The sequence below is a fragment of the Enterobacter sp. 5-4 genome, assembly GCF_000612205.1.
Lineage (GTDB): Bacteria > Pseudomonadota > Gammaproteobacteria > Enterobacterales > Enterobacteriaceae > Enterobacter > Enterobacter roggenkampii.
In genome coordinates this window covers 1-210301 of record NZ_JFHW01000028.1, presented here as the reverse complement: position 1 = coordinate 210301, position 210301 = coordinate 1, and the positions used below count along the sequence as shown (strand labels likewise).

The 210301-nt window shown below is 54.3% G+C and carries 203 protein-coding genes, 2 tRNA genes, 1 other RNA gene, 3 pseudogenes and 1 other annotated feature; of the genes and pseudogenes, 130 read left to right on the top strand and 79 right to left on the bottom strand.

Annotated elements, in window-relative coordinates; all coding sequences use genetic code 11:
• The 7 genes from AA74_RS0119780 to AA74_RS0119750 all read left to right on the top strand — a co-directional run.
• Positions 1-1695, top strand: a 1695-nt coding sequence (locus AA74_RS0119780; protein WP_025913112.1) for a type VI secretion system Vgr family protein, incomplete at its 5' end; no start/stop codon positions are given.
• Positions 1688-2185 (top strand): hypothetical protein, encoded by a 498-nt coding sequence (locus tag AA74_RS0119775; protein ID WP_253270965.1) that lies wholly within the window; start codon positions 1688-1690, stop codon positions 2183-2185. The genes AA74_RS0119780 and AA74_RS0119775, both read left to right, overlap by 8 nt.
• 63 nt (positions 2186-2248) lie before the next feature.
• A complete protein-coding gene (locus AA74_RS0119770; protein WP_025913110.1) occupies positions 2249-2815 on the top strand; it encodes a hypothetical protein in 567 nt (188 codons plus the stop codon).
• 3 nt (positions 2816-2818) lie between these two features.
• Positions 2819-3895 carry a hypothetical protein gene (locus AA74_RS0119765; protein ID WP_025913109.1) on the top strand — a complete coding sequence of 359 codons (1077 nt, stop codon included), beginning with the start codon at positions 2819-2821 and terminating at the stop codon, positions 3893-3895.
• A gap of 75 nt (positions 3896-3970) precedes the next feature.
• Complete coding sequence (locus AA74_RS0119760) at positions 3971-4411, top strand: DcrB-related protein (RefSeq protein WP_025913108.1); 441 nt, start codon at positions 3971-3973, stop codon at positions 4409-4411.
• A gap of 3 nt (positions 4412-4414) precedes the next feature.
• Positions 4415-8830, top strand: a complete 4416-nt coding sequence (locus AA74_RS0119755) for an RHS repeat-associated core domain-containing protein (protein WP_025913107.1) — start codon at positions 4415-4417, stop codon at positions 8828-8830.
• 8 nt (positions 8831-8838) lie between these two features.
• Positions 8839-9282, top strand: coding sequence for a DUF6386 family protein (locus AA74_RS0119750; RefSeq protein WP_025913106.1), 444 nt, complete (start codon positions 8839-8841; stop codon positions 9280-9282).
• A gap of 45 nt (positions 9283-9327) precedes the next feature.
• On the opposite strand, the gene ychF is transcribed toward AA74_RS0119750, so the two are convergent.
• Positions 9328-10422 (bottom strand): redox-regulated ATPase YchF, encoded by a 1095-nt coding sequence (gene ychF, locus AA74_RS0119745; RefSeq protein WP_003856650.1) that lies wholly within the window; start codon positions 10420-10422, stop codon positions 9328-9330.
• Between the two features lie 126 nt (positions 10423-10548).
• Entirely contained in the window at positions 10549-11133 is a 585-nt protein-coding gene (gene pth / locus AA74_RS0119740) for an aminoacyl-tRNA hydrolase (RefSeq protein WP_025913105.1), read from the bottom strand.
• Between the two features lie 274 nt (positions 11134-11407).
• On the opposite strand from pth, the gene ychH reads away from it, so the two are divergent.
• Positions 11408-11683 carry a stress-induced protein YchH gene (gene ychH, locus AA74_RS0119735; RefSeq protein ID WP_008499505.1) on the top strand — a complete coding sequence of 92 codons (276 nt, stop codon included), beginning with the start codon at positions 11408-11410 and terminating at the stop codon, positions 11681-11683.
• Between the two features lie 121 nt (positions 11684-11804).
• Positions 11805-12863, top strand: a complete 1059-nt coding sequence (locus AA74_RS0119730; RefSeq protein WP_025913104.1) for a MerR family transcriptional regulator — start codon at positions 11805-11807, stop codon at positions 12861-12863.
• On the opposite strand, the gene dauA is transcribed toward AA74_RS0119730, so the two are convergent.
• From dauA to lolB, 4 genes are all read right to left on the bottom strand, one after another.
• Positions 12849-14528 carry a C4-dicarboxylic acid transporter DauA gene (gene dauA, locus AA74_RS0119725; RefSeq protein ID WP_025913103.1) on the bottom strand — a complete coding sequence of 560 codons (1680 nt, stop codon included), beginning with the start codon at positions 14526-14528 and terminating at the stop codon, positions 12849-12851. The two genes, AA74_RS0119730 and dauA, sit on opposite strands and share 15 nt — an antisense overlap.
• 124 nt (positions 14529-14652) lie before the next feature.
• Positions 14653-15600: a ribose-phosphate diphosphokinase gene (gene prs, locus AA74_RS0119720; RefSeq protein WP_003856663.1), complete on the bottom strand. Its 948-nt coding sequence runs from the start codon at positions 15598-15600 to the stop codon at positions 14653-14655.
• A gap of 125 nt (positions 15601-15725) precedes the next feature.
• Positions 15726-16595: a 4-(cytidine 5'-diphospho)-2-C-methyl-D-erythritol kinase gene (gene ispE, locus AA74_RS0119715; RefSeq protein WP_025913101.1), complete on the bottom strand. Its 870-nt coding sequence runs from the start codon at positions 16593-16595 to the stop codon at positions 15726-15728.
• Positions 16592-17203, bottom strand: a complete 612-nt coding sequence (gene lolB / locus AA74_RS0119710) for a lipoprotein insertase outer membrane protein LolB (protein ID WP_025913100.1) — start codon at positions 17201-17203, stop codon at positions 16592-16594. Before lolB ends, ispE begins: the two co-directional genes overlap by 4 nt.
• A 201-nt stretch (positions 17204-17404) precedes the next feature.
• Between lolB and hemA the strand changes: the two genes are divergently transcribed.
• The 5 genes from hemA (at position 17405) to kdsA (ending at position 22437) form a co-directional block, all read left to right on the top strand.
• Complete coding sequence (gene hemA / locus AA74_RS0119705; RefSeq protein ID WP_008499512.1) at positions 17405-18661, top strand: glutamyl-tRNA reductase; 1257 nt, start codon at positions 17405-17407, stop codon at positions 18659-18661.
• A 41-nt stretch (positions 18662-18702) separates the two neighbouring features.
• Positions 18703-19785, top strand: coding sequence for a peptide chain release factor 1 (gene prfA, locus AA74_RS0119700; RefSeq protein ID WP_021240360.1), 1083 nt, complete (start codon positions 18703-18705; stop codon positions 19783-19785).
• Positions 19785-20615, top strand: coding sequence for a peptide chain release factor N(5)-glutamine methyltransferase (gene prmC, locus AA74_RS0119695; protein WP_025913099.1), 831 nt, complete (start codon positions 19785-19787; stop codon positions 20613-20615). Before prfA ends, prmC begins: the two co-directional genes overlap by 1 nt.
• A 121-nt stretch (positions 20616-20736) precedes the next feature.
• A complete protein-coding gene (gene sirB1, locus AA74_RS0119690; protein ID WP_023292212.1) occupies positions 20737-21546 on the top strand; it encodes an invasion regulator SirB1 in 810 nt (269 codons plus the stop codon).
• Positions 21547-21582: 36 nt separating this feature from the next.
• A complete protein-coding gene (gene kdsA / locus AA74_RS0119685; RefSeq protein ID WP_025913098.1) occupies positions 21583-22437 on the top strand; it encodes a 3-deoxy-8-phosphooctulonate synthase in 855 nt (284 codons plus the stop codon).
• A 74-nt stretch (positions 22438-22511) separates the two neighbouring features.
• Here the strand turns inward: kdsA and chaA are convergent, their stop codons facing one another.
• Entirely contained in the window at positions 22512-23612 is a 1101-nt protein-coding gene (gene chaA / locus AA74_RS0119680) for a sodium-potassium/proton antiporter ChaA (RefSeq protein WP_008499517.1), read from the bottom strand.
• Positions 23613-23882: 270 nt separating this feature from the next.
• Here chaA and chaB point away from each other — a divergent pair, with 270 nt between their 5' ends.
• A complete protein-coding gene (chaB, locus tag AA74_RS0119675) occupies positions 23883-24113 on the top strand; it encodes a putative cation transport regulator ChaB (protein ID WP_008499518.1) in 231 nt (76 codons plus the stop codon).
• 177 nt (positions 24114-24290) lie between these two features.
• Positions 24291-24986: a gamma-glutamylcyclotransferase gene (locus AA74_RS0119670; RefSeq protein WP_023292215.1), complete on the top strand. Its 696-nt coding sequence runs from the start codon at positions 24291-24293 to the stop codon at positions 24984-24986.
• Between the two features lie 29 nt (positions 24987-25015).
• Here AA74_RS0119670 and AA74_RS0119665 read toward each other — a convergent pair whose 3' ends face one another.
• From AA74_RS0119665 to AA74_RS0119655, 3 genes are all read right to left on the bottom strand, one after another.
• Positions 25016-25255 carry a DUF1883 domain-containing protein gene (locus AA74_RS0119665; protein ID WP_008499520.1) on the bottom strand — a complete coding sequence of 80 codons (240 nt, stop codon included), beginning with the start codon at positions 25253-25255 and terminating at the stop codon, positions 25016-25018.
• A gap of 211 nt (positions 25256-25466) precedes the next feature.
• On the bottom strand, positions 25467-27251 hold the full coding sequence (locus AA74_RS0119660) for a methyl-accepting chemotaxis protein (RefSeq protein ID WP_025913097.1): 1785 nt from the start codon (positions 27249-27251) through the stop codon (positions 25467-25469).
• A gap of 106 nt (positions 27252-27357) precedes the next feature.
• On the bottom strand, positions 27358-27711 hold the full coding sequence (locus AA74_RS0119655; protein WP_025913096.1) for a DsrE/DsrF/TusD sulfur relay family protein: 354 nt from the start codon (positions 27709-27711) through the stop codon (positions 27358-27360).
• Positions 27712-27783: 72 nt separating this feature from the next.
• On the opposite strand from AA74_RS0119655, the gene nasR reads away from it, so the two are divergent.
• The 7 genes from nasR (at position 27784) to AA74_RS0119620 (ending at position 40099) form a co-directional block, all read left to right on the top strand.
• Entirely contained in the window at positions 27784-28968 is a 1185-nt protein-coding gene (gene nasR / locus AA74_RS0119650; protein ID WP_025913095.1) for a nitrate regulatory protein NasR, read from the top strand.
• Between the two features lie 228 nt (positions 28969-29196).
• Entirely contained in the window at positions 29197-30444 is a 1248-nt protein-coding gene (locus AA74_RS0119645; protein WP_023344359.1) for a CmpA/NrtA family ABC transporter substrate-binding protein, read from the top strand.
• A gap of 2 nt (positions 30445-30446) precedes the next feature.
• Positions 30447-31325, top strand: a complete 879-nt coding sequence (gene ntrB / locus AA74_RS0119640) for a nitrate ABC transporter permease (RefSeq protein ID WP_008499525.1) — start codon at positions 30447-30449, stop codon at positions 31323-31325.
• A 9-nt stretch (positions 31326-31334) separates the two neighbouring features.
• The gene (locus tag AA74_RS0119635; protein WP_021240347.1) at positions 31335-32123 is read left to right on the top strand and encodes an ABC transporter ATP-binding protein; all 789 of its coding nucleotides are present in this window, start codon (positions 31335-31337) and stop codon (positions 32121-32123) included.
• Between the two features lie 13 nt (positions 32124-32136).
• Positions 32137-36123: a nitrite reductase large subunit NirB gene (gene nirB, locus AA74_RS0119630; RefSeq protein ID WP_084832428.1), complete on the top strand. Its 3987-nt coding sequence runs from the start codon at positions 32137-32139 to the stop codon at positions 36121-36123.
• Positions 36120-38645 (top strand): nitrate reductase, encoded by a 2526-nt coding sequence (locus tag AA74_RS0119625; protein ID WP_025913093.1) that lies wholly within the window; start codon positions 36120-36122, stop codon positions 38643-38645. Before nirB ends, AA74_RS0119625 begins: the two co-directional genes overlap by 4 nt.
• 47 nt (positions 38646-38692) lie before the next feature.
• Positions 38693-40099: a YchO/YchP family invasin gene (locus AA74_RS0119620; protein ID WP_021240345.1), complete on the top strand. Its 1407-nt coding sequence runs from the start codon at positions 38693-38695 to the stop codon at positions 40097-40099.
• A 3-nt stretch (positions 40100-40102) separates the two neighbouring features.
• Here the strand turns inward: AA74_RS0119620 and narL are convergent, their stop codons facing one another.
• Positions 40103-40753, bottom strand: a complete 651-nt coding sequence (narL, locus tag AA74_RS0119615; RefSeq protein WP_008499531.1) for a two-component system response regulator NarL — start codon at positions 40751-40753, stop codon at positions 40103-40105.
• Positions 40746-42542: a nitrate/nitrite two-component system sensor histidine kinase NarX gene (narX, locus tag AA74_RS0119610; protein WP_021240344.1), complete on the bottom strand. Its 1797-nt coding sequence runs from the start codon at positions 42540-42542 to the stop codon at positions 40746-40748. The genes narL and narX overlap by 8 nt, the downstream gene beginning before the upstream one ends.
• 309 nt (positions 42543-42851) lie before the next feature.
• Here narX and AA74_RS0119605 point away from each other — a divergent pair, with 309 nt between their 5' ends.
• From AA74_RS0119605 to narI, 5 genes are all read left to right on the top strand, one after another.
• On the top strand, positions 42852-44249 hold the full coding sequence (locus tag AA74_RS0119605) for a NarK family nitrate/nitrite MFS transporter (RefSeq protein ID WP_021240343.1): 1398 nt from the start codon (positions 42852-42854) through the stop codon (positions 44247-44249).
• A gap of 380 nt (positions 44250-44629) precedes the next feature.
• Entirely contained in the window at positions 44630-48373 is a 3744-nt protein-coding gene (locus AA74_RS0119600) for a nitrate reductase subunit alpha (RefSeq protein WP_025913092.1), read from the top strand.
• Positions 48370-49905, top strand: coding sequence for a nitrate reductase subunit beta (narH, locus tag AA74_RS0119595; protein WP_021240341.1), 1536 nt, complete (start codon positions 48370-48372; stop codon positions 49903-49905). Before AA74_RS0119600 ends, narH begins: the two co-directional genes overlap by 4 nt.
• Complete coding sequence (gene narJ / locus AA74_RS0119590; protein ID WP_025913091.1) at positions 49902-50612, top strand: nitrate reductase molybdenum cofactor assembly chaperone; 711 nt, start codon at positions 49902-49904, stop codon at positions 50610-50612. Before narH ends, narJ begins: the two co-directional genes overlap by 4 nt.
• Entirely contained in the window at positions 50612-51289 is a 678-nt protein-coding gene (gene narI / locus AA74_RS0119585; protein WP_021240339.1) for a respiratory nitrate reductase subunit gamma, read from the top strand. The genes narJ and narI overlap by 1 nt, the downstream gene beginning before the upstream one ends.
• On the opposite strand, the gene AA74_RS0119580 is transcribed toward narI, so the two are convergent.
• A complete protein-coding gene (locus AA74_RS0119580) occupies positions 51286-52182 on the bottom strand; it encodes a DMT family transporter (RefSeq protein WP_025913090.1) in 897 nt (298 codons plus the stop codon). The genes narI and AA74_RS0119580 overlap by 4 nt on opposite strands.
• A 107-nt stretch (positions 52183-52289) precedes the next feature.
• Here AA74_RS0119580 and AA74_RS0119575 point away from each other — a divergent pair, with 107 nt between their 5' ends.
• Positions 52290-52733, top strand: coding sequence for an Lrp/AsnC family transcriptional regulator (locus tag AA74_RS0119575; RefSeq protein ID WP_025913089.1), 444 nt, complete (start codon positions 52290-52292; stop codon positions 52731-52733).
• 77 nt (positions 52734-52810) lie between these two features.
• Here the strand turns inward: AA74_RS0119575 and AA74_RS1000000122495 are convergent.
• From AA74_RS1000000122495 to AA74_RS01000000122360, 5 genes are all read right to left on the bottom strand, one after another.
• A non-coding RNA gene (locus AA74_RS1000000122495) (RtT sRNA) lies at positions 52811-52941 on the bottom strand.
• 45 nt (positions 52942-52986) lie between these two features.
• Positions 52987-53071, bottom strand: a tRNA-Tyr gene (locus AA74_RS0119570).
• Positions 53072-53106: 35 nt separating this feature from the next.
• Positions 53107-53191 (bottom strand) — tRNA-Tyr (locus AA74_RS0119565).
• Positions 53192-53348: 157 nt separating this feature from the next.
• Positions 53349-54191 (bottom strand): formyltetrahydrofolate deformylase, encoded by an 843-nt coding sequence (gene purU, locus AA74_RS0119560; protein ID WP_021240336.1) that lies wholly within the window; start codon positions 54189-54191, stop codon positions 53349-53351.
• 46 nt (positions 54192-54237) lie between these two features.
• Positions 54238-54696 (bottom strand): YchJ family protein, encoded by a 459-nt coding sequence (locus AA74_RS01000000122360; protein ID WP_032667623.1) that lies wholly within the window; start codon positions 54694-54696, stop codon positions 54238-54240.
• A gap of 115 nt (positions 54697-54811) precedes the next feature.
• On the opposite strand from AA74_RS01000000122360, the gene rssA reads away from it, so the two are divergent.
• The 3 genes from rssA (at position 54812) to galU (ending at position 57928) form a co-directional block, all read left to right on the top strand.
• Positions 54812-55714: a patatin-like phospholipase RssA gene (gene rssA / locus AA74_RS0119550; RefSeq protein ID WP_021240334.1), complete on the top strand. Its 903-nt coding sequence runs from the start codon at positions 54812-54814 to the stop codon at positions 55712-55714.
• A 91-nt stretch (positions 55715-55805) separates the two neighbouring features.
• The gene (gene rssB / locus AA74_RS0119545; RefSeq protein WP_021240333.1) at positions 55806-56819 is read left to right on the top strand and encodes a two-component system response regulator RssB; all 1014 of its coding nucleotides are present in this window, start codon (positions 55806-55808) and stop codon (positions 56817-56819) included.
• Between the two features lie 200 nt (positions 56820-57019).
• Positions 57020-57928 (top strand): UTP--glucose-1-phosphate uridylyltransferase GalU, encoded by a 909-nt coding sequence (gene galU / locus AA74_RS0119540; RefSeq protein ID WP_008502780.1) that lies wholly within the window; start codon positions 57020-57022, stop codon positions 57926-57928.
• A 201-nt stretch (positions 57929-58129) separates the two neighbouring features.
• Here galU and hns read toward each other — a convergent pair whose 3' ends face one another.
• A complete protein-coding gene (gene hns / locus AA74_RS0119535; protein WP_008502781.1) occupies positions 58130-58543 on the bottom strand; it encodes a histone-like nucleoid-structuring protein H-NS in 414 nt (137 codons plus the stop codon).
• Positions 58544-59092: 549 nt separating this feature from the next.
• Between hns and tdk the strand changes: the two genes are divergently transcribed.
• On the top strand, positions 59093-59707 hold the full coding sequence (gene tdk / locus AA74_RS0119530; protein ID WP_025913087.1) for a thymidine kinase: 615 nt from the start codon (positions 59093-59095) through the stop codon (positions 59705-59707).
• 68 nt (positions 59708-59775) lie between these two features.
• Here the strand turns inward: tdk and adhE are convergent, their stop codons facing one another.
• On the bottom strand, positions 59776-62454 hold the full coding sequence (gene adhE / locus AA74_RS0119525) for a bifunctional acetaldehyde-CoA/alcohol dehydrogenase (RefSeq protein ID WP_008502783.1): 2679 nt from the start codon (positions 62452-62454) through the stop codon (positions 59776-59778).
• 478 nt (positions 62455-62932) lie between these two features.
• Here adhE and AA74_RS0119520 point away from each other — a divergent pair, with 478 nt between their 5' ends.
• From AA74_RS0119520 to AA74_RS0119490, 7 genes are all read left to right on the top strand, one after another.
• Positions 62933-63580, top strand: coding sequence for a YchE family NAAT transporter (locus tag AA74_RS0119520; protein WP_008502784.1), 648 nt, complete (start codon positions 62933-62935; stop codon positions 63578-63580).
• Between the two features lie 771 nt (positions 63581-64351).
• Positions 64352-65983: an oligopeptide ABC transporter substrate-binding protein OppA gene (oppA, locus tag AA74_RS0119515; protein WP_008502785.1), complete on the top strand. Its 1632-nt coding sequence runs from the start codon at positions 64352-64354 to the stop codon at positions 65981-65983.
• A gap of 84 nt (positions 65984-66067) precedes the next feature.
• The gene (oppB, locus tag AA74_RS0119510; protein ID WP_008502786.1) at positions 66068-66988 is read left to right on the top strand and encodes an oligopeptide ABC transporter permease OppB; all 921 of its coding nucleotides are present in this window, start codon (positions 66068-66070) and stop codon (positions 66986-66988) included.
• Positions 66989-67000: 12 nt separating this feature from the next.
• Positions 67001-67909, top strand: coding sequence for an oligopeptide ABC transporter permease OppC (oppC, locus tag AA74_RS0119505; RefSeq protein ID WP_008502787.1), 909 nt, complete (start codon positions 67001-67003; stop codon positions 67907-67909).
• A gap of 11 nt (positions 67910-67920) precedes the next feature.
• Positions 67921-68934, top strand: coding sequence for an ABC transporter ATP-binding protein (locus tag AA74_RS0119500; RefSeq protein WP_023344346.1), 1014 nt, complete (start codon positions 67921-67923; stop codon positions 68932-68934).
• Complete coding sequence (oppF, locus tag AA74_RS0119495) at positions 68931-69935, top strand: murein tripeptide/oligopeptide ABC transporter ATP-binding protein OppF (protein ID WP_008502789.1); 1005 nt, start codon at positions 68931-68933, stop codon at positions 69933-69935. Before AA74_RS0119500 ends, oppF begins: the two co-directional genes overlap by 4 nt.
• Before the next feature lie 14 nt (positions 69936-69949).
• Positions 69950-70819, top strand: coding sequence for an ion transporter (locus AA74_RS0119490; RefSeq protein ID WP_031274926.1), 870 nt, complete (start codon positions 69950-69952; stop codon positions 70817-70819).
• 31 nt (positions 70820-70850) lie between these two features.
• Here AA74_RS0119490 and AA74_RS0119485 read toward each other — a convergent pair whose 3' ends face one another.
• Both AA74_RS0119485 and cls read right to left on the bottom strand, forming a co-directional pair.
• Positions 70851-71180, bottom strand: a complete 330-nt coding sequence (locus AA74_RS0119485) for an HI1450 family dsDNA-mimic protein (RefSeq protein WP_006810881.1) — start codon at positions 71178-71180, stop codon at positions 70851-70853.
• Positions 71181-71213: 33 nt separating this feature from the next.
• Complete coding sequence (gene cls, locus AA74_RS0119480; RefSeq protein ID WP_008502791.1) at positions 71214-72674, bottom strand: cardiolipin synthase; 1461 nt, start codon at positions 72672-72674, stop codon at positions 71214-71216.
• 144 nt (positions 72675-72818) lie between these two features.
• Between cls and AA74_RS1000000123510 the strand changes: the two genes are divergently transcribed.
• The 3 genes from AA74_RS1000000123510 (at position 72819) to AA74_RS0119470 (ending at position 74786) form a co-directional block, all read left to right on the top strand.
• Entirely contained in the window at positions 72819-72992 is a 174-nt protein-coding gene (locus AA74_RS1000000123510) for a YciY family protein (protein WP_021240326.1), read from the top strand.
• A gap of 111 nt (positions 72993-73103) precedes the next feature.
• The gene (gene leuE, locus AA74_RS0119475; protein WP_008502792.1) at positions 73104-73739 is read left to right on the top strand and encodes a leucine efflux protein LeuE; all 636 of its coding nucleotides are present in this window, start codon (positions 73104-73106) and stop codon (positions 73737-73739) included.
• Positions 73740-73832: 93 nt separating this feature from the next.
• Positions 73833-74786, top strand: coding sequence for a helix-turn-helix domain-containing GNAT family N-acetyltransferase (locus AA74_RS0119470; RefSeq protein ID WP_025913085.1), 954 nt, complete (start codon positions 73833-73835; stop codon positions 74784-74786).
• A gap of 41 nt (positions 74787-74827) precedes the next feature.
• Here AA74_RS0119470 and AA74_RS0119465 read toward each other — a convergent pair whose 3' ends face one another.
• A complete protein-coding gene (locus tag AA74_RS0119465; RefSeq protein WP_008502794.1) occupies positions 74828-75124 on the bottom strand; it encodes a YciI family protein in 297 nt (98 codons plus the stop codon).
• A gap of 220 nt (positions 75125-75344) precedes the next feature.
• Here AA74_RS0119465 and tonB point away from each other — a divergent pair, with 220 nt between their 5' ends.
• On the top strand, positions 75345-76067 hold the full coding sequence (gene tonB, locus AA74_RS0119460) for a TonB system transport protein TonB (RefSeq protein ID WP_024907102.1): 723 nt from the start codon (positions 75345-75347) through the stop codon (positions 76065-76067).
• Positions 76068-76105: 38 nt separating this feature from the next.
• On the opposite strand, the gene yciA is transcribed toward tonB, so the two are convergent.
• The 4 genes from yciA to AA74_RS01000000122355 all read right to left on the bottom strand — a co-directional run bounded on the left by yciA (position 76106) and on the right by AA74_RS01000000122355 (position 78374).
• Positions 76106-76501 carry an acyl-CoA thioester hydrolase YciA gene (gene yciA / locus AA74_RS0119455; RefSeq protein WP_008502796.1) on the bottom strand — a complete coding sequence of 132 codons (396 nt, stop codon included), beginning with the start codon at positions 76499-76501 and terminating at the stop codon, positions 76106-76108.
• 104 nt (positions 76502-76605) lie between these two features.
• On the bottom strand, positions 76606-77145 hold the full coding sequence (locus AA74_RS0119450) for a septation protein A (RefSeq protein ID WP_008502797.1): 540 nt from the start codon (positions 77143-77145) through the stop codon (positions 76606-76608).
• Positions 77146-77200: 55 nt separating this feature from the next.
• On the bottom strand, positions 77201-77944 hold the full coding sequence (locus AA74_RS0119445; RefSeq protein ID WP_023292236.1) for a YciC family protein: 744 nt from the start codon (positions 77942-77944) through the stop codon (positions 77201-77203).
• Positions 77945-77969: 25 nt separating this feature from the next.
• Positions 77970-78374: a YkgJ family cysteine cluster protein gene (locus AA74_RS01000000122355; protein ID WP_021240310.1), complete on the bottom strand. Its 405-nt coding sequence runs from the start codon at positions 78372-78374 to the stop codon at positions 77970-77972.
• Between the two features lie 282 nt (positions 78375-78656).
• On the opposite strand from AA74_RS01000000122355, the gene ompW reads away from it, so the two are divergent.
• Positions 78657-79289, top strand: coding sequence for an outer membrane protein OmpW (gene ompW, locus AA74_RS0119440; protein WP_008502800.1), 633 nt, complete (start codon positions 78657-78659; stop codon positions 79287-79289).
• Positions 79290-79335: 46 nt separating this feature from the next.
• Here the strand turns inward: ompW and AA74_RS1000000123130 are convergent, their stop codons facing one another.
• The 9 genes from AA74_RS1000000123130 to trpL form a co-directional block, all read right to left on the bottom strand.
• Positions 79336-79674, bottom strand: a complete 339-nt coding sequence (locus AA74_RS1000000123130; protein ID WP_071530987.1) for a hypothetical protein — start codon at positions 79672-79674, stop codon at positions 79336-79338.
• Between the two features lie 126 nt (positions 79675-79800).
• Positions 79801-80034 carry a sulfurtransferase-like selenium metabolism protein YedF gene (gene yedF, locus AA74_RS0119430; RefSeq protein ID WP_003856774.1) on the bottom strand — a complete coding sequence of 78 codons (234 nt, stop codon included), beginning with the start codon at positions 80032-80034 and terminating at the stop codon, positions 79801-79803.
• A complete protein-coding gene (gene yedE / locus AA74_RS0119425) occupies positions 80031-81242 on the bottom strand; it encodes a selenium metabolism membrane protein YedE/FdhT (RefSeq protein WP_025913084.1) in 1212 nt (403 codons plus the stop codon). Before yedE ends, yedF begins: the two co-directional genes overlap by 4 nt.
• Before the next feature lie 181 nt (positions 81243-81423).
• On the bottom strand, positions 81424-82233 hold the full coding sequence (trpA, locus tag AA74_RS0119420) for a tryptophan synthase subunit alpha (protein ID WP_023344339.1): 810 nt from the start codon (positions 82231-82233) through the stop codon (positions 81424-81426).
• Positions 82233-83426 carry a tryptophan synthase subunit beta gene (trpB, locus tag AA74_RS0119415; RefSeq protein WP_008502804.1) on the bottom strand — a complete coding sequence of 398 codons (1194 nt, stop codon included), beginning with the start codon at positions 83424-83426 and terminating at the stop codon, positions 82233-82235. The genes trpA and trpB overlap by 1 nt, the downstream gene beginning before the upstream one ends.
• Before the next feature lie 10 nt (positions 83427-83436).
• Positions 83437-84795, bottom strand: a complete 1359-nt coding sequence (trpCF, locus tag AA74_RS0119410) for a bifunctional indole-3-glycerol-phosphate synthase TrpC/phosphoribosylanthranilate isomerase TrpF (protein ID WP_008502805.1) — start codon at positions 84793-84795, stop codon at positions 83437-83439.
• Positions 84796-84798: 3 nt separating this feature from the next.
• The gene (gene trpD, locus AA74_RS0119405) at positions 84799-86394 is read right to left on the bottom strand and encodes a bifunctional anthranilate synthase glutamate amidotransferase component TrpG/anthranilate phosphoribosyltransferase TrpD (protein ID WP_008502806.1); all 1596 of its coding nucleotides are present in this window, start codon (positions 86392-86394) and stop codon (positions 84799-84801) included.
• Entirely contained in the window at positions 86394-87956 is a 1563-nt protein-coding gene (locus tag AA74_RS0119400; RefSeq protein WP_025913083.1) for an anthranilate synthase component 1, read from the bottom strand. Before AA74_RS0119400 ends, trpD begins: the two co-directional genes overlap by 1 nt.
• A gap of 25 nt (positions 87957-87981) precedes the next feature.
• Positions 87982-88075: a sequence feature (Trp leader region), on the bottom strand.
• Positions 88052-88096 (bottom strand): trp operon leader peptide, encoded by a 45-nt coding sequence (gene trpL, locus AA74_RS1000000123830; protein ID WP_106993556.1) that lies wholly within the window; start codon positions 88094-88096, stop codon positions 88052-88054. (Overlaps the previous feature by 24 nt.)
• Positions 88097-88235: 139 nt before the next feature.
• Between trpL and rnm the strand changes: the two genes are divergently transcribed.
• From rnm to rluB, 3 genes are all read left to right on the top strand, one after another.
• Positions 88236-89117 (top strand): RNase AM, encoded by an 882-nt coding sequence (rnm, locus tag AA74_RS0119395; RefSeq protein WP_025913082.1) that lies wholly within the window; start codon positions 88236-88238, stop codon positions 89115-89117.
• Positions 89114-89734, top strand: coding sequence for an L-threonylcarbamoyladenylate synthase (locus AA74_RS0119390; RefSeq protein ID WP_003856793.1), 621 nt, complete (start codon positions 89114-89116; stop codon positions 89732-89734). The genes rnm and AA74_RS0119390 overlap by 4 nt, the downstream gene beginning before the upstream one ends.
• Before the next feature lie 96 nt (positions 89735-89830).
• Positions 89831-90706, top strand: a complete 876-nt coding sequence (gene rluB / locus AA74_RS0119385; RefSeq protein WP_008502809.1) for a 23S rRNA pseudouridine(2605) synthase RluB — start codon at positions 89831-89833, stop codon at positions 90704-90706.
• A 35-nt stretch (positions 90707-90741) separates the two neighbouring features.
• Here the strand turns inward: rluB and cobO are convergent, their stop codons facing one another.
• Positions 90742-91332: a cob(I)yrinic acid a,c-diamide adenosyltransferase gene (cobO, locus tag AA74_RS0119380; protein WP_025913081.1), complete on the bottom strand. Its 591-nt coding sequence runs from the start codon at positions 91330-91332 to the stop codon at positions 90742-90744.
• Complete coding sequence (locus tag AA74_RS0119375) at positions 91329-92090, bottom strand: YciK family oxidoreductase (RefSeq protein ID WP_008502811.1); 762 nt, start codon at positions 92088-92090, stop codon at positions 91329-91331. Before AA74_RS0119375 ends, cobO begins: the two co-directional genes overlap by 4 nt.
• Positions 92091-92342: 252 nt before the next feature.
• On the opposite strand from AA74_RS0119375, the gene sohB reads away from it, so the two are divergent.
• On the top strand, positions 92343-93389 hold the full coding sequence (sohB, locus tag AA74_RS0119370) for a protease SohB (protein ID WP_025913080.1): 1047 nt from the start codon (positions 92343-92345) through the stop codon (positions 93387-93389).
• A 34-nt stretch (positions 93390-93423) separates the two neighbouring features.
• On the opposite strand, the gene AA74_RS0119365 is transcribed toward sohB, so the two are convergent.
• Entirely contained in the window at positions 93424-93675 is a 252-nt protein-coding gene (locus tag AA74_RS0119365) for a YciN family protein (RefSeq protein WP_003856804.1), read from the bottom strand.
• A gap of 399 nt (positions 93676-94074) precedes the next feature.
• Between AA74_RS0119365 and topA the strand changes: the two genes are divergently transcribed.
• The 6 genes from topA (at position 94075) to acnA (ending at position 101557) form a co-directional block, all read left to right on the top strand.
• On the top strand, positions 94075-96672 hold the full coding sequence (gene topA, locus AA74_RS0119360) for a type I DNA topoisomerase (protein ID WP_021240303.1): 2598 nt from the start codon (positions 94075-94077) through the stop codon (positions 96670-96672).
• A gap of 187 nt (positions 96673-96859) precedes the next feature.
• Complete coding sequence (cysB, locus tag AA74_RS0119355) at positions 96860-97834, top strand: HTH-type transcriptional regulator CysB (protein ID WP_008502814.1); 975 nt, start codon at positions 96860-96862, stop codon at positions 97832-97834.
• 336 nt (positions 97835-98170) lie between these two features.
• The gene (locus AA74_RS01000000122350; protein WP_213374860.1) at positions 98171-98311 is read left to right on the top strand and encodes a YmiA family putative membrane protein; all 141 of its coding nucleotides are present in this window, start codon (positions 98171-98173) and stop codon (positions 98309-98311) included.
• A gap of 2 nt (positions 98312-98313) precedes the next feature.
• Entirely contained in the window at positions 98314-98484 is a 171-nt protein-coding gene (locus AA74_RS1000000123590; protein ID WP_021240301.1) for a hypothetical protein, read from the top strand.
• A 137-nt stretch (positions 98485-98621) separates the two neighbouring features.
• The gene (gene ymiC, locus AA74_RS1000000123755; protein ID WP_032623144.1) at positions 98622-98720 is read left to right on the top strand and encodes a small membrane protein YmiC; all 99 of its coding nucleotides are present in this window, start codon (positions 98622-98624) and stop codon (positions 98718-98720) included.
• Positions 98721-98881: 161 nt separating this feature from the next.
• Positions 98882-101557, top strand: coding sequence for an aconitate hydratase AcnA (gene acnA / locus AA74_RS0119340; protein ID WP_025913079.1), 2676 nt, complete (start codon positions 98882-98884; stop codon positions 101555-101557).
• A gap of 36 nt (positions 101558-101593) precedes the next feature.
• On the opposite strand, the gene ribA is transcribed toward acnA, so the two are convergent.
• Complete coding sequence (gene ribA / locus AA74_RS0119335) at positions 101594-102184, bottom strand: GTP cyclohydrolase II (protein ID WP_008501210.1); 591 nt, start codon at positions 102182-102184, stop codon at positions 101594-101596.
• 196 nt (positions 102185-102380) lie between these two features.
• On the opposite strand from ribA, the gene pgpB reads away from it, so the two are divergent.
• The 5 genes from pgpB to yciH all read left to right on the top strand — a co-directional run bounded on the left by pgpB (position 102381) and on the right by yciH (position 106030).
• A complete protein-coding gene (gene pgpB / locus AA74_RS0119330; RefSeq protein WP_025913078.1) occupies positions 102381-103148 on the top strand; it encodes a phosphatidylglycerophosphatase B in 768 nt (255 codons plus the stop codon).
• A gap of 148 nt (positions 103149-103296) precedes the next feature.
• Positions 103297-103605: a LapA family protein gene (locus AA74_RS0119325; RefSeq protein ID WP_008501212.1), complete on the top strand. Its 309-nt coding sequence runs from the start codon at positions 103297-103299 to the stop codon at positions 103603-103605.
• A 6-nt stretch (positions 103606-103611) separates the two neighbouring features.
• Positions 103612-104781, top strand: coding sequence for a lipopolysaccharide assembly protein LapB (gene lapB, locus AA74_RS0119320; RefSeq protein WP_023617208.1), 1170 nt, complete (start codon positions 103612-103614; stop codon positions 104779-104781).
• A 185-nt stretch (positions 104782-104966) separates the two neighbouring features.
• Positions 104967-105704: an orotidine-5'-phosphate decarboxylase gene (gene pyrF, locus AA74_RS0119315; RefSeq protein ID WP_025913077.1), complete on the top strand. Its 738-nt coding sequence runs from the start codon at positions 104967-104969 to the stop codon at positions 105702-105704.
• Positions 105704-106030, top strand: coding sequence for a stress response translation initiation inhibitor YciH (yciH, locus tag AA74_RS0119310; protein WP_023344329.1), 327 nt, complete (start codon positions 105704-105706; stop codon positions 106028-106030). The genes pyrF and yciH overlap by 1 nt, the downstream gene beginning before the upstream one ends.
• A 105-nt stretch (positions 106031-106135) precedes the next feature.
• Here yciH and osmB read toward each other — a convergent pair whose 3' ends face one another.
• The 3 genes from osmB to AA74_RS0119295 form a co-directional block, all read right to left on the bottom strand.
• Positions 106136-106354 (bottom strand): osmotically-inducible lipoprotein OsmB, encoded by a 219-nt coding sequence (gene osmB / locus AA74_RS0119305; protein WP_008501216.1) that lies wholly within the window; start codon positions 106352-106354, stop codon positions 106136-106138.
• Between the two features lie 259 nt (positions 106355-106613).
• Positions 106614-107366 (bottom strand): DNA-binding transcriptional regulator YciT, encoded by a 753-nt coding sequence (locus AA74_RS0119300; protein WP_021240295.1) that lies wholly within the window; start codon positions 107364-107366, stop codon positions 106614-106616.
• A 44-nt stretch (positions 107367-107410) separates the two neighbouring features.
• Complete coding sequence (locus AA74_RS0119295) at positions 107411-107593, bottom strand: hypothetical protein (RefSeq protein ID WP_021240294.1); 183 nt, start codon at positions 107591-107593, stop codon at positions 107411-107413.
• A gap of 193 nt (positions 107594-107786) precedes the next feature.
• Here AA74_RS0119295 and AA74_RS0119290 point away from each other — a divergent pair, with 193 nt between their 5' ends.
• A complete protein-coding gene (locus AA74_RS0119290) occupies positions 107787-108656 on the top strand; it encodes a crotonase/enoyl-CoA hydratase family protein (protein ID WP_008501218.1) in 870 nt (289 codons plus the stop codon).
• Here the strand turns inward: AA74_RS0119290 and pdeR are convergent.
• The 6 genes from pdeR to AA74_RS0119260 form a co-directional block, all read right to left on the bottom strand.
• On the bottom strand, positions 108653-110644 hold the full coding sequence (gene pdeR, locus AA74_RS0119285) for a cyclic di-GMP phosphodiesterase (RefSeq protein WP_021240293.1): 1992 nt from the start codon (positions 110642-110644) through the stop codon (positions 108653-108655). The two genes, AA74_RS0119290 and pdeR, sit on opposite strands and share 4 nt — an antisense overlap.
• Positions 110645-110967: 323 nt before the next feature.
• Positions 110968-112902 carry an exoribonuclease II gene (locus AA74_RS0119280; RefSeq protein ID WP_008501220.1) on the bottom strand — a complete coding sequence of 645 codons (1935 nt, stop codon included), beginning with the start codon at positions 112900-112902 and terminating at the stop codon, positions 110968-110970.
• Positions 112903-112990: 88 nt separating this feature from the next.
• The gene (locus AA74_RS0119275) at positions 112991-113977 is read right to left on the bottom strand and encodes a CMD domain-containing protein (RefSeq protein ID WP_025913076.1); all 987 of its coding nucleotides are present in this window, start codon (positions 113975-113977) and stop codon (positions 112991-112993) included.
• A 155-nt stretch (positions 113978-114132) separates the two neighbouring features.
• Positions 114133-114921 carry an enoyl-ACP reductase FabI gene (gene fabI, locus AA74_RS0119270; RefSeq protein ID WP_003856831.1) on the bottom strand — a complete coding sequence of 263 codons (789 nt, stop codon included), beginning with the start codon at positions 114919-114921 and terminating at the stop codon, positions 114133-114135.
• Between the two features lie 270 nt (positions 114922-115191).
• Positions 115192-118287, bottom strand: a complete 3096-nt coding sequence (locus AA74_RS0119265; RefSeq protein ID WP_025913075.1) for a multidrug efflux RND transporter permease subunit — start codon at positions 118285-118287, stop codon at positions 115192-115194.
• 93 nt (positions 118288-118380) lie between these two features.
• Entirely contained in the window at positions 118381-118767 is a 387-nt protein-coding gene (locus AA74_RS0119260; protein WP_025913074.1) for a hypothetical protein, read from the bottom strand.
• Positions 118768-119038: 271 nt separating this feature from the next.
• Here AA74_RS0119260 and AA74_RS0119255 point away from each other — a divergent pair, with 271 nt between their 5' ends.
• Both AA74_RS0119255 and AA74_RS0119250 read left to right on the top strand, forming a co-directional pair.
• A complete protein-coding gene (locus AA74_RS0119255) occupies positions 119039-119743 on the top strand; it encodes a response regulator (protein ID WP_008501224.1) in 705 nt (234 codons plus the stop codon).
• Positions 119740-120804 carry an ATP-binding protein gene (locus AA74_RS0119250; RefSeq protein ID WP_021240288.1) on the top strand — a complete coding sequence of 355 codons (1065 nt, stop codon included), beginning with the start codon at positions 119740-119742 and terminating at the stop codon, positions 120802-120804. Before AA74_RS0119255 ends, AA74_RS0119250 begins: the two co-directional genes overlap by 4 nt.
• Here the strand turns inward: AA74_RS0119250 and AA74_RS0119245 are convergent.
• The 8 genes from AA74_RS0119245 to pspF all read right to left on the bottom strand — a co-directional run bounded on the left by AA74_RS0119245 (position 120785) and on the right by pspF (position 129490).
• Positions 120785-121726, bottom strand: a complete 942-nt coding sequence (locus AA74_RS0119245) for an ATP-grasp fold amidoligase family protein (protein WP_025913073.1) — start codon at positions 121724-121726, stop codon at positions 120785-120787. The genes AA74_RS0119250 and AA74_RS0119245 overlap by 20 nt on opposite strands.
• 148 nt (positions 121727-121874) lie before the next feature.
• A complete protein-coding gene (gene sapF / locus AA74_RS0119240; protein ID WP_008501227.1) occupies positions 121875-122681 on the bottom strand; it encodes a putrescine export ABC transporter ATP-binding protein SapF in 807 nt (268 codons plus the stop codon).
• Position 122682: 1 nt separating this feature from the next.
• Positions 122683-123675, bottom strand: coding sequence for a putrescine export ABC transporter ATP-binding protein SapD (sapD, locus tag AA74_RS0119235; RefSeq protein WP_008501228.1), 993 nt, complete (start codon positions 123673-123675; stop codon positions 122683-122685).
• A complete protein-coding gene (sapC, locus tag AA74_RS0119230; protein ID WP_025913072.1) occupies positions 123675-124565 on the bottom strand; it encodes a putrescine export ABC transporter permease SapC in 891 nt (296 codons plus the stop codon). Before sapC ends, sapD begins: the two co-directional genes overlap by 1 nt.
• Positions 124552-125517 carry a putrescine export ABC transporter permease SapB gene (sapB, locus tag AA74_RS0119225; protein ID WP_008501230.1) on the bottom strand — a complete coding sequence of 322 codons (966 nt, stop codon included), beginning with the start codon at positions 125515-125517 and terminating at the stop codon, positions 124552-124554. The genes sapC and sapB overlap by 14 nt, the downstream gene beginning before the upstream one ends.
• Positions 125514-127154, bottom strand: coding sequence for an ABC transporter substrate-binding protein SapA (gene sapA / locus AA74_RS0119220; protein WP_025913071.1), 1641 nt, complete (start codon positions 127152-127154; stop codon positions 125514-125516). Before sapA ends, sapB begins: the two co-directional genes overlap by 4 nt.
• A gap of 986 nt (positions 127155-128140) precedes the next feature.
• Complete coding sequence (locus AA74_RS0119215) at positions 128141-128416, bottom strand: hypothetical protein (protein WP_008501233.1); 276 nt, start codon at positions 128414-128416, stop codon at positions 128141-128143.
• Positions 128417-128497: 81 nt separating this feature from the next.
• Positions 128498-129490, bottom strand: a complete 993-nt coding sequence (gene pspF, locus AA74_RS0119210) for a phage shock protein operon transcriptional activator (protein ID WP_162790895.1) — start codon at positions 129488-129490, stop codon at positions 128498-128500.
• A 151-nt stretch (positions 129491-129641) separates the two neighbouring features.
• Between pspF and pspA the strand changes: the two genes are divergently transcribed.
• From pspA to AA74_RS0119135, 15 genes are all read left to right on the top strand, one after another.
• Positions 129642-130310, top strand: coding sequence for a phage shock protein PspA (pspA, locus tag AA74_RS0119205; RefSeq protein ID WP_025913069.1), 669 nt, complete (start codon positions 129642-129644; stop codon positions 130308-130310).
• A 49-nt stretch (positions 130311-130359) separates the two neighbouring features.
• Positions 130360-130584: an envelope stress response membrane protein PspB gene (gene pspB / locus AA74_RS0119200; protein ID WP_008501236.1), complete on the top strand. Its 225-nt coding sequence runs from the start codon at positions 130360-130362 to the stop codon at positions 130582-130584.
• Entirely contained in the window at positions 130584-130943 is a 360-nt protein-coding gene (gene pspC / locus AA74_RS0119195) for an envelope stress response membrane protein PspC (RefSeq protein WP_008501237.1), read from the top strand. Before pspB ends, pspC begins: the two co-directional genes overlap by 1 nt.
• 12 nt (positions 130944-130955) lie before the next feature.
• Positions 130956-131180: a phage shock protein PspD gene (gene pspD / locus AA74_RS0119190; RefSeq protein WP_023292260.1), complete on the top strand. Its 225-nt coding sequence runs from the start codon at positions 130956-130958 to the stop codon at positions 131178-131180.
• Between the two features lie 196 nt (positions 131181-131376).
• Positions 131377-133074, top strand: coding sequence for a sugar phosphorylase (locus AA74_RS0119185; RefSeq protein ID WP_025913068.1), 1698 nt, complete (start codon positions 131377-131379; stop codon positions 133072-133074).
• 14 nt (positions 133075-133088) lie between these two features.
• Complete coding sequence (locus tag AA74_RS0119180) at positions 133089-134381, top strand: ABC transporter substrate-binding protein (RefSeq protein ID WP_025913067.1); 1293 nt, start codon at positions 133089-133091, stop codon at positions 134379-134381.
• A 22-nt stretch (positions 134382-134403) separates the two neighbouring features.
• On the top strand, positions 134404-135285 hold the full coding sequence (locus AA74_RS0119175) for a carbohydrate ABC transporter permease (protein WP_008501242.1): 882 nt from the start codon (positions 134404-134406) through the stop codon (positions 135283-135285).
• The gene (locus tag AA74_RS0119170) at positions 135272-136114 is read left to right on the top strand and encodes a carbohydrate ABC transporter permease (RefSeq protein ID WP_008501243.1); all 843 of its coding nucleotides are present in this window, start codon (positions 135272-135274) and stop codon (positions 136112-136114) included. The genes AA74_RS0119175 and AA74_RS0119170 overlap by 14 nt, the downstream gene beginning before the upstream one ends.
• Positions 136115-136142: 28 nt before the next feature.
• A complete protein-coding gene (locus AA74_RS0119165; RefSeq protein WP_025913066.1) occupies positions 136143-137195 on the top strand; it encodes a zinc-binding alcohol dehydrogenase in 1053 nt (350 codons plus the stop codon).
• A gap of 17 nt (positions 137196-137212) precedes the next feature.
• Positions 137213-138001: a sugar phosphate isomerase/epimerase gene (locus tag AA74_RS0119160; protein ID WP_025913065.1), complete on the top strand. Its 789-nt coding sequence runs from the start codon at positions 137213-137215 to the stop codon at positions 137999-138001.
• Between the two features lie 11 nt (positions 138002-138012).
• A complete protein-coding gene (locus AA74_RS0119155) occupies positions 138013-139071 on the top strand; it encodes a Gfo/Idh/MocA family protein (protein ID WP_025913064.1) in 1059 nt (352 codons plus the stop codon).
• Entirely contained in the window at positions 139065-141344 is a 2280-nt protein-coding gene (locus AA74_RS0119150) for a glycoside hydrolase family 65 protein (protein ID WP_025913063.1), read from the top strand. Before AA74_RS0119155 ends, AA74_RS0119150 begins: the two co-directional genes overlap by 7 nt.
• Positions 141334-141999: a beta-phosphoglucomutase gene (gene pgmB, locus AA74_RS0119145; RefSeq protein ID WP_025913062.1), complete on the top strand. Its 666-nt coding sequence runs from the start codon at positions 141334-141336 to the stop codon at positions 141997-141999. Before AA74_RS0119150 ends, pgmB begins: the two co-directional genes overlap by 11 nt.
• Before the next feature lie 13 nt (positions 142000-142012).
• Positions 142013-143095 carry an ABC transporter ATP-binding protein gene (locus AA74_RS0119140; protein ID WP_025913061.1) on the top strand — a complete coding sequence of 361 codons (1083 nt, stop codon included), beginning with the start codon at positions 142013-142015 and terminating at the stop codon, positions 143093-143095.
• A 65-nt stretch (positions 143096-143160) separates the two neighbouring features.
• Positions 143161-144075, top strand: coding sequence for an OmpG family monomeric porin (locus tag AA74_RS0119135; RefSeq protein ID WP_008501250.1), 915 nt, complete (start codon positions 143161-143163; stop codon positions 144073-144075).
• Positions 144076-144110: 35 nt separating this feature from the next.
• Here the strand turns inward: AA74_RS0119135 and AA74_RS0119130 are convergent, their stop codons facing one another.
• Entirely contained in the window at positions 144111-145121 is a 1011-nt protein-coding gene (locus AA74_RS0119130) for a LacI family DNA-binding transcriptional regulator (RefSeq protein ID WP_008501251.1), read from the bottom strand.
• 155 nt (positions 145122-145276) lie between these two features.
• Between AA74_RS0119130 and AA74_RS0119125 the strand changes: the two genes are divergently transcribed.
• The 3 genes from AA74_RS0119125 (at position 145277) to tyrR (ending at position 149377) form a co-directional block, all read left to right on the top strand.
• Positions 145277-146674 (top strand): YcjX family protein, encoded by a 1398-nt coding sequence (locus AA74_RS0119125; protein ID WP_023292267.1) that lies wholly within the window; start codon positions 145277-145279, stop codon positions 146672-146674.
• Positions 146671-147723: a YcjF family protein gene (locus AA74_RS0119120; RefSeq protein ID WP_021240274.1), complete on the top strand. Its 1053-nt coding sequence runs from the start codon at positions 146671-146673 to the stop codon at positions 147721-147723. Before AA74_RS0119125 ends, AA74_RS0119120 begins: the two co-directional genes overlap by 4 nt.
• A gap of 112 nt (positions 147724-147835) precedes the next feature.
• On the top strand, positions 147836-149377 hold the full coding sequence (gene tyrR, locus AA74_RS0119115) for a transcriptional regulator TyrR (protein WP_008501254.1): 1542 nt from the start codon (positions 147836-147838) through the stop codon (positions 149375-149377).
• Positions 149378-149421: 44 nt separating this feature from the next.
• Here the strand turns inward: tyrR and AA74_RS0119110 are convergent, their stop codons facing one another.
• Positions 149422-150630: an aldose 1-epimerase family protein gene (locus tag AA74_RS0119110; RefSeq protein WP_021240272.1), complete on the bottom strand. Its 1209-nt coding sequence runs from the start codon at positions 150628-150630 to the stop codon at positions 149422-149424.
• A 275-nt stretch (positions 150631-150905) separates the two neighbouring features.
• Complete coding sequence (tpx, locus tag AA74_RS0119105) at positions 150906-151412, bottom strand: thiol peroxidase (RefSeq protein ID WP_008501256.1); 507 nt, start codon at positions 151410-151412, stop codon at positions 150906-150908.
• A 107-nt stretch (positions 151413-151519) separates the two neighbouring features.
• On the opposite strand from tpx, the gene ycjG reads away from it, so the two are divergent.
• On the top strand, positions 151520-152485 hold the full coding sequence (ycjG, locus tag AA74_RS0119100; protein ID WP_025913060.1) for an L-Ala-D/L-Glu epimerase: 966 nt from the start codon (positions 151520-151522) through the stop codon (positions 152483-152485).
• Here the strand turns inward: ycjG and mpaA are convergent.
• Positions 152476-153189, bottom strand: a complete 714-nt coding sequence (gene mpaA, locus AA74_RS0119095; RefSeq protein WP_025913059.1) for a murein tripeptide amidase MpaA — start codon at positions 153187-153189, stop codon at positions 152476-152478. The genes ycjG and mpaA overlap by 10 nt on opposite strands.
• A 185-nt stretch (positions 153190-153374) precedes the next feature.
• On the opposite strand from mpaA, the gene AA74_RS0119090 reads away from it, so the two are divergent.
• A complete protein-coding gene (locus AA74_RS0119090; RefSeq protein WP_008501259.1) occupies positions 153375-154991 on the top strand; it encodes an ABC transporter substrate-binding protein in 1617 nt (538 codons plus the stop codon).
• 89 nt (positions 154992-155080) lie between these two features.
• On the opposite strand, the gene AA74_RS0119085 is transcribed toward AA74_RS0119090, so the two are convergent.
• From AA74_RS0119085 to AA74_RS0119070, 4 genes are all read right to left on the bottom strand, one after another.
• Entirely contained in the window at positions 155081-155644 is a 564-nt protein-coding gene (locus AA74_RS0119085) for a DJ-1/PfpI family protein (protein ID WP_008501260.1), read from the bottom strand.
• Between the two features lie 217 nt (positions 155645-155861).
• Positions 155862-156002 carry an Ecr family regulatory small membrane protein gene (locus tag AA74_RS1000000123500; protein WP_021240268.1) on the bottom strand — a complete coding sequence of 47 codons (141 nt, stop codon included), beginning with the start codon at positions 156000-156002 and terminating at the stop codon, positions 155862-155864.
• A 74-nt stretch (positions 156003-156076) separates the two neighbouring features.
• Complete coding sequence (locus AA74_RS0119075) at positions 156077-157312, bottom strand: sensor domain-containing diguanylate cyclase (RefSeq protein ID WP_025913058.1); 1236 nt, start codon at positions 157310-157312, stop codon at positions 156077-156079.
• A gap of 92 nt (positions 157313-157404) precedes the next feature.
• Entirely contained in the window at positions 157405-159528 is a 2124-nt protein-coding gene (locus AA74_RS0119070; RefSeq protein WP_025913057.1) for a bifunctional diguanylate cyclase/phosphodiesterase, read from the bottom strand.
• Between the two features lie 457 nt (positions 159529-159985).
• Between AA74_RS0119070 and AA74_RS0119065 the strand changes: the two genes are divergently transcribed.
• From AA74_RS0119065 to dbpA, 4 genes are all read left to right on the top strand, one after another.
• Entirely contained in the window at positions 159986-161128 is a 1143-nt protein-coding gene (locus AA74_RS0119065) for a methyl-accepting chemotaxis protein (protein ID WP_023292274.1), read from the top strand.
• Between the two features lie 155 nt (positions 161129-161283).
• Positions 161284-162267, top strand: coding sequence for a zinc transporter ZntB (zntB, locus tag AA74_RS0119060; RefSeq protein ID WP_021240264.1), 984 nt, complete (start codon positions 161284-161286; stop codon positions 162265-162267).
• Positions 162268-162559: 292 nt separating this feature from the next.
• On the top strand, positions 162560-162724 hold the full coding sequence (locus AA74_RS1000000123750; protein ID WP_304665500.1) for a hypothetical protein: 165 nt from the start codon (positions 162560-162562) through the stop codon (positions 162722-162724).
• Positions 162725-162751: 27 nt separating this feature from the next.
• On the top strand, positions 162752-164125 hold the full coding sequence (gene dbpA, locus AA74_RS0119055; protein ID WP_025913056.1) for an ATP-dependent RNA helicase DbpA: 1374 nt from the start codon (positions 162752-162754) through the stop codon (positions 164123-164125).
• Between the two features lie 42 nt (positions 164126-164167).
• Here the strand turns inward: dbpA and ttcA are convergent, their stop codons facing one another.
• The 10 genes and pseudogenes from ttcA to AA74_RS0119015 all read right to left on the bottom strand — a co-directional run bounded on the left by ttcA (position 164168) and on the right by AA74_RS0119015 (position 173447).
• Positions 164168-165103 carry a tRNA 2-thiocytidine(32) synthetase TtcA gene (ttcA, locus tag AA74_RS0119050; protein WP_023344312.1) on the bottom strand — a complete coding sequence of 312 codons (936 nt, stop codon included), beginning with the start codon at positions 165101-165103 and terminating at the stop codon, positions 164168-164170.
• Positions 165104-165152: 49 nt separating this feature from the next.
• Complete coding sequence (locus AA74_RS0119045) at positions 165153-166391, bottom strand: site-specific integrase (protein ID WP_025913055.1); 1239 nt, start codon at positions 166389-166391, stop codon at positions 165153-165155.
• Position 166392: 1 nt separating this feature from the next.
• Positions 166393-166605, bottom strand: coding sequence for an excisionase family protein (gene xisR, locus AA74_RS1000000123115; protein WP_014884030.1), 213 nt, complete (start codon positions 166603-166605; stop codon positions 166393-166395).
• Positions 166606-166669: 64 nt separating this feature from the next.
• Positions 166670-166912 carry a DUF4060 family protein gene (locus AA74_RS0119040; protein ID WP_020882485.1) on the bottom strand — a complete coding sequence of 81 codons (243 nt, stop codon included), beginning with the start codon at positions 166910-166912 and terminating at the stop codon, positions 166670-166672.
• A gap of 38 nt (positions 166913-166950) precedes the next feature.
• On the bottom strand, positions 166951-168036 hold the full coding sequence (locus AA74_RS0119035; protein ID WP_025913054.1) for a RecT family recombinase: 1086 nt from the start codon (positions 168034-168036) through the stop codon (positions 166951-166953).
• A gap of 9 nt (positions 168037-168045) precedes the next feature.
• A complete protein-coding gene (locus AA74_RS0119030) occupies positions 168046-171183 on the bottom strand; it encodes a RecE family exodeoxyribonuclease (RefSeq protein WP_025913053.1) in 3138 nt (1045 codons plus the stop codon).
• Positions 171184-171323: 140 nt separating this feature from the next.
• Positions 171324-171488, bottom strand: a complete 165-nt coding sequence (locus AA74_RS1000000123745; RefSeq protein ID WP_071998373.1) for a YdaE family protein — start codon at positions 171486-171488, stop codon at positions 171324-171326.
• Positions 171481-171636 (bottom strand): annotated as a pseudogene (locus AA74_RS1000000123740) (hypothetical protein); the annotation flags it as partial. The gene AA74_RS1000000123745 and the pseudogene AA74_RS1000000123740, both read right to left, overlap by 8 nt.
• A 656-nt stretch (positions 171637-172292) precedes the next feature.
• Positions 172293-172565 (bottom strand): hypothetical protein, encoded by a 273-nt coding sequence (locus AA74_RS1000000123290; RefSeq protein WP_025913051.1) that lies wholly within the window; start codon positions 172563-172565, stop codon positions 172293-172295.
• 465 nt (positions 172566-173030) lie between these two features.
• Positions 173031-173447 carry a helix-turn-helix domain-containing protein gene (locus tag AA74_RS0119015; RefSeq protein ID WP_025913050.1) on the bottom strand — a complete coding sequence of 139 codons (417 nt, stop codon included), beginning with the start codon at positions 173445-173447 and terminating at the stop codon, positions 173031-173033.
• 72 nt (positions 173448-173519) lie between these two features.
• Between AA74_RS0119015 and AA74_RS0119010 the strand changes: the two genes are divergently transcribed.
• From AA74_RS0119010 to AA74_RS1000000123825, 8 genes and pseudogenes are all read left to right on the top strand, one after another.
• Positions 173520-173747: a YdaS family helix-turn-helix protein gene (locus AA74_RS0119010; RefSeq protein WP_025913049.1), complete on the top strand. Its 228-nt coding sequence runs from the start codon at positions 173520-173522 to the stop codon at positions 173745-173747.
• A 2-nt stretch (positions 173748-173749) separates the two neighbouring features.
• A complete protein-coding gene (locus tag AA74_RS0119005; RefSeq protein ID WP_025913048.1) occupies positions 173750-174301 on the top strand; it encodes a toxin YdaT family protein in 552 nt (183 codons plus the stop codon).
• Between the two features lie 84 nt (positions 174302-174385).
• A complete protein-coding gene (locus AA74_RS0119000) occupies positions 174386-175303 on the top strand; it encodes a replication protein (RefSeq protein WP_025913047.1) in 918 nt (305 codons plus the stop codon).
• Positions 175300-175986, top strand: coding sequence for a replication protein P (locus tag AA74_RS0118995; RefSeq protein ID WP_025913046.1), 687 nt, complete (start codon positions 175300-175302; stop codon positions 175984-175986). The genes AA74_RS0119000 and AA74_RS0118995 overlap by 4 nt, the downstream gene beginning before the upstream one ends.
• 276 nt (positions 175987-176262) lie before the next feature.
• On the top strand, positions 176263-176712 hold the full coding sequence (locus AA74_RS0118985; RefSeq protein WP_014832179.1) for a carboxymuconolactone decarboxylase family protein: 450 nt from the start codon (positions 176263-176265) through the stop codon (positions 176710-176712).
• Between the two features lie 303 nt (positions 176713-177015).
• Entirely contained in the window at positions 177016-177234 is a 219-nt protein-coding gene (locus tag AA74_RS0118980) for a hypothetical protein (RefSeq protein ID WP_025913044.1), read from the top strand.
• Positions 177235-177658: 424 nt separating this feature from the next.
• Positions 177659-179578, top strand: a complete 1920-nt coding sequence (locus AA74_RS0118975) for an NACHT domain-containing NTPase (protein ID WP_025913043.1) — start codon at positions 177659-177661, stop codon at positions 179576-179578.
• 166 nt (positions 179579-179744) lie between these two features.
• Positions 179745-179951: pseudogene (locus tag AA74_RS1000000123825) on the top strand (Tn3 family transposase); the annotation flags it as partial.
• Positions 179952-180033: 82 nt separating this feature from the next.
• Here AA74_RS1000000123825 and AA74_RS0118970 read toward each other — a convergent pair.
• Entirely contained in the window at positions 180034-180600 is a 567-nt protein-coding gene (locus AA74_RS0118970) for a hypothetical protein (protein WP_025913042.1), read from the bottom strand.
• A gap of 301 nt (positions 180601-180901) precedes the next feature.
• Entirely contained in the window at positions 180902-181315 is a 414-nt protein-coding gene (locus AA74_RS0118965) for a hypothetical protein (protein WP_025913041.1), read from the bottom strand.
• Positions 181316-182094: 779 nt separating this feature from the next.
• On the opposite strand from AA74_RS0118965, the gene AA74_RS0118960 reads away from it, so the two are divergent.
• The 12 genes from AA74_RS0118960 (at position 182095) to AA74_RS0118905 (ending at position 187588) form a co-directional block, all read left to right on the top strand.
• The gene (locus AA74_RS0118960) at positions 182095-182319 is read left to right on the top strand and encodes a DinI family protein (RefSeq protein ID WP_025913040.1); all 225 of its coding nucleotides are present in this window, start codon (positions 182095-182097) and stop codon (positions 182317-182319) included.
• A 106-nt stretch (positions 182320-182425) separates the two neighbouring features.
• Entirely contained in the window at positions 182426-182668 is a 243-nt protein-coding gene (locus AA74_RS1000000123735; RefSeq protein WP_224065701.1) for a hypothetical protein, read from the top strand.
• 39 nt (positions 182669-182707) lie between these two features.
• Positions 182708-183310, top strand: coding sequence for a DUF1367 family protein (locus AA74_RS0118955; RefSeq protein ID WP_025913039.1), 603 nt, complete (start codon positions 182708-182710; stop codon positions 183308-183310).
• Complete coding sequence (locus AA74_RS0118950) at positions 183310-183516, top strand: hypothetical protein (protein WP_025913038.1); 207 nt, start codon at positions 183310-183312, stop codon at positions 183514-183516. The genes AA74_RS0118955 and AA74_RS0118950 overlap by 1 nt, the downstream gene beginning before the upstream one ends.
• A gap of 2 nt (positions 183517-183518) precedes the next feature.
• The gene (gene rusA, locus AA74_RS0118945) at positions 183519-183881 is read left to right on the top strand and encodes a crossover junction endodeoxyribonuclease RusA (protein WP_025913037.1); all 363 of its coding nucleotides are present in this window, start codon (positions 183519-183521) and stop codon (positions 183879-183881) included.
• Positions 183878-184711: an antitermination protein gene (locus tag AA74_RS0118940; RefSeq protein WP_025913036.1), complete on the top strand. Its 834-nt coding sequence runs from the start codon at positions 183878-183880 to the stop codon at positions 184709-184711. The genes rusA and AA74_RS0118940 overlap by 4 nt, the downstream gene beginning before the upstream one ends.
• Before the next feature lie 196 nt (positions 184712-184907).
• The gene (locus AA74_RS0118935; protein WP_025913035.1) at positions 184908-185108 is read left to right on the top strand and encodes a hypothetical protein; all 201 of its coding nucleotides are present in this window, start codon (positions 184908-184910) and stop codon (positions 185106-185108) included.
• A 98-nt stretch (positions 185109-185206) separates the two neighbouring features.
• Positions 185207-185629: a hypothetical protein gene (locus AA74_RS0118930; protein ID WP_131797661.1), complete on the top strand. Its 423-nt coding sequence runs from the start codon at positions 185207-185209 to the stop codon at positions 185627-185629.
• Positions 185630-185793: 164 nt separating this feature from the next.
• Positions 185794-186018: a class II holin family protein gene (locus AA74_RS0118925; protein WP_025913034.1), complete on the top strand. Its 225-nt coding sequence runs from the start codon at positions 185794-185796 to the stop codon at positions 186016-186018.
• Positions 185996-186490 (top strand): lysozyme, encoded by a 495-nt coding sequence (locus tag AA74_RS0118920; protein WP_025913033.1) that lies wholly within the window; start codon positions 185996-185998, stop codon positions 186488-186490. Before AA74_RS0118925 ends, AA74_RS0118920 begins: the two co-directional genes overlap by 23 nt.
• Positions 186487-186864, top strand: a complete 378-nt coding sequence (locus AA74_RS0118915) for a DUF2570 domain-containing protein (protein WP_025913032.1) — start codon at positions 186487-186489, stop codon at positions 186862-186864. Before AA74_RS0118920 ends, AA74_RS0118915 begins: the two co-directional genes overlap by 4 nt.
• Positions 186865-187072: 208 nt before the next feature.
• A complete protein-coding gene (locus AA74_RS0118905) occupies positions 187073-187588 on the top strand; it encodes a hypothetical protein (protein ID WP_025913030.1) in 516 nt (171 codons plus the stop codon).
• 78 nt (positions 187589-187666) lie between these two features.
• Here AA74_RS0118905 and AA74_RS0118900 read toward each other — a convergent pair whose 3' ends face one another.
• On the bottom strand, positions 187667-188098 hold the full coding sequence (locus AA74_RS0118900) for a hypothetical protein (RefSeq protein WP_025913029.1): 432 nt from the start codon (positions 188096-188098) through the stop codon (positions 187667-187669).
• 21 nt (positions 188099-188119) lie between these two features.
• Between AA74_RS0118900 and AA74_RS01000000122330 the strand changes: the two are divergent.
• Positions 188120-188352, top strand: a pseudogene (locus AA74_RS01000000122330) (terminase small subunit); the annotation flags it as partial.
• A 124-nt stretch (positions 188353-188476) separates the two neighbouring features.
• A complete protein-coding gene (locus tag AA74_RS1000000123485) occupies positions 188477-188980 on the top strand; it encodes a hypothetical protein (RefSeq protein ID WP_155267977.1) in 504 nt (167 codons plus the stop codon).
• 446 nt (positions 188981-189426) lie between these two features.
• Here AA74_RS1000000123485 and AA74_RS0118885 read toward each other — a convergent pair whose 3' ends face one another.
• A complete protein-coding gene (locus tag AA74_RS0118885; RefSeq protein ID WP_025913027.1) occupies positions 189427-189963 on the bottom strand; it encodes a hypothetical protein in 537 nt (178 codons plus the stop codon).
• A gap of 174 nt (positions 189964-190137) precedes the next feature.
• On the opposite strand from AA74_RS0118885, the gene AA74_RS0118880 reads away from it, so the two are divergent.
• The 21 genes from AA74_RS0118880 (at position 190138) to AA74_RS0118785 (ending at position 209933) form a co-directional block, all read left to right on the top strand.
• The gene (locus tag AA74_RS0118880; RefSeq protein WP_025913026.1) at positions 190138-191106 is read left to right on the top strand and encodes a terminase small subunit; all 969 of its coding nucleotides are present in this window, start codon (positions 190138-190140) and stop codon (positions 191104-191106) included.
• On the top strand, positions 191084-192391 hold the full coding sequence (locus AA74_RS0118875; protein WP_025913025.1) for a terminase large subunit domain-containing protein: 1308 nt from the start codon (positions 191084-191086) through the stop codon (positions 192389-192391). Before AA74_RS0118880 ends, AA74_RS0118875 begins: the two co-directional genes overlap by 23 nt.
• A 1-nt stretch (position 192392) precedes the next feature.
• Positions 192393-193781 carry a DUF4055 domain-containing protein gene (locus AA74_RS0118870; protein ID WP_025913024.1) on the top strand — a complete coding sequence of 463 codons (1389 nt, stop codon included), beginning with the start codon at positions 192393-192395 and terminating at the stop codon, positions 193779-193781.
• 1 nt (position 193782) lies between these two features.
• Positions 193783-194880 (top strand): phage minor head protein, encoded by a 1098-nt coding sequence (locus AA74_RS0118865; RefSeq protein WP_025913023.1) that lies wholly within the window; start codon positions 193783-193785, stop codon positions 194878-194880.
• A gap of 80 nt (positions 194881-194960) precedes the next feature.
• Positions 194961-195731, top strand: a complete 771-nt coding sequence (locus AA74_RS0118860; RefSeq protein ID WP_025913022.1) for a hypothetical protein — start codon at positions 194961-194963, stop codon at positions 195729-195731.
• Positions 195732-195742: 11 nt separating this feature from the next.
• On the top strand, positions 195743-196696 hold the full coding sequence (locus tag AA74_RS0118855) for a major capsid protein (protein ID WP_025913021.1): 954 nt from the start codon (positions 195743-195745) through the stop codon (positions 196694-196696).
• Between the two features lie 47 nt (positions 196697-196743).
• Positions 196744-196977, top strand: coding sequence for an Ig-like domain-containing protein (locus AA74_RS1000000123480; RefSeq protein WP_063137823.1), 234 nt, complete (start codon positions 196744-196746; stop codon positions 196975-196977).
• 36 nt (positions 196978-197013) lie between these two features.
• On the top strand, positions 197014-197496 hold the full coding sequence (locus AA74_RS0118850; RefSeq protein WP_025913020.1) for a DnaT-like ssDNA-binding protein: 483 nt from the start codon (positions 197014-197016) through the stop codon (positions 197494-197496).
• Positions 197496-197846: a hypothetical protein gene (locus AA74_RS0118845; protein WP_025913019.1), complete on the top strand. Its 351-nt coding sequence runs from the start codon at positions 197496-197498 to the stop codon at positions 197844-197846. The genes AA74_RS0118850 and AA74_RS0118845 overlap by 1 nt, the downstream gene beginning before the upstream one ends.
• 1 nt (position 197847) lies before the next feature.
• Positions 197848-198432, top strand: a complete 585-nt coding sequence (locus tag AA74_RS0118840) for a hypothetical protein (protein ID WP_025913018.1) — start codon at positions 197848-197850, stop codon at positions 198430-198432.
• Positions 198429-198839 (top strand): DUF4128 domain-containing protein, encoded by a 411-nt coding sequence (locus tag AA74_RS0118835; protein WP_025913017.1) that lies wholly within the window; start codon positions 198429-198431, stop codon positions 198837-198839. The genes AA74_RS0118840 and AA74_RS0118835 overlap by 4 nt, the downstream gene beginning before the upstream one ends.
• 66 nt (positions 198840-198905) lie before the next feature.
• Positions 198906-199577, top strand: coding sequence for a phage tail protein (locus tag AA74_RS0118830; RefSeq protein WP_025913016.1), 672 nt, complete (start codon positions 198906-198908; stop codon positions 199575-199577).
• A 64-nt stretch (positions 199578-199641) separates the two neighbouring features.
• On the top strand, positions 199642-199953 hold the full coding sequence (locus AA74_RS0118825) for a phage tail assembly chaperone (protein ID WP_025913015.1): 312 nt from the start codon (positions 199642-199644) through the stop codon (positions 199951-199953).
• Positions 199845-200264 carry a DUF1799 domain-containing protein gene (locus AA74_RS01000000122325; protein ID WP_320699898.1) on the top strand — a complete coding sequence of 140 codons (420 nt, stop codon included), beginning with the start codon at positions 199845-199847 and terminating at the stop codon, positions 200262-200264. Before AA74_RS0118825 ends, AA74_RS01000000122325 begins: the two co-directional genes overlap by 109 nt.
• A complete protein-coding gene (locus tag AA74_RS0118815) occupies positions 200261-203188 on the top strand; it encodes a phage tail tape measure protein (RefSeq protein ID WP_025913013.1) in 2928 nt (975 codons plus the stop codon). Before AA74_RS01000000122325 ends, AA74_RS0118815 begins: the two co-directional genes overlap by 4 nt.
• A gap of 35 nt (positions 203189-203223) precedes the next feature.
• Positions 203224-203571, top strand: coding sequence for a phage tail protein (locus AA74_RS0118810; RefSeq protein ID WP_025913012.1), 348 nt, complete (start codon positions 203224-203226; stop codon positions 203569-203571).
• Positions 203568-204323 carry a phage minor tail protein L gene (locus AA74_RS0118805; RefSeq protein WP_025913011.1) on the top strand — a complete coding sequence of 252 codons (756 nt, stop codon included), beginning with the start codon at positions 203568-203570 and terminating at the stop codon, positions 204321-204323. The genes AA74_RS0118810 and AA74_RS0118805 overlap by 4 nt, the downstream gene beginning before the upstream one ends.
• Before the next feature lies 1 nt (position 204324).
• Positions 204325-205035 carry a C40 family peptidase gene (locus AA74_RS0118800; protein WP_025913010.1) on the top strand — a complete coding sequence of 237 codons (711 nt, stop codon included), beginning with the start codon at positions 204325-204327 and terminating at the stop codon, positions 205033-205035.
• Between the two features lie 32 nt (positions 205036-205067).
• Positions 205068-205697 carry a tail assembly protein gene (locus tag AA74_RS0118795; RefSeq protein WP_025913009.1) on the top strand — a complete coding sequence of 210 codons (630 nt, stop codon included), beginning with the start codon at positions 205068-205070 and terminating at the stop codon, positions 205695-205697.
• Between the two features lie 43 nt (positions 205698-205740).
• Complete coding sequence (locus tag AA74_RS0118790) at positions 205741-206682, top strand: hypothetical protein (protein WP_025913008.1); 942 nt, start codon at positions 205741-205743, stop codon at positions 206680-206682.
• Positions 206683-206744: 62 nt separating this feature from the next.
• Positions 206745-209933, top strand: a complete 3189-nt coding sequence (locus tag AA74_RS0118785; protein ID WP_025913007.1) for a host specificity protein J — start codon at positions 206745-206747, stop codon at positions 209931-209933.
• Positions 209934-210301 lie beyond the last annotated feature (368 nt).

Genomic DNA, 210301 nt, shown 5'->3' with positions numbered 1-210301 from the left:
AGCGCCGTTGAGCTGACGGGCACCCGCTATGCGGTGTACCAGCTGACGGTGGAGCCGGACCTGTGGCCAATGAAGCGCGACCGTAACCTGCGTATCTTCCAGGGCCAGACGGTGCCGCAGATTGTGAAAACCCTGCTGGGTGAGCATCAGGTCAACGTTGAGGACAAACTCACCGGCAGCTACCGGGTGTGGGACTACTGCGTGCAGTATCAGGAGTCGAGCCTGGACTTCATCAGCCGTCTGATGGAGCTGGAGGGGATTGCGTATCACTTCCGCCATGAGGCGGACAAGCACACTCTGGTGCTCACCGACGCCGCCACGCAGTACCAGCCGTTCAGCGGCTATGAGGTCATTCCTTACCACCAGACGCCGTCAGGCGGCAGTACGGACGAAGAGGGCATCAGCCAGTGGGCGCTGGAGGACAGCGTGACGCCGGGGATTTACAGCCTCGACGACTATGACTTCCGCAAGCCGAACGCGTGGCTGTTCCAGGCCCAGCAGAACCCGGCGTCGCCGAAGCCAGGCAGCATCGACGTGTACGACTGGCCGGGTCGCTTTGTGGACAAGGGGCACGGGGAGTTCTATGCCCGCATTCGTCAGGAGCGCTGGCAGGTTGAGCATCAGCAGATTCAGGCCACCGCCACGGCGGCGGGGATTGCGCCCGGGCACACCTTCACCTTAACCAACGCGCCGTTCTTCAGCGACAACGGAGAGTATCTGGTCACTGCCGCGGGTTACCACCTCGAAGAGAACCGCTATGCCAGCGGCGAGGGGGAGACCATTCACCGGACCGATTTCACGGTCATTCCTGCGTCGGTGGCCTACCGTCCGGCGCAGAGCACGGCGTGGCCGCGCACCTACGGCCCGCAGACGGCGAAAGTGGTGGGGCCGAAGGGCGAGAGTATCTGGACGGACAAATACGGCCGGGTGAAGGTGAAGTTCCACTGGGACCGTCTGGCGAAGGGCGATGACACCAGCTCCTGCTGGGTGCGCGTGTCGAGCGCGTGGGCGGGCCAGGGCTACGGCGGGGTGCAGATCCCGCGCGTGGGCGATGAGGTGGTGGTGGACTTTATCAACGGCGACCCGGACCGTCCGATCATTACCGGTCGCGTGTACAACGACGCGAGCATGCCGCCGTGGGCGCTGCCGGCTGCGGCGACGCAGATGGGCTTTATGAGCCGCACAAAAGACGGTTCCGTGGACAATGCCAACGCCCTGCGGTTTGAGGATAAAGCGGGTGCAGAGCAGGTGTGGATCCAGGCCGAGCGTAACATGGACACCAGCGTTAAAAATGATGAAACGCACAGCGTCGGCGGAGCGCGCAGCCATTACGTGAAGAAAAACGAACTGCATCGCGTGGAAGCGAATCAGACCCAGGCCGTGAAAGGTGGCACCGAGATCCTGACGGGGAAAGGTAAGCTGGATGCGGCGGTGGAGCAGTATGTTATCGCTTCCGGGACGAAGCTGCGGTTGGTCTCTGGTGAGAGCGCCATTGAACTCAACGCGAACGGCAAGATTAACCTGATCGGCAAAGAGTTTAACTTCTTTGTCGAGGGGGATGGGTATATCACTACGGGCGGTAAGCTGCATCTGAACACGTCGGGAACCAAGCCGGGCACGACGGCGCCGGGATCGGGGCATAAAGGGGATATTGATGCGGCGGTGCAGGCGAAATTTACGCCAAAAGATGAGTAAGGCCGGTGCGGTACTTATCGCATTATTAACGACGGGAATGGCTGAAGGAGACGCTCAGAAAAAGGATCTTTGGATGTTCATTTCCGGGATGAGTGCATCGCTTAAGACGTTATCCGTTACAACCCTTAGTAATGCGCCGTTATCGTTTAAGATGACCAGGCAAAATGAATATATCAATTTCTACAATGCCGACGATATCAAACTCGCTGATGGGACGAACATAACCGCAATTGAGTTACGTTTAAGCAAAGATAACGACGGCATGGCGCCTTTACTGAATTTTTCACCCTCCTCAGGTCAATGCATAACGCTTGATACCGTTAAAAAGCGCTATCCGCAGTTGAGGTTAACTGATTATCCGCGCGGCCGTTCGGAGAACGAAGTGACCAGCTATATAGCCCGAAAAGATATGAATGGACAAAAGGTGAGCTTCAGTTTCACCGTGAAAAATCCTCACTGTCTGGGTTCAGTCGTCATTAGCGCAGACTAAGAAATACTGCACTCATGTCCTGGCGGTTTCTTCTGGATGATAATAGCAATACACATTCAATAAATGACGATTAACGTGAAAAAACACACGCCGACATTTCTTTTTTCTGCCCTGATGCTTACCTGTCTCGGCAGCAATGTGGTTTTGGCTCAGGTGATGCCTCCCGTTCTGACAAAACGGGATTTTTCTGTGCAGATCAAAGACCAGCCTGTCGCATTGGGCGACCGATGGTCTCCTGATAGTGCCGGTAAAATTGATGTGCCGTGGGAAGGCAACTTTGTCGGTGAGGTTCCTTTTGACGGAACGAACTATAAATTCTACCAGCATCAAAGGGCTGGGTTAGAAATATTCAGTTCCAATCTCTGGTGGGATAAAGCTGAACGAAGCGTTGATGATTATATCGTGTCGCAGATTACGCTGACTGCCGAAGACTTCGCAACGCCGCGGGGTGTCCATGTGGGTTCAACAACCAGAGAGCTGAACAACGCATACGGCAATGGCCTTGTTGAAAATGATTCAGGGACCCAGTGGGTTTCCTATGCGTTGGGTAAAAAAGTACTCTCTTTTGAGATGAAGGGCGGCAACGTTGTGAAAATAACAATGAATTACGATAATGGTTCTTCAGAGTAAATTATGTCCAATAAACTTTTAGCATCCGCATTGTGCGCGGCTTTATTGGCTGGCGTCGTTGAAACGTCAACCGCGCTTGAATTATCGCAATACAATAAGCTCAATACGGTAAGTCGCATCGTTAATGATAGCGAAGTGACAGGCATTCTCAGGAAAACGCTGGGAAATCATTACCAGGACTTTATTGATAACTTTGATGTCTTCGGTGAACCGCATACCACTTTAGGTGGAGGATTGTTTGTTGAGGGCTGGCTAAAGGATCTCTACCAGGAAAATGCCTCAGCGCTGGTTATCAATCCTGACGGCAAAATCTTCGCGGCCTGGGTGGTTCCAGAATCAAACGTTATCCATTACCAGTCATCTGATAATAGTCAGCCGATTAATGCCGATATTCAGCAATGGGCCGCCAGGTTCAATACGATGCAGTTTGCAGCGAACAGCCAATCGAGACCTGCGTTTGACGGGGTTTGGGCAGGCGGGGTTGGCAACGACTCGACGTTAACCCTGCAGTTAGCTGAATCAGGCAACCGTATCACCGGGTCTTATTGCTATATCTCCCAGAGAGGAAACCGCATCGACTGCCCGGAAGATGATGAGCATAATCTTAGCGGTACGATCGCGGGAAACCGTGCGAACGTAGAGTTCGACTCATCGTTTGGCGGCGCAGGCGGACGGGCTGTTCTGGAAATAAAGGGGAGTGAAATGGAATGGCGTCTGGTAACGCCTCCGCAAAAAGGAAATGATTATGCTCCGCAGCGTTATACGTTACGAAAAGCCGCTTCGGTTCAAAACGCTGAAACCAGAAAACTGGACACCGAAAGGTTCGCTATTTCTCTTATAAATAAGTGCGGTCATTTTGATAGCGAATGTGATCAGATGGTCTATCTCGGCGTGCGCAAAAGCGATAACAGTACGATCTCCTTAAGGGGAAAAACGTTGCACGACTCCGCAGGTAAAATAATCGGCTCAACCTACAAGAATGGCGAGATCGCTTATACCGTGACTTATGCACCCGTGAAATTGGTTGTCAGCAAAGGCAGCCATGTTTTAGTCGAACAATCAGGTCAATGGCGTAAATAATAAAACAGCCAGCCAAAGGGCCAACATGGATTGGCCTTTTTGTTTCTCTCAATATTAATCATCCCGAGTTAACTTATGAAATACACCCTCCAGGAAGGTTCATTTTCCCTTTTTCCTGCTGCCTGGCAGGATAACAGCATGAACATTATTCGCGATGACGAAAGCGGGCTGTCCGTGGTGGTCAGCCGCGGCGTGATTCTCGATGGCAGCGACTACGAACAAGAGTTTCACCGCCAGTGGGATGTGTTGCGTCCTCAGATGGGTGAGATCGCCCAGAGCGAATTCCGGAACGTAAACGCCGGGCCTGACGGAAAAATTAACGGGCTGGAAGTTGAGACCACGTTTGACCGTAACGGACAGCGCCTGTGGCAAAAACAGCTGGCCGTGCAGACGCCGGGCAAACCGGTATTGATGATTTTTACCCTCTCGGCATTAAGAGCCTTTACCGAAGAGGACGAGGTGTGCTGGAGCGCGCTTAAGCAGAGTCTGACGCTAAACGACAACCGGAATGTGTAAGGCATGAGCGATAACAACGCGGCCCGTAAGGGCGACGAGATTATTCACTCCAGCATTTTTGCTGATATCACCAGCATTGTGGCGGAAGGTGCCGCCTATGCGGTGATCGGTGCGGCAGTGGGGCTGGCGGCAACGGCTGCCGCGCCTCTACTCGGTGCGGGTGCTGCCGCCGCAGGCGTGGCGGCAATTGGATCCAGCTGTTTGTTAAGCGGGATTATCGGTGGCGTGTTGGCGAACGTGGCGGGTATTACCGACGATATCAGCAACGCCGCGGAAGGATTAGGCAATGCGCTTTTCCCGCCGTCACCTGCGGGTAAAATCACCACCGGTTCAAATAACGTTCTGACCAACGCAATCCCCGCCGCACGCGCGGCAGGCACGCTCACGCCCGCCGATACCCCGTCCCCTGAGCCGCAGTCGCCGGGCAGCTTTGCCGATTACGCGGGCATGCTGCTTTCCGCCGCCGGACAGTTTGGCAGCGAAATGTGGCAGCCGAGCGTGGCCTCAGCCGCCGCGGGAACCTCGCCGCTGGAAGAAGATAAGGTGGCGTGTGAAAAACACTCCGGGCCGCAGTATCTGGCGGAAGGCTCCAAAAGCGTCTTTATCAACGGGCAGCCCGCGGTGCGTGCGAAAGATCGCACCACCTGCGAAGGCACCGTTTCCGACGACGTCTCCCCGAACGTGATCATCGGCGGGGACACGCTTACGGTCCGCGATATCAAAAGCGGTAAAACGCCGGGTCTGGCGCTGGGGATGATTGCGCTCTCCCTGCTGCGCGGGCGTCCGGGCAAGATCCTGAAAAACATGCCCTGCGCGCTGGCCGCGGCCGGCGGCGGGATGCTGGCGGATATGGCGGTCAACGCCGTGTTTGGCTCCTCGCACCCGGTCCACGCCGCCACTGGCGTGAAGGTGCTGAACGACGACGATGAGCTCGACTTCTCGCTGCCGGGGCGCTTTCCGCTTCGCTGGCAGCGTAGCTACAACAGCCTGACTACCCGCGAAGGGCTGTTCGGCCTGGGCTGGGCAACGACTTTTGACAGCTATCTGACGCTGGAAGATAACCATGCGACCTGGTTCGACGAAACCGGGCGCGAGCTGAGCTTTGAACTGCCGCCTGTCGACCGCGCGTTTTACAGCATCAGCGAAGGCATCATTATCCGCCGCAATGAGAACGGCGACGTGGCGATTGCCGACGATGACGGTGCGGTGTGGCGTCTGTATAAACCGACACGGGCGAATCCCTCCATCCTGCGTCTGGCCTCCCTTAGCGACGAATACGGCAACGCGCTGCTGACGGAGTGGGACGAGCACGGCAGGCTGGTTGGTCTTCACGACGAGCCGCGGGCGATAGACGTCACCCTGCGCTATGAAGATGAACGATTCCCCCATCGCGTTACCGCTGCCAGCCATTTCGACGGCAACCAAGCCTGGCCGCTGATGCAGTGGGGCTACGATGCGCGCGGCCAGCTGGCGAGCGCGACGGACGCCTCCGGCGTGGTGACGCGTGAATACCGTTACAACGACCACGGCCTGATGGTCTGGCACCGGATGCCGGGCGGGCTGGAGAGCGAATACCGCTGGCAAAAATTCGACCACTGGCGCGTGGTGGAAAACCGCACCAGCACCGGCGACGGCTGCCGCTTTAGCTATGATTTAGCCGCCGGGCTGACGACCGTCGAGCACTACGATGGTCAGACGCGCCGCCACTACTGGAACGCGCAGAATCTGATTGTCCGCTACGTTGACGAGCGCGGTGAAAACTGGCGCTACGAGTGGGATGATAACGAGCTTCTCACGCGTCGCATCGATCCGCTCGGCAACGCCGTCACCTTCGTCTACGACGAGATGGGCAACCGGGTGCAGGAGACCGATGCCGACGGCAATACCCGCACCACCACCTGGCTAGAGCACCGCGCGCTTCCCGCGGCCATTATCGAAGCCGACGGCAGCGCCACCCGGTTCTGGTACGACGAACATCACGGGCTCAAGCGCGTTGTGGACCCGATGGGGCAGACGACGCAGCTGCGCCGGGACGAGTTTGGCCAGGTCGTTGAAGAGGTCGATGCCGCTGGCAACAGCCGCTACCAGGAGTACAACGAGGCCGGGCAGATTGTCCGTTCGACGGACTGTTCCGGGCGTATTACCCGCTATCGCTATCATCCGCTGGGCTGGCTGGTGGCTGAGACTGGCGCCGACGGTGAAGAGACGCGCTACCGCTACGACGCCGCAGGGCGTCCGGTGCAGCTCGATCGCCCGGAAGGCTGGACGGAATCGCTCAAATGGAACGAACGTGGCCTGCCGGTGAAGCATGCGGGCGCTGACGGGAAAGAAAGTGAGTTCAGATACGACGAGGCGGGGCGCTTAATCGCCACCCGTAATACGCAGGGTGAAGAAGTGCGCCGCCGCTGGGACAGCCGCGGGCATCTGATTGCCCTGGAAAACGAGAACGGCGAAGCGTATCAGTTCCGCTGGGGGCCAGACTCGCTGCTGCTGGAAGAGGTGGGGCTCGATGGCGTAGCCTCGCAGTATCGCTATGATGCCTGCGGGCGCACGATTGCGCGCACCTTTGCCGCCGGTCATCCGGAGGCTATCACCCACGCCTTCGCCTGGAGCGCGAGCGGCCAGCTGGTCGCCCGCACCACGCCGGAAGGGCAGACCCGCTACCATTACACGCCTTCCGGGCTATTAAGCCGGATTGGTCTGCATCCTGCGCTTTCACCCGACGCGTGGACCACCGAGGCAGAGCAGGAACTTGCCTTTGAGTATGACGCGCTTGGTCGCGTGACGCGCGAAGCTGGCGAGCACGGTGAGCTGGCGTGGGAGTATGACGCGCTGGGCAACCGCACCTCCGTCACGCTGCCCGATGGCCGCGAGCTGAAGCAGTTCTACTACGGCAGCGGGCATCTGCTCAGCATTGCGCTCGATAAGCTGTCGGTCTCCGACTTTACCCGCGACGAACTCCACCGGGAGACCAGCCGCACCCAGGGGCTGCTGACCACCCGCAGCGAGTACGATCGTCTTGGGCGCCTGCACCGCCGGGACGTCTTTACCGGCAATGCGCAGCGCCCGTCGCCGCGCCGCTGGTCCCGCCGCTGGGATTACGACTACCGCAATAATCTGGTGCGCGAAGAGCGGGACGATAACCCGTTCAGCTGGTACCGCTGGCAGTACGACAGCGCCGGGCGCCTGCTCGTTCAGGACGGCACGCTGCCGGGTCAGGAGCAGTGGCGCTGGGATGCAGCCGGTAACCCGCTGGAAGGTTCTGCTGAGAAGGTCACGCACAACCGCCTGACGCAGCTGAACGGCATTCGCTGGCGTTATGACATCCACGGCCGCACCGTGGAGAAGGATAACGGCCAGATCCGCTGGCACTACCGCTACGACGGCGAACATCGCTTGACGGAAGTCATCAGCCAGCCTCGGGATCGCAAAAAGCCGCAGACGCAGGTCAGCTTCCGCTACGATCCGCTCGGTCGCCGCATCAGCAAAACGCGCCGCCAGATGCTGGGCGGACAGCCAGCCGGCAAGCCGGTCACCACCCGGTTTGTCTGGGAAGGGTTCCGCCTGCTGCAGGAAGTGCACGGGGATGTGCCGCTGACCTACGTCTACAGCGATCAGGACAGCTACGACCCGCTGGCGCGTATTGACGGCGTTGATGCCCCGGAGATTTTCTGGTTCCACTGCCAGCCCAACGGCACGCCGGAGCGGATGACGGATGTCGAAGGGCAGGTGCGCTGGGAAGGGGTGAACAGCGCCTGGGGCAAGCTGCTGCGGGAAAGCGAGACGCAGGTATCAGGATATTCTCAGAACCTGCGCATGCAGGGGCAATACCTGGACCGTGAGACAGGGCTGCACTACAATCTGTTCCGTTATTATGACCCGGACTGCGGAAGGTTTACGCAGCAGGATCCGATAGGGCTGGCGGGGGGGATAAATCTTTACCAGTATGCGCCGAATGCGCTGGGGTGGATCGATCCGTGGGGGTTGAGTAGGTGTTCTGGAGGTACCCGCTTAACTGTCAATAAACCGAAGATTTTAAGCAGCACAAAGCTGTCTTCAACTGAGAGAAAATTCCTTGAAAGACAGTTTATGAAAAAAATGAATGCCTTAAACCGAGCGGCTCAACGAGGAGAGTTAGTTTGGTCTCCGGGCACCCATGAGGTTAGGATTTCATCTTTGCAAAGTTCTTACAGGCAGGCTGTTTCTGCGCGCTTTGAAAAAATGTTTGGCTCAGCACCTGATCTAAGTAAGTTAAACGCTGATCATCCTGTTGATTTAATTGTTGGAGGTTCGCCTACACAAAGATTACAAATGCTGAATGAAACCATTAATAAAAGTGTCGGTAGTTCTTTGAAAAATGCAGGCAGAAAGGCGGGGCTTCAGCCCGGAGATGCCATCAGTGAAATAATATTTCAGTAGAGGGTAAAATGAATAAATCCATTAATATACAGACGGATACTGCAACATTAGTAATTTATGATTTGATGTCATTAAAGCATAGGATTAATGATGATGCAGATTGGTGGAGTCTTCCAGAAGATGAAATTGAAGAAATAAATAAAGGGAATGTATTATTTCTCAATCTTGGTGATGATGGTACTTATAAAATTGATATTAAAAATGACATTGGTGAATATACCGGTTCTTTATTTTTAAACGTACCTACTGGAAAGGTTTTCATAGGGGCGGGAGAGGATGTCACTGGCGGAGATCTGGAACCAGATGATTCAGATGCTATTTCAGGCGAGTTTATTACTTTAGAACCTGGTAGTTACGAGGTTAAATATAAAAAACAAGGTTCAGATGTTCTAATTTCCTTTACAAAAGCAGTGTTTACTGAAAATTCATTAGAAGAGGGAGTTTATCTCTGAATGAAAATCCACGCCAAGGCGTGGATTTTTTTCATTCAAAACAAATCAGACGTTAAACAGGAAGTTCATCACATCGCCATCTTTAACGATGTAATCTTTCCCTTCCGCACGCATCTTGCCTGCTTCTTTCGCGCCTTGCTCACCCTTGTAGGTGATGAAGTCTTCAAACGCGATAGTCTGCGCACGAATAAAGCCTTTCTCGAAGTCGGTGTGGATCTTACCGGCCGCCTGAGGCGCAGTCGCACCCACAGGAATCGTCCACGCACGCACTTCTTTCACGCCAGCGGTGAAGTAGGTCTGCAGGTTCAGCAGCTCATAACCTGCACGAATTACGCGGTTCAGGCCCGGCTCTTCCAGACCCAGCTCGGCCATGAACTCTTCACGGTCGGCGTCGTCCAGCTCGGCGATGTCGGATTCAACGGCCGCGCAAACCGCAACAACCACAGAACCTTCCGCCGCGGCGATTTCACGCACTTTGTCGAGGTACGGGTTGTTCTCGAAACCGTCTTCGTTAACGTTGGCGATGTACATGGTTGGCTTCAGGGTCAGGAAGCTCAGGTATTTGATCGCCGCTTTGTCTTCGTCAGTCAGGTTTTTCAGCGCGCGCAGCATGCCGGCGTTTTCCAGCTGTGGCAGACATTTTTCCAGCGCAGCCAGTTCCGCTTTCGCGTCCTTGTCGCCGCCTTTGGCTTTCTTCTGCACGCGGTGAATCGCGCGTTCGCAGGTGTCGAGGTCAGAGAGCGCCAGCTCGGTGTTGATGACGTCGATGTCGTCAGCCGGATCCACTTTGTTGTTGACGTGGATGATGTTGTCGTTCTCGAAGCAGCGCACAACGTGGCCGATCGCTTCAGTTTCACGAATGTTGGTCAGGAACTGGTTACCCAGACCTTCGCCTTTGGATGCGCCTTTTACCAGGCCCGCGATGTCCACGAATTCCATGGTGGTTGGCAGAATGCGCTGCGGCTTCACGATTTCCGCGAGCTGGTCCAGACGCGGATCAGGCATTGGCACAACGCCGGTGTTAGGTTCGATGGTACAGAACGGGAAGTTCGCCGCTTCGATACCCGCTTTGGTAAGCGCGTTAAACAGGGTGGATTTGCCCACGTTTGGCAGACCGACGATACCGCATTTGAATCCCATTTCTAAATCACCTTAATATCTTGATAATCAATCCGTTAACGATAACCGATTGATGAAAAGTAAATAACTACGCCTATTATACACGTAACCCGCATGACGCGCGGTAAAAAAGCCGTATCGGGCGGATTATTGCGCTTTGAAAGCGTGTAAGCGGTTTGTCGCTTTGGTTAAGCCGTCTTGCAGCCAGATTTCCGTGCAGCGCGCCGCTTCGTCTACCGCCTCATCAATCAGTTTCTGCTCAGAAACCGGTGGCTTACCGAGCACGAAACCGACAACTTTGTTTTTATCGCCCGGATGGCCGATTCCCACGCGCAAACGGTGGAAATTCGGGTTATTGCCCAGCTTGCTGATGATGTCTTTAAGACCGTTGTGACCACCGTGCCCGCCACCCAGCTTGAATTTTGCCACGCCAGGGGGAAGATCCAGCTCATCGTGGGCGACCAGAATTTCATCCGGATTGATGCGATAAAACGTTGCCATCGCCGCCACGGCTTTACCACTCAGATTCATAAACGTGGTGGGGACCAGCAGGCGAACATCCGCGCCAGCAAGGTTGATACGTGAGGTATACCCGAAGAATTTAGGTTCTTCACGCAGGGGAGCACGTAACCGCTCGGCCAGCAGATCGACGTACCATGCCCCGGCATTGTGGCGGGTAGCCGCATATTCTGCGCCCGGGTTGGCGAGGCCGACAATCATTTTAATCGTCACGATTCAATTCCTAATGGGTTCCAGATCTGGCGCGTAGTTTACTGTCTGGCGCGCCGCTTGACAAAATTCTGCGATCGTCGCAGCGAAATACGAATAATTACTTACCTGAACAATTAGAATTTCAAGCTGTTCAACGTGTTATTTGTAAACTTTTGTGTGGGCGTTATCTGTAATTGTGATCATTCACGCAACTCATAAAAGGAGCGTTGTCTATACTTTACACACAAGGATTAGGGGCTTTTCCCCTGACAACCCAAAGTTCCGGAGGTGACACATGAAACGCAAAAACGCTTCGCTACTCGGTAACGTGCTGATGGGTTTGGGGCTGTTTGTGATGGTCGTCGGCGTAGGTTATTCCATATTAAACCAGCTGCCACAGCTTGATCTTCCGCAATACTTCGCGCATGGCGCGGTACTGAGCATCTTCCTCGGTGCGGTATTGTGGCTCGCCGGGGCGCGCGTGAGCGGACATGAGGAAGTCTGCGATAAATACTGGTGGGTGCGCCACTACGATAAACGCTGCCGTCGAGATCAGCATAAGCACAGCTAGTGCCATGACGAAAGAATACCGAAACGACTCCCTGGGAGTCGTTTTTTTTTTGCATCGAGGGTTGACCCTCACGTAACGTAAGGCGCCAGAGTGGCGGCACTGGCAAAGAAAAGGAGCAGTTATGTTGATTCAGGTGGGTGAACTGGCGAAACGGGCCGGTATCACCGTACGCACATTGCATCACTATGAGCAAACAGGAGTGTTGCTGCCTTCTGCCAGAAGCGCGGCAGGTTACCGGCTTTACAACCTGGCGGATGTCCAGCGTCTGCACATGATCCAGGCGCTGGCAAAAGCGGGGCTGGAACTTGCTGAAATCAGGGATTTCCTGGAACAGGAGTCGCTGTCGTTAACCGAGTTACTCGATGCGCAAATCACGTTGCTGGATAAACAGCTGCGCAGCATACATACGCTGCGCGACCGGCTGGTCGAACTGCGTACCGGGCTTCTCGACGATGCGACGCCAGACCTGGAATCCTGGCTACAGACTCTGGAGTTAATGAATATGTACGATCGCTGGTTTAGCAAAGAAGAGTTACAGCAGCTGCCGTTTGCGGTGCAGAAGGACGCGCTGTCGGCTATCTGGTCAGGGCTGGTGGCAGAGGCCAACGCGCTGCTGGAGCACCATATACCCGTTACGGACGAGAGGGCGAAGGACCTGGCGACGCGCTGGATGGAGCGCCTGGAGCAGGACACGGCGGGCAAACCGGAGTTTCTTACCCGGCTGAACGAGATGCACAGCGTAGAGCCACAGATGCAGGCGCAAACCGGCATCACGCCGGAGATGACGGATTACATTACGCGCGCGTTTGCGGAATCCAAGCTCAGCATATGGGAGAAGTACCTTACTCCCGAAGAGATGGCCTTTACGCGGAAGCACTACTTTGATCGCATGATGGAGTGGCCGCCGCTGGTGGCGAAGCTGCATCAGGCGCAGCGGGAAAATCTCGACCCCGCCTCTGACGATGCCCAAAAGCTTGCCGAAAACTGGCTGGCGCTGTTCCAGTCGTACGCGGGCACCAACCCGGAGACCCAGCAAAAGTTTCGTACGGCCATGCAGCAGGAGCCGCATCTGATGAAGGGAACCTGGATGACGCCTGCCGTGCTTGGGTGGCTCCAGCAGGCGATCGGGGTGATGATGCAGAGACGTTTCTCTGCATCAGGCGGCTCACAGATCCGCTAACGCGGCTTCACGGTTAGGATAAAAAGCAAGGCGGCCAGGGATCGGCTGCACGCCTGCACGCGCCATGGTGCGCAGGGGCTGGAATTCGAGGTTACTCACCCGCAGCTCACAGCCTTCAGGCAGACGTTTCACAAAGCGCTGGAAGGCGTCCAGGCCGCCCGCATCCAGCACCGGTACGGCATCCCATTTTAGCACCACAACCCGTTTGCCCGCGATGCGAGACTCCAGATCGCTGAACAGACCTTCCGCCGCGGCGAAGAACAGCGGGCCAATCACGCGCAGAACCAGCACATCGTCAGGCACCTCCACGTTAACCGGGGAGAGGCGCGTCATTTGCGCAATACGGCGCATAAACAGCAGGGAAGCCAGCACGATCCCGACGCTGATGGCGATAACCATATCGAACAGCACGGTCAGCGACATGCAGATCAGCATCACGATGATGTCGTCTTTCGGTGCCCGACGCAGCAGGTTTACCACCTTGTGCGCCTCACTCATGTTCCAGGCCACCATCAGCAGCAGGGCGGCCATGGCGGAAAGCGGTAGCCAGGAGAGCAGCGGGGCGAGGATCAGCAGGGCGAGGATCACCAGCAGGGAGTGGATAACTGCCGAAACGGGTGACGTTGCCCCCGCGCGCACGTTTGCCGCAGAACGGGCGATGGCTGCCGTGGCGGTAATACCGCCAAAGAACGGTGCGATGAGGTTCCCTAACCCCTGACCAACCAGCTCGCTGTTGGCTTTGTGCTTGGTGCCGGTCATCCCGTCCAGAACGACGGCGCAGAGCAGGGATTCAATCGCCCCCAGCATCGCCATCGAGAACGCGGCGGGAAGCAGGGCGCGCAGGGAATCCCAGCTTAAGGTAAAGCTGGATCCGGGCATATCCCACGGCAGCACCAGCTGCGGCAGCAGCTGCGGAATGCCGCTCCCCTGCGAACCGTCCGCCAGAACATAGTGGAACTGCGAGCCGATAGTGGCGACATGGCCGCCGAACATATTGACGACAGCCATCACCGCGCAGCCCAACAGCAGCGCGGGCAGATGGCCCGGCAGTCGAATGCCCAGGCGAGGCCAGACGATCAGCGTGCCCAGCGTCACAATCCCGATGGCGGCGTCGCCCAGGTTGGCCGTCGGAAGCGCCATAAACAGCGCACCCACTTTCTGTAAATAGTGCTCCGGAACATGGGGCATTTGCAGGCCGAGGAAATCCTTGATCTGCATGGTTCCGATGGTGATCCCAATCCCCGAGGTGAACCCCAGCGTGACGGAAAGGGGGATGTACTCAATCAGCCGCCCAAAGCGGGCCAGACCAAACAGAATCAAAAAGACGCCGGACATCAGGGTGGCGACCAGCAGGCCAGCCAGACCAAACTGCTGCGAAACGGGGTAGAGGATCACCACAAAGGCGGCGGTCGGGCCGGAGACGCTGAAGCGTGAGCCGCCGGTCAGAGCGATGACGATCCCGGCCACGGCCGAGGTGTACAGGCCGTACTGCGGCGCAACGCCGCTGCCAATCGCCAGCGCCATCGCCAGCGGGATGGCAATAATGCCGACGGTGATCCCGGCAATCAGGTCACGAACAAAGCGTGAGGAGGTGTACTTCTCTTTCCAGCAGGCGTCGATGAGGGCGCGAAAGGGCAGAACATGTGAGGAGGTTACGTTTTTCACAATTATCTATCATCCGTATGCGCATCATCTGTCATGTGAATGGCAGGTGAAGGAGGCATTAATCATACAAATAAAACCCAGAGACAAAAAAACCCGCCGCAGCGGGTTTTTCGGCCGTGTTCGATTAGTGTTCGAACATTGCAGAGATGGATTCTTCGTTGCTGATACGACGAATCGCTTCGGCCAGCATCCCGGACAGGGTCAGGGTACGCACGTTTGGCAGTGCCTTGATCTCGTCGCTCAGTGGGATGGTATCGCATACTACAACTTCGTCAATGACGGAGTTGCGCAGGTTGTTTACGGCATTGCCGGAGAAGATCGGGTGGGTCGCGTAAGCGAATACGCGCTTGGCACCACGCTCTTTCAGCGCTTCAGCCGCTTTACACAGCGTACCGCCGGTATCGATCATGTCGTCAACCAGCACGCAGTCGCGGCCAGCCACGTCACCGATGATGTGCATCACCTGAGAAACGTTAGCGCGCGGACGACGTTTGTCGATGATCGCCATGTCGGTATCGTTCAGCAGCTTAGCGATAGCACGGGCTCGTACCACGCCGCCGATGTCCGGAGAAACCACGATTGGGTTATCCAGGTTCAGCTGCAGCATGTCTTCCAGCAGGATTGGGCTGCCGAATACGTTATCAACCGGGACGTCGAAGAAGCCCTGGATCTGCTCTGCGTGCAGGTCAACGGTCAGTACGCGGTCAACGCCAACGCTGGACAGGAAGTCAGCGACAACTTTCGCGGTAATTGGCACACGCGCGGAACGGACGCGACGGTCCTGGCGGGCATAGCCGAAGTAAGGGATTACAGCAGTGATACGGCCTGCGGAAGCGCGACGCAGGGCGTCGACCATAACAACCAGTTCCATCAGGTTGTCGTTCGTTGGAGCACAGGTGGACTGGATGATGAAAATATCACCACCGCGTACATTTTCGTTGATTTGTACGCTGACTTCGCCGTCGCTAAAGCGACCTACGGCGGCGTCGCCGAGGGAAGTGTACAGGCGGTTGGCAATACGTTGTGCTAGTTCCGGGGTGGCGTTACCAGCAAAAAGCTTCATATCAGGCACGAGAAGAACCTCAGGCATGCGTCCAGTGGTGGATAGCGTTCGCCGTAAACTGTGCGGGCCAGGCAAAGGCTATCCAGGCGGTGTATTAAAGAGCGCGATGCAACGTCTGGAACAGGGTGACGTTGTCACCGAAACTCAGTCTGCGCCAGAATGGCCTGCTGTAGGGGGGAAATGTTCATCCCACGCGCTACAAAACCATGCAGCCAAACCGGCGCTTGCTCAAGCACCTGACGAGCGGCGGATTCGGTGTCAAATTCAGCAAAGACACAGGCCCCTGTACCAGTCAGGCGCGACGGCGCGTATTCTAACAGCCAGGAAAGCACCGCATCAACCTCGCGAAAACGTTTTCTTGCGATATCCTCGCAATCGTTGCTGAATTCACAATTTAATAACGTTTCTATTGACCGAATCGGGGTATTTCTTTTCAGGTCAGGATCTTTAAAGATAACCGGGGTCGGAATGCTCACGCCGGGGTGAGCAACCAGATACCATTTTTCCGGCGGGTTGACCGGGGAGAGGATTTCGCCCACGCCCTCAGCAAAGGCCGCATGACCGCGCACAAACACCGGGACATCCGCACCCAGCCTCAAGCCTAAGGCGGCCAGTTCGTCCTGCGACAGCCCACAGCCCCAAAGGTGGTTCAGGGCAACCAGCACGGTAGCGGCGTTTGATGAGCCTCCGCCCAGGCCGCCGCCCATCGGCAGACGTTTCTCGATACGGATGTCCGCACCGCTTCCCGCCGGCAGACGCCCCGATTCCGCGGCGGCGTTCATCAGCAGACGCGCAGCGCGCACAATCAGGTTGTCCTCATGCGCCACGCCGTTGACCGGCGTCAGGAGGCAAATCTGCCCGTCCTGGCGCAGTTCGATAGAAATTGTGTCGCCATAGTCAATAAACTGAAACAGCGTCTGCAGGGTGTGATAGCCGTCAGCGCGCTGGCCGGTAATGTATAAAAACAGATTCAGTTTTGCCGGAGAAGGCCAGTGGGTCATCATTTAACGATCCAGTTGTCCATTTTCAGCTTGATGCGCTGGCTGCCCTGGGTCAGTTCCATGTTGGATGGCAGCGACGGTTTACTCTTGCTGTCATAGTCGCTGTACACCACTTTCCAGGTCTTGCCGTTCTGGGTGTAGTTCACCTGGCTCAGACGGTACTGATCGTCAAGCGTGTAGTCGGTGGCGTCACCCGGCAGGCCGAGGATCCACTGGCGCAGGCTGTTCAGCGGGATAGGCATTCCGGTCAGCTTGCCAATCATCTCTTCGGCATCGGTTGCGGTGTAGTGCTGGCCTTTGTTATCGGTGATCTGCGCTTCGCCCGGTTTCGCGATAAGCTCCAGCTCGGTGCTGCCCAGCGGGTTCAGCAGCAGCAGGCGATAGTTGTCCTGCCCCGTTTGCTGCCAGAAGAAGCGGGCATAAACCTTTTGTTCGTCAGAGAGATAAGCGAAGGCGCCCCGCGTCTGGTACTGCTTCAAATTAAGGACGTCCTGCTGGTGCTGACGCCACTGCGGTGAATCAGGGCTTTTGCCCGGGCCTTTTGGTTGGGTGACAGTACAGGCGGTCAGAACCAGTGCCGCCAGGGGCAGCAGGCGAATCAGTCGGGTCATAATGAGGACAAATCCTTGAGATACGTTGCAGTTATAACTGTTAATGCTAGCGTCGAAGGGGGCTACCGTCTACGTTCAAATTATCTCAAAGCGTTGTGTAACCTATTACTCCGAAAGGGGGCTGTCTCTTTTATTGATCTCGCGCATCCTGTATGATGCGTTCTGCTAACCTTATTAACGCTGGTACTACTCCCGCTCAACATGACCCTATTAGCACTCGGTATCAACCACAAAACAGCCCCGGTTTCGCTGCGAGAACGCGTAACGTTTTCGCCAGATACGCTCGACCTGGCGCTGGATAGCCTGCTTGCACAGCCGATGGTGCAGGGTGGCGTGGTGCTCTCGACGTGCAACCGTACCGAGCTCTATTTAAGCGTGGAAGAGCAGGACAACCTGCACGAAGCGCTGATCCGCTGGCTATGCGACTACCACAATCTCAATGAAGACGAGCTGCGCAACAGCCTGTACTGGCATCAGGACAATGATGCCGTCAGCCATCTGATGCGCGTGGCCAGCGGGCTGGATTCGTTGGTGCTGGGCGAGCCGCAAATTCTGGGTCAGGTGAAAAAAGCCTTTGCGGATTCGCAAAAAGGGCATCTGAAGGCCAGCGAACTGGAGCGCATGTTCCAGAAGTCATTCTCCGTGGCGAAGCGTGTGCGAACCGAAACCGACATTGGTGCCAGTGCGGTTTCTGTTGCTTTCGCGGCCTGCACCCTTGCACGCCAAATCTTTGAATCCCTCTCCACCGTCACCGTGATGCTGGTGGGCGCGGGCGAAACCATCGAACTTGTGGCGCGCCATCTGCGCGAGCATAAAGTGAAAAAGATGATTATCGCTAACCGCACCCGCGAACGCGCGCAGGTGCTGGCGGATGAAGTGGGGGCAGAAGTGGTTGCCCTGAGCGACATCGATGAACGCCTGAAAGAGGCGGACATTATTATCAGTTCGACCGCCAGCCCGCTGCCGATTATCGGCAAAGGGATGGTGGAGCGCGCGCTGAAGTCCCGCCGTAATCAGCCGATGCTGCTGGTGGATATCGCCGTCCCGCGCGATGTGGAGCCAGAAGTCGGCAAGCTGGCTAACGCCTATCTTTACAGCGTAGATGACCTGCAAAGCATCATTTCGCACAACCTCGCTCAGCGTAAAGCGGCGGCGGTGCAGGCGGAAACCATTGTCGAGCAGGAAACCAGTGAGTTTATGGCCTGGCTGCGCGCGCAAAGCGTCAGCGAGACCATCCGCGAGTACCGCGGGCAGGCGGAGCAGGTGCGTGATGACCTGACTGCCAAAGCGTTAGCGGCCCTGGAGCAGGGCGGCGACGCGCAGGCTATTATGCAGGATCTGGCGTGGAAACTGACCAACCGCCTGATCCATGCCCCAACCAAATCTCTTCAGCAGGCTGCCCGTGACGGGGATGATGAACGCCTGACTATTCTGCGCAACAGCCTCGGGCTGGAATAGCGCCCTATACCCATTTTCTAAGACAAGGTGCACTTACGCCTATGAAGCCTTCTATCGTCGCTAAACTGGAAGCTCTGCACGAGCGCCATGAAGAAGTCCAGGCGCTGCTCGGGGATGCCGGGACCATTGCGGACCAGGAACGTTTTCGCGCACTTTCACGTGAATACGCGCAGTTAAGTGATGTTTCTAAATGCTTTACCGACTGGCGACAGGTTCAGGAAGATATCGAAACCGCGCAGATGATGCTCGACGATCCTGAAATGCGCGAGATGGCGCAGGAAGAGTTGCAGGATGCGAAAGCGCGTTCTGAGGAGATGGAGCAGCAGCTTCAGGTGCTGTTGCTGCCAAAAGATCCGGACGACGAGCGCAACGCGTTCGTGGAAGTCCGCGCCGGGACCGGCGGGGACGAAGCGGCGCTGTTTGCCGGGGATCTGTTCCGCATGTACAGCCGCTACGCCGAGTCGCGTCGCTGGCGCGTGGAGATCATGAGCGCCAACGAAGGCGAACACGGTGGCTACAAAGAGGTTATCGCCAAGATCAGCGGCGACGGCGTGTACGGTCGTCTCAAGTTTGAATCCGGCGGTCACCGCGTACAGCGCGTACCGGCCACCGAATCTCAGGGCCGAATCCACACCTCCGCCTGTACGGTGGCGGTGATGCCGGAGCTGCCGGAAGCGGAGCTGCCGGACATCAATCCTGCTGACCTGCGTATTGATACCTTCCGCTCCTCCGGGGCGGGGGGTCAGCACGTTAACACCACCGACTCCGCCATCCGTATTACCCACCTGCCGACCGGCATCGTGGTGGAGTGTCAGGACGAGCGTTCCCAGCACAAAAACAAAGCCAAAGCGCTCTCCGTGCTGGGCGCACGTATCCACGCGGCCGAAATGGCGAAACGCCAGCAGGCGGAAGCGTCTACGCGTCGTAACCTGCTGGGCAGCGGCGATCGCAGCGACCGTAACCGCACCTACAACTTCCCGCAGGGGCGCGTGACTGACCACCGCATCAACCTGACGCTGTACCGTCTGGACGAAGTAATGGAAGGCAAGCTGGATATGCTGATTGAGCCTATCGTGCAGGAATACCAGGCCGACCAGCTGGCGGCACTGTCCGAGCAGGAATAATGGATTTTCAGCGCTGGTTACGTGAGGCTGCCGGTGAGCTTTCCGAAAGCGAAAGCCCGAAACGCGATGCCGAAATTTTGCTTGAGCATGTGACGGGTAAAGCCCGCACGTACCTGCTGGCCTTCGGCGAAACCGAACTGACTGCTGAACAGGAAGCCCGGCTCGCCGCGCTGCTTGCCCGCCGTAAAACCGGCGAGCCGGTGGCGCACCTTGTCGGCGAGCGCGAGTTCTGGTCGTTACCGCTTTACGTCTCGGCGGCAACGCTGATCCCGCGCCCCGACACCGAGTGTCTTGTTGAACAGGCGCTGGCGCGCTTACCCGCATCGTCCTGCTGCATTCTCGATCTCGGAACGGGGACCGGGGCCATCGCCCTGGCGCTCGCTACCGAACGGCCCGACTGCGCGATCACGGCGGTGGATGTGATGCCCGACGCGGTGGCGCTGGCGCAGCGTAACGTGGAACGTCTTGGCCTGACCAACGTGACGGTGCTGCAAAGCAGCTGGTTCAGCGCGCTGGAGAAGCAGACGTTCGGAGTGATTGTCAGTAACCCGCCCTATATTGACGAGCGTGACCCGCACCTTGCGCAGGGGGATGTGCGCTTCGAACCGCTGACGGCGCTGGTCGCCGCCAGGGAGGGTTTAGCCGACCTTGATCACATTGTGACAACGTCACGACAACATTTGCTTTCCGGCGGCTGGCTGCTGGTGGAGCATGGCTGGACGCAGGGGGAAGCCGTGCGGGCGCTCTTTACCCAGGCGGGCTACGCCGATGTCAAAACCTGCCGCGACTACGGCGGCAACGAACGCCTGACGCTGGGGCAGTGGTTATGAGCGCAGGTACTGATAAAGGCGTAAGGCTGACTGAAAGGCGGTTTGGCGTTATCATCTACATCGTTTTGAGTTTTATCTCGCCCGGGCGTCGCTGTACGCTCGGTCGTTACTGGGGTAAGTCATGAAGTCCTTAGCCGATTTCGAATTTAATAAAGTGCCGCTTTGCGATGGCATGATCCTGATTTCTGAGATGATCCGCGACGATTTTACGTCGCAGTACGTCTACGATGAGCTGGAGAATCTGGTCTGCCTGGCGCGTGAAGAGATCAATCAGGCGCGCCCGCAGGACTGGCAATTAGAGAAGCTGCTTGAGCTTTTCTACGGCGAATGGGGTTTCTGCGACACGCGGGGCGTGTATCGCCTGTCTGACGCATTATGGCTGGACCAGGTCTTAAAAAATCGTCAGGGGAGCGCCGTTGCGCTGGGTTCTATTTTGCTTTGGGTTGCGCATCGCCTGGATATTCCACTGGTGCCGGTCATTTTTCCGACGCAGATGATCCTGCGTGCGGAGTGGCTGGACGGTGAGATGTGGCTCATTAATCCCTTCAACGGCGATACGCTGGATGAACATACGCTGGACGTGTGGCTGAAAGGCAATATCAGCCCGGTGGCTGAGCTCTTCAACGAAGATCTCGACGAGGCGGATAACGCAGAAGTGATCCGCAAGCTGCTGGATACGCTGAAGTCTGCGTTAATGGAAGAGCGTCAGATGGAGCTGGCCCTGCGCGCCAGCGAAGTGCTGCTGCAGTTTAATCCGGAAGACCCGTACGAAATTCGCGACCGTGGGTTGATCTATGCCCAGCTCGATTGTGAGCACGTGGCGCTGAACGATCTGAGCTATTTCGTCGAGCAGTGTCCGGAAGATCCTATTAGCGAAATGATTCGTGCGCAGATCAACGCGATCTCGCACAAGCAAATTACACTGCATTAATCTTAATTCCGATTCACACCTGAATAAGGCGATCCTATGAAACAAAAAGTGGTTAGCATTGGTGATATCAAGGTAGCAAACGACCTGCCGTTCGTGCTGTTTGGCGGCATGAACGTGCTGGAATCCCGCGACCTCGCCATGCGTATCTGCGAGCACTACGTGACCGTGACCCAGAAGCTGGGCATCCCGTACGTGTTTAAAGCCTCTTTTGACAAAGCCAACCGCTCCTCCATCAACTCTTACCGTGGCCCGGGCCTGGAAGAAGGGATGAAGATTTTCCAGGAGCTGAAGCAGACCTTTGGCGTGAAAGTGATCACCGACGTGCATGAAGCCACTCAGGCGCAGCCGGTGGCAGACGTGGTTGATGTGATTCAGCTCCCGGCGTTCCTGGCTCGCCAGACCGACCTGGTTGCCGCGATGGCGAAAACCGGTGCCGTGATCAACGTAAAAAAACCACAGTTCGTGAGCCCGGGTCAGATGGGCAACATCGTCGATAAATTTATCGAAGGTGGCAACGACAAAGTCATCCTGTGCGACCGTGGTTCCAACTTCGGTTATGACAATCTGGTTGTGGATATGCTGGGCTTCAGCGTGATGAAAAACGTCTCTAATCAGTCTCCGGTGATTTTCGACGTGACCCACGCGCTGCAGTGCCGCGACCCGTTTGGCGCTGCGTCCGGTGGCCGTCGTGCTCAGGTGACCGAACTGGCGCGCGCCGGTATGGCAACCGGCCTGGCTGGCCTGTTCATTGAAGCGCACCCGGATCCGGATAACGCAAAATGCGACGGCCCATCTGCGCTGCCGCTGGATAAGCTGGAGCCGTTCCTGAAACAGATCAAAGCGATTGACGATCTGGTCAAGAGCTTCGATGAGCTGGATACCAGCAAATAATAAAAAAACCCGCTTCGGCGGGTTTTTTTATGGGACATATTGCCGGGTAAGCGCAGCGCCGCTGGGCAAAAAGACTACGCAAAAATTGTCATCAAGTAAGCCACAAACAGCGCCATATGCGCCGCGCCGTTCAGCACGTTGGTGCGTCCGGTTGAGAATGAAATCTGGCACAGCAGCAACGAGGCCACCATCACAATCATCTCTGGCGCGCCCAGCGCGAACTGCAGTTCGTTACCGGTCATAAAGGCAATCAGGGTCACCACCGGCACGGTGAGTGAAATGGTCGCCAGCACGGAGCCGAAGAACAGGTTCATGGCGCGCTGCACCTGATTGTTTAAGACGGCTTTCAGCGCCCCCAGCCCTTCCGGGGACAGGATCAGCAGCGCCACCAGGAAACCGGTAAACGCGACCGGCGCGTTCAGTTCGGTTAACAGCGTTTCCAGCGGATTGGCGTTCATCTTGGTGACGGCAATCACCGCAATCAGATGCACGATCAGCCAAACCGTATGCCACGCGCTGCTGTGGGCCGACGGCTTACCGTGGTGCGGGTCATCGTCGTCGCTGTCGTCTTCATGCTCATACACAAACAGGCTCTGGTGCGTTTTGGTCTGAATCAACAGGAACACGCCGTACATGGCTGCGGAAATCAGCGCAACCAGCAGCGCCTGACCGGTGGAGAAGTTGGCACCCGGCAGCGCCATCGGGAAGACCAGCACGATAATCGCCAGCGGGAAGAGGGCAATCAGATACTGTTTTATGCCGAACAGGTTCATATACTGGGTCGCGAATTTACGCCCGCCCAGCAGCAGAGAGAAGCCCACCAGGCCACCCGTCACAATCATAATGATCGAGTAGAGCGTGTCGCGCATCAGCGTCGGCGCGGCATCGCCGGTGGCCATGAGCGCGGAAATCAGGCTGACTTCGAGAATAACAACGGAAAGGCTGAGAATTAACGATCCGTAGGGTTCGCCCAGACGGTGGGCCAATACGTCCGCATGGCGAACGACGCTAAATGCGCTGGTTAAGATACCGACCAGGGCAAGAATATTGATACCAACCACCACTGGCAGTGACTGACTGCTTCCCCAGAAGAGCAGCACAGCCAGTGCCAGAACCGGGAAAATGAGAGACGTCTCCTTGTGGCGGGTCTTTACCGCCTCGTGTGTTGCTGTCATGTGCTTCTCCATCAATGCAGGTGCTTGTAATTATAGATAGATTTTTGAGGTCATTAAATTAACAGATCTCTGTTAAATGCCCTTTATTTTTTACTTAATTTTACCTTTTTTAATAATTATCACGCCTGATTCCTGTAATTCACCATATTCTCCTAATATTTGTTTAATAACAATAAGTTAATGTTTTCGATTATTCATAAATGAAGTGTGGGTGGCACGCTGCCATATCGTCGTCCACACTTATCTCTTTAACCAAAAGAGAGGTGAGTGATGCCTTATAAAACGAAACGCGAATTACCCGATAATGTGCAAAACGTGCTGCCCGCTCACGCGCAGGATATCTACAAAGAGGCGTTTAACAGTGCCTGGGATCAGTACAAAGATAAGGACGATCGCCGGGATGATGCCAGCCGTGAAGAGACGGCACACAAAGTCGCCTGGGCCGCTGTAAAACATGAATATGAAAAAGGAGACGACGATAAATGGCATAAAAAGAAATAGCCCTGAAATAATTCGCTGCCTTCATTTTGACTTTTCAGGCGGTTGAACTGCCGTTGTATTGCAACTGGTCCGCTAATTGCTTATCGTTATTCAACTGCTGGCAAAATGACCAGCACCTAAGGCCGGGAAGGCGAATTACAGATGTCGCAAGGAAGCATGCAGTGGCGGAGGTGGAAAGTGTTAACGCGTGATTTCTTAATGAAGGCAGATTGTAAGACGGCATTTGGTGCTATTGAGGAATCGCTTCTCTGGTCAGCTGAACAACGTGCGGCGTCGCTCGCTGCCACGCTTGCCTGCCGCCCGGATGATGGCCCGGTATGGATTTTTGGCTACGGCTCCCTGATGTGGAACCCGGCGCTCGAATTTGTCGAATCGGCAACGGGCACGCTGCCTGGCTGGCATCGCGCATTTTGCCTGCGCCTGACGGCCGGACGCGGCAGCGCGTGCCAGCCCGGGCGTATGCTTGCACTGAAAGAGGGCGGACGCACCACGGGCGTGGCGTATCGCCTCCCGGATGCCACCCTGGAAGAGGAGCTTACGCTGCTCTGGAAGCGTGAGATGATCACCGGCTGCTACATGCCGAGCTGGTGCAAGCTGGATCTTGACGACGGACGCACCGTCAATGCGCTGGTGTTTATTATGGACCCGCGCCATCCGCTGTATGAAGCGGACACCCGCACGCAGGTGATTGCCCCGTTAATTGCCGCCGCCAGCGGGCCGCTGGGTACCAACGCGCAGTATCTCTTCTCTCTCGATCAGGAGCTGACCCGCCTCGGCATGAAGGACGATTGTCTGAATGAGCTGGTGGTGAAGGTGAAGGCGCTGCTGGAAGGAAACCCGCTCAACGGCACGCTGCGACCGGGTTTTGCCTGATAATACGCCCGGCTGGCCGGGCGCGTAATTTAAGCTGCTACGTAACTGACAGAATGCTCCAGAGACTGGCTGTGGCTGTCGATCAGCACATCCCAGGTGCCGGTATACGGCACGGTAAGCCAGGCGTTATCATCCTGCACGGTGAGAATATCCGCCTGGGATTGTTTTTGTGCTTTCGCACTCATCAGATGAATACGGCAGCGCTCTGAGCAACGCACCACTACCGTATCCCCGCCAAACAGTTTCAAACTTGTTTTTACCAGTGCCATTTTTTACCCCGTAGTCTTAAACAACGCTCTCCCTGCAGCCATATCCGAGCGTGATATTGTTCACAATTCACTCATGGCATAACACCAAAGGGGAGGGGGAGGGATGCTGATTTTGATCAAAAAATGGCATAACGATTAAACAAAAATGACAAAATTCCTCAAAATTTCAGCTGACGCGCGTTTTACCCGCTAAACGCGCGCCAGTATAAAATTAAATGCGGAAATGGCCGGCGGTTTCAGCAAGGTCGCCCGCCTGGCTCTGCAGGGCGCCCGCGGCAGCGGCGGATTGCACGACCAGCTCGGCGTTCTGCTGGACCATGCGGTCGAGGTGGGTCACCGCGTGGTTAATTTCGTGAATGCCTTTCATCTGCTCGCTGGTGGCGATGGAGATTTCGCGCATGATGCCGGAGACGCTGCCAATGCTCGAGCGGATCTCGTCCATGCTTTCCCCGGCCAGATGCACGTAGCGGGAGCCGGTGGCCACGCTGTCGGTGGTGGAATCAATCAGCGATTTGATCTCTTTCGCCGCCTGGGCGCTACGGCTCGCCAGGTTACGCACTTCGCCCGCCACCACGGCAAACCCGCGCCCCTGCTCGCCGGCACGGGCCGCCTCGACGGAGGCATTCAGCGCCAGAATGTTGGTCTGGAACGCGATACCGTCAATCACGCTGGTGATGTCGCCAATTTTAGCCGACGCGACTTCGATGGACTGCATGGTGCTGATCGCCTGGGATACCACCTCGCCGCCGCGCGCCGCGGCCGCGGAGGCTTTGCTCGCCTGGTCATTTGCTTCCGCCGCCGATTCGTTCGACTGGGTCACGGAGGCGGTGATCTGCTCTACGGCGCTGGCCGTCTCGCGCAGGCTGGACGCCGCCTGCTCGGTACGTCCGGAGAGATCCTGGTTACCCGCCGCAATCTCCTGAGCGGCGTTTTTCACCGACTCGCTGGCATCACGGAGCTGCACCATCACCACCGACAGCTTATCGCTGAAGGCGTTAAAGGCCTGGGCAATCTGCGCCACCTCGTCCTCACCGCTGTCAGGCAGACGCTGCGACAGGTCGTTAGTCCCGTTGGCAATGTTGTGCATCGCGTCGCGAATGTCCGACAGGCGCTTCAGCAGACGGGCAATCAGGAGGTGAACAATGGCCGCGCTCAGCAGCGCCAGGATCACCAGCGAAATCGCCGAGGCTTTAAGCAGGGAACGCATGCCGGAAGTGGCATCACCGCTGTCGAGGGCGACGACCAGCAGCCAGTTTGTGCCCGGCACGGCGGTTGCCACGAAGGTTTTTTCGACGTCGTTCAGCGTACCGTCGACAAGGTTACCGCTTTTCAGCGCAGCAAAATCGATGCCTTTGATGGTCTCAGCAAACGGTTTAAGCGTCAGAGCCGGATCGTTAGCCGCAATCACGCTGCCGTCACTGTTCAGAAGCAAGCCGCTGCTGGACGGAGTTGGATGGATCCCGCGCACGTTCGCCACCACGCTGTCCATGGCCACATCGCCCGCCACCACCGCTTTCAGGGCGCCATTCTCTTTCACCGGCACGGCGAAGGTCACCACCAGTTTACCGGTACCGGCATCAACGTAAGGCGCGGTGACGACCGGGCCGTCCGCGCTGACCACCTGCTGATACCACGGGCGAATGGTCGGGTCATAATCCGCAGGTACGCCCGCGGGCTCAGAGAATTTCGCCGTTTTGCTGGCGTAGCCGACATAAACGTTGGTGAATCCACCCGCCTGCGCAAGCTGTTTAAACACCGGAACCGGGTCGTCACTCAGCGCAACGGTCTGGGCAGCGGCGATAACCGTCATCTTGCTTTTTACCCAGTCGGCAATCGCCATGTTATGGCTGGCGCTGGTGCTGGTCAGGATATCGCGCTGTGACTGCTGGTTATCCTGGCGTGTGACCTGGAAGTTAATAACGGTATTGAGGAGAAGGGCGACGACCAGACAGCCTGCCGTCGCCGCGATGATGCGTGCACGAATCGATCTGAACATAAGTGAAATACCTGCTGTGTTGTTTCCATGCCTATCGGCAACCCCGCAGGTAAACTTGATGCTGAAACCGCGTCCATAAGAAAATAATATTTTTATGGGTTTATTATTAAAAAGTTAATACTTTATCAGCGGACAGCGTCCACTCGGCCAGTTCAACCAGCGTACCAATTTCTACGCCATCAATCAGCGGCAGCCCGGTGATACCGCGCCCGTCGGTGCAGGTTTTGCACAGCTTCACCGGCACGTTTTGTGCGGTCAGGATCTCTAGCATCTGCTGAATGTTATAGCCCTCGGCCGGCTTTTGTCCCTTCAGCCCGGCGGTGACGGCGTCCGACATTAAAAAAAGGCGTAACGCCAGGTCGCTCTCTTTTTCATGTAGCGCGATCGCCAGGCGCAGGCTGTTGAAAAGGGATTCGCTGCCGTAGGCCGCACCGTTGGCGACGATCACAATCTTCTGCATGTTGACTCCTGTTCTTATAAAGGCACGAATATTGCTTAATTCCCCGGAGTTTCGCTGTCCGGGAGAGTAAGCATGACATTAATGGCAGGCATTTCGCCAGGCGCTGCCGAATGGCTCACGCGCGCAAAGATGATGCGCCAGGAGCAGTTCAGCAAGCTGGCACAGCTGGGCGTGCTTGTGCACGGCATTAGCCAACTGGTGCACATGTTACAGTGCGAGCGCGGGGCGTCCAATGTCTGGCTCTGCTCACAGGGCAAGCTGTACGCCCCCGAATGCAAAGCCAGCCGGGCGCTGGTGGATGAGAACCTCGCTGCCCTTTACGGCATTCTTGAAACACAGTCGCCGATCCCGGGAAGTGCCGTCTGTGAACGCATCGGCGGCGCGCTCCTGAGCCTGGATACGCTTCCCGCGCTGCGTGACGGTGTGATTCAGCAGACGGTAACGGCACCCCAGGCGATGGAACACTACTCCCGCATGCTTCGCCATCTGCTCAGTATCGTGCCGCAGCTTAATGACAGCATTGACGATCCGCAAATCGCAGGACGTTTTGTCGCGCTTTATAGCCTGATGCAGGGCAAGGAGCTGGCGGGACAGGAGCGGGCGCTGGGGGCGATTGGCTTCACGCAGGGTTTTTTCGATGATGTGACTCGTCAGAGGCTGGTTGACCGCATTGACGGGCAGCAGGCCTGCTTTGAGATCTTTCTCTCACACAGTTCCGCTGACGTTCAGACCACCTTTTCAATGCACTGTCAGCCCGATCGTGAAACGGAGCAGCTCCGGCGCGTGGCCTGTACCCGCCAGCCCGCCGCCGATAACGGCCTTACCGCGCTGGCCTGGTTTGCTCTGCAAACCGCGCGCCTTGAGCATCTGCGCACGCTGGAGGAGACGATCATCGCCGATCTGATGGTCGCGGTGGACGAATGCATTCACCGTGACGATGAGTACGCGCCCCCCGGCGATGAACAGGATGACCCGCCGATCCGCTATCCGGAAAAACCGTTGCTTACCCTGGTTCGCCAGCAGGCGCGCGAGATAGAGCAGCTCTCACGTCAGCTTGCGTCGCTGCGCGATACGCTTGAAGAGCGCAAAATCATTGATAAAGCGAAGAGCGTGCTGATGAATCACCAGAATATGAGTGAGGAACAGGCCTGGACGGCGCTGCGCAAAATGGCGATGGACAAAAACCAAAGGATGGTGGATATCGCCCGCGCGCTGCTCATGGTGAAGAATGTATGGCAGGTAACACCAAAGGAGTAGCTGCACGGTCAGTGGGCATTTTATGCCTGTTTGCGGTGCGTAAAGGCGAGGGAATAACGGTAAGCGCCGCAAGAAACGGTGTGTTAAAACCTGGCATTCACTTTGCATTATCAGATTAACCATTTTTGACGATGCGCCAACGGCGGTGCATCCGTCTTCGGGATAAAGGCGTCCACTGGTGCTTCGGCACCGTGGGCGCTTTTTTTTGGTTTTTTTTCAGGAGTGGTCATGGCGGATTTGTCGAGACGGCGTTTTTTGCAGGCCAGCATGCTGGCGAGTGGTGCAATGCTGTTGCCGGGTGTCATGCAGGCCGCATGGGCGGCAGGCTCGGATAAACCGGAGCAGGAAACAGTACGCATCGGGTTTATCCCGCTGACAGACTGTGCCCCGGTGGTTATCGCTGCGCTGAAAGGGTTTGATAAAAAATACGGTATTACCATCGTGCCCACCAAAGAGGCGAGCTGGGCGGCGGTGCGCGACAAGCTGGTGGCGGGCGAACTCGATGCCGCGCACATTCTCTACGGCCTGCTGTACGGACTGGAGCTGGGCATCGCCGGCAAGCCACAGCAGATGGCTAACCTGATGACCCTCAACCAGAACGGCCAGGCGATTACGCTCTCCAGCGATCTGGCAGAGAAGGGCGTTCATGACCTTGACGGGCTGAAAAAGCGGATTGGGCAGCAGGCGCCTGGCACCTATACCTTCGCGCACACCTTCCCGACCGGGACGCACGCCATGTGGCTCTACTACTGGCTGGCCAGCGCGGGCATTCACCCCTTTGACGACGTGCGCACGGTGGTGGTGCCGCCGCCGCAGATGGTGATGAACATGCGCATTGGCAACATGGTCGGCTTTTGCGTCGGCGAGCCGTGGAACGCGCGTGCCATCAACGACCGCATCGGTTTTACCGCCGCCACGTCGCAGTCTGTCTGGGCCGACCATCCGGAAAAAATCCTCGGGACGCGTCGCGACTGGGTGGAGAAAAACCCGCACACCGCCCGGGCGCTGGTGAGCGCAGTGCTGGAGGCGGCGCGCTGGATTGAGGCCTCCCCGGAAAACAAACGCGAAACCGCGCAGATCCTCTCCCGCCGGGCGTGGCTCAACTGCAAAGAGCAGTATCTCACCGGACGCATGCTCGGCGAGTACGACAACGGCCTGGGCCAGCGCTGGCAGGACGCGCACCCGATCCGCTTCTTCAACGAGGGGGCCGTCAGCTACCCGTATCTCTCCGACGGCATGTGGTTCTTAACCCAGTTCCGCCGCTGGGGCTTGCTCAAAGCCGCCCCGGACTACGCGGGCATCGCACAACGCATTAACCAGACGGCGGTCTGGCAGGATGCCGCCACGGCGGTGGGGGGCATTACCACACCGACTTCACCACTACGCAGCAGCACATTGATGGACGGCACCGTCTGGAACGGTACCGACCCGGAAGGATACGCCAGCCGTTTCGCCATTCACCGTAAAGGGGCCTGATTATGCAGCATCTGCAAAAGACAAAATCACACGAGACGCCGGAGAGTGGAGAGGTGATTGTCCTGCCTCCGGTGCAGGTTCGCCGCCGCACGCCGACGTTTGCGCGTCGGATTAACGCGATCCTTCAGCGCATCATTCCGGCTTTTCTGGGGCTGGGACTGCTGGTGGTGCTCTGGCAGCTGGCGGCGATTAACAGCAAAGGTTTCCCGACGCCGCTCAGCACGCTCGATTCCGCTATTACCCTGTTTGCCGATCCGTTTTATCGCGACGGGCCAAACGACATGGGCATCGGCTGGAACGTGCTCGCCTCATTACAGCGCGTGGCGGTGGGCTTTGGCCTGGCCGCGTTCGCCGGGATCCCGCTCGGCTTTCTGATTGGCCGCTTCACCTTTTTTTCGCGCATGTTCGGCCCGCTGATCGCGCTGTTACGCCCGGTTAGCCCGCTGGCCTGGCTGCCCATCGGCCTGCTGCTGTTCCAGAAAGCGGAGCCCGCGTCGAGCTGGACCATTTTTATCTGCTCCATCTGGCCGATGGTGATCAACACCGCCGAAGGCGTGCGCCGCATTCCGCAGGACTACCTCAACGTGGCCCGGGTGCTGCAGCTTTCCGAGTGGACCATCATGCGCCGCATTCTCTTCCCGGCGGTGCTGCCCGCAGTGCTGACCGGGGTGCGCCTCTCCATCGGCATCGCCTGGCTGGTGATTGTCGCCGCCGAGATGCTGACCGGCGGTTTAGGGATCGGTTTCTGGATCTGGAACGAGTGGAACAACCTCAACGTCGAAAACATTCTCATCGCCATCGTCATCATTGGCGTGGTCGGGCTGCTGCTGGAGCAGGGGCTGATGCTGATCGCCCGTCGCTTTAGCTGGCAGGAAAAATAAGGAGCGAACATGAAACCATTAATCCAGGTCCAGGCCGTGAGCCAGCGTTTTTCCACCGCCAGCGGCGAATTTCTGGCGCTGCAGAACGTCTCCTTTGATATCCATGAGGGCGAAACCGTCAGCCTGATTGGGCACTCCGGCTGCGGTAAATCGACGCTGCTTAACCTTATCGCTGGGATCACGCTGCCGACGGAAGGCGGGCTGATTTGCGACAACCGCGAAATTGCCGGGCCGGGTCCGGAGCGCGCGGTGGTATTCCAGAACCATTCGCTGCTGCCGTGGCTCACCTGCTTCGACAACGTGGCCCTGGCGGTAGATCACGTGTTTCGACACAGCATGAGCAAGGCGGAGCGCCGGGAGTGGATTGAGCACAACCTCGACCGCGTGCAGATGGGGCACGCCCTGCACAAGCGCCCGGGGGAGATCTCCGGCGGCATGAAGCAGCGCGTCGGGATTGCCCGCGCGCTGGCGATGAAGCCGAAAGTCCTGCTGATGGATGAACCCTTCGGCGCGCTGGATGCGCTGACGCGCGCCCATCTGCAGGACTCGGTGATGCAGATCCAGCAGGCGCTGAACACCACCATCGTGCTGATTACCCACGACGTGGACGAGGCGGTGCTGCTCTCCGATCGCGTGCTGATGATGACCAACGGCCCGGCGGCGACCGTCGGGGAGATCCTGCACGTTGACCTGCCGCGCCCGCGTAACCGGGTGCAGCTGGCTGACGACAGCCGCTATCACCACATGCGCCAGCAGATCCTGCATTTCCTCTACGAAAAGCAGCCGAAAGCGGCGTAGCGAGGGGGCTTTGATGCGACTGGTCATTATCGGAAATGGCATGGCGGCCACGCGGCTGATTGCCTCGCTCACCGGGCGTGCTGCCGATCGTTTCGCCATTACCGTCATCGGTGACGAGCCGGAGCATGCCTATAACCGCATCCAGCTTTCGCCGGTGCTGGGCGGTGAAAAAACGGCGGCGGGCATCTGTCTTCAGAATGACGACTGGTACCAGGAACGGGGCGTGACGGTGCTGCGGGGGGAAAAGGCGCTCGCCGTGAATGTGGACACGCGGGAAGTGCAAACCACCGCCCGCACGCTGGGCTGGGATGCGCTGGTGTTTGCCACCGGATCAACGCCCTTTGTTCCGCCGATCCCCGGCTGCGATGCGCCGCATGTCTTCACGTTCCGTACCCTGGAGGATATCCGGGCCATTCGGGCGATCGCCGGTCCGGCGGTAGTGCTGGGCGGCGGCGTGCTCGGGGTTGAGACGGCGGCAGCGCTGGCGCGCTCAGGGGACAACGTCACGCTTGTTCATCGCGGTCCGTGGCTGATGGAGCAGCAGCTGGATGAGCAGGCGGGCGTGCTGCTGGAAGAGGCGCTGGCGGCGCGGGGCGTGCGCTGTGAGCTCGCCTCTGGCATCGCGGCGATTGACGGGAATAGCGTGACGCTGCTGAACGGACGCAGCGTCACCGCCGCGCGCGTGGTGCTGGCGACGGGCGTGCAGCCTAACGTCGTGCTGGCGCAGGCCAGCGGCATTCGCTGCGCGCGCGGCATCGTGGTGGATCACCAGATGCAAACCTCCGTGCCGGACGTCTACGCCATTGGCGAGTGCTGTGAAATTGACGGCCAGACGTTTGGCCTGGTCGCCCCCTGTCTGGCGCAGGCGGATATCCTCGCCACCCGGCTGGCCGGAGACGTCACCGCGCCGTTTGTTCTGACCGACAACGGCATGCGCCTCAAGGTGACCGGCGTGGAGCTGTTCAGCCTCGGTCGCGCGGCAGAGCAGGAGGGCGATGTGGTCTGGAGCGCATGGGATCCGCTGACCCGTCACTATCGTCGTTTACTGATCCATCAGGGGGCGCTGGCTGGCGTGCTGCTGATGGGGGACTGCCGCAGCGCGGCAACATTTACCGATTTACTGGCAACGGCTGCGCCCGCGCACGCGGACTGGCTGTTCGATCGTTTCACTACGCAACCGCAGGTTGCAGGACAGAACGCTATGACAAAACCTACTCTGGTGGTGGTTGGGCACGGTATGGTCGGCCATCATTTCCTCGAAGACTGCGTTAACCGCAATCTGCATCAGCAGTATCAGATCGTTGTCTTTGGCGAGGAGCGCTATGCCGCCTATGACCGCGTGCATCTGTCGGAATATTTTGGCGGCCGCAGCGCGGCGTCGCTTTCGCTGGTGGAGGGGGATTTCTTTGCCGACAACGGCATTGAGCTGCGCCTGTCGCAGCAGATTGTCGCTATCGATCGCGACGCGCGCGTGGTGCGTAGCGCCAGCGGGCACGAAACCCACTGGGACAAGCTGGTGCTGGCGACCGGCTCATACCCGTTCGTGCCGCCCGTGCCGGGAAACGATCTGCCGGGCTGTTTTGTCTACCGCACCCTTGACGACCTGGACAACATTGCGGCGCACGCGGCGGGCTCACGCCGCGGTGTCGTGATTGGCGGCGGGCTGCTGGGGCTGGAGGCGGCGAATGCCCTGAAGCAGCTCGGGCTGGAAACTCACGTGGTGGAGTTTGCGCCTAACCTGATGGCGGTCCAGCTCGACAACGACGGCGCGGCGATGCTGCGCAAGAAAATCGAGGCGCTTGGCGTCGGTGTGCATACCAGTAAAGCAACGACGGAGATCGCCGCCGCGGACGGCGGGCTGGTGTTGCGCTTTGCCGATGGAGAACAGCTGGAAACAGACATGGTGGTCTTTTCTGCCGGCATTCGTCCCCAGGACGCGCTGGCGCGCAGCAGCGGGCTGGCTATCGGCGAACGCGGCGGGATCGGCATTGACGACCGCTGTCAGACCTCCGATCCGGACATGCTGGCCATTGGTGAATGCGCCCTGTGGGAAGGGAAAATCTTCGGGCTGGTTGCGCCCGGCTACCAGATGGCGAGGGTGGCCGCCGCCGCGCTGGCGGGAGAGGAGAAAACCTTCGCCGGCGCGGATATGAGCACCAAACTCAAGCTGCTGGGCGTGGACGTGGCCTCGTTCGGTGATGCTCACGGCCGCACCCCAGGGGCGCTGAGCTACCAGTGGACGCACGGCCCGCAGCAAATCTACAAGAAAATCGTGGTCAGCCACGACGGCAAAACGCTGCTCGGCGGCGTGCTGGTGGGTGATGCCAGCGAATACGCCACGCTGGTACAGATGATGCTCAACGGGATAGCCCTGCCAAAAGAGCCGGAAACGCTGATATTACCCGCGTCGTCAGGCAGTGCGCCAAAAGCGCTCGGCGTGGCAGCGCTGCCGGAAAGCGCACAAATCTGTTCGTGTCATAACGTCAGCAAAGGCGATATCTGTCAGGCGGTAAGTGCGGGCGCAACGGATATCGGCGCGATTAAGCAGTGCACCAAAGCGGCGACCGGCTGCGGAGGATGTAGCGCACTGGTGAAGCAGGTGATGGAGTTCCAGCTGGCGGCGCAGGGCGTGGAGGTGAAAAAGGACATCTGCGAACACTTCCCGTACTCGCGTCAGGAGATTTACCACCTCGTGCGCGTCAACCATATCCGCACCTTTGACCAGCTCATTAGCCGCTACGGTCAGGGACACGGGTGCGAAATTTGTAAGCCACTGGTGGGGTCAGTGCTCGCCTCCTGCTGGAACGAGTATCTGCTGAAACCGGCACACCTGCCGCTGCAGGACACCAACGACCGCTACTTCGCCAATATCCAGAAGGACGGTACTTACTCCATCGTGCCACGCATGCCTGCGGGGGAAGTGACCGCCGACGGGCTGATCGCCATCGGCCAGATTGCGAAACGCTACAGCCTGTACAGCAAAATCACCGGCGGGCAGCGTATCGACCTGTTTGGCGCCACGCTGGAACAGCTGCCGGAGATCTGGCAGGCGCTGGTGGAAGCCGGATTTGAAACCGGGCACGCCTACGGCAAATCCCTGCGCACGGTGAAATCCTGCGTCGGGTCGACCTGGTGTCGCTACGGCGTGCAGGACTCCACCGGCCTCGCGGTCAGGCTCGAGCACCGTTACAAAGGCCTGCGCGCGCCGCACAAAATCAAAATGGCGGTCTCAGGGTGTACCCGCGAATGCGCCGAGGCGCAGAGTAAAGACGTGGGGGTCATCGCCACGGACAAAGGCTGGAATCTCTACCTGTGCGGCAACGGCGGGATGAAGCCGCGCCACGCGGATCTCTTCGCCAGCGATCTCGATGATGAAACGCTGATCCGCACCGTTGACCGTTTCCTGATGTTCTATATCCGCACGGCGGATCGCCTGCAGCGCACCAGCACCTGGATGGACAACCTGGAAGGCGGCCTCGACTACCTGCGGGAGGTGATCCTCAACGACAGCCTGGGTATCGCCCACGAGCTGGAGCTGGAGATGGCGCGGGTGGTAGAGACGTATCAGTGCGAATGGCAGACCACGCTTAACGATCCAAACCGTCTGGCGCTGTTCCGCACCGCGGTGAACGTCGCGCCGTCTGATGAAAGCAAGCGCTGGCAGGAAATCTGCGGCATCGACGATATCCCCGAGCAGGCGGGAATCGGCGCGCGGCTTGGGCGTAAGCCGATCGCGCTGTTCCGCTTTGGCAAAACCGTTTACGCCCTCGACGATCGGGAGCCTGGCAGCAGCGCGAACGTGCTTTCCCGCGGCATTCTTGGCGATGCGGCGGGGGAGCCGGTGGTGATCTCCCCGCTCTACAAGCAGCGTATCCGCCTGCGCGACGGCTGTCAGGTGGAGAACGGCGAACCCGCGGTGCGCGCCTGGCCGGTCAAAATTGAGAACGGCAAGGTGTGGGTCGGTAATGATGCCCTGGTAATGCGTGCGGAGGCCTCATGACGGAAACCCGGACAACATGTCCCTACTGCGGGGTCGGCTGCGGCGTGGTCGCCCGCGTGGAAGGTGAAGCGGTCAGCGTTCGGGGGGATGAAACCCATCCTGCGAACTTTGGCCGCTTGTGCGTGAAAGGATCGGCCCTGGCGGAAACAATGGGGTTACAGGGGCGATTGCTGCGCCCCGTTGTTGACGGTGCTGAGGTGGCCTGGGCGCAGGCGCTGGGAGCCGCAGGCGAGCGCCTCCAGGACATTATCGACAAATGGGGGCCGCAGGCGGTGGCGTTTTACGCGTCCGGGCAATTGCTTACCGAGGATTATTACGCCGCCAATAAGCTGATGAAAGGGTTTATCGGCGCGGCGAACATTGATACCAACTCCCGGCTCTGCATGTCATCGGCGGTCGTTGGCTACAAGCGCGCCTTTGGTGAAGACGTCGTGCCGTGCAGCTACGAGGATGTGGAAAACAGCGATCTGGTGGTGCTGGTGGGCTCAAACGCGGCCTGGACGCATCCGGTGCTGTATCAGCGCCTGGTACAGGCAAAGCACAACAATCCGGAGATGAAAGTGGTGGTCATCGATCCGCGCAGAACCGCTTCCTGTGAAATTGCTGACCTGCATCTGGCGCTCACTCCCGGCAGCGACGCCGGGCTGTTCGTCGGTCTGCTTAATGTCATTCAGGGAACGGACGCGTGGCCGATATCCCGCGTGGCGGCGTTTTGCAGCCTCTCGCCGCAGGATATTGGTACGTTTTACGACTGGTTTATGACGGCCCCCCGGGCCATCACGCTCTACACCATGGGAATCAACCAGTCCTCCAGCGGCAGCGACAAGTGCAGCGCCATCATTAACGTGCACCTTGCCAGCGGGAAATTTAACCGTCCGGGCTGCGGCCCGTTTTCGCTGACCGGACAGCCAAACGCGATGGGCGGAAGAGAGGTGGGCGGGCTGGCAAATCAGCTGGCGGCGCACATGAACTTCGAGCCGGACGATCTCTCGCGGGTGGCGCGTTTCTGGGGAACGGAACGGCTTGCGCAGACGCCGGGCTTGATGGCGGTGGAGCTGTTTGACGCCATTGCCCGCGGCGAGGTGAAGGCAGTGTGGATCATGGGCACCAATCCTGCCGTGTCGCTGCCGGACAGCCACGCGGTGTGTCAGGCGCTGGGGCGCTGCCCGTTGGTGATTGTCTCTGAGGTGATGAATGATACCGACACCAGCCGGTTTGCCCATATTCGCTTTCCGGCGCTGGCCTGGGGAGAGAAGGACGGCACGGTAACCAATTCCGAGCGACGCATTTCGCGCCAGCGCGCGTTTCTGCCCGCGCCCGGTGAGGCAAAGCCGGACTGGTGGATCGTCGCGCAGGTGGCAAAGCAGCTGGGCTACGGCGAGGCCTTTGCCTGGCAACATCCGCACGAGATTTTTTGCGAGCATGCGGCGCTGACGGCCTTTGAAAATGACGGCGCGCGGGCGTTAAACCTTCATGACCTGGCTACGTTAACCCGTGAGGAGTGGGAGCGGCTTGATCCCTGGCAGTGGCCTGGGGGGGATTTCCCGTGCCGAAACATTGTTCCCGTTGACCCACAGTCGCACGGTGCGACGGTCAGCGCGTTATACCCGGTGATTCTCAACTCGGGGCGCATCCGCGATCAGTGGCATACCATGACGCGAACAGGATATGTGGCCAGGCTGATGCAGCATATCGCCGAACCCTTTGTTGAGGTTTGCCCCGCAGACGCCGTTCGGTTTTCCCTGTGCGACGGCCAGCTGGCGCGCATCAGTTCGCCGCGCGGCGTCATGGTAGCAAGAGTGCGCATCAGCGACGCCCAGCGTGAAGGGAACGCTTTTGCCCCGATGCACTGGAACGCTGCGTTTGCCCGCCAGGGAAAGGTGAATGCGCTGGTGGAAGGGCGCTGCGATCCGATTTCGGGCCAGCCGGAGAGTAAACAAACCGCGGTCAGAATCCTGCCCTGGCAGCCCGCCTGGCAGGGAGAACTCTATGCCCGCGAAGGGCTGGAAATGCCCTCTTCGGTTTACTGGTGGCGTAAAGCTTCACGCCTGACGGTGGCGTGCGATAAACCGCTGCTGTCGTGGGTAATGGAATACGCCAGCGGCCGGGGCTGGCAGCTGCAGGTTGCGCAGACCGGTGAACGCAGCAGCGTGCTGGCCTGGCATGAAGGCCAGCTTATGCTGGGTTTCTGGGAAGGTACCGCGTTACCGGCGCTGGCGCATACGGTGATTGAAGCCGCTTTTCATTCACCCCCCGTGCTGCCCGCAGAACGCCACGCCCTGTTGAACGGGCAGAGCGTCGGGAGGGGGACGGATCCGGGACGCATTATCTGCAGCTGTTTCAGCGTCGGGGAAGAGGCGATACGGGAGGCGATTGCCGGAGGGTATGATTCCGTCACCGCGCTGGGGGCGAAGCTGCGCTGTGGTACGAACTGTGGTTCCTGCGTGCCGGAGCTGAAAGGGCTGTTTCAGGATAATCCTGAAATGTCCGCCAGAACTGCATTTCAGGGCTTAACGCGTTAACATAATAAGAGTTTATTCATAAACACAGGTTCTTATTGACGACGTTGATGGCTGTATCGTCCCGCATTCGTTTGCTGTTTTTACTCCCCCTTCTTACGGCCGGAGCCGTTCACGGTGCGCCGAATTCCTTTATGCATCAGGCGCAGCACCCCTTTGATAATAATGGGGATAGTCTGCCCGATCTCGGCCTGGCGGCGCCAACGGGCGAAGGGGAGAAACACCTCGCCGAAATGGCGAAAGCCTTCGGTGAAGCCAGCATGACCGACAACGGGCTGACGACCGGCGAGCAGGCGCGTCAGTTTGCCTTTGGTCAGGTGCGCGACGCGGTAAGCGGGGAAGTGAACCAGCAGATTGAGTCCTGGCTGTCGCCCTGGGGAAACGCCAGCGTGAACGTGCTGGTGGATAATGACGGCAAATTTAACGGCAGCAGCGGGAGCTGGTTTATTCCGTGGAATGATACTAACCGCTACCTCAGCTGGAGCCAGCTTGGTCTGACGCAGCAGACGGATGGCCTGGTCAGTAACGCCGGAATCGGTCAGCGCTGGGTCGCCGGGAAATGGCTTCTGGGCTACAACACCTTTTACGATAATCTTCTGGATGAAAACCTGCAGCGTGCCGGGCTGGGCGCGGAAGCGTGGGGGGAAAATCTGCGCCTCTCAGCGAACTACTATCAGCCCTTTGCCGGATGGCGCGCGCGATCTGACGTTCAGGAGCAGCGCATGGCGCGCGGATATGACGTGACCGCTAAAGCCTGGCTGCCGTGGTTTCATCACCTGAACACCAGCGTCAGCGTTGAGCAGTACTTTGGCGATAACGTTGACCTGTTCAACAGTGGAACCGGGTACCACAACCCGGTTGCGGTCAATCTGGGGCTTAACTATACCCCCGTGCCGCTGGTCACGTTGACCGCCGGGCACAAGCAGGGCGAAAGCGGCGAGAGCCAGAATAACCTTGGACTGAAGCTCAACTACCGCTTTGGCGTGCCGCTGGCTAAGCAGCTTTCCGCCGATGAGGTCGCCGCGACGCGATCCCTGCGCGGCAGCCGCTACGATTCACCGGAGCGCACTAGCCTGCCGGTGATGGAGTTCCGCCAGCGTAAAACGCTGTCCGTCTGGCTGGCCACGCCGCCGTGGGATCTGAAAGGGGGCGAGACCGTTATGCTGAAGCTGCAGGTTCGCAGCACGCACGGCATCCGTCAGATCCACTGGCAGGGGGATACGCAGGCATTGAGCCTGACGTCGCCGGCCAAAAGTAACAGCGCAGACGGCTGGAGCGTGATTATACCTGCCTGGAATGAACAGGAAGGTGCGACAAACCGCTGGCACCTCTCGGCGGTGGTAGAAGATGAGAAAGGCCAGCGCGTCTCGTCCAATGAGATCACGCTTGCTGTGGTGCAGCCGCTGGTCGCATTGCCTGATGACGACCCGCGCTGGAAGCTGCTGCCGGAGGAGTAATCCTTAGAAAATGCGTTCCTGATGCACCCACACGGCGGCTTCAACGCGAGATTTTAACTTCATTTTCTTCAGCATATGCTTCACGTGCACTTTGACCGTGCTTTCGGTGATGTCCAGGCGGCGAGCGATCATCTTGTTCGGCAGGCCCTGGGCAATGAGCTTGAGAATGTCGCGCTCGCGCGGCGTGAGCTGGCTGACGTCACGGTCAGAGGTGGCGCGGTTAGCGCGCAGGCTGGCGGCCAGCACCGGCGTTAAGGCTTCGCTCAATACCATCTCGCCCGCCGCCGCCTGCTGCAGCGCCTTAAGCAGATCTTCCGGCTCCATGTCTTTCAGCAGATAGCCATCTGCCCCGCGCTTCAGCGCCGTGACCACATCCTCTTCATGGTTCGACACGCTAAAGACGACGATGCGTCCGGAAAGCGATTTTTCCCGCAGCTTGTCGAGGGTCTCCAGTCCGTTCATGCCCGGCATATTCAGATCGAGCAGGATCAGATCGGGATCGAGGGATTCGGCAAGCTCAATGCCCTGTTCGCCGTTGCTGGCTTCGCCCACCACGGTGATATCGGGCGCCATGCTGACCAGCTGTTTCACGCCAGTACGCAGCATCGGATGGTCGTCGATCAACAGGATGGATGCCGGTTCCTGATTAGTCATGGGTATCTCCTTGAGCAGTTGTAAGCGGTTTCTCGGGAATAAAGGTGACGACAACTTCCGTGCCGCCCGTCTCTCTCCGGCGAACCTGGCAATCACCGCGCAGGCTTTGGGCGCGGTCTCGCATAATGATTAAACCATAGTGGTTAGTGCGTTCGGCATTTTCCGGCACGCCGCGGCCGTTATCGTGAACCGTCAGTTTCACCTGATTGTCGTGCTGGCTGACGGTGACCGTGACCGCCGTTGCTTCAGCGTGTTTAAGCACGTTGCTCAGCGCTTCGCGGGCGATCTGCAGTAAATGTATGGCCTGATGGGAGGGGACAAAGCGCGGCGGCAGCTGGTAATCCAGCTTCACCGGGAACCCCAGCCGGGCGCTAAATTCGTGACAGCTGGATTCCAGCGCCGGGCGCAGGCCCGGCTCGGTCAGCTGCAGACGGAAGGTGGTCAGCAGCTCGCGCAGCTGCACCCAAGAGGTGTTCAGCTCGTTGCGGATCTGGCTGAGCAGCTGCTTGTTGCTGTCGGGCATCTCCGCATCCTGCATCTGCAGGCAGCTCACCTGCATTTTCATACAGGAAAGCGACTGGGCGATGGAGTCGTGCAGCTCGCGGGCGATGGTCGCGCGCTCTTCCATGACGATCAGCTGCTGCTGTTTTTCCTGATGCCTGTCGAGCGCCAGCGTGGCCGTCAGCTGTTCAACCAGCGTATCCACCAACTGCTGCTGGTCGTGGCTCAGGTGGCGTCCGGTTGGCAGGGTGGCCAGCAGAATGCCGTACTGAGTGTGGCTGTCCGTCAGGCGCCACTTCAGCGTCGTGCCGCCGGAGGTCAGCGGCGGCAGGCCTCGAGGGCAAAGATGGCAGCCTTTGTCATCGCAGGACATATCGGACTGACAGGTAAATTCCTGGTGGTTCTCTTCGTCTTCCACATCGTAGACCCGCAGCTCCAGATCGCGCAGCAGGGTCAGCTTTTGCAGGCCATTCAGCACCGGTGAGAGACGTTCACATAGCGGCACCTGCATGTGCAAGCGACGGTTGGCCTGCCAGAGGAAAGAGAGGATCTCGTTTTTCTGCTCCAGCCCGGCCGTTTTTTCCTGTACGCGCTGCTCCAGCACCGCGTAGCTCTCGGAGAGCTCGGCCGACATGGTATTGAGTGCCTGGCCGAGCATGGCCATCTCGTTGCGCCCGCTAATGTGCGTGCGCTGGGTAAAATCGCGTGCGGTGACCGCGCGGGCCATCGCCAGCAGCTGTTTCCAGGGATTCAGCAGACGCGCGCGGAGCCAGACGATGGTGAAGATCAGCAGCAGCCCCATAAACAGCGCCATGGCCCGGTGCACCATCACCACCCGGTCGATGCGTAATTCGGTCGTCTGGTCGAACGCGGAGACCAGCGCGTCAATGCGGGAGACAAACCCCGCCACGTCCTGGGCAACGGCTTCTGTACTGCGCGCCTGTTTCAGGCCCGGCTGCAGCTGGGTGTGCCAGTACCCCTGAAGGGCGTTCAACTGGGATTGCTGACCGGCACGGATGGCGGCATTTTCCAGCTCGGGGCTGAACGCCGTGCGCTCCATTTCATCGATTAAAGGCCGATCGTCCTGCGTCAGCGGAACCGCCGCCAGCAGACGGTAACTCTGCATGCGTAGCGAGCCTGCCTCGTTGATGGCATGCGCATTACCCTGTACCCCTTGTACCAGCCAGCCGGAGATCGCCATGCCGGTCACGCCGATGGCGGTGGACAGCAAAACAATCAGGGCGAGCTGATTCACGAGCGTTAGCGGAGATAAGCATCTTTTTAACATAGAGTGGGCGTGCTCCTGACGTGGCCTGCTTGCAGGAATGGCGCTATTCTGGTGCATACCCTGGAGTATACCCATACCAATAAAGGATTACCCCTAAATTGCCAACGGAGTAGGGGGGGAGAGGTGGGCGCTGCAGGGAACCGTCAGTGCCGTGAAAAACCACGTCTTTTTTACCGAATTAGCCTACTCACTAAGGGTGAGGCCTTATTTTACGCCGCAAATCCTCCCACTTTTCCTTTGATTTATATCAACTTACCGCCGCCCTAAAACCCTAATGTTTGCAGCATCATTCGAGAATCAGAGGTGTCTATGAGTCACTCATCCGCTCCCGAAAGGGAAAATGGTGCCGTTATTACTGACTGGCGTCCAGAGGATCCGGCGTTCTGGCAACAGCGCGGCCATCGTGTAGCAAGCCGGAATCTGTGGATTTCCGTGCCGTGCTTGTTGTTAGCGTTTTGCGTCTGGATGTTGTTTAGCGCGGTGGCGGTAAACCTGCCCAAAGTCGGGTTTACGTTCACAACCGATCAGCTGTTTATGCTGACCGCGCTGCCGTCGCTGTCAGGCGCTCTGCTGCGCGTCCCTTACGCGTTTATGGTGCCGGTCTTCGGCGGCCGTCGCTGGACGGCGTTCAGTACGGGCATCATGATCGTCCCTTGCGTGTGGCTCGGCTTCGCGGTGCAGGATACCTCAACGCCGTTCAGCGTGTTCGTGATTATCTCCCTGCTGTGCGGCTTTGCCGGGGCGAACTTCGCCTCCAGCATGGCGAACATCAGCTTCTTCTTCCCGAAAGCGAAGCAGGGCGGCGCGCTGGGGATTAACGGCGGTCTGGGCAATATGGGCGTGAGCGTGATGCAGCTGATCGCTCCCCTGGCGATCTCGGTCTCCATTTTTGCAGCCTTTGGCGGCGGTGGCGTTGAGCAGGCGGATGGTTCTTCCCTCTATCTGCAAAACGCAGCCTGGATCTGGGTGCCGTTCCTCGTGGTCTTCACCCTTGCAGCCTGGTTCTTTATGAATGACCTGTCCGCGTCGAAGGCGTCGCTGAGCGAACAGCTGCCGGTGCTGAAGCGTGGACACCTCTGGGTGATGGCGCTGCTGTATCTGGCGACCTTCGGTTCGTTTATCGGCTTCTCGGCGGGCTTCGCGATGCTGTCGAAAACGCAGTTCCCGGACGTGCAGATCCTGCAATTCGCCTTCTTCGGTCCGTTTATTGGCGCCCTGGCGCGTTCGCTGGGCGGCATGGTATCCGACCGTCTGGGCGGGACCCGCGTGACGCTGGTTAACTTCGTCGTGATGGCAGTCTTCTGTGCGCTGCTGTTCCTGACGCTGCCTGCTGACGGACAGGGCGGGAGCTTCATCGCCTTCTTCGGCGTATTTATGGTGCTGTTCCTGACGGCCGGGCTGGGGAGTGCGTCTACCTTCCAGATGATCTCCGTGATCTTCCGTAAGCTGACGATGGACCGCGTGAAGGCGCAGGGCGGAAGCGAAGAGCAGGCGATGCGTGAAGCGGCAACGGATACGGCTGCAGCACTGGGCTTTATCTCTGCGATTGGCGCAATTGGCGGCTTCTTTATTCCGAAAGCGTTCGGCATCTCGCTGGATCTGACCGGCTCTCCGGCGGGTGCAATGAAGGTCTTCCTCATCTTCTATATCGCCTGCGTTGTGATTACGTGGCTGGTATATGGCCGTAATACCAAAAAAAATAAGTAAGTGTGATTATCCGTTTACGCGGCCTTCGGGCCGCGTTTTTTTTGGGGCCAAAATAGTTACAACATACTGAAAGCCCAGCTGAGGAACTCCGCAGGCAACACTGTGATCGCCATCGCTTTCCAGGGCGCTCTACCCCTTAATACCTGAGATGTTAAATTTTGCCTGGTCTTTTGTAGGATGAAATTGAAATGACTTTATATTTCATATAGATATGAAATTTATAAAGATACCGCTTTGGTGGTATTCGGTGTAATCCCTCGCCTGAAAGTCCCTCGTCGTCTTGATCGTTATCAATTCTCCCTCTCTTTCAGGGCGTTACCTTCGCTGCAAATCAGCAATGTCGATTTAGAGAGCCACAGGCTCCATACAGGAGATACCCGATGAGCAAGTTTTTGGACCGGTTTCGCTACTTCAAGCAGAAGGGCGAAACGTTTGCCGATGGGCACGGCCAGGTTCTGGATACCAACCGGGACTGGGAAGACGGTTACCGCCAGCGCTGGCAGCATGATAAAGTCGTCCGTTCTACCCACGGCGTAAACTGCACTGGCTCATGTAGCTGGAAGATTTTCGTTAAAAACGGTCTGGTGACCTGGGAAATGCAGCAGACCGACTACCCGCGTACCCGTCCGGATATGCCGAACCATGAACCGCGCGGCTGCCCGCGTGGCGCCAGCTACTCCTGGTATCTCTACAGCGCCAACCGTCTCAAATACCCGCTGATGCGTAAACGCCTGATGAAAATGTGGCGTGAAGCGAAAGTGCAGCACAGCGATCCGGTTGATGCGTGGGCATCCATCATCGAGGACGCCGACAAAGCGAAAAGCTTCAAGCAGGCGCGCGGTCGCGGTGGTTTCGTTCGCTCTTCCTGGAAAGAGGTGAACGAGCTGATTGCCGCCTCCAACGTCTACACCGTGAAAACCTACGGTCCTGACCGCGTGGCAGGCTTCTCGCCAATCCCGGCGATGTCGATGGTCTCTTACGCTTCCGGCGCGCGCTATCTCTCCTTAATCGGCGGTACCTGCCTGAGCTTCTACGACTGGTACTGCGACCTGCCGCCAGCGTCTCCACAGACCTGGGGCGAACAGACCGACGTACCGGAGTCCGCCGACTGGTACAACTCCAGCTACATCATCGCCTGGGGCTCAAACGTGCCGCAGACCCGTACGCCGGACGCGCACTTCTTTACCGAAGTCCGTTACAAAGGCACCAAAACCGTGGCGGTCACCCCGGACTACGCCGAAATCGCCAAGCTGTGCGATCTGTGGCTGGCACCGAAACAGGGGACCGATGCCGCGATGGCGATGGCGATGGGCCACGTCATGCTGCGCGAGTTCCACCTGGATAAACCAAGCCAGTACTTCACCGACTACGTCCGTCGCTACACCGATATGCCGATGCTGGTGATGCTCGAAGAGCGTGACGGCTACTACGCCGCAGGCCGTACGCTGCGCGCCGCCGATCTGGTGGACGCGCTGGGCCAGGAAAATAACCCAGAGTGGAAAACCGTTGCCTATAACAACAACGGTGAGCTGGTGGCGCCAAACGGCTCTATCGGCTTCCGCTGGGGCGAGAAGGGCAAGTGGAACCTTGAGCAGCGTAACGGCACGACCGGCGAAGAGACGGAACTGCGTCTGAGCATGCTGGGTAGCCAGGACGAGATTGCTGAGGTGGGCTTCCCGTACTTTGGCGGCGAAGGTTCCGAGCACTTCAACAAGGTTGAGCTGAAAAACGTGCTGATGCACAAGCTGCCGGTGAAACGCCTGCAGCTGGCCGACGGGACTACCGCGCTGGTCACCACCGTCTATGACCTGACCATGGCGAACTACGGCCTGGAACGCGGTCTGGGTGATGAAAACTGCGCAACCGGCTATGACGACGTGAAGGCTTATACCCCGGCATGGGCGGAGCAGATCACCGGCGTTCCACGCGCGCAGATCGTGCGTATCGCCCGCGAGTTTGCGGAAAACGCCGACAAGACTCACGGTCGTTCCATGATCATCGTCGGTGCGGGTCTTAACCACTGGTATCACCTCGATATGAACTACCGTGGTCTGATCAACATGCTGATCTTCTGCGGCTGCGTCGGCCAGAGCGGCGGCGGCTGGGCGCACTACGTGGGTCAGGAAAAACTGCGTCCGCAGACCGGCTGGCAGCCGCTGGCGTTTGCCCTTGACTGGCAGCGTCCGGCACGCCACATGAACAGCACCTCCTACTTCTATAACCACTCCAGCCAGTGGCGTTACGAGACGGTCACCGCACAGGAGCTGCTGTCGCCGATGGCGGATAAATCCCGCTACAGCGGCCATCTGATTGACTTCAACGTGCGCGCCGAGCGTATGGGCTGGCTGCCGTCTGCGCCGCAGCTGGGCACTAACCCGCTGCGCATTGCACAAGAGGCGAAGAAAGCGGGCATGTCACCGGTGGATTACACCGTGCAATCCCTGAAGGATGGCTCAATCCGCTTCGCGGCAGAACAGCCGGAAAACGGTAAAAACCACCCGCGCAACCTGTTCATCTGGCGCTCCAATCTGCTGGGCTCGTCCGGAAAAGGCCACGAGTACATGCTGAAATACCTGCTCGGTACCGAAAACGGTATCCAGGGGAAAGATCTCGGCAAGCAGGGCGGCGTGAAGCCGGAAGAGGTGGAGTGGAAAGACAACGGTCTCGACGGCAAGCTGGATCTGGTGGTGACCCTCGACTTCCGTCTGTCCAGCACCTGCCTGTACTCCGACATCGTGCTGCCTACCGCCACCTGGTACGAAAAAGACGACATGAATACCTCGGATATGCATCCGTTTATTCATCCGCTGTCTGCGGCCGTTGACCCGGCGTGGGAATCAAAAAGCGACTGGGAAATCTACAAAGACATCGCGAAGACATTCTCCGAAGTCTGCGTGGGGCACCTCGGCAAAGAGACTGACGTGGTAACGCTGCCTATCCAGCACGACTCTGCCGCCGAACTGGCGCAGCCGCTGGACGTGAAGGACTGGAAAAAAGGCGAATGCGATCTGATCCCGGGCGTGACCGCACCGCACATCATTCCGGTTGAGCGTGACTACCCGGCAACGTACGAGCGCTTTACCTCTATCGGCCCGCTGATGGAGAAAATCGGTAACGGCGGGAAAGGGATCGCCTGGAACACCCAGAGCGAAATGGACCTGCTGCGCAAGCTCAACTACACCAAAGCGGACGGCCCGGCGAAAGGCCAGCCCATGCTGAACACGGCGATTGATGCGGCAGAGATGATCCTGACCCTGGCCCCGGAAACCAACGGCCACGTCGCGGTGAAGGCCTGGGCGGCGCTGAGCGCGTTCACCGGTCGCGACCATACGCATCTGGCGACGAATAAAGAGGAAGAGAAAATCCGCTTCCGCGATATTCAGGCCCAGCCGCGCAAGATTATCTCCAGCCCGACCTGGTCTGGCCTGGAAGACGAGCATGTGTCCTATAACGCCGGCTACACCAACGTTCACGAGCTGATCCCATGGCGCACCCTGTCAGGCCGCCAGTCGCTGTATCAGGACCACCAGTGGATGCGCGACTTCGGTGAAAGCCTGCTGGTGTACCGTCCGCCTATCGACACCCGCTCCGTGAAAGCGGTAATGGGCGCAAAATCCAACGGTAACCCGGAGAAGGCGCTGAACTTCCTGACGCCGCACCAGAAGTGGGGGATCCACTCCACCTACAGCGACAACCTGCTGATGCTGACCCTGTCGCGCGGCGGTCCGATTGTCTGGATGAGCGAAACGGATGCCAAAGATCTGGGTATTGAAGATAACGACTGGATCGAAGTGTTCAACAGCAACGGTGCCCTGACGGCGCGTGCGGTGGTGAGCCAGCGCGTACCGGCCGGGATGACCATGATGTACCACGCGCAGGAACGTATCGTGAACCTGCCGGGGTCAGAGATCACCGAGCAGCGCGGCGGGATCCACAACTCCGTGACCCGCATTACGCCGAAGCCGACCCACATGATTGGTGGCTATGCCCAACTGGCCTACGGCTTTAACTACTACGGCACCGTAGGATCGAACCGCGATGAGTTCGTGGTGGTACGTAAGATGAAGAATATTAACTGGTTAGACGGCGAAGGTAATGACCAGGTACAGGAGAGCGTAAAATGAAAATTCGTTCACAAGTCGGCATGGTGCTGAATCTGGATAAATGCATCGGCTGCCATACCTGCTCGGTCACCTGTAAAAACGTCTGGACCAGCCGCGAAGGTATGGAATACGCCTGGTTCAACAACGTGGAAAGCAAGCCGGGCACCGGCTTCCCGACCGACTGGGAAAATCAGGAGAAGTGGAAGGGCGGCTGGATCCGCAAAATCAACGGCAAGCTGCAGCCGCGCATGGGTAACCGCGCTTGGCTTCTGGGAAAAATCTTTGCTAACCCGCACCTGCCGGGCATCGAGGATTACTACGAGCCGTTTGACTACGACTACCAGAATCTGCACAACGCGCCGGAAGGTAAACACCAGCCGATCGCCCGTCCCCGCTCGCTGATCACCGGTCAGCGCATGGACAAAATTACCAGCGGTCCAAACTGGGAGGAGATTCTGGGCGGCGAGTTCGAAAAACGCGCCAAAGACCAGAACTTCGAGAACATGCAGAAGGCGATGTACGGCCAGTTCGAAAATACCTTCATGATGTATCTGCCGCGCCTGTGCGAGCACTGCCTTAACCCGGCGTGCGTGGCGACCTGCCCGAGCGGCGCCATCTACAAGCGTGAAGAAGACGGCATCGTGCTGATCGACCAGGACAAGTGCCGCGGCTGGCGCATGTGCATCACCGGCTGCCCGTACAAAAAGATCTACTTCAACTGGAAGAGCGGCAAGTCCGAGAAGTGCATCTTCTGCTACCCGCGTATCGAAGCCGGTATGCCGACCGTCTGTTCCGAAAGCTGCGTAGGCCGTATTCGCTATCTCGGCGTGCTGCTGTACGACGCGGACGCGATTGAAAACGCCGCGAGCACCGAGAACGAGAAAGATCTGTATCAGCGTCAGCTGGACGTGTTCCTCGACCCGAACGATCCGAAGGTGATTGAGCAGGCGCTGAAGGACGGCATTCCGCAGAGCGTAATCGACGCAGCGCAGCAGTCTCCGGTGTACAAAATGGCGATGGACTGGAAGCTGGCCCTGCCGCTGCATCCGGAATACCGCACGCTGCCGATGGTCTGGTACGTGCCGCCGCTGTCGCCGATTCAGTCTGCCGCTGACGCGGGTGAGCTGGGCAGCAACGGCATTCTGCCGGACGTGGAGAGCCTGCGTATTCCGGTTCAGTACCTGGCCAACCTGCTGACCGCAGGGGATACCCAGCCCGTACTGCTGGCGCTGAAGCGTATGCTGGCGATGCGCCACTTCAAGCGTGCCGAAACCGTGGACGGCGTAACCGACACCCGCGCGCTGGAAGAGGTCGGTCTGACCGAAGCGCAGGCGCAGGAAATGTACCGCTATCTGGCGATTGCCAACTACGAAGACCGTTTCGTGGTGCCGAGCAGCCACCGTGAGCTGGCCCGCGAGGCCTTCCCGGAGAAAAACGGCTGTGGCTTTACCTTTGGCGACGGCTGCCACGGGTCAGACAGCAAATTCAACCTGTTCAACAGCCGCCGCATCGACGCCATGGATGTGACCAGTAAAACGGAGCCGCACTCATGATTGAACTCGTCATTGTTTCGCGTCTGCTCGAGTACCCGGATGCTGCGCTGGCGCAGCACCAGCAGGAACTTTTTGATGCGCTTGCGGCATCTGAAAACCTGGATAAAGAAGATGCCCAGCGGCTTGGCGTTTTCCTCCGTGACCTGCTGGCGCACGATCTTCTTGATGCGCAGGCGGACTACAGTCAGCTATTTGATCGGGGGCGTGCGACCTCGCTGCTGCTGTTCGAACACGTTCACGGTGAATCCCGCGACCGCGGTCAGGCGATGGTTGACCTGATGGCACAGTACGAGCAGCACGGCCTGCAGCTCGACAGCCGCGAGCTGCCGGATCATCTGCCGCTCTATCTGGAATATCTGGCGCAGCTGCCAAAAGAAGAGGCGCTGGGCGGTCTGCAGGACATCGCGCCGATCCTGGCGCTGCTCGGCGCGCGTCTTCAGCAGCGTGAGAGCCGCTACGCGGTGCTGTTCGAACTGCTGGTGAAGCTCGCCAACGCCTCTGTCGACAGTGAAAAAGTGGCGGAGAAAATCGCCGATGAGGCTCGTGACGATACGCCACAGGCGCTGGATGCGGTCTGGGAAGAAGAGCAGGTCAAATTCTTTGCTGACCAGAACTGCGGCGAGTCTGAAATCGCTGCTCACCAGCGCCGTTTTGCCGGCGCGGTTGCCCCGCAATATTTGAATATCTCTAACGGAGGACGGCACTAATGCACTTCCTGAATATGTTCTTCTTTGACATTTACCCGTATATCGCGGGCACCGTGTTCCTGGTGGGAAGCTGGCTGCGTTACGATTATGGCCAGTACACCTGGCGTGCCGCCTCCAGCCAGATGCTGGACCGCAAGGGGATGCACGTGGCGTCTAACCTGTTCCACATCGGGATTCTGGGCATTTTTGCCGGTCACTTCCTCGGGATGCTGACGCCGCACTGGATGTATGAAGCGTGGCTGCCGATTGAGGTGAAGCAGAAGATGGCGATGATCGCGGGCGGTGCCTGCGGCGTGATGACCCTTGTTGGCGGCCTGCTGCTGCTCAAGCGTCGTCTGTTCAGCCCGCGCGTGCGTGCCACCACAACCGCAGCGGATATCCTGATCCTCTCCCTGCTGATGGTACAGTGCGCGCTGGGTCTGCTGACCATTCCGTTCTCGGCGCAGCATATGGACGGAAGCGAAATGATGAAGCTGGTCGGCTGGGCGCAGTCCGTGGTGACCTTCCACGGCGGAGCATCTGAGCACCTGGACGGCGTGGCGTTTATCTTCCGCGTTCACCTGGTGCTGGGGATGACGCTGTTTGTGCTGTTCCCGTTCTCCCGCCTGGTCCACATCTGGAGCGCGCCGGTGGAGTACCTGACGCGCAAATACCAGATTGTACGCGCCCGTCGCTAATTCGCCGTTTTGATACTAACCCCGCGCTCGCGGGGTTTTTTTTCGCCCCAGCCCAGGTTGTTGCCTGCGGCAGCAAACAGGATCAGCGCGCCGCCCGCCAGCTGCGTCAGGTTAAGCGCGTGTCCGAACACCAGATTATCGGCAACAATCGCCACCACCGGATAGATAAACGACAGGGAGCCGGTGATGGGCGTAGGCAGCTTCTGAATTGCGCTGTAGAGCAGCTGGTACATAATGCCGGTATGGACAATGCCGAGCGTCAGCAGCATCGGCCAGGGGAAATCACCGGAAAATGACGGCAGGCTGGCAAACGGCAAAAGCATCACGACGCCGGTCAGCACCTGGATAAAGGCAATATGCTGCGGTGCGATTGTTTTCAGTTTGCGCGCAATGATTGCCGTCAGCGCGTAGAAGAAGGCCGCGGCCATGGCCAAACCTATTCCGGTGAGCCATTCGCTGCCATGCGCGCCGGTCAGCTCGCTGGAGAGCAGGATCACCACGCCGCCAAAGGCGAGGAATAGCCAGCCCCATTTCACCAGGCTGACGCGTTCGCCCAGAAACATCCCCATCAAGACCAGCATAAAAGGCTGGGTGTTATAGACCACGGTTGAAAGACCAATTGAGATACGCTCATAGGCCGCGAAGAGCAGCAGCCAGTTCACCACGAGCGCCACGCCGCCAAGAATAGCCAGCAGCAGCGTGGTGAGGGTGAGGGGGCTGAAGGGCTTTTGACTTGCCCGGATAAAAATAAAAAGCGCCATAGCCCCGATAAGACAGCGCCAGAACACCACTTCCGTCACCGGCAGACCGGAGAGCAAAACAAACGCGCCGATAGAGCCGGAAATTAACATCGCGAGGCTCATTTGCCACACGCCTTTATGGAAATCACGCATCATCCACCTCCTGATTAATGACGCTATTGTCGAAAATCGCTGTCGGGTTTTACAGGGGTGAGATAAGGTTGAAAAGGTAAATGACTTTTTAAAATTAGGTGAAACGAATGGAATGCCTTATCGATGATATCGACCGACAAATTTTAACCTGTCTGGTTGAGGATGCACGTATGTCGTTGAAGGTGCTCAGCGGCCGCATCGGTCTGACGTCCCCCAGTACGGCAGAGCGCCTGAAGCGGCTGGAAGAGCGCGGAGTGATTCAGGGGTATGGTGCGCGGGTGAATCTGGCGGCGCTGGGGTATACGCTGCAGGCGCTGGTGCGCGTACGGCCGTTGCCAGGGCTGTTGCATAAGGTGGATAAGTATATTCAGGCGATGCCGGAGTGTATTGAGAGCGACAAAGTCACCGGGGAGGACTGCTTCGTCATCAGGCTGGTGGTGCGGTCAATCGAACAGCTTGATGCGCTGCTGGACGGCCTGGCGGAACATGCCCAGTGTAATACGTCGATTGTGAAGAGTTCGTCGGTCAGGCGTCGTTTGCCGCCGATGTAGGTTTCTGTCGCCGGGTGGCGGCTGCGCCTTACCCGGCCTACAAGGGCGGACTCGGTTTTTTTATGTTGGGGAAGTGATGGTGGTGGGGGAAGGATGACCCGGCGCGTTGCGCCTCGCCCTTCGGGTCGTTGCCTTCGGCAACGCTTTCTCGCTGCGCTCGAATCGAACCTTAGTCGAAGCTTCTCTTCCTTCCCCGTTACCGAAATGCATGATGCCCGGTGCGAACAGAAGATTTGGCGTTATTTGAAAGTGATGGTGGTGGGGGAAGGATTCGAACCTTCGAAGTCGATGACGGCAGATTTACAGTCTGCTCCCTTTGGCCGCTCGGGAACCCCACCAGGGGTAATTCAAATTTTGAGGTCGTGCTGAGAGATGGTGGTGGGGGAAGGATTCGAACCTTCGAAGTCGATGACGGCAGATTTACAGTCTGCTCCCTTTGGCCGCTCGGGAACCCCACCACGGGGTAATGCTTTTTACTGGCCTGCTTCCTGCTGGAAGCGGGGCGCATCATATCAAATGAGACGCCCCTGTAAAGCTTTCCTTTAGGGAAATGAAGTTGTTTGCCTGCTTTTTATCCGTAAAGGCGCAAAGCTAATCAATTCATTTTCCGAAAGATTAAAGAATGATGGTTCTGTTGCCGTAAACGAAGACACGCTGGGCCAGTACCTGATACAGCGCGCGGCTTAACACATTCTTCTCAACGTCACGCCCTGCACGCATCATGTCCTCAGCGGTGTAAGTGTGATCCACATGAATCACGTCCTGCATGATGATGGGACCTTCGTCCAGATTGTCATTCACGTAGTGGGCTGTCGCGCCGATGATCTTCACGCCGCGCTCGTAGGCCTGGTGGTATGGACGCGCACCAATAAAGGCCGGCAGGAACGAGTGGTGGATGTTGATGATCTTGTTCGGGAAACGCGCCACGAAAGACGGCGTTAACACGCGCATGTATTTCGCCAGCACCACGTAGTCCGGGTTATGCGCTTCAATGGCCTGCGCCATCAGGTCGTCGTGTTCTTCACGCGTATGGCCTTCATGGCTAACCAGCTCGAACGGAATATCAAAGCGCTCGACCAGCGAGCGCAACGTCTCATGGTTGCCAATAACTGCCGCAATTTCGACATCCAGACCGCCGTAGTTGGCTTTCATCAGCAGGTCACCCAGGCAATGTGCTTCTTTGGTCACCAGGATCACGATGCGGCGTCGGCCCGCAGGGGTCAACTCGCGCACGGAGCCTTCCGGAAGCGCGCTGTCCAGATCGGCCAGCAGCGTGGTGTCGTTGAAAATACCTTCCAGTTCGGTACGCATGAAGAAGCGGCCGGTACGGTGGTCAACGAACTCGTTGTTCTGCACGATATTCAGTTCATGCTTGTAGCAAATGTTGGTAATTCGTGCGATCAGCCCTTTTTGATCGGGACAGATGGTGCGCAGAACTTTACGTTGTAATGATTGCATCGCCGGGAAATCCTGTTTGTATTTGCGAAGTCTGGGTTGTCAGGCATTACTGCCCGCAACACTTTTTAAATTTATTACCTGAACCACACGGGCAGGGATCGTTACGACCAAACTGTGGACGCGTTCCGTCAATATAATACCATTGCCCGCGCTCCTTTAAGAACCGGGAACGCTCGATAATGGCGCCAGGCTTAGCGTTCTCGGTAAAACGGGCAACAAAGCTGACGTAACCTTCATCTTCATGACTGCCTGGACAGGATTCATAGACGGTGAGGCCGAGCCACTGCGTGTTCGCAAACCCGGCTTCGATGTCCTGTTTGAAATCGGCTGCGTGGCAGGATGGATGCCAGGTTTTAATCAGGTAGTCTGCGTCTTTGATCACAAAAGCAGTGTACCGTGAACGCATAAGGTGTGACGGGTCTGGTGCAACCTGATCGCCAGAAAGATATCGCTGGCAACATAGGCTATACTCCAGAGCGCTACCACAAGGGCAGAGTTGAGACACGATTCTCTTCCTGGAACAAAAAAATAAAGGCGTAAAACGCTTCGGGTAGCACTATGTTAACTGAGGCGTTGCGTTGATGCCATGTCAGGAATCCAGGGGACGTAAAACAGGACTAATGAGAAAGGTTAAAATTGGGCTGGCGCTGGGTTCAGGTGCCGCCCGGGGATGGTCACACATCGGCGTGATTAATGCCTTAAATCAGATGGGCATTACTGTCGATATTGTTGCAGGGTGCTCAATCGGATCGCTTGTCGGCTCCGCTTACGCGTGCGGAAAGCTACCGGAGCTCGAGACGTGGGTGCGCTCCTTCAGCTACTGGGACGTGCTGCGTCTGATGGACCTCTCCTGGCAGCGTGGTGGACTGCTGCGCGGCGAACGCGTCTTTAACCAGTTCCGCCAGGTTATGCCCCTCGAAGACTTCACTGATTGTCAGATGCCTTTCGGCGCCGTCGCGACGAACCTCAGTACAGGTCGCGAACTCTGGTTAACCGAAGGGGATATCCATCTTGCCGTGCGTGCCTCCTGCAGTATGCCTGGACTCATGGCGCCTGTCCCACACAACGGTTACTGGCTTGTCGATGGTGGCGTCGTTAACCCGGTTCCCATCTCTCTGACGCGTGCAATGGGCGCTGACATCGTGATTGCCGTCGACCTGCAGCACGACGCCCACCTGATGCAACAGGATCTCATGCCGGTCAACCTCCAGAGCGAAGATGCTGAGGGCGAGAAACTGGCCTGGCACGAGCGCCTGCGCGGAAGAATCGGGCGTATGACCGCACGTCGTTCGGTTGCTGCGCCGACGGCGATAGAAATCATGACCACATCAATTCAGGTACTCGAGAATCGCCTTAAACGTAACCGTATGGCAGGCGATCCTCCGGATATTCTTATTCAGCCGTACTGTCCGCAAATCTCTACTCTTGATTTCCATCGGGCTGAGGCCGCCATCGCAGCGGGCTCGTTAGCCGTCGAAAAGAAAATGGACGAATTGTTGCCTTTTGTGCAAACCGCACGTTAAGCACCTTTTTTTGACTACTTCAGCAAAATCTGACAGGCGATAGTGCCGATCGCATGCCACTATTTAGTTACTGTCAGCCAGGGGAGGAACCATGACGCAGCCATTGGCCGGAAAACACATTTTGATTGTTGAAGACGAGCCCGTTTTCCGATCGCTACTGGATTCGTGGTTATCCTCGCTGGGCGCAATGACGTCACTGGCTGAAGATGGCATCGACGCCCTGGAAAAAATGATCAGCATTACGCCCGATTTGATGATTTGCGACATTGCGATGCCGCGCATGAATGGACTGAAGCTGGTTGAGCATCTGCGTAACGAAGGCAATCAGACGCCGATTCTGGTGATCTCTGCCACCGAAAACATGGCGGATATCGCAAAAGCATTACGTCTTGGGGTACAGGATATTCTGCTTAAGCCGGTTAAAGATTTGAACCGGCTGCGAGAAACGGTCTTAGCGTGCCTTTATCCGAATATGTTTAATTCCCGGGTAGAGGAAGAGGAACGTCTTTTCCAGGACTGGGACGCTCTGGTGAGTAATCCGCCTGCTGCGGCGAAACTGTTGCAAGAGCTCCAGCCGCCCGTCCAGCAAACTATTTCCCACTGTCGCGTAAATTATCGGCAGCTGGTGGCCGCTGACCAGCCTGGGCTGGTGCTGGATATTGCGCCACTGTCAGATTCTGACCTTGCGTTTTATTCTCTGGATGTCACCCGGGCGGGGGATAACGGTGTATTAGCGGCGTTGCTTCTTCGTGCGCTATTTAATGGTTTGTTGCAGGAACAGTTATCCCATCAGGGACAACGGTTGCCGGAGTTAGGCAGTTTACTCAAACAGGTAAACCAGCTTTTTCGTCAGGCCAATTTGCCTGGACAGTTTCCGCTATTGGTCGGCTATTACCACAGCGGTTTAAAAAATCTGATCCTTGTTTCAGCCGGTCTCAATGCATCACTGAATACCGGTGAACACCATATTCAGGTGAGTAACGGTGTACCGCTTGGGACGTTGGGAACGGCGTATCTTAATCAAATTAGCCACCGCTGTTCCTCCTGGCAGTGCCAAATTTGGGGCGCCGGGGGGCGGCTACGCTTAATGTTGTCCACGGAATAAGCAATTGGATCGTCATTTTAAGATTGCTTTACCTGTGTTTTGCGGGGAGTGCTACTATCGCTGCCCGGTTTCATGCGTATTTATCCTAATTGATCGGCAACGCGTTCTTTTCAGACCCGGACTGCGGGGCGAGGCTGATATACTCAACGCGTTATTCATTGCATAAAAGTTCAAAACTTGAACAGCTCAGGAGAATTTGAATGGCTGCCCTAAATTCGAAAGTCAGAAAGGCCGTTATCCCGGTAGCGGGATTGGGGACCAGGATGTTACCAGCAACCAAGGCGATTCCTAAAGAGATGCTGCCTCTGGTTGATAAGCCATTAATCCAGTATGTCGTGAATGAATGTATCGCAGCCGGCATCACTGAAATTGTGCTGGTTACGCATTCATCTAAAAACTCTATCGAAAACCATTTCGATACAAGCTTTGAACTTGAAGCCATGCTGGAAAAACGCGTTAAGCGTCAGCTGTTAGAAGAAGTTCAGTCTATTTGCCCTCCACACGTCACCATTATGCAGGTTCGTCAGGGGCTGGCTAAAGGTCTGGGCCACGCTGTTATGTGCGCACACCCGGTCGTGGGTGATGAGCCTGTAGCGGTAATTCTGCCTGACGTTATTCTGGACGAATACGAATCCGATCTTTCTCAGGATAACCTGGCTGAAATGATCAAGCGTTTCGACGAAACCGGCAGCAGCCAGATTATGGTTGAGCCTGTTGAAGACGTAACGGCATACGGTGTGGTTGACTGCAAAGGCGTTAACCTTGAGCCGGGTGAGAGTGTGCCAATGGTTGGCGTCGTAGAGAAGCCTAAAGCCGACGTAGCGCCTTCAAACCTTGCTGTTGTAGGTCGCTATGTCCTGAGTGCTGAAATCTGGCCTCTGCTGGCTAAAACGCCTCCAGGAGCGGGTGATGAGATCCAGCTGACGGATGCCATCGATATGCTGATCGAGAAAGAGACCGTTGAGGCCTACCATATGAAAGGTAAGAGCCATGACTGCGGTAATAAGCTCGGTTATATGCAGGCGTTTGTTGAATATGGTATCCGCCACAATACCCTCGGCGAAGAATTTAAAACCTGGCTCAAAGAGAGCGTAGGTATTAAGAAATAAGCCACCGCTGCAAATGTTCAAACCGGTGAGGCGTTGCCCACCGGTTTTTTTATGCCCGTAACACTCCCGAAAACCTGTCTTAAAGTACAGTCGATGAAATTGCTAAATAATGCTTTATGACAGAGTGTAAGAGGATGTTTGCGACAAATTTAGGTTAAAAAAAATCCCGCAATAAGCGGGATTTTTCTGAATAAGGCTCGATTAATCCTTGATCAGGAAGTCGTCCAGCTGTTTACCTTGCTCATCCATCGCTTTCTTGATAACAGCAGGAGTACGACCCTGGCCAGTCCAGGTTTTAGTTTCGCCGTTCTCATCAACGTAGCTATATTTAGCAGGACGGGCAGCACGCTTTGCTTTAGTACCGGTTTTAGCGGCAGCCATGCTGTTCAGCAATTCATTTGGATCGATACCATCAGCAATCAGCATTTCACGATATTGCTGCAGTTTACGAGTACGTTCTTCGATTTCAGCCGCAGCAGCGCTTTCTTCTTCGCGACGTTCATTAACTACAACTTCTAATTTTTCCAGCATTTCTTCAAGCGTTTCGAGGGTGCATTCTCTTGCCTGCGCACGAAGAGTACGGATGTTGTTCAGAATTTTAAGTGCTTCGCTCATTGTAGTAATCTCAAACTTATAATGGGGGGTGGTTTGTTGACCTAATAATAGAGCCATAAATTCAGTTGTGCAATAGCCAGGAATGTAAGGAATTCAAAAAATACTAAATATTGCCGCTATTATTAATTACGCTAACTTAAATTCCGCCACCCAGCAGTCTCGGTTGTTATCATCTGGGCATGCTAAAACAGGCCGCCTGCATCTTTTTTTTGTGACATTTCCCGCAGGAATTATAGTTGCGGCGGAGAAATATCAGCCTTTTGTATTAGTTCTCACCCCTGGTGTTAAGCCTGAAATAGTTAATAAATAGTGAATCTTAAAGAACACGGATCCCACTATAAAAAGAAGTGTTATGTTTGGTTGAACTTATAACCTCGTCGCCTGGCTGAATGCGTTTACTTCATGTTTTAACGGGTTATTTTGTTAAACAGACGGTACTGAACGCCGTACTGAACTGCATCCTCTGTGCGCTGCATCGCTGATGACCAGACAAAATATGGTACAATGACTCATCGGGAATATTACACATTGATTAGGGTTTTACGGCCAATGGCACAACTTTATTTCTACTATTCGGCAATGAATGCCGGGAAATCCACCGCGCTGCTGCAATCCTCGTACAATTACCAGGAGCGAGGGATGCGTACCGTTGTTTATACGGCGGAAATTGACGATCGCTTTGGCGCGGGGAAGGTGAGCTCCAGAATAGGGCTCTCGTCGCCTGCAAGGCTGTTTAACCCGAAAACCGATCTGTTTGAAGACATTCGTACAGAACATGCTGCGCAGCCCATTCATTGTGTCCTGGTCGATGAGAGCCAGTTTCTGACGCGTGAACAGGTCCATGCCCTGTCAGAGGTAGTCGATGAGCTTGATATCCCCGTGCTGTGTTATGGCCTGCGCACGGATTTCCGCGGCGAGCTTTTTGAAGGGAGCCAGTATTTGCTCGCCTGGTCGGATAAACTTGTCGAACTGAAAACGATCTGCTTCTGCGGTCGTAAAGCCAGTATGGTACTTCGTCTTGACCAGGCCGGAAAACCTTATGCAGATGGTGAGCAGGTGGTGATAGGCGGTAATGAACGCTATGTTTCGGTCTGCCGTAAGCATTATAAAGAAGCGCTGTCTGTGGGCTCGCTGACGGCGATTCAGCACGACAACAGAAAATAACGTCTGGCTTATTATTCACACATAAAAAAACCCGCCATAAAGGCGGGTTTTTCATCTGCTGATGTCAATTAAGCGCTTTTCTTCGCTTTCTTGTCAGCTTTGATGACAGAGGCTTCTGTTTTCACAGCGGCAACGTCACCTTCTTTGAACTCACGACCGTAGTAGGTATCCAGCAGAATCTGTTTCAGCTCGGAGATCAGTGGGTAGCGCGGGTTAGCACCAGTACACTGGTCATCGAATGCATCTTCAGACAGCTTATCTACGTGAGCAAGGAAGTCAGCTTCCTGTACGCCCGCTTCACGGATTGACTTAGGAATACCCAGTTCAGCTTTCAGGCTTTCCAGCCATGCCAGCAGTTTCTCAATCTTGGCAGCAGTACGGTCGCCCGGTGCGCTCAGACCAAGGTGGTCAGCGATTTCAGCATAGCGACGACGTGCTTGTGGGCGGTCGTACTGGCTGAAAGCAGTCTGCTTGGTTGGGTTGTCGTTAGCGTTATAACGGATAACGTTGCTGATCAACAGGGCGTTCGCCAGACCGTGAGGAATGTGGAACTGTGAGCCCAGTTTGTGCGCCATTGAGTGGCAAACACCCAGGAAGGCGTTGGCAAACGCGATACCGGCGATGGTTGCGGCACTGTGGACACGTTCACGTGCTACAGGGTTTTTAGACCCTTCGTTGTAGGACGCTGGCAGGTTTTCTTTCAGCAGTTTCAGAGCCTGCAGAGCCTGACCGTCAGAGAACTCAGATGCCAGTACAGAAACGTAAGCTTCCAGGGCGTGAGTTACCGCATCCAGACCACCGAATGCACACAGTGACTTCGGCATCTCCATAACCAGGTTCGCATCAACGATAGCCATGTCTGGCGTCAGTGCGTAGTCAGCCAGTGGGTATTTCTGGCCGGTTGCATCGTCTGTTACTACCGCGAATGGCGTGACTTCTGAACCGGTACCGGAAGTGGTGGTGACCGCGATCATTTTCGCTTTTACGCCCATTTTCGGGAACTTGTAGATACGTTTACGGATATCCATAAAGCGCAGCGCCAGTTCTTCGAAGTGAGTTTCTGGATGCTCGTACATCACCCACATGATTTTCGCGGCGTCCATTGGGGAACCACCACCCAGTGCGATAATCACATCAGGTTTGAAGGAGTTAGCCAGTTCAGCACCTTTACGTACCACGCTCAGGGTTGGGTCAGCTTCAACTTCGAAGAACACTTCAGTTTCGACGCCAGCCGCTTTCAGCACAGAGGTGATCTGGTCAGCGTAGCCGTTGTTGAACAGGAAACGGTCAGTCACGATGAGCGCACGTTTGTGGCCATCAGTAATCACTTCATCCAGCGCGATTGGCAGAGAGCCACGGCGGAAGTAGATAGATTTCGGAAGTTTGTGCCACAACATGTTTTCAGCTCGCTTAGCAACGGTTTTCTTGTTGATCAGGTGTTTTGGACCAACGTTTTCAGAGATGGAGTTACCACCCCAGGAACCACAACCCAGAGTCAGGGAAGGTGCGAGTTTAAAGTTGTACAGGTCACCGATACCACCCTGAGAAGCAGGGGTGTTGATCAGGATACGTGCGGTTTTCATCATCTGACCGAAGTGAGCAACACGCTCTGGCTGGTTATCCTGGTCAGTGTACAGACAAGAGGTGTGACCGATACCGCCCATGGCAACCAGCTTCTCCGCTTTCTCTACCGCCTCTTCGAAATCTTTCGCACGGTACATGGCAAGCGTAGGAGACAGTTTTTCGTGTGCGAACGGCTCGCTTTCGTCAACAACTTTCACTTCACCGATCAGGATTTTGGTGGTTGCCGGAACGGTAAAGCCTGCGAGTTCAGCAATTTTGTAGGCTGGCTGACCCACGATAGCGGCGTTCAGCGCGCCATTTTTCAGGATAATGTCCTGAACCGCTTTCAGCTCTTTGCCCTGCAGCAGGTAGCCGCCGTGGCTGGCGAAACGTTCGCGAACCGCGTCATATACGGAATCCACAACCACAACAGACTGTTCAGATGCACAGATTACACCGTTATCGAAGGTTTTAGACATCAGTACAGACGCGACAGCACGTTTGATGTCAGCAGTTTCGTCGATAACAACAGGGGTGTTACCCGCGCCCACACCGATAGCCGGTTTACCGGAGCTGTATGCAGCTTTAACCATGCCAGGACCACCGGTCGCCAGAATCAGGTTAATGTCCGGGTGATGCATCAGCGCGTTGGACAGCTCAACAGAAGGTTGGTCGATCCAGCCAATCAGGTCTTTTGGTGCACCCGCAGCGATAGCAGCCTGCAGGACGATATCTGCAGCTTTGTTGGTCGCGTCTTTCGCACGTGGGTGTGGAGAGAAGATGATTGCGTTACGGGTCTTCAGGCTAATCAGTGATTTGAAGATAGCGGTAGACGTTGGGTTAGTGGTCGGAACGATACCGCAGATAATGCCGATAGGTTCAGCGATGGTGATAGTACCGAAGGTGTCGTCTTCAGACAGCACGCCACAGGTTTTCTCATCTTTATAGGCGTTGTAGATATACTCTGAAGCAAAGTGGTTTTTGATCACTTTATCTTCAACGATACCCATGCCGGATTCGGCAACGGCCATTTTAGCGAGAGGGATTCGAGCATCTGCAGCAGCCAGTGCGGCCGCGCGGAAGATTTTATCAACCTGTTCTTGGGTGAAATTGGCATATTCACGCTGGGCTTTTTTCACGCGCTCGACGAGGGCGTTCAGTTCAGCGATATTAGTAACAGCCATAATGCTCTCCTGATAATGTTTAAACTCTTTTAGTAAACCAGCGCTCGATACGTCACACAGTATAGACAGAGCCGATAGCACTTGCGTAACACAAAATAAAACAAAGAGTTACTTTCTACACCAGCACACTAATTTACTAAAAGAGCCTTACCTTAGCATCATCCCTTTTTGGCAGGTGGCCTCCCTGGGGGTGTAACCAAGATTACTCACTTCTGAGTACGGAAATCATGATCTGCATCAATTTTCCCCTAAGCTGATACCTTTCAGCAGGGTTATTTCGTGCTGATTTTTCCAGTGTTAAATAATTACGTAAGTATTGGAAGCGGCACTATCATTGATTATACAAATGTTTAACATCCTGAAATGATAACGTTTTGGTACAGATTTCAAGTGAAGTATGCTGATAAAAAGGGTATCTTCAGCGCGATTTCTCATGACAAATTGTCAGTCCAGGGCATATGTATAAGCGGAGCAAAACGTGATCCAAACGCTCTTTGATTTTCCAACGTATTTTAAATTTTTTATTGGTTTGTTTGCCCTGGTCAACCCGGTGGGGATCATTCCTGTCTTCATTAGTATGACGAGTTACCAGACAGCGGCGGCCAGGAATAAGACCAACCTCACCGCTAACCTGTCGGTGGCGATCATATTGCTCACCTCTCTTTTTCTGGGTGACACGATTCTCCAGCTTTTCGGGATTTCGATAGATTCTTTCCGCATTGCAGGTGGGATCCTGGTCGTGACCATCGCCATGTCCATGATCAGCGGTAAGCTTGGCGAGGATAAGCAGAATAAACAAGAGAAGTCAGAAACCGCCATCCGTGAAAGCATTGGCGTGGTGCCGCTGGCCTTACCGCTCATGGCCGGTCCGGGTGCCATCAGTTCAACCATCGTCTGGGGCACGCGTTATCATAGCCTGATGCACCTGATTGGCTTTTCAGTGGCTATTGCCATTTTTGCGCTCTGCTGTTGGGGGGTGTTCCGCATGGCACCCTGGCTGGTGCGCTTGCTGGGTCAAACGGGCATCAACGTCATTACGCGTATCATGGGCCTGTTGCTGATGGCGTTAGGGATCGAATTCATCGTCACGGGTATTAAAAGCATTTTCCCCGGATTATTGCATTAATCCTTCATATGAAAGAACGGAGCGACGGCTCCGTTTTTTATACGTGATTATCAGCAAATCATATAACTAAAGTTGAAATGCTCACATATCATAATAAATTCTACTAATAATGTTCATTTCTTGTATTTCAATAGGTTATTAATTCCGCCTTACCCCGCCTGCGCAGAAAATCTTCGATCGCTCTGTTATTTTACTCACATGATACTCTGGGGCTTGCTGAGAGATAACCGAAATGATATTAGTAATTTCAACATTCCCCTAGATGAATGTGCTAAATAATAACCAGTTGTTAAATTTTTGTACAAAATCACACGATGATAGCGCAGCGACGCGCTTGTAGAGAAAATTTTCTCTATCCTATTGAATATCATGTCTTTATAGTGATGTTCGATGTCCGGCAGGGCTGCCCTCAACGATACGGTACTCACCGTAAAAGAGAATTGCTTAACAAATTTGCAAAATGTATTGGCGCACGATTACGCCATTTGATACTTTCCGGCCTAATATTTTGCAGCATAAAACAATCAGATGAGAATTATTTTCATATAGTTCTCATCTCGGATATCCAGAACAGGTCTCAAACAGGGGAGGCCTGTAAAGAATCGACGCAAGACTGCCATACGAGCGGTCAGTAATAAAAAAGTCGGTGATAGCAAGCAGTAAAAGAAGAACCTGACAGCAGCAAAAAAAACTCCTGCGCTGTACAGGCCCCAACAGGGGATTACACAGCTGGCGAAGGCCAGTCATTATAATGAGTGGAGTATCAACACAATGTCCATCATCACAAAAAAAAATCTGGTAGCGGCGGGGATTTTAACTGCGCTAATCGCGGGAAACGCTGCAATGGCTGCGGACGTTCCTGCAGGTGTTCAGCTGGCGGAGAAGCAGACGCTGGTGCGTAACAACGGTGCGGAAGTTCAGTCTCTTGACCCGCACAAAATTGAAGGTGTTCCTGAGTCTAACGTTAACCGCGACCTGTTCGAAGGCCTGCTGGTCACTGACGTAGACGGCCACCCGGCACCGGGCGTGGCAGAAAAATGGGAAAACAAAGATTTCAAAGTCTGGACCTTCCATCTGCGTAAAGATGCGAAATGGTCCGACGGTACGCCGGTCACGGCTGAAGATTTCGTTTATAGCTGGCAGCGTCTGGCGAATCCAACGACCGCCTCTCCGTATGCGAGCTACCTGCAATATGGCCATATTGCCAATATTGATGACATCATCGCGGGCAAAAAACCGATCACCGATCTGGGCGTTAAAGCGATCGATGCCAATACCTTCGAAGTCACGTTGAGCGAACCTGTTCCGTACTTCTATAAGCTGCTGGTGCACCCGTCCGTCTCCCCGGTACCAAAATCCGCGGTGGAAAAATTTGGTGAAAAATGGACCCAGCCTGCCAATATCGTGACCAACGGCGCCTATAAGCTGAAAGACTGGGTGGTCAACGAGCGTATGGTGCTTGAGCGTAACCCGCAATACTGGGACAACGCTAAAACCGTGATTAATCAGGTGACCTACCTGCCAATTTCTTCCGAAGTGACTGACGTCAACCGCTACCGCAGCGGCGAAATCGACATGACCTATAACAACATGCCGATTGAACTGTTCCAGAAGCTGAAGAAAGAGATCCCGAAAGAAGTTCACGTCGACCCGTACCTGTGCACCTACTACTATGAAATCAACAACCAGAAAGCACCGTTCACCGACGTACGTGTTCGTACTGCGCTGAAGCTGGCACTGGATCGCGATATCATCGTGAACAAAGTGAAAAACCAGGGCGATCTGCCGGCATACAGCTATACCCCTCCTTACACCGATGGCGCAAAACTGACCGAGCCAGACTGGTTCAAACAGACGCAGGAACAGCGTAACGCAGAAGCGAAGAAACTGCTGGCCGAAGCGGGCTATACCGCCGATAAGCCGCTGACCTTCAGCCTGTTGTACAACACGTCGGATCTGCACAAAAAACTGGCTATCGCCGTCGCCTCGATCTGGAAAAAGAACCTGGGCGCGAACGTGAAGCTGGAGAACCAAGAGTGGAAGACCTTCCTCGACAGCCGTCATCAGGGCACCTTTGACGTGGCGCGTGCCGGCTGGTGTGCGGACTATAACGAACCGACCTCCTTCCTGAACACCATGCTGAGCGACAGCTCAAACAACACCGCGCACTATAAGAGCCCGGCGTTTGACAAGCTGATTGCTGACACGCTGAAAACCACTGACGAAGCACAGCGTACTGAACTGTACTCGAAAGCTGAGCAGCAGCTGGATAAAGATTCCGCGATCGTTCCGGTTTACTACTACGTTAACGCCCGTCTGGTAAAACCGTGGGTAGGTGGGTACACCGGTAAAGACCCGATGGATAATATCTACGTTAAAAACTTGTATATTATCAAGCATTAATGGCAATGAGTGGGGCGGGCGTGCTCGCCCCACGGTGTCTAACCAACGTCACATTATATAGGCACACGCCAGAAGGTACGGGCAATGTTGAAATTTATCCTACGTCGCTGTCTTGAAGCGATTCCAACGCTATTTATTCTCATCACGATTTCCTTCTTCATGATGCGCCTTGCGCCGGGAAGTCCATTTACCGGTGAGCGTACGCTGCCGCCAGAAGTGATGGCGAATATCGAAGCGAAATACCACTTAAACGATCCTATCTCTACCCAGTACTTCAATTACCTGAAGCAGCTGGCCCACGGTGATTTTGGACCGTCATTTAAATATAAAGACTATTCCGTTAACGACCTGGTGGCGTCCAGCTTCCCGGTTTCGGCGAAATTGGGTGCTGCGGCATTCATTCTGGCGATCGTTTTCGGGGTCACCGCAGGCGTCATCGCCGCGCTCAGACAAAATACCAAATGGGATTATGCCGTAATGGGGGTGGCAATGACCGGGGTAGTCATACCCAGCTTCGTTGTCGCGCCATTACTGGTGATGATATTTGCCATTACGCTGAAGTGGCTGCCTGGCGGCGGCTGGAACGGCGGGGCATTAAAGTTCATGATTTTGCCAATGGTGGCATTATCCCTGGCGTACATCGCCAGTATCGCGCGTATCACCCGTGGTTCAATGATCGAAGTGCTGCACTCGAACTTCATTCGTACCGCGCGCGCGAAAGGGCTGCCGATGCGTCGGATTATCTTCCGCCACGCGCTCAAACCGGCGCTGTTGCCCGTGCTCTCCTACATGGGACCAGCATTCGTCGGGATCATCACCGGCTCGATGGTTATCGAAACCATTTACGGCCTGCCGGGCATTGGCCAGCTGTTTGTGAACGGCGCGCTTAACCGCGACTATTCGCTGGTACTGAGCCTGACCATTCTCGTCGGTGCGCTGACCATTCTCTTTAACGCTATCGTCGATGTGCTGTATGCCGTCATCGACCCGAAAATCCGTTACTAACTGGAGCACGCCATGATGTTGAGTAAGAAAAACAGCGAGGCGCTGGAAAACTTCAGTGAAAAACTGGAAGTGGAAGGTCGTAGCCTCTGGCAGGACGCGCGTCGTCGCTTTATGCACAACCGTGCGGCGGTGGCGAGTCTGGTGGTTCTGGTGATCATCGCGCTGTTTGTGACCCTTGCCCCGATGCTGTCGCAATTTACCTATTTCGACACCGACTGGGGCATGATGTCCAGCGCGCCGGATATGGAGTCTGGCCACTATTTTGGCACGGACTCATCCGGACGTGACCTGCTGGTGCGTGTCGCTATCGGTGGGCGTATCTCGCTGATGGTCGGGATTGCTGCCGCGCTGGTGGCGGTGATCGTCGGGACGCTCTATGGCTCACTGTCCGGCTACCTTGGCGGCAAAGTGGACTCGGTGATGATGCGTCTGCTGGAAATCCTGAACTCCTTCCCGTTTATGTTCTTCGTCATCCTGCTGGTGACCTTCTTTGGTCAGAATATCCTGTTGATCTTCGTGGCCATCGGGATGGTGTCATGGCTGGATATGGCGCGTATTGTTCGCGGCCAGACGCTGAGCCTCAAACGCAAAGAGTTTATCGAAGCCGCGCAGGTCGGCGGTGTCTCTACCGGGAATATCGTGGTTCGCCATATCGTTCCTAACGTGCTTGGCGTGGTGGTGGTCTATGCCTCACTGCTGGTACCAAGCATGATCCTGTTTGAATCCTTCCTGAGCTTCCTCGGTCTGGGTACGCAGGAGCCGCTGAGCAGTTGGGGCGCGCTGCTGAGTGACGGTGCAAACTCAATGGAAGTATCACCGTGGCTGCTGTTATACCCGGCGGGTTTCCTGGTCGTTACCCTGTTTTGTTTTAACTTTATCGGCGATGGCCTGCGTGATGCCCTCGACCCGAAAGACCGTTAAGGAGCGCCGTCATGACAATGATTGAAACGGCAACCGCGCCACAGGCGCAGCAGCGGAGCGACCTTCTGCTGGACGTCAAAGATCTTCGCGTCACCTTTAAGACCCCGGACGGGGATGTGACCGCCGTGAACGATCTCAACTTCAACCTGCGCGCGGGTGAAACGCTCGGTATCGTGGGGGAATCTGGTTCCGGTAAATCCCAGACCGCCTTTGCGTTAATGGGCCTGCTGGCCGCTAACGGTGTGATTGGCGGTTCCGCGAAATTCAACGGTCGTGAAATCCTCAACCTGCCGGAGCAAGAGCTGAACAAGCTGCGCGCCGAGCAGATCTCGATGATTTTCCAGGATCCGATGACCTCGCTGAACCCGTACATGCGCGTCGGTGAGCAGCTGATGGAAGTCCTGATGCTGCACAAAGGTCTGGGCAAAGCCGAAGCCTTTGAAGAGTCGGTCAAAATGCTCGATGCGGTGAAAATGCCGGAAGCGCGCAAGCGCATGCGTATGTTCCCGCACGAGTTCTCCGGCGGTATGCGTCAGCGCGTGATGATTGCGATGGCGCTGCTGTGTCGGCCAAAACTGCTGATTGCCGACGAACCGACCACCGCGCTGGACGTTACCGTTCAGGCGCAAATCATGACCCTGCTGAACGAGCTGAAGCGTGAGTTCAACACGGCGATTATCATGATCACCCACGACCTGGGCGTGGTGGCGGGCATCTGTGACAAAGTGCTGGTGATGTATGCCGGTCGTACCATGGAATACGGCAAAGCGCGTGAGGTGTTCTATCAGCCAGCCCATCCTTACTCGATTGGTCTGCTGAACGCGGTGCCGCGTCTCGATGCGGAAGGAGAATCTCTGCTTACTATTCCGGGCAACCCGCCAAACCTGCTGCGCCTGCCGAAAGGCTGTCCGTTCCAGCCGCGCTGTCCGCACGCGATGGAAATCTGCAACAGCGCACCGCCGCTGGAAGAGTTTGCACCAGGCCGTCTGCGCGCCTGCTTTAAGCCGCAGGAGGAGCTGGTATGAACGCATTAGATGAAAAACGCAATGTCCTGCTCGAAATTGCTGACCTTAAAGTGCATTTCGACATCAAGGACGGCAAACAGTGGTTCTGGCAGCCGTCGAAGACCCTGAAAGCGGTGGACGGCGTCACGCTGCGTCTGTACGAAGGGGAAACCCTGGGCGTGGTGGGCGAGTCCGGCTGCGGTAAATCGACCTTTGCGCGCGCCATTATCGGTCTGGTAAAAGCCACCGACGGCAAAGTGGCCTGGCTGGGTAAAGATCTGCTGGGCATGAAGCCCGACGAGTGGCGCGACGTGCGCAGCGATATCCAGATGATTTTCCAGGATCCGCTGGCGTCATTAAACCCGCGTATGACCATCGGTGAGATTATTGCCGAGCCGCTGCGGACCTATCATCCGAAGATGTCCCGCCAGGAAGTGCGCGATCGCGTTAAGGCGATGATGCTGAAAGTCGGGCTGTTGCCTAACCTCATCAACCGCTATCCTCACGAGTTCTCTGGCGGTCAGTGTCAGCGTATTGGTATTGCGCGCGCCCTGATCCTCGAACCGAAGCTGATTATCTGTGATGAGCCGGTTTCCGCGCTCGACGTCTCCATTCAGGCGCAGGTGGTTAACCTGCTGCAGAAGCTGCAGCGCGAAATGGGGCTGTCGCTGATCTTCATCGCGCATGACCTGGCCGTGGTGAAACACATCTCTGACCGCGTGCTGGTGATGTATCTGGGGCACGCCGTGGAGCTGGGCACCTATGACGAGGTGTACCACAATCCGCTGCACCCTTACACCAAAGCGCTGATGTCGGCGGTGCCGATCCCCGATCCCGATCTGGAAAAGAATAAGACCATCCAGCTTCTGGAAGGGGAATTGCCTTCACCGATTAACCCGCCGTCGGGCTGCGTCTTCCGCACGCGCTGCCCAATGGCCGGGCCGGAATGTGCGAAAACGCGGCCGGTTCTGGAAGGCAGTTTCCGACATGCGGTTTCCTGCCTGAAAGTAGACCCGTTATAATCGCAAGGGCTGACATGATGTCAGCCCTTATTTTTTGCGAGGTCACTGTGTCGCGTTTATTCACGTCAGCCCGTCGGCGGCTTTATCATGTTTTATTCGATCCCGAAACGGTATCCGGACGGCGCTTCGAGGGTCTTTGTGGTTTATTTGCGCTCCTCAGCGTGGTTATCATCTTTATTGAATCGGGTGCCGGGACGCAATACCACCTGACGTTTGACGAATGGCATGTCTTTGTCTGGCTTGAGCTGGCGATTACCCTGGTGTTTACCGCTGAATATCTCCTCCGAGTGATTGCCTGGCCTAACCCGGCCCGATATGTTTTCAGCTTCTGGGGATTTATCGATTTAGCCACCATTCTGCCGCTCTACGTCATGTGGCTGTGGCCGGAAATCAGCCTGAGCTATGTCTTTGCCTGGCGAGCGATGCGCGTTATTCGCGTATTACGTATTCTGAAATTACTGCGCTTTATGCCCTCACTGCGCATATTCTGGAGCGCAATCGTCAGCGCCCGTCATCAGCTTATTCTGTTCTATTCGTTTATTGCCATTGTCATGATTGTTTTTGGCGCACTGATGTATCTGATTGAGGGGCCGAAATATGGCTTTACGACGCTCAATGCGTCCGTCTACTGGGCGATCGTGACCGTAACGACCGTGGGGTACGGGGATATCACGCCCCATACGCCGCTGGGGCGAATTGTGGCCTCAGTGCTGATTTTGATTGGCTATTCGGTCATTGCCATTCCGACCGGGCTGATTACCACGCACATGAGCAGCGCATTTCAGAGCCGCAAGCAGCAGCGCAAATGTCCGCGATGTCATCAGGGGGAACATGAACTCAACGCGCGTTTTTGTCACCGCTGCGGAAATCCGTTGCCGGAGTAAATAAAAAAGGCTGCAATCGCAGCCTTTTTTATTATTCGCGCCAGAGAATATGGCACAGCTTGTGGTCTTTCTCACGGCAGAGCAGGACGCGAGCGAAGATATCATTAATTTCGCCACCGTCTTCATCGGCCAGCCCGATCACCACTTCGGCGAAGAAGTCAGGGTTCAGGTCGAAATCCACATGCTCAGCCCAGTCTTCTGAAGGGTCGAACAGTTCGGCACCGCCGCGCTCTTCGAACTGCAGATTAAAGAGGATCACGTCTGCGGGATCGAGGTTATCAACCGCCAGTTCGAGAAAAATGTCATAGGCCTGCTCGAGCGTTTCGTCTTCGGTCAGGCGATTGTTCAGATCCATTTCCATGATGACTACCTGTTTAACATCGTTGGGCACGTTTTACAGCAACGGACTAAAGAAGTAAAACAGTCGTTCGGCAATTCTCTGCCACAGCGGACGTTTTACCCACAGTCTGGCATCCAGCAGCCGCGAGCGGGAGATATAATCATCCTGCACCGCCGCGAGATCGCCGCCAAAGCCGGCATCATCAATAACCAGCGTGATTTCAAAGTTGAGCCACAGGCTGCGCATATCCAGGTTCACCGTTCCCACCAGGCTTAACTCGCCGTCGACAAGCACGCTTTTGGTGTGGAGCAATCCACCTTCGAACTGGTAGATCTTCACCCCTGCAGCCAGCAGTTCGCTAAAGAATGCCCGGCTGGCCCAGCCCACCAGAAGGGAGTCATTTTTGCGCGGCAAAATAATGCTCACATCGACGCCGCGCTGCGCCGCGGTACAGATCGCGTGCAGGAGGTCATCGCTGGGAACAAAGTAGGGCGTCGTCATGATCAGATATTCACGCGCCGAGTAGGTCGCCGTCAGCAGCGCCTGATGAATCAAATCCTCCGGGAAGCCCGGCCCGGAAGCAATGGTATGAATAGTGTGACCGCTGGCCTCTTCAAACGGCATAATATTGCCGTCCGGTGGTGGCGGGAGGATGCGTTTGCCGGTCTCTATCTCCCAGTCGCAGGAGTAGACGATGCCCATCGAGGTGGCAATCGGCCCCTCCATGCGCGCCATCAAATCCACCCACTGGCCCACGCCCGAGTCCTGTTTAAAGAAGCGCGGGTCAACCATGTTCATGCTGCCGGTGTAGGCAATATAGTTATCGATCATGATCATTTTACGGTGCTGACGAAGGTCCATCCGGCGCAGAAACACGCGCAGGAGGTTAACCTTCAGCGCCTCGACCACTTCGATACCGGCATTGCGCATCATCCCTGCCCAGGGACTGCGGAAAAATGCCACGCTGCCCGCAGAGTCAAGCATCAGACGGCAGTGAATGCCGCGTCGCGCCGCGGCCATCAGGGATTCCGCGACCTGGTCAGCCATCCCGCCGGGCTGCCAGATATAGAAAACCATCTCGATATTATGACGCGCCAGCTGGATATCGCGGATTAACGCCTGCATAACGTCGTCGGACGAGGTCAGCAGCTGGAGCTGATTACCCTTAACGCCGCCAATCCCCTGACGGCGCTCGCACAGCTTAAACAGTGACGAGGCGACGCTGCTGTTCTCCTCGGCAAAGATATGCTTGCAGGCTTTAAGGTCGTTCAGCCACTTCGCGGTGGAGGGCCACATGGCGCGGGCCCGCTCGGCGCGGCGTTTACCGAGATGAAGCTCACCGAAAGAGAGATAGGCGATAATTCCCACCAGCGGCAGGATGTAGATGATCAGAAGCCAGGCCATGGCAGAGGGTACGGCTCTGCGCTTCATCAGGATGCGTAACGTCACACCCGCGATTAACAGCCAGTATCCCAAAATGACCAGCCAACTCACCACGGTGTAGAAGGTTGTCATAGTTAAAAAAATCCTTTTGAAAGCGTATTGTTATGAGTGTACGCATCAGGATTCATCTGGCAAATAAAAACGCCAGGTAAAAGCGCTGGTTTGCAGCCGGGTTGGGTTTATAATGGCGTCTCTGTTTGAGAAAGAGTTGTAGACATGAAGCGCAGTAGAACAGAAGTAGGGCGCTGGCGCATGTTGCGACAGGTGAGTCGTCGCAAGGCTCGTTGGCTGGAAGCACAATCCCGCCGCAATATGCGTATTCACGCCATCAGAAAATGTGGAATGACCCGGCACCGCAACGCGTTGCTGTTCGCCGTCCAAGATATCTGAGTACCATGAGGGCACCGTAATGGTGCCCGCTGATTTTATAAGGTCTGATTTTTGGGAGTAGCGTGGTTGCAGCGCTATTCCTGTTGTGTTGAGCAAAAGGAGGGAGAAGAAGTGTTTGCGGAGTTTGGCGTACTGAATTTCTGGACGTATGTTGTTGGCGCGTTTTTTATCGTGCTGGTACCGGGGCCAAATACCCTGTTTGTGCTTAAAACTGGAATTGGACACGGCGTTAAAAAAGGGTACCTGGCCGCCACGGGTGTATTTATCGGCGATGCGGTGCTGATGTTTCTTGCTTGGGCGGGCGTCGCGGCATTAATCCAGACCACACCGGTACTGTTTAATATCGTGCGTTATCTCGGCGCCTTCTACCTGCTGTGGCTGGGCGGCAAAATGCTCTGGTCGGTCATTACCCGCCAGAATCACGCTCAGGAAAGCGGCACCGAGCCTGCCAGCACGATCATGAAACGTTCGCTGGTGCTGAGCCTGACGAATCCAAAAGCGATTCTGTTCTACGTCTCGTTCTTTGTTCAGTTCATTGACGTGAATGCGCAGAACACCGGTACCTCTTTCCTTATCCTCGCGACGACGCTTGAGTTGATAAGCTTCATGTACATGAGCTTCCTGATCTTCTCCGGTGCATTTGTCACGCGCTATCTCAAAACGAAAAAGAAACTTGCAAAGCTGGGGAACGGGCTGATAGGGCTGCTGTTTGTCGGGTTTGCGGCGAGGTTAGCGTCGCTGCACTGATTGATGAAAGGCTCCTGCGGGAGCCTTTTTCATTCTGTTTGACAATCCCTCACCATTTAGTTGTATAGTACAACTAAATGGTGAGGACATAACATGCACAGCGAAACCCCGGTAGTCAGTGTTATTCGACGTTCCTCGCGCCTGATGGTGCGAGAGTTAGGTTTTATGGGTTCTACCCTGGCCTCAACGAATTACTCGCCTTCGGCCGTCCATACTCTGGTCGAAATTGCCCTACGAAAAGAGATGACGGCGAGTCAGCTGGTACAGCTGCTGGGCCTGGAAAAGTCCAGCGTCAGCCGGATGCTGGCTCGCCTGATTGCCGCAGGCGAACTCGAGGAGGTCATTTCTACCGAGGATGCGAGAGCAAAGAGCCTCAGGCTGACCGCGAAGGGTCACGAGACGGTCAGTAAAATTAATACCTTCAGCAATGAGCGCGTGGTCACAGCAATAAAACGTCTTGCTCCTGCCCAGCAGCAGACCATTTCTGAGGGGCTCTCCCTTTATGCCAACGCGCTGCTGGCGTGTCGGGAGGCGGGCAATGATATGCAGCCCGATGAGCTGAAGATAGTGCAGGGGTATATCCCGGGCATGATTGGCCGTATCGCGGAGATGCATGGCAGTTATTATTCGCGGGAGCATAATTTTGGTCGCTTCTTCGAGGCCAAAGTGGCTTCGGGGCTGGCTGAGTTTAGTGAAAGACTGGAGAAGCCCTGTAACCAGATTTGGCTGGCAGTGCTCAACGACAAAATTGTCGGCTCGGTGGCGATCGATGGCGAGGATCTGGCGCCGGGTGAAGCCCATCTTCGCTGGTTTATTCTTGATGATGGCTGCCGGGGGCACGGCGTGGGAAAAAAACTGCTGAATGAAGCCATGCGGTTCTGCGACAGTGCCGGTTTTTCTGCCGTGCACCTCTGGACGTTCAATAAGCTGACCGCCGCCAGGCGTCTGTACGAGTCGTATGGGTTTACGCTGGTAAAAGAGTGGGAAGGCGATCAGTGGGGAAGCCTTATTACAGAGCAGCAGTTTACCCGGCACAGAGGCGCGTAATCGCCACCCTAAAAAAGGCTCCTTTCGGAGCCGCTTTGGTATCAGAACACTTTTTTATACGGTCTCACCGTCACTTTTGCATACACGCCCGCTGCAACGTACGGGTCTGCATCAGCCCAGGCCTGAGCGGCTTCCTGGGATTCAAACTCAGCAATGACCGTGGAGCCGGAGAAACCGGCAGCACCCGGATCGTTGCTGTCTACTGCGGGCATGGGGCCAGCGGTCAGTAATCGGCCTTCATCCTGAAGCAACTGCAAACGTGCCAGATGCGCAGGGCGCACAGACTGGCGTTTTTCGAGCGAATCAGCAACATCTTCAGAGTAAATCACGTAAAACACGGCGAAGCTCCTTAACCGGTAAAAGTGTCAGTTACGTTATGTGAAAGGGCAAACGACTGCAATGTAAAATAAAAACAATGTTAATACCCTGATCTGTATGCGCCTTTTTTGGCCTCTCGGGCGCTAAAATTGCGCCAGAGCAAAGTGTCTTATTGAATATGATTGCTATTTGCATTTAAAATCAGGGTTCGGTTTTTTAACGTTGATGACTATGACTTCGATGACCCTTGATTTACCTCGCCGCTTTCCCTGGCCGACGCTGCTTTCTGTCGTGATTCACGGTGCCGTTGTGGCGGGTCTGCTGTATACCTCGGTTCATCAGGTTATTGAAATGCCCGCGCCCGCGCAGCCGATCTCGGTGACGATGGTCTCGCCAGCGGATCTTGAACCGCCGCAGGTTGCCCCTCCGCCGCCACAGCCGGTGGCTGAACCGGAGCCAGAACCCGAGCCCGTTCCGGCGCCACCGAAGGAAGCTCCGGTGGTGATCCACAAACCTGAACCGAAGCCAAAACCTAAGCCGAAGCCAAAGCCGGTGAAAAAGGTCGAGGAGCGTCCGAAACGCGAGGAACGTCCGGTTGAACCGCGTGCGACTCAGCCGGTCGAAAATGCAGCGCCTTCACGTCCGGTGATGAACAATACGGCAACGACGTCAAAGCCAACCGTAACCGCACCAGCGGGCCCGCGCGCCGTAAGCCGCAATCAGCCTCAGTATCCGGCGCGAGCTCAGGCCTTGCGTATTGAAGGCCGCGTACGGGTGAAATTTGACGTCACTGCGGATGGCCGCGTGGATAATGTGGAAATCTTGTCTGCGCAACCTTCTAATATGTTTGAGCGCGAAGTGAAATCTGCCATGCGCAGATGGCGCTATGAGCCAGGCAAGCCGGGCAGCGGATTGATCGTCAATATTGTTTTCCGCCTGAACGGCGGGGCGCAGATGGAATAAAAAAAGCCTCCGAAAGGAGGCTTTTTTTTGCCTGTCGATCAGGCCTGTGGAAGTTGACGAGGTTTACCTTCGCTGTCCACGGCAACATAAATAAACAGCGCTTCAGTGGCCTTATAGCGTTGCCCAATCGGCTCAGAAGAGACTTTCTTCACCCAGACTTCGATGTTGATGGAAATGGAGGTATTGCCGCGCTTCACGCAGCGCGCGTAGCAGCAAACCACATCACCCACCGCAACCGGGCGCAGGAAGGTCATGCCGTCCACTCTCACGGTGACCACGCGCCCGTGGGCAATCTCTTTTGCCAGAATTGCGCCGCCCATATCCATCTGCGACATCAGCCAGCCGCCAAAAATATCGCCATTGGCATTGGTGTCAGCGGGCATTGCCAGTGTGCGTAAAACCAGTTCGCCCTGAGGGGCGTTAGTTGTTGTCATTGTTTTAACTCGTAACGGAAGACTTCAGGCGGGATGCTACTATGATTCGCGTGCGGAGAGAATAGACCAGAACGCCCGTCGTTGACGTTCTGGTCAGTCAGTAATCAGTGGTTGTCGTCCTGGGGCATATGGCGATAGATGTATACGCCGCTTAACAGCGTGAAGATAAGCGTCAGCGCGGTCAGGCCAAAAACCTTAAAGTTGACCCAGATATCCTGCGGCAGCCAGAAGGCAATATAGATGTTAGCGAGACCGCAAAGAATAAAGAAGATTGCCCAGGCGGTATTCAGACGCGACCAGACCACCTGCGGAAGCGTTAGTTCTTTACCTAACATGCTCTGGATAAGGGGTTTTTTCATGAACCATTGACTGAACAATAGCGCTGCTGCAAACAACGCATAAATAACAGTCACCTTCCACTTAATAAATTCAACATCATGCAAGGCAATGGTCAATCCACCGAACACCGCTACTAAAACGAACGTGATAAGCGCCATTTTTTCGACTTTGCGATAGCGAATCCAGCTGTAGATCAGCACAACGGCGGTCACGACGATTAACGCTTTTGTTGCAGCAAAAATGTCGTACAACTTATAGACAGCGAAAAACACCGCGAGCGGTAAAAAATCAAGAAACTGCTTCATTCTGTGATTCCATCTTCTGAGCGGGGCGGGAGACAGCGATGCCCCCGCCTCGGGATTACTGACGAATTAACATATACAGGCGGAACAGATAAACGAGCAGTACCGCTGAAATGAGATTGCTCAGCGTATTCGCCACCACGGCGCCGACGTTAGGCGTTAATACCGCAAAATTCGGCGCAAACAATAACAGCAGCGTTTTGGCCAGCAGCCAGCCGATCACGGCGGGGGCCACCAGACGCATATTAGCCCATGCCAGTCTGATGCTGCTGCGCATCGCGGTAAAAATTCCCATCTTATCCTGCACAACCATCACCGGCGCAAATGCGAGCACGATAGCCAGTAAAACGCCCGGCACCACGACCAGCATAATCCCCATTTGCACCAGCATCGTGGTTAAAAAAATCAGGATAAACAGCTTAGGTAAGACCGGTGCACTCGCACCAATCGCGCGTAAGGCGCTGACGCGGTGACCCGCCGATACCAGCTGAATCATCAGCAAAACGCCGCCCGCCAGAATTGCATTACCAATCAGGCCTGAGAACGTGGACGCGGCAGAGGCGCGCAGCAGGATTTGCTGCTGCTCCGGCGTCATATTTTGCACCAGCTCAAACAACCCCACGCTACCCGCAAGATGGTCGCCCTGGCTCAGGCTGGCAATCTGTTCTTCACTCGGTGAGAAGGCATGGCCCAGCACCACCGTGATAAAGGCGCAAAGCAACGCGATCAGTAAAAAGGTAATGAACTGATTGCGGAAAAAGTTTCCCGTGTCACGGTAGACAGACTTCGCCGTGATAGACATGCACTCTCCTTGAGTATTGCAGGTGTTAATTAGCCGGCAATTGTACACCGGATGCACCTGCTGTGGCAGCATCAAGGCTTGTATGGAAAAGCATATCTTTGTAAAGCGGCGGTAATCCAACCCGCGCGCGGGCGCGGTTACAGGCTTCGTTGACCTGGCCATCTTCCCCCGACATGGCAAATTCCCGGCACGGGCTGGGGCGATCCTCATAGATGGAACAGCGGGTCGAGACCCCAGGCTCACCCTGGAGCGCCACACAGCGGGCCTGCTTTTGGTTCGTGCCGCTCATGCAGCGCAAAAAGGGGGTTAACGGCTCGGTAAGATGAACCGGAACGGTACCACCGCCATCGCTGGCTTCGGCCCAGTAGAAAGAGACTCGAAAATACGCACAACAGGCTCCGCACGTCATGCACGGGTTGATATCACTCATGGCACACCTGCAAAAGAAGAACGCATCAAATCAATTTGTGAGAGCGATAAATTATCCAGCCGCCAGAGGAAGAGCAAGAGGGGGAAAAGGGAAAATTTTGTAACCGTGAAATGCCAAAAATTGACATGGAAACAACTTATTGGTTTTGAGTGCGTAACAAAAAATTAATCCAGATCAATGAATGTTAAGTTACTGGTTTTAATGTGATCTGTGGCAGATCACTTATTACTCTTTTGTGAGTATATTCTCATCCGCGATTAAAACCACAACGATGGAGCGGATATGAAAAAATTAGCGGTGGCAGCCCTTGTATTAAGCAGTCTCTCTGGCGGCGCGTATGCGCATGAAGCAGGCGAATTCTTTATTCGTGCCGGTTCGGCTACGGCTCGCCCAACTGAAGGTTCGGATAACGTGCTGGGAATGGGCGGTTTTAACGTCAGTAATAACACCCAGTTAGGTTTAACCTTCACCTATATGGCGACGGATAACGTGGGCGTTGAGCTTCTGGCCGCAACGCCGTTCCGTCATCGCGTGGGCCTCGGGCCAACCGGTGATATCGCCACGGTTCACCATTTACCGCCAACGCTGATGGCGCAGTGGTACTTCGGCGACTCAAGCAGCAAGGTGCGTCCATATATTGGCGCCGGTGTGAACTACACCACCTTCTTTGATGAGAAATTCAACGATACCGGTAAAGAGGCGGGTCTGACGGATCTCAGCCTGAAAGATTCGTGGGGCATGGCGGGGCAGGTTGGCCTGGATTATCTGATTAACCGTGACTGGCTGATCAACGCCTCGGTCTGGTATATGGATATTGATACGGACGTACGCTTCAAGGCGGGCGGTCAGCAGCAAAGTATCAGCACTCGCCTGGATCCGTGGGTGTTTATGTTCTCTGCGGGTTATCGTTTCTGATTCCCCGTCAAACTGGCCACAGGGTGGCCAGTTTGCTTTGCTCACGTCAAAACGACGGATAAACCGGCCGCTCATCGAGCTTTACGCAGTGCCTCAGGATCGTTTCCCCATCATATAAATAGCTGAAAGCGTCGCTGGATACGGAATGGAAGAGAATATCGCCGTTGGCAAACGGGATCATTTCGGTATCACCCGCACGTTTATGCCCCGCACCGGTTTCAAAATGGCCGCGCCACCGTTCCTGAGTGTGGTCATAAACGTGCAGAATAACCTCGACAAGTCCTCTTTGCGGACAATTAAGACGCAGGAAAGTAGAAGAGAAATTCAGGGACAGCGCGTGGAAGGGAATCAATAAGGCGAAGACCAGTAAAGCTCGTAAATACATCAAACCGCGAAAACCTCCTTCAAAAGGGAAATGAGATTTTACTTAAGTCATAAATAACGTTTTTGCCGTGGATCAAGATGTCTTATAATTCAATACGATAAAGGCCCCTGACGAGGCCCTTAGCGATCATTTTTGAATCAGATAGCGAATGGTTGGGCCATCCTGCTGGATATCCAGCACCGTATAACCGTGGTTTTTCGCATCCAGCGGTATGTTGTTGATGGACTGCGGGCAGTCGCTGACCACCTCCAGAATTTCACCTTTCTTAAGCTGCGGCAGCGCTTCAAGCGTAGCCACCGCCGGATATGGACAGGGCTCGCCAACCATATCCAGACGATAATCAGGCACGATCTCTTTCATGCTGCATTCTCCTGCGTTTCTGTTTTAACGCCCGCACGGCGGAAGAAACGTCTCTCCTGTGCGACGACCAGTAAAAAAGCGACCAACAGCAGGGCGTAGGTGACGAGCAGGCCGCCGAGAGGCCCGAAGGTATTCAGCAGGTTGACCTTGTCCCAGCGGGTGGCCAGGACGGGAGACACGTCATCCCAGCAGTACGCCAGGATCGTCGAGCCAATCACATTGCCCAGCCCCACCCACCAGTAGTGCACCTGGCCTTCGACGGCGCGATACATCCAGCCGGTTTCACACCCGCCAGCCAGCACGATCCCGAAGCCGAACAGCAGGCCGCCTATGACCGCGTTAGGACCGGCCCACATGATTTTTGGTTCGACGCCCAGTTGAACATAGCTGAAGATGCCGATGGCGCTGACCGCCATCCCGGCGATAATCGCTTTCGCCATCATCGTGCGCCCGGTGATCCACATATCGCGAAACGCAGAGGTAAAGCAGATCTGCGCGCGTTCAATGAGCAGACCAAAACCCACACCGAACAGCATCGCCAGACCGAGCTTAGGCTGGTTCAAGGCGGTGCAGAGCGCCCATGCCACCATGGCGAAAAAGACCAGCATTCCGAGGCGGAAACGGCGGCGGGCCTGAGAGGGCTTCTGGGTCAACGGAGACGCTGCGCTGACTTTTGTCATTTTCACTGGAATACGAAACAGCGGCAGCAGGGTGAATTTTGCGCCAAAGTAAGAGCCGATGGCCGTGGCGACGGCAAAGAACCAGGCGTGAAGCGAAAACTGCGGGATCCCGGTAAAGAAGGCGGCAAGGTTACACCCCATCGCCAGACGCGCGCCGAATCCGGCAATTATCCCGCCGACAACCGCCTGCAAAATGCGGATCCGGCTTTTGGGCATACGCAACTTAACGTTATTTGCCCACAGCGCGGCCGCGAAACAGCCGCCGAACATGCCGATAATCATCATCCCGTCGATGCGGGTGAGCGGCGTACCGTCGAGGTGGATGAGCTTAAAGTATCCCCACTCTTCGGCATGCACGCCAGCGAGTTGCAGCAATTGACCACCCCAGCGGGTGAACTCGCCGGTCACGGCCCAGAAGGTGCCGGTAATGCCAAAATAATAAGTAGAGAGAATGCCTGCCGCGATAACGGCCGGAACGGGTGACCAGAACTTAACCAGGTAAGCCTGTTTGAAGGATTGCCATGACATGAATAAGCCTCTGAACTCAGAAGGATTAAAGATAAAAAAGAGTCCAGATCATACGCTTACACGACAGTTTGAAAAGCCATTCACACCGAAAATATCGATAGGATCAATTTTGATGTCATTCTTTGTTGAAGACGGGGAAGAAAAGGTAACCGTCTGGCAAGGGTGCCAGACGGTGGAGGGGTCAGGCTTTACGCGTTGCCGCCTTCATGGCGGTCACAAACGCCTTCAGCTCGGCCAGCATCTGCTCGGGCTTGTCCACGTTCTTCTCAATGATCTTCACTATCGCAGAGCCGGAAATGGCACCTGCGGCCTTCGCGTCAATCGCCGCGGTGACCTGGTCTGGAGAGGAGATCCCGAAGCCCTGCAGCGGCGGCGCGGCATGGTACTCGGCCAGCTTTTCCACCAGATGATGCAGCGGCAGGGCCGCTTTATTCTCGGCACCGGTCACGCCTGCGCGGGAGAGCAGATACGTGTAACCGCGCCCGTAAGAGGCTATCTGGCGCAGCAGTGTGTCATCGGCGTTCGGCGGGCAGATGAAAATCGGGGCGACGTTGTGACGCATCGCCGCCTGGCGGAACGGCGCGGACTCCTCGACCGGCACGTCGGCGACCAGAACAGAGTCGACGCCCACGCGGGCGCACTCGGCGTAAAATTCATCGATACCGCGGTTGAACACCAGATTGGCGTACATCAGCAGGCCAATCGGGATAGTGGGATGCTTCTGACGGATCGCCGCCAGCATTTCGAAGCACTGGGTTGGCGTCACGCCCGAAGCAAACGCGCGCAGCGTCGCATTCTGGATAGTCGGGCCATCCGCCAGCGGGTCAGAGAACGGGATCCCCAGCTCCAGCGCATCGGCACCGGATTCAATCAGGGTGTCGATGATCTTCAGCGACTGTTCAGGGCCCGGATCGCCCAGGGTGACGAAGGGAACGAACGCGCCTTCCTGGCGGGATTTCAGTTCTGCAAATACGTTATCGTAGCGTTCCATCAGATTTCCCCTCGTGCTTTCAGAATATCGTGAACGGTGAAGATATCTTTGTCACCGCGTCCGGAAAGGTTGACCACCAGCAGCTGCTCTTTTTCCGGATTGTCTTTCATCATTTTCAGCGCATGGGCCAGAGCGTGTGAAGACTCCAGCGCCGGGATGATCCCTTCGCTGCGGCACAGCGTTTTGAACGCTTCCAGCGCTTCGTCATCGGTAATGGAGACATAGTCCGCACGACCGGTGCTGTTCAGATAGGCGTGCTGCGGTCCGACGGACGGGAAGTCGAGGCCAGCGGAGATAGAGTAAGACTCTTCAATCTGGCCTTCATCGGTCTGCATCATCGGGGATTTCATGCCGAAGTAGATCCCCACGCGGCCATGCTTCAGCGGCGCGCCGTGTTCACCCGATTCAATACCATGACCCGCAGGCTCGACGCCAATCAGACCCACGCGGGTGTCGTCGATAAAGTCTGCGAACATGCCGATGGCGTTTGACCCGCCGCCGACGCAGGCGATGACCGCATCCGGCAGGCGACCCTCTTTTTCGAGGATCTGCGCTTTGGTCTCTTCCCCGATCATGCGCTGGAACTCACGCACGATGGTTGGGAACGGGTGCGGGCCCGCCGCGGTACCGAGCATATAGTGCGCGGTTTCGTAGCTGCCAGACCAGTCGCGCAGCGCTTCGTTACAGGCATCCTTCAGCGTCGCGGAGCCGCTGTGCACCGGGATCACTTCCGCACCCATCAGACGCATACGGAAGACGTTCGGAGACTGACGCTCAACGTCTTTCGCCCCCATATAGATGCGGCATTTCAGGCCGAGCAGGGCGCTGGCGAGCGCCGAGGCCACGCCGTGCTGGCCTGCGCCGGTTTCGGCGATGATTTCGGTTTTGCCCATACGCTTCGCAAGCAGCGCCTGGCCCAGCACCTGGTTAGTCTTGTGCGCGCCGCCGTGCAGCAGGTCTTCACGCTTAAGATACAGCGTGGTTTTCGTGCCTTCCGTCAGATTGCGGCATTTGGTCAGGGCCGTTGGGCGGCCTGCATAGTTTTTCAGCAGGTCGGTAAATTCAGCCTGAAACGCCGGATCCTTCTGTGCGCTCACAAACGCTTCTTCCAGCTGGCGCAGGGCGGGCATCAGGATTTGCGGGACGTACATCCCGCCGAACTCACCAAAATACGGGTTAAGTAATGTCGTCATCTTCTCTTCCTTAATATGCACGCAGAGTTTTAAAAACCGAGGCCAGTTTGCTGGCATCTTTACTACCCGGCTGGGACTCTACGCCTGAATTGAAATCGAGGCCTGCGCAGCCGGTTTTCGCGGCTTCTACACAGTTATCCGGGCTTAATCCGCCCGCCAGCAGAACGTTGTCCAGCTTTTCGCCGTTCAGCAGGGACCAGTCAAAACGCTGGCCGGTTCCGCCCTGACCGTTATCGAGGACGTATTTATCCACGTGGTTCAGGTTACGCGGGGGCAACGTATCGTCAACGCGTTGCGCTTTCCAGATCTGTACCTGCGGCGCCAGCGTGGCGCGCAGGGCATCGATATAGGCCTGATCTTCATCGCCGTGAAGCTGCACCGCGCTCAGTGATAACGCGTCGGCTTTTTCAACCACCTCGGCGATATCCGCATTGCGGAACACGCCAACATAGCTGAGTGGTGCCGCGGCGATGACCTTACGCGCCTGCTCTTCGCTGACCGCGCGAGGAGAGGAATCCACAAAAATCAGCCCGCCATAAATCGCTCCGGCTTCATACGCGGCCTGGGCGTCCTGTTCGCGGGTTAAACCGCAGACTTTGTTCTCACCCAGCAGCACGCGACGTACTGCCGCATTGAGATCGTCATGTTCCATCATGGCGGAGCCAATCAGGAAACCGTTGGCGAAGTGGCTCAGCTCGCGCACCTGGGCGTAGCTGTTAATGCCGGATTCGCTGATGACCGTGACGCCAGAGCCCAGCCGCGGCGCCAGCTGGCGCGTGCGGTTCAGGTCAATGGACAGGTCGCGCAGATCGCGGTTGTTAATGCCGACCACTTTGGCTTCCAGCGCAATCGCGCGCTCCAGCTCCTCTTCGTTGCTCACTTCGGTCAGCACGCCCATTTTCAGGCTGTGCGCGACGGCAGAGAGCTGGCGGTACTGCTCGTCGTCAAGCACCGAGAGCATCAGCAGGCAGGCGTCGGCCTGGTAAAAGCGCGCCAGCCAAATCTGATACGGATCGATAATGAAGTCTTTACAGAGGATCGGCTGCGGCGCGATGCCGCTGACGATCGGTAGAAAATCGAAGCTGCCCTGAAAATATTTCTCATCCGTCAGCACGGAGATGGCTGAGGCATGATGCTTATAAATACCGGCAATGCGCGCCGGGTCGAAATCGTCACGGATAACGCCTTTAGACGGAGACGCTTTTTTGCACTCAAGAATAAACGCGGTGCGCGCACCCTGCAGGGCGTCATAGAAACGACGGCTGCTCGGGACGACGTCATTCTGGAAACTGGCAAGCGGCTGCTGTTGCTTGCGGGCTTCCACCCAGATGGCCTTATCGGCAACGATTTTCGCTAAAACGGTCTGCATTCTTTACCCTCTTGCCGCAAGTGCGGTAACGCGATCGTAAGCTGCACCGGAGCGCAGTACATCCAGAACTTTTTGAACGTTGGCCTTAAGGTCTTCCTCACCGTGCAAACGCATCAGCATGGCGACGTTGGCGGCAACGGCGGCCTCATGGGCGACCTCTCCCTTACCTTGTAATAAGCGCGTCAGAATGTCACGGTTTTCTTCCGGGGTACCGCCTGCCAGCGCTTCCTGGTGATACGGAGTTAAACCAAAGTCAGCGGCTTCGAGCTGGTAGCTCAGGATTTCACCGTCGCGCAGTTCGGCTACCAGCGTCGGGGCATGCAGAGACACTTCATCCATTCCGCCGCTGTGCACCACGGCGGCACGCTGGTAACCCAGCACGCGCAGCGTCTCGGCAATCGGCAGGACCAGTTCCGGGCTGTAGACACCGATCAGCGCCAGCGGCGGATGGGCCGGGTTGATCAGCGGGCCGAGCACGTTAAACAGCGTGCGGGTTTTCAGCTGCTGACGAACCGGCATTGCGTGGCGGAAACCGGTGTGATACTTCGGCGCAAACAGGAAGCAGACGCCCAGGTCATCCAGCGCTTCACGGGAACGTTCGGCGTTCATATCGAGATTAATGCCGAATGCCGCGAGCAAATCAGACGAGCCTGACCGGCTGGACACGCTGCGGTTACCGTGTTTCGCTACTTTCAGACCACACGCTGCGGCCACAAAGGCGCTGGCGGTTGAAATATTGATACTGTTGCTGCCGTCACCGCCGGTGCCGACGATATCGGCAAACGGATAGTCCGGGCGCGGGAACGGGGCGGCATTTTCCAGCAGTGCCGTGGCGGCACCGGCGATCTCCTGCGGGCTTTCACCGCGGACCTTCATGCTCACCAGCGCGGCTGCGAGCTGTTCCGGCTTCAGCTCGCCGCGAACCACGGCGGAGAAGAGCTGGTGGCTCTCCTGCTGGCTCAGGGTTTGCGCCTGATACAGTTTTTCCAGAATCGGCTGCAGGGTGTTGGTCTGCTCCAGCTTCTGTAACGCCCAGTCGAGGGTCTGCTCCAGCAGGCGGGCACCGTGGGAGGTCAGGATGGATTCCGGATGGAACTGCATCCCGCAGACGCGATCCGCGTCGTGACGTACCGCCATCACCATCCCTTCAAACGAGGCGTTGATCGTCAGCCCGGCGGGAATGTTGCTGCCGACCAGCGAGTGGTAGCGCGCGACCGGAAGCGGATTCGGCAGCCCGGCAAACATTGCCTGGCCGTCATGTTCAATGCTGGAGGCTTTACCGTGCAGGATCTCGCCCGCCTGGCCGACGTAACCGCCGTAGGCTTCCACGATTGCCTGGTGACCAAGGCAGATACCGATAATCGGCAGCTTGCCGCGCATGCGGGTTAGCAGTTCGGGCATACAGCCCGCTTCGCTCGGCGCGCCCGGCCCCGGGGAGAGCATCAGCACCGGGTTTTGCATGGTCGCCAGACGGTCAATCAGGGTCTGCGCCGGGACGTGGTTGCGATAGATAACGACGTTATGGCCATTCGCACGCAGCTGATCTGCCAGGTTATAGGTAAAGGAGTCGATGTTATCGAGCAGCAGAATGTCAGCCATCAGAAAATCTCCTGTGCGTGGTGTGCGGTAGCAATGGCGCGAAGGACCGCACGCGCTTTGCTGCGCGTTTCGTCAGCTTCAGACTGCGGAACAGAATCAAGAACAATCCCGGCACCGGCCTGAACGGTGGCAATACCGTCTTCGACATAGGCGGAGCGGATCACGATGCAGGTATCGAGGTCACCGTGGGCCGTAAAATAGCCCACCGCACCGCCGTAGCTGCCGCGACGGCGTCCTTCGGCGGCGGCAATCAGCTGCATGGCGCGCACTTTCGGCGCACCGCTCAGGGTACCCATGTTCATGCAGGCGCGGTAGGCGTGCAGTACGTCGAGATCGTGGCGCAGCTCACCGACCACGCGGGAGACCAGGTGCATCACGAATGAATAGCGGTCGACTTTAGTCAGGTCCGCCACGTAGCGGCTGCCTGGGGTGCAAATACGGGCCAGATCGTTACGCGCCAGGTCAACCAGCATCAGGTGCTCGGAGAGTTCTTTATGGTCGGTACGCATTTCCAGCTCGATGCGGCTGTCGAGATCGCGATCCAGCGAGCCGTCTGCGCGACGTCCGCGCGGACGGGTTCCGGCGATCGGGTAAATTTCAATCTGGCGGCTGGTGGCGTCGTACTTCAGCGAGCTTTCCGGCGAGGCGCCGAACAGCGTGAAGTCATTGTCCTGCATAAAGAACATGTACGGGCTTGGGTTGCTCTTTTTCAGCACGTCGTAAGCGGCCAGCGGGGACGGGCAGGGCAGAGAGAAGCGGCGGGAAGGCACCACCTGGAAAATTTCCCCGGCGCGAATCGCCTTTTGCATCTGGCGAACCACGGCACCGTACTGATCGTCGGTCTGGTTCACATCGCAGGTCATTTTTTCCACGCGCTGCACCGGTAGCGCAGGCGGCGCTTCCGTCATTTGCTGCTGCAGTTGGGCAATGCGGTGCTCCAGACGGGTTTTCTCAGCGCCAGAAGGCGTGAACAGGCTGGCCTGAATGCGGGTGTACTGTTTCTGATGGTCGATCACCAGCAGGGTTTCGGCCAGATAGAAACAGTAGTCCGGGCAGCGATTGCCCTGCTCGGTTTCCGGCAAATCTTCAAATCCCGCGACCAGGTCGTAAGCAAACAGCCCGCCAAAGAACATCGCTTCACGCTCTTCGTGCGGAACGGTGACCAGATTTTGCAGCAGGCGGAAGGCATCAACGACGGACAGGGAACAGAGGCGCGCGTCTTCATCTAACAGTTGGCTAACCGGCGGGAAATGCAGAATGCGCATTTCTGGATGACGTTCGTTTTCGATGCCTGAAGGCAGGGCGGCATCCAGCAGCGGCAGAAGCGATGCGCCATTGTCTGACAAAGCCTTAATAGTGACAGTGTCACCTAAGGCGGTAATGCGCAACGCGCTGTCGACCAGCAGAAGGCTTTTCAGATCGTCCTTGCTGTCGATGTCCGCAGATTCCAGCAGCAGCGTTGCCGGACGTGCCCCGCACACCTGATGAAACAGCGCGGTCGGGTTGTGGCGATAGGCCGCCTCGCAGGTCAGCAATTCGAGATGGGGTTTGGCTGTTTGCATGTTGGTGTTCTCATTTATTCTGTTCAAAAAAAAGCCCGCTGAGTAGCGGGCGGGTATCTGTTTGCATTTCGCAGACGCGTGACACTGCCCGAAGATCAGGAGGTACGCCACCAGCCGTGCAGAGTGAAATGTGCTGTCATTTTCAGATACCTTTCTCGTGTGAACTTGCGTACTAGTTAACTAGTTCGATGGCGTGTTGTCAACCCTTGATTTCAGAATTTCACGTTAAGTCGGTATCATGGCGGTTTCGGATGTCTTCAACCTGTTATGGGAAGTGCTTTGAGCGATACCACCTACGCGATTATTTATGATTTACACAGCCATACTCAGGCCTCTGATGGCCTGCTGACACCCGAAGCCCTGGTTCATCGTGCCGTTGAAATGCGCATCGGCACGCTGGCGATAACCGATCACGATACGACGGATGCCATTCCGGCTGCGCGCGCCGAGATTGCCCGCTGCGAGCTGGCACTCAATCTGGTGTCCGGCGTCGAGATTTCGACCGTCTGGGAAAACCATGAGATTCATATCGTTGGCCTGAACATCGATATAGACCATCCGGCACTTATTGAGTTTTTGCAAGAACAAAAAACGCGCCGCAACCAGCGCGCAGAGATGATCGGCGAGCGTCTGGAAAAGGCACATATTCCTGGCGCGCTGGAAGGTGCGCAAAAGCTGGCGAACGGCGGGGCGGTTACGCGCGGTCATTTCGCCCGTTTTCTGGTAGAGGCGGGTAAAGCCACGACGATGGCGGATGTCTTTAAAAAGTATCTGGCGCGCGGGAAAACCGGATACGTTCCGCCACAGTGGTGTACAATAAAACAAGCTATTGATGTGATTCATCATTCTGGCGGTAAGGCCGTGCTGGCCCATCCGGGGCGGTATAATCTTTCTGCTAAATGGCTGAAAAGGCTGCTGGCGCACTTTGCCGAAAACGGTGGAGAGGCGATGGAAGTCGCCCAGTGTCAGCAGGCACCCAACGAGCGCGCGCAGCTCGCGACCTATGCCCGACAGTACGGCCTGCTTGGCTCACAGGGTTCTGATTTCCATCAGCCCTGCGCCTGGATCGAACTGGGGCGCAAGCTCTGGCTGCCCGCTGGCGTTGAGCCGGTCTGGCAGCTATGGGAACAGCCGCAGCAAATTGAAGAGAGGGAAGTATGAGTCAGTTTTTCTATATCCATCCGGATAACCCGCAGCCACGCCTGATTAACCAGGCCGTGGAGATCGTCCGCAAAGGCGGCGTGATTGTCTACCCGACCGATTCCGGCTACGCGCTGGGCTGCAAAATTGAAGATAAAGGGGCGATGGAACGCATTTGCCGTATTCGCCAGTTGCCGGACGGCCATAACTTTACCCTGATGTGCCGCGATCTCTCTGAGCTGTCCACCTATGCTTATGTGGATAACGTGGCGTTTCGCCTGATTAAGAACAACACGCCGGGCAACTACACCTTCATCCTGAAAGGGACCAAAGAAGTGCCGCGTCGTCTGCTGCAGGAAAAACGTAAAACCATCGGCATGCGCGTGCCGTCGAACCCGATTGCGCAGGCGCTGCTGGAAACCCTCGGTGAACCAATGCTGTCTACCTCGCTGATGCTGCCCGGCAGCGAGTTTACCGAGTCCGATCCGGAAGAGATCAAAGATCGTCTGGAGAAGGTGGTCGAGCTGATTATTCACGGCGGTTATCTCGGCCAGCAGCCGACCACCGTGGTCGACTTAACCGAAGATGCACCGGAAGTGATTCGTGAAGGCGTGGGTGACGTAAAGCCTTTCTTGTAATGGTATAAGCAGATATACTACGCGGCCATCAAAGCAGGGCTCGGCCCTCTTTTGACCTGATTCGACGCCTGTGAAGGCGACACTTGAGGAAGCTCAATGAGCGAGAAGTTACAGAAAGTGCTGGCGCGTGCCGGCCACGGTTCACGCCGTGAAATCGAAGCCATTATTGAAGCGGGCCGCGTGAGTGTGGACGGTAAAATCGCCACGCTGGGTGACCGCGTAGAAATCGTACCGGGGCTGAAGATCCGTATCGACGGTCATCTTATCTCCGTGAAAGAGTCCGCTGAGCAGATCTGCCGCGTGCTGGCTTACTACAAGCCGGAAGGCGAGCTGTGTACCCGCAATGACCCGGAAGGTCGCCCGACGGTGTTTGACCGTCTGCCTAAACTGCGTGGCGCTCGCTGGATTGCCGTTGGTCGTCTGGACGTGAATACCTGCGGTCTGCTGCTGTTTACCACCGATGGTGAACTGGCAAACCGTCTGATGCACCCAAGCCGTGAAGTGGAACGTGAATACGCGGTGCGCGTGTTTGGCCAGGTTGACGAGAATAAACTGCGCGACCTGTCGCGTGGCGTTCAGCTGGAAGACGGTCCTGCGGCGTTCAAAACCATCAAATTTACCGGTGGGGAAGGCATCAACCAGTGGTACAACGTGACCCTGACCGAAGGCCGCAACCGCGAGGTGCGTCGTCTCTGGGAAGCGGTAGGCGTGCAGGTTAGCCGCCTGATCCGTGTCCGTTACGGCGACATCCTGCTGCCAAAAGGCCTGCCGCGTGGGGGTTATACCGAACTGGATCTGACCCAGACCAACTACCTGCGCGAGCTGGTCGGCCTGACGCCGGAAACCACCTCTAAAGTGGCGGTGGAAAAAGATCGTCGCCGCATGAAGGCGAACCAGATTCGCCGTGCGGTGAAGCGTCACAGCCAGGTGAGCAGCAACCGCCGCTCTGGCAGCCGTAATAACAACGGTTAATGTAAAAGCCCGGTGAAGACACCGGGCTTTTTTCTTTAGTAATCAATCCCTATTTGCGCTTTGATGCCCGCATCAAACGCATGTTTAACCGGACGCAGCTCGCTTACGGTATCTGCCAGCTCCAGAATATCCCGATGACACCCGCGGCCCGTGATGATGACCGTCTGATGGGCGGGACGGTTTTTCAGTGCATTAAGCACCTCTTCTAGCGGCAAATAGTCGTAGGCGACCATATACGTGATTTCATCCAGCAGAACCATATTGAGTGAAGGATCGACCAGCATTCTTTTAGCGTGCTCCCAGACGGCCAGACAGGCTGCGGTATCGGTTTCGCGGTTCTGGGTGTCCCACGTAAATCCGGTCGCCATCACCTGGAACTCAACGCCGTGAGGCTCAAGCAGATTACGCTCGCCGTTAGGCCACTCACCTTTAATAAACTGGATAACGCCAACCTTCTGCCCGTGGCCGACGGCGCGTGTCGCCGTGCCGAATGCGGCCGTGGTTTTCCCTTTACCGTTGCCGGTAAAGACGATGACGATCCCGCGCTCGTCCTGAGCGGCCGCGACGCGTGCATCGACCTGTTCCTTCAGCCGCTGCTGGCGCTGCTGATGACGTTCTTCACTCATTGCGAGATTCCTGGTTTACGGCCCGGCTGGGCGTCAAAGGTCATCCCGGTTTTGCGGCGGCTGTCGTCGCCCATCAGCCAGAGATAGAGCGGCATAATGTCTGCCGGCGTTTTCAGCTTCTGCGGGTCTTCCGTCGGGAAGGCGCTGGCGCGCATTTTTGTGCGCGTACCGCCCGGGTTAATGCAGTTTACGCGAAGATGGCGGCTTTGGTACTCCTCTGCCAGCACCTGCATCATGCCTTCGGTTGCGAATTTTGATACGGCATAGGCACCCCAGTTTGCGCGCCCCTCACGGCCTACGCTGGAGGAGGTGAACACCAGTGAACCCGAATCCGATTTGAGTAATAAAGGAAGGAGTGCCTGGGTCAGGAAAAACGTCCCGTTGACGTTGACCTGCATGACCTCCTGCCAGATCTCGGGATCCTGTTCATCCATCGGGCGAACTTCGCCAAGCAAGCCGGCATTATGCAGTACGCCGTCCAGGCGCGGGTAATGGGTGCTGATGCGGTGAGCAAGCTCCTGACATGACGCGGGCGTGCAGGTGAGCAGATCGAGCGTGTACCAGCGAGCAGGAATCCCACCTGCGGCTTCAATCTCCTGCGCCACCCCTTTAAGTTTTTCTTCGTTGCGGCCGGTCAGGATGACGCTCGCGCCATACTCAGCGTAGGTCAGCGCCGCTTCACGGCCAATCCCGTCGCTGGCCCCAGTGACAAGAATGATGCGGTTCTGCAGCAGATTTTTTTGCGGTTGATAATGCAAGGTGACTCCTCGGCGCACGGTGACTTAAACACGCCTTCTTTTGTGACTTTTCGGCTTTATGCCCGAATTCGCCTGATAATTCAATCAGTCTACAGGACGCATTGCTGTAAAATTAACAATTTGCAAATATTTAAACGCCAGACCGGGGATTCCTGAAGGCGCCTCGCAGAGGTAGTGTCACGAGCGAGACGCATGGGCAGGGGGTGTTGTACACTGCCGTGAAAGATTCGTGGTTAAATCAAGGTGGAACGCGTGGAATTACTTTCTCAATATGGGTTGTTTTTGGCGAAAATCGCGACGGTGGTGATTGCCATTGCGGTGGTTGCCGTTCTGATTGTCAACCTGACGCAGCGCAAGCGTCAGCGTGGGGAGTTACGCATCACCCGCCTGAGCGAGCAGTATAAAGAGATGCAGGAAGAGATGTCTCTCGCGCTGCTTGACAGTCATCAACAGAAACTGTGGCTCAAAGCCCAGAAGAAAAAGCATAAGCAGGAAGGCAAAGCGGCAAAGGCAAAGGCGAAGCTCAATACGCCACAGGATAAGGTCACGCCACGGGTTTACGTGCTCGATTTTAAAGGCAGCATGGATGCGCATGAAGTCGCGTCTTTGCGCGAAGAGGTCACTGCCGTGCTGGCCGTGGCGACGCCGCAGGACCAGGTCGTTGTTCGTCTTGAAAGCCCGGGGGGCGTGGTGCACGGCTACGGCCTGGCGGCCTCTCAGCTGCAGCGCCTGCGTGAAAAACAGATCCCGCTGACCGTGGCCGTAGATAAAGTGGCGGCGAGTGGTGGCTACATGATGGCCTGCGTGGCGGACAAAATTGTGGCCGCACCGTTCTCGATTATCGGCTCGATCGGCGTGGTCGCACAGATCCCGAACTTTAACCGCTTCCTGAAAAATAAAGAGATTGATATCGAGCTTCACACTGCGGGTCAGTACAAACGCACCCTGACGCTGCTGGGGGAAAACACGGAAGAAGGGCGCCAAAAATTCCGTGAGGATCTCAACGAAACGCATCATCTCTTTAAAGACTTTGTGCACCGTATGCGCCCGACGCTGGACATTGAGCAGGTCGCAACGGGTGAGCACTGGTACGGCGTTCAGGCGCAGGAGAAAGGGCTTGTAGATGAAGTCGGAACCAGCGACGATCTGCTGCTCAACCTGATGGAAGGCCGGGAACTGGTGGGCGTCCGCTTTGCCCAGCGCAAGCGACTCCTTGACCGCTTTACCAACAGTGCGGCAGAAAGCGCGGACCGCCTGCTGCTCCGCTGGCTACAGCGTGGACAAAAACCGCTGCTGTAAACAAAAACGCGAGGCTTATGCCTCGCGTTTTGCGTTAATCGACCAGGTGATATTTCTCGGAAAGCGTATGTGCCAGGTATTTAAACATGTTAAACACGGCGGTGCTTTTCGGGGTCGGTAAGCCCTGTTCATCAAGGAAGTATTCACCGCTGAAAACCAGCACGCCATTTCGCTGCTCTACGCCGGTGGCTTCAATGCCTGCCAGCGTATCTTCATGGTCACGAATAAGCTTGTTTGCTTCGATAAGCAGAGAGGCTCGGTCAATAGGTTGGGTCGTATTCTGCATAATCCACTCCTTAAACAGTGACAATAGTCTACGCCGAGGGCGCTTTGGGGGCAAATTTTCCCTGTAATGTGAGGGGATAAGGTGCAGGGGCCTGGCTGGCAGGATTTGCTTTTGCATGCTAATAAAGTTGCGTAACGAATTTTATCAGGTAGAGTGTGCGCTTTCGTCATTCTGGCAACAGAATTGCTTGACATTCAACCGGGAATTCGTCACGAATTACACGAGATGTGAGAAAAATACCCGAGAACTCAATCACCTGGGCGTCTTTTCTTTAACGCCCGGTAAGACAAAGGGGTTGATATCTCCTGACGCAGTCGCAATATCATTGGCTCGTCGTCAGCGGAAGGGAAATCAACGTGCGGCGTATTCCTGGAAGAATTAAATTAGGTAAAGGTGAATATGGGTAAAGCTCTCGTCATCGTTGAGTCCCCGGCAAAAGCCAAAACGATCAATAAGTATCTGGGTAATGACTACGTGGTTAAGTCCAGCGTTGGTCATATCCGCGATTTGCCGACCAGTGGCTCAGCCAGCAAAAAGAGCGCAGACTCTACCTCCACCAAAGGGGCTAAAAAGCCTAAAAAGGATGAACGTAGCGCGCTTGTCAACCGCATGGGTGTTAACCCATGGCATAACTGGGATGCACAATATGAAGTGCTTCCAGGGAAAGAAAAAGTCGTTAACGAGCTGAAGCAGCTGGCTGAAAAAGCAGACCACATCTATCTCGCAACCGACCTTGACCGCGAAGGGGAAGCCATTGCGTGGCACCTGCGGGAAGTGATCGGGGGTGATGACAAACGCTACAGCCGCGTAGTGTTTAACGAAATTACGAAGAATGCGATTCGTCAGGCGTTTGAGAAGCCGGGCGAGCTAAACATCGACCGTGTTAACGCCCAGCAGGCGCGTCGCTTTATGGACCGCGTTGTGGGCTACATGGTTTCTCCACTGCTGTGGAAAAAGATTGCCCGTGGCCTGTCCGCAGGTCGTGTGCAATCCGTCGCCGTGCGTCTGGTCGTTGAGCGCGAGCGCGAAATTAAAGCCTTCGTGCCGGAAGAGTTCTGGGAAGTCGATGCCAATGTGACCACGCCGGGCGGTGACGCTCTGCCGCTGCAGGTAAGCCACCAGAACGATAAGCCTTTCCGCCCGGAAAACCGCGACCAGACCATGGCCGCCGTGGCGCTGCTGGAAAAGGCACGCTATCAGGTACTGGAACGTGAAGACAAACCGACCAGCAGCAAGCCTGGTGCGCCGTTTATCACCTCCACCCTGCAACAGGCGGCGAGCACCCGTCTGGGTTATGGCGTGAAGAAGACCATGATGATGGCCCAGCGCTTGTATGAAGCAGGTTACATCACCTACATGCGTACCGACTCAACCAACCTGAGTCAGGACGCGGTCAATATGGTGCGTGGCTACATCAGCGACAACTTCGGTAAGAAATACCTGCCGGAAAGCGCTAACCAGTTCGCCAGTAAAGAGAATTCTCAGGAAGCGCACGAAGCGATTCGTCCTTCTGACGTCTCCGTGCTGGCTGAATCGCTGAAAGATATGGAAGCCGACGCGCAGAAGCTGTATCAGCTGATCTGGCGTCAGTTCGTGGCGTGCCAGATGACCCCGGCCCAGTACGACTCCACCACGCTGACCGTTGGCGCGGGTGATTTCCGTCTCAAGGCGCGCGGTCGTATTCTGCGTTTCGACGGCTGGACAAAAGTGATGCCTGCGCTGCGTAAAGGTGATGAAGACCGAACGCTGCCTGCGGTGAACAAAGGTGATGAACTGTCTCTGGTTGAGCTGATCCCGGCTCAGCACTTCACCAAGCCACCGGCACGCTTCAGTGAAGCATCTCTGGTAAAAGAGCTGGAAAAACGCGGTATTGGCCGTCCGTCGACCTACGCGTCAATTATCTCGACGATTCAGGATCGCGGTTACGTCCGTGTTGAAAACCGTCGTTTCTATGCGGAAAAAATGGGTGAGATCGTCACCGATCGTCTGGAAGCCAACTTCCGCGAGCTGATGAACTACGATTTCACCGCGCAAATGGAAGACAGCCTCGACCAGGTTGCCAGCCACCAGGCGGAATGGAAAAAGGTCCTTGACAGCTTCTTCAGCGACTTCACCGACCAGCTTGAAAAAGCGGAGAAAGACCCTGAAGAGGGCGGCATGCTGCCTAACCAGATGGTACTGACCAGCATCGACTGCCCAACCTGTGGCCGCAAGATGGGGATCCGTACTGCCACCACGGGCGTGTTCCTGGGCTGCTCCGGCTATGCGCTGTCGCCAAAAGAGCGCTGCAAAACCACCATCAACCTGGTGCCGGAGAACGAAGTTCTCAACGTGCTGGAAGGTGACGATGCGGAAACGAACGCTCTGCGTGCCAAGCGCCGCTGCAAAAAATGCGGCACGGCAATGGACAGCTACCTGATCGATCCAAAACGCAAGCTGCACGTGTGCGGTAATAACCCAACGTGTGACGGGTATGAGATTGAAGAGGGCGAGTTCCGCATTAAAGGCTATGACGGCCCGATTGTGGAGTGCGAGAAGTGTGGTTCTGAAATGCACCTGAAAATGGGACGTTTCGGTAAGTACATGGCCTGTACCAACGACGAATGTAAAAACACGCGCAAAATTCTGCGTAACGGTGAAGTGGCCCCGCCGAAGGAAGATCCGGTTCCGCTGCCGGAGCTGCCGTGTGAGAAATCCGACGCGTACTTCGTGCTGCGTGACGGCGCGGCAGGTGTCTTCCTGGCCGCCAACACCTTCCCGAAATCGCGCGAAACCCGCGCGCCGCTGGTGGAAGAGCTATATCGCTTCCGCGATCGTCTGCCGGAGAAACTGCGTTATCTGGCCGATGCGCCGCAGCAGGATCCGGAAGGCAACAAAACCGTGGTGCGTTTTAGCCGTAAAACTAAGCAGCAGTATGTTGCGGCAGAGAAAGAGGGTAAAGCGACCGGATGGTCAGCCTTCTTTGTCGATGGCAAATGGGTTGAAGGCAAGAAATAATCTTTCCTAACCGTAACTTACCTGTAAAAGGGCCGGATTTCCGGCCCTTTTTTATTACCTTGTTATTATTTTTTGTTCCGTACTATACAGTCAGGCTATAAATGATATAGTGGTTATAGTTAACCCGTTTCTTATTATTAAATCGTCTTAAGCGAATGACCGCATGCGCTAAATCGGATGGTCTGGCATGAAATTACAGCAGCTTCGTTATATTGTTGAGGTGGTGAATCATAACCTTAACGTCTCTTCTACCGCCGAGGGGCTATATACCTCGCAACCGGGCATCAGCAAACAAGTTCGTATGCTGGAGGATGAGTTAGGCATTCAGATCTTCGCCCGCAGCGGTAAGCATCTTACTCAGGTGACGCCTGCAGGGCAGGAAATCATCCGCATTGCGCGTGAAGTCCTCTCTAAAGTCGATGCGATTAAGTCTGTGGCGGGGGAGCATACCTGGCCGGATAAAGGCTCGCTGTATATTGCCACGACGCATACGCAGGCGCGCTATGCGCTGCCCGGCGTGATCAAAGGCTTTATCGAGCGTTATCCTCGCGTCTCGTTGCATATGCACCAGGGCTCGCCAACGCAAATCGCTGAAGCCGTCTCTAAGGGGAATGCAGACTTTGCTATCGCCACCGAAGCGCTTCACCTGTATGACGATCTGGTGATGCTCCCGTGCTACCACTGGAACCGTTCTATTGTGGTGACCCCCGATCACCCCCTGGCGGGTAAAGGGTCGGTCACTATCGAAGAGTTGGCCCAGTATCCTCTGGTGACCTATACGTTTGGCTTTACCGGCCGGTCCGAGCTTGATACGGCATTTAACCGGGCAGGGTTAACGCCGCGCATTGTCTTTACCGCGACCGATGCCGACGTGATTAAGACCTATGTCCGGCTTGGATTGGGCGTGGGCGTCATCGCCAGCATGGCGGTCGATCCGGTGTCAGACCCTGACCTGGTGCGTCTTGATGCGCACGACGTTTTCAGCCATAGCACCACAAAAATTGGGTTCCGCCGCAGCACCTTCCTGCGCAGCTATATGTATGATTTTATTCAGCGCTTTGCCCCTCATTTAACGCGTGACGTGGTGGATACCGCCGTGGCATTACGCTCAAATGAAGATATTGAAGAGATGTTTAAAGACATCAAACTCCCCGAAAAATAATCACACCCGGTATCTTTCCCCCAGGGAAAGATACCGAAATAACGCCTCAAAGCTAAATTAGAATTATCATCATCTGCTTTCCCTGCCATATAATGTCATTAGCCATTTGCTTTGTAAGGTTTTAATGTCGTGAATTGGCGACAAAAGTAGAAACTAATTTACGCCTCCGCAAATTTTTCTTTTCAATAATTTATTTCTGGTCAAAAGATTGAATATTTCATACCTCCCGGTGCGTAAATTCACTGGCTTTTCGGCTAAAGTTTCTTTAGGATTTATCTCAACAGATGATTAATTGTACCAATTGTTTGGTCCTAAATGATAAGCGATGTCGATTGTATGAGGTTAGCAATGCCTTCAGGAAGTGAAGAACCGCAAAGGGATCCTGCGCTCAAGCGTAAAGCCTGGCTGGCGGTCTTTCTCGTCTCCGCCTTGTTTTGGGTGGCTGTTGCTCTCCTGGCCTGGAGATATTGGGGTTAAATATGGCAGTGACGGTACGTACCGCTTCGGTAAAACAGATGTGTCAGCATCGTGACAACGGCCACAGAGGGCGTAAAGCACCTGCAACTGTTGTACCTGCGTCCTGGAAACTGACGCCGCAGCAGCAGGCGTTTATTGATGTGTTCGCAGAAGACGAACCCAAAAAACAATAATTTAGTTTATTGCGTAATGATGCAAATAGTCTGAATATCGACTCTGCACTTTTGTACTCTTTAATAAATACACATCAGCAATATAGCACTGAGGAACAACCTCGGAATTTTTATAAATAATGCCTGGTGTCCCTATGATGAATAACATGACGTCTCACAAATACTGGTCGTGGATCGGCGTTTTTACCGTGTCGATTCTGTTCTGGAGTCAGCTCATCTGGCTGGCGCTCCACTAAATTGTAAAACCTCGCTACGGCGGGGTTTTTTGTTTCCCCCTTGTGGACCAATCCGAAATTTATCAATTTGGGTTGTTATCAAAACGTTACGACATCTTTGTGTTATCTTTAATTACAGCCCTGATGATTGTCGGGACATCTCTGTGATTAAGGAGGAGCTTATGTCGTTAACCCTACGCGAAGCCAGTAAGGATACGTTACAGGCAGAAAATAAAACCTGGCACTACTACAGCCTGCCGCTGGCTGCCAGAACGCTTGGGGACATTTCGCGTTTACCCAAGTCCTTGAAAGTTTTACTTGAAAATCTGTTGCGCTGGCAGGACGGTGACTCCGTCACGCTCGATGATATCCAGGCGCTGGCAGGATGGCTTGAGAAGGCCCATGCCGACAGAGAAATCGCCTACCGCCCGGCAAGGGTGCTGATGCAGGACTTTACCGGTGTTCCGGCCGTGGTTGATTTAGCCGCGATGCGCGAAGCCGTGAAGCGTCTCGGCGGAGATACGGCAAAGGTTAACCCGCTTTCCCCCGTTGACCTCGTCATTGACCACTCCGTGACCGTTGACCACTTCGGTGATGACGATGCCTTTGGTGAAAACGTTCGTCTCGAGATGGAGCGTAACCACGAGCGCTACGTCTTCCTGAAGTGGGGACAGCAGGCGTTCAGCCGATTTAGCGTGGTACCGCCAGGCACCGGCATTTGTCACCAGGTAAACCTTGAATATCTGGGTAAAGCCGTCTGGAGCGAATTGCAGGATAAAGAGTGGGTGGCTTATCCGGACACGCTGGTGGGCACGGATTCACATACCACCATGATCAACGGTCTGGGCGTGCTGGGCTGGGGCGTCGGCGGTATTGAAGCGGAAGCCGCCATGCTCGGCCAGCCGGTTTCCATGCTTATTCCGGATGTGGTGGGCTTCAAGCTGACCGGAAAGCTCTCTGAAGGCATTACCGCCACCGACCTGGTGCTGACCGTCACCCAGATGCTGCGCAAGCATGGTGTGGTAGGCAAGTTTGTCGAATTCTACGGTGACGGACTGGATTCGCTGCCGCTGGCCGACCGCGCCACCATTGCCAATATGGCGCCGGAATACGGTGCCACCTGCGGCTTTTTCCCCATTGACGACGTCACGCTGGAGTACATGCGCCTCAGCGGCCGCAGCGAAGAACAGGTCGCGCTGGTGGAAGCGTATACCAAAGCGCAGGGCATGTGGCGCAATCCGGGCGATGAGCCTGTTTTCACCAGCACGCTTGAACTCGATATGGGAAGCGTCGAAGCGAGCCTCGCGGGTCCGAAACGCCCGCAGGACAGGGTTGCGCTGACCGACGTGCCGAAAGCGTTTGCCGACAGCAATACCCTGGAAGTGAACGTGGCGCAGAAAGACCATCGTCCCGTCGACTATGTTCTGAACGGACATCAGTATCAGCTTCCGGACGGTGCGGTTGTGATTGCCGCGATTACCTCCTGCACCAATACTTCCAACCCCAGCGTATTAATGGCGGCCGGTCTGCTGGCTAAGAAAGCGGTAGAGCTTGGGCTAAAACCTCAACCGTGGGTTAAGGCCTCGCTGGCACCGGGCTCCAAAGTGGTGTCGGATTACCTGGCTCAGGCCAAACTGACGCCGTACCTGGACGAGCTGGGCTTTAACCTCGTGGGCTACGGCTGTACGACCTGTATTGGTAACTCCGGGCCACTGCCTGAACCCATCGAAACGGCGATCAAGCAGGGTGACCTGACGGTAGGCGCCGTTCTTTCCGGTAACCGAAACTTTGAAGGGCGCATTCACCCGCTGGTAAAAACCAACTGGCTTGCTTCGCCGCCGCTGGTGGTGGCATACGCTCTCGCAGGGAACATGAATATCAACCTGGTGACCGATCCGATTGGTCACGATCGTAAGAATGATCCTGTCTATCTGAAAGATATTTGGCCTTCTTCACGTGAAATCGCGCTGGCCGTTGAGAAGGTCTCTACCGAGATGTTCCGCAAAGAGTACGCGGAAGTCTTTGAAGGCACGCCGGAATGGAAAGCCATCAACGTTGCAGGTTCGGATACCTATGGCTGGCAGGATGACTCGACCTATATTCGTCTGTCGCCGTTCTTTGATGAGATGCTGGCCGAGCCGGCGCCGCTTAAGGATATCCATGGCGCGCGTATCCTGGCCATGCTGGGGGATTCCGTCACGACGGACCATATCTCTCCGGCGGGGAGCATCAAAGCCGATAGCCCGGCAGGCCGTTACCTGCAAAGTCGGGGTGTCGAACGCCGCGATTTTAACTCCTACGGTTCGCGCCGCGGTAACCATGAAGTCATGATGCGCGGGACCTTTGCCAACATCCGCATTCGTAACGAAATGGTGCCGGGCGTGGAAGGGGGCATGACGCGCCATCTGCCGGGGACGGAAGTCGTGTCGATTTATGATGCGGCGGTCAAATACCAACAGGAAGGGACGCCGCTGGCGGTGATTGCCGGGAAAGAGTACGGTTCCGGCTCCAGCCGCGACTGGGCGGCGAAAGGCCCGCGCCTGCTTGGCGTTCGGGTGGTCATCGCCGAATCGTTCGAACGTATTCACCGTTCGAATCTGATCGGCATGGGGATCCTGCCGCTTGAGTTCCCGCAGGGCGTGACGCGTAAAACGCTGGGCCTGACCGGGGAAGAGCAGATTGATATTAGCGGCCTGCAAAACCTGCAGCCGGGTAAAACGGTGCCGGTAACGTTAACGCGGGCAGACGGGAAAACCGAGGTGCTGGATTGTCGGTGCCGTATTGACACGGCAACCGAGCTGACCTACTACCAGAACGACGGCATTTTACATTACGTGATTCGTAAGATGCTGGATTGATGAAACGAGCCCGGCACGCGTGCCGGGCTTTTTATATCACTCTTTCAGCAGATGGCCCATTTTGGCGGCTTTGGTATCAAGGTAGTGGGCATTTTTCGGGTTACGGCCGACAATCAGCGGTACACGTTCAACGATGTTGATCCCGGCTTCGGTCAGGATCTCCACTTTTTTCGGGTTATTGGTCAGCAGACGAACTTCGTCTACGCCCAGCAGCTTGAACATATCGGCGCATAAGGTGAAGTCACGTTCATCAGCCGCAAAACCGAGCTGATGGTTGGCTTCAACCGTATCGTAGCCCTGGTCCTGAAGCGCGTAGGCGCGAATTTTATTCAGCAAACCAATATTACGCCCTTCCTGACGGTGATAAAGCAACACGCCGCGGCCTTCTTCAGCAATATGAGAAAGGGCCGCTTCCAGCTGGAAACCGCAATCACAGCGCAGGCTGAACAGCGCGTCGCCGGTGAGACACTCTGAATGGACGCGGGACAGCACCGGCGTCTGCCCTGAAATGTCGCCATACACCAGTGCGACATGATCCTGTCCGGTTGCCAGTTCTTCAAAACCCACCATCAGGAAATCGCCCCATGGGGTTGGCAGTTTGGCTTCTGCCACACGTTTAAGCTGCATGTGATTCTCCAGAGTAGGCTGACACGTTTCGTGCCTGTGCCCTGTTTTGCTTTCTGTATCAGTTTATTTTGCCACAAGCTCAGCAGGTTCGCCTAATGGGCACCATGCGATATGGCCGTTAAAAGCACGATCCGACATCTCCACCCAGCGAACAAATTTCAGTTATGATTGTGACGCTTAGCAAAAAGGAGAAGACATGCATTCAATCGCCAGACGTACGGCAGCAGGTGCGGCCATTTTACTGATTATGCCTTTGGCCGTATGGCTTTCAGGGTGGATGTGGCAGCCCGGGCAGAACGCCACGTGGCTGAAAACGTTATACTGGATTACGGAAACGGTCACCCAGCCCTGGGGAATTATCACCCACGTCCTCCTGTGCGCCTGGTTTCTGTGGTGCCTGCGCTTTCGTCTGCGCGCGGCGCTAATGCTCTTTGCGATCCTCGGCGGCGCTATCCTTATCGGTCAGGGCGTAAAATCCTGGGTGAAAGATCGCGTTCAGGAGCCGCGTCCTTTTGTCGTCTGGCTGGAAAAAACGCACCATATTCCGGTGGATGAGTTCTACACTTTAAAGCGTAAAGATCGTGGCGCACTGGTGAAAGAACAGCTTGCGGAACAGCAGGATATCCCGAAATTCTTGCGTAAACACTGGCAGAAAGAGACCGGGTTCGCGTTTCCCTCCGGCCACACCATGTTTGCGGCCAGCTGGGCGCTGCTGGGGGTTGGGCTGCTTTGGCCTAGACGTCGAACGGTCACCATCGTCATTTTACTGGTCTGGGCGACGGGAGTGATGGGCAGCCGCTTATTGCTGGGGATGCACTGGCCACGGGACCTGGTCGTCGCCACGCTCATCTCGTGGATGCTGGTGATGCTGGCGACCTGGCTGGCTGAACGATTCTGCGGCCCGCTAACACCACCGCCGGAAGAGAAAGAAGAAATAGCCGAAAGGGACCAAACGGACGCCTGAAGGTTGATATTGCGCATTTTGCCCATAGATCCATGACTGGCGCGTCACTTTTTCCATTTCGCGCCCGTCACTAAAATGGTAGTTTATAAGGCTGATTGCGGTAAGTTGAACATACTTTATTCGCTTGAACCACATAACGGGAAGTAATGTGAAATATTTACTCATTTTCTTACTGGTATTGGCGATTTTTGTCATTTCAGTCACATTGGGTGCACAAAACGATCAGCAGGTGACGTTTAACTATCTGCTGGCTCAGGGCGAGTATCGCGTGTCGAGCCTTCTCGCGGTCTTATTTGCTGCAGGCTTTGCCATTGGCTGGCTGGTTTGCGGTTTGTTCTGGTTAAAAGTCCGTGTTTCGCTTGCGCGCGCTGAACGTAAAATCAAACGACTCGAACATCACATTGCGCCTGCGTCCGACATGCCGGAAAGCTCTGGCGTGCCGGTCGTGAAGGAATAATCGACGATGCTGGAGTTGTTGTTTCTGCTTTTGCCTGTCGCCGCAGCCTATGGCTGGTATATGGGCCGCAGAAGTGCGCAACAAACAAAACAGGATGAGGCCAACCGGCTCTCCCGCGACTACGTTGCGGGGGTGAACTTCCTCCTGAGCAATCAGCAGGACAAAGCGGTAGACCTGTTCCTCGACATGCTGAAAGAGGATACGGGGACCGTTGAAGCCCATCTTACCCTGGGGAACCTGTTCCGCTCGCGCGGCGAGGTTGACCGCGCCATTCGCATTCACCAGACCCTGATGGAAAGCGCCTCGCTGACCTACGATCAACGACTGCTGGCCGTACAGCAGTTGGGACGAGATTACATGGCTGCGGGGCTGTACGATCGCGCGGAAGATATGTTCGCACAGCTGGTGGATGAAACAGATTTCCGCATCGGCGCGCTGCAACAGCTCCTGCAGATATATCAGGCCACCAGCGACTGGCAGAAAGCCATTGATACGGCTGAACGTCTGGTGAAGCTGGGTAAAGATAAGCAGCGCGTTGAGATCGCCCATTTCTACTGTGAGCTTGCCCTTCAGCAGATGGGCAATGACGACATGGACAAAGCCATGGCGTTGCTGAAGAAAGGTGCCGCCGCGGACCGCAACAGCGCCCGTATCTCCATCATGATGGGGCGCGTTTTTATGGCGAATGGCGACTACGCCAAAGCCGTTGAAAGCCTGCTGCGGGTTATCGACCAGGACAAAGAGCTGGTCAGTGAAACGCTGGAAATGCTGCAAACCTGCTATCAACAGCTGGACAAGCGGGAAGAGTGGGTGGCATTTCTGCGTCGCTGCGTGGAAGAGAATACCGGCGCAACCGCGGAACTGATGCTTGCTGACGTTGTTGAGCAGTATGAGGGGGGTGACACCGCGCAGGTCTATATCACCCGACAGCTTCAGCGTCATCCGACCATGCGGGTCTTCCATAAGTTGATGGATTACCACCTGAACGACGCGGAAGAAGGGCGCGCGAAAGAGAGCCTGATGGTGCTGCGCGACATGGTTGGCGAGCAGGTGCGCAGCAAACCGCGCTACCGTTGCCAGAAGTGTGGTTTTACCGCCTACACGCTCTACTGGCATTGTCCGTCCTGCCGGGCCTGGTCCACCATCAAGCCCATCCGCGGCCTGGACGGGCAGTAATTTTTTAAAAGCCTTCATTTTAGTTACAACATACTGATGGTATTTAACGCTTTCTGAGCACCGTGCGGTTTGCCGGCCTGGCAGGCAGATAAATGGATTCTGTCAATTTGCGGCGTCGGCAGGTAGAATGCTGGCCGTTTATCTGTTCCGCGCCGCTGCGCGCCCATAGACGAAAAGGGCTGGTCATGACGTCTGTTACATCCTCCACTTCCCGCGTAATTACGGATTCTCCTGTTGTTGTTGCGCTTGATTACAATAAGCGTGACGCTGCACTGGCGTTTGTCGACGGTATCGACCCTCGCGATTGCCGCCTGAAAGTTGGCAAAGAGATGTTCACGCTGTTTGGACCGCAAATCGTTCGCGATCTGCAACAGCGCGGCTTTGACGTTTTCCTCGACCTCAAATTCCATGATATTCCGAACACCACGGCCCACGCCGTTGCTGCAGCCGCCGAGCTGGGCGTATGGATGGTCAACGTCCATGCGTCGGGTGGGGCAAGAATGATGACCGCTGCCCGTGAGGCGCTCCTGCCGTTCGGTAACGACGCGCCGCTGCTTATCGCCGTCACCGTGCTGACCAGTATGGACGAAAATGATTTACGCGACCTTGGCGTGACGTTGTCACCTGCGGAACATGCCGAACGTCTCGCGCGTCTGACGCAGCAGTGCGGCCTGGATGGCGTAGTCTGCTCCGCGCAGGAAGCGGTACGTTTCAAATCAGCGCTGGGCCAGGATTTTAAACTCGTTACGCCGGGGATCCGTCCTGCGGGCAGCGACGTGGGCGATCAGCGTCGCATCATGACGCCTGAGCAGGCGCTGGCGGCGGGCGTTGACTATATGGTTATCGGGCGTCCGGTGACGCAGTCTGCAAACCCGGCAGAGACGCTTAAGGCTATCAACGCATCGCTGAACAAGGGGGCATAATGACCGATTCCAACAGCCGTCTGGTCTACTCAACCGAGAGCGGGCGTATCGACGAACCGAAAGCCAAAGTGGAACGTCCTAAGGGGGACGGTATCGTGCGCATTCAGCGTCAGACCAGCGGACGTAAGGGGAAAGGGGTCTGCCTTATTTCCGGTATTGATCTGGATGATGCTGAACTGACAAAGCTGGCTGCCGAGCTGAAAAAGAAATGTGGATGCGGCGGGGCCGTGAAGGACGGCATTATCGAAATCCAGGGTGATAAACGTGATTTAATTAAATCACTGCTCGAAGCCAAAGGCATGAAAGTCAAACTGGCAGGCGGCTAAAATAAATGAGCCACGGCAAATGCCGTGGCTCGTGTTATATACGTGCGTATGTCAGACCTGAAATGCGTTTAAATATCGCAATATCGAGGAAGGCTTAGATAATAGTTATTTGCCAACCTGGTGACCGATAATACCACCGACAGCAGCGCCACCTAATGTACCCAGCGTACTACCATCCGTTAATACTGCACCACCGAGAGCACCGGCACCGGCACCAATCGCGGTGTTACGGTCACGTTTAGACCAGTTAGAGCATGCGCTCAGGGACATAGCGACAGTGATTGCCAGAACAGCGGCGGCTAATTTTTTGCTGGTTAAGGTCATAATACTTTCTCCTGAATTATCGATTCACGGAAAGATGTACACGTTAAGTATAGACTAAACGAATACTTAATTCTTTTCCCCGTGAAAGCTGGTCGCGCAGGCGTTACTTCATCACGCAGGTGATAGTCACTTCCTGTTATATCGCTAATAGTAATTTTACGACTTTAGGGCAGGTTAAACAGGTAAAAACTCTTAAAGCAGGGTTAAGAATCATCTCATAGAAAGACGTGTGCGCCCGAAATACGGGCGCGGAGGGAAATCAGGCGCTGGCTTTAATAATATTGACGATCAAACCGCTCTCTTCGAGTTTATTGCGATGCGCTTCGCTCAAACGGTCATCGGTAATCACGCGGCTAAAGCGTGAAGCGGGACCCATCGTGTAAGGGTGAACGGCACCAAATTTAGAGCTGTCGGTGAGCACAATGGCTTCGCACTCTTTTTCCAGTACGGCATTCACCACGTCAGAGCGCATCATATCCCGGCCGGTAAAGCCTGTCTCCGGCTGCCAGCCGTCAATCCCGATAAAGGCCTTACTGAAATGGACCTGCTGGACGTACTGACGGGTCAGCGGGCCAACCATGCTTTCACTTTTTTTCTGATAGATGCCGCCCAGCAGAATCACCTCGCAGCGCGTCTCTTTAAGTAAATGCGCGATATAGCTGCTGACGGTGATGATGGTGACGTCTTTTTGATCGGCAAGCGTTCGCGCCAGAAGGGCATTACTGCTGCCGTTTTCAATAAAGACGGTCTCGCCGTTGTTCACCAGGGACGCAGCAAATTCCGCCAGTTCACGTTTGAGCGCGTAGTTGTTCATCATGCGCGTCTCAACGTCATCACTGTCCAGCGGGACCGCATAGCCGTGCGCGCGACGCAGGTAGCTCTGTTTTTCCAGCAGATTAAGATCCTGACGGATGGTGACTTCAGAAACGCCAGTGGTTTTAGCGAGATCGACTACGCTTACGCGTCCCTGATCGATGACCATCTGCAAAATGAGTTGTTGTCGGGAATTCATAGCATCCATTTAATAAAGCGAAACGAGGTCGGAAACGGTGGGGGTTAAACTTCCCACGGCGCTTTTGGCTGTCTGTTTTCGGGCGCATCGTCAGCGCCATTCTGAGCAAGAAGTTCAGACTTCAGGATCTCAAGATTACGGATAGCAGAGTGATAATCGCCCGCCACCAGGATATCCAGCACGGTATCAATTCGTTGTGCTACAGCTTGTGCGTCAATAGTTGACATAATCTCACCCCAGGCGCGAAAAGTTAATATTTTCAATGATGCAGAAATTGGCTTCAAAAGAGAAGGGAAAAAATGCAATAACCAAATTACATAAACGGAAGTGATAAAATTATTCCCCCTCATGCTGCGGGCTTATTGAGTGGATTAGTCTAAAACTGCGCGCAACGCGCTTTTTTATAAGAGGAATTAGACTATGACAGTTATCAATCAGCCTACCTGCACACTGTTTACCGATACTGAACGGTTCACCCAGCTGTCAGGCTATTACGAGGCAGAGCGACATACAGTCTGGATGATGTTGCGGGCTCAGCCACGTCCTTGCTTCAACCATGCGTTAATAGAGGAGATCATGAACCTTTCATGGCTCGTCCGCCAGTCTGGTTTTGCGGTCGATTTTTGGGTGACCGGATCGCTGGTGCCTGAGATGTACAATGTGGGCGGTGACCTGCAGTTTTTCGTCGAGTGCATTCAGCACGGTCGACGTGAAGCGTTACGGGCCTATGCGCGCGCCTGTGTCGATTGCGTGCATGCGGCCTCCCGGGGGTTTGATACGGGGGCCATCTCGCTGGCCATGGTCGAAGGCAGCGCGTTAGGGGGCGGGTTTGAGGCCGCTCTTGCGCACCATTTCGTTCTGGCGCAGCGCGATGCACGTTTAGGTTTTCCCGAGATTGCTTTCAACCTGTTCCCGGGCATGGGGGGATATTCCCTGGTAGCTCGCCGTTCAGGAATGAAGCTGGCGGAGGAACTCATCTACAAGGGGGAATCCCATACGGCGGAATGGTACGAACAGCACGGCCTGGTGGATCTCCTGTTTGAACCCGGACAAAGCTATGTCTCCACCCGAACCTTCATCGACACGCTACGGCCAAAACTGAATGGCGTGAGGGCGATGCTGCGCGCCCGTACGCGCGTTCTGCAATTGCCGCGCAGTGAATTGATGGACATCACGGAAGACTGGGTAGACGCGGCTTTCTGCCTGGAACCGAAAGATATCGCCTACATGGAGCGTCTGGTGATGCTGCAAAACCGCCATCACGCGGCGGGCTTGCGTAAAGCCAGTTAATGCTGTTTCCGCGCCTGATATCGTTTTAGCCATCGCTCGAATGCGGCAGCGGGCATCGGCTTAGCAAACAGAAAACCCTGCCGTTCGTTGACGCCGTTCTTGGTCAGAAAGGCGTCTTCTTTTGCATTTTCCACCCCTTCGGCAATCACCTGCAGGTTTAACGCCTGCGCCACCGCGACGATGGCGCGCACCAGAGACTGGGAGATGGACTGCTTATGAATATCCCTGACGAACGATTGATCGAGTTTTATGGCGTCAATAGGGAAGCGGGCCAGCTGAGAAAGGGAGGAGTAGCCGGTACCAAAATCGTCGAGATGAATTTGCGCCCCCAGCCTGCTGAACTGCTGGATCACGGAGAGCGCCAGCTCTTCGTTCTCGATGAGACAGCTTTCGGTTAATTCGACGTCGACCGGGCAGTATTCAAAGTTCAGATCCTTCAGCGCCTGCTTTAAGTCGCTAAAGATAGTCTGGTCGGCCAGCTGACGCGCAGAGACGTTCACGGCCACGCGCAGGTTAATTCCCTTATCGCGCCATTTCGCCACCTGGCGAACCACATCCAGCATCACCCAGCGGCCCAGCGGCACAATCAACCCTGACTCCTCGGCATAAGAGATAAACTCCAGCGGTGGGATCAACCCGCGTTCGGGCGATTGCCAGCGGACCAGCGCTTCAAGACTTCTGACCTCGCCGCGCCAGGTGATTTTAGGCTGGTAGTGGATCAGGAGCTGGTCGTTATCCAGCGCCTTACGCAGGTTGGTATCCAGCCAGAGATATTCAAACACGCGCTGGTTCATCTCGGGCGAGAAGACGCAGAACTTGCCCCGGCCGTTCTCTTTAGCGGTGTACATGGCGGTATCGGCGTTACGAATGACGCTTTCCCGGTCGTTACCGTGCTGCGGGGCGAGGGCGATGCCCAGGGAACAGCCGGTGTAAATTTCGATCAGGCCGATTCGGAACGGCTGGCGCAGGCGGGTTAAAATGCGCGACGCCATCGCTTCCAGAGAGCCCTGAGAGGTATGGGTGGCCATGACGATAAACTCATCTCCGCCAAGTCGTGCCAGCACCTGTCCCTCATCCAGACAGCTCAAAATGGCGAGCGCGACAGCCTGTAACAGCTGATCGCCAAACATATGCCCGTAAGCGTCGTTGACCTTTTTAAAGTTATCCAGGTCGAGATACACCACGCCAACCTGCGTGTCGCCGCGGTGACTGATGGCGTCAGAGATCAGGTCGTGGATCGCATTGCGGTTTGGTAAGCCGGTGATGGTATCGGTATTGGCCAGCACGCGCAGCCGCTCCTGAGCGCGGCGTTCCTCGGTAATATCGGTACCGGAACAAATAAGGAAAATTTCATTTTTACCGCTGCCGCTGTGAACGAATTTGTTTCTGAACAGAAACAGTCGTTGCCCTTTACGCGTTTTGATCCAGCGTTCGACTTCATAGGAGCTGCCGTTGCGGAAGAAACCGGTAATATTGCGCTTTGAGGCAGCCGCTTCGCTGCGGCTCATAAAGAGCTTAAACACGTTCTGGCCAATCACTTCTTGCTCTTTGAGGCCGGTATACTCTTCGCTCAGCCGGTTAAAACGCTGAATATTGCCGTTCTGATCGAGAATAACAATCACGGAGTTAGCCTCTGACACCACCTGTTCCGCAAAAGAGAGTCCCTGAGCCAGGTCGCGCGCCACGGAGGGCGTATCGTTCCAGGCGGAAGCCGTACCGGCCCACTCGTTACGGGTAATTTTACGGCCTACAAGGTGAACCGGGACATCTTCCCCGAATAACGAGAGCGTCATGGAAATGCTGGAGGTAATAACGGTTAAATGACGGATGAGATCGGCCTGATCGTCGTCCAGCGCAATCACCTGAGTGACATCGGCATTTTCACTGGCGGCAAGGTGCAGAGCGTTGCTGTCAGCTGACAAGCGCCACCATGGGCTGTGGGTTCCCATGTAGCGAAACAGCAAATTCTGCTCCAGATCGTCCATCATGTTTTCTCCCGCAGCTGTTCAGTAGCGCACCAATTATTCATTTGCAGTCGACTTTTCCGTTGAGAAGCAGCGGCAAAACCGAAGTGAACTTATTGTTTTTCCCTGAATTCTTATAATAAAACGAGTTAGATTTAAAAGGATACTGAGCGTATAAAAATTCACGTAACCGAATATAACAACACTCTTTTACTGTAGATAATTATGGCGAATTTGGGCGAGGGGAGGCTGAAAATAGTAAGAAAAAATAATGATTTTGTGGCGGGGATAAAAAGAAAAATTGTCGGCCTTTCCGGAAAGGAAATGACCGACAATTGAACAGGTTATCAGGCGACAGGACGCGCGATAATACTGCGGGTTTCCATACGGACTTCAGCGATAGTGACGTCAATCACGTCGGTGACTTTGTAAACTGTTTCACCTTTAATTTGCACCGTACCGTTTTCCTGACTACAGACCATTTCATCACGAACAGCATGCAGGAATGGCGCCGGAATAAACGCGACAGCACCGTTATCGACCAGACGGACGCGCATCCCCCCGCGGCTGATATCAATGATCTCGGCGGCGAAACGGGTATCCGTACCGGCTTTATCCTGCAGGAAGCGCGCGTAAAGCCAGTCGCCAACGTCACGTTCTGCCATGCGGTTCAGACGGCGACGATCGGCCATTTGCAGCGTGGTCTCCTCCTGAGGGCGGGCAACGGTTTCGCCTTTGATAATCGCTTTCAGCAGACGGTGGTTAACCATATCGCCATACTTACGGATCGGTGACGTCCAGGTCGCGTAGGCTTCGAGGCCGAGACCAAAGTGTGGGCCAGGCTCGGTGCTGATTTCAGCGAAGGACTGGAAGCGACGAATGCGGCTGTCCAGGAAGCCCGATGGCTGCGCGTCCAGTTCGCGGCGAAGCTTGCAGAAGCCCGGCAGGGTCAGCACTTCTTCCGGATCGACGTGCACGTCGTGATTCTTCAGCAGGGCTGCCAGCGCTTCGGTATTCGCCGGGTCGAAGCCGGTATGAACGTTGTAAATGCCAAAGCCCAGCTTGTCGCGCAGCACGCGTGCGGCACAGATGTTGGCGGAAATCATCGCTTCTTCAACGATGCGGTTCGCAATGCGTCGCGGCTCGGCCACGATATCCAGCACTTCGCCTTTCTCACCCAGAACAAAGCGATAATCCGGGCGATCTTTGAACACCAGCGCATGGGTTTGACGCCACTCGCCGCGGTTCAGGCAGATGCGATGCAGCAGACGGATCTGCGCGGCAATGGCGTCTGATTCCGGTTTCCAGCTACCGGTATTTTCCAGCCAGTCGGAGACGTTATCGTAGGCCAGCTTGGCTTTCGACTCGATGGTGGCAGCAAAGAACTCGATATCGTCTTCAATCGCGCCATCCGCGGCAATGGTCATGCGGCAGGCAAGGACCGGACGCACTTCATTCGGACGCAGCGAGCAGAGATCGTCTGACAGTTCACGCGGCAGCATTGGGATGTTGAAGCCCGGCAGGTAGTTCGTGAACGCACGGATTTTCGCCGTTTCGTCAAGCTTGCTGCCTTCAACAATCCAGGCGGTGGGATCGGCAATGGCAACGGTGAGGTGCAGTTTGCCGTCGGCGCTCTCTTCAGCGTAGAGCGCATCGTCCATATCTTCGGTGCTGGCGCTGTCGATGGTGACAAACTCCAGCGCGGTGAGATCGCGACGCGTCAGACCTTCGTCCTGCATCTCGGTTGCCACGCCGTTCGGCGCTTCTTTTTCAAGATTGTGGCGTGCCAGCGTAACCCACCATGGCACGAAATGATCGGCGCCAAAGGTAATGAACTGGGTCAGTTCCGCATAAAAACCGCGATCGCCCTTCAGAGGATGACGGCGCATTTCTGCTACGGCCCAGTCACCTTCTTTAAAATCATGCTCAACGCCACGGGCGGCGCGGCAGGGAATGGCATCTTTCAGCAGAGGATGATCCGGCACGATAGAAAGACGATCGTCTTTTCTCTGCACCTTGCCCACAAAGCGGGTCAGGAACGGTTCGATCAGTTCTTCCGGCTCGGCGGACTCACGTTCCTTTTCGGTATGAATGACGGCCATGACGCGGTCGCCATGCATCACTTTCTTCATCTGCGGTGGCGGAATGAAGTAGCTTTTCTGCGCGTCAACTTCAAGGAAGCCAAAGCCCTTTTCCGTGGCTTTTACGACCCCTTCTGCACGCGGCGTCTGGGAATGCAGTTGCTGTTTAAGCTGCGCTAGCAGCGGGTTGTCCTGAAACATAATGTTCTATTTTCGTAGCCATTGAGCGGCTGACAGTTTTACGCGATTCTCACTGTCTCAGCAAGCGGTCTTTGGGTAATGAGTGTGGTTATTCCTCTTTACCAAACGCCACTTTCAGACGATTAAGCCAGCCATCAAACGCACTTTGGGTAAGCAGCGTGATGGCATATTCGCCCTGGAGTCCTTGATCCGTGAGCGGGGTAAACTGTGCGGCACTGAAGCGGTCCGGCGAGCGGGTCAGCAGTTCGACCGCTGCCGAAAGTGCGGGTGACGTCTGCGGGATCTCCGCGCGGCTGTTTAACAGGATTTCTCCGGTCAGGTCGAGCAGCGTCGGCTCATGACAAAGCACCGGCGTCAACGCCTCGAGCGCGGGTTCGGCCTGCCAGCGGGAGAGGGACTCCAGCTGATGCGCATTCGCGTAGCGCAGTTCGACGACGGGTAAAAGCGGCATCCACGCATCGTGGCTCGCGGGAAGCGTGTGCGGCTGAATATGGTGCCCCGGCAACCAGCGAACAGGATGTCCCAACAGCGCCTGAAAAATCGCGACCACGCGCGCCTGAAAACCGATAAAGCCGATAATCTGGTTAATCACCACGATGTCGTACGTGGACAGGCCTACCTCATCAAGCTGGTTCCGGGCTTTTTCATCAATGACATCAGGCGAGCTGGCGAGCTGGCGGGCATACTGGGTGATCTGTGCCAGGCGGCGGTTGCTTTCGCGCGAGGAGTCCGGGCCGGGAAGCGGGGCGAGGAGGGCGGCGTAATGGTTACAGAGCCGCTGAACGCCGCAGGCCTGAGCGACCGTTAGCGCGGTACTGAGCCGATCGTAAGCGCTGAGCGTATGCAGTCGGTTCACGGGAATTGAGAGCGGAAACAGCTGGTGGCATAAGGCTCTGGCAGGGGTAAGCCAGCCAGAACAGGCGGCGACAATCTCATCAGGCAGGGCTAAATCGAGCAAAAAACGATCGTCGACGTTAGCGGCTTCGGGCACCAGGGGCAGAACATCCGTCTGCGCGTGGTTTGACTGGGTTTCATGATACCAGTGGCCTTTGCCGGAAAAACGGCGTTGTTCCATGTGCGTTCCTTGATCTCAAAATGGCGATCAATATCCTGGCGTAAGGCAGATAAAGGGAAAAATATTGTTAGGTGATAACAAATAGCAGAACGGAATAACGAAGGGGTGACGCGGGGGGGAAATACTCTCTTCCCGGGCGGGAAGAGAGTCACAGCTTATTTAATTTCCAGCTCGTTCATTGCAGCGATGTTGAAGCCGCCGTCAACGTGAACCACTTCGCCGGAGATACCCGCGGAAAGGTCAGAGCACAGGAATGCTGCAGAGTTACCCACATCTTCAATGGTAACAGTACGACGAATCGGGGTAACCGCTTCGCAGTGTGCCAGCATTTTACGGAAATCTTTAATACCGGAAGCGGCCAGGGTGCGAATTGGACCCGCAGAAATGGCGTTAACGCGCACGCCTTCAGGACCCATTGCGTTCGCCATGTAGCGTACGTTGGCTTCCAGAGACGCCTTAGCCAGACCCATTACGTTGTAGTTAGGGATCGCACGTTCTGCGCCCAGGTAGGACAGGGTCAGCAGGGCTGCGCCCGGGTTCAGCATCGCGCGGCAGGATTTCGCCATCGCAACGAAGCTGTAGGAGCTGATGTCGTGCGCGATTTTGAAGCCATCACGGGTTACCGCGTTCACGTAGTCGCCGTCCAGCTGGTCGCCAGGCGCGAAGCCGATGGAGTGAACGAAACCGTCGAATTTCGGCCATGCTTTTGCCAGTTCAGCAAACATGCCGTCGATGCTTTCGTCTTGTGCAACGTCACATTCCAGAACAATGCTGGAACCCAGCTGCGCGGCAAACTCTTCAACACGGCCTTTCAGCTTGTCGTTCTGGTAGGTGAACGCCAGCTCAGCGCCTTCGCGATGCATTGCCTGTGCGATGCCGTATGCGATGGACAGTTTGCTGGCAACGCCAGTCACCAGAATGCGCTTACCGGAAAGAAAACCCATAGCTTTAATCCTTATATTCATTGCTTATTTTGCCTTGTAATTCATAGCGTTACAGGCAGTATTTCAAAATCATTCGAAATTAGCTCGAAATTATAGCCCACTCACGGCCCTTTGTGTCACGATATTTCTCGCACTTCTCCGAAGTCGCATGCCCCGAAGAATGCGCCGCGGACTCTCGGGGGCGCGAAATTTCAGCATTCGTCCAGTATATCACCCGGCAACAGCTTCGCCTCATCCAACCAGCGAGGAGGCGCGATCCCGCAAGGGTGTTCATGCTTTCCTGATGTTGCCGATGAAGCGCGCAATAACGATAAAGAAAACCGGTACGAAGAAGATCGCGAGAAGCGTACCGCTAATCATGCCGCCAAATACGCCGGTACCGATGGCATGCTGCGTACTGTCGCTCGCACCGGTGGCCAGCATCAGAGGAACAACTCCTAAGGTAAAGGCTAACGATGTCATCAGAATGGGGCGCAGACGCTGACTGGCGGCATGAATGGTCGCCGCCAGCAGGGGTTGCCCTTCGCGATGCAGCTGCCTGGCAAACTCCACAATCAGAATGGCGTTCTTGGCCGACAGGCCGATGAGCGTAATCAGACCGACCTTAAAGAACACGTCATTGGTCATGCCGGCAACAAACACCGCTATCACCGCGCCGATAAGGCCCAGAGGAACGACCAGCATGACCGCAAAAGGAATAGACCAGCTCTCATACAGGGCGGCGAGCACCATAAACACGACCAGTATCGACAGGGCGATCAGGCCCGGAAGCTGCGATTCCGATTTTATCTCCTGTAGCGAACTCCCGGCCCACTCGCCCGCCATGCCCTGAGGTAGAGTCTTGGACAAGCCCTCCATGGCCTTCATTGCGGTGCCGCTGGATACGCCTGACGCCGCACTTCCGGTAATCCGTATAGCAGAATAACCCTGGTAGCGCGTCAACTGCTGCGGCGCAACGTTCCAGGATATCGTCGCAAACGTTGATACCGGCACCATCTCACCCATCCGGTTTTTCACTGATAGTTTCAGTATCTGCTCGGGCTGCATTCGATAGGGGGCATCGGCCTGAATAATCACCTGTTGAACGCGGCCGTTGTTCGTATAGTCGTTGACGTAATTTGAGCCCAGGGTGACGGAGAGCGTCTGGTTGATTTCATCGAATGAGACGCCCATCGCCTCAGCCTTTTCCCGGTCAACCAGGAGCGCAAGGCTGGTTCCTTCCGGCAGACCGTCTATATAGACATCGCTGAGTTCAGGGCGTTGATTAGCCTGCAGAACCAGCGCGTCGGCGGCCCTCTTTAGAGCCTCATAGCCCGCTCCCGCTCTGTCCTGAACGTACCAGGTGAAGCCCGAGGAGGTGCCCATATCCGAAATGGCCGGCGGGAGCAGGCTCATTGTGACGGCATCAGTGACGTTCGTCATGCTGGCCTGTATGTGGTCGGCTTCATCCTGAGCCGTCGAGCCCTGCCGATTTTTCCAGTCCTTCAGCGTGGTGAAGGCCATAGCCGAATTCGGTCCTGAACCTGAAAAGCCAAACCCCAGGATCATAATGTTGCTTTCAATGTCCGGCCGGGCCGCAATTTCCGCTTCAAATTTTTTAACCACGTTGAGGGTGCGCTGCATCGTGGCATCAGAAGGCAGCTGGATAGAGGACATAAAGTAGCCCTGATCTTCATCCGGCAGAAAGGACGACGGTAGCGAAGACAATCCAACAAACAGCGCCGTGCAGAGCGCAACGTACAGGAGCAGCATACGCCCGGTTCGCTTCAGAACGGCACCCAGCCCGGCTTCGTAACAGACGGTGAGCAAACGGAAGCGCGCGTTAAACCTGGCCGCGAACCTTCCACTTCCGCTCTTTCCTGCCTTGTGCGGCTTGAGTAACGTTGCGCACAGGGCAGGCGTCAGCGTCAGGGCCAGAAACGCGGACAGCAGTATGGAGACCGCCATGGAAATACAAAATTGTCGATAGATAATCCCGACCGAACCCTCAGCAAACCCCATGGGGATAAAGACGGCAGTGAGCACCAGCGTGATCCCGATAATCGCCGGGGCGATCTCCTGCATGGCCTGCCGGGTAGCGTCCCGTGGGGAGAGGCTTTTTTCCGCCATCAGTCGTTCGACGTTCTCCACTACCACAATGGCATCATCAACGATAATCCCTATCGCCAGCACCATGCCGAACATCGTCAGAATATTGATGGAGTATCCGCTCAATAACATCACCGTGAAGGTGCCAAGAAGTGCGACGGGAGCAACAATCGCCGGGATAAGCGTACAGCGTATCTTGTGCAGAAACAGAAGCATCACCAGGAAGACCAGGACCATCGCTTCGACAAATGTCTGAACCACCTTCATGATAGAAAGTTTCACAAACGGCGCGGTATCGAAGGGAACCGTAAACGCCATTCCTTCCGGTAACACCTGGGAAAGCTCGTCGATGCGCGCGCGTACGCCTGAAGCTGTACTCATTGCGTTGGCACCCGGCGACAGCTGGATTGCCGCCGCCGTTGCGGACACGCCATTTTCGCGGATACCGAAAGCGTAACTTTGCAGGCCCGACTCAACGCGCGCGACGTCGGACAGTTTCAGCCTCGCGCCCGATGCATCTGATTTCAGGGTAATGTTTCTGAACGCCTCTACCGAAGTGAGTTGCCCCTTCACGGTGATGGGATACGTTACGCCTTGTCCCGCAGATGCTGGTTCATCTCCCGTTTTGCCGGGCGAAACCAGGGCATTTTGCTGGCCAACAGCGGTGAGAACATCGCTCACCGAGAGGCCGTAGCTGTGGAGCTTCATCGGATCCAGCCAGATACGCAGCGCTTTTTCGCCGCCAAACAGCTGAACTTTCCCTACGCCGGGCACGCGACGAAGCTCGTCACTGACGTTTCGGGCAAAATAGTCGCTTAAGTCGGCTTCCTCGAATTGACCGCTGGTGGACTTCAGCCCCACCATCATTAAAAATCCAGAATTAGCGGCCTCGACGTTAATGCCGTTTTGTCTTACCGCCTGAGGAAGACGAGGCTCGACGATCTTAATCTGGTTCTGCAGATCCATCTGTGCCAGCTTGATGTCCGTGCCGGGTTTAAATGTGACGGTAATAGACGCCGAACCGGTTGTGTCGCTGGATGATTCGAAGTAGAGCAAATTGTCTACGCCAGAGATTTCGCGCTCGATTAACGATACTACCGACGTATTCATGATATCGGGGCTGGCCCCCGGGTAACTGACGGAAATAATGATGCCCGGCGGTGCCACCGCCGGATACTGCGCAACCGGCAAACGAGGAATAGACAGGAGACCCGTCAGGACGATAAACAGCGCCACGACCCAGGCGAAAATAGGGCGGTCAATAAAAAAATGAGGCATTGGTTTTTTTGTGCAAAAGAGTGAGGTAGAAAGTCTACCGCGCACCTGTTTAGCGGAAGTGGGCGGTTTATGGAGGATGTGTGGAGCAAGGGCTCAGATCATTCTCATAATGAGGTACAGCGGTGCTCCACCAAAAAAAATGATCAAATAACACTCATAGTAAAAGATCAGATCCTCAATATCGGGCATCGCGTTTAACAGCACGGTGAACGTAATAATGAGATAAACAAAAATCACCATCAGCCAGAAGGCGATGATAAGTAGCTCAATGAACGCGCCGGCTTTATTTTGTATGACCAGAGAAACCACTGACAATGCGATGCAGCCATAGATAAGGGGTGAAGAGAGCAGTGTCGAGGCGACTTTCTCATCCACTCTGTGTACCAGCACCAGCCAGGTATAAAGTAATCCCCACGACAGCAGCAGAAACAGGAAATATATACCCAGTTTTTTAGGAGAAAAATATTTAGAAAGTTCCATGTTCATTATTTCAGCCAACTTCATAAAATCTTTAAGAAACAGTGGTAATTTGCAGCCCGCAATGCACAACGCGTTATGCCTCATTAGCGATTTTGAACGGACATTGTCGAGTCTTTATTGACTGAATGTGTAGGCTGTGTGGAGAAATAACCGGGCATTTAAATCAACCGGGAAATTTTCGTGACTACGGCACTTTTTCCCGGAGGCTGTGTCTTATTGTGCTCAAGATATCTGATAGCGTGCTTAAAGGGATTTCACCCGCGGAGATAATATGAACAAAAATACGCTGATCCTTGTTGTTGAAGATGAAGACGAAATCGCCGATATACTGATGAGCTACTTAGAGCGTTCGGGAATGAAAACGCTCAGGGCCAGGCAGGGCGAGCAGGCGATAACGCTCAATCGCCTCCATAAACCGGATCTCATCTTGCTGGACATTCACCTGCCCGTGTGTGACGGCTGGAGCGTGCTTACCACGCTTCGCCATGAAAGCGCTGTCCCCGTCATTATGGTTTCCGCTCTCGATCAGGACGTCGATAAACTTATGGGACTGAGGCTCGGCGCGGATGATTACGTCATCAAACCCTTCAACCCTTCGGAAGTTGTCGCACGGGTTGAGGCGGTGCTGCGTAGAACAAAGCCTGCGCTTCAGCAGGCGGGGGCCCTGCCGCTCAGAACGCCATTCATTACGGTCTATCCGGATGATTTCTACGTGGAGGTTACTGCGGGGCCCGAGGTTATCTCCCCGGTCTTAACGACGACCGAATTTAAGTTGCTTTCTTACCTGGTGCGGTATCCGCGCAAGGTCTGTTCCCGTGAAGAGTTGCTCAACGCGTGTTTGCCGGAAGGCGATACGCTCGACAGAACCGTCGACAGCCATATGAGCAAGCTGCGAAAAAAACTGGAGCTGGCCGGTCTTTATGGCGTTCCCGAGAGCATCAGGGGCATGGGTTACCGGCTTGGGGAAAAGAAATGAATAAAGAGTCTGTCCTGAGTCGTCAGATCTTAACGTATATGCTGTTGCTGACGTTTACGATAATTGCCATCGCCATATTGGGCTCCTGGTTTTTTTACTCCTTTATTCTGGATCATCTTCCCGGCGGCCCTGCTGCGGGCGATGACGAGCAGATGACGATGTGGGACTGGGTATGGATTGGGACCGCGACAACGATCAGCCTGATCATTGCCGTATTCTTTACGGTCAAACTTTCATCGCGAATACTCACCCCGCTAAACGCGGTCGCGTCCAGCCTGAAAAAAATTTCTCAGGGCGATCTGGACGCCAGGGCATTCTGTGCCAGTTCCCGGCTGGGAGAGATCAATCACCTGGTTACGGATTTCAATGAAATGGCAGAAAAGCTGCAAACGCTGGATATCCAGCGGAAATCCTGGAATGCTGCGATTGCGCATGAACTCAGGACCCCGGTCACCATTTTACGCGGAAGGCTTCAGGGGCTGGTTGACGGGGTGTTTACCCCGGACCCGGTGCTGTTTACTAACCTCCTCAAACAGACGGAAGGATTAACCCGTCTGATTGAAGATCTCCGGGTTATCAGTTCGGATGGCGGGGCAGGATACACGTTATACCAGGCCAGAACGGATCTGAAAGGGACAATACAGGACGCGCTCGATACCTTCATGCCCGAGTTCAACCGTAAGGCATTTACCGTCCATACCGAACTGAGGGAGCAGCAGTGCGTATTCGATCCCTTACGCATCAATCAGTGTCTGACCGTTTTATTTGACAATGCCTTACACTATTCAACTTCGCGCAAGCTCACGGTTAAAAATGGTGTTTCGGATAAAGGCAATTTTATCCTGATTCAGGATGGGGGACCGGGTATTCCCAGGGAGTTTCATGACTTCCTGTTTCAGCCCTTTCAGCGCGATAACGGCGCCAGACAGTTGAACCCGGAAGGCTGTGGTTTGGGCTTGTCGGTGGTAAAAGCCATCATGCTGGCGCATGGTGGCGATGTTACCTATACCTTATCAACGCAAAACCATTCGATATTTAAACTCACCTGGCCCGACTCGTGAGCGTCAGCGGCAGGTCAAATGTGCCTGCCGGCGGTAAATGCCATATTTTTCCTAGCTTAGCATCCCATTCCTGCGGGGTAATCGACAGTTTACCGCGTCTCGGACTTAAGGTTATTTCACTGAAATAGATTTCATCTTTTTTTAGCATGAGGTCAACGCGGCAGTAGTCAATGCCATCCGCCAGCTCCTGGGATGCCAGCAACGCTTGTCGGAACAAGGCCGGTTCGCCTGGCGCCAACGGTGTATTCGGATATTCCATCTGAAAGGGTTGTAAGTTCCAGTACCTGTCGTAAACGTTGATGAAACCTTTGCCGCTGTCATCCGTAAAATCCGCTTCAACATAGTGGGCAACGCCATGAAAGCAATGGATCCTTAGCATTTCGGGCGCTGTGTTCCTGTCTGCATCATCGAAGAGATCGACATACGGTTCGCAAAGTATTTTTGGCGTAATGTTTTTGTACTGCCATTCGCGCGTGGTGTAGTACATATTTTTCTTTAACGCGAGACTGAGTTTTTTACACGCTTCCCTGACGTTAAATTGCGCTTTGTTCGTACATATTATTGTGCTGCCACTGTCATGGTTGCACTTAAGGACAAATTTTTCAGGGAGCGTCGAAAAATCAATCTGGGACACCTTGCTGTACACGCCAAGTAATGGCACCGTTTTCGCACGCGTTGTTCTGGAGATTACGTATTCCCGAACGGCGAGTTTATCGGCAAGCAGGGTATAGACGTTATTGTGGTCATAAACCAGACGATGACATATTTTTTCACTCAAGGTCGTGGGGGATTTAATGTCAGGGTGCTTCCCCGATGTTTTCTTGAGCCTCACAGTATGAAAGTACAGGTCCGTCATTAAAAATGAACGACATTTTCTGATGAGGTACTCGGTATATTTGAGAACGTAAGTGGCGTTGTTCATTTCTTCTCCTTCGTAATGTCCGGATATTCTGGAGAAGAACTGTTGATGTATTTTGCTGAGAATATGGAGCAGCTATGGAGATGAAAAAGTTAAGGATTAAACAGCGTATTAAGGCTATTTAATCCTTATTAAGCGGTGCAACGTTTGTTTACCGATCTTTGCGCCACGCATCGGCCGTCAGTGCTTCACCGAAATGACCGGCTATCAGCCGTTTTGTCAGCTCGTGAAGCGGGGAGGCCATCACATCCGCCGTGCTGCCGCGTTCAACCACTTCACCCTGGTGCATAACCATCACCTGATCGCTGATGTGCTTCATCATCCCCAGATGCTGGGTGACGTAGATATACGAGATGCCCTGTTTTTCCTGCAGCTCCAGCATCAGGTTAATCAGCTGCGAACGCATCGACATATCCAGCGAGGCAAGCGCTTCGTCAGCAATAATCACTTTCGGGCGCAAAATCAACGCACGCGCCAGACCCAGACGCTGTTTCTGGCCGGGGGCCAGCATGTGCGGGTAGTAGCTTTCGTGATCCGGTAACAGCCCAACCATGCGCAGGGTTTCGAAGATACGCTTACGGCGCGCCTCGGGCTCCAGGTCGGTGTTCAGACGCAGCGGAAAATCGAGGATCTGCGAAATGCGCTGGCGCGGGTTGAGCGAGGTCGACGGATCCTGAAAGATCATGCGGATGCGCTGGCTGCGGAAAGAGTAATCCCCGAACGTGAGAGGGTGATCGTCAATCAATACTTCGCCTGCAGTCGGTTCAACCATACCGGCGAGCATTTTCGCAAGGGTGGATTTCCCGGAACCGTTCTCGCCGATGATTGCCAGGGTCTGTTTTTCACGCAGGGTAAAGCTGAGCGGTTTTACCGCGTCGACAGTTTGACGATGAAACAGCCCCGTGCGGTAGCGAAAGGTCTTACTCAGGTTGCGGACTTCCAGCAAGGTTTCGACCATTTCACTCTCTCTCCATGTTCAGCGGGAAATGACAGGCGTAAAGATGATTTTTGGCCCCGGTCAGGCGTGGCGTCTCGATACATTTACGCTGCGCATACGGGCAACGCGGCCCCAGACGACAGCCTATCGGCAACGATTCCAGCAGCGGAATCGCCCCGGGCAGGGTATTCAGGCGGCTCTTATGCGGCATGGCGCTGCCAAAATCGGGAATAGCGCGGATTAGCGCCTGCGTATACGGGTGGTGCGGCGCGGTGATCAGGTCTTCACTCGGCGCGGTTTCGACCGTTTGTCCGCAGTACATCACATCAATTTTATCCGCCCATTTGCTGAGCATTTGCAGGTCATGGCTGATCAGCAAAATGGTGGTGTTGTTGTTCTGGTTAAGACGCGACAGCAGGCGGAAGATTTGCGCCTGCGTGGTGGGCTCCATCGCGTTCGTCGGTTCATCCGCAATCAGCAAACGCGGCTGATTGGCCAGCGCGATGGCAATCATCACTTTCTGACATTCACCGTCGGTCAGCTCGTACGGGAAGCTGCGCATCGCATCTTTGTGATCTTTGATCCCGACGCGGTGTAAAAGCTCAATGGCGCGACGCTTGCGCCAGCCCACGCGTTGCCACCAGCGGCCTTTATAGGTCCAGCCGGGGATGTTTTGCATCAGCTGTTTGCCCACGCGCTCGGACGGGTCGAGACAGGACTGCGGCTCCTGGAAAATCATCGAGACGTTATGCCCGACCAGCTTACGCCGCTCGCGGGGAGAGAGGCGCAGCAGGTCGATATCATCAAACCGCATACGGTCGGCGGTGACGCGCCAGTTATCTTTCGCCACGCCGCAGATGGCTTTGGCGATCAGGCTTTTGCCTGAGCCGGATTCCCCCACCAGCCCGCGGATTTCACCTTCCGCGAGGGTGATACTGATGCGATCGACGGCTTTAACCCAGCCTTCACCGGTTTTGAATTCAATGGTGAGGTTGCGAATATCAAGAAGCGGCATTATTGCACCCCCGCGTTAATTGCACGGCGAATACCGTCGCCCAGCAGGTTGATCAGCAGCACGCTCACCATAATGGCCGCACCCGGCAGCATAACCGTCCACGGCGCCACGTAAATTAACTCCAGCGCGTCACCGAGCATCGCACCCCATTCAGGCGACGGCAGCTGCGCGCCGAGGTCGAGGAAGCCGAGCGCCGCGATGTCCAGAATCGCCATCGACAGGGCGCGGGTGATCTCGGTGACCAGCCCGGACGCGATGTTAGGCAGCACGGCAAACCACAGAATGTTGAAGGTGGTCGCGCCGTCCAGACGCGCAGCGACGACATACTCTTTTTCCAGCTCGTCATGCACCATGCTGTAAACCGAGCGCACGATGCGGGGCAGGATAGCCAGCCAGACGGCGAACATGGCATGCGACAGGTGCGGACCGGCAAAGGCAACCACAACGATCGCCAGCAGCAGAGACGGAATCGACAGCAACGTATCCAGAATGTGGTTAAGCACCGCTGAACGCAGGCCATGCGTGGATCCCGCAAAAATACCCAGCGCCAGCCCGCAGATCGTGGCCGCGAGCGTCACCACAAACGCGCCGCCCACCGTCGGGGCCGCACCGCTCAGCAGGCGGCTCAACACGTCACGTCCGAGGTCGTCCGTTCCCAGGAAGAAGGAGACCTCTCCGTAGCGGGACCAGGACGGCGGCAGCAGCTGATAGCCAAGGAACTGCTGGTCAATGCCATAAGGCGCAAACCAGGAGCCAAAGACACAGAGCAACACCAGACCGGCGCAGCCATAAAGGCCGATCATTGCCGTGGTATCACCATAGAATTTACGCCACACGGTACGCAGCACACCGGGCGTGCGCTTTTCACTGTATACGTTATCGTAGGGCATACCATTCCTTATGCTTCAACGGGTTAGCCATGGCACCCAGAATATCGGACAACACGTTAACAATAATCACCAGCGAACCAATCACCATCACCCCTGCGGAAATCGCGGCGTAGTCCTGCTGGCGGATAGCGTTAATAAGCCACCGCCCGAGGCCAGGCCAGCTAAAGACCATCTCGGTGATCATGGCCAGCGTGAGCATGGTGGAAAACTGTAATCCCAGACGCGGAATAACCGGCGGCAGCGCGTTGTGCAGGACGTTGCGGCGCAGTATGGTCAGGCGCGACAGTCCGCGCGTGGCGGCGGCTTTGACATAGTTCTGGTCAAACACCTCGATGGTGCTCAGGCGCATCAGGCGGATCACTTCGGTTGTTGGCGCAACCGCCAGCGTCAGCACCGGCAATACCATATGGCGCAGGGCGCTGACGATCATCTCGTGACGCCACACCGAATCAGACAGCCACGCATCGATGATGGCAAAGCCCGTCACCGATTTAACCGTGTAGAGCAGGTCAAAACGGCCAGAAACCGGTAGCCAGCCCATTGTCAGCGAGAAGAAAAGCGTCAGCAGAAGCGCCAGCCAGAAGACCGGGATGGAGAAGCCAAGCAGGGCGAGGGCGCTGATAAACTTATCCTGCCATTTGTTGCGATATATCCCGGCCAGCATGCCCACGGGGATCCCGACCATCAGGGCAAACCCGAAGGCCAGAATGCACAGCTCCATCGTGGCCGGGAAAACCTCTTTCAACTGCTCGGAAATCAGCTGCCCGTTAATGCTGGATACGCCGAAATCCCAGTGCAGCAGCCCGTTAAACCAGAAGAGCCAGGCATCCCACAGCGACGATCCCTGGAGCGGGGCGTGGGGCGTGAAATAGCTCAGGCTAAAGCCGACAAAGTTGAGGAAAAAGAGCGTCACCAGCAGCAACAGGAGCCGACGCAAGGTAAAAATAATCATGGTTTTTTCACCTCTTGTTCTTTTTCACGCGACACGCCGGCGAACGAGGCGTTGCCAAACGGGCTCAGCACCAGGCCTTTAATATCATAGCGATACGCCTGAAGGCGCAGGGAAGAGGCCAGCGGCAGCACCGGGAGTTCCTGGGCAAGGATCTTCTGCGCTTCATCATAGGCGTCGATGCGCGAGGCCAGCTGTTGGGAAGCCAGCGCTTTTTGCAGCACGGCGTCAAACTCCCGGTTACACCAGTGGGCGTAGTTGGTCTGCGAGTTTATCGCCGCACAGCTCAGCAGCGGGCGGAAGAAGCTGTCCGGATCGTTACTGTCGGTGGCCCAGCCGGTCAGGGTTAAATCATGATTCATGTCCATCAGGCGCGCCTCCTGGAAACGGCCTTCAACCGGTACGATGATCACTTTTACGCCCACCTGCGCCATATCCGCCTGCAGCAGTTCGGCGGTCTTGAGCGGGCTCGGGTTCCACGCCTGGGAGCTGGTCGGCACCCAAAGCTGCAGCGTAAGGTTTTCTGCGCCCAGCGCTTTCAGCTGTTCGCGCGCTTTTGCCGGATTGTATTCCGTAATTTTAGCCTCACCGTCGTAGGCCCACGAGGCGCGCGGTAAAATTGAGGCGGCGGTTTCCGCCGTACCGTAATAAATCGACTGCATCAGGCGCTGGTTGTTGATGGCCAGCGCAAGGGCGTGACGAACGGCAGGGTTATTCAACGGCGGCTTATCGGTGTTAAAGGCCAGATAGGCGATGTTCATCCCCGGGCGTAGCGTCAGACGCAGGCGCGGATCGTCGCGCAAAATCGTGAGCTGGCTGGCCGCGGGCCAGGCAAGCACGTCACATTCCCCGGTGAGCAGTTTTGACAGACGTCCCGTCCCGCCGGAACCCAGATCGACCACCACCTGCGGCATCAGCGGCGTACCCCGCCAGAAATGCTCGTGGCGCTGCAGACGAATATATTGCCCGGCGCGGTATTCGGCCAGCTGGAACGGACCGGTGCCGACCGGCTGACGATCGAGCAGTTCCTGACGATCTTTTTTCGTCAGCTTCGCCGCGTATTCGGCCGACATGACGGACGCATAGTGGGTTGCCAGATGCCACAGGAATGAGGCATCCGGGCGCGTCAGCGTGAATTCAACCGTGCGGTTGTCCAGCTTGCGCACGCTTTTCACTGTGTCGGCAAACTGCAGGCTGTCGAAATAGGGGAAATTGCTGCCGTTAACGTTATGCCACGGGTGATTGCGGTTGAAGATACGCTGGAAGGTGAAGACCACGTCATCCGCATTCAGCTTGCGCGAGGGGGTAAACCACGGCGTGCGCTGAAACGCAACATCATCGCGCAGGTGAAAACGGTAGGTTGCGCCGTTATCCAGCACTTCCCAGCTTTCCGCAAGCTCGGGCACGAGACGGTAAGTGTACGGGTCTACATCCAGCAGACGATCGTAAAGCTGCGCGGCAAGGGTATCCACAATCAGGCCGCTGCCCGCTTTTTGCGGGTTGAAGGTATCCACCTGGCCGCTTACGCAATAGACGAAGCCGCTGTCACGAATGTCAGGCTGCGGCGTTTGCCCGGGCGCGGCAAAGCCCAGGCTGCTAAACAGACCAAGTGCAAAAAAGGACGATAAAACCAGACGCATAATTTTTAAGGTATTAAATATGAAGTGGCTATCCTACTAATTTTAAACGACATTATCCAGTATCGTTTAAGCCTGAGGGCATAATGGGGCAGTAACGTTTGCAGTCGGTCACTCAGCGTCACAACCCGATGCACGTTCATACCTGCAATCCACTTTGAATATACCTCATGGACTATCTTAGCATTTTCGTGGCGTATCTGACTCGCTATAAACGAAGGATTTAACCCGGCAGACAGGGTTTCGCAAAGTCGGTCGGTATAGTTACGTCTTCGCTGGGTAAAATGACAGGAATGCAGGGTACATTCCAGGTGCGATATCATTTTAATTGTAATATGTGTCTGATATATTATGATTTTTTACTAAAGTAAAACAAATTATGGCATTCAGACTACCCGCCAAACGCGAAGTGTTTGCATACTTTTGCCTGGGATTATGGTTTTACGGGATGTGTCGGCTTGACATCTATACAAGCGATGCGTACTTGATAGAACCAGGTTCTGTTTATTGGTGAATTATCTTGATTTCAGTCGCTATAGGTGCCTTTGCATCATGGCGCGTTTCGTCACGCGTCAAAAGCAAAGAGGGTAAACTGGAGCGCGTTAAGTTTTCCTGGCTTGTTTTGTGTTTGTAGTGGGTGTCGTATCTTTCACACTCTGGGAAAGCACTGAAGCAATCATCGTTTCAAGTGCAACGCAAACAGTTAGCGGAACTTACCCTTTCAGGATGAACTACCCAGGACCTTCATGCGGAAAACATTGCCGTTGCAAGGCTGGGGTTGTCTATTATGACGAATTCTTAAAGCGTGAAATTGAATTCTGCCAGTGGGATGACGCTTCGTTTTTTTTCTACACAGACTCTATTCGTGTGGTCAAAAAAGTCAATGCTCACGGCGGTAAAATAATAAGCCATGAGGCAATTCACTAATTCAAAAGAGTGTCCTGAGATAGCTACATAATGAATAATAAGAGTGCCCAGAAGCAAGCGCATCACTGGAATAGTGAGCTTAGTGTCTTGAAAATAAAGTTTTTTTGATCAAGTGAAATGATGCCGACAGCTAAAAGTAACGAACCACCGCTCGCCATGGTTAAAAGGTTAAAATAGAATTTCCAGGGGTGTTTAGAGCAATAAACATAATACTTCTCATAGGTTCCGTTGAGCCAGCCAATAAAAACTCCGGTCCTCAGAGCTTTACTTGTATGCCAGATGTAGAAAATACCGCCTAAGCAGAATGCGAGAGAAATCAAAAAATCTAAAATAGCCATCTTAATAATATCCTTATTCTTCTTGATTCATCTATTGCTTTTTTTTCATAAAATAAGTGAATTTTAAAGTGATAGACACTGTCATCGCATTTGATGCTTTTTGAGCAATGCCCTTAACTGATGGTAGGTCAAACCCAGCAGTTCAGCCGCCCGTTTCTGGTTGTATTTCGCCATCTTCAGGCTTTGCTCCAGCAGCTGTTTCTCCTGGTCGTGCTGGAACTGGCGCAAATCAAGGGGAAGAGCAGGGGCGTCGCCTGGAGATGCTGGTGGGGGCAAGGACGGGGCGCTGCGCTGAAAAGGATCGATAATAATGTTATCCAGCTCCGTTTCGCTGCTGCCGTGGCGATAGACGGAACGCTCCACGACGTTTTTCAGCTCGCGGATATTGCCCGGCCAGTGGTACGCGAGCAGCGTCTCCCGTGCATAATCGCTGAAGCCGGGGAACAGCGGCAGTCCGAGCTCACGGCACATCTGAATCGCAAACTGGTCTGCAAGCAGCATAATGTCGCTTCTTCGCTCGCGCAGCGGAGGAAGCTGCACGACGTCAAAGGCCAGGCGGTCGAGCAGGTCGGCACGGAATGTTTCCTCCGCCACCCTCTCCGGCAGGTTGGCGTTAGTGGCGCACACCAGGCGCACGTTCACCTGGAGCGGCTGGCTACCGCCGACGCGCTCCAGCTCGCCGTATTCAATCACGCGCAGCAGTTTCTCCTGCACCAGCATGGGCGCGGTGGCCAGTTCATCAAGAAACAGCGTACCGCCGTCGGCGCGCTCAAACCGTCCGGGATGGCGTTTCTGGGCGCCGGTAAACGCACCCGCTTCATGGCCGAAGAGCTCGGTATCGAGCAGGTTTTCATTCAGCGCCGCGCAGTTCAGGGAAATGAAGGGGCCGTCCCAGCGCCCGGATAAGTAGTGCAGACGGTTGGCGATGAGTTCCTTACCCGTACCGCGCTCGCCGATAATCAGCACCGGTTTATTGAGCGGCGCCAGGCGAGACACCTGTTCCAGCACCTCCAGAAAGCTGTTTGCTTCGCCGAGTAAATTGTCTTTGTATCCGGGCATGATGAAATTAACCACTCCTTAGCGATATTCACCAGGCAAGAATAGTTCTTCACTGCATGAAAATCAACCATGGCCTGTTAAATCAATAAGATAAAAACTTGGCATGATGTTTGTATTATCTGTACAGCAGGGCATTGCCCGATAACAGAACTATGAGGAGTCAATTATGGGTATTTTTTCTCGTTTTGCCGACATCGTGAACGCCAACATCAACTCACTGCTGGAGAAAGCGGAAGATCCGCAGAAGCTGGTGCGTCTGATGATTCAGGAGATGGAAGACACGCTGGTTGAAGTCCGCTCTACCTCCGCCCGCGCGCTGGCTGAGAAAAAACAGCTTACGCGTCGTATTGAACAGGCCACCGCTCAGCTGAATGAATGGCAGGAAAAAGCAGAACTCGCGCTGCGCAAAGACAAAGAGGATCTGGCCCGTGCGGCGCTGATCGAAAAACAGAAGCTGGCAGAGTTGGTTGCGACGCTCGAGCATGAAGTGACCCTGGTGGATGACACGCTCACCCGCATGAAGAAAGAGATTGGCGAGCTGGAAAACAAGCTGAGCGAAACCCGCGCGCGTCAGCAGGCGCTGACCCTGCGTCACCAGGCGGCAAGCTCCTCCCGCGGCGTGCGTCGTCAGCTTGACAGCGGTAAGCTGGATGAAGCGATGGCCCGTTTTGAATCGTTTGAGCGTCGTATCGACCAGATGGAAGCGGAAGCCGAAAGCCACGGCATCGGTAAGCAGAAGTCCCTGGATCAACAGTTCGCTGACCTCAAGGCCGATGATGAAATCAGCGAGCAGCTGGCGGCACTGAAAGCCAAAATGAAGCAAGACAACCAATAATAATGCCTGCGGCACCTGAACGTGCCGCATCGTAAGACAAGGAGTACACATGAGCGCGCTTTTTCTGGCTATTCCCCTGACGATTTTCGTGCTGTTCGTTTTGCCGATTTGGTTATGGCTGCACTACAGCAACCGTTCCTCACGGGGCGAACTTTCCCAGAGTGAACAACAGCGTCTGATACAGCTCTCCGATGAGGCGAACAAAATGCGTGAACGCATTCAGGCGCTGGAAGCCATCCTGGATGCTGAACATCCAAACTGGAGGGACCGTTAATGTCTGGACTGAATCTGAACAAAAAGCTGTGGCGAATTCCACAGCAGGGCATGGTGCGCGGCGTCTGCGCCGGGCTGGCTCACTATCTTGACGTCCCGGTTAAGCTGGTACGCGTGGTGACGGTGCTGTCGATCTTCTTCGGTCTGGCATTTATTACACTGGTTGCGTACATCGTGTTGTCGTTTGTGCTTGACCCGATGCCGGAAGGAGAACTGGCGGCGGAAGGCGCTCCCACCAGCAGCGATCTCCTCAATGCTGTGGATGCGCAACTCGCCGCCGGTGAGAAGCGGTTACGGGAAATGGAACGTTATGTCACATCCGATACCTTTACGCTGAGAAGTCGTTTCCGTCAGCTTTAAGAGAGAAATGAGATGAAACAACACTGGCAACAGGCCGGTCAGAAGGTAAAACCCGGCCTGAAAATCGCAGGTAAGCTGGTCCTGATGACCGCGTTACGTTACGGTCCGGCTGGGGTAGCGGGGTGGGCGATTAAATCGGTTGCCCGCAAGCCGGTCAGAATGGTACTGGCCGTGGCGCTCGAACCGCTGTTGCAAAAGGTGGCGAAACGGCTGTCACGCCGCTACTTATCCCAGTAGTTTCCGCTCGCAGCAGCCCTTTCTCTTCCAGGAGAGGGGCTGGCGATGATTACCCGCACTTCCTCATTTCACCTGCTTTCTTTGCGGCAGCTCACAATATTGCGCTGAGCTGCTTTGCAATCGCATTTTTCTCCTGCCCGGTCCGTTGACAGATATTTTTCATGGGAGTAGATTGCCATTCCGTGGGACCGCTACCATGGAAAATCAAGTGAACGAAAAAATTAAAGCACTCATTAATCTTGTTTATGGAAAAACGTTTTCTGAAGCACATCTTCATATGCTGCTGGAAAATATTGAAAAGGCCGCCTCTGTTATTACGGAAAGGCGTAAAATGGGCTGGGACGAAAAAGATATCGTTCTGATAACCTATGCCGATCAGTTTTCCGCGAAAGGGGAGAAAGCACTCCCTGTTTTTACGCGTTTTTATAACAAATGGCTTTCGCATTCTTTTTCTCATGTCCATCTTTTGCCTTTTTATCCGTGGTCTTCGGACGATGGCTTTTCTGTTATTGATTATCATGAAGTTGCGCCTGAAACGGGAACATGGCGAGACGTTGCTGAATTAAAACAGTCAACCAGTTTGATGTTTGATTTCGTCTGCAATCATATGTCGGCCAAAAGTGCCTGGTTTGCTAATTATCTGAAGCAAATGCCGGAATATGATGATTTCTTCATTTCTGTCGATCCCGAGACAGATTTATCCGCGGTGACGCGTCCGCGCGCCTTACCGCTTCTCACGCCTTTCACACTTCATGATGGCAGCGTGCGACATCTGTGGACCACCTTCAGTGAGGACCAGATCGATCTCAACTTCGCCTCTCCGCAGGTACTGATTGCGATGGTCGACGTGCTGCTGCATTACCTTATTGAAGGGGCGCGGTATATTCGACTGGATGCCGTAGGGTTCATGTGGAAAATACCGGGAACGAGCTGCATTCACCTTGAGCAAACCCACCAGCTCATCCAGCTTTTCCGCGCCATTACCGAGGCGGTTGCCCCCGGCACGGTGATTATCACCGAGACGAACGTTCCGCATAAAGATAACGTCTCTTACTTCGGTAACGGCGAAAATGAAGCGCAGATGGTTTATCAGTTCTCGTTGCCTCCGCTGGTGCTGCATGCGGTGCACAGCCAGGATGTCAGCACGCTGAGACAGTGGGCTGCGTCGCTGGCGTTGCCTTCCACCAAAACCACCTGGTTCAACTTCCTGGCCTCGCATGACGGCATTGGTCTTAACCCATTGCGCGGAATTTTACCGGAGTCGGAGATCCTTTCGCTTGTAGAAAAGCTCCAGACCGAAGGTGCGTTGGTTAACTGGAAAAATAACCCGGATGGCACACGAAGCCCATATGAAATTAACGTGACCTATCTGGATGCCTTAAGTACGCGAGAAAGTCATGATAGCGAACGCATTGCCCGGTTTATTCTGGCCCATGCTGTCCTGTTAAGCTTCCCCGGCGTGCCTGCGGTTTATATTCAAAGTATTCTCGGCTCCCGTAATGATTATGATGGCGTAGAGCGTCTTGGATATAACCGTGCGATAAATCGTGAAAAATATGCCGCGGGTCAAATTGATTGCGCGCTTGAAGATAAAAATAGTCTCCGTTATCAGGTTTACAGTGCGTTAAGTCAGTTAATCGTATTGCGCCGGGCGGAAAAAGCATTCCATCCTGACAGTGAGGCTTATTTCAGTGCGTCAGGGAAGCATGTTTTAAAAATTGTCCGCGTGGCGGATTGCGGTGAGAAAATAACAGCGTTGTTTAATTTCAGTGATAATTCTCAAACGGTTGAGTCCGATATTCACTCGGGAAGGGAATTGATTAGCGGAAAAGATATTACCGACACGACTCTGATCCTAAATCCATGGCAGGTATTGTGGATTAAAGAAAACTAAAAAGGACCTTAAACATGAAAATACCCAGAATTGTGCTGATATCAGCACTGGTTTCGTGCGCCCTGTTATCAGGCTGTAAGGATGACAAAGCGTCCTCTGTCACCATTGAGTTTATGCACTCGTCGGTAGAGCAGGAGCGTCAGGCCGTTATTACGAAACTGATCGATAAATTCGAGAAAGAGAACCCGGGCATCACGATAAAACAGGTACCGGTAGAAGAGGATGCCTACAACACCAAGGTGATTACGCTGGCGCGAACCGGTGCGCTGCCTGAAGTGATTGAGGTCAGCCATGACTATGCAAAAGTGATGGATAAAGAACAGCTTCTGGATCGTGACGCAATCGCTGAAGCAATTAAGGCGGTGGGGGAAAACACCTTCTATGACGGCATCTTGCGCGTTGTTCGCACGGAAGATGGCGCAGCCTGGACGGGCGTGCCGATCAGCGCCTGGCTCTCCGGCGTGTGGTACCACAAAGATGTGCTGGCCGCGGCGGGCATTGAGGAGCCGCATAACTGGGAACAGCTTCTGCAAGCCAGCCAGCGCCTGAACGACCCGGCTAAAAAACATTACGGCATCGCGTTACCGACTGCGGAAAGCGTGATGACCGAACAGTCGTTCTCTCAGTTTGCCCTTTCTGGTGGCGCGAACGTGTTTGATGCAAAAGGGAATGTCGACATCGATACCCCGGAAATGGCCAAAGCGCTGGCGTTTTATAAAGCGCTGGCTGCGACCACCATGCCGGGTTCGAACGATGTTATGGAGATCAAAGACGCCTTCATGAACGGTTCTGCGCCGATGGCGGTTTACTCCACCTACATCCTGCCCGCCGTCTACAAGGACGGAAACCCTGCCAACCTGGGCTTCGTTGTCCCGACTGAAAACTCATCGGCGGTGTACGGCATGATCACCTCGCTGACGATCACCACCGGACAAACCGAAGAGGAGACCAAAGCGGCCGAGAAGTTTGTTACCTGGATGGAACGGGCTCAAAACGCGACGGACTGGGTCATGATGTCGCCGGGCGCGGCGCTGCCGGTAAACAAAGGGGTGGTGGGCACGGATACCTGGAAAAACAACGACGTGATTAAAGCGTTTGGGCAGTTGCCATATGAGCTGATTGCACAGTTCCCGAACGTGCAGGTGTTTGGCGCTGTTGGGGATAAAAACTTCACCCGCATGGGCGACGTGACGGGCTCCGGCATTATCAGCTCCATGGTACATAACGTCACGGTGGGGCAGAAGGACCTTAACACAACGTTAAGCAGCAGCCAGAAGCGACTGACTGATCTCATTACACAACGATAGGAGCGCTCTGCGGAAGGAAATTATGAAGACGTTGTTTTCTGGTCGTTCAGATATGCCTTTCGCCATGCTGCTGTTGGCCCCCAGCCTGATTCTGCTGGGGGGCCTGGTGGCCTGGCCAATGATTTCCAATATTGAAATCAGTTTTTTACGCTTGCCGCTCAACCCGCGCATTAGCGCCGTGTTTGTCGGCCTGGACAATTACATTCGCATCCTCGGCGATGCCGCTTTCTGGCACTCGCTGTGGATGACTTTCTGGTACACCGCGCTGGTGGTGATTGGCAGCACGGTGCTGGGGCTGGCCGTGGCCATCTTCTTTAATCGCGAGTTTCGGCTGCGTAAGACGGCACGTTCACTGGTGATTTTATCCTACGTCACGCCGTCTATTTCGCTGGTGTTTGCCTGGAAATACATGTTCAACAACGGCTACGGCATTGTGAACTATCTGGGCGTAGACCTGTTGCACCTGTATGACCAGGCGCCGCTGTGGTTCGACAACCCGAACAGCAGCTTCGTACTGGTGGTGCTGTTCGCGATCTGGCGTTACTTCCCGTACGCGTTTATCTCATTCCTGGCGATTTTACAAACTATTGATAAATCCCTGTATGAAGCGGCGGAAATGGACGGCGCGAATGCCTGGCAGCGTTTTCGGATCGTCACGCTGCCCGCGATTATGCCGGTGCTGGCCACGGTGGTCACGCTTCGCACCATCTGGATGTTCTACATGTTTGCTGACGTCTACCTGCTGACCACCAAGGTCGATATTCTGGGCGTCTATCTTTACAAAACCGCTTTCGCTTTCAACGACTTGGGTAAAGCAGCGGCCATTTCTGTGGTGCTGTTCGTGATCATCTTCGCTGTGATTCTGCTGACCAGAAAAAGGGTGAACCTCAATGGCAACAAATAAACGCGTACTGAGCCGTATTGGTTTTTATCTCGGGCTGGCGGTATTTCTGATCATCACGCTCTTCCCGTTCTTCGTGATGCTGATGACGTCATTCAAGAGCGCCAAAGAGGCGATCTCGCTCCACCCAACCATTCTGCCGCAGGCGTGGACGCTGCAGCATTACATCGACATCTTTAACCCGCTGATCTTCCCGTTTGTGGATTACTTCAGAAACAGCATGGTGGTGTCGCTGACCTCATCGGTGATTGCCGTGTTTCTCGGTACGCTGGGCGCTTACGCCTTGTCCAAGCTGCGCTTTAAGGGCCGCACGACGATCAACGCGAGTTTTTACACCGTCTACATGTTCTCCGGCATCTTGCTGGTGGTGCCGTTGTTCAAAATCATCACCGCGCTGGGGATCTACGACACCGAGCTGGCGCTGATTATCACCATGGTGACGCAGACGTTACCGACGGCGGTGTTCATGCTGCGCAGCTACTTCGACACCATCCCGGACGAAATAGAAGAAGCCGCGATGATGGACGGCCTTAACCGCCTGCAAATCATCTTCCGTATTACCGTACCGCTGGCGATATCCGGGCTCGTATCGGTGTTTGTCTACTGCTTCATGGTGGCGTGGAACGACTATCTGTTTGCGTCCATTTTCCTGTCCAGCGCCAGCAACTTCACCTTGCCGGTCGGGCTGAACACGCTCTTTAGCACACCCGATTATATCTGGGGTCGCATGATGGCGGCATCGCTGGTGACGGCACTTCCGGTGGTCATTATGTACGCCCTGTCCGAACGTTTTATTAAAAGTGGTTTGACCGCCGGTGGCGTGAAGGGCTGAGGCGGCCAATTTTAACAAGGAGTCAATCATGAAAAAATTAGTTGCGACAGCGCCACGTGTGGCGGCGCTTGTGGAATATGAAGATCGTGCTGTGGAAGCACATGAAGTGAAAATTCGTGCCCGCTTTGGTGCCCCGAAGCACGGCACTGAAGTGGTCGATTTCCGCGCCGCAAGCCCGTTTATCGATGAAGAGTTTAACGCGGAGTGGCAGATGTTCACGCCGCGTGAAGAGGGCGCAGCGCGCGGTATCGAGTTCGGTAAGTTCCAGCTGGGCAACATGATTGTTGGCGACATCATCGAATGCGGTGCGGACGTCACGGAATACCAGACTGGCGATCGCGTTTGCTGCTACGGTCCGCTGCAGGAGACGGTTATCGTGAATGCCGTCAACAACTACAAGCTGCGCAAAATGCCGCAGGGCGCCTCGTGGAAGAACGCCGTTTGCTACGATCCGGCACAGTTTGCCATGAGCGGCGTGCGTGATGCCAACGTCCGCGTGGGCGACTTTGTTGTCGTGGTCGGCCTGGGTGCCATCGGACAGATTGCGATTCAGCTGGCGAAAAAAGCGGGCGCGTCAGTTGTTATCGGCGTTGATCCGATCGAACACCGCTGCGAGATCGCCCGTCGTCACGGTGCGGACCACTGCCTGAACCCAATCGGCACAGACGTTGGTCTGGAAATTAAAAAGCTGACCGGAAAGCAGGGCGCAGACGTGATCATCGAGACCAGCGGCTTTGCCGATGCGCTGCAGTCCGCGCTGCGCGGCCTCGCCTACGGCGGCACCATCTCCTACGTTGCGTTCGCTAAACCGTTCTCAGCAGGCTTTAACCTGGGGCGTGAAGCGCATTTCAACAACGCGAAGATTGTCTTCTCCCGCGCCTGCAGTGAGCCAAACCCGGATTACCCGCGCTGGAGCCGCAAGCGTATTGAAGAGACCTGCTGGGAACTGCTGATGAACGGTTATCTGAATTGTGAAGATCTGATCGACCCGGTCGTGACCTTCACCAGCAGCGCTGAAAGCTACATGAAATATGTGGATCAGCATCCGGAACTGAGCATCAAAATGGGCGTCACTTTTTAAGCTAAGGAAAGCAACTCATGAAAATCGCAACACAAAATCAGGCCTTTTTCCCGGGCAATATCCTGGAGAAATTCGAGTACATCAAAGCGATGGGTTTCGATGGCTATGAAATTGACGGCAAGCTGCTGGTGGAAAATCTTGCCGAGGTGAAAGCGGCGATTAAGGCCACCGGCCTGCCGGTCACGACCGCCTGCGGCGGATACGATGGCTGGATTGGTGACTTTATCGAAGAGCGTCGTCTGAACGGTTTAGCGCAGATTGAACGCATTCTGGAAGCCCTGGCCGAAGTGGGCGGCAAGGGCATTATCGTGCCTGCAGCCTGGGGAATGTTTACCTTCCGTTTGCCGCCGATGACCTCTCCACGCAGCCTGGAAGGCGACCGCAAAGCGGTGAGTGCGTCGCTGCGCTGGCTGGATGAGGTGGCCGCGCGCACCGGAACCACCGTCTACCTGGAGCCGCTGAACCGCTATCAGGATCACATGATCAACACCCTGGCTGACGCACGACGCTATATCGAAGAGAACGGCCTCAAGCATGTGCAGATCATCGGCGATTTCTATCATATGAACATTGAAGAAGATTCGCTGCCGGAGGCGCTGCATCAGCACCGCGATCTGCTGGGCCATGTGCACATCGCCGATAATCACCGTTACCAGCCGGGAAGCGGTAGCCTCGATTTTGCCAGCCTGTTCAATCAGCTGCGTGCGGATAATTACCAGGGCTATGTGGTATACGAGTGTCGCGTGCGCGCTGAGGATCCCGCTCAGGCTTACCGGGATTCACTCACTTATTTACGCGAATGCTAAGGATGACGAGCGTGATGAGTGCTTCAACAACGTCGCCACTGCGCGTCGCCATCATTGGCGCCGGGCAGGTTGCGGACAAAGTGCATGCCTCGTATTACGCCACGCGCAGTGATGTTCAGATGGTGGCTGTCATGGACAGCCGCCTCGAACAGGCACAGGCTTTTGCGGAGCGCCATGCCATACCGTCGGCGTGGCAGGACGCGTGCGCCATGCTGGAGGCGGTTAAGCCGGACGTGGTGAGCGTTTGTTCGCCAAACCGATTCCATTTTGAGCATGTGATGGCAGCGCTGGAGGCCGGCTGTCATGTGATGTGCGAAAAACCGCCTGCCATGACGCCGCAAGAGGCCGACGAGATGCGGATCGCTGCCCGCAAGGCGGGCAAAGTGCTGGCATATGACTTCCATCACCGCTTTGCGCTCGATACGCAACTGCTGCGCGAGGCCGTGATGAACGGAACGCTGGGCGAAATCTACTTCACCTCGGCGCAGGCGCTGCGGCGCTGCGGCGTGCCGGGCTGGGGCGTCTTCACCAATAAAGCGCTGCAGGGCGGTGGGCCGCTGATTGACATCGGTATTCACATGCTGGATGCCGCGATGTACGTGCTGGGTTTCCCGGCGGTCAAAAGGGTCACGGCGCACGGTTTCCAGAGGCTGGGAACCCGGAAAAGCAGCGGCCAGTTTGGCGAGTGGGATCCTGCTCAGTTTACGGTGGAAGATGCCCTGTTTGGCACCATCGAATTCTGCAACGGCGGCATTTTGCGTCTGGACACCTCATTCGCGCTGAATATCCGCGAGCAGTCGATCATGAATGTCGCGTTTTGCGGTGAAAAAGCGGGGGCGACGCTTTTCCCGGCACATATTTATCAGGATGACGCCGGGGCGTTACAGACCCTGATTCAGCGTGAAGAGGCTGACGATCAGCGCCATTTACGCAGCATGGAGGCCTTTGTCCGCCACGTGCAGGGAGAGCCCGTAATGATTGCAGATGCTGAACAGGGGCTGGTGATTCAGCAGCTTGTCGCGGCGCTTTATCAGTCGGCAGAAACAGGAGAAAGCGTAACAATATGCTGAGCGTGTCTGTATTAACCGATCCGGGCTTTTGTCCGCACAGTCTGAATAAGTACGCGTCCATTATGGCATGCGGTAACGGCTACATGGGCATTCGCGCTGCGCATGAAGAAGATTACACCCAGCAAACCCGAGGGATGTATCTTGCGGGCTTGTATCACCAGGCGGGACGTAACGAGACCACCGAGCTGATCAATTTGCCCGATATCACCGGTATCGAGGTTGAGCTGGACGGGGTGAATTTTACCCTTCTGTCCGGGGACATTCTTGAGTGGCAGCGCGAGCTGGCGTTTGCCAACGGCGAGCTGCATCGCCGCGTTGTCTGGCGCTCGCCCAACGGAAAGCGCTATCGCCTGGAGAGTCGTCGTTTTGTCTCTCTCGATCAGCTGCCGCTTGTGGCCATGCAGCTTGCGATCACCCCGCTTGACGCAACCTCGCAGGTGGTGATGAAAACCGGTATTGATGCCACACAAACCAATACCGGCCGTCAGCATCTGGATGAAATTTCTGTCAGGGTATTCGACCAGCACTATATGCAGGGTGTGTATGAAACACAGGACCGGGACTCTGACGTTGTTATCTCGGCTTTTTGTCAGCTATCAGCAGACAGCGAAAGCTGCTTTACCGCTAAAAATCGTCGGCTCTCTGCTCACTATTCCCTGACGATACCGCAGGGTGACACTGTCACGCTGGATAAGTTGGTCTGGGTGGCCCATCGCAGCGATAAAGCCCTGTCGCAGGAGTCTTTCGCGCGCGGCGCGCTGGCGGATCTCAAGGTTTGTGCGGCAAGGGGATATGCCTCGCTGCTGGAGAGTTCAACCTGCGCATGGGAAGACGTATGGCGTGACGCCAGGGTGGAAGTGGCTTCTGCATCTCCTGACGATCAGATGGCGCTGGACTATGCCGTCTGGCATCTGACCACCATGACGCCAGCCCATGATGAGCGGAGCAGCATTGCCGCTAAGGGCTTGACCGGCGAGGGGTATAAAGGCCATGTCTTCTGGGACACCGAAATATTCATGCTGCCTTTCCATCTTTTCACTCGTCCGCAGGTGGCCCGCAGTCTGCTGCGCTATCGCTGGCTGAACCTGGCCGGGGCCCGGGAAAAAGCCCGCCGCAACGGCTGGCCGGGCGCGCTGTTCCCGTGGGAGAGCGCCGCAAGCGGCAAAGAGGAGACGCCGGAGTTTGCAGCCATCAACATCCGTACGGGCATGCGGCAGAAAGTGGCCTCCGCCCTGGCCGAACACCACATTGTGGCGGACATTGCCTGGGCCGTTGTGGCCTACTGGCAGGCCACGCGTGATGACGCATTTATGCGCAATGAAGGGCTGACCCTGCTGGTAGAGACGGCAACGTTCTGGATGGGCCGCGCTACGGAGATTAACGGGCGCCTGGAAATTCATGATGTGATTGGGCCGGACGAATACACCGAACATGTGAATAACAACGCCTACACCAACTATCTGGCCTGGTACAACGTGGCCAGCGCATGTCGGTTTATGTCGATGTTTGAGCGTGAAGATGCCTGCTTCATGGAGAAGGCGACCACCTTCCTGGCCCGCTTGTGGCTGCCGGAAGCCGACGCCGGGGGCGTTATCCCGCAGGACGATTCGTTCATGGCGAAACCGGCGATCGATTTAAGCCGCTATAAAGCCAAAGCGGGTAAGCAGACCATCCTGCTGGATTACTCTCGCGCGGAAGTTAACGAGATGCAGATCCTCAAGCAGGCTGACGTGGTGATGCTTAACTATCTGTTGCCGGAGAAATTTACCCCCGACCAGTGCGCGGCCAACCTGGCGTTTTACGAGCCACGTACGATCCATGACTCTTCGCTGAGCAAGGCCATTCACGGCATTGTGGCCGCCCGCTGTGGCGATACGGAAGGGGCCTACGCCTTCTGGCGCGCTGGCGTGGCTATCGATCTGGGCGACGATCCGCACAGCAGCGATGACGGCATTCATGCCGCTGCCACGGGGGCTATCTGGTCCGGCGTTATTCAGGGGTTTGCCGGCATGCAGATTGTTGAGGGCGAGCTGCACCTTGCGCCGAAGCTACCCGCTCGCTGGCGAAAACTTGCCTTCCCGCTGCGCTGGCAGAACGCTCGCCTGCGCTTCACGTTTGAAAATGACGTTTTAACCATCGAGACCACCGCGCCCGTCACGTTAACCCTGTGGGGAAAAACGGTATGCGTATCGGAGCAGCAGGCACTGTCTCGTAGGGAATTTCTTACGTCTTTTAATGGGACCGCTACCACGGAGGCCAGCCATGAAGCCTGAAGCTGTTGTATTCGATCTTGATGGGGTCATCACCGATACGGCGCATCTCCATTTTCTCGCCTGGCGTTCGGTCGCACAGGAGATCGGCATCACTATCGATGAGGTGTTCAACGAGGAGCTGAAGGGAATTAGCCGCATGGAATCCCTGCAGCGGATCCTGCGACACGGTGGGAAAGAGGGGGCGTTTGACGACAAACAATGCCTGGCGCTGGCGGGGAAGAAAAATGCGCTCTACGTCGCATCGCTGTCGTCGTTGACCGAGGCGTCACTGCTGCCGGGCATCCGGGAGGTGCTGGCGGACATTCGGGCGGCGAAGGTCAAAATTGGGCTCGCCTCCGTTTCCCTCAACGCTCCTGGAATACTGCATGCCCTGGGTATTCATCGCGCCTTTGATTTTTGCGCCGATGCTTCCCGTATCGTCTGTTCAAAACCGGACCCGGAGATCTTCCTCGCCGCGTGTGCAGGCCTGGACGTCCGCCCCGAGGCGGCCATTGGGGTCGAAGATGCGCCCGCGGGCGTGGCGGCGATCAACGCGGCGGGCATGCTGTCGGTCGGGATTGGCTCAGGCCTGGCCCATGCGGGACTACAGCTTCATTCGACGCAGGAACTGACCTGGAAATGCCTGACCGATTTCTGGGCCTCCCGGGCGTATTGATAAGGAATTAAAAATGGCACAACTGTCACTGAAACATATTCAGAAAATTTACGATAACCAGGTCCACGTGGTGAAGGATTTTAACCTCGAAATCGAGGACAAGGAGTTTATCGTTTTTGTCGGCCCGTCTGGCTGCGGTAAATCGACGACGCTGCGCATGATTGCCGGGCTGGAGGAGATTTCCGCCGGTGAACTGGTGATCGACGGCGTTTGTATGAACGATGTGCCCGCCAAATCGCGTGACATCGCCATGGTGTTCCAGAACTATGCGCTTTATCCGCATATGACGGTCTACGACAACATGGCGTTTGGCCTGAAGATGCAGAAAATCGCTCCGGCGGTTATCGAAGAGCGCGTCAACTGGGCGGCACAGATCCTCGGCCTACGGGAGTACCTCAAGCGTAAACCCGGCGCGCTGTCCGGTGGCCAGCGTCAGCGCGTGGCGTTGGGCAGGGCGATAGTGCGGGAAGCGGGCGTGTTCCTGATGGATGAACCGCTCTCCAACCTCGATGCCAAGCTCCGCGTGCAGATGCGAGCTGAAATCAGCAAGCTTCACCAGAAGCTCAATACCACGATGATTTACGTGACCCACGATCAGACGGAAGCCATGACGATGGCGACCCGCATTGTGATCTTAAAAGACGGCATTATTCAGCAGGTCGGGGCACCGAAGCAGGTATACAACGAGCCGGCAAACATGTTTGTTGCGGGGTTCATTGGCTCGCCAGCCATGAACTTTGTTCGTGGTGCCATCGACGACCGCTATTTCGTCACGGAAACGCTGCGCCTGGCGATCCCGGAAGACAAGCTCGCGTCACTGCAAGCCGCTGGATATCAGCGTAAAGCTGTGGTCTTTGGGATCCGCCCGGAAGATATTCTCACCCAGCAGAGTAGCGGTGAAAATATCGCGGCGAAAGTCAGCGTAGCCGAACTGACCGGTGCGGAGTTCATGCTCTACGCCACCGTTGGCGGCCATGAGCTGGTGGTTCGCGCGGGAGCAGCGAATGATTATGCCGCAGGGGATAATATCGGTATCCAGTTCGATATGAATAAGTGCCATTTCTTCGACGCCGATACCGAAGCGGCTATTAGATAAGAAAGGTGTTTGCCGGAAATGCAAATTTCCGGTTTTTTGTTTGTTAATTATAAAGGGAATATTTTATGAGTACTCTACTAAAAAGTGCTGCGCTCGTGCTGTGCGCAGGGGTGAGCTGCGCACATGCAACAGAAACGGCTAAACAATGGGAATTTAATATTGGCGCGATGTATGAAATTGAAAACGTCGAAGGCCAGGGAGAAGATAAAGACGGATTATATGAACCCTCCGTGTGGTTTAATGCGACCTGGGATGCCTGGACTATTTCGCTGGCGATGTATCAGGAAGGACCGGTTGATTATAGCAGCATGACCCGTGGGACCTATTTCGACCGCCCGGAATTTGAATTACGCTATCGTTTTATTGGTACCGATGATTTCACGTTCGGTCTGACCGGTGGTTTCCGTAATTATGGCTATCACTTTAAGGATGAACACGGCGCCAGAGACGGCAGCGCAAATATGCAGCGCTACAAAATTCAGCCGGACTGGGATATTAAATTAACCGACGACTGGCGTTTCGGCGGCTGGTTTGCCATGTACCAGTTTGCCAACGATCTGGAAAAAACAGGCTATTCAGACAGCCGCGTCGAAACCGAAACGGGCTTTACCTGGACCATTAACGACACCTTCGCCGCTAAAGTGAATTACTATTTAGAGCGCGGTTTCAATATGGACGGTTCACGTAATAACGGCGAGTTCTCCACTCAGGAAATTCGCGCCTACCTGCCTATTTCATTGGGTCAGACGACTTTAACGCCTTACACCCGACTGGGGCTCGATCGCTGGTCGAACTGGGACTGGCAGGACGATCCTGAGCGTGAAGGACATGATTTCAACCGTCTGGGTATGCAGTACGCCTATGACTTCAACAACGGTTTATCCATGACGCTTGAATACGCCTACGAATGGGAAAACCATGACGAGGGTAAAAACGACCGCTTCCACTATGCGGGCGTTGGGGTAAATTACGCGTTCTGACCCGTGGGTCTTCCAGGGGCCTGGTGCCCCTGGTTTTAGCGCAGCGAGGCCGCCAGTAAAAAATGGGTATCAACCAGCACTTTTTGCGGGGCGGGGTGACCCGCAATACGCCTGAAGAGAAGATCGCAGCTCTCTTCCCCCAGTTTGCGGGTGGGGATATCAAAGCCGCCTGGTGCGGGCGTTAAAATGAGAGACAGCATCGGGTCACTGTATCCGGCTATCACCACCTGTTCCGGTATCATCAGATTTAACTCGTCCGCCGCGCGATAAAGGCCGAGTAACTTCATGCTGTCGGTAGCAAATACGGCATCAGGCGGCGTGGGTGAAGAGAGCAGTTCCAGAGCCGCCTTAAGCGCACTCTCATGGGTATAACCACCATCCATGATCCAGTCCGGGTTAATCGCAATATGGTGCTTTTCCAGACTGGCTTTATAACCCGCCAGGCGATCGATCGAAACATGATATTCAAGCGGCGCATGCAGGCAGGCAATTTTCCGGCGGCCGTTTTTGATAAAGGTTTCCGTCAGCGTGGCGCTGTCATGAAAATTATCCGTGTCGACGGAATAAATATTCTGATACTCACCTTCCACTTTGCCGATAACCACTACCGGTACGCCATACGCGTCCAGCGTGGTGAAAAAGGATTCATTTGCGGGTGAACTCAGCATGATGATCCCTTTGATCATCTTCTGTTTTATTTTACTCACGCATTTCAGGAGATCGTCTTCACTGCTTTTTGAGGTTTGTAAAATAACATCGAATCCTTCTTCTTCCGCTTTTGCCGTAATGGCATGAAGAACATCGGAGAAAAAAGGATTGCCGGCAGTGGTTTTGGTTGAACGGGTCGAAATAACCATAATGGCATCGAATCCTGAAGAGGTCAGGGCACGGGCCAGTTTGTTGGGCTGATAATTTAATTCGTCAATCGCCTTCAGCACTTTGTCACGCGCTTCAGGAGAAATATTCGTTTGTTTATTCAGAACGCGGGAAACGGTTGATTTCGATACGCCCGCAACCCGTGCGATATCATAAATGGTGGGTGACATACACCTTACTCACTCAGGACTGACAGCAATGGCGTTCATCTTACTGGAGAAAAAACGGCAATAGCAATAAATAAGAATTGATAATCAACGATCTGCCCCCATTTATTGTATTCTGAAGCCATGCATTCAAGGCTTCCAGGCAACGAAGGACGGCGATGAAGCGACTTAAAAACGAAATCAATTCACTGGTAAACCGCGGCGTTGACCGTCATCTTCGACTGGCGGTGACGGGGTTGAGCCGAAGCGGTAAGACGGCGTTTATCACCGCGATGGTGAACCAGCTCCTGAACCTGCACGCCGGGGCGCGTCTGCCGTTGCTTGGCGCGGTGCGGGAAGAGCGTCTGCTGGGCGTTAAGCGCGTTCCACAGCGTGATTTTGGCATTCCCCGTTTTACCTATGACGAAGGGCTGGCACAGCTTTATGGCGACCCGCCCGCGTGGCCGACGCCGACGCGAGGGGTCAGTGAAATTCGTCTTGCGCTGCGTTTCCGCTCGAATGAATCCCTGATGCGCCATTTCAAGGATACCTCCACGCTATATCTTGAAATCGTCGATTACCCCGGCGAATGGCTGCTCGACCTGCCGATGCTGGCGCAGGATTACCTCAGCTGGTCACGCCAGATGACGGGATTGCTGCAGGGGCAACGCGCCGGGTGGTCGGCCAAATGGCGACAGCTGTGCGAAGGGCTGGACCCGCTTGCGCCAGCAGATGAAAACCGTCTGGCGGCCATTGCCGACGCCTGGACGGCGTATTTACACCAGTGTAAACAGGAAGGGTTACACTTCATTCAGCCGGGGCGCTTTGTTCTGCCGGGTGATTTAGCGGGCGCGCCTGCGCTTCAGTTTTTCCCCTGGCCGGATGTGGACGGGGTTGGCGAGTCGACGCTGGCGCAGGCTGATAAGCACACTAACGCAGGGATGCTGCGCGAGCGCTACCATTACTATTGTGAAAAAGTGGTTAAGGGATTTTATAAGAACCACTTTTTACGATTTGACCGTCAGATTGTGCTAGTGGATTGTCTGCAGCCGCTCAACAGCGGGCCACAGGCATTCAACGATATGCGCCTTGCCCTGACGCAGCTGATGCAAAGTTTTCACTATGGACAGCGAACGCTGTTCCGCCGTCTTTTCTCACCGGTGATCGATAAACTGCTCTTTGCGGCCACAAAAGCCGATCACGTCACCGTCGACCAGCATGCCAATATGGTGTCGCTGCTACAGCAGCTGGTACAGGACGCCTGGCAAAACGCCGCCTTCGAAGGGATCAGCATGGATTGCCTTGGGCTCGCGTCCGTGCAGGCGACGCAAAGCGGGCTAATTGACCTTAACGGCGAGAAAATACCGGCATTACGCGGCAACCGGCTCAGCGACGGTGAACCACTTACTGTCTACCCAGGCGAAGTGCCTGCGCGGCTGCCGGGCCAGGCCTTCTGGCAGAAACAGGGCTTTCAGTTTGAAGCCTTCCGCCCGCAGGCCATGAGCGTCGACAGGCCTTTACCGCACATCCGTCTGGATGCGGCACTGGAGTTTTTGATTGGAGATAAGTTGCGATGACGGAACCGTTAAAACCGCGCATTGACTTTACCGGAACGCTTGAGCAGAACCCTCAGGAGGCGTTCAAAACGGCGCAGACGTTCAGCGGTACCCAGGCCGATAACTTTGCCCCGGCGCTGCAGGACGAGCCGGTTGTTGAGGATGGTCCGGCGGAGGCGGTCGTGGACGCCGCGCTGCGTCCAAAACGCAGCCTGTGGCGCAGGATGGTCACTGCCGGTCTGGCGCTGTTTGGCGTAAGCGTGGTGGGTCAGGGCGTGCAGTGGACGATGAATGCCTGGCACACGCAGGACTGGGTCGCGCTGGGCGGATGTGCCGCAGGCGCGCTGATTGTGGGGGCTGGCGTCGGGTCGGTTGCCACCGAATGGCGTCGACTCTGGCGTCTGCGACAGCGCGCGCACGAGCGTGATGAAGCGCGGGATCTGCTCCACAGTCACGGCACCGGGAAAGGGCGCGCGTTCTGTGAAAAGCTGGCCAGCCAGGCCGGAATCGATCAGTCGCATCCGGCGCTTCAGCGCTGGTATGCCGCCATCCATGAAACTCAGAATGACCGGGAAGTGGTGACGCTCTATTCCCACATGGTACAGCCGGTGCTGGATGCTCAGGCGCGGCGCGAAATCAGCCGTTCTGCGGCGGAATCCACATTGATGATTGCCGTCAGCCCGCTGGCGCTGGTCGATATGGCTTTTATCGCCTGGCGTAACCTGCGCCTGATCAACCGTATTGCGAACCTTTACGGCATAGAGCTGGGTTACTACAGTCGGATCAGACTGTTTAAGCTGGTCCTGCTCAATATCGCGTTTGCCGGGGCGAGTGAGCTGGTGCGCGAAGTGGGCATGGACTGGATGTCGCAGGATCTGGCGGCGCGTCTTTCTGCCCGTGCGGCTCAGGGCATCGGTGCGGGATTATTAACCGCACGCCTGGGGATTAAAGCGATGGAAGTCTGCCGTCCGCTGCCCTGGATTGACGGCGATAAGCCCCGGCTGGGGGATTTCAGGCGTGAACTGATCGGCCAGCTCAAAGAGACGCTCAATAAAAAACCTTCGCCGTGAGGTTTTGTTCACTAATCGTGCTGGCTGTCAATATTTGTTGACAGCCATCTTCCCGATCACCGTGTTCTGACATATCATTTTATTGTTATTGGCTTAAAACGGTGAATTTCCCATGCGTCTTGAAGTCTTCTGTGAAGACCGTCTCGGTCTGACCCGCGAATTACTCGATCTTCTTGTTTTACGTAGCATTGATTTACGTGGCATTGAGATCGATCCTGTCGGGCGAATTTACCTCAATTTTGCCGAAATTGAATTTAATACCTTCAGCAGCCTGATGGCGGAAATCCGCCGTATCGCTGGCGTTACGGATGTACGCACCATTCCCTGGATGCCGTCCGAGCGTGAGCACCTGGCGCTGAGCGCGCTGCTGGAAGCCATGCCTGAACCGTTCCTCTCTCTGGATTTGAAAAGCAAAGTTGAGCGCGTTAACCACGCGAGCTGCCAGCTTTTCGCGCAGAGCCAGGAGAAGCTGAGCAATCATCACGCCGCGCAGCTGATCCCCGGTTTTAACTTCCAGCGCTGGCTGGACAGCAATCCGCAGAACACGCACAGCGAGCATGTGGTGATTAACGGGCAGAATTTCCTGATGGAGATCACGCCGGTCTATCTGAAAGGGGAAGGGAATACCCGCGTGTTGACCGGGGCGGTGATCATGCTGCGCTCGACGCTACGCATGGGTCGTCAGCTGCAAAACCTCTCCAGTCAGGATGTTGGCGCGTTCAGCCAGATTATTGCCGTCAGCCCGAAAATGCGTCATGTGGTTGATCAGGCGCGTAAGCTCGCAAGCCTGACCGCGCCGCTGCTGATTACCGGCGATACCGGCACCGGGAAAGACCTGCTGGCTCACGCCGTGCATCTGGCGAGCCCGCGTGCGGCTAAGCCTTATCTGGCACTTAACTGTGCCTCTATCCCGGAAGATGCCGTTGAAAGCGAGCTGTTTGGTCACGCGCCGGAGGGCAAGAAAGGGTTCTTCGAGCAGGCTAACGGCGGCTCCGTGCTGCTGGACGAGATCGGCGAAATGTCGCCGCGTATGCAGGCTAAGCTGCTGCGTTTCCTGAACGACGGCACGTTCCGCCGCGTCGGTGAGGATCACGAGGTGCATGTGGACGTGCGCGTCATTTGCGCCACCCAGAAGAACCTGGTGGAACTGGTGCAAAAGGGGATCTTCCGCGAAGATCTCTATTACCGCCTTAACGTCCTGACGCTGAATATTCCGCCGCTGCGCGATTGCCCGCAGGACATCATGCCGCTTACGGAGCTGTTCGTCGCCCGCTTTGCCGATGAGCAGGGGGTTCCTCGTCCGAAGCTGTCTGCCGATCTGGGCACGGTGCTTATGCGCTACGGCTGGCCGGGGAACATTCGTCAGCTCAAAAACGCCGTATATCGCGCGCTGACCCAGCTTGAAGGGTATGAGCTGCGTCCGCAGGATATCCTGTTGCCGGATTACGACGCCGGAACGGTATCGGTAGGGGAAGAGGCGATGGAAGGGTCGCTTGATGACATCACCAGCCGTTTCGAGCGTTCTGTGCTGACGCAGCTGTACCGCAGCTATCCCAGCACCCGCAAACTGGCAAAACGCCTGGGCGTCTCGCACACCGCGATCGCCAATAAGCTACGCGAGTATGGTTTGAATCATAAGAAAGGTGACGAATAACAAAAAAGCCTCTGCAAAGAGGCTTTTTACTTTTCATATTAAGTTTATTCCTTCGCCAGCGGCGTGTTAACGATGTCTGTTTTTGTCTCGCCCTGAATCGACGCAATCCTGCTTTCGACCTCTTTCACCTGCTGCGGGCTGTGGAGCAGGGTATAGGTCAGATCAAACTGCGCGCTGGCACCCGGCTGCAGCTGCTTAACCCGCTTCTGTTGGCGTTCAATCGTCACGGGGTAGGCGTAGCTGGTGCCCGGTTCAATGCCCGTGACATAACCCTGCTTCAGCGTATCGGTGTTTTTCCATAAGGTCAGCACGGGCAGCTGGCGCGTATCAAACTGGATGGATGCGCCTTTATCTCCGGCTTTATTGACCACCGCCGCGAGCGTTTCGTGGTTGTTGTCGGCGAGCGGCTGAATGTTAAAGACCATCTCATCAAAGCCTTTTGTCGGCCCGGCATAGGTTTGCCAGTCGTTAACGCCCGCTTTGGCGTAGTCATTGAATGGGCTTACGCTCGCCGCTGGCGCAAGGAAACGTGCGCCTTCTTCGAGGATCGGCGTCCCGAAGTTGCTGTGATAGATGATTTGGTAATCGTGAGGGTAATCGGCATGGTTAGTGAGAACATCATGCAGGCTGAACTGGTTGGTTCCGGGAACGTAGCGCAGTTCGGTCATGGTCTGCAGATCCGCTTTTTTGAACGTGCTCTCTTTGATCAAACCCCGAACGCGGATCTCATGCGGGGCGGCATCCGCCACCTCAACTTCCACCTGCGATACCGGGGTATTCCCGGCCCTGCCATGCAGGGTGTAAATTTGCCCGTCCGCCGTGACAGGGTGACCTGTCCACTCGTAGCCACAGCGCACCATCATCTCGTTGAAACCATCCAGCCAGCCGAGACCGTTGCGGCTCTCAAGGTTGATATAAGCCGGATTCACGACCTCTTTGACAGGGGAATCCCACCCCAGTCGGGTGCCAAACCCTTCAACGTGCAGAAGGTTCATGCCGCGGGTCGGGCTCAGGGTAATCGTCAGGCCATCTTTACTGCTAATAATGATGACTTTACTGCCTTCCTGCTTGCCGCCGTGCAAGACTTTTTGCTCAATGCTGAACGTCTGATCTTTAACTTTCAGCTCATTACTCGAAATCTTCCAGTTTCCTTTCTCTACGCTGCTTTCAGCACTTGTCAGCACCCAGGTTTTAGCCGCGGCATGGCCAGAAACCAGGACCGCCAGGAGCGTAAAAGCGAATTTGATCTTCATATTTTATCCTTTTTGCTGAAACGATTATTTACTTTCGTAAGCAAATCTAATGTTTAGACAAAAAGGGAAATGTGATGGGCTTCACTGAGGTTAAAATTAGGTGATTTTAACAATTAGAATGCGTTAATGATCACGCGGGAGTTACATATTGCTGTCTTTATTGCATGATTTTTGTGATCGATGAATATTTTAGCTTTAACGATTCAGCTTTTTTCTAATAAAAAACCCCGCCGTGGCGAGGTTGAGAATAAGTTGTATAGAATGCTAAGGACTTATTATGCTTTCAGCACGTCCAGCGCGGCAGTGTAGTCCGGCTCGGTGGTGATTTCGTTAACCAGTTCGCTGAAGACAACAGTGTCGTTTTCATCAAGAACCAGTACAGCACGTGCTGCCAGACCCTTCAGTGGGCCTTCCGCGATGCTGACGCCGTAGTTCTCGAGGAAATCAGCGCTGCGCAGGGTGGAAAGGGTGATAACGTTGCTCAGGCCTTCGGCACCGCAGAAACGGGACTGGGCAAACGGCAGGTCAGCGGAAATGCACAGCACCACGGTATTGTCCATTTCAGTCGCCAGCTGGTTGAATTTACGCACGGATGCGGCACAAACGCCGGTATCAATGCTTGGGAAAATGTTCAGTACTTTGCGTTTGCCCGCAAACTGAGCCAGTGTGACGTCAGACAGATCTTTAGCCACCAGAGTAAAAGCCTGCGCTTTGCTGCCAGCCTGCGGAATGGAACCTGCTACAGCAACCGGGTTGCCCTGGAAATGAACGAGTTGTGACATAGATATCTTCCTGTTTACATATAGTTAACGTCGTGGCTAGTGTATGCCATCAGCAGATAACACGGCAAACCAAATTTTTCGCCTTTCCGGGCCGCAAGGAGTCAGTGATGAGAAGCGTTAAGGTCTATGAAGAAGCCTGGCCATTGCATACCCCGTTTGTGATCTCTCGCGGCAGCCGAAGTGAAGCCAGCGTGGTTGTGGTCGAAATCGAAGAAGAGGGGGTTAAAGGCGTCGGGGAATGTACGCCTTACCCGCGCTATGGGGAAAGTCTGCCATCCGTGATGGCGCAGATCATGACCCTGGTACCTGACCTGCAAAAAGGCCTCACGCGCGACGCGTTACAGCAGCGTTTATCCGCCGGGGCGGCGCGCAACGCCATCGACTGTGCGCTCTGGAGCCTTGAAGCCGCTAAGCAGCAAAAATCGCTGACGTCATTGTTGGGCGTGGTCGTGCCGGAGTCCGTCGTGACCGCGCAAACGGTCGTGATTGGGGAGCCCGAGCAGATGGCCGCCAGTGCGAAAGCGCTCTATGACGCCGGGGCCACGCTGTTAAAAGTGAAGCTCGACGATCGTCTGATCAGCGAGCGGATGGTCGCCATTCGCTCGGCGGTGCCGTCAGCCACGCTCATTGTTGACGCCAACGAGTCGTGGCATCCCGAAGGGCTGGCCGCGCGATGCCAGCTGCTGGCCGATCTGGGCGTGGCGATGCTGGAGCAGCCTCTGCCGGCAAAAGAGGATGCGGCGCTGAAGAATTTTATCCATCCGTTGCCCGTCTGTGCGGATGAAAGCTGTCATACCCGTGAGAATTTGAGCGCGCTTAAGGGCAGCTATGACATGGTCAATATCAAACTCGACAAGACTGGCGGACTGACTGAAGCCCTGGCCCTGGCGGCGGACGCCCGGGCGCAGGGGTTCGCCCTGATGCTGGGATGCATGCTTTGCACCTCACGGGCGATCGGTGCGGCGCTGCCGCTGGTCAATCAGGTCCGTTTCGCCGATCTGGATGGCCCGACGTGGCTGGCCGTTGACGTTTCACCGGCGCTTAATTTTACCAGCGGCGTACTTCACCTCTGAGGCTGCCAGCGCAACAGATCCATCATAGCCTTTAAGTATTTTTCGCTGGCTTCGTCGGAGGAGATCGCCGGGAACTCAGCGGTGATGCAGGGCAGGCTCAAGTCGGCGCACCAGCTGCCGAATGAACCGGGTGTCTCATAGCCCACGCTGGTGACGAGCGGGAGGGCGAACGCCTGGGCCAGCCACGCGCTCAGGTCAGAGTGGCGCGGATCTTCAATACAGGCCAGCGGATCGTGGAAGGAGACAACCCAGGCGGGGTGGATCTTGTGGATAAGCTGGCACAGCGCCTGCGTTTCCGGCTCCGATCCGGGTTTATCGCCCGTGAGCAGCACCACGTCCCGCTCCTCGGCGGAGCTGTTCCAGCGATATACCGTTTCCCCTGCGCGCCAGTTTGCTGCAGGGAAATTACGGTTCAGGTCGATTCCTCGCGCATTCGCCCGTAATCCAAGCTGACAGCCGTCCGGATTCACGGCAAGAATCACGTGGTGACGTCGCAATGCCGGGGTCAGCGTCCGCAGCGCGCACGAGAGCGTGACGACAGACGAGTTCTCATCTCCGTGCGTGCCGGCAATAACCAAACCGCTGTCGCGATCGGCATCGGGGGCCGGGAACCAGATCAGCGATGCGCCTAAAAATGAGCGGCCATATTGTTCAGCGCCCGGAGGGAAGGCGCCGCGTTCCGCGCGGGGTCGGGTGGTTGCCATACGATATCCTGATAACGAAGTCTCTACAGGCAGTGTTGTGCAAAAGCCGCTGTTAATCAAATAGTTTCCTTAACGGCTGAGAATTGCCTTAAATCACTATTCAGGCGTAAGTTGTTTGCATTTCTTACTGTCGAAACAAATAATTACGCATCTGCTTTTTACCAGAATTTTTTAAAGGGGATCTTATGAAGCATCCTGTTTCGCGTCTTTTTGCCGCACTTTGCCTGTGCGGACTCTCTTCACTCTCATACGCTGCCGATGTGCCACAGGGCACGGTGCTGGCGCAAAAACAGGAGCTGGTCAGACACATTAAAGACGAACCGGCTTCGCTCGATCCCGCAAAAGCGGTGGGGTTGCCAGAGATTCAGGTGATTCGCGATCTTTTCGAAGGGCTGGTAAATCAGAATGAGAGAGGGGAACTGACCCCGGGCGTGGCGACGCGCTGGCAGAGCAACGATAATCGAATCTGGACGTTCACCCTGCGCGATAACGCAAAATGGTCTGACGGTACGCCGGTTACCGCGCAGGATTTTGTCTACAGCTGGCAGCGTCTGGTTGATCCGAAAACGACCTCTCCGTTTGCCTGGTTTGCGGCGCTGGCGGGCATCAGCAACGCGCAGGCCATTATTGATGGTAAAGCGGCGCCAGATACCCTGGGCGTGACGGCGGTGGATGCCAGAACGTTGCGCGTCCAGCTGGATAAACCGCTACCGTGGTTTAGCAACCTGACGGCAAACTTCGCCTTCTATCCGGTGCAAAAAGCCAATGTTGAAAGCGGGAAAGAGTGGACGCGTCCGGGAGCGCTGGTCGGTAACGGGGCCTACGTTCTGAACGCGCGCGTGGTGAATGAAAAACTGGTTGTCGTGCCGAACACCCACTACTGGGACAATGCGAAAACTGTCCTGCAAAAAGTGACCTTTATTCCGATTAATCAGGAATCGTCCGCCACGAAACGCTATCTGGCAGGGGATATCGATATTACCGAATCGTTCCCGAAAAACATGTATCAGAAGCTCCTGAAGGATATTCCTGGCCAGGTGTATACGCCGCCTCAGCTCGGGACCTATTACTACGCGTTTAACACGCAAAAGGGGCCGACGGCCGATGCCCGGGTTCGTCTTGCGCTGAGCATGACTATCGATCGCCGCATTATGGCGGATAAGGTACTGGGTACCGGCGAGAAACCGGCCTGGCATTTCACCCCTGACGTGACGGCGGGCTTCACGCCTGAACCTTCGCCGTTCGAGCAGATGTCCCAGCAGGAGCTGAACGCTCAGGCCAAAACCTTGCTCCAGGCCGCAGGCTACGGCCCCCAGCGTCCGCTGAAGCTGAACCTGCTGTACAACACGTCGGAAAACCACCAGAAAATCGCCATTGCGGTGGCGTCCATGTGGAAGAAAAACCTCGGTGTGGACGTCAAGCTGCAAAATCAGGAGTGGAAAACCTACATCGACAGCCGCAACACCGGCAATTTTGATGTGATCCGCGCGTCATGGGTGGGGGATTACAACGAGCCCTCGACCTTCCTGTCCCTGCTGACCTCAACCCACAGCGGGAATATCTCGCGCTTCAACGACCCGGCTTACGATAAAATAATCCACCAGGCGACGCTCGAAACCACGGCGAAAGCGCGTAACACGGACTACAACATGGCGGAGAAAATCCTCATGGAGAAAGCGCCGATCGCGCCTATTTACCAGTACACCAACGGTCGTCTGATTAAGCCGTGGGTGAAAGGGTATCCGATTAATAACCCGGAAGACGTGGCGTATAGCCGGACGATGTATATTGAGAAGCACTGATGGTTAATGCGAACTGGCGCACGTGAGCGCCAGTTTTGCCATGGGTGATACCGCGCTGTGCTTTTCGGCAGCGATGAGACCGGAACGTATTATTCTAATAACGCATTAAACTTCGCCAGCCACTGCGGATGGGCGGGCCACGCGGGAGCCGTCACCAGGTTGCCGTCGACATGTGCCTGATCGATGCCGATCGTGGCGTAGTGTCCCCCCGCGAGACGGACCTCAGGTGCACAGGCCGGGTAGGCGCTACAGGTTCGGCCTTTCAGGATGCCCGCGGCGGCGAGCAGTTGAGGGCCGTGGCACACCGCAGCAATCGGTTTGCGCGCGGCGTCAAACGCCTGTACCAGCTTTAACACGTCCTCATTTAACCGCAGATACTCGGGCGCTCTCCCGCCGGGGATGAGCAGCGCGTCGTAGTCCTGCTCCTTTACGGCGGAAAAGTCGGCGTTGAGGGTAAAGCGGTGACCGGGTTTTTCGCTATAGGTCTGGGCGCCGTCGAAATCATGGATTGCCGTTATGATGTAGTCGCCCTTCGGTTTGTCGGGGCAGACGGCATCCACCTGATGACCAACCATCTGTAACGCCTGAAAAGGCACCATGGTTTCGTAATCTTCGGCATAATCGCCCACCAGCATCAGGATCTTCTTGCTCATCATTCCTCTCCCTTGTCATTAAAGATGATTAAGATATAGCCTGGCGTGGCTGAAATGCGGGAAATAAAAAAGCCCGTCAGAGCACGGGCAACATAAGCAAGTGAATAAGTGATTCGTTATCAACGTAGTTGGAGGATAACGACGCGTATCTTACGCGGCCGTCAGGCTGGCAGATACCTGACAAATTCGGTAGGTGAAACACGATATTAAACGTGCGTTAAGGGGCGTCGAAGGTCGGGTAAAGACTATTTTCGAGAAACTCGACGAGATACCAGATTTCCCCGCTAAAAATAAACCAGAAGCCAAATATAATAAGGAGCAAAATAATTAAGGTGAGTATTATTTCTGTTTTGCCCATTGCAGATTTTACCCACCTGACGTTAATTTATTCGAGGCAGGCATTGTAGCGGGGCTTTCCCGTATACTCCAGTTTCATGCTGCAAGGACTTTATTGCGCCCATCATTTTTAGCGCGATACAGCGCATCGTCTACACGCTTAAACAGCTCATCAATCGTCTCCCCCGGGTTATGTCGCGCCACGCCAATGCTGACGGTAAACCGTGGTAAGCCCGGAATCGTAATGCGGGCAACGGCTGCACGGATCGACTCGGCAATCTGCAACGCGGTGTCGAGTGAGGTATGCGGCAGCAGGATGACGAACTCTTCGCCCCCCCAGCGGAACACCATGTCGTTCTCCCGACTACAGGCTTCCAGCGTTCGGGAGAGGGCAATAAGCACCTCATCGCCCTTCAAATGGCCAAACAGGTCGTTGATGTTTTTGAAGTGATCGGTGTCCACCAGCAGCAGGCTAAACTGCTGCTGGGCAGGTCGATTATTGAGATTGTTGGGGTCGGTAATCGCGTAGAACTGGCGTCGGTTGAGTAACCCGGTCATGGAGTCACGTAACGCGGCATGTTCCAGCTCTTGCTCCAGTCTTTTTTGCTCGGTGATATCGTGGATGATGCACAGCATCAGCTTGTCACCGTAGATCTCAATGGGTCCGGCATACGTCTGAACATGGCGGGTGGAACCATCGGCAAGGCGGTGAACAAAGTTGAGCGGCTTATGGCCGCCGGGCAGCGCGGCAATCGCAGTCATAATGGGCATCACGTCTCGCCCCAGGGTATTGATTTCCCAGGTATGCTTGCTGCACATACCATCATGCGAGTAACCGTAAAAATTGAGCGCAGCCAGGTTGGCATCAACAATCTGACCATCGCGGGCAGGATCGATTAACAGCATCGGCGCGCTGTTGGTCTGAAAAAAACGGGCGTAAAACCCCTGTTTTTTTCGCCGGTAGGTTGCGGAGCGGCTGGCCTTCAGTCCTGAGAGGATATGTTGGGCGATCCCCTCGAAGACAATCACATCTCCCCAGGGGGCGTAACGGGCAAGCGAGAGACGACAGCTTAACGGCGTATCCAGCCCATCCCGGCTTCTTATTGTCCAGATTTCGACGATCTCCTGCTCGGTTTTCAGTTCAGGTACATACATCGACAGGAGAGCTTGTGCATTCGCGGAATAGATGCCTTTACGCAGCTGATCGAGCGTCTTATCTCCCATAAGCTGCGTTGCGACCACGTTCGCAAAAACGATCTCTTCCGAAACGGGTGAAATAAGCCACACGGGTGTTTTAATGACGTTCAGCGCTTCAAAACCGTTTTGCGACATAGGCATTTCCTGTTCATCGGCTTAATACGCCTGACAATCATGACAGACGTGACTCGTGTGTTCTGCTTTGAAACATACTCTACTAAACCCCGTCAGGCATGGTTTTTTTGTGAAATAAATGCGGCGTCCGTTTGAATTTTATTAAGGGGGATAATTTGCCTTTCTGAGTTTATCTGCAGAAGCAGCCACGGCACCTGTTCGGCAGGTAAGGGGCGGGAGAAGAGGTAACCCTGCAGGTAGTCGCAGCCGAGACGGGTGAGAACCGCCTGCTGTTCTTCCGTTTCAATCCCTTCTGCTACCACGTTCATCTCCATGGTGCGGGCGATACTCATAATGGTTTCAACCAGCTTGTAGGTTTTTTCATTTCCCAGCATCGACGTTACAAAGCTTTTGTCAATCTTGAGCTCTTTTGCCGGCAGCACGCTCAGCATCAGCAGGTTGGAGTAGCCCGTACCGAAATCATCAATCGAGACGGTGATCCCCGCATGATTAAAAGCGTTGAGCAACTCAATGCTGCGGTCGAGATTTTTCAGCGCGGTGCTCTCCGTGACCTCAAGGATCAGCCTGGACGGGGACAAGTTATATTTTTCCAGCATCGACGATACGATGTGGAAAATGTCCGGCTGCTCGAACTGGACGGGGGATAAGTTGAGCGATAACGTCCACTGGCTGAACCCTTGTTCAGTCCAGAAATGCAGCTGTCGGCATGCCGCTTCAATGGCCCAGTTGCCCACCGGAATAATTAAGCCGGTTTGCTCCAGCGAGGGGATAAACAGACCAGGCAGCACAACGCCTTGCTCAGGGTGCCGCCAGCGCAGCAGGGCTTCAAAACCATGGATAGTCTTCTCTTGCGCATACCAGGTTGGCTGGTACCACAGTTCAAACTGATCGCGCTCAAGCGCCTGAGAGAGCTCCTGAAGAAAACCGGGTTTTGCCGGGATTGCTGTCGACATCTCGGTTCTGTAACGCGCCCAGCCGTTGCGGCCGTCGTCTTTGACGTGATGCAGGGCTGCATCTGCTTTGAGTTTCAGTTCATGCAGCGTTTCGCCATCCTGAGGATAGAGGCTGACGCCCGCACTCATTGTCGTGTTAAGCGTATGACCACAGATCGAAAGAGGACGTCGCACATCCTCGAGCAGCGACGCGAGCAGGGCGTTGAGTTTGTCGTCGTCACATTCCGGCACCAGCAGGATAAAAGCGTCTCCTCCCAGCCTTGCCAGGGTCATTTCACGCGAGAGCCGGGAAGTGATGCGTTGTGCGACGGTGATCAATAACTCATCGCCGACGCTGTGACCCCAGGTATCGTTGACGCGTTTGAAGTGATCGACGTTCAGGAAAATAACGGCAAATTGCCTGTTGCTCAGCAACGCGCTGCGCAGGCAGTCCTGCATGCGGAGATCCATCTGATGGCGATTCGCGAGTCCGGTGAGCGCATCAAAGCGCGCCTGGAGCTCAAGCTGCCGATTGAGTTGTCGAAGATTATCCGTCAGCCGGCCGGTGCGCCGGTGAGAATCGATAAGGGAAATAATTAACATCACACCAAGCAGGCAGAGCGTGGTGACAGAAACCCAGATGGATAACCCCAGCTCGCCGATCCCGCCGGGGAGGGTATGCGACATTTCCGGGTAATGCGCAGCGCTCATGCCGGTATAGTGCATCGCACAAATGGCGGCACCCATGACCAGGGCGGCGAGAAGGCGCTCGATAAAAACCCCTTTGTCTCGCAGGCGGAAAGCCAGCCACAGCGCCGTGCCGGACGCCACCACGGCAATGACCACCGACAACCCCACAATACGGCGATCCCAGATAATGCTGCCATCCAGCATCAGGGCAGCCATACCGATATAGTGCATAGATACCACGCCTGCGCTCAGGATAGCCGTGGCAACGATCGGTCGAAACGAAGAACGTTTTTTTCCCGCGACGGCAATATCAAGGGCCGTGGTCGACGCAATAATCGCGACGCCCAGAGACGCAAGGGTTAACCAGAGGTCATAGCGCATCATCATCGGCATCTGCATCGACAGCATGCCGATAAAGTGCATCGACCAGATGCCGATCCCCAGCGTCATACCCCCGGCAATGCGCCAGAACAGGGCAGCCTTTCGGCTGGAAAGGGGGATCTTTCCGGCACTGTCCAGCGCCACAAAGGAGGCGATAAATGCCACCAGATAAGAGATAGCGATTAACACAGGGTCCCACGATATATTGAGCATTATGCAATCCCACGCCTGAGAGGGTTACCGATTTCGCCTGCCGGGCACATCTTAATCTGGCAACGAACATGCGCATTCAAACAATATTAGTTATTTATCGTGAAGCATGACCAGTCATATTAATACTCTACATCGCATTAAGAATATAAAATATATTCTCATTGTTAACGTATTAAGCATTGCTAAACAAGAGCGAATAAAAGTAGCAAAGCTCCTTAAATATAACGGCGATTGTATCGGTTCGCCGCAGCGGATGGTATCGCTTAACGTGGCGGCAGACCAGTATCACAGCATGCTGCGAAGAACATTTTCACTAATACGCTTTTTCCATCTGACTTAAGCTAAATCCCAGGCTGCTAACGGCGAAACAACAAACCCGTGAAGTTTCCTAGGAAAAACGTTTGTGCCAATGCTATAAGTCTAGATGCCGACCAAAATATAAAATGTGGGTATCATCATGCTAAGAAATATTAGTGTCCGAACCTTTATTATCGGGTTCCTTTTATCGCTATTTTTAGTAAACGCAGGTGTCGTTGTTCTAATTTCCAGCAAGCCCTCTCTCTTTATTTCCCTTAACGCTATCAATTTCGTTGCGCTATTTTTGCTTTGGGTCTATATGACCCGGTATCTTGTGACGCCGATCAATACGGTGAAGAAAAGTATTGAAGAGGTGACTGCCGGCAACCTGGGGGTTTCTATCCCGGAGTTTGGCAATAACTGTGCGGGGCGACTCATTCCCGGGATCAACAGCCTGTCCGGCAACATTGCGACGCTGGTGCGTGAGATCAGGGCGTCATCGCAAACCGCCATGACCTTATCGGATCAGCTCTCAACACGTAGCGCTCAGCTCTCGGTCAAAACCGAACAGCAGTCCGCGTCTTTAGTGCAAACCGCAGCCAGCATGGAGCAAATGGCGGCGAGCACTAAAAATAACGCCGATAACACCCGCCTGGCGAGTGAACAGGCGAATATGGCGACGCTGCAGGCGCGTAAGGGCGGGGAGCTGATGGGGCAGGTTGCCAACAATATGCAGTCCATTACCGAATGCGCCCAGCAGATGACGGAGATCATTTCGCTGATTGACGGCATTGCGTTCCAGACCAATATTCTGGCGCTCAACGCGGCAGTTGAGGCGGCAAGAGCGGGCGACCATGGAAAAGGTTTTTCTGTCGTTGCGGAAGAGGTCAGAAACCTGGCGCACCGCAGCGCAGAGGCCGCGAAGAATATCAAAGCGCTGATTGAAGTCACCAGCAGTAACGTCACGCAGGGCGCGACCGTGGTGTCGCAGGCAGAGAAGAATATGCATGAAATCGTGACGGGCTCGGGAAACGTCAGTCGCTTAATGGATGAAATCTCCGCGTCGACGTCTGAGCAGGAGAAAGGTATTTCCCAGATCACGCTGGCGCTATCGGAGCTGGAGCGGGTCACGCAAAGCAACGTGGCGATGGCGGAGGAACTCAACGGCTCCTCGGATGTACTGCGCAATCAGGTGATTGAACTCCAGGCCCGCACGCGGAATTTTAGATTGGATCACGGGTCTTCGTCCCCATTACCGACCGGCTCACCCTCCTTCCTCCAGCAGCCAGAGCACTCTCTATGAAAGCGACACAAAGCCTGGCATGCCAGGCTTTTTTCATACATCAGCCCACCCAGCTCAATTCCCGAGCGATTTCAGCGCGATGGAATACATAGTTGTTGCTTAACCCCTCATGAAAGCTAGACTGACACCGAAAGAGTTAAAAAGGTGGAGGTGCTGTGGAAAGCATTAAAGGATCTGAACTTAACGTTCCTGACGCAGTTTTTGCGTGGGTGCTGGACGGCCGCGGCGGTGCCCGACCGCTGGAAGATAATGATGCGATCGACAGTGCGCATCCCTGCTGGCTGCATCTGAACTATACCCATCCGGACAGCGCTGACTGGCTGGCGTCGACCCCGCTCTTGCCCAATAACGTGCGCGATGCGCTGGCGGGTGAAAGCCTGCGGCCCCGCGTAAGCCGCATGGGTGACGGGACGCTGATTACCCTCCGCTGTATTAACGGCAGCACGGATGAACGTCCGGATCAGCTGGTGGCGATGCGGGTCTATATGGACGATGGGCTGATTGTCTCCACCCGACAGCGTAAGGTCCTGGCGCTGGATGACATCGTCAACGATCTGAAAGAGGGCACGGGGCCGATCGACTGCGGCAGCTGGCTGGTGGACGTCTGTGACGCGCTTACCGATCACGCCAGTGAGTTTATTGAAGAGCTGCACGACAAAATCATCGACCTGGAAGATAACCTGCTCGATCAGCAGATCCCGCCGCGCGGTTTTCTGGCCTTATTGCGCAAGCAGCTGATTGTTATGCGCCGCTACATGACGCCGCAGCGCGACGTGTATGCGCGGCTGGCCAGCGAAAGGCTCGCCTGGATGAACGACGACCATCGGCGCAGAATGCAGGATATTGCCGACAGGCTGGGCCGCGGGCTGGATGAAATTGATTCCTGTATTGCCAGAACGGCGGTGATGGCGGACGAAATCGCGCAGGTGATGCAGGAGTCGCTGGCGCGAAGAACCTATACGATGTCCCTGATGGCGATGGTGTTTTTACCGAGCACGTTTCTGACCGGGTTGTTTGGCGTCAACCTGGGCGGAATTCCGGGTGGCGCTTATCGCTACGGTTTTACGGCGTTTTGCGTGATGTTAGTTGTTTTGATTGGGGGTGTTGCATGGTGGTTGCATCGTAGTAAATGGCTGTAAATTTACGCTTTTTTCATCTTTTTCCGGGATTAAAACGCTCTTTTAATTGAGCGAAGTCAATAAACATCTACCCCGTAAGGTGCAATATTACTCCCGCAGGTGAATGCAACGTCAAGCGATGGGCGTTGCGCTCCATATTGTCTTACTTCCTTTTTTGAATTACTGCATAGCACAATTGATTCGTACGACGCCGACTTCATAGTCGGCTTTTTTTTTGCCTCCTGATTCTGAGCGTCTACCCTAAAAGGGATGACAGCAAATTATGGAGGGAATGATGAGCATCCTTAACGCTCTGCTACTGCCACAATCGCGTCAATCCGATCCTATCCCCAGCGATCCGGTACCTATGCCCGATCCCATCCCGCGTCCCCAGCCGATGCCCGACCCGCCGCCCGATGAAGAACCGATTAAATTGTCGCATCGGACCGCGAGATCTGCGAGGATACGCGCCATCTGACCGCAAAGATCACCACGAGAGACAATTGTGACCGCTTTTTCTACCCTGAATGTTCTGCCCGATGCCCAACTCGCTAACCTCAACGAGTTGGGATACCTCACGATGACGCCTGTTCAGGCGGCCGCCTTACCCGCCATTCTTGAGGGCCGTGACGTGCGCGTGCAGGCGAAAACGGGCAGTGGGAAAACGGCGGCCTTTGGCCTTGGCCTGTTGCAGCATATCGATGCGGCGCTTTTTCAGACCCAGTCTTTGGTGCTTTGTCCGACCCGCGAGCTGGCAGACCAGGTTGCGGGTGAACTGCGTCGCCTGGCACGTTTCCTGCCAAACACCAAGATTTTAACCCTCTGCGGCGGGCAGCCGTTCGGTACCCAGCGTGATTCGCTTCAGCATGCGCCGCACATCATTGTCGCGACGCCGGGACGCCTGCTCGATCACCTGCAAAAAGGCACGGTCTCGCTGGATGCGCTACAAACGCTGGTGATGGATGAGGCCGATCGGATGCTGGATATGGGCTTCAGCGAGGCCATCGACGAAGTGATCCGTTTCGCACCAGCCGATCGCCAGACGCTTCTGTTCTCCGCAACCTGGCCGGAAGCTATCGCCGCCATCAGCGGGCGCGTGCAGAAAAATCCTCTTACCATTGAAATCGACAGCGTAGATGCGCTGCCGGCCATCGAACAGCAGTTCTTTGAAACTTCGCAGCAGGGGAAGATCCCGCTCCTGCAGAAATTACTGAGCCAGCATCAGCCTGCCTCCTGCGTGGTGTTCTGTAACACCAAAAAAGACTGTCAGTCGGTTTGTGATGCTCTGAATGCCGCCGGGCAGAGCGCACTGTCGCTGCATGGCGATCTTGAACAGCGCGATCGCGATCAGACGCTGGTCCGTTTCGCCAACGGCAGCGCCCGCGTGCTGGTGGCGACCGACGTTGCTGCGCGCGGTCTGGATATCAAATCGCTTGAGCTGGTGGTGAACTTTGAGCTGGCGTGGGATCCAGAAGTACACGTGCACCGTATTGGCCGTACCGCGCGCGCAGGAAACAGCGGTCTGGCGATCAGCTTCTGCGCACCTGAAGAGGCGCAGCGCGCCAATATTCTCTCTGAGATGCTGCAGATTAAGCTGAACTGGATGAATCCCCCAGCCGGCGTCAGCATTGTGCCGCTGGAGGCCGAAATGGCGACCCTGTGCATTGATGGCGGTAAAAAAGCCAAGATGCGTCCTGGTGATGTACTCGGTGCACTGACCGGGGATGTGGGGCTGGACGGGGCGGATATCGGTAAGATTGCTGTCCATCCGGCGCATGTCTACGTCGCGGTTCGCCAGGCGGTTGCCCATAAGGCATGGAAGCAGCTGCAAAACGGGAAAATTAAGGGTAAAACCTGCCGCGTACGTCTGCTGAAATAAAGCATGAAGCGTCTCAGAAGGCGTTTCTGAGACGCTAACCGCTTACTTCACTTCAAGCACGTTCAGACGCAACGCTTCAAATTGATTGTCATCGTCTTCCGGCTGCCAGCCTGCTGGCTGCATCGGGATCTCTTCCCGGTCAAACGCCAAATCTCCGCCGTTCACGACTTCTGACTCGTGATTGATGCCTTTAAAGTCGAACAGTTCCACATCCGCGAGATGGGAAGGGACGACGTTCTGCATGGCGCTGAACATGGTTTCGATACGACCCGGATAGCGCTTATCCCAGTCGCGCAGCATGTCGCCAATCACCTGACGCTGCAGGTTCGGCTGAGAGCCGCAGAGGTTACATGGAATGATCGGGAACCCTTTCGCCTGAGAGAAACGCTCAATGTCTTTTTCACGGCAGTAGGCAAGCGGGCGGATCACAATATGTTTACCGTCATCACTCATCAGCTTAGGCGGCATACCTTTCATCTTGCCGCCGTAGAACATATTGAGGAACAGGGTTTGCAGGATATCGTCGCGGTGGTGTCCCAGCGCAATTTTGGTCGCGCCCAGCTCGGTCGCGGTGCGATACAGAATACCGCGGCGCAGACGAGAGCACAGAGAGCAGGTGGTTTTCCCTTCAGGAATTTTCTCTTTCACAATACCGTAGGTATTTTCTTCGACGATTTTGTACTCAACGCCCAGATTTTCGAGGTATTCCGGCAGAATGTGCTCCGGGAAGCCCGGCTGTTTCTGGTCAAGGTTGACCGCCACCAGGGAAAAATTCACCGGCGCGCTTTGCTGAAGATTACGCAGGATCTCCAGCATAGTGTAGCTGTCTTTACCCCCTGACAGGCAAACCATGATGCGGTCGCCTTCTTCAATCATGTTGAAGTCTGCAATGGCTTCGCCCACGTTACGGCGCAGTCGCTTTTGCAGTTTATTCAGGTTGTATTGCTCTTTCTTTGTATTTGATTGATTTTCTTGCATTTATTACTACCTTCGGAGCCAATAGGGGCATAATAGGGGCAAAAATTTTTCAGCGCGCCAGCTTATCGTTAAGCATCAGCACCTGTTCGCCATTCATTTCTTCAATCCACGCACCGTAGACTTCATAAACCATTTGCGCGTTTTCATGCCCCATCTGGCTGGCTATGAAAGACGGGTTAGCGCCGGCAGATAAAAGCCAGCAGGCAAAAGTATGCCGCGTATGGTACGGATTCCGGCGGCGAATACCAGCACGTTTTACAGCTGCGTTAAATCTGGAGCCGATACTCGATAAAGAGTAGTAGGCCTTCTGTATGCCCTTGCGCATCCTGGGCATGAAAACAAACCGCAGGTTCTGATATTCCATCGCACCATACTCTCGGTGATGAAACACAATCTCGGTTTTGGGCTGTAACGAAGTCAGCTTACGCTGTGCCTTCAAGGCCTCTAGTGCTGGCTCTAATAGCGTGATAACGCGATCACCTGCATCGGTTTTTGGTGGGACGAACATTCCTAGCGCATTAAGGTTGCGCTGTATATGAGCCGTACCTTTTTCCCAGTCGATATCTTCCCAGGCAAGAGCTGCAAGCTCTCCATGACGGACACCAGTATAAACTGCGAACGTCCACATATTGAGGCTTTGGCCACGCTCGGATGCCGCAAGCAAACTAAACTCCTGCTTCGTTAAAGGATCCGGTTTTACTTTCCCTTTGTGTAGTTTCTTGATCCCTTCAAAGGGTTTGCCACTGATAAAGCCAGATTTGTGTGCAAACCGAAGAAGGGAGCACAGAAGCGATATATAGTTGTTCACGGTACGCACAGTGCGTCCCTGTTTGTTACTTCTGGGATTTACCAGGTAAAGTGTCTCACCGTTCAACAGCTCCTTCCTGTATTTCAGAATGTCGCTGTGGCGTATAGTTGAAACAGGCGTATCTCCGTTGATGATGTGCATTAACGTACCGAGTTGTGAGCGCGTCTTACGCATCGTGTTCGCGCTAATTTCGGTTTCTTTAATGCTCGTCCATAGGTCACACAGCTCTGAAAAGGTTTGAACTGAAACAGTGGTTACGGTTTTTTTTGCTCTGGATGATGAAGGAAAGCGCTGGTGGTAATCAAACTCTCCAAGGTTGATCTCACTAACGATCACAGCCCGAAGATTCCCGGCTTTTTTGATGTTCGCCGGGGTGTTAATCCAACCTTTGAGAATTTCGCGGCAACGCTTTCCCCGGTACATAAACCAGATACAAATCTTATTGTTTCTGATTTCGACACCTGTAGGCAAAGCTGCCATCTTACGCATCCCTTATTAACTGATTAATTCTCGGATAGTTATACCAGGTTGTGCCACGCAAGGTTTTTTCTCCAGATGGGGATACCCGTTTAAAATGGACACCTTCCACCCAACAGCCCTGACGATACTTCTCAATCTGTCGTTCGGTCAGGCCTGTTTTTTCTGTGAGTCTTGCGCCAACAACCCATTCTTCGTTAAAAATTACCTGCGACATGGTTCACCTCAGGTAACCGGCATGAGTATAGATATGCCGGTCTGTAGTCGTTGATATTTCAGTTTCAGTTTGCCTGGCCGGGCAGGGAACGCAGTCGGCGCATGCCGGTCATTGCTGTGGCCACGTAGCTCGCCTTGCAGTTCACTACTTCGACCCAGACCTTCACGCCTTCCACTCTCACCGTATAGGTCTCTTTCATCTTGCTGCGCCCATAGTCACCATATCTTTGCTGGTGGGCTGCGAGTGCGATTTCACATGCCTGGCGAGCCAAAGGGGATTGCTTACTGCCTCGATTAATCAGTCGCATTTCTTCTCCTTGAGGGAGGGTTTCCCCTCCCGATCTCGTTAGTCCACGTATTCCGGTTTCATATCCGCCAGGGTGATGCTGAATTGATCGTGCAGCTCGTCGCCTAGGTGACGTTTTGAAGATGCCAGCACGCGCTCGGCTTCCGCGAATCGTTCGGCGGCATTCGGCTCGTCAGGCTGGGGCAGGGAGTTAATAGCGGCCTCAACCTTATTGCGTGCGTCCACCAGGTAATAACGCTTCACGGCCTTATTTTTCAGCTCAGTGAACAGGGCAGAACCCAGCGTTACTTTCACGGTTTCAATATCTGCGCGCAGAGCTTTAGCGCTATCCACATCCTGAGCCGCCTCGATGCGGTCACGAAAATCATCAGCAAGTGCATCGATGTTTTGAGCTGATTCCTGAGCCGTTTGAGTGGTAGTGACGTTGTCACCTACAATGTCTGCGAGGCTAACGTGCTGCGCCGGTGCCGGGTTTACCTCTCGTTCTTCTCGTCGATCATCGAGCTCATCAGGGGTGTAAACGCCAAGAATCACATCCGGGCAGAACAGTCTCGCCCAGCGTTTGACGGCCAGGTACGCCAGCTGCTGGCGAGGGTCATCAGCCCAAAGGGTAGAGTTACGGGTTCGGGCCTGAGCCAGCAGTAAATCGAGTTCTCTCGGTTTATCCTCGCCTTTCAGGGTTGCGCTGATAATGATGCCAATCCCGGCTTCGTCAGCGAGGGTCCAGCCCGGGACGCGGTACTCGCCTTTATCGCTTTTACGGATGTGGAATTTTCCAACGACCTTTTCCCATGGCCCAAACCACTCATATTCAAAACGACTGGCCAGCACGCCGCTGCGTGAAATGACGGCATTAACCAGCTGCGCTTCATACCCGAGCACACCGTTAATCAGGTGCGTCTTCTGCGCCACGGCAAAGGGATTCATCTGCCACTGTGCCGCTTGCATCGCTACAGCCATGCAGTCGGCCTGATTGCCCTGCAGGTGTTTAGGAACGGTGGCGGTGCCCTGCGCCATAATCTGCGCAAATGTGCTGATGGCGTTCAGATACTGGGAATCGAACAAAGCCACGTTGGAGTTAATAACGGTGTTCTGGTCAGCAACGGTAACGTTAGTGTTATGCATAAATCCCCCTTAAGCCTGAGCGCGCAGCGCTTCGAGGCGGCGCAGGTCGAAGTCGTTCAGTTCATCGGTGTAATCGGTAGTGATCGGCGCTGGCCATTCGCCCATGTCGAATCCGGTTGCGATGGCGCGCATCGTTTTGCGGTACTCGAGCATGCCCAGTTCAAGCAGTTCGGTGGACGCCTCGATGATGGCGATCCAGTGGTAGTTCTCGTCTTTGTTGACGAAAATCCAGAAGAACTGATCCAGCGCCGCGGTCTCGCAATACATAGCCGCACTGAGGTGGTAGTCCCGATCAATGATTTCCCGGTGCAGCCTGGCGCGCAGGCTTTCCTGCTTCACATTCCACATGCTGATGGTTTTCAGGTCAGCACCGATGCGCACTCCGTCCAGTTCAATCTCGAGATCGGGGCGTACACGCACTTCTAATCCGGTTTCGTCGTCAAAACCGAAGTAGCTCACTTCAACGGCGCGGCTTGGATGTGTCAGCAGCATGCCGGCGGTCGGGTGCCCCAGGAGTGCAGACTGAATTGCCCGCGCTGTGGCCAACTGCTGGCGGGTAACCAATATCTTTTCGCCAGGGTTGTTGCGCCAGGCATCCAGCAGTTCGTCGGCGAAGATGGCATCGGGCTTAACTGATTTAACTGCCTGGATCATGTCTGCTTTGGTACCGGACACTTTCAGCGGTGTCGGTTTCTGCGCTTCTTGCGCCACCAGGTCTGGATTGATGATCGCTAATTGCTCGAGTAGCGCATCACGGCTGCCGTTGGTTTTAACCGGTACGGGCAGGGTGACGTTGTACTCTTTAATGCATGCCTTCATTGCCGTTGCTGTCTGCTTCTGGCCTTCTTCAATTCGCTGGTACTCAGCAGGGAGAGCCATATAGCTTTGACCCGTTTCTTCCAGGCTGGTGCCAAGTGGCACTGGAGCGGGAAGGGATGCGTTATGTTCTTCAAGCAACGCTTTAATCTCGTCAGCGCTTAGCAGCGCCGGCAGGCTGGCGTTGTACGCTTCGATGAACTCGCGCAGAGTTGCGGTGGTGGTGAAAGCACCCTCCGGGATCTCAGATTCTACGCTGAACTCTGCTTCGAGGTTTTCCGGTTGCAGTGCAAGAGCGTGCACTAGATTTCCCATATCCAGCACTTTGGATGCTGTTCGCGGGATGGTTTTAGCTACATGGCGCGCGTTAAAGTACATCAGGCTGACGCGGGCATCTTTCACCTGGGTTGAGCTAATGCCGTTCGCAGCGTGATAAACGTCATTCGGTAGGCCTTCATAGCGGCCAGGTTCGAAGTAGGCTGGGTATTCGATTATTGACTTCGACTGCTGCTCTTCCGGGGCTATGGAATCTGTCTGCGAATTAGCTGCATCAGTGCTTTCGCTCGGTGGTACCGAACCAACATCTTCGTCTTTCTCTGGCTTAGCCGTTTCCATCTGCACATCGTTGGTGGTCTCCGCTGCGTTTTCCGTTTTTTCGACTTCATTTGAGGAGGTATCGGCGACCGGTTCGGTATTTCCGCCCATCAGGCCATCGATGGAGAACACTCCACTGCCGAGATTTTCAACCTGCGGTTGTTCAACTGGGGCTTCAGTCTCAACTGCAGGAGTAGGCAACGGCAGTAGCTCCACAGCAGAGTTAAACTCAGCCGTCATGGTTTTATTCACAAACTCAAGATGAGCCGCTGGCGTGTGATGAATGTTCTCTGGTGCGATGCGGATCAGATTGAAGATTGCCGCACGGTTGACCGCCAGTACGCCGGGCTGATTACGCAGGATGGCGCTCCATGATTTCCATGGTTCTTCTTTCTTAGCCACGATTTCTTTGGCACGTCGTAATACGCACGAAGGAATTTCGAAGTGGTGGAAGTCCATAGGCAGTAGGGCACAGGCAATTTCAAGATCGAGAGTGTCCAGATTGTGGTGCGCGCCTTCGCCGCGATCCGTTACATAGCCGCCGTCTGCATTGGTACCAGAATCAGTGCGCTGAATATTACTGATGCGATTACCAGCAGCCCATTCGCGAACGAGAATGCCGCGGTCAATGTAATCAGTCGCCGCCCAGATTCGGGTAAAACGAAGTACCAGAGCGAGTTCGTGACGCTTCTCCTGGCTGAACACCTTGCGAATGGCATCGGTGTAGCGCCACAGGTCTTTAGTGTCGTAACCCTTAACCTCTTCGCAGTTTTCTGCCGCCAGCAGCAGGTTCTGGACATAGCTGTTGTCAGTGTCCATCTCCAGCGCGCTGATACCTTCGTATTCTTCGCGGGTTAAGTGGTGGCGCAGTTCGTTGGCGGTGAACTGTGCGAGTAGCTGCTTTCGGAACGGCATACGCACGACTGGATAACGAGTGGTTTCGTCATCATTCTCGTCAATCTGAATACCGTTGTCAGGTTCCAGAACCTGATCGGTTGTAACGTCGGAGTTGCTGGTGCTTTCTGATTTGAGAAGTGTAAGCTTTCCGCTTCTCCACTCTCTAACTAACTCATTGCGGTCACCTGTATCTCCTCTCAACCAGTCGGCCATGAAAGCAGCTAGTAGCTTTACTTCGTGCTCTTCATCTGGCGCGAATACCTGCTTAATCGCCTGGACCAGCTTCCACTCAGCGTTCAGGCTGAGTTCGGCAACTTCAGGGATGTCGTTCTTCGCCAGCAGCAGGTTCTGGAGATAGGTGTTGTCTTCATCCAGTGACATTTCGCTGGCAGCCAGTTGCTGCTCTTTAGTGACATGTGACTGGTATTTGTCGCTGGTCAGGTGCACAGCATAACGAACCGCTGGAGTGCGGTTTTCAACCGGGACACTCTCGACGGTCGTTTCGACTTTAACGGTAGTTTCCGGTGCGGTAGAGTTGTCTACAGCTCCAGTAGACTCAGCACCAGCCTTTGGCAGCCAGGTGCGTCCATCGTTCTGCAGTTCGTAGCGTTTGCACCAGGTGTAATCCACGGTGCTTTCTTCCGGGAGGTCGTTATACACCGGGAAATCGGTTCGAACCGGTTTGGCGTAATCCTTACCGCGTCCGGTTTCAATACCTGCATCTTCCAGCTCAACATCGAGCTGCAGGTTTGCACGGGCTTCAGATTTCGCAGTGAACCAAATCACTGCGTCTTCTTTGCCAGATTTCTGCGTAGCCTTCACTACATAGAAAAATTCCATGTGAGATCCTCTTTTTTGGATGTAAGATCCCCGGGCCAGAGATAGCGCCCATTGGGTGAACTTTGGTTTTTTAAGTAGTTTTCCGGTGTAACTTTGGTCGGGAGCACCGGACGTACGGGCCGCCTTGCGCGGCTTTTACGTTATGCCTCGTGGGCCATTTGGTCGTACGAAGCACAACGTTCAGAGCAGTATTCTTTTTCTTTGCGCGCCAGCTGTGCGCCGTTGCGATAGAGAAGGGTACTTTTGACTACTTCCTCCGGTTTAACCGGCTTGGCGCAGTACCCGCATTTAGTTGAGCTACACATCTGGATTCCCCTTTTGCGCCAGCAGGTAGCACAGGCGGCGAAGAATCACCTCGAAGAAGTTCAGCTTTACGGCCTGCTGCCGTCCTGGTTTGCGTGCGAAATCAATCATTCTCACCCTCGTTTGCCTTATCGCCGGCCAGCGGAACGTTTAAACCTGATGCGCGTTAATCTCTCCACCTCATCCGACTATTCGTATGCCGTCGGCGGCTACTTCGTGGGCGTCCTGCCTTGGTGGTTCGTAGTGCGTCTTGGTGAGATGAATTAAATCACTAGTTTATATTTATGTCAATCATGAGTTGATTGTAGCTGTAAATCTAAGGTTTATATAACCTGCTTTTGTGAGGTGGCAGCTGAATCGCACGCAAAAAAAATCCCGACGCTACGGTCGGGATTGGGGAGTTCGAGATAGTATTCGTCTACGATATTATCTATCGGGTAACTTCAAATATGATTCGTCGGGAATCATAAATGGAGGGTGATAGTCCAACTTGCCAAACAAAATTTCAGGTTCAGCCTTTCTAGAGTAATGGACGACAAATTCTGAAGTCCTGTCTCCGTAAGCTCTAGAAAGGTCATAACATGTGATGCCGATATGATAATGCCACCATGCGTATTGCTGGGCTTTTTTGACTTTGCTAACAAACTCAGGATCGTTTGGGTGCACGTTGTCAGAACTTTTATTCCTACCCTCCAACCCTTTGAATCCGCGTACTTTTAAATGATTAGCAAATCTAAATATTTTGTCCGCGTCGGATCTTTCTCGTTTTTTCAGCTGAAGGATGAGTTTTTTGCCAAACTTAACAGTTAATCGAGGTTTACTTCCATGATCCATTTGTAGAAATCATCCTCATTATGAACGTTTTCTGGCATCGTTATGAAATCACAATCGAAGGCATCTTCTAGAGCTTGCAAATCGTAGCCACAACCTTCAAAGCTTGATAACTCTGCCGCGGTATTGGGGCAATGAATAGCAAGTTCGCTGTTGATCCCCTTAACAGGCAATGAAGAGAAGAATGCCCTAAGAGGATTGCAGATGCTCACTGGAAAGGAATGAGAGTCTACAACAGCTATGCTCATTCTGAATCCTCCGTAAGACCAAGCTTAGTAGCTACGATTTGTGCATCAAAGTAGATTGTGTGAGCACAGTGTTTACAGGTTACAGGGAAATACCAACAAGCTAAGTTTTTTGAAAATGGTATCGGATGAGCAACAATTATAGGTTTTGTTGGCTCACCAGGATAGGAATGTAGTTTCCAATCGTCTTTACCGCAAAGAGAGCAATTTGCAAACTTATCGGTTTCTACGTCGCCTATAGTCTGCATAAGGTACTCATGCACTTGGTTAATTTTCAGCGATAGAATCGATTCTGCTAAGTTCTTGTTTGACATTTATTTTTTTCACCACTCACTTATGTGAGAAAGCTCCATTCCATAGGAGGTGACAAATTATACAGCCTTTATCATAAACAGCACGATAAATCGTTACTAGCATTATCGGCCCCATTACGATGATCTTGATTACACATGATAACTATAGCTTCTACTACCGATCCTGCTGCGACCTTATACGTCCTTTGATGTACTTCTCGTACAGCTCATCTAACTCCTTCAGGCGAATCGCAAAGATGCGAAGCATGTTCTGTTGCTCTTCTTCCGGCAACTGGCGGTAGAGCTCAAGTAGGCGCTGTTCGTCCGGCTTAAGTCCGTCTTTCTCACCGACATCTTCACCAAGTAACCAAGCGACAGAAATACCCACAGCGTCTGCTATGGCTAGAGCTGATTTCTTGCTAATCACACCTTTTTTGAACCAGCCGTTAACGGCCTGAGGAGTGACTCCAGCTATTCGCGCCATATCGGCTTTGGTAACGCCGCGATCAGCGATCTCATTAAGGCGTTCTACCAGAACGAGGTTGGGTTCTTCTTTTCTCATGTGGCCATTGTAAATATTTGGTTTATACACACAATAAATCCATGATTTGCAAGATGTGTAAATCTGTGGTTTACTCCTGCTATCAAAAAGCAGGAGAAGAACATGTCCGCACTCGATAAAGCAATAAGGGCAGCTGGCTCAGCTAGAAAGCTCAGTCTGGCACTTGGCGTGACCAGTATGTCCGTAAGCCATTGGAAGAATCGTGACCATGGGGTCGTGCCGCCTGGCTACATCTTCCCTATTTTTAAAATGACAGGCGTAACTCCCCACGAACTGCGTCCTGATCTCTACCCAAACCCAAGTGACGGTTTACCTAAACAGGAGCCTTAACAATGCAAACTGTTTCAGTTCAACAGAGTAACAGAGCTTCCTCTAATTCACTGAAATTCCAGTGTCATCAAAGCGAATCGGCAGCGCAGGATATTGATCATCGCGATATTTGTTCTGCAGTCCGGGCGTGGGCAGCGGCAGAAGGGCGCGTAGCTGTTGCGCTTCAAATCCAAGAAGCGGCGGAAGAACTCCAACTTGATGGCGTGGATGTGTCTGGCCAGGCAGATGTCTGGAACGTGAAGCTGTTCCGCTGGCTCGACAACAAAGAAGACTCTGTATCGTACCGAAAGAACGTCGAACAGCTGGTGCCCGCGATCATGTCTGTATTACCGCTTCGGTACCGCGACCGCGTCGTTAAAAACGACTCCTTTGCCTACCGGATGGCCAGGCTGGAGAAAGAGGTGAGTGAGGCGAAGCAAGCTCTGATGCTCGATGCACCGAAGAAGGAAAAACTGAAGGAGTTAGGCGAGGGGATTTTTGAAATGTTCCGTGTCGATCCGGACCTTACCGCGCCGCTTTTGGCGATGGTCACAACCATGCTGGGGGCAGTGTGAAGACTTCAGAAAAGGCGAAAGCCGGTCTGCGCGAACAGAACCGACTTTCAGGTGCAAAAACGGAGTGTAATTGCGGAGCTAAGTATGTCAAACACAGCTGAAATTATCAATTTCCCCCACAGAACCGAACAACCGGGAGGTCGTATGGCCGACCTGTCGAACGGGTATACCAAGGTCGCTAACGAGATCCAACAGCTCAAGCCTCGTCTGAGAATGTCAGGTCGGGAATGGCAGTGTTTTGAGGCGGTGATCTGGCTTACCTACGGCTGGAACAAGAAACAGGACCGCGTTACGAACACGGTGATCGCCGAGCTTACAGGGCTGAGTGATTCCCACGTTTCGGATGCGCTTAAATCACTCGCAGAACGCAAAATTATCTTCAGTCAGAAGCAGGGCGTGATGAAAACGGTCGGTATAAATACTGACCTTTCTGCCTGGATTTTAGACAAACCGAAAACGGGAAAAGTCTTCCCGAAATCGGGAAAAGTGTTACCGAAAACGGGAAAAACCTTCCCGGAAACGGTAGACACCCAAGACTATAACAAGAACAATATTAAAATATCCTCGTCTCGGAATTCTGACGAATCCCGAAACCAGAAAACTCAAAAGTTTCTCTCACGCCATCCAGAAGCAGCCGCCGGGATATACACCCCTGCAGGTAAATCATGGGGATCCGCTGACGACCTCAAGGCCGCACGCTGGATTTACGACAGGCTTCTCACCGTCAACGCATCGCTATCCGAACCCAACTGGGCTGAATGGGCAAACACCATAAGGCTGATGCGTGCCCAGGACAAGCGTACTCACTACGAAATCTGTGACCTCTTCCAGTGGGCCAACCGGGATGAGTTCTGGAAAGACAACATCCTGAGCCCTTCAAGTCTGCGCAAGCAATGGGATCAGCTCACTACGAAGCGGCTGCGTGCAACCGGAACGGCAAAGCCATCCCGGGGCGGCATTGACCTGCATAACACCGACTGGATTGATGGAGTGCTGGAATGAAAAACCTAGCCGAGAGCATTCGCGATTTTGACCGGGAACAGGCTTGCCGGGTAGCGCACAACATGCCTGAGCAGTACACCGAACGCGAACAAACGCAGCAGGTGGCTCAGATTATCAACGGGCTGTTCGTACAGCTGGCGGCCGCGTTCCCGGCAAGCCTGGTTAATCGCAGCCAGGAAGACGTGAACGAGATCCGCCGGCAATGGGTGCTGGCCTTTAAAGAAAACGGGATCACAACCATGGAGCAGGTCGAAGCCGGCATGCGCATAGTACGCCGACAGGAGCGTCCATTTCTGCCTTCGCCAGGCCAGTTCATCAAGTGGTGCAGGAAAGGGCGCTGCGTGCTGGGGATCACCACTGCTGACGTCATGGCTGAATACTGGAAGTGGAGGAAGCTGGTATTTCGTTACCCGAACAGCGAGCAGTATCCGTGGCCTAAGCCGGTTTATTATCACATTTGCCTCGAGCTGCGGCGTCGCGGAACTGATGGCCAACTCAGTCACAAAGAGCTTGAGCGTGAGGCCGGTGATATTCTGGATAGGTGGGAAAAGCGGGTGCTAGCCGGGAAGCCGATTCCGCCTATTCGTCGGGCGTTGGCTGCGCCAGTTGCTCCGAAAGGGCCGACACCGGCGGAGCTTTTGAAAGCTAAATATCAACGGATGAAAGCAGATGGCAGGGCATAGTGAGGAAATGGTCTGTTATGAGCGAGAAGCGGACTCTACCGTGGATTTTATCAACACTCAGGGTTTGCTTTTAAAAATTGTTATCCAGTTTTACTGCATGAGGTATTCCATAATTGTCCTACCGTTTTACTCATTTTTTGTCTCTTTTATCTATGACATCAATGGTTAAGATTACAACGTCTGAGCAGACGTACTAATTTAAATTCTGTCATTCAGTCGTAGCGATTCTGTGAGGCATCTTTTTATTTTAAACAACTCAAAAAGGTGGAAATAACGATGAAGCGTCCAAACTGGTTTCAAGTTTCCGATAAAGGTGGCAAGGCTATAGCAGCGCTCCATCATTACGCCACTACTGGTACAGGTTTACCTGCCGAGCTGATCCATTTAATTTTTTTAAGAGTTTCCCAGATCAATGGTTGTGCACACTGCATAGATATACATACTCGCGATCTTATCAAGAGTGGCATGTCCGTCGAAAAGATTGTATTGGTGCCTGTCTGGCGAGAAGCTACCTATTTATTCTCGGATATAGAGCAAGCTGCCCTCTCATGGGCGGAAGAAGTTACCCGTGTTAGTGAAACACATGCTTCCGATGAAGCATATTCCGCAGCGCTTTCTGTATTCGGTGAAAAAGATTTGGTTGAACTTACCATTGTTATTGCCACCATGAATGCCATTAATCGTATGGGTATTAGTTTTCGAATGAAGCCGCTTGCTAAAGCTTGACAGATGTAAATAGCTCCCATAAGGGACTCTGGAGCTATATTAAAGTCTGCTTCTGGCACACAAATGACATCCCAGCCTGTGCATGACCGTAAAAACTACCTTCACGTGATAAGCCGCTTCGGGTTATGACGAGGCGCTTGTGTGACATGCTGGAAAACCAATTTAGGCGTTTACTGAAAGCCTGGTTGTCCTCAAGTGAAACGACCCTTAGAAATTTCTATGGCGAAATAATCACATAAGTCTTCTCCACGTGTGTTATAAGCGAGTTTGAAATCGCCACCACTGGCGGTTAAGAGGCATCTCATGAAACTACGTATCACAAGAGCAATCGGCCTCAGCAAGTTCTCACCACGTTGGGTTAAGGTTATCTGTTTACGGTTGACTAAAAACGATATTGAGCGCTCCCTCAACGTACTGCTGGCCACAATTGATGAATCTGATCTCACCTCTGAGCAAGTCAAAGCATTGAGGGAATGCGTTGACAGAATTAACCTAGCAAGGGGGAAGGGGATGAAAGCGTGAGCAATTTTGATTAAGCATGTTTCGATGTTGCTTTTTTAGAATGGATTTTATGCAAAATCAACGACAAACGTGATGTTGCTACATGCATGAGAGAAAGGTAGACGATACCGTATATACGCCGCGCGTTGTTTACGCCAGCATCGCCGAAGGGGCCGACACCGGCAGAGCTTTTGAAAGCCAAATATGAGCGGATGAAGGCCGAAGGGAGGGCATAGGTATGAAATGGTCGCTCTTTGAGCGAAGAGGTACCGTTCGTAATCAGCTATACCCATAGGAGAACTACATGTTTCACCTACGAAGGACTGTGCATGAAAACTGGTAAACTCTTTTGAAAGCAACCGGAAATAAATTTTAATTGTTAAAATTTTTAGTTGGCTATTGTATAGTCGGAATATATCAGAGGACAGTCTATAGGGGCGATATCATGGTAGATCCATTAACTGCTAAAGTTTTTCAGGCCGCAGTAGTAAAATCCGTTGAGTTAATGCTTCAGAAAATTTTCAGCTCTCAGTGGCCTAGAGATTGCGAAGATGCGAAAGAGATAGTTAACGAACTACAGAACGAATGGCCCAAAAATAAATTCATCGAAAAGCACGTTCAGCATACACTTAAAATGCGTACACTTATAAATCCGAATGACGATGTAACGCTTACAGATATTTATCACCCGCTGACAGTCGTTACTGCATCTAGCGGTGACTCAATACCAATTAAAGATGACTTAACACTACAATTTAGCGGGATTGCAAACATTATAGGTATAGCAGGTCAGGGGAAAAGCACAATATTGCGCAAGCTTTTTCTTGAGGAAATTAAAAAAGCGGAGAGAGTTCCTTTTTTCATTGAACTTAGAAACGTACCGGATGGTAATATACTAACCTACTTTAAAAATTTGCTTAAAAGCCTGCACATTACGGTTACAGATTCGAATGTTGAATATTTGCTTCAGTCAAAAAAGATAGTTTTATTACTAGATGGCTTTGATGAAATTCGGCAGGAAATAACAATTCAAGCTATTCAATCGATACTCGAACTAAATAAAACCTACGCCTGCCCACTTATAGCAACAAGCAGGCCAAATACGCAAATTTGTCAGATGCCTGGAATTAATAACCTGATAGTTAAAAAAATAGATTTAGAAGATAAACTACACATACTTAACCTGATTGAACGACAGGACAATAAATCTAATCTGACAACTTTTCGAAGTTTGTGCAATTTGCTTATTGAAAATACATATTTCGAAGAAACAATCAGTAACCCTATTATGGTTACGCTTTTATATCATTGTTTTCCGTATATGGATGAAGTGCCAAAGGATATTACTGATTTTTATCGCCAGTTATTTGGTGTTTTATATGCGCGACATGATAAAACCAAAGGTTATAATAACAGGGAGAGAGAGTCATGTATTGAGGTGGAATCCGCCCGCACGCTTTTCTCAAACGTTTGCCTTAAATCATTATTAAGAGAGCAGTACTATCTTGACTCACACACGCTTCATCAACATATAAAAAGTGCTCTTAAAAGTCATGGATACGATGAAAAATTAGCTGAAGCTTTCACTAACGACATTGTGAAAATAACCTGTCTGTTACAGGCCGATGGTAATGACCGTTTTGTTTATCTTCATAAATCCGTACAGGAGTTTTTTGCTGCGTTTTTTATTAGTACAATGCAGGAAAAAAACATTAAAAGTGAAATTTACGCGTATTTGAGAAAGTCTCTATTGTCATCGCCTAAATTTGATAATCTACTACAATTTCTCTACTATTTAGATAATTTATCTTTTTTAAATGAGATTACACTTGAAACTTTCAAAATTACTGGATTTGAAAAATATGCCAATCTGACTTATGAAGAAATTTCAGAACCCTTTGACGAATTATTATTGGGCGGAGGGGTTCATGGGGAAAGTACACTGAATGATACTTTTGTCACCTTAACCAGTTATACTTCTATAGGGTCAATTTTAAAACTAGACTTCCTGAATGTAATAAAAGGTGAAAAAAGAGATAAGTTTGATATTGACTTAGAGTTTCGGAAAATAATCCCAGACACTATCGATAAAGAAGACCTTTCATCTTATTCTTATCATAAAACGTCTTCGAGTAAAAATAAAAAACATTTTATCGAAGGTGATTTGGATGACAACCCGAGAGAAAGTTATAAATTTGATCTCAAGAAGTTCCTCATAGTCAACGGATTGTATGAGTATTATAAAATAATATTCTTTAAGTCCATAGTTGATTTCTATAATGAAGTTTATATGGTAAAGGATAATGAAGTCCGCGAAATGAAGAGTGCAATGATCGATAGCTTTGGATTTATATCAGAAATTTGACACATATAAAACAAAATATTCTGCAATGATTTTGGCCGCGAAAGCGGCCATACAAATTACAGCAACCTGTTAAAAATGATATGACAATGTAGATAATCAACCAATTTAACATTACCTTGGAACATATAATGTGGTGGTTTGCGTCTTTAGCAAATCAGTCGAGTGAATTAATATTAAAGAACATTACGCCGGAACAGTAGGTTTCATTGAGCATGTTTTCGCGTTAATACATCTGCTCGGATTCGCTTTTGCCCCAAGGAACCGGGAGTTTCATAACGAGCGTCTGTTTATTCATGGGTAAGATGGGTTTTATCCGGGACTTCAGTCAATCATTTCCACAACCAGCCTAAATCTTAAGAAAACTTATACCCACTGATATAGTATTAACTAACTTAACGCCCATAAAGTAAGCGCCTCAACGGGCGCTTTTGTAGGTGAGGGAGGTTCTTAATTTATCACCCCCGGAGGATTCTTCTCAGGAAATACCTTTTGACCTCGGGTTTCAGAAGAGAGCTGAAATTCCATGCAAGCGCATAGCCTTCATCACAACCCTCTTCATTTTCGTAAACACAAGTCTGGAAATAGCTAACGCAATTATCCATCAGGTAGTCATGCACATGGACAAAAAAATCTTCGAAATCTACATCGTAATAACACTCTGACAGGCGTTGTGACTCTGCGTGACGCGCACGTTTTGTACGGCCATGATCGTCGCAGAATATCTCATCAAGGTAGCTGATGACGGCTCTTTCAATGTGTTTTAGCTGTTCTTCCGTTATGCTTTGCTGGCACTGAAATGCGCAGAACAGGTAGAAATTTGGGTTATTGGTACCGTATGAGCGGGATGTCAAATCGCCCATCGTAATCCCTACCTTTGCAAAGCCGGGATTTCGGCTGTCACCACCCACATAAACCCATTTATCGGGAGACTCAAAATTCAACTTATCTCGCTCCATGATCGCTGCCATTTTATAGTCGTCGTCAGGAATTTCTAGGTCGTAAATCTGCTGTGGCTTTTTCATGCTTCCCTCTATGCATTCGTGAAAGTAGTCTTCAGAAATAAACTGCCTGATATTACAAAAGTTAATTAGCGCAGGATAATGCTGACAATGACCGGATAGTCAAAAGTGCTGCACGTCAGTCTGCTATAACTCTGGCGGTAGAAATGCCCCGGATTTGCTTCGAGGTCTGGCCAAGCAACTCGTCGCTGCCTGGCTGTGACTCTTCGCCAAGGGTGATGTCAAATCAGCGGCCATGAACTATCTCGGGAAGACACGGGAATTATCGTAGATCGTTTTGAGTTCAAACTTGTCGAGGTGTTAATTACCATTCTTCTTCAAACTCACCTTCGCGCAGTTCGCACTTACCTTCGATGATTTCCCACGCATGAGTCATTCCCATATTCATCAGCTCGATGGTACGTTCGCGGTCGTCGGAATAGGCGCCAACAAAGATGACGTATTCCAGTTCAGGTTTTCCTAACTCAGGCGAGCAGCCGAAATCATGGAAAGCAGCCTGCCATTGAGAACCTTCTTCATCTGGCAAATGGAAAAGTTGCATAGGGCGTTCAGCAGGTTCGAACTCAATAAAGTTCGCTGAGCCACCTGGGGAAGTGAGTACCCGAACATGCCCATCAAAAAAGTACATGCGTGCGCTTCTCAATCCTTCCACATAAAACAACCGGCCATCTGATAGTTGTTTCAAGACCAGATACACTTCACGTCGCTGAGTACTCATTATTTTTCCTGTAGTTATAGGTACTGCACGATATTGAGTATATCCATGCGAAAGGCTGGGTGAAAGCAAAAGAGCTATAGCCTGCTGATGAAATTGTCAGTTATTTGACTGATGCCCCGATCTTGATCATTTTTGGCCATAACCTTGTCCAGTTCCTCATTACTCAGCACCGAGTGGGCCGCCATCTAGCATAGGATGTTTTGTGATATCACGCGTGGGCTCTCGCTACCGTTGTATGTACGCCACTGGCTATTGCTGGCCATGCCAGCAATATCCTCCATCTGGATGCTTGGAAGGACAGGCTTTCTTTCTGCTCGTAAAGATGTTCCGGAGGGAAATGTAATCTTCAGTCAATCTCATGCGACACCTGTAATAAACCCCATTTCGGGGCTGTAAGTTAGAAAATTTGAGCATTACCGTTCAGATGTTTTCCACCGCATTGATGGGGCAGGAGGCGTCTACAATCGGATACAACTCTAACTTCGGGTTTAGTTTCGACTTTTCAGTATTCAGCTTAGCAATTTGTTCATTAATTTTGCTAATTCAGTAAAGAACATGTCAGTGGTTACTCGCCTTCCCTTCCGAGGGGAGGGGCGGGTTCAGCCTCTCCGCTCAACACAATTGTTGACCTCCAAATCCGTGATCCATCCTATAACGTTCTCAAAACAGATACCTGCAAGCGCTCTATCGTTCTAACACTCTTAAATTATTGCAAAAACTAAAAAATGTGTTTATATACATACTGTATATGCATACAGTATTTCATTGCGGAGGGAAAAATGAAAATCGAGTTAACCATTGATCGCATGAAGAAACTTCCTGATGGAGCTATACCTGCACTCGAGTCAGAACTGCTCAAAAGACTCAGCAAGCAGTTTGATGATTGCCAGCTTACGATTAGGCGTGCCAGTAATGATGGTTTGACTGTTTTCGGGGGCGACAAGAAAGAGGTTGAACATATCCTGCAGGAGACCTGGGAAAGCGCTGACGAGTGGTTTTATTAATCGCGTGAATTTCACTGGAGCAGTTTCAAAGAGTTTCGCTGTTTGCGTTCCCCTGGCTGTTCCCGATTACTGTTTACAGCGTCAATAAGTCGCTCTGGGGGAAATAGTGTGTAGTGCAGATGCCTTTAATGCAGATGATCAATGGTACGACGTGGTCAGAAGGGCCGATAAAGCAGTTATCTATAGCTTCCCGGCGGAAGGGAGATATCTGGTTTATCGAGTAAATGGAATAGTTTCATTACGACCGTTACTCGAAGAGGAAGAAATATTCACTCTCAACGGGTTCATGCAATTTGCAAAACGACTGGGGTACCGAGTTACACCACCGTCTGATATTATTCTTTCATAGGCCTGAACACCCTATACCTGATGCGCCACGGAGAGAACCATGGCGCTAGAATTACAACTTATCAAACACCACTCAGGAATACTGATCCCGGCAACGCCCGAGACCAGCGATATCCTGCAATCCAAAACCCGGCTCGGCGATGTTCTTGTTGCCGAGTTCAGGCGGGTACGAAACCCGGCATTTCACCGGCGCTTTTTCGCGCTTCTCAATCTCGGTTTTGAATACTGGGAACCAACTGGCGGGGCTATCTCTAGCAACGAGCGGAAGCTGATTACTGGTTACGCCAAGTTCCTGGCTTCTTATGGTGGGAATGAGGGTGCGCTGATCGACGCTGCTGAACAGTATCTTGAGCAGGTTGCTTACCGGCGCGTCACAAATGGCATTAGCCTGTGCAAATCCTTCGATGCTTACCGCTCATGGGTGATCGTTGAGGCAGGGCACTTTGATGCCATTCAGCTACCTGACGGCACACTCAAAAAGCATCCTCGTAGCATCTCATTCGCCAACATGGATGAACTCGAGTTCCAGCAGCTCTACAAAGCTGCGCTCGATGTCCTCTGGCGATGGGTCCTGTCCCGTTCATTCCGCAGTCGTGATGAAGCAGAAAATGTCGCCGCACAGCTGCTTGGCTTTGCGGGGTGATGGGGATGAAGAAGACCTGGTTCCACCACACCGATTGCAGCACCGAACAGGCGGACGAACTGGTTAAGCGTTACAAAGCGCGCGGCGTTCGGGTTGAGCGCAGCCTTAACCCGGATTACGTGACCTGGACTGTCAGTGCATTCTTGCCGACCTCAAATACACCAGCGCGCCCGGACAGCCGCTGGCGAAACCGGATGTGGGGGTGAACGTGAAGACATATCAAATCACATTGCCCTGGCCGCCGAGCAACAACCGGTATTACCGCCACAACCGCGGGCGCACTCACATTAGCGCAAATGGCGTCGCGTATCGCTATGCGGTGGCCAGTGTCATTCGAAGCGCTCGTCTTAATATCCGGACGGCTGCACCACTCAAAATCCTAATTGAATGTCACATGCCCGACCGCCGGCGCCGTGATCTGGATAACCTGCAGAAGGCTGCATTCGACGCTTTGACCAAGGCGGGATTCTGGCTGGATGACTGCCAGGTTGTCGACTATCGCGTTGTGAAAATGCCTGTCGTTAAGGGCGGGAAGTTAGAACTCACCATTACCGAGCTGGAGACCGCATGAATCTTGAAAATACCCTCAAATATCACTTCGCCAAATCGACAATGATTAGCGACTCTCCCCGGTCTACTGCGTCAGACTCATTGACCGGAACGGATATCATGGCTGCGATGGGCATGACGCAGGAACGGGCAGCTTTGGGTTACAGCGCTTTTCTCGGGAAGATGGGTATCAGCAACAATGACCGGGAGAGGGCGATCGAATTGCTGGCCCAGTACGCGTTGACTAAGTGCGATCGGGTTGCTGCACTTCGCAAACTGGATGCCAGGGTTAAGCCATTAGTGATGCACCAGCTGGCCACCTTCGCGTTCGAGGACTATTCCCGCAGCGCTGCCAGTGTGAAGCAGTGCGATGGCTGTAATCGGGAAGGGTTTATAGACGCTGAGGTATTCAGCATGAAGTCTCACACTCCGGCAAAAGAGAAGAAATTCGTGAAGATGTCTTTGCATATGGGCGTCGAAGATATTCACCCTTCCGACTATGAGGTACGCAGGCAGGTCAGGGAGGTTGCACGCGTTCTCTGCCCTCATTGTAAGGGTAAGAGGGTCGTTAGTTGTGCCTGTAGAGACTGTCATGGACGGGGGAAAGCCGTTAATCAGGCTCTTACAGAACAGCAGGGTGTTCCGGTTCTGGCTGATTGCAAGCGCTGCAGCGGGCGCGGGTATGAACGAATTCCATCAACTGAGGCTTACGCCGCGATGTGCCAGATAACGGATGCAATCAGCCTCGATACCTGGAAGAAGTCTGTTAAGCCTTTCTACGATCAGCTCATTACCAAGTTTGATATCGAAGAGGCGTGGGCTGATGCGCAGCTCAAGCAGATAACAAAATAGGGCATTATTTTATCGTGAGCTATTTACTTTTCCCGAATCTGTGGTAATTTTGCTCTAACGATGGGTTATTGCCTTCGTTTAAAGCCCTGCGGTTAGCCCCGTGGGGCTTTTTGCTTCATAGCGATTTTAGAATTTCTAAAACCATCACTATTCATTGCCTCTTATACTTTCTATATCGAATAGGAGGGGGGTAATGATGAGAGAAGGCTATTACTGGATTCAGTACAATGGCAGCAGGCAGATAGCTTACTACGTGCACGAAAAAATCGACGATTTAGAGTCGGGTGAAACTATCTACGGCGCATGGTATGTGACTCGTGGAGATGATCTCGCCAACAATGGAGAGGTCGAAGTGATAAGTGGACGTATTGAAGAGCCAAAGCTGTCACGAACGTAAATGCCTATCAAACCTCGCTATCTTGTTATTTTCTCTGGACATAAATGACGATTATCAATCTACAGTGTATAATCGTCCTCTTTTCAATAGGTAACCCCATGAGAAAAGTTGTTTTTGCCTCACTATTTTTGGTTTGTTCCGCACATGCTACTAGCCAGCCTACGATGTTAGTTTTCAAATGTACCCCCAATCATTCTAAAACAAGCACCATCGTCACTTGGCAGGACGTTAAAAAAGAAGACGGATGGCATCGATATGCCAGTTGGAAAGACAAGGTGGGGCAGCACTATGGTATCGAACTTTATTTCAATGGTTCCGTACCTAATGCCGATGGTCAGATTGAAAATATTAATGTTTTCGGCAATATGGATAGCCAGAAAAAATTATCTGGCCCTGCTATTTCCATGGTATTCAATAAAAAAGCAAAGCTTATAACCTACAAAATCACAAATGATTCAGTCGGATCGGATGTACGCAATCCTCTGGAACATGGCGAATGCGTCCTGAGCGATAAAAGTTAATAATTTCAGCTAACAACAGTGCTGGTAGTTACTTCCATAATGCCGCCATTTGGCGGTTTTTTTTCGATTAGCTTCGCGAAACTATAATCGCTATTCCCCCTGTTAAACCCCCTTATGATCATAGGCCTTTCAAACACTGCACCCGCCTGAAGCGAGGTGAGAGTATGTATCGCATGGACAAATTAACCACAGGTGTTGCTTACGGCGCCTCAGCCGGCAGCATCCTCAACGGCATTCTAAACGCCTTCAGTCCCGAGCAGTGGAATGCTATCGGTGTGCTGGCGGGTATCATCGTTGCCGTACTGACGTATCTGACAAATCTTTATTTCAAGATCCGTGAAGACAACCGCCGCAGTAGGAACCGAGATGAATACGACACTCAGAAATAAGCTGGTGGGTGCAATTGTCGGCGGATCCGGAGCAATCACTATTGCTGCCGTAATGTTGGGCAATGCAGATGGTCTTGAAGGGCGTCGCTATTACGCTTACCAGGATGTCGTTGGTGTTTGGACTGTATGCGATGGTCACACCGGCGCTGATATTCGTCGCGGACACCGCTACACCGACAAAGAATGTGACGCTTTGCTTCAATCCGACCTTCGCAAGGTCGCTGCAGCTATCGACCCGCTGTTAAAGGTCCATGTTCCCGAAACCACTCGTGCCGCACTTTACTCCTTCACTTACAACGTGGGAACTGGAGCGTTTAGCAGATCGACGCTGCTGAAGAAACTGAATGCCGGTGATGTTCCGGGAGCATGCAAAGAGCTGCAGCGCTGGACGTATGCCGGTGGCAAGGAGTGGAAGGGGCTGATCACCCGGCGCGAGATTGAGCGTGAAGTTTGCGAGTGGGGCCAGAAATGAGCCGAATAACAGCCATCATCTGTGCTGTCGTTATCTGCTTGCTGATTTCCATGGCCTGGGCGATTAACCACTACCGCGACAACGCCATCACCTACAAAGACCAGCGCGATAAAGCGACGGCCAGGGCAGATACATCAGAGGTGATCACCAACAACGTGATCACCACGATGAACCTTATCCGTGACATCTCACAGGCTACCCAGAATGCAAAGAACGAACTGGCTCAAAAGGGCGAGACGCGCATTGTCTACATCAGACAGGCGCTTGAAGACGATCAGTGTGCTAAACAGCTTGTTCCTTCTGCCGCTGCTTACAGCCTGCGGGAATACGCAGACAGTTTACGTTCCGGCTCCGGTGGTGCCGATAAGCGCTGACTTGACAGCAGACACGCCGATTCCCGGAATGGTGCTTCCGTTCACGTGGCAGGCAAGTCTGGAGTTGAACGCTCAGCTTTATACTGCGCTGGGGCAATGCAATCTGGATAAGGCGGCGATAAGGAAGTTTGAGGTGTCGCGAAGCGAACTGAATCCCAAATAATGTATCATGCTCCACTTCATCTAGAAATTATCAATGGAGCTGTGCATGAGCCTCTGGCCTGCTGTGATTGGTGCATTAAGTGCATTATGCGGTGCTTTTTTAGCTAACAAATTTGCTGATCAACGCTGGGAAAAACAAATCTCCTATGAGAAGGAAAAGGAAAAAAACAAGGTAATGAGGGAAAAGGGGGAAGAACTCCATTCTCTGATTTCAAGGTGGCAAAAATACATAGGGATTTATCAACTAAATCAGTTGCTTGTTCTCAGAGGTAAAATAACTGAGACTCAGCGTCAAGATTTACAGGCAAAGGAACCGCTTGAGTCCGGATTGCATGATAGGTTAGAAACTATACTTTTTATTTACTTTCCAGAACTAGGTACAAATCTATCAAAAATCAAAGAATTCTTGGAAATCGGGAATAGTACTTACCTGAAAACAATGAAAGGGAACCTGAACCATGAGCATGCATATAAAGAAATTGACGCATGTGCAATGAAAGTGCAGGAAACCTTCCAGAGTACAAATGCTGCCATCAGAGATAGGCTAAAAATAACATTGTGAATCGTTGCCACCTCCGGGCGGTTTGCTTTTGCCATAAAAAAGGCCACTTTCGAGTGGCTTTTTTAATGGCTTGGATTGCTATACAAGACAGGCCTTTGAGGCTGCCATAATAAGCTCGTTCATGAAATGTTCTTCCACTGACCTTGCGTAGTCTAAATCTACTATTGGTGCCTCAGCATTGCCGGGAACGCTTAACTCATTATCTTGATTGATATGAAAAACGGCAAAAGGTAATTTTTTATCGCTTCCCTTTGTGAAAAACGTAATCTCGTTAACAGGTTTAGAGTCGTAGAACCTTATCTTGGATTCTCCAAAGCACTGAAAATCGCACTGTGGGATAACAATTTCGATTCCATCAGCAGTTTTGGAAAATTTTATCTGTGAGTTAAGTGTTTGCGACTTGTTCCAGTAATTGTAAACACGTTCAAATAGGTTTTCTGCTTTAAATTGAAGATCTTCTCCGTGCTGACTAAGCATGCGGGATAATGTTGAAAACTTTAACGCGTCCATAATCTCTCCAGAGGTTTTCAAATGGCACTCACCGACAAGCAAGAAATGTTCTTTCGCGAGTACCTCATCGATTTAGATGCCACGCAAGCGGCTATTCGGGCGGGTACAGCGCAAAGACAGCTAACCGCACTGTGTCCGAAAACCTATCAAAACCTGACATCCAGTCCAGAATTGCCGAACTTAAAGCGCAACGCAATGATCTGGTAAGCATAAATGCGATATACATCCAAAATCATCTCATTGAGATAGACCAAGAGCTTGGCAAGCGAACTGCCGCATCCAACGGTCGTCACCCCCAAAAGGGATAGACTTGAAAGAAGGTATTCACTGAGTGCCTGTGATAATGCATGATATGGTCTCTTATAATGTGAGGTGACTATGACAATTAGTGACATAATGGCTTTATTAGGTTTCTTAGTGGGCGTTGTAGCAGCGTTCTTTGCGTGGAAAGCATATTCGGTTTCGAAAGAACTATCTTTTCCTGCTAAGAAGGCACACACGAATGAATGTTATCTAAAGCCTTTGTCGAAGAATGCTAAAGCTTTTAGAAAATTTTTGGAAGAAAATAATTACAAAAAAATATACCTTAACATTCAATTTGATAGTGATGATTGCGAATATGCTGTGTGTGATGGGGAAAGTAAATTTAATGTCACTGCGACTCTTACTTTCTGGGTTGAAAATTTCACCCCCTTAAATGAAGGCGAGAGTCTTAGTGGTCTTAATTCTTCCTCTCTTCTAATTCAAGTCAGCGGACCACACGAAAGACACCTTTATTGGAATAAAGGTGGTTATCGACTTCAGGGTTACTTCGCGTTAGAAGGATATGGTGTGCAGCAAGGGCACTCAGGTTGCCTATTAAGGCCGTTACCTATCACCTAAATTAGTCTCTAGGTAAGTTTTTATCTCAAAATCTCACGCCACTTGCGTTCGCTTGTGGCTTTTTTATGCGCATCGCACGCGCTGATAGTAGATAGTCTTACAGCTGAACGCTAGCCTAACCGCGCTTATGCGATAGCGTTCTCCCAAGGTATCATCCGCCTTTACTTTGGGATAGATAGTTATCGCTTCTGAGCGAAAGAACAGACTGGCGCCGCGGTAGGTAACATGCTGGCGTTCGGTATTGTCTCTCATTCATTTGCAGGAAAGGTGATTATCGGATCTCAGATGCACACCGTTTTCAAAATTGATGGTCTGAGAAAAGAGGTCGCATAGTGGAAACTCAAGTGAGTGGAGGTTTGAACCAATGCGACCAACGAATGGTGAGCGGTACTGCGACTATTGACGCAATTTATGTTAACGCCTGGCCTTTTTAGATAACAAAAGATCTACAGATTGGAGGGAAATTGCTTTGTTAAAAAATAACATAAGTGACCAAACGCCCACGCCAACCCATCCTGGTTCTTCTCACGAAATGTCAGATTCACTTTTGTGTACTCTTCGCCGTAGATTTCAAGAGGCGATGCAAGCCAAAGGAAAATACTCTGAGTGTATTGAATGGCCTTCTGGCGGGTTTCCTCATCCTGCATGGCCTGCGAGAGATATTTGTAAAAATGATCGTCGAGGTTTACAAGGTCGTTTTTAATGGTGGCTGGTATATTCGGTCGTAATGAGAAGTCGATGTACCCGTACAGCATATCCTCCTCATAGCCGATAGCGCATCCTAAAGTCATAAACAAGCCATCTATGCTGTTGACGTCAGCAATGAAATCTTTAAACCACGGGAAATCGTGAACTTCATGGATGTCATTTATCTTTTCCGGGAATTGTATAAGGTCAAATCCACCATTATTGATATCACCGTTTTCTCTAACATCGCGACGATAAGGGAATCGGGTGAAATTATGGCGATCAGTCATTTCCATGGGGTTTCCTTAACTGAAAGTGAAAAATGAACTCAGCCACTTCTCCGCTTTTAAATGCGTCAGTGTCCCACCACTGACGGGCTGAGTACCCACTTTACCTAGGGTTAAAGCGAAGCAACACCCTGATATACAGACAGTAGCCGCCATCGTGCGGCTTTTTTATTGGAGTGAGCAATGGCAAAACCGGACTGGGGCGAGCTTCAGCAACGGTTCCTGTCCGAACATGCCGCAACCGGCGTATCACCAAAGGAATGGTGTGAAGCGCAGGGACTGAATTACGTTACCGCCCGTCGATATATCAAAAAACCTACTGCGCAAACTGCGCAAAAACCTGCGCAGAAAGATAAAAGCGCAAATGAGCTGTTGGATGATGATGGACTTACCGCTCAGCAGCGCTTATTTGTCGCGGAATACCTGAAGGACAATAACGCCACAGCCGCCGCTGCACGTGCTGGCTATAGTGACCCAAATTACGGTCGTCAGCTCATGGCGAATCCTAACGTTGCGCAGGCTATTGCGCAGCAACAGAAAGCCTCCATTGTGCGCACGCTTGGCAGTGCCGATGAAGTCCTCGCGCAGATGTGGCAGCTCGCCACCTTCGATGCAAACCAGCTTTCGCAGTATCGCCGCGGTGCTTGTCGTTATTGCTGGGGCTTTGGCCATCAATACCAGTGGCGAGATATGGTGGAGTTCGAAGAGAAGCGGCTGGAAGCTACAGAACGCGATAAGCGCGAGCCCGTCGATGTTGGTGGTTACGGTTACGACCACAATCGAGAACCAAACCCCGAATGCCCGCGCTGTAATGGTGACGGCATTGGCCAGCCTTACTTCCCTGATACACGCAAACTCCCGGCCGTTTCCAGGCTCGCATACTCCGGCGTAAAGGTCGGCAAAAATGGCGTCGAAATCACAGCAATCAGCCGCGAGCGAATGTTCGAAGCTGTCATGAAGCGCCTCGGCCTGGCGGATAGCGAGTTTGCGCAGCGCCTGCAGCAGATTGAAATCGAACGTCGGCAGCTGGAGGTTGAGAAACTCCGTAAAGAGTTGGCCGGTGATGGTGAGGACGATGAACCAACCCCAGTGCAGATCAATATCAACGTAGTGGATGCGAGGGCAGACGATGGGGATCAGCCCGACACTTAACATTCCTCAGGCGCGGTTCCTCGCGATGCAGCACAAATTCAAAGCCTACGTTGCCGGGTTCGGTTCCGGTAAGACATGGGTGGGTTGTGGCGGCATCTGCAAAGGGATGTGGGAGCATCCGAAGATTAACCAAGGTTACTTCGCGCCGACATACCCGCAGATTCGTGACATCTTCTACCCGACGATTGAAGAGGTGGCCTTCGACTGGGGGCTGAGCGTGAAAATCAATGAGGGGAACAAAGAGGTTCACTTCTACGAGGGACGGCGTTATCGCGGGACGACAATCTGCCGCTCGATGGAGAAGCCCGGCTCGATAGTTGGTTTCAAAATCGGTAACGCGATGGTGGATGAGCTGGACGTCATGGCGGCTGCCAAAGCGCAGCAGGCGTGGCGAAAAATCATTGCTCGTATGCGTTACAAGGTTGATGGTCTGCGTAACGGTATTGACGTCACGACCACGCCAGAAGGGTTCAAGTTCGTCTACCAGCAGTTCGTGAAGGCGGTACGTGAAAAGCCAGAGCTTGCCGCATTGTATGGCCTGATTCAGGCCAGCACGTTTGACAATGCGAAGAATCTGCCGCCTGATTACATCCCATCGCTGCTGAGTTCTTACCCTGATGAACTGATTCAGGCCTATCTGCGCGGGAAGTTCACAAACCTCAATAGCGGAACCATTTACCACACCTTTAACCGTAAGCTGAATAACTGTTCTGACGAGATTCAGGACGGGGATCCGCTGTTCATTGGTATGGACTTCAACGTGGGAAAAATGGCCGCGATTGTTCACGTTAAGCGTAATGGCCTGCCGCGCGCGGTCCGTGAGCTGGTGAAGGTCTACGATACGCCAGCGATGATTAAGCGTATCCAGGAAGAGTTCTGGCGCTACGAGGATGGCCGATACGTTAAAAGCCGGGAGATTTACATCTATCCGGATGCCTCTGGTGACTCACGCAAATCGCAGAACGCCAGCAAGACCGATATTGCTCAGCTCAACGATGCCGGATTCAGCGTCATTGTTGATGATGCCAACCCGCCGGTTAAGGACCGTATCAACTCGATGAACGCCATGTTCTGTAACGCCAACGGCGAACGCCGCTATCTGGTGAACGTCCAGAACTGCCCGGTTTATACCGAAAGCCTCGAACAGCAAATCTGGGCGGCCAATGGAGAACCGGATAAATCAGCAGATAACGATCACCCCAATGATGCTGGTGGGTACTTCATCGTGAAGGATTATCCGATCGTGAAGCCGGCATACTCAATCACAATGGACACAACTTTCTGATATGGCAAACGACGATATCACCTGGGTTCGACCAGAACACCGGGCGGCTTCTGCTGCCTGGCGGAAATACAGGGACTTCTGCAAAGGAGCTGAGGCCGTAAAGGCGGCGGGTAATAAATATCTGCCTTATCTCGACCCAACCGATAAATCCACGCGTAACCGCAAACGCAACGAAGATTATCTGAGCCGAGCGGTGTTCTACGCCATTGCCGGCAATACGAAGATCGGCATGCTTGGGATGGCGTATCGCAAGGACCCCACGTTTAACGGTCCGGAGAAGCTTAAGTACCTGTTGGACAATGCTGACGGAGCCGGTACCAGCATTTATCAGCAGTCGCAACTGGTGGCAGAGAACGTGCTGGAGGTTGCGCGAGAGGGCATTTACGTCGATTACGCTGAAGCCTCCGATGAGGCGATCATTCTCCGCTATCCGGCAGAGAACATTATCAACTGGCGAACAAAGCGAATTAACGGACGCGATCAGCTGGTGCTTGTGATCCTGCGCGAATGCGTAGAAGAGCCGGATGGCTATGCTTACAAGGATGAAATCCAGTACCGCGAGCTGGCGCTGGAAGAAGGGCGGTTCATCTGCCGGGTATGGCGCCGGGCTGGTGGCACAGCAAGCGGAACATACACCGTTGACAGTGAATACCGTCCTAAGCCCAAAGGGCAGGACTACTGGGACGAAATCCCGTTCACCTTTGTCGGTGCTCAGAACAACGATCCCACTATCGATGATTCCCCCCTGGCCGCGCTGGTGGAGATAAACCACGGACATTACCGAAACAGCGCTGACTATGAAGACAGCGTATGGTTTTGTGGCCAGGTGCAGCCGTATATGACCGGGCTCGATACCAACTGGCGCGATCACCTCGAGAAGAAGGGCGTGAAAATTGGTTCCCGATCACCGCTTTTGCTTCCTAAGGAGGGCTCGTTTGGTTATGCCCAGGCGCAGCCGAACATGCTGGCTAAAGAGGCCATGGACAGCAAACGCGATTACATGGTGCAGCTTGGCGCCCGGCTGATTGAGCAGAACGCCACGGCGAAGACGGCAACCCAGGCGAGCGGTGAGCAAACATCCTCAACATCGGTGCTCGGTATCTGCGTTTCAAACGTTTCTGAAGCCTATACGCTGGCGCTTGGCTGGTGTGCGAAATACCTCGGCATCAAGGGCGAAACGACGAGTTACACCATCAATCAGGAATTCATTGCGAAGGTTGCTGAGTCGGGCATGGTGACGGCGATCGTCAACGCCTGGCAGTCCGGTGCGCTGCGCGACAGCGATATGATTCGCGCGCTACAGAAGCTCGATCTCATTGACCCGGCAGACAGCCCGGACGAGGTTATTGATGCGCTTCGCAATCAGGCACCCACGTTGACCGGAGGCTGATATGGCCACCATTAACGAAAGCCTGCGCGATGAGTCGATCGCACATTCCGTCTGGTTAAGTCGCTACGCCACTGGTGTGGCAAATCGGATGGTGAAGTTGCTTAACGAGACGGACGCGGATTTGTCAGCCCGCCTGCTCGATGCGCTGGACAGATTGCCTCCTGAGAGCTTCACCGTTAACCGTCTGGAGAGTTTACTGGGCAGCGTGCGCGAACTTAACCATCAAGCCGTAGCGTCCATGCAGGCGGGGCTCGAAAATGAGCTGGTGGCACTGGCAAAGAACGAAGCCAGTTATCAGCTGAGCCTGTTCGATTCCCTTCTACCATCTCAGGTGCTAGCGCGATATCCGCTGCAGGGCATCACTGCCGATATTGTTTATGCCGCGGCGATGGCGCAGCCCTTTCAGGGGCGGCTGCTGAGTGAGTGGGCGGATAATCTGGAATCGGACAGGCTGGCGCGTATCGTGAACGCCGTCCGCAGGGGTTATCTTGCCGGCGACACGGTAGAAACTATCGCGCGAAATGTTCGTGGTCACGCCAACAAAGACTATCGCGATGGCGCGCTGCAGATGAGCAGGGCAAACGCCGCCAGCATCGCTAAAACAGCTGTGAATCATCTGGCTGCAACAGCACGCAACAGCTTCACAAGTGCCAACAGCGATATCGTGAAAGGTAAGCAGTGGCTGTCTACTCTGGACAATAAAACCAGCCACGACTGCATTATTCGTGACCTGCTGCGCTACACCCTGGATAACAAGCCGGTCGGGCATAAGGTGCCTTACCTGCAGGGACCCGGGAAGATTCATTTCTGCTGCCGTTCTACCGAAACCCTGATCCTCAAGTCGTGGCGCGAACTTGGCATCGATATCGGCGAGATGGACGAGGGGACTCGAGCTAGCATGGATGGGCAGGTACCGGGGAAAACTTCGTATCTGGAATGGCTCGCGCGCCAGCCGGCACAACGCCAGGATCAGGTACTGGGTGCCGAGCGTGGCCGTTTGTTCCGCGCGGGTGAAATCAACCTGGCTGATATGTTTACTGACAAAGGCGAATGGATATCCCTGGAACGTCTTAAGCAGCTCTCAGGCACAGACAACTAACAACCACATCTTACTTCACGCCCTGGTATCCGCCGGGGCTTTTTTATGGGCGAGGCCCGGCAAAATCCCGAGGGGAAAATATGTTAATTCGAAACATGCTTCTGAAATTTTACGCACCTGAAAGCGGCGGAGAGGGCAGCGGTGGCGGTGGTATCGAAATCACCCCAGAAATCCAGAAGCTGATTGATGAGCGTGTGACCAGCGAAGTCACTGGCTTGAAATCAAAAAACTTTGAGCTGCTGGGCACCATCAAGCAGCAAAAAGAAACCCTGTCGCGCTTCGATGGTATCGATCCTGATGCTGTACGTGGGATCCTCCAGCGTTTTTCCGACGACGAAGAGGCAAAGCTGATTGCCGCCGGGAAAATTGATGAGGTGCTCGATAAGCGCACCGAGCGTCTGCGTGCTGACGTTGATAAGCAGATTAAAGCCGCAAATGAACGCGCCGACAAAGCCGAAGCGTTCTCCAACAAATTCCGGGATCGAGTTCTGGGCGATGCAATCCGTGCTGCAGCCTCAAAAGCTGGCGCGCTGCCGGAAGCATCCGACGATCTGATTCTGCGTGCCAAAGGCACATTCCAGCTCAACGACGAAGGCGAGGCCGTAGCAGTTGATGCAAATGGCGATGTTCTGTTCGGTAAAGACGGCAAAACGCCACTGAGTCCACTCGAATGGGCGGAGTCTCTTAAGGAGACGGCTCCGCATCTGTTTCCACGCGCAGAAGGTACCGGCGCGGGCGGACATAAACCAAACGGCGGTGGCAGCCTGAAACGTTCCGAAATGAGCGCCAGCGACAAAGCGGACTACATCCGCAAGCATGGCCAGCAGGCCTTCCTCAAACTTCCGAAATAAGGGATTAACCCATGCCTACCACTGTTAATAGTGACCTGATTATTTATGACGACCTGGCGCAGACCGCTTTCCTCGAGCGCCGCCAGGACAACCTGGCTATTTTCAACGCGTCCTCCAACGGAGCGATCCTGTTGGATAACGAGCTGATTGAAGGCGACTTCCGCAAGCGTGCCTTCTACAAGGTTGGCGGCTCTATCGAATCGCGTGACGTTAATTCCACCGAAAAAGTGACGGGTAAGAAGATTGGTGCCGGTGAAGCCGTATCCGTCAAAGCGCCGTGGAAATACGGTCCATACGAAACAACAGAAGAAGCGTTCAAACGCCGCGGCCGCTCGGTTGACGAGTTCTCCGAAGTGATCGGCACTGATGTGGCTGACGCGACGCTGGAAGGCTACGTGAAATATGGCCTGAAAGCGCTGACTGCGGCGATTGGTGCTAACGCCGACATGGTGGTCACCGCCGATATCGAAACAGACGGTAAGAAGACCCTGACGCGCGGCCTGCGTAAGTACGGCGACAAGTTCAACCGTGTTGTCCTCTTCGTTATGCACTCCGCCACTTACTTCGACATCGTGGATGAGGCGATCGCCAACAAAATCTACGAAGAAGCAGGCGTGGTGGTCTACGGTGGCCAACCAGGCACCCTGGGTAAACCTGTGCTGGTTACCGACACCATGGACGCTGATGCGATCCTTGGGCTGGTGGCCGGAGCGGTTACCGTCACCGAGTCTCAGGCGCCGGGCTTCCGTTCCTACGACATCAACGACCAGGAAAACTTGGCTATCGGATACCGCGCTGAAGGCGTGGTGAATGTCGACCTGCTGGGTTACAGCTGGGATACCTCCAAAGGCGATAACCCAGACCTGACCAAAATCGGCACTGCAGGTAACTGGAAGAAGCACTTCACCAGCAACAAATCTACGGCTGGCGTGCTGATTAAGCTGGGATCCGCTGTGGGGGAGTAACGCTGTCAGCGGATAAAACCTCCGCAACCGCTGACAGCACAGACGCGGTGACTGTTTCTCTGAAATACACGCTGAATGGCTCCGGTGTATCCGGTAAAACCGTCGCATGGACATCAACAGGCGGCACGCTGAGCACGGCCAGTTCTCAGACCGGTTCTGCAGGTGGGGCGACGGTGAAACTCACATCAGACGTTGCTGGCACCTTCATGGTAACCGGCACGGTTGAAGGAGTGGCGAAAACCACTGATGAGATCACCTTCACTGCGCCTGGCGGAGAATAACGAATGGGGCGAAAGCCCCATAAACAGGATGATTCGATGATCAATACAGATATCACCTCTCCTGATGCCAACAGCTACGCCAGTGAAGAGGATCTTGCCTCGTTTGCGGCAATACGCGGCATTGAACTGCCTGACAACCTCACTCCTTTGTTGATTAAGGCGATGGATTACCTAGAGGGGCTGGACTGGGTTGGCTCAAAAACTGACCCGAGACAGGCTCTGGCATGGCCACGTGTGAATGTCGTTCTGGATGGTCATGATTTCCCACACGACCAGGTGCCGCGGCAGGTTACCTCCGCACAATGTATGCTGGCTATCGAGGCGATTGAGGGCGATCTGCTTTCAAGCGTTCGTGAGGCCGCGGTTAAAACCGAACGTGTCGAAGGCGCCGTAACCATGACCTATGCGGTTGCCGATGGTGAGGTGTTCACACCATCCTACCCGGCGGTAATGGCTATTCTCGGCGACCTGGCTGGTGGGCGTGGATATGCAATCAATGCTTTCGCGGAGCGCGCGTAATGGCCATCAACTATCAGCGAATGCAGGCGACAACGACTCGTATGCTCAAGCAGAACGGCATTGCATACAACGTCACGCGTAAGGGCTCGTTAATCGTCATCGGTGGTGTGGAGCATTGTTCCGATGATATCCAGTTCACCGCCACAGGAGTTAAGACGGATTACGCGCCAGGTGAAATTGACGGAACCGTCATTGAAAACGGCGATGTTCGGATTGTCTTCAGTGCTGAGAAGGACATTAAAACCGGCGATCTGATCGACGTGGACGGCGTAAGCCACCGCGTAGTTAAACCAAACCCCGTGAAACCGGGCGCTGTGGTGCTCTGCTACAAAGCTCAGTTGAGGGCATAACATGGACGATAATAAGGCGTTCACGGCTGCCATCACCGCGTTCGTGGACAAAGCCAAAGCGAATCAGGAAGCGGTCGTACGTGCTGTCGGCATTCGGATCCTTAATCAACTGGTGATGATGTCACCTGTCGGCAACCCCGAACTCTGGGGCATCAACCAGACGGCAGCCTCTTACAATCAGGCGGTATACGACCATAACGAAGCGCAAAAATCGGACCCTGCCAACCTGACTAAAACCGGACGACTTAAAAAGAAGGCTCGACTAGTTGATGGGATGGATATCAAAACACCGCCGGGGTATACGGGCGGACGCTTTCGCGGTAACTGGCAGGTGTCTTTTGATGCACCGACCACATATGAAACGGGACGTGTAGATAAAACCGGAAATCTGACAAAAGCCGCAGGGAATTACACGCTGTCCCTGTTCAAAGTCGGGATGAAGGCTATTTATTTCTGCAACAACGTCCCTTACGCGTATCGACTGGAGATGGGGCACTCTTCCCAGGCTCCGGGCGGTATGGTCCGCATTACTGCTGCTGAGTTTCAGCGATTTTTTGAGGAAGCTGTCAGGGAGGTGACTAAGTGATTCCTGATATTGCATCTGCACTGGCCACCAGACTGGGTACCTGGGCTGATGCCGAGGGCATTTCGGTTGCATGGGAGAACGTGCCGTTTACACCGCCATCTGATGCGTTCTATCTTGCTGTCCATGACATGCCCGCCACGCCGCGTACGGTAGACCTTGGATTGCGCTGCCGCATTTATTCAGGTGTATACCAGATTAACGTTGTGGCCCCTGTCGGCATAGGCCGTACCGATGTTGTGGCTCTGGCTGACCGCGTGGCTGAATTGTTCCCCGAGGGGCAGGAGATTGAAGGCAGGGGTTTTACATGCTGGATAGACCAAACGCCTGGTGTTTTCCGCGGGATCACTACATCTGTCTCTTATACCGTTCCCGTTAGTCTCAATTATCGAGCTGATATCTCCAGCTAATCCTCACAACCTACTAAACCTGACCGGCTCTTTGCCGGTTTTCCCGTTTCTAAAGGAGTAACCAATATGGGCTTTGCATTGCCTAATGGCGCCCACGTCTATCTGGCATCGGGCTATGGCCCAGCCATATCTTTCACCGGGGCGACGAACGCCGAAAATATGGTGATCACCGTGAGTGAAGCGGACGCACTCAAGGTGGGTGATATTGTTCATGTGAACTGCAACTGGTCCGGTGTTGATAACGTCATTGCAAAAATTGATGCGATTGCCGAAAGCGCCGTAACTCTTCGCAATATCAATACCACCAACAAAAACAAATATGCCGCTGGTGGCGGTACCGGTTCGATCCGCAAGGTTCTTGAATGGACCGAGCTGCCGCAAATTACTGAGGTGTCGAAATCTGGTGGCGATCAGAACACCACACAGATTCAGTTCCTGAGCGACGACCGCCAGCGAAACCTGAATACCTATAAATCCGCAGTCTCTCAGACCTACTCGATCGCTCACGACTCAACTCTCCCGGTATATCCGTTGCTGCGCCAACTGGACGAAGACGAAGAGACGGTTGCGGCTTACATGTACGTGCCGAAGGCGAAGGAAAACCGTTACTGGGCGGCCACGGCGTCCTTTGACGATACGCCAACTACTGCGGTTAACGAGGTAGAGACAGTAAGTGTGGTGCTGAACCTGCAGTCACCGGCGATGACGTTCTACAAGGTGACTGACGCTGCCGCCTAGCCGTCAGAGCTTTCACTATTTCATGCCTCCCATTGTGGAGGCTTTTTTCCGTTAAGAGGTATCGATGGCGACCAAATTCACCCTTCAGCCAAAACCTACATTTAAGGCCAACGTCTCGATCCCGCGCGCCGGCGATGAGGATGGCGTGCTGACCTTCACGTTTAATCATAAGCCACTCAAAGAGCTGGCTAATCTGGAAAAACTGGAAGGCAAAACCGCCACTGATTTTCTGATGGAAATCATTGCTGGCTGGGCACTTCCCGATGCATTCAACGCGGAAAACCTGTCGGTGCTGCTGGAAAACTATCCGGCGGCGATGAAGGCCATCCCGGAAACCTACTACCGCGAGCTGATGGGGCAGCGCGAAAAAAACTGATAGCGGTTGCCTCTGCGTTCTATACGCCTGAACCCACAGCGGCAGACCTGGCACCATACGGGCTTACGCCGGATGATTACGACGATCATTACATCGACGTCTGGCCAGATGTATGGACTTCATTCCTGGTGTTTCAGACTGTCAGTACGCAATGGCGAACGGGAATGGGGGGCGCGTCCGGGCTCGACTATAACGTTTTGCCCTGGGTGATGCGTTTGCACAACGTCGACGACGAGGCAACCGCGCTTTCGGACATCCGGGTGATGGAAAGTGCTGCGCTAAAAATTATGCATAAAGAGAGGGCGGAATGAGTAACGATATCGCCACGATTTCCCTGCGCGTAAATACCAGTGAGCTGGAGCGCGGTAATCAGGCACTGGATCGCTTTCAGGAGACCGCGTCCGCCGCGGCAGGCAAAGCGGATGACCTGAACAGCACGTTCCGCACCGGTATCGATAACCAGAAGAAAAACAGCGAAAGTCTGAAGCAGCAGCGCCAGGAGCTGCAGAACCTGCTGAATAAAATTAGCCCGGTAAACAAGGCGCTGGATGAACTGGACACGATCCAGGAGAGCCTGGCGAAATTTCGAGGTAAAGGGCTGGTAGGGGATGAAGACTTTACTCGCTACAACAGCGTGCTTGAGACGACCCGAGCTAAACTGGCGCAGGTCATGGAGTCTGAGACCGCAGAGGGGCGGGCTCGCATTGAACAGGCTCAGGCAGCGCAGCGTGCAGCTGCGGCGGGTAAAACCTTTATCGATTCGCTGGAGGAGCAGGTTACAGCAATCGGAAAAACGCGCGCAGAACTGTTAGAGCTAAAAGCAGCCCAACTTGGCGTGTCCGATCGTGCTGCACCGATGATCGCCCGACTGAAAGAGCAGGAGGAAGCGTGGAAGTCAGGAGCGATCAGCGCGGGGCAATACCGCAACGCGATGCGTTATCTCCCGATGCAAATTACCGACATTGTGACCTCACTGGCTTCCGGTATGCCTGTTTATATGGTTGCCATTCAGCAGGGCGGTCAGCTCCGTGATTCGTTTGGCGGTGTAGGCAATGCGCTGAAAGCGATGTTGTCGATGGTGACCCCTGCCCGAGTCGCAATTGGTGGCCTGGCCGGTGCTGTACTGATTGCGGCCAAAGCGGGATCGGACTACTTCACCGCCTACGACGAAATCAACAAGGCCATTATCAGGACTGGTAACATTGCCGGCACGTCAGCGCTCCAGATCATGGCTTCCTCCCAGTCTATTGCTGCCTCTACTGGAGCTACTGTAGAAACCGTTCAGAGTCTGATGACTGAACTGATTAGCATGGGTTCGCTCACACAGCAGCAGCTTGAAAAAGCGGCAGGCTCTACGGCGCTGGCGGTTCAGACCGGTATAGTCTCGGCGCAGGACATCACCAAAGCCTATAAGGACATCGAAAAAGACCCCGTTAAAGCGCTGCAGAGTCTCAATGAACAATATAATTTCCTGACCGTTTCACAACTTAAGCATGTTGACGATCTGATCAAGCAAAAGGACCAGACCGCGGCCGTTACGCAGGCTATGGACCTGTTTGGCGATACGATGGCAAAACGAGGAGAACAGGCTTACGACTCGCTGACGCCGTTTGGCCGCCTGTGGCTGGATATCAAGGGCTGGGCGTCTGAGGCCATACAGAGTATCGGTCAGTGGGTAGCTGAGCTGGCATCAAACACACTGAAGGAATTCAACGCAATTTATTACAGCGTTGCGATCGTTTTCCAGAAGCTGAACCAGATCATTTCTTCCTCTATCGCGGCTGCGATTAATCTCATTCCTGACTGGGCGAAAACGGATACTTTGCAGGGATGGCAGGACTATAACGAACAAATGGCCAGCGCTTATGGCGACAGTGTTTCTCAGCTGAAAAAAGACTGGGATGCGGCTGATATCAGCGCAGGTAAATACCTCGATACGACCAGAAAGATAAGTACCGCAACCACCCAGAAGGATCGGGAAGGAGTCGCTTCTTTTGGCAAAAAGACGAAAACCGGAAAGCAGGGCACTTTATCAGCTGGCGATCGCAGCACGGATGCTGCCCAGGCCGAGTTACTGGCGCTTCAGGCACAGTTACGCGCGCTGCAGCAGCATAAAGGGCTGAACGATACTATCAGCCAGCAGCGCAAAGATCTGTGGACGACTGAAGCGAAATTTCAGGTGCTGGAGGAGGCCTCGCGTTCACGTTCACTGACAAAGCAGGAACAATCCCTGCTGGCGAGTAAAGACCAGGTGCTTCAGTTGGCACGGCAGAAAGCCCTGTTAGGTGATCAGATTACCGCACAGGAACAGCTGAACAAGCGAATGGATACCTCGCAGAAATACGTCACGCAGATGGCAGAGAAGCAGGCTGCATTAGTGAACGGTGCAGGGATGAGTGACCGTCAGGCACAACGTGAGCTGGCAAAGAGTCAGCTTGCCGCTGGCTGGAAGAATGCTGGCGGTTCGCTTGAAGACGAGGGTTATCAGAAGCAGCTCAAAGCGGCGAATGATTACTATGAGGCAGAGGACAGGTTACGTGGAGACTGGCTGACTGGCGCGAAAAAGGGCTGGGCTGAATTTGAAGACAGCGCGACCGATGTTTACTCGCAGGTTCAGACGATTACCAGCAATACGTTCACCGGGATGGCCAGCACGCTCACTGACTTTTTTACTACTGGTAAATCTAACTTCTCTGATTTCCTGTCTACTTTCCTGAAGGGCATCGCCCAGATGCTGACGCAACTGGCTCTGGTTAATGGAATGAAGTCAGCCTTTGGTGGCACGGCAATAGGTAATTTCTTTGGAATACAGGCATGGTCTGGCGGCTTTATTCCTGAGTACGCTAATGGCGGCGCTGTTGGCTATACCGGGGATGGAGGAAAATATCAGCCAAAAGGTGTGGTTCATGGCGGTGAATTCGTATTCACCAAGAAGGCTACCAGTGCGCTGGGTGTCGGTAATCTCTACACGCTTATGCGGAGCGCTCAGGGGTATGCAAACGGCGGCTACGTCGGAAACGCACCGATGTACGGATTACAGGCTGCTGGTTCAGGGAATGTGACGGTCCAAACGTCTGTTGTTGTGCAGAACCAGAACCCGCAACAGCAAACAAACGCTGGTAGTGATGCGATGTCCCGAGCCTTTAAGCAAACTATTGATCAGTCAGTGCGCGAAGGTATTGCGAAGCAATTGAGGCCTGGAGGGCTCATCTGGAATGCTTCCAAATCACGATAACCCGCTCAGGCGGTTTTTTTATGCTTGGAGAAAGCATGACAATCGAAACATTCACGTGGCGAACCCAGATTCAGGCGGGAATGGAAGGATCGTTCAGCCTTAAAACGCGCTCTGCAACCTTTGGCGACGGCTATGAGCAGATCGCCGGGGAAGGCATTAACCCTGAAAAGCAGTCATGGCCGGTCACACTCACGGGGAAAAAAGCGGACATGCTTCAGGCCCTGAAGTTCTTTCGTTCTCACGTCACCAAATCATTCATCTGGACATCGCCAGTTGGCGAAACTGGGCTGTATCGTATCGAGGCCGAATCAATCAAGTCACAGCCCTTATCCAGCAAAGTCATAACCATTTCCGCAACATTCAAACAGGCGTACGCACCATGATCACAGCAGACTTTCAAAGCCTTGAGCCCGGCAACAAAGTCCGGCTTATCGAAGTTGATGGCTCTACGTTCGGCGTCGATGATGTACTGCGATTTCACGCGTACAACCTCCCGCACACGGAAGAAGAAATCGCCGCCGCTGGTGGTGATGAATCAACGCTGGAGGCGAAAAGCATCTGGTGGCAGGGGGAAGAATATGCCGCCTGGCCGTATCAAATTGAAGGGCTTGAAGCATCCACAGAAGGCAACAGCGCCCAGCCAACGCTGACGGTTGCAGATATCGAAAGCAAGATTACAGCGCTGTGCCTTGCTTATGACGATATGCTACAGGCGAAAGTCACTATCCATGACACCTATTCGCACTATCTCGATGCGAAGAACTTCCCAGCAGGTAACCCAACAGCTGATCCGCAACAGGTCAGAAAACGAGTTTTTTACATCGATAGTAAAAGCAGCGAAATTCCGGGCGAAAGTATCGAATTTGTACTCGATAGCCCAATGTCGTTACAGGGAAAGATGATCCCTACGCGACAACTTCATTCTCTGTGTACCTGGTGTATCCGGAATAAATATCGCACCGGCGACGGCTGCGACTATGCCGGTACCCGCTATTTCGACAAAAACAACAACCCGGTGAGCGATCCGTCACTGGATGAATGCAACGGCACGCTGACGGCCTGCAAACTTCGATTCGGCGAAAATAACGAACTCTCGTTCGGTGGTTTTCCGGGCACGTCTTTGATCAGGAGCTGATATGCGTCAGAAAACCATCGATGCGATTATGGCACATGCTGCAGCTGAGTATCCTCGCGAGTGTTGCGGCGTAGTGGCGCAGAAAAGCCGTGTTGAACGTTATTTCCCGTGCCGGAATCTTGCCGCGGCGCCGGAGGACAATTTTATACTTTGTCCCGAAGACTATGCAGCTGCAGAAGACTGGGGGAAGGTGATCGCCATCGCTCACAGTCACCCGGATGCCACGACGCAACCGAGCGAGCTGGATAAAGCGCAATGCGATGCAACCCTTTTACCCTGGCATATCGTGAGCTGGCCGGAGGGGGATTTACGAACCATCCAGCCGCGTGGAGAACTGCCGCTTCTGGAGCGCCCGTTTGTGCTTGGTCACTTCGACTGCTGGGGTCTGGTGATGAGCTATTACCGGCAAACGCACGGGATAGAGCTTCACGATTACCGGGTCGATTATCCCTGGTGGGAAAACGACTACCCGGACAACTTCTATCAGGATTGCTGGTATGAGTGCGGATTCCGTGAATTCGACGGGCCGCCAAAACCTGGCGATTTGGTGATCATGCAGGTTCAGGCTGATAAGTGGAATCATGCGGGGATTCTGCTGGAAGGCAACATGCTACTGCATCACCTTTATGGGCATCTGAGCCAGCGCGTACCTTATGGCGGTTACTGGCGTGAGCGCACAATGAAAATACTGCGCTTTAAAGACTGTTTCTGAGAACCGCCTGTGACAGTTTTTATGGGGGAAAAATGGCTGCATTACTCAATGTTGAGCCGGTCCGCACAATTCGATTGTACGGCGTGCTAGGCGCCACCTTCGGGCGTGAATATCGTTTATCAGTAGCCTCACCAAAGGAGGCCATCCGCGCCCTAAGCGTTATCGTGCCGGGTTTTGAACGTTTCCTGAATACCAGTAAGCAACGAGGTTTAACTTATGCGGTATTCAGCGGGAAACGAAACCTCTTAAACGATGAGCTCAGTATGGACAGGAGCACAGAGGAAATCCGCATCGCGCCGGTGATCATCGGAAGTAAGCGAGCCGGGGTGTTTCAGACAATCCTCGGGGTTGCCCTTGTCGCTGTTGCTGCGTTCGTCACGGGAGGGGCCGCGATTGGGATTGGTGGTACTGCTTTCGCTGGTGGATGGGGCGCTGTGGCGGGGATTGGGGCATCAATGGCGATTGGCGGCGTAGTCCAGATGCTATCTCCACAGACAACCGGACTCGCCAGTAAGCAATCTGCGGATAACCAAGCCAGTTATGCCTTTGGTGGAGTAACAAATACGACAGCTCAGGGCAATCCGGTACCACTCTTGTACGGCCGGCGCCGTATAGGTGGCGCGATCATCTCCGCTGGTATCTATGTGGAAGACCAATTCTAAAGATGTTATATATATGGAATAAGTTGTAATAGGGATATTAATCGTGAATCAAGATGCTTTAGTCATAGCTAGATCCATTTTGGAGCTCAAGCAAGATGGAGATGTGCTCAAGGACTATATTTTTCCATTCTTTGTTGCTTTTTTTTCAGCTCTACTTGGTGCCGGTGTGGCTTATTCTTTTAATAAAAGGCAGGAGCGGCACAGGATTGAGAGGGAGCGGTTTGATTTGGCAAATAAATTATTGTCTGATGTAACTTCAGCTTTGAATTCGCTAGTGTCAATAAAATCTAACTACATTGGTTTGACTGAGGTTGATCCATATAAAAGAGCATTTTCAATTCCATTTACTATGCTTGATGAAAGAAGTTTGGGTGTCGATATCGCAAGGTATTATTTTATCGAGCCTAAGCAAACGTGTAATTTTACAATAATGCAAAAAATTTCCCGCTGGATTAATCAAAAGATTGTTCGTGTTGTTCCATCTGAACCTTCAATGGAAGATTTCGGTAAAAGTTGGCGGAATTTAATGAGGGTAAAGGCATTTGTAAATAATTATAATTATATTCTGTTTGTTCTGCACAAAAGGAATGCAATCGAGGAGGATATAAAAAAGGAAATCCAAACTATCTGTCGTCAGCAAAAGGTCGATCCTCGTAAAGTTAGTCTAGAATTTGTGCTATTACATTTGGAAGGGGAAAAGTTAGTTCATCATGTTCATTTGACAGAGCTTTTTATTTCTCTACTGGATCATGTCTTGAAAGAAATGGATTCTTTTGTGAATTGTTTTCCTGATATAGCTGAAAGTAATATTGAAATGAAGATGATTGGTGAAAGGGCGAAAGTTGTTAGGGTTATAAACGATCGCCCTGCTTATTTAGCAAGTCTTATCCCAATAATAAAGCCAGATTTTCGAGCTTTATCAAAAATTGTCGGGAGAAACCTTCGTGAAACCGAACAAACATACACATTCAGAGATTGGTATTGAATTTACTTACGAAAATATCTTTCATCTAGCCACCTCAGGGTGGCTTTTTTTATGGGTGCAATATGGTTACTTCTACTCCGATTACAGGCCGCAAGGGTGGTAACTCCAATTCCCGGACCCCTACGGAACAGCCTGACGATCTGCAATCTATAGCAAAGGCGAAAATCCTCGTTGCACTAGGTGAGGGTGAATTTGCAGGGCAGTTGACGGCGAAAGATATCTACCTGGACGGAACGGCTCTGGAGAATGCTGACGGCTCTCAAAACTTCAGCGGCGTTACGTGGGAATTTCGCGCGGGAACTCAGGCGCAAAAATATATTCAGGGCATACCCGGTACCGAAAACGAAATCAACGTGGGAACTGAGGTATCGAGCGCTACAGCGTGGACGCGCACGTTTACCAATATGCAGCTTTCAGCGGTTCGCCTGCGCCTGAAATGGCCTTCGCTTTTCAAGCAGGAGGACGACGGCGATCTGGTCGGTTACTCGGTTAATTATGCGATTGACCTGCAGACGGATGGTGGCACATGGCAGACGGTACTCAATACCAGTGTGACCGGCAAAACGACTTCAGGTTACGAGCGCAGCCACCGTATTGATTTACCTCAGGCTGGCAGTACCTGGACAATCCGACTCCGTAAGATAACGTCTGATGCCAACAGCGCGAAGATCGGCGACACGATGATGTTGCAGAGCTTTACCGAGGTAATTGATGCCAAGTTACGCTATCCAAACACAGCGCTGCTTTATATCGAATTCGTTTCGAGCCAGTTTAACGGCTCTATCCCGCAGATCTCCTGCGAGCCCCGCGGCCGCGTTATCCGCGTACCGGATACTTACGACCCCGAAACCCGCACTTATAGCGGTACGTGGGCTGGGACATTTAAATGGGCCTGGACCGATAACCCTGCATGGATTTTCTACGACCTGGTGGTTAGCGACCGTTTCGGACTTGGGGATCGTCTTACAACGGCCAACATAGATAAATGGACGCTCTACCAGGTTGCACAGTATTGCGATCAAATGGTACCGGATGGCAAAGGCGGAAGTGGTACCGAACCACGTTATACATGCAACGTGTACATTCAGGAACGCAACGACGCTTATACGGTCCTGCGTGATTTTGCTGCAATCTTCCGTGGGATGACCTATTGGGGCGACGACCAGATTGTGGCGCTGGCGGACATGCCGAGAGATGTTGATTTTACATACACGCATGCGAACGTTATTGATGGGCGCTTTACCTATTCCAGCAGCACCACAAAGAACCGTTACACCAATGCGCTGGTGTCCTGGTCTGATCCTGATAACGCTTATTCTGATGCGATGGAGCCTGTTTTTGAGCAGGCGCTGGTTGCGCGTTATGGGTTTAATCAACTTGAGATAACTGCGATCGGTTGTACCCGTCAGTCGGAAGCGAATAGGAAAGGGCGATGGGGGATCCTCACCAACAACAAAGATCGCGTTGTTACTTTCAATGTAGGGGAAGATGGCAACATTCCGCAGCCTGGCTATGTAATCGCTGTAGCGGACCGAAATCTCTCCGGGCGCGACCTGGGCGGCCGTATCTCTGCGGTGAATGGTCGCGTGCTGACGCTGGACAGGGCGCCGGATGCTTCGGCAGACGACAGGATGATTGTCAATCTTCCATCGGGTGTTTCACAGTCACGCACCATTCAGTCGATTACGGGCAATAAAGTGACCGTTACGACCGCTTACAGCGAAACGCCTGTGGCTGAGGCCGTATGGGTCATTGAGTCTGACGAGCTCTACGCACAGCAGTATCGCGTTATTACGGTAACTGATAATAATGACGGCACGTTCACAATCGTCGGTGCAAATCACGATCCGGATAAATTCGATCGCATTGATACCGGAGCCATCATTGACCAGCGGCCGGTGAGCGTGATCCCGCCAGGTAACCAGTCGCCGCCTGCGAACATCGTGATCAGCTCGTTTTCTGTGGTGCAGCAAAATATCAGCATCGAAACGATGCGCGTGAGCTGGGACCAGGCTCAAAATGCTATCGCCTATGAGGCGCAATGGCGCCGCAACGACGGGAACTGGGTTAACGTGCCGCGCAGCTCCACCACGTCATTCGACGTTCCGGGAATTTATGCCGGACGTTATCTTGTGCGCGTGCGGGCCATCAATGCTGCCGAAATATCTTCAGGATGGGGATATTCAGAAGAGAAGACGTTGACCGGCAAAGTTGGCAATCCACCTAAGCCAGTAGGATTCACAGCCACGGGCATTAACTGGGGGATTCGTCTTAACTGGGGTTTCCCGGCAAACACCGGCGATACGCTAAAAACGGAAATTCAGTACACAGCAAACAGTGACTTTTCAGATCCATTTTTGCTCTCAGACGTGCCTTATCCATCTGCGGAATACACCCAGCTCGGCCTTAAAGCAGGGCAGGAATTCTGGTACCGCGCACAGCTTGTCGACAGAACGGGTAACGAGTCCGGGTATACCGACTGGATCCGGGGGATGTCTAACGATAACGCCGATGATTATCTGGGTGATATCGCTAACGATTTTCTTACCTCTGCTGATGGGGAGCGCCTCACTGGTGACATAGATACAAACATTGAGGGAATACTACAGAACGCCCTGGCGAACCACGGAACAGTCGAGCACCAGTGGGCACAATACGGGGAAGTGCGTGCCGATATTCTGGTTGTTAAAACGACGATTGCTGAAGTTGATAAGGCAATGGCCGAACTTTCGACGCAGGTACAGGCGCAGATAGAGGACGTCACCGCTTCCCTGGAAGACAAGCTTACAGCCGTCGTAGATGCCTCCGGTGCTTCGGCAATCTACACCCTCAAAACAGGTGTGAGAATAAACGGGGTGATGTACAACGCCGGGATGTCTATTGCAGTGCTTGCAGAGGCGGGGAAGCCGGTAGTCACCCGAGTTGGTTTCAACGCTAACCAGTTTGTACTGATGAGCGGCAGCGGTGATACCCAGTACTCTCCGTTCGCTGTCATCAATGGTCAAGTCTTTATGAGCTCCGCATTTATTCAGGATGGCACGATCACCAATGCCAAAATCGGCGACTTCATCCAGTCCAATAACTACGTTGCTGGGTCTGTCGGATGGAGGCTGGATAAATCAGGAACATTCGAGAACTACGGTTCGACAGTTGGAGAGGGAGCCATGAAACAGACAAACCAGACAATTAGTGTGCGTGACGCCAACAATGTGTTGAGGGTGCAGATCGGGAGAATCACGGGAACATGGTAAACATTGGGCCTCAGGTGGGGGCCTTTTTTAGGATGAACAGCTATGGCTCAGTACGGAGTTGAAACCTGGGACACCTCAGGCAGGGCGAACAACTATGGGATTAAGCCAGTCAGTGTAAGTGGATATCTTCAGTTGGCTCAGAACCAGAAAACAGGCTCTTACTCAGTCGTGCTTCCACCGGGGTGCAAGCTTTCTTACTTTCAGATCATGAGCGGTGATCAGTGGGGAACGAGCCGGAGGAAGATCACTATTTCAGGTGGCACCGCAACGGTATCGGCAGTGGGCGATACCGACTACTCCGCAGGGACTGAGCCTGCGGCCGCGGCGTATCTCATTTTCCAGATAGAGAGGGCATAAATGGCGCAGTA

Bases quoted from the DNA above. Each gene is read 5' to 3' on its own strand.
- AA74_RS0119760 (WP_025913108.1), top strand. From the start codon at position 3,971: ATGAAATACACCCTCCAGGAAGGTTCATTTTCCCTTTTTCCTGCTGCC.
- AA74_RS0119085 (WP_008501260.1), bottom strand. From the start codon at position 155,644: ATGAGCAAGAAGATCCTGATGCTGGTGGGCGATTATGCCGAAGATTAC.
- pgmB (WP_025913062.1), top strand. From the start codon at position 141,334: ATGAAGCCTGAAGCTGTTGTATTCGATCTTGATGGGGTCATCACCGAT.
- AA74_RS0119260 (WP_025913074.1), bottom strand. From the start codon at position 118,767: ATGGAACTTTCTAAATATTTTTCTCCTAAAAAACTGGGTATATATTTC.
- AA74_RS0118830 (WP_025913016.1), top strand. From the start codon at position 198,906: ATGGGCTTTGCATTGCCTAATGGCGCCCACGTCTATCTGGCATCGGGC.
- AA74_RS0118950 (WP_025913038.1), top strand. From the start codon at position 183,310: ATGGGGATGAAGAAGACCTGGTTCCACCACACCGATTGCAGCACCGAA.
- AA74_RS0119500 (WP_023344346.1), top strand. From the start codon at position 67,921: ATGACAATGATTGAAACGGCAACCGCGCCACAGGCGCAGCAGCGGAGC.
- kdsA (WP_025913098.1), top strand. From the start codon at position 21,583: ATGAAACAAAAAGTGGTTAGCATTGGTGATATCAAGGTAGCAAACGAC.
- acnA (WP_025913079.1), top strand. From the start codon at position 98,882: ATGTCGTTAACCCTACGCGAAGCCAGTAAGGATACGTTACAGGCAGAA.
- AA74_RS0118810 (WP_025913012.1), top strand. From the start codon at position 203,224: ATGACAATCGAAACATTCACGTGGCGAACCCAGATTCAGGCGGGAATG.
- narH (WP_021240341.1), top strand. From the start codon at position 48,370: ATGAAAATTCGTTCACAAGTCGGCATGGTGCTGAATCTGGATAAATGC.
- AA74_RS1000000123590 (WP_021240301.1), top strand. From the start codon at position 98,314: ATGGCAGTGACGGTACGTACCGCTTCGGTAAAACAGATGTGTCAGCAT.
- AA74_RS0119030 (WP_025913053.1), bottom strand. From the start codon at position 171,183: ATGGAATTTTTCTATGTAGTGAAGGCTACGCAGAAATCTGGCAAAGAA.
- ispE (WP_025913101.1), bottom strand. From the start codon at position 16,595: ATGATGACCCACTGGCCTTCTCCGGCAAAACTGAATCTGTTTTTATAC.
- yedE (WP_025913084.1), bottom strand. From the start codon at position 81,242: ATGTCATGGCAATCCTTCAAACAGGCTTACCTGGTTAAGTTCTGGTCA.
- AA74_RS0119075 (WP_025913058.1), bottom strand. From the start codon at position 157,312: ATGTCGCAAAACGGTTTTGAAGCGCTGAACGTCATTAAAACACCCGTG.
- AA74_RS0119635 (WP_021240347.1), top strand. From the start codon at position 31,335: ATGAAACCATTAATCCAGGTCCAGGCCGTGAGCCAGCGTTTTTCCACC.
- chaB (WP_008499518.1), top strand. From the start codon at position 23,883: ATGCCTTATAAAACGAAACGCGAATTACCCGATAATGTGCAAAACGTG.
- AA74_RS0119135 (WP_008501250.1), top strand. From the start codon at position 143,161: ATGAGTACTCTACTAAAAAGTGCTGCGCTCGTGCTGTGCGCAGGGGTG.
- AA74_RS0118900 (WP_025913029.1), bottom strand. From the start codon at position 188,098: ATGGACGCGTTAAAGTTTTCAACATTATCCCGCATGCTTAGTCAGCAC.
- AA74_RS0119140 (WP_025913061.1), top strand. From the start codon at position 142,013: ATGGCACAACTGTCACTGAAACATATTCAGAAAATTTACGATAACCAG.
- pspD (WP_023292260.1), top strand. From the start codon at position 130,956: ATGAAACAACACTGGCAACAGGCCGGTCAGAAGGTAAAACCCGGCCTG.
- rluB (WP_008502809.1), top strand. From the start codon at position 89,831: ATGAGCGAGAAGTTACAGAAAGTGCTGGCGCGTGCCGGCCACGGTTCA.
- AA74_RS0118925 (WP_025913034.1), top strand. From the start codon at position 185,794: ATGTATCGCATGGACAAATTAACCACAGGTGTTGCTTACGGCGCCTCA.
- AA74_RS0118955 (WP_025913039.1), top strand. From the start codon at position 182,708: ATGGCGCTAGAATTACAACTTATCAAACACCACTCAGGAATACTGATC.
- AA74_RS0119295 (WP_021240294.1), bottom strand. From the start codon at position 107,593: ATGTCAACTATTGACGCACAAGCTGTAGCACAACGAATTGATACCGTG.
- hemA (WP_008499512.1), top strand. From the start codon at position 17,405: ATGACCCTATTAGCACTCGGTATCAACCACAAAACAGCCCCGGTTTCG.
- ribA (WP_008501210.1), bottom strand. From the start codon at position 102,184: ATGCAGCTTAAACGTGTGGCAGAAGCCAAACTGCCAACCCCATGGGGC.
- oppB (WP_008502786.1), top strand. From the start codon at position 66,068: ATGTTGAAATTTATCCTACGTCGCTGTCTTGAAGCGATTCCAACGCTA.
- trpCF (WP_008502805.1), bottom strand. From the start codon at position 84,795: ATGCAGACCGTTTTAGCGAAAATCGTTGCCGATAAGGCCATCTGGGTG.
- prfA (WP_021240360.1), top strand. From the start codon at position 18,703: ATGAAGCCTTCTATCGTCGCTAAACTGGAAGCTCTGCACGAGCGCCAT.
- sapC (WP_025913072.1), bottom strand. From the start codon at position 124,565: ATGCCCTACGATAACGTATACAGTGAAAAGCGCACGCCCGGTGTGCTG.
- AA74_RS0118940 (WP_025913036.1), top strand. From the start codon at position 183,878: ATGAATCTTGAAAATACCCTCAAATATCACTTCGCCAAATCGACAATG.
- tdk (WP_025913087.1), top strand. From the start codon at position 59,093: ATGGCACAACTTTATTTCTACTATTCGGCAATGAATGCCGGGAAATCC.
- AA74_RS0119005 (WP_025913048.1), top strand. From the start codon at position 173,750: ATGCAAACTGTTTCAGTTCAACAGAGTAACAGAGCTTCCTCTAATTCA.
- AA74_RS0119470 (WP_025913085.1), top strand. From the start codon at position 73,833: ATGCACAGCGAAACCCCGGTAGTCAGTGTTATTCGACGTTCCTCGCGC.
- AA74_RS0119750 (WP_025913106.1), top strand. From the start codon at position 8,839: ATGAATAAATCCATTAATATACAGACGGATACTGCAACATTAGTAATT.
- AA74_RS0119040 (WP_020882485.1), bottom strand. From the start codon at position 166,912: ATGCGACTGATTAATCGAGGCAGTAAGCAATCCCCTTTGGCTCGCCAG.
- AA74_RS0119490 (WP_031274926.1), top strand. From the start codon at position 69,950: ATGATGTCAGCCCTTATTTTTTGCGAGGTCACTGTGTCGCGTTTATTC.
- AA74_RS0119365 (WP_003856804.1), bottom strand. From the start codon at position 93,675: ATGCAGAATACGACCCAACCTATTGACCGAGCCTCTCTGCTTATCGAA.
- trpB (WP_008502804.1), bottom strand. From the start codon at position 83,426: ATGACGACATTACTTAACCCGTATTTTGGTGAGTTCGGCGGGATGTAC.
- xisR (WP_014884030.1), bottom strand. From the start codon at position 166,605: ATGTCGCAGGTAATTTTTAACGAAGAATGGGTTGTTGGCGCAAGACTC.
- AA74_RS0119450 (WP_008502797.1), bottom strand. From the start codon at position 77,145: ATGAAGCAGTTTCTTGATTTTTTACCGCTCGCGGTGTTTTTCGCTGTC.
- cls (WP_008502791.1), bottom strand. From the start codon at position 72,674: ATGACAACCTTCTACACCGTGGTGAGTTGGCTGGTCATTTTGGGATAC.
- AA74_RS0118930 (WP_131797661.1), top strand. From the start codon at position 185,207: ATGAGAAAAGTTGTTTTTGCCTCACTATTTTTGGTTTGTTCCGCACAT.
- purU (WP_021240336.1), bottom strand. From the start codon at position 54,191: ATGCAATCATTACAACGTAAAGTTCTGCGCACCATCTGTCCCGATCAA.
- AA74_RS0118850 (WP_025913020.1), top strand. From the start codon at position 197,014: ATGATCAATACAGATATCACCTCTCCTGATGCCAACAGCTACGCCAGT.
- AA74_RS0119645 (WP_023344359.1), top strand. From the start codon at position 29,197: ATGGCGGATTTGTCGAGACGGCGTTTTTTGCAGGCCAGCATGCTGGCG.
- AA74_RS0119765 (WP_025913109.1), top strand. From the start codon at position 2,819: ATGTCCAATAAACTTTTAGCATCCGCATTGTGCGCGGCTTTATTGGCT.
- hns (WP_008502781.1), bottom strand. From the start codon at position 58,543: ATGAGCGAAGCACTTAAAATTCTGAACAACATCCGTACTCTTCGTGCG.
- AA74_RS0119110 (WP_021240272.1), bottom strand. From the start codon at position 150,630: ATGAAGATCAAATTCGCTTTTACGCTCCTGGCGGTCCTGGTTTCTGGC.
- AA74_RS1000000123130 (WP_071530987.1), bottom strand. From the start codon at position 79,674: ATGTATTTACGAGCTTTACTGGTCTTCGCCTTATTGATTCCCTTCCAC.
- AA74_RS0119090 (WP_008501259.1), top strand. From the start codon at position 153,375: ATGAAGCATCCTGTTTCGCGTCTTTTTGCCGCACTTTGCCTGTGCGGA.
- AA74_RS1000000123745 (WP_071998373.1), bottom strand. From the start codon at position 171,488: ATGTGTAGCTCAACTAAATGCGGGTACTGCGCCAAGCCGGTTAAACCG.
- AA74_RS01000000122355 (WP_021240310.1), bottom strand. From the start codon at position 78,374: ATGAGTGATATCAACCCGTGCATGACGTGCGGAGCCTGTTGTGCGTAT.
- AA74_RS0118880 (WP_025913026.1), top strand. From the start codon at position 190,138: ATGGCAAAACCGGACTGGGGCGAGCTTCAGCAACGGTTCCTGTCCGAA.
- AA74_RS0118935 (WP_025913035.1), top strand. From the start codon at position 184,908: ATGAGAGAAGGCTATTACTGGATTCAGTACAATGGCAGCAGGCAGATA.
- rssA (WP_021240334.1), top strand. From the start codon at position 54,812: ATGAGAAAGGTTAAAATTGGGCTGGCGCTGGGTTCAGGTGCCGCCCGG.
- narL (WP_008499531.1), bottom strand. From the start codon at position 40,753: ATGACTAATCAGGAACCGGCATCCATCCTGTTGATCGACGACCATCCG.
- AA74_RS0119185 (WP_025913068.1), top strand. From the start codon at position 131,377: ATGGAAAATCAAGTGAACGAAAAAATTAAAGCACTCATTAATCTTGTT.
- AA74_RS0118980 (WP_025913044.1), top strand. From the start codon at position 177,016: ATGAAACTACGTATCACAAGAGCAATCGGCCTCAGCAAGTTCTCACCA.
- AA74_RS0118905 (WP_025913030.1), top strand. From the start codon at position 187,073: ATGAGCCTCTGGCCTGCTGTGATTGGTGCATTAAGTGCATTATGCGGT.
- prmC (WP_025913099.1), top strand. From the start codon at position 19,785: ATGGATTTTCAGCGCTGGTTACGTGAGGCTGCCGGTGAGCTTTCCGAA.
- chaA (WP_008499517.1), bottom strand. From the start codon at position 23,612: ATGACAGCAACACACGAGGCGGTAAAGACCCGCCACAAGGAGACGTCT.
- AA74_RS0118805 (WP_025913011.1), top strand. From the start codon at position 203,568: ATGATCACAGCAGACTTTCAAAGCCTTGAGCCCGGCAACAAAGTCCGG.
- AA74_RS0119775 (WP_253270965.1), top strand. From the start codon at position 1,688: ATGAGTAAGGCCGGTGCGGTACTTATCGCATTATTAACGACGGGAATG.
- AA74_RS0118845 (WP_025913019.1), top strand. From the start codon at position 197,496: ATGGCCATCAACTATCAGCGAATGCAGGCGACAACGACTCGTATGCTC.
- tonB (WP_024907102.1), top strand. From the start codon at position 75,345: ATGACCCTTGATTTACCTCGCCGCTTTCCCTGGCCGACGCTGCTTTCT.
- mpaA (WP_025913059.1), bottom strand. From the start codon at position 153,189: ATGGCAACCACCCGACCCCGCGCGGAACGCGGCGCCTTCCCTCCGGGC.
- adhE (WP_008502783.1), bottom strand. From the start codon at position 62,454: ATGGCTGTTACTAATATCGCTGAACTGAACGCCCTCGTCGAGCGCGTG.
- AA74_RS0118995 (WP_025913046.1), top strand. From the start codon at position 175,300: ATGAAAAACCTAGCCGAGAGCATTCGCGATTTTGACCGGGAACAGGCT.
- AA74_RS0119400 (WP_025913083.1), bottom strand. From the start codon at position 87,956: ATGCAAACAGCCAAACCCCATCTCGAATTGCTGACCTGCGAGGCGGCC.
- AA74_RS0118885 (WP_025913027.1), bottom strand. From the start codon at position 189,963: ATGGAAATGACTGATCGCCATAATTTCACCCGATTCCCTTATCGTCGC.
- AA74_RS0119265 (WP_025913075.1), bottom strand. From the start codon at position 118,287: ATGCCTCATTTTTTTATTGACCGCCCTATTTTCGCCTGGGTCGTGGCG.
- AA74_RS0119770 (WP_025913110.1), top strand. From the start codon at position 2,249: ATGACGATTAACGTGAAAAAACACACGCCGACATTTCTTTTTTCTGCC.
- sapF (WP_008501227.1), bottom strand. From the start codon at position 122,681: ATGGTCGAAACCTTGCTGGAAGTCCGCAACCTGAGTAAGACCTTTCGC.
- AA74_RS0118985 (WP_014832179.1), top strand. From the start codon at position 176,263: ATGAAGCGTCCAAACTGGTTTCAAGTTTCCGATAAAGGTGGCAAGGCT.
- AA74_RS0119245 (WP_025913073.1), bottom strand. From the start codon at position 121,726: ATGAACAACGCCACTTACGTTCTCAAATATACCGAGTACCTCATCAGA.
- AA74_RS0119390 (WP_003856793.1), top strand. From the start codon at position 89,114: ATGAGTCAGTTTTTCTATATCCATCCGGATAACCCGCAGCCACGCCTG.
- AA74_RS0119255 (WP_008501224.1), top strand. From the start codon at position 119,039: ATGAACAAAAATACGCTGATCCTTGTTGTTGAAGATGAAGACGAAATC.
- ymiC (WP_032623144.1), top strand. From the start codon at position 98,622: ATGAATAACATGACGTCTCACAAATACTGGTCGTGGATCGGCGTTTTT.
- pspC (WP_008501237.1), top strand. From the start codon at position 130,584: ATGTCTGGACTGAATCTGAACAAAAAGCTGTGGCGAATTCCACAGCAG.
- ychH (WP_008499505.1), top strand. From the start codon at position 11,408: ATGAAACGCAAAAACGCTTCGCTACTCGGTAACGTGCTGATGGGTTTG.
- AA74_RS0119130 (WP_008501251.1), bottom strand. From the start codon at position 145,121: ATGTCACCCACCATTTATGATATCGCACGGGTTGCGGGCGTATCGAAA.
- AA74_RS0119065 (WP_023292274.1), top strand. From the start codon at position 159,986: ATGCTAAGAAATATTAGTGTCCGAACCTTTATTATCGGGTTCCTTTTA.
- ycjG (WP_025913060.1), top strand. From the start codon at position 151,520: ATGAGAAGCGTTAAGGTCTATGAAGAAGCCTGGCCATTGCATACCCCG.
- AA74_RS1000000123485 (WP_155267977.1), top strand. From the start codon at position 188,477: ATGACAATTAGTGACATAATGGCTTTATTAGGTTTCTTAGTGGGCGTT.
- AA74_RS0119215 (WP_008501233.1), bottom strand. From the start codon at position 128,416: ATGGCTATTTTAGATTTTTTGATTTCTCTCGCATTCTGCTTAGGCGGT.
- narI (WP_021240339.1), top strand. From the start codon at position 50,612: ATGCACTTCCTGAATATGTTCTTCTTTGACATTTACCCGTATATCGCG.
- pspA (WP_025913069.1), top strand. From the start codon at position 129,642: ATGGGTATTTTTTCTCGTTTTGCCGACATCGTGAACGCCAACATCAAC.
- AA74_RS0119150 (WP_025913063.1), top strand. From the start codon at position 139,065: ATGCTGAGCGTGTCTGTATTAACCGATCCGGGCTTTTGTCCGCACAGT.
- AA74_RS0118960 (WP_025913040.1), top strand. From the start codon at position 182,095: ATGAAAATCGAGTTAACCATTGATCGCATGAAGAAACTTCCTGATGGA.
- yciA (WP_008502796.1), bottom strand. From the start codon at position 76,501: ATGACAACAACTAACGCCCCTCAGGGCGAACTGGTTTTACGCACACTG.
- AA74_RS0119655 (WP_025913096.1), bottom strand. From the start codon at position 27,711: ATGCAGAAGATTGTGATCGTCGCCAACGGTGCGGCCTACGGCAGCGAA.
- oppF (WP_008502789.1), top strand. From the start codon at position 68,931: ATGAACGCATTAGATGAAAAACGCAATGTCCTGCTCGAAATTGCTGAC.
- pgpB (WP_025913078.1), top strand. From the start codon at position 102,381: ATGCATTCAATCGCCAGACGTACGGCAGCAGGTGCGGCCATTTTACTG.
- AA74_RS0118915 (WP_025913032.1), top strand. From the start codon at position 186,487: ATGAGCCGAATAACAGCCATCATCTGTGCTGTCGTTATCTGCTTGCTG.
- AA74_RS0119120 (WP_021240274.1), top strand. From the start codon at position 146,671: ATGACGGAACCGTTAAAACCGCGCATTGACTTTACCGGAACGCTTGAG.
- cysB (WP_008502814.1), top strand. From the start codon at position 96,860: ATGAAATTACAGCAGCTTCGTTATATTGTTGAGGTGGTGAATCATAAC.
- AA74_RS0118800 (WP_025913010.1), top strand. From the start codon at position 204,325: ATGCGTCAGAAAACCATCGATGCGATTATGGCACATGCTGCAGCTGAG.
- cobO (WP_025913081.1), bottom strand. From the start codon at position 91,332: ATGAGTGAAGAACGTCATCAGCAGCGCCAGCAGCGGCTGAAGGAACAG.
- ttcA (WP_023344312.1), bottom strand. From the start codon at position 165,103: ATGCAAGAAAATCAATCAAATACAAAGAAAGAGCAATACAACCTGAAT.
- AA74_RS0119730 (WP_025913104.1), top strand. From the start codon at position 11,805: ATGTTGATTCAGGTGGGTGAACTGGCGAAACGGGCCGGTATCACCGTA.
- AA74_RS0119280 (WP_008501220.1), bottom strand. From the start codon at position 112,902: ATGTTTCAGGACAACCCGCTGCTAGCGCAGCTTAAACAGCAACTGCAT.
- nasR (WP_025913095.1), top strand. From the start codon at position 27,784: ATGACATTAATGGCAGGCATTTCGCCAGGCGCTGCCGAATGGCTCACG.
- oppC (WP_008502787.1), top strand. From the start codon at position 67,001: ATGATGTTGAGTAAGAAAAACAGCGAGGCGCTGGAAAACTTCAGTGAA.
- AA74_RS0119485 (WP_006810881.1), bottom strand. From the start codon at position 71,180: ATGGAAATGGATCTGAACAATCGCCTGACCGAAGACGAAACGCTCGAG.
- AA74_RS0118970 (WP_025913042.1), bottom strand. From the start codon at position 180,600: ATGAAAAAGCCACAGCAGATTTACGACCTAGAAATTCCTGACGACGAC.
- pdeR (WP_021240293.1), bottom strand. From the start codon at position 110,644: ATGATGGACGATCTGGAGCAGAATTTGCTGTTTCGCTACATGGGAACC.
- AA74_RS0119035 (WP_025913054.1), bottom strand. From the start codon at position 168,036: ATGCATAACACTAACGTTACCGTTGCTGACCAGAACACCGTTATTAAC.
- AA74_RS0118815 (WP_025913013.1), top strand. From the start codon at position 200,261: ATGAGTAACGATATCGCCACGATTTCCCTGCGCGTAAATACCAGTGAG.
- pspB (WP_008501236.1), top strand. From the start codon at position 130,360: ATGAGCGCGCTTTTTCTGGCTATTCCCCTGACGATTTTCGTGCTGTTC.
- narJ (WP_025913091.1), top strand. From the start codon at position 49,902: ATGATTGAACTCGTCATTGTTTCGCGTCTGCTCGAGTACCCGGATGCT.
- fabI (WP_003856831.1), bottom strand. From the start codon at position 114,921: ATGGGTTTTCTTTCCGGTAAGCGCATTCTGGTGACTGGCGTTGCCAGC.
- trpD (WP_008502806.1), bottom strand. From the start codon at position 86,394: ATGGCTGACATTCTGCTGCTCGATAACATCGACTCCTTTACCTATAAC.
- narX (WP_021240344.1), bottom strand. From the start codon at position 42,542: ATGTTAAAAAGATGCTTATCTCCGCTAACGCTCGTGAATCAGCTCGCC.
- AA74_RS0119250 (WP_021240288.1), top strand. From the start codon at position 119,740: ATGAATAAAGAGTCTGTCCTGAGTCGTCAGATCTTAACGTATATGCTG.
- AA74_RS0119600 (WP_025913092.1), top strand. From the start codon at position 44,630: ATGAGCAAGTTTTTGGACCGGTTTCGCTACTTCAAGCAGAAGGGCGAA.
- AA74_RS0118875 (WP_025913025.1), top strand. From the start codon at position 191,084: ATGGGGATCAGCCCGACACTTAACATTCCTCAGGCGCGGTTCCTCGCG.
- oppA (WP_008502785.1), top strand. From the start codon at position 64,352: ATGTCCATCATCACAAAAAAAAATCTGGTAGCGGCGGGGATTTTAACT.
- lapB (WP_023617208.1), top strand. From the start codon at position 103,612: ATGCTGGAGTTGTTGTTTCTGCTTTTGCCTGTCGCCGCAGCCTATGGC.
- AA74_RS0118840 (WP_025913018.1), top strand. From the start codon at position 197,848: ATGGACGATAATAAGGCGTTCACGGCTGCCATCACCGCGTTCGTGGAC.
- AA74_RS0119180 (WP_025913067.1), top strand. From the start codon at position 133,089: ATGAAAATACCCAGAATTGTGCTGATATCAGCACTGGTTTCGTGCGCC.
- tyrR (WP_008501254.1), top strand. From the start codon at position 147,836: ATGCGTCTTGAAGTCTTCTGTGAAGACCGTCTCGGTCTGACCCGCGAA.
- AA74_RS0119160 (WP_025913065.1), top strand. From the start codon at position 137,213: ATGAAAATCGCAACACAAAATCAGGCCTTTTTCCCGGGCAATATCCTG.
- AA74_RS0118795 (WP_025913009.1), top strand. From the start codon at position 205,068: ATGGCTGCATTACTCAATGTTGAGCCGGTCCGCACAATTCGATTGTAC.
- AA74_RS0118975 (WP_025913043.1), top strand. From the start codon at position 177,659: ATGGTAGATCCATTAACTGCTAAAGTTTTTCAGGCCGCAGTAGTAAAA.
- ompW (WP_008502800.1), top strand. From the start codon at position 78,657: ATGAAAAAATTAGCGGTGGCAGCCCTTGTATTAAGCAGTCTCTCTGGC.
- AA74_RS0118870 (WP_025913024.1), top strand. From the start codon at position 192,393: ATGGCAAACGACGATATCACCTGGGTTCGACCAGAACACCGGGCGGCT.
- AA74_RS0119755 (WP_025913107.1), top strand. From the start codon at position 4,415: ATGAGCGATAACAACGCGGCCCGTAAGGGCGACGAGATTATTCACTCC.
- AA74_RS0119165 (WP_025913066.1), top strand. From the start codon at position 136,143: ATGAAAAAATTAGTTGCGACAGCGCCACGTGTGGCGGCGCTTGTGGAA.
- AA74_RS0119045 (WP_025913055.1), bottom strand. From the start codon at position 166,391: ATGGCAGCTTTGCCTACAGGTGTCGAAATCAGAAACAATAAGATTTGT.
- AA74_RS0119445 (WP_023292236.1), bottom strand. From the start codon at position 77,944: ATGTCTATCACGGCGAAGTCTGTCTACCGTGACACGGGAAACTTTTTC.
- lolB (WP_025913100.1), bottom strand. From the start codon at position 17,203: ATGACCCGACTGATTCGCCTGCTGCCCCTGGCGGCACTGGTTCTGACC.
- AA74_RS0118920 (WP_025913033.1), top strand. From the start codon at position 185,996: ATGAATACGACACTCAGAAATAAGCTGGTGGGTGCAATTGTCGGCGGA.
- AA74_RS01000000122350 (WP_213374860.1), top strand. From the start codon at position 98,171: ATGAGGTTAGCAATGCCTTCAGGAAGTGAAGAACCGCAAAGGGATCCT.
- AA74_RS0119275 (WP_025913076.1), bottom strand. From the start codon at position 113,977: ATGGAACAACGCCGTTTTTCCGGCAAAGGCCACTGGTATCATGAAACC.
- AA74_RS0119665 (WP_008499520.1), bottom strand. From the start codon at position 25,255: ATGGCACTGGTAAAAACAAGTTTGAAACTGTTTGGCGGGGATACGGTA.
- nirB (WP_084832428.1), top strand. From the start codon at position 32,137: ATGCGACTGGTCATTATCGGAAATGGCATGGCGGCCACGCGGCTGATT.
- pyrF (WP_025913077.1), top strand. From the start codon at position 104,967: ATGACGTCTGTTACATCCTCCACTTCCCGCGTAATTACGGATTCTCCT.
- topA (WP_021240303.1), top strand. From the start codon at position 94,075: ATGGGTAAAGCTCTCGTCATCGTTGAGTCCCCGGCAAAAGCCAAAACG.
- AA74_RS0118785 (WP_025913007.1), top strand. From the start codon at position 206,745: ATGGTTACTTCTACTCCGATTACAGGCCGCAAGGGTGGTAACTCCAAT.
- galU (WP_008502780.1), top strand. From the start codon at position 57,020: ATGGCTGCCCTAAATTCGAAAGTCAGAAAGGCCGTTATCCCGGTAGCG.
- AA74_RS0119125 (WP_023292267.1), top strand. From the start codon at position 145,277: ATGAAGCGACTTAAAAACGAAATCAATTCACTGGTAAACCGCGGCGTT.
- yedF (WP_003856774.1), bottom strand. From the start codon at position 80,034: ATGAAAGAGATCGTGCCTGATTATCGTCTGGATATGGTTGGCGAGCCC.
- tpx (WP_008501256.1), bottom strand. From the start codon at position 151,412: ATGTCACAACTCGTTCATTTCCAGGGCAACCCGGTTGCTGTAGCAGGT.
- AA74_RS1000000123500 (WP_021240268.1), bottom strand. From the start codon at position 156,002: ATGGGCAAAACAGAAATAATACTCACCTTAATTATTTTGCTCCTTATT.
- AA74_RS0118965 (WP_025913041.1), bottom strand. From the start codon at position 181,315: ATGAGTACTCAGCGACGTGAAGTGTATCTGGTCTTGAAACAACTATCA.
- osmB (WP_008501216.1), bottom strand. From the start codon at position 106,354: ATGACCTTAACCAGCAAAAAATTAGCCGCCGCTGTTCTGGCAATCACT.
- AA74_RS0119575 (WP_025913089.1), top strand. From the start codon at position 52,290: ATGGAATGCCTTATCGATGATATCGACCGACAAATTTTAACCTGTCTG.
- AA74_RS0119625 (WP_025913093.1), top strand. From the start codon at position 36,120: ATGACGGAAACCCGGACAACATGTCCCTACTGCGGGGTCGGCTGCGGC.
- AA74_RS1000000123510 (WP_021240326.1), top strand. From the start codon at position 72,819: ATGAAGCGCAGTAGAACAGAAGTAGGGCGCTGGCGCATGTTGCGACAG.
- AA74_RS0119000 (WP_025913047.1), top strand. From the start codon at position 174,386: ATGTCAAACACAGCTGAAATTATCAATTTCCCCCACAGAACCGAACAA.
- AA74_RS0119070 (WP_025913057.1), bottom strand. From the start codon at position 159,528: ATGCTCAATATATCGTGGGACCCTGTGTTAATCGCTATCTCTTATCTG.
- AA74_RS0119290 (WP_008501218.1), top strand. From the start codon at position 107,787: ATGACAGTTATCAATCAGCCTACCTGCACACTGTTTACCGATACTGAA.
- AA74_RS0119620 (WP_021240345.1), top strand. From the start codon at position 38,693: ATGGCTGTATCGTCCCGCATTCGTTTGCTGTTTTTACTCCCCCTTCTT.
- AA74_RS0118855 (WP_025913021.1), top strand. From the start codon at position 195,743: ATGCCTACCACTGTTAATAGTGACCTGATTATTTATGACGACCTGGCG.
- AA74_RS0119010 (WP_025913049.1), top strand. From the start codon at position 173,520: ATGTCCGCACTCGATAAAGCAATAAGGGCAGCTGGCTCAGCTAGAAAG.
- AA74_RS0119175 (WP_008501242.1), top strand. From the start codon at position 134,404: ATGAAGACGTTGTTTTCTGGTCGTTCAGATATGCCTTTCGCCATGCTG.
- sirB1 (WP_023292212.1), top strand. From the start codon at position 20,737: ATGAAGTCCTTAGCCGATTTCGAATTTAATAAAGTGCCGCTTTGCGAT.
- AA74_RS0119605 (WP_021240343.1), top strand. From the start codon at position 42,852: ATGAGTCACTCATCCGCTCCCGAAAGGGAAAATGGTGCCGTTATTACT.
- sapA (WP_025913071.1), bottom strand. From the start codon at position 127,154: ATGCGTCTGGTTTTATCGTCCTTTTTTGCACTTGGTCTGTTTAGCAGC.
- sapB (WP_008501230.1), bottom strand. From the start codon at position 125,517: ATGATTATTTTTACCTTGCGTCGGCTCCTGTTGCTGCTGGTGACGCTC.
- AA74_RS0118825 (WP_025913015.1), top strand. From the start codon at position 199,642: ATGGCGACCAAATTCACCCTTCAGCCAAAACCTACATTTAAGGCCAAC.
- AA74_RS0119300 (WP_021240295.1), bottom strand. From the start codon at position 107,366: ATGAATTCCCGACAACAACTCATTTTGCAGATGGTCATCGATCAGGGA.
- ychF (WP_003856650.1), bottom strand. From the start codon at position 10,422: ATGGGATTCAAATGCGGTATCGTCGGTCTGCCAAACGTGGGCAAATCC.
- yciH (WP_023344329.1), top strand. From the start codon at position 105,704: ATGACCGATTCCAACAGCCGTCTGGTCTACTCAACCGAGAGCGGGCGT.
- AA74_RS0119660 (WP_025913097.1), bottom strand. From the start codon at position 27,251: ATGTTCAGATCGATTCGTGCACGCATCATCGCGGCGACGGCAGGCTGT.
- AA74_RS0119170 (WP_008501243.1), top strand. From the start codon at position 135,272: ATGGCAACAAATAAACGCGTACTGAGCCGTATTGGTTTTTATCTCGGG.
- ntrB (WP_008499525.1), top strand. From the start codon at position 30,447: ATGCAGCATCTGCAAAAGACAAAATCACACGAGACGCCGGAGAGTGGA.
- AA74_RS0118860 (WP_025913022.1), top strand. From the start codon at position 194,961: ATGTTAATTCGAAACATGCTTCTGAAATTTTACGCACCTGAAAGCGGC.
- sapD (WP_008501228.1), bottom strand. From the start codon at position 123,675: ATGCCGCTTCTTGATATTCGCAACCTCACCATTGAATTCAAAACCGGT.
- AA74_RS0119580 (WP_025913090.1), bottom strand. From the start codon at position 52,182: ATGCGTGATTTCCATAAAGGCGTGTGGCAAATGAGCCTCGCGATGTTA.
- AA74_RS0118865 (WP_025913023.1), top strand. From the start codon at position 193,783: ATGGCCACCATTAACGAAAGCCTGCGCGATGAGTCGATCGCACATTCC.
- rssB (WP_021240333.1), top strand. From the start codon at position 55,806: ATGACGCAGCCATTGGCCGGAAAACACATTTTGATTGTTGAAGACGAG.
- AA74_RS1000000123290 (WP_025913051.1), bottom strand. From the start codon at position 172,565: ATGAGCATAGCTGTTGTAGACTCTCATTCCTTTCCAGTGAGCATCTGC.
- trpA (WP_023344339.1), bottom strand. From the start codon at position 82,233: ATGGAACGCTACGATAACGTATTTGCAGAACTGAAATCCCGCCAGGAA.